The sequence below is a fragment of the Nocardia jiangxiensis NBRC 101359 genome (assembly GCF_000308615.1).
Classification (GTDB): Bacteria; Actinomycetota; Actinomycetes; order Mycobacteriales; family Mycobacteriaceae; genus Nocardia; species Nocardia jiangxiensis.
The window spans coordinates 101,254-326,056 of sequence record NZ_BAGB01000076.1; the positions used below are offsets into that span (position 1 = coordinate 101,254).

The window sequence follows — 224,803 nt, forward strand, 5'->3', positions numbered from 1 at the left end:
TGCGATCGGATAGGCGCTGCCTTGGAAGGTGAAGTATTCGGCGAGGGCGTTTTGATCGACGACCGGGAAGCCTTGATCTCGCTTTTCCGGGCGGCGCAGGAGAGACCAGAGATTGGGCATTTCAGTCGTCCTTGACGTCGATCACCAGCGCGGCAGCGAGAACCAGCAGGCCGCACACGATGAGCGCGATAGGGCCCCATTCCAGATATGCGCCTGCGGTAGCCGATGCGATGCCGGAGAAAGCGGCGATTACGGCCACGAGGGGCTTTACATGCTTCACGTGGGGCCTTTCAACCGCGATAGAACCAGATATTCGCCGGTTTGGTGAAAATGTGCTTTTTGTAGCCGAAATAGGCGAGTGTCATCGCGGTCAGCGGGGTAATGTCGGCCGAGGATTCGATCTTGTCCCACGCCCACAGCTCTTGAAGTTTGCGGGTGTTCGCGTTCGCGACGGCGATATCGAGAGGAGCTTGGTCGATGTGCGTGAACTCGCCTTTTTCCTTGTTGCCCTTCAGCACGATCGAGTCTTTGAAGTCGCCGCAGCCTTGCGCGTATTCGCGGGTGGTGACGGTTTCGACTTTGACGCCGCGTGATTCGAGTTCGGGAATCAGTCGACCGGCCGGAGTAGCGGGATTCACGACAACGAAAGCCGGTTTGTTGGCCTTCCAGATGTCGACGACGCGCTCAACAGCCCATTTGATACCGGGGCGATAGTCGAAAAGCTTTTCTTCTTCGATGCCGGTGATTTCGCCGTGGATCTGCTTGTCTTCGTTCGCGCCTACGGCGGTGATGCACGTCCAGTCGGCGTCGGGCGAGGAGTCCAGAGCGAGGCAGAACTTCCCTTGCAGCTGCGACAGCGCGTTACGCCGGTCATCCCACGCGGTTTTCGAGATGACACGCCAGCCACCGTCCTCTGCGGGCCAATCACCTACGGACAGACGCTCTTTCGCGAAGCCGGCGGGCGACATCGCCTTCTTCTCGGTCTCGCGGATGTACTCCTCGGAGATCCGAATTCCCAAGGCGGGGTTGGCTTTCGCCCACGTGCGGGGGTCGTTGGCGTCGTCGTGGTCTTCGCAGTCCGGCGGGCAGTACGACGTGCACAGTTCGACGCTCCACTCCATCCAGCCGAAGCGGACTTCGCGGGCTTCCTTGGCGATCACCTTCATGGCGCGGTTGCGGGCCCGGCCGAAGTGCTCGGCTTCTGCGGTACCGGCGGACCCGGCGTAGATGATCTGGTGATTCGGCTGCGCGGATACCGTGGGCATGGAGGCTTCGATGACCGAGCTGTCGAGGTTTTTCATCGCCTCGTCGTAGACAACCAGCGGAGCCGAGAACCCGCGTCCCGTGCTGCCCGACCTCGCCTTGAAGATCAACTTCTGGCCGCTGCGGAGATAGATGCCTTCTTGGCCGTGACCGGCTTTGATCTGCAGGACTTCGCTGCGGAGGTCGGGGGTGTCCTCGATCAGTCGGCGGATGCGCTCGAAGTGCTTCTGCGACGTGTCGAATAGGTGCGCCGAGTGGATGATCTCCTTCTCGCCGAACAAAAACAGACCAGCCAGTTCGCGAGCTTCGAGGATTCCGCCTTTTCCGTTCTGTCTGGCTACCACAAGCCCGAATTCGGCTGCCGCCCACTGGTTTTCGTAGCGGCCGTTGACCTCGTCCCAGTACTCTTCGTCGCGGATCGCGAGCATGTTCTCCAGGACGAGGCACTGCCACGGATCGAGTTCCAGGCCAGCGACTCGCGCGAGATCAATCGCCTCGGAAGCGCGGCTGTCGACCGCCTTGTACTCTGGGGGCAGCCTTCGTGCCGAGTCCGGAATCGTGTGATGGCTCGGGTACTGGTCGCCGATCAGCGGCGCGGTTACGTATGGAGGCAAGACTGATTACCCCCTTGGCAGCTTCCGCTTCTAGATCTTGTTCGGCCGGAAGGGCTGCAAGATCCTCGATGATCTTCTGTAGGCGCAGGACAAGCGCGGCGGTGTCTCCGGTGCGGAGCTGGCTCATCGCGCATTTGCTGCAGCGGTTGCCTTCGAGTTCGTGAGCGACGTAGTCCCGCAACGCAATCAAGCTCCGGCGGGTGTCACCGGATTCGACCTCGGTGGTGAGCGATTTCTGATCGATGAATTCTTCGGTCATTCGGGCCTGATCGAATCTGTGAGAACTTCCGGCCGGATTTTGCGAGTCCGGATCTCCGGAAGAATGGGATACGTGCGCGGGTCGGCTGGCACGAGGTGAATTCGGCTGCCGACGACCTTGCCGTTGATCAGCGGCCACGTCGGTTCGATATTGCCGCCTTCATCCGCCGCGTGGACGATGATGGTTGCGGCGTCGGCACCATGGCCGGTTTCTGCGGCGAATTCGGTGACGGTCGCTATCGCAGATTCGGTGCCTGAGCCGGTATCGCTGCCGGAGGCAATGTTGATCGCTTTGCCGGAGTCGACGCCGGAACCGGTATCCGCAGTTGCCGTCACAGTGACGTTAGCGGTGTCGACTCCAGAGCCGGTGTCCGCTGTTGTATCGGTGATGTTCGCGGTGTCCGCGCCGGAGCCGGTGTCCGCGTCGGTCGTCGTGATGCCGGAAGCCGAGTCCGCACCCGAGCCGGTATCGCTGCCCGCAACAACGTTGGTTGCTATCGCGGTATCCGCGCCGGAGCCGGTGTCACTGACGATGAACGTGACCGCCGAGACGACTGCGGAGTCAGCGCCCGAGCCGGAATCCGAAGCGGAAACAACTACTGGGCCGGAACTGGCTTTCGGTTTGTTGATGTAGTTCCGGACTGGGAATGTGCGGCCTATCCGGGCCATGGGTTACCTCCAGGCCGAACGACCACCTAATTCGCAAACTGCGGTGTGATGTAGCTCACTCTTCCCATATGCAATAGCAAGTCACATTGATCGCGGTGCTCGCGGTGGGAGTTGCGCGGATTCGAAGAACGTTGCCTGCGGGGATTTCCCATTCGCGACCGAGCGGCCACAGTCGGCTGTAATACAAGCCGTTCTCGTAGTGGTAGTCGAAAAGCCTGGTCGAGGTGATGGATCCTTCAGCGGAGGCGTTGTAACCGGTCGCCGAGGTGCCGAGGGTGACGCTGCTGGATACGCCGGTCGGGACATTGACTTTATGAATTCCGGCGGCGACATGCGCGGTAACGGTCGCGGCGACAGAGCCGGTTTCGATCAGCTCCATGCGGCAGTTGTTGGCCGGAGCAGTATCGAAGGTGTATCCCCACTCGAGGACGCGAATCGGATTGCCCGTGCCGGTCTGAATCTGAAGCAAAGTCTTGACGGTGCCGGAAGTGGCGGAGGTGGCGTTGGTGGCAACCGGAGACGTCAGAGCGCCCGTCGCATTGTTCCACGCTGCAAAACAGGCTGCTGGCACGAAAGTCTCCTAATACAGATTCGACCGCGTGACCGAAGTACTGAGTCGGTTATCTTGATGAATGATGGTCGGGCTGGGAATAGCGACTGTGAGCGCTGTATAGGTGCCCGCGAAGGTGACGCCGGTCCATGCTCCGGGAGTCTGACTGGATGCGATGGCGTTGAGTTCGGCGCTGGCAATGAATGCGTCGGTCGTGACGCCAGAAGTGCCCGTGTTAGCCGATTGGTAATTGCTCCAGCCACTGGGAGCGCCGGTCGGGTCGTAGAAGGTCGGCCGCGTTCCGGCATCGATGATCAACCACTGATAGCTGATATTGCCGAGGGGTGGCGTAAGAGCTGGAGAGGTGGGCGATGTCGAGCTGCCGGTTGCCGATGCGACCGCGATTCCGCCGCCGGGCCATGCACCGGTCAATCGTAGGGACGCCCAGGCCGCCTGCACCGACGCGCTCGAGGTGACCGTCAACGAGCTGACCGGGCCCTGCTCTCCGGTGAAGAGGGTGATGTAGATGCCGCTGGCCGCGCCCCAGGTACCTGCGATGCTCCAGCCCGCCGAGGACGTGGAAAGTGTTGCGGCCGATGGGGTTGTCACGAAGACGAGATAGAGGTCACCGGTATTGGCGCTGGTGTTGGGGAGCGTGACGGAGTACGAAGTTCCTGCGCTCGAGGTGTTTCCGGTACTGCGCTGGGCGACGGCGATTGTCACTGCATCACCACCCGAGGACGATCGTTAGCTTTGCTAAACACCAGACTTGCCCGCGCGGTGGTTGTGGATTACACCGGGAGAGAAGGGAAGTGGAGGGAGCGCAGGGGTACCCCGGTACTGCGAAGCACGGATACACCCTTGACGCGATTACACCGGTCGCTTCGGTCGCTACGGTCGCTTGGTATGTACGCAGGCGCGGGGATTATTCGGCCTGCCGGGACTGGGATACTGCACAGAGTCCGGCCACCGGCGCAGAGCACGGGGAACCCGGATGCCGCCAGATGATCCGCCCAGCTGCCGCCAGGTCGCTCCGAGTCCGCCTTTACGCGCAACTCTGTGTCATCGGATGGTTGCAGCAGCCCCTCTGACGGGCGACGACTGCGCGGGCAAGGCGCATCACCCGCGACGGTGCCTACGGGCGCAACGGCCAAGGGGTGAGTGGCTGATCAGCCAGAATCGTGAGGTAGGATGTGGTCCTACGGCGCGGATCTGCTATACCCAGGTTCTCGCCCAGGCCCCGGTTGATGCTGTGAACATCTTCCGGGGCTGACTTGTATCTGGGACAGTAGCACAGCGATCTCGAGGTGCACGTGAACCCGGCGGCCTCGCGATTGAGGTTCGTCCGCCCTACCGTGTATCATGGTGTGCGCGGGACGCATTAGCGTCTCTGAAGTGAACCCGGCAGCCATCCGGACGGTTGGTGAGCCGGGTTTCGCGCATCTAGGACAGGGTAAGTGTCGCAGCGAGCGACCAGATAGCCCCACTGGATTTCGTTCCGAGGCTTTGGATCTTGTGATTCAGCAATACCGGCGAGGTGCCGACAGAGGCGAGAGTCGTTCCAGCGGTGATAGTTCCGGACGCGACCGCCCAGCCCCATTCCTGCCAGGCGAAGTTCGCATTGCCCGACTGGTACGTACACGTGATATTGATCGTGCCGTTGGACTGCGTCGGAGAACCTGAGTCGGCTTGCTGGTAATACGCATTCGCCGTACCGTCCGCGCCGAGCGCAGTATCACCAATCACCGCAGTGGTCGTGGAGTTACCAACGCCGACAACCGCATCCGCGTGAGCCAGTGGGGTTCCGCCGCCACCGATGATCAGATTGGTGATTCGGTTAAGGCCGACCGTGGTCAACAGGTTGCCGGGAACGTCGACAATGTCGTCCGGGACCAGCAGCCCGATAGATTCCAGATGCCGGAGGTGATATCCGGTGGGCTCGTGCCCGAACTGGTTTGTCAGTCGCTCGACGGTCTCAGGCTCGTACTTGATGACCTTCGCCGTCATATTCCATTTGATGCCGTCGCCAGCCATGATGGACGTCCTCTATGAAGTTCTTGAATGCAGGCATTAGTACGTCTGCATGAGTGATCACTGGTTTTCGATGATGATCCGAATGGATCTGGCCCTCGTCCGGCCGCCGACAGTCACGATGGTGTTGGTGACCGTGTAATAGTTCGGGATGCTGCCGCCGGAGACCCAGACGACGCAAAAAGTAGGGTTCGGCGGCGATGCGCTCAGGCCGAGGTCGCTGGGCGAGGATGTGACAGCCATTGTCGACGACGCGATCGTGTCATTGATAGGCGCGAGCCACTGCGACCAGTCGAACAGGTAATCCAGGACGTCGCCGGGGTTTTTCCTAAATTCGTCGGCTATCGGACTCACCCCTGGCGTTTTCAGGTCAAATCAGCCCCATTTGCGGGAAATATTGACGTTTTGTTCGTAGTGTCCGCCGCGCTTTTCATTGCAGTCGCGATGCGCTGGTCGAATATTGGATGGGTCGTAGATGCGATGTGGCGCGAGATGGCGCGGCTGCACATGATCGGCGGTCCAGCCCCACTTGGCAGTTCCAGGCAGCGACAGATCTATCTCCGCGCCGCAGATGTGACACACCGGAGCCAGAGTCGCTTTCAGGCGTCTACACAGATTTTTCCACTCGGCGGTCTTCAGCTCCGGTGCGGACATTCAGATCAGATCCAACCCTGCGCGAACGCGTAATCGACGATGTTCTCGACGAGAGTCCAAGCGCCATGCAGAGCGCCCAAAAGATAAACCACGGTAGTCACCTCCATTTCCGTTACTGAAAAACCACTCCGGATGCGGTGGTCGAATAATCGGCTGCCGAAAAGTCGTAGTCGGTGTGCGCACCGAGGAAGTAACCAATCGGGCCAGCGACGGCGTTGCAGACACCATCGGCCGCGTGACACACCTCGAGGACCGGCACCGAACCGAAGTCGGCGTCAGCGCCGGAGTAGTCGGGGTACGGCAGCCACTCCATCGGCGCGACAGCCATGAAGCCGGGTCCGCCGGGGCCAGCGACGCGCTTCGGATCCGCGAGGAGGACAGCGTTGAGATTGGAGGCCGATTTGTGCTCGCTGACCCAGACGTGGACGACCGCAGCGCCGCCGGAGTGACCCAGGAGCAGGATGTGGTCGGCCGGGCACTGAGCGCGGTGATCGTCGACAAGCCGGTTCAGCTCGTGCACGCCAGCCGGGAGATCGATCGAGTTGTAGCCGACGCGCTGATCGACCTGCAGATAGTCGGAGTCCTCAGCCGTGAATGCCAGCGGCCAGCCGAAGTTGACCCGAAGGCCGCCGACTCCGATCGACCACACGCCGGTACAGACATCGGCATACGCGGGAGCGGGGATGAAAGGAAGAATGCCGCCGATCGCCAAAACCGCAGCGAAGAACAGGCTCAGACATTTGCGGACCACGGGCGGCAGCTCTCTCGGAATGGAGTAAGAGAAAGCCCCTCGCGCTGAATCAGCTCAGCCGCCACACCACCAAATCAATAACTGCGGGGCGATATCGAGCGCGAGGGGCATGGTCACCCGGAGTGGAGAAGGCAGCCTTCAGATCGGCGCAACTCAACGGGTGGCACAAAAAATGCCCCGGCGATTTGCCTGACCTTTTCGGGCCGGTAGGGATCGTTCCGGGGCTTTGCATTGAATTCGGCGGATGTGGGCATTGAACCGCCTAACGCAAGTTTACCACGACGTGTCAGGTATTCGCATTCAGGTCTATTTCCAAAGCCATTTCCGGCGACATTTACGCGGCGGCTCGAGCGAGAAGGCGGCGGTCCAGGCGCTGGGATGGCGAGGCCGAGGACGTCGAATTTGCGCTGATCATGATATTCGTGTACAAGCGGCTCCTGTTCACGGCGAGCGTGGGGATGGCCGGTTTTGCCGTCACTCTAGTTACCACACGGCTATCCACTTTTTGAACGGCTGCGTGATATCGCTTCGCCCCGAAATTAGATACCCCAGGGGGGTACACGGAATTCCTGCTCGAAATTCGGGGAAAAATCGTTCTGGCCTGGTCCTCGGAAAGTCATAACCGCAGGTCAGGGCATTTTTTCACTAGAGAGAGAAGCGGCTCGGGGGCCGTCCCGTATACCCTCCCCGCCGCCTGGTCGCACCCCCTCCCCCCTATGCCTGGCGTCTCACATTGTGGGATGGGGTCTCGGATGCTGGGATCGCTGGCTACCGACGGGCATCTAGGGGACCTGGAAGCGGGGGCCCTGCCCGAGATCGGCTGTAGGGACTCGAGCCGATCTTGGTAGGGCCCGGCCTATCGGCGTGTCGCGGCGTGTCGTAGTGAGGTATCTCTCATTGACAGGTGGGGATGCATGCTGTATTCACGCGCGGTTCCTATCCATCTCCGGACTGCCACGCTGGCACCGAAAACATACTCTGACCTGCGGTTATGCCATGCGTAGCCGTGGGGCGGTGCCTCTGACCTGCGCATTTGCACGTGGACACATTGCGTGTACCTTGGACACCAACGGACACCCAACGCACCACTGTGAGGATTGAGTCATGACTACCAACACCAATGCCAACGCCAACACCAATGCCAATGCCGATGCCGATGCCGATGCCGATGCCGATGCTGTGCGTACTGCCTTGCTGGCGAGCGACACCGGCATCACCGTAAGTGACCTTGTCGCCGCTACGGGCGGAACTACGGCCACCGTGCGCAAGGTGCTGGCTGGCCTCGAGTCGGACGGGCTGGCACAGCGTGAGCGCGTCGGGCGTAGCGACCGCTGGTCTGCCGTTGCCGAGTCTGCCGAGGTTGTGACCGAACGGGGCATGACTCATGCCGGACTGGACGTGGCGGGTACCGGTATCCGTCTGGTGGAAGACACGCCGGGCGTGTGGATTGCTCTTAAGGGTGGCAACGCACATCGGCCGGGGCTTGCCGCGCGTGTCGGTACTGTCATGGTGATCAGCGAGGGCAAGTTGCTCGCGATCGGCGAAGGCATGCAAACTGAATACGTCGAATCGCTCGAGGCGGGGGGTCGGTTCATCGCTGGCACGGTCAAGGTGCGCAAGTCGACTAAATCCGCGCTGGCACAAGTGAAGCTCGATATCAAGGACAGCGCTCGCGCCCGTAACACCTTGCTCGCGCGCAAGAACGGACTCAACAAAGCCGCGTACGCGACCCTTGCCGCGCGTATCGAGACTCTTTCCGAGCGCGTGACGGTTGCGAGCGACAAGCATGCAGAGAAGGGCTTGCGTGCCACCGACGCGCGTCTGTTCACGGCTGGTCAGTCTCTCGAGGAGTCTCAGGCGCGCCAGACGCTCGCTGTTAATCAGTTGGCAGAGGTGAACCGTCGGTTGCGCCTCGAAATCGACAACCTCCGTGCATTGCGCGACAAGGCGCTCGGTATGGGCGTTCCGCAGTCCGAGGTTGACCAGCTGGTCGCGTCCGTGAAGCGCTCGGGTGATCCCGTAGCGGAAGCTGCGCAGATTGCCGAGATGTTCGCTGGTCCCGAACCTGCCGAGTGAATGCCTCGAGCCTAGCGGGCCCAACGTCACAGTGACGCAATCACCCGCTAGGTTCACATAGGCTTACCGCGTAATCGGTCGGTCTATGTGAGCCAGACGGCTCGAAACGGTCCCCAGTGTCACGCCCTAACAAGCGGACGCGCAACGGGATCACAGCAGGAAAACAGCGCGACGCCCTAAAAAGCGCGCGGACGGTCGGCCCGGACCGCAACCGGTGTCCACATGATTTGTTCTCAATTCCATAGCGTGAGGCAAGAACGGCGAGCGGGTAGCGTTGTATCATCCCGTAATCGCGCGTCTGATCAGTAGATACCGGCGTCGGTGCGTATTGGCCTGGTCCGCATGTGAGCGCTTAGGAGGCTCGCGGATACCGCAATGACAAGCCAACGTGCCCGGTCTGTCGATATCGGTAGCGGCGCACAGATGTTTTGTGCGATTGGCTTCGCGCCCTGGTAACCGTTCTTGTCGACACATATCCACGCCGCAATATCTCTGCGCGCAGGCTGGCACATTGTAGGGTGTCCGCCTGCGCGTTCGCGGTATTGCGTTGGCAGTGATGAGAGTTTCTACTGTCCGGCAGTGCTGTCTGTTCGATCTAGGATCACGGGCATTGCCGAAAAACCGGTAGGTCCCGATGACATGGAAACTCGGCGAAGGCTATGCGTTCGCGTTCTGTTGCATCCGCTTGTGTCGGTGCGAATGGTCGCGAAAAACGCTAAATGTCTGGATTCATTCGATGAAATTGAATCGGTTAGATAGGCCATAGCTGTGCGCATTCGTGCGTGCGGTCATGGCCGACTAGTCGACTTAATCAGTTGGCTGAAACGCGAGAAAGGGTGACTTCATGCATGACAGATTCGATGCCGAGAAAATGGCGGCGGATATGTTAGAGGAGGCACAAGAGCGCACGGCAGGACTTCAATGGTCTGTCGAAATACAGGAATTCACAACTGAGCGCGAGTTTGGCAAAAAGCGCATCTATCGAGCCGAAATGGACGATTGCTTTCGGCTGTTCGACGAATACCGCGCACTGTTGATCGCTACCGGCGCGCGGCAGACGTGCGGCAACGGTTGGTATTACAGCCTTGAATTGCCCAACAATAGAGCGTGTGTCGTAACGCTGTTCGCAGGCGACAAAATGTATACCGGCATTCGCCTGAGCGGCGAGTAAACAAAAGGAGACGCAACAATGTCGAAATTCATTAGAGGTAATACGGTTACCGTCAATGGACGCGAAGCGAAGGTCCTCGGAGTTATCACCGAAACTACCCTCAAAATTAGGTTCGAGGGTGAATATCACGCGGACATCGTTTCCGTTGATGACATTTCCGGCAACGCGATTGGCTTCGACTTCAAGACGTACATGTCCTGATGCTGTAGCGGAGATAGCGGGGTGCGATGTTGTTTGTCGCACCTCAGCTACCGCGCTATATCGGCGTGGCATCGAGAGGGGAAATTGAAAATGACTGTCTCACCATGGCAGGATGACCGTCCGCCGAATTATCGCGGGCGCGTAGCGGATTGCAGCTGGGCGCTGGCGAGCGGACCGGACTCGAGATGGACTGCCAGGGAGTTCCTGAGAGGCAACCCGTTCGAACTGTGCCTGATCGTCCGAGTGTTCGGGCGGGAGTATTACACGACAACCACGAACGACCTGTTCGACCGGTTGGTGGATCCGGAGATCGTGGCGGTGCTGCTGTGACGCTGTGGCTGTACATCATCGATCCAACCAAGGCCACTGGGCACTACGGGGTGTATCCCGCTCCGCTCGCTCGCTGGCTGGTCCGCAAGGCGAATGAGTTGTGGGTTACGTACGCCGCCGCTCCGGATGTCTTTCACCGGCTGAGCTACGCCACACGTGAGGACACGTTTCCGACCAGGTAGCACCAAGAGTCCCGTTCGCCTACTCGAGGCGGCATAGAGACGAGATTCGAACCGTCACGGGACGCTATGCCCACGTCGGGCAGAAACACAACAGCGGGAGCAGGGGAAATGGAAATTGGTACCGAAACGCGAACTATCGAATTCGAGTCGTCGTGGGATTATGACAGGGGCCGGACAACCAAGCCTTTCGATTTGATGCAAGCCTACTTCGAGCTGCACTACCGGGAGATTGCCGCGCACGTCAACAGCTCGATCAGCAACGGGAGGTCTGACGTTTACTCCGCGTCTGAATGGCTGCTCAAATCTCTGGCTGCGGAGGCGTTCCCCGACCTGGACTCGACGGCCGTCTATGATGCGATGATCGACGCGGGAGAGTGCAGTATGGGGGTTGTGAGCCACCTGCGAGCGGATAAAGCGTCACAGTACGGAACGATCGCAACCCAGTATTGCCCATACTGCGGCGAGGGCGTGTCGGTTGTCGAGGCTGTCGGCGGGGGGCACCACTGGACCTGCCCCAAGGGTCACGCGGACACCGTCTATCTGGTCGAGCGCAACCTCATCGGCGGAATCACCCTCGCCGACGAACTCGACATCGAACCGGATGATGGAGATCATGACCTGCCGTACGTCGTGAGCTTGAACGGCGACATCCTGGGGCAGATCGACTCGGTTGACGGCGAGAAGATCGGCGTATGGATGTACGGCAACGATGACCTCCCGATCGATATCGGCCAGTACGAAACCTGCCTTGCCGCGATTCAAGCGCTCGCCGACAAGTACGACAACCAGTAGGGGTGAGCAAATGATATCGACACAGTTTCTCGGCTGGCTTCCAACTCATGCAGATTGGTTCTGCGAGTCGTTCTATTACGACATGGTCGACCAGATGAACGCCGAGGCCGTTATGGCGGACTGTGCATTCGTCAGGTATACAGCCACACCGCAATACCCACCGTGCGAGGAGATTCCAGAAGTGCCTGCTACGCCGATCGTCAAGTACCGGGCCGCCAACGGTCACACGATGGAATACTGGGCAGATGAGGATAACCCGCGTATGCCAGCACGAGGGGCGGCGTGGCAGGCGTGGTGCGCGGATGATTGTCCGGCCTGCGCGAACGGCGAACCGCTTCCGGATTGGTGATAGCGGGTACCAAGAATTGACCGACCGATGCGACAGCGAATAGGAGAGTACGCAAATGGCAGAGATCGACTACGAGGGAACCGATAACCCGGAGGCAATCCTGGTGGATGACATGGGCATCATTCGCACCCTCGAAGCGCAATTGTCCAAGGTGAATATCATCAATGATGGAGAACTCTGGATCACGGCATACATTAGCGGCATGGAATGCGAGATCTCTATCAAGGGCAAGGATGTTCTCATGCAAATCATCAGGGCAATCAACAATCCCTAGCGGAGGCGCAACAATGGAATATCCGGAAATCGACTACAGCGGTATCAGCATTCACGAACGGCAGGACGGGAGCTGGTACGTGCCATTCACAAACGGGCGCAGCGTATTCGTTGTTCCTGGCGAGGTTGACGGCGAATTGCAGCGATTCACAACCCAACTTGACGGCGTAGCGGTGCCTGCTGTCGTAGCCATATCGAAGGGCCCGTTGGATTACCGAGTAGCCGAAGCGGCGAAGTCTCGGATCATCTCCGGCCATTAGGGGTAAGTAATGAAGATAACAACGATCAAGTCAAGAGCCGACTATCGGGCCGCAATCGAGGGAAAACGGTTCCATTTCGTGCGGGTTGACGATGCCGTATGGATCTACACGCCGACCGCAAACCTTGGCGGATACAATCTCGACCGCTTCGGGGGAACGCTCACGCCCGCAAGTATCCGGAAATTTATGGATACATTTCTCTCGCCGGAGAGTGGCGGGAAATAACACCATAGCCCTTGCATTGGCGTACATCTCGCAGCCAGCGGGAGCGTATACCGGTTCGACTCCGGTCCGGGCACTATGCCGCACACGCGGCAGAAATCTCGACAACAAAGGGATAGATCATGACAACGACCGAATTCCACTTGTGCAGCGACTGCGCGAAAGAAAGGACCGAAGGCGTCGACAGTCCGGCGCGCAGCCCCGAGAACTTCAGCACCGAGAATGAATGGCTCGAAAACGTGGCGTCGCGGGATGCGAGTATCGAAGTGATGGGGGACGCTGCGCACGCCGGTACACGCGACATCGGCTGCTTCACGTGTTTTGTATGCGACGACATCGATTACGGGCAGGCTCACATTTTCGAAGGTGAGGAGAAAGGTTAGAGCAATGTCGAGATTCGCTAAAGGACAGAAGATCCAATATGAGACGGTCGGTCGTGGATGGGTTAAGGGGGTGGTCGTCACTCCGAGCATCGGCGAAGGCTTTACCGAACAGGTGGAATGGCGTGTCACATCCCGCAATCGTACAGACTACCCGTGCGGCCTGATAGAGCGAACGTTTGCAGATTCGTCCGCACTGGTCGCAAGAGAGGATTAGAACAATGACACTAAGCGATCTTATGGAATTCGGTCATGTCGTCTATTCGGACGGCAATGGCAATGTGTCGGATGCGGACGGCATATACGCCCCGGAGCTTTACGCGGACACGCTCGACGACGACATTCACAGCTATTCGGGCACCTATGATGTGTCGGACGGCTGGGAATTGCTGAAGGGCTTCACGATGCAGTACGGGGGATTTCTGACCGAGTTTATGCACAGCTCCGAACTCATCGGCGGCGACCTCGAGACTCACATCCGAGAGAACGCCGGTTACTACGTTGCGGTGGAGGTTCGCACTTACCACGACGATGAGCCGGATAACTGGGCTGTGGCATTCAAGGAAGCGGAGTAACGCAGATGTCCGGATATATGACAGACAACGTGCTGTACGACGGCGACGGATTCGACCTCGAGAGGTCGCGGGTATTCAACCTCGACAACGAGGACGACTCGCGGGCGTATCAGGAATTCAGGCAGAACAACGATGCGCGGCGAGTAATGTACACGCAGCGTGAAACGTACCGCACGCATGATTGCCCTGCTGATTACGCCGAAGATTGCCAGTGCGATGATGTGCGGGAAACCGAGGCTGAAGCTGTGGTGAATCCAACGCCTATGTACGTGGTGGAATTCCTGCGGCATTGGGGATTGTCCGAGAATGGCGGTGATCCGTCCGATTGGGATTACGACGGGACGGACTCATATCACACCGCAGACGGTGAATTTGAAGCGACCTATCACGCACGACTGGAAGGCTTCAAAGATTTGCAGTTGTCCATAATGTCTCACGCTGTCAAAGCGGTCAGGAAGTGAAGTAATGGCTGAACCATGGGACACGATAACGGCATATGCGGAGCGGTACGCGAAGACCTTGGCCATTGATTATCGGCAGTATGGCATCCAAGAAGGGGTTTTGATGACTTCCGCGCAACATGCGAACGAAATACTTGCCAAACTGAACGGCTGGGACTACTCGACATTCAAGGATGCTGTGGGCGACACCGTTCATCGCTATCAGCGCGTAGATGTCCAGATCGATGTCGAATATTCAAAATCGGGTCGAATTAAATTCGCGAATCGTCGGCACCTCGACAGCGGCGTATGGGTAAGTCCGCTGGGCCAGGGTAATATCTTGTCCCCCGACTTTCCGGGCAAACGCGAGACTGTCGCCGAATGGCTATCCGCTGATACCCAGTAATTGGTGACTCGACAGGGTGTCCGGCCCAACCTCCGGGTGCCCAATCGAATTACCGAACTGCAACCAATAGAAAGTAGTAATGATGAACGATTGGGAATGCCTGTACTCCGAACCGGTACCTAATGGCACGCCGGGTTGCGATGGAGCGGTATCGGACTACATATCGGTGCGCTGGGTCAATCGTAAACGCGGGGCCATGATCACGAGTAGCTGGTACGTCGTCGACCTCGCCGAGCGCAACGGGCTGGACAAGGTCGACGACGCTGAGCAGATCGCGGAACGCTTTGGAGACAACGTTTTCGACGTCGAGCAAGAGATTGAATATTTGGTGTGCGGCGATTTGGATGATCCTGGGGCTACCGAGGTAGCATCCGACATTCAATACCGGGATGATCTGACACTCAATGGATTCGCCAGCAAGAGCGAGGCAGAAGCATACGCCTTGAATCAATGCGCGCAAGAGCTGACACCAGGACGGTTTGAACGAGACTATCAATGGTCAGGTCGGGCTGAAGATCTGCGCTGATATTAGAAAGCGCGTACACGCACAAAGGAGAAATACGCACATGGCATATCTCATTGACGCCTACGACGCGGCCGACAATCTGGTGGGCCAACGCAGCGTCAGTTCGAGCAAGATCGACGGATATTTTGCAAGAGCCAAAAGGAAGGGGCTTTCGCTCGAGCTGTCCGACTTCGCATTCCTCGACGGCGAATTGTGTATCGACAGCCAATACCCTAACGACTATTTCAGCTGAACCCAACCAGGGAGAATAGATAGTGAGTCTTCACCATAGCCAGATAATCGACGACGAATGCACGCATTTCAAGTGCTACCGGTCGATACGAAATAGCAAACCGGCGGTGTATGTCGAGATAGCCGAAGGGTACACAACTCCGGGCTGGGCAGGCGGCGACGCGAGAAAAACAACGCTGCTGCAATTCGACAAGGAAACGCTTGTAACTCTGAGTTCATACTTCCAAACCCTAGCGCAATCGCTCGACTGAACCCAGCAAGGGAGAACACAACAATGGATAACACACCACACGCGCCGGGGATGGTTCGGTATGCGCGACAGGTGATCGCGGAGTCCGAGCCGGGCAGCCGGTCAGCAGAGGCAGCGCGCAAGATCCTCGCCGAGTACGGGCAGGAGGTGTTCGAGGTCGGTCAGCCGGTTTACGTCCTGCTGAAATGGCCTGAGGCGGAGTCATCTACCAGGTATCCAGCGAAGATCCGCAAGAACGGCAACCGAACAGCGCTGGTGGACATCGAGTGCATGCCGGAGTCTCCGGTGTCGGTGACGTATGACAACATCCGGTCTCGTACGCCCGACGATGAACAGCTGCCGTTCTGAGGAGGTCGAGCGATGACAGGGCAGGAACTTATCGAGTGGATCGAACAGCACGGGCCGCAGTTGCAGATACGGTTCACCGGGTGGGATCACTACAACGACGAACCACGTGATTGGCTTCTGGAAATTTCCGACCTGTCGGTGGAGAACGGTGAGTTAGTCATCAACACGCTGTGAATTCTAAGAAGCATGAAGTAGACCAGTAGCGATCGACACGAAAGGTTAGACAGATGCGGGATATCGAGTGGACTGTTGTCCCCACCAACGGCAATGGCGATGAATTCCAGTTCAGGGGCGAGACGTTCGACATCGGCGACTTTCAGCGTATGCGCTCGCCGTGGGGAGATGCGCCGAACGCCGATTGGCTGGAATCGCAGGGCGTCGACGGCTGGATGGCTCGCGGTGCGGGTAATGCCGATTCGTACATGTACGTGGTCAACCTCGACAACATGTACGACGAGGAGTCGGTGAAGGTCGCGCTGATCAACACGAACGAACTGAACGGAGAATAAGAAAATGACTGAGCAGGTTTCGATTTACGGTTACCGCTGGTTCGGCGGCAGCAAGGACCCGAACACCTATCACACCGTGATCGTTTACGCGGACGGCAAAGAGGTGTTCCGCAGCACGAAATCTGAATATGGGTACGGAGAACAGTACCAGGAGACGGGCTTGCGAGAGTTCCTGAAAGCAATTGGCGAGAGCTACCCGCCGAATCGTCTCGGCTACGACCACTGGCCGGTGAATGCTCACGAATATTTCGACGATCGCGGTATTCACTACAACACCGAGGCGTATGACGTGAAGCGAGAGCAGGAGTTGTTCGCTTTCCAGCCGTTCGGCGGGCAGGTGAGACGGAGCGGTAACACACTGCCGTAAACGTCCGGCGATTCGACAGGGTATCCGGCGTCAATTCCGGGTATCCAGTCGTTCTACCGGAGCGAAAAAACCCAACAAATAGGAGAATGAAAAATGAGTGACGAAATAACCGACGTGTTCACCGAGATTGCCGACAATGAGCCTACCGGGCATCTCTACGGGAAGATCCAGGAACTTGCAGCGGATGTGTCGGATACTCGCGAGCTGGGGCAGGCTATCCGCGAGTTCATGTACAGCGAGACGGTCGACATGCCTGGGTATATCGGCACACTGCTGCGGGAGTACATGGGGAATGTCGAGTGGAGCGACGTCGGCGAGTTTTACAAGGAGATGATCCCCGAAAGCGACGAGGACGAGGACGAGGACGAAGACGAAGACGAGGAGAGCGAAGCATGAAAACCGGAGAACACAGCGAGCGCGGTAGGTACGTCACCGAGCAAGTGGCATTGTGGATTGCCAACGAAGGTGACGCAACTTTCTACAAGGGCACCAATGATCGAATCGCCTTTATCGCCGCACGACACGCATGGGATGGCGAGCTTGATGCGCTTGCGCGATTTGCCACCCATCTGATCAGGACTGCACAGCCAGCTCATGCGGCATGGCAGGTACAGCAAGAACTCGCGCCGAACGATTACGACCGCATCCGCTGGGAAGATGTCGCGGCGGAGCTGAAAGCAACATTCGACAAGGAAGGTTTGAACTGATGGAAATCACTCTCGACATGACAGCAATCCGCAACAAGACGGTCCGCGAGCTTGCGAATCAGATTGGTTGCAAAGTCCCCGCAGCCGACGATTCACCGGGCGGCCTGCTCTTGCAGAAGGTACGGGACGAGACGGTTGAAGCGGTGGAGAACGCTATCAGCCTGGACAACGAGCCGGACTCCGTGAAAGAAGGGGATGATCTCAACAATATCGAAGGACTGGCACCCGCCAAGGATAAGGCGGAAATGTGGTCGCAGTTCGTCGATCTCGGCGGCTGGGATGACTCTTGGCGGGAAATGAACGACGAGACAATACGCGGCCTCATTGACGAATGGAGGTACACGCGGGAATTGCCGTTCGGGGATAAGGTTCCGAGCATTTCCAGCTTCGCCGTAGTCGCGTTGATGGAGATGGCTCGGACGCTGGCTTGGCAACTGACGGACGAACTGCAAACCCAGTACGAAGCGATCGAGCCCGACGACGAGGAAGGTTTGGAGTAATGTCCCGCATTTCTTTCCTGAACGGCTGGTCGGCCGAATTCGATCAGAACGGCGAAACCGTACCCGGCAGCAGCGAGGGCAAGATTCTCGAACTGGTTCGCGAAGTTGACGGCAAAGATACGCAGCTGTTTTGGATGTCGATGGATGAGCTGTGCGCGGCTTTTCCTGCGGTGCGTGTCGAAATTAATCGAGAACTGCGTCTGGACGAGCCATATACACGGATCTGGACCGTTCCGGGTGTGCGTATGCGGGTCATGGCCGAACTCGAAGAACTCACAACCGATGGCCGATGGGTTGTGACGTCCCGCTGGCACTGAACATAGCGGGTGGTTTGTCGGGTACTCGGTGTTCCTTTCGAGTGCCCTATCCGATTACCACGCAGGCGATCAACACAGGAGGTAACGACAATGAACCTTTCGGAATTTATCAACGCAGTCATGCCGACGGTTGGCGAACGATGCCCCGTCTCCGGATGCCCCGACTATCAACATCATTACTGCCGAGACGATATAGCGCGTTGTTCGTCTCACTGCACATGCAAGGATCGCGACCAATGATCAACAACTACCTATGCGACGCGTGCGGCCGGTCGGGTGATTTCGACTGGCTGTGGGGTCATGTACATCACTGGTCTGAGACTCCGTTCGAATTCCGGGCGTATCACCAGGACGACAACTACAACCATCCGATCAAGGAAGTGATCACAATATGAATAGCGATTTGAGAAACATTTTGCTGTCCGCGCACGAGCAGGGGCTGGATATCTGGCCGATCATAAACGACGTCACCGACTCTTTCCGGCTGGCTATGCGCAACGCTGGCGTCGACTCGGAGGTGATCAAATCGGTGATGACGACCGTAACCGACTATACAGCCAACCACTACGGAGACTAAATAATGAGTGGATATCAGTGCAGCCCGAGAGACATTCAGCTGATCGAATCATTCGCAGGTTGGTTCAACGCCCTGGATGCCGACGACCGGCAGAGGTACAACGCGCCCGAAGATGCCGACCCGTTCGCCGATTGGGACAACGATACAGACTGGGCGGCTGTCGACGACTACGACCAGCTGATCGAACTGCACAGCATGGGGTTCATCGAATACGACGAGCGTAAAGCGTACATCCATCCGTTCACGTACAAGAAAGGAGATGAGAAGTGAGTATCGAATTCCCCGGCGACGACAAACGCTGCGACTGGTGCGACAAACTCGGCGTTCCGTATGAGTACAAAGGGCTGACGTTCTCGGGTTTGTGCTCAACCGACGAAGGCAAACTCTGCCCCGGATGCCGCGACACGTATTGCGACAACCGAAACGACGAGCGGGCCGCAGACTACTACGGACTCACGGTCGATAATCTGCGGAAGCACGGCCGACCGATAACACCGCGCCTGCCGCGATAGATCCACCGAAAGGAAAACGGACAATGACCATCAAATTTTCAGACTTCGACTACGACGCCCGCGACGGCGATTACGTGCTGGTAGTCGACAACGACACTCTGGCGAAACTGACCGATCGCGATGTCAATCAGGCGTCCGGACTGTTCGGCGGTGGCGAGATCGGGACGGTGAGAATCAGCCGCGACGGCGAAGCAAGTCTCGAAAACAACCTCAGCGATGTTGCCGGGGAGGGCGGGGCTGTAGGACCCACCGACCAGGCGGGGTACAGGTGGAGAATCCCGGTACGCGAGGACGACTCCGACCCGAAGGTTACGAAGATTCTCGAGGCCCGCAAGAGGCTGCAAGGCGACTACGAGGATACCGACAGTGAAGGTGACTACGGTTTCCGGATCCTTGCTCGATATGCGGCACTGCTGGGGCGTCGGTACGAAATCGATCAGCTGCAATGCTACAACGACTTCGCGAGTGTGTGGACGATAACGCCCGCCTACCGCGAGAAGAACGCGACGATCCAGGAATACAAGGAGATCTTCGAAGGCAACGTTTTCAATATCGACGTAGAGCTGAAGTCTCCTATCGCAGGCAAGGAGTTCAGTGAATCGGTCGGCGGTTGCATCGGCAAAACGCAGGCGGTCGAGGTGGCACGCGAACTCGCTACCGATGCTGTGAGCGGGATTCAGAAGCAGGTACAGGAGGCGCGGAATGGCTGAGACTCGAGGGCGGCTCAACATCTGGTTTACCGACAAAGACCTACTGCAACGCGCAGAACGGCGAGCCAGGCTGGAAGGAAGGCCGCTGCCGGAAGTTATACGCGAATGGCTGGACACTGATTACGCACGGCCGGACCTTACCGACGAGGAGATCGTCCAAGAGAATAGTGACCGATTGCAAAGAAGGATAGACGCCGAGAAGAACGGACTCGAGGATTAGAAAATGGAAGACGAACAGCAACTGCCACGAACCCCGGACGAGATCGCCGAAGCGGAGAAGGAGTACTTCGATCGAATCTGGTATCACCGGTCGTTGATGAGTGAGTACAAACTCGAGAAAGCCGGTGATGCTGAACGTCTGGCATTTACTCGCGACCTCGCGGAACCACATCGTCGGTGCGTAGAAGAGAAATACGGCGTCGAAAACCTTGGTCCGTACACCGACTTCGAACTCGGAATGCTGCACGGAAAGTTGTCAGCACTTCGATGGGCGTTGGGTATGGACTGGGATTTCCTCGACACCTAGAAGGATTGGCAGATGGCTGTAACCAAAGAGGGGATGGCATACCGGATCGCGGCCGGGTACAAGACATCGGGCGAGGCTGTGGAATTCGGCTCGGTCGTCATCGACGGTCAGCCTTACCCTGCGTGCCGAGTTCGCGCCGACTTGGGGAGCCTGACTCAGCACGGCATAGTCCTCGGAGCGACCGGCGGCGGCAAAACCAAGACGCTGCAACTGATAGCCGAGCAGTTGTCAGATGCCGGAGTGCCGGTCGTGATGACCGATGTCAAGGGTGACCTGCAAGGGCTTGCGCAGGAAGGGTTCTACACCGACGAGATTGTCGACCGGGCTATCAGCTCCGGCTGTGATTCCTGGGACTCGACGAGCTTTCCGGTGGAGTTCGCGACGCTGGGATCGGAAGGGCACGGCATACCTATCCGGGCGTCGGTGCGGTCGTTCGGGCCGCTGCTGCTGGCGAAGGTGTTGGAGATCAACGACACGCAGGAGAGTGTGCTGCGGTTGATTTTCGGCGAAGCCGTCCAGCAGGAGCTGCCGTTGGACACCCTTGAAGATCTGCGCGAGGCGGTAAGTGCGGTGTCGCGGCAGAACGATGACGACGACCTGGGGTTCATCTCGAAAGCGACGGCGAGCGTCATCATGCGGGCGATCCGCAACCTCGAGAACGACGGAGGCCGAACGTTTTTCGGGACGCCGGGGTTCGATCCCAGGGATTTGATGCGCGTTACCGACGACCCTCAGCCTCGCGGGTACATCACGCTGTTCGAGCTGGAGGATCGGCGGCCGGTGCTGTTCGCGATCTTCATGATGTGGATGCTCGAAAAACTCACCGAGATCTTGCCCGAAGCCGGTGTCGTCGACAAGCCGAAGCTCGTGATGATCCTGGACGAGGCGCATCTGTTGTTCAACGGCGCATCGAAAGCGTTTGTCGAACAGATGATCTCGACGGTGCGCCTGGTGCGATCGAAGGGGGTCGGCCTGATCCTGTGCTCGCAGACAGCGAAAAGCATCCCCGGCGAGGTCATGGAGCAGATGGGGTTCAGGGTTCAGCACGCACTGCGGGTACGCACACCGGAGGCGCACAGGGCGCTGGCTCATACCGTGCTGACGTTCCCGGAGACCGACGTTTACGACCTGCGGAAGGAGATCCCTGCACTGAGGAAGGGCGAGGCGGTGGTGACGGCGCTGACTCCGGACGGCGGCGAGACCCCTGTCGCTGAGACGAAGATCCGGCCGCCGAGGTCGCATATGGGCCCGATCGGCAACAACGCGGTACGCCGGATCGTCAAGGCGAGCGAGCTGTACGACAAGTATCACGTCGAACCTGAGCCTGAGCCCGAGCCGTCGCATGAAACACCAGGAGAACCGATCCGGCTCTCGAATCACTTGCCTCCGTACAAATCTCTCAGCTTCGACGAGTTGCTGGCGATGTCAGATCCAAATCATCAACCAATAAAGGAGTAGCAGTAATGAGCACACCACAGCATGAAACGGTCACGGTCTACTACGTCGGCGCGACAAAATACGAGGCACTGTACACCCGCGCGATTACAGACCGGGAGGAGGCAAAGCGTATCGCAGAGAAGGAGGGGCGCAAGCTTTTCATGGCTGAGGCTGCAGTGGATCTGGGCACCGTACGCGAGGTTCCCATGATTCAAACGCGCATTCACCGAGATCCCCTGCAAGGTAACCGATTTCAGGCTCAGTACAGGAACTCGGACGATGAACCGTGGTTCGACATCGGCGACGTTAAGAACACCAAGCTGGGAGCCGAAGAGTCGCTGATGGAATTCAAAGAACGCTACAAGGGCCACAACCGCATCTAAATGAAAGGGTACAAACAATGGCCAAGACCACTCGTCAGATCCTCGAAGCGATGCGGGACGACACCCGGTTCACCCGCGCGCAGGTCGAGTCGGTTCAGGAGGAGGTTGCGCAGTGGTGCGAGAACGCCGAAACGATCGTCGACAACCTGCGTGACATCGCGGACATGGACACCGATCTGGAGGTGCACGACTCTCTAGTAAACATCAAAGTGTCAAACAAACATGCTGATCCGGCTGCGGGCTATTCGTATCCGTATGAGGGGGTCGCGGATGCGCTGCAGATCCTCAGCGACGCCCAGGAACACGCCAGTGAGCTGAAGGAGGCTCTGGACGGGCTGACGGATGCGTGGAGCAGCATGGAGGATCCGGTCGAGGTCTGGTTGGACGAGGGTAGTGAGAAGGACGACCGTGTCGACGCTCGCGAGACGATGTGCAGCTGCGCCGGAGAGATCCTGGACAAGCTGTCGGACCTCGAGGCGCTGGGCGTGAATATCGAAGATGTGGAGGCGTGATGCCGGGCGACACCGAGCCTGCGATCATCTATGGCCGAAAAGAGATCGGCGCAATGTTCGACGCGAAGCCGAGCACGGTATCCAACTGGATTCATCGGTACGACGACACTCCTGCCGCGCAATTCAGGACCCCGGATGACAACCGGTACTGGGACCAGGGTGGCAAAAACGAGTGGGCGGAATGGTACAAGAACAAATGGCCGCACGAACCTTCGCCCAGGGGGTCACGGCCGAGCCGCAAAGGTCCGAACGAAAAGTTACGTCGCGACTGGCGCGTGGAGTTCGAAACCTCGGACACAAAACAAGGTGTCGCGACTCGTTCATTCGAAGATGAAGATTCGGCGCGGCAAGCTGCCCAACAAATCGTCAATGGTGACGGCGGCATTGCGGCGGTGTTCTACGTCGATCCGGCGGGCGAGCGTCAACGTAAGGACTGGCAGCTCATCGCCGAATATCACAACGAAGCGTAAGGATTTGCAATGATTACCAATGAGAAGATCGCAAAGGCCAAGGAACTCGCCTACGGGCTGAAGTACCTGATCAACGACATCGGCACCGGCAGCAACGAGGCGGACATCGCGTCTGATCTCAAGGAGGCGTTGCCGAGGTTGCAGGCCCTGGTGACGCTCGCCGAAGACATCGAGGCGGGGGTGTGACCATGACTCTGCCACCTTTCACCAACAACGTTGTCGACCGGCTGAGGCACACGCTGGCGGCTTTTGAGGGCTCACCGGATGACCGGGAGGTGCTAACTGCTACGAACGACGGACGGGGCAACTGGACCGGCTTGACGCTGGGGGACTTGCGGCGGCTATCGTCGGCCTTCCGGGATGAGGGCCAGGAACTTCCACTGCCGCCGAAAGAGGGCTACGTGTTGCGGACTGTGACGGAAGCGGACGGCTCCCTGTTTTCCGAGCACTACTGTTCGTACGAATCGACGCTCGCGGCTGTTGTGCACGAGATGAGCCAGCCCGACGACGACACCGGCTATCAAACCGCGCAGATCGACGAAACCACCGGCCATGCCGAGGTCGTGTACACGTGCACGAAGGGTGAACACAAAGGCTGGAAATGGGTCTTCGCATTCACCACCGATTACCTCATCGAAGATAAGTCGGAGGACTGATATGACTGACATCGACATGCCGCTGATCGCGTTTCTCACCGAGTCGGTGGACATGATGTCGCAGACGGAGGAAGTTCAAAAGGGAGTTGAAGAGGCGGTCGGCAGGGCATTCGCGAAACTGTCCCGCAAGGTGCTTACCGACGACTACATCTTCCCTGGCGACGTCACCCCGCGGCAGGTGCTGGAGGCGGCATCGGACATCGTTACCGGCATCCACACCGGCACCGCTGAGCACAAAGAGTATCTGCACACCGTCTATCTGGCACTCAAAGGCGCGCTGGAGGATTGACTATGAAATGGATCATCGAAATCGACCCGGGTGGGATGTACGATCACCTGATTCCGAAGTGGGGTCGGTGGTGACCGGCGAGATGGGCGTATGCCGTAATTGCGGAGAACCGATCCGTCGCGTCATCGACGAATACAACATCGACAACGCCGCAGTATGGGTGCACGTGCAGTCCGAACACTCACTCGTCGATTACTCTTATCGATACTGTGAACTTAGTGTCGCTGAACCGGAGCTGGGATGATGAACGAGACGACGGAGAGCAAGGCTGTAAAACGGCATATCGCCTTCGAGCATGCATATGTCGTAACGACCACGGACGGCACGGATCACATGGTGCTGGACCAGACGACCTACGAAATGTGCACCAATGAAGAGATCGAGGTGCGCACAGCTCAATATGAGGCAATGGGGTTCGACGACATAGAAGAATTCCTGGATGAATGGCTAGGACGGCCGTTGATGCCCACCGCAGATGGTTTTGTGGTAACGGCGCACATCACCTCCGCTCGCTTCGAGGTCACTGCCCGTGATGCCGAAGGGGATGAAAGGGATTCCTGCGAGCACAACGCCCAGATCGATGAGCTGATTCAGCTCGAACATAAGGTTCCGAACGAGCACTCATCGGACGGAGAGACGGAGACGGATTAATGATAATTGATGACGAAACGATGGACGTCGAACTCGGAACCCTGATGAGACGCATCGACGGACCGGCGGCTGTCAACCAGGACAATATCCTGAGCTGGATTGTCGGCGACGGGATTAGAGGGCTGGAACAACGGCGAGACGGCAACTTTCAGTTCTGGGCGTGTTCTCAGCACTCGTCGGAGGATTGCGAATGCGAGGAACTGGACTCGGCGTACCTGCTGGAGATCTCTACCGCTGGGTGGACGGAATGACCGTGATCGCGATGCCCATGAAAGTGAGGGATTGACATGAAGTGCGCGGTGTGCCTGAAGCTGGACGAATCGGTCTACTGCATGAAGCTCTACACGTCGGACTTCGAGGTTCTGGACGCGGTGACGACCGCGGACGGTCACGCGGTCTGCGACGATCATCTGTGGTGCTTCGAGGAGAAGGTTTCGGACATCGCGTCGAAGCTCAGCAGGATTGCCGGGGAGCGGTATCAGGCGCGGAAAAACAAGCTGTGACGCCTGTTTCGTGCATCGCATCTAGCAGGTTGAACCGGCAACGCGCAAGGGGCTGAATGCCTTTATTTTAAAGGAAAGAATTATCCGGAACCGCAGGTCACGCCTACCAAATAGGTGGTTGGTGAAATATATCGTGACCTGCGGTTTCCCCATGAACCCAGAAGTTAAACGCATTCCGGACATAACGATTTAGTCTACTTTGTAGCACTCCGGGATCTGCGTCGATAATCGTTTTGCTTGCCTCAAGTAACCAACGGCGATTCCTGCGACGCGACGCAGCCTGACCTAACGAGACCGACTATGACGACACCCCCTGGAGCGCTGCTGCTGACTACCAAGGGCACTATCCGACCCATCACCCCCGAGGAGGGACGAGCCATGAAAGCGCATATCCACGAGTGTCTGAAGACGGATCAGGTCGGCCCGACCAGCCTCGGCCCCGACCTGGCCGTATGGAAAGCCCTGGACGGCACCTCCGGGCATCTGATTCTGACTTCGTACGTCGCACACGACATCACCGAGCCGACTGTTTTGTCCGGATTGGGATGGCTCACGCTGAAGAAACTGACCCTTCAACATCTGCGCGAAAGGTGCAAGGTGTGCGAGTCGTAGTTAGTGTGCGGACTCCGATCCGCTCCGGTCCACACCGTCAGATGATGGTCGACCGGAGCGGATTTTTTGTGTCAGCTGCGGGCGAGCGCGACGATGTCTCCGAATCTGAAAAGATACTCTCCGGAATGGTTCTTTCCTTCGCTTCTCAGCCTGCCTCGGCGTCGCCACGTCTGAATAGTGCCCGGCTTTAGTTGCCTGCCGGAGATCTCGCCTAATTGCGCTGCCTCGCGGGCTGTGACGAGCTGTTCGGCCCCCTGAGCTACATGTGCCGCCCGGGTCGCGCCGACGCCCCAGACCACGCCGCAGGCACACGCAACGGCCTTCTGGTCCGCCCGCGCCTGCACCGGCCGACCGCACGTGCACTCCCCCAGCCGCATCTTGGGCTGCCTCCGGCCGATCGCGTGCATCGACTTGCCTAGGATGCCGCGCAGATCGTCGAAATACAGGCCGCCGTCTTCGAACCTGCTGACCGTGATGTAGTGCCGCAGATGCCAGTCGACGAGCTTGTGCGCTTTCACCACCGGGTCCAGTCCCTGCAGAACCAACGGATCGACTTCGGACACGCCGCCGTACCACGACGCGAGGGTCTTGATCAGATCATCGAAAACCTCGCTGGCGTGGACGTCGAACGGCAACACCGGATCACCCGAGCCTCGACCGACCGCCGGAGCGCCCTTCGATTGGCGGGTGACCTGGAGTTGCAGTTCGACGATCATCTCGCGGAGGTCGAGCAGGATCTTCCGCACCTTCCCGAGACATTCCCAGCACAACGGATCCTGCGTCTCGGCACTGCACTTCTGGCACGTCATGCGTAGATCACCTCCGCACCGAACGCCCGCGCGAGATTGATCACCATTTTGTCGTCGTCACTTCTGTCGCCTTCGACGTACATGACATCCGCCTGCATTCCTCGGACGCCGTGCATTGCGGGCATGAAATGAATCGACGGCCTTCCGCCAATGCGCCGGATGATCGCGGTGCCGTAAAGCTTCTTGTACAGGTAATCCCTTTCCCCGCCGGGCCACGACGTCAGATACGACTTAACCATGTCGAACGAGTCCCAGTAGTCGGGCAAGCAGCAGACGATCTTCTTTTCGTTGATAGCCAATTCATGCGCTATACCGAGCGCGGTCAGTTTATTCATTCAGCGCAGCACCCATCGCAGCTATGCATTCCTCGCCATTCCTCGCCGATCTCTTGCCAGTAAGCGAATTGGCTGGGGTCCTTGTGGCCGACGCCGTGCTCGCATATGCGCTCAAACCCTTCGTACCGGCCGCGCCACACCACCGGCCAATCACGCATCGAATGGGACAGCGGGTTGTGCATGACACAGGCTCGGCCGTGACACAGCATCGGGTCGTGGACGTCCGTCAGGCCGAGGTCATTCGGGTCGGTTATCGGCTTCGGACGTCCTTCAAGCCATTCCTGGTATTGCTCCCACGTCCAGCCGAGATATTCATGCAGGTCCATCCCGAGTCCGGCTCCGTTGTGCCACTCGTCAACGCGGTCGTCGATCTCGTCGTCGGTCATCACGCCTCCGACGACAACAGCAGAGCCAGGACGGCGTCCTCCGGCGCGATGTCGTGACACATGACGTAGTCGTGGAATCGCTCGATGAACCACACCGGCTGGGCAAAACCGAGCAGATCTGTCCAATTACCTTCGGGATCGCCGTCGATGATGATCGGAACGTCGTCGTCGTAGTTCGCGAGGATCCGCTTCAGTTGTCCGGCGTTCATTCGCGCTCCCATTTCTCGCGGAACAGCAGCAGCTTCGCGCGGATCGCGGCCAGGGCCGTGTCGTCGTCGAGGTCTTCGTCTTCGGCTATCTCGTGCAGCGCTGCGATTAGGTCGTCCTGCTCGAAAAAAAGCTCATCGGTGCCGTTCACTCGTCGGCCTCTGCGCACAGATTGTTGAGGATGTCGTACGGCGTCGGGATGTCGAGTATCCGGGCGACTGGCGCGAGGGCTACCGCTGCGGAGTACGGGCTGCACATCCAATATATTTCGGTGCCGTCAAGCATCGCCTTCGCGCATTGTTCGATCAGTTCGCAGATCTGGCGCTCGCGGTCTTCGTCGATTTGCAGGCGTTCCCAGTAGTAGCTTTTCCACTCCGCCGCGACATTCGCCATCTGCTCGAGCTGCTTATCGGGGTCGACCTCGAGGGCCTGCTCCAGTTCGAAAGGCGTTTTCTTCTCCGCTAGAACGAGCGGGTGCCGGTACGGATGAGGGAACGCGGGTTTTCCGCAATGCAGGCAGGTGTCGGTCATGCCACTTCCCGCCATTCGATCCAGGTCCGCTGCTCCAACACCCTCTTGCCGGGATATTCCTCATCGCGGAGTTCGAGAGCTTCTTGCGCGGAGTGCGCCCATGTCCTGACGGTGACGAATTCTGACTCTTCTATGAAATACGTGACGTATTCGGTGACTCTTTCGTTCACGCCACATCCCGCCATTCAATCCGGCTCCGCTGCTCGACCACCCTGGCATCCGGGCGGAATTCATCGCGATATCGGACGGCTCGCTCGAAATCCTTGCCGGACAATTCGCTCAGCCAGCCATCTTCTACGAAGTAGCAGACATCTTCTCTTGCGCGGACGGTTGCATCTACTGTCAAATTTCTATTCCGTTTGTCCGTGCCGATTCCGGATAGCGATGCACGCGGCTCGAAAGTCGTCCATGTCTTCGAAATCGATATGCGCGAGTATTTCGTGGTGGTGTCGGTGGAGTAGTGAATCGCGGATAGATGCGCAACACCGCCGGAATCGGGAATGTATCATTTCAGCCCTTTCGGTTCTGCGGGCCTGATTCAATCCTACGTCCGGCGGTGTCGATGCGCATTCAGGTGTTTTTCGCGCGGTTGATGATCTTGCTGATTCCCGGCTGCGACAACCCCGTCATCTCCGCCAGCTTGCGCTGAGAGCACAACTCGGGATTCGCGGCATATAACGTGCGAATCAGGTGGTTCCGCTCCTCTGTGGCCCATTCGATGGTGCCCTTCAGGTCGGCAAGCCTCTTGCGGGACAGGGCGAGGCCGCGCTCAGGGTCGAAGTCGGTCATGTCATTTCCTCGGTTCTGCGATAAGTCGGTTATGCGGTCGATACGGCGGGGGTGGTCACGGGGTTATGCGCGGAGACGGTCTCAGCGGTGCGGTAGGCAAGGTCTCCGAGCCTTTGATCGCTGCGGTTATCAGGTGGTTTGTCCGGATTGCAGATCGATAGCTGGTCCGGAAAACTTCCCGGCGTGTCGTGCAGGTGGGCGTGTCGTGGATCGGTGATCATGAGCGGGCCGGATCGAGTCGGCCGGAGGTCGGCGCGGAGGCCGGACTGAAGCGGGGAGTCTCGAGCCGGGAACTGCCGGGAATCGGCGGGAAATCCAGTGTCATTTTCAGTGTCACTTTGCTGCGAGATTCGCGGGAACTGGCGGGAGTCGCCGGGAAGTGCCGGGAACTCCGGGGCCGCCAATCCTCTTATGCCACAAGGTGTTTCAGGTGGTCAGCGGGAACTGGCGGGAACGGCCGGGAACTGGCAAATATCGAGCCTATTCTTACCTAGGAGTAAGATAGGACTTTCATCATGGCCTAGGAGTGTGAATGGCAGGCGGTACGAAGCGGCTCCCACGGGCGGTTCGTGAACAGCAGATGCTGGACGCCGCCGTCGAGGTGTTCTCCCGCAAGGGTTATCACGACACATCGATGGATGCCATCGCCGCCGAAGCCAAGATATCCAAGCCGATGCTCTATCTGTACTACGGGTCAAAGGACGAGTTGTTCCGGGCCTGCATCGCCCGCGAGAGCATGCGTTTCATCGAGGCGGTCGCGGTCGCGGGCAATCCCCAGCTCACCCCGCACGAACAGCTGCGCGCGGGCCTCGAGGCGTTCCTGTCGTACGTCGACAACAACCGCCTGTCCTGGCAGGTCCTCTACCGTCAGGCATTGGGCCAGCAACCCTTCGCCTCGGAGATCGCCAACAGCCGCGAGCGCATCATCGAGCTGACTGCCAAACTGCTCGAATCCAGCGCCAAATATGCCGAGCCCGGAACGAATTTCGACATCGTCTCGGTGGCGGTGATCGGCGCGGGCGAGGCCATCGCGGACCGAATCGCCAGCGGGGAAGTGGAAGTCGCCGAGGCCGTCAATCTCCTCGACGATCTGGCCTGGCGCGGTCTGGCGGGTAGGAAGAAGGCCGAGTAGGGCGCTGTCGGCCACCCCGGGCAACCCCCGGTGAGATATCCCGGGGTCAGTGGTTGCGCGCTTCCTGTGGCGTCAATCCGAACTGCGCCTTGAAAGCGGCGCCGAAGGCACTGAGCGAGCGGAAACCGCTGGCGTAGGCGATCTGGGCGACGGTGTCGTCGACGGAGCTTTCCCGAAGCAGGCGACGTGCGTGGCCCAACCGCTCGGCGCGGATCAATCGGCTCGGTGTCGTACCGGTGTTCTGCAGCGCCAGTTGGACCTGTCGCATGGACCAACCGAGGTGGTGCGCGATCGCTGCCGGGGTGAGGTCGGGGTCCGTGGCATGCCGGCGGACGTAGTCACGGACCGCGGCGTCGACCGCCCCCAGCGTGGTGGGCAGCTCTCTACCCGAGCGCAGGCACAGTTTGAGCAGTTCGATCGTCATATCGGACGTCGTGGCGAAGCCGAGGCCGTCGACGGCCGCGCGCTGTTTGCTGAGCTCGCTGATCATGCCGAAGGCGACCGATCCCACACCCTGTCTCAAATCGATCACCGCAGGTCCGGCGCCGGCATCGAGCGGAAGCGAACCGGCGGGGATGTTCATCACCCACCCTTGTGCGCTGTGGGCCTGCGCGAAGTCGAACGGGCGTGCCTTCGTGACCACCGCGCCCTGTCCGGGCGACACCTGAACGGTGGTGTCGTCCTGCCGGAACTGCATCGCGCCGCCGGTCGGAACGACGACCCGCAGGCTCTCGTCATCATCGCGGCGAACATCCGTGCGCGTTCGTGCGTAGGTGATGCCGTCGGACCGAAAGCCGATCAGCTGATAGCCCGCGTAGTGCTGGGCCGCCGTGACGCCGTGGAAGGTCGCGGCATCGGCGAAACGGAACTGTAGGGTCCCCTGGTTTCGGCAGATGTGCTCGGCCCAGAAATCGGCGGACTCGCGGACCGAGACCACGGAGGTGTCGACCTCCTGCACGAGATAGGGCTCGGAATCTCTCATGGGGCAACTCTCCAGCGGCTTGCGCGTTTGCGTGCATTCCATGCGCGCACACGGTCGAACGGGCACAGACGCACTCATAACCTGGAATCGAATTATGGCACCGATCACAACGAGGAAAGACATCATGTCCTGCCGCAACCCTGACGATCAGGCCGATGAGAGTGCCACCTGCGGGTCCTGCGATGCACACGGGTGTGCGTTGTGCAACGGCACTCGGTCGGGCCGCACTCACACCGACCGAACCGTCCGCCTGTTGTGCACCTCGCGTCGAGGTCACATCCGAAAGTTCTCGCCGTAGCCGACCACACATTTCCAGGAGATATCGACGATGACGGATGTCCAGACCGTGCGTGGTCCGGTGCCTGCCGAGCAACTCGGCAACACGCTCATGCACGAGCACGTATTCGTGCTGGGTGAGGAAATGCGGCAGAACTTCCCGGACTTTCCCGACCGCTGGGACGACGACGTGCGGGTCGCGGACGCGGTGGAGAAGTTGCGGCAGTGCGCGTCGCGGGGAATCGCCACGATCGTCGACCCGACCGTGATCGGCCTCGGGCGCTACATCCCGCGCATCCAGCGGATCAACGAGCAGGTCGACATCAACATCATCGTCGCGACCGGCATATACACCTACAACGAGGTTCCGTTCCAGTTCCACTACACCGGCCCGGGACTCTTGTTCGACACCCCTGAGCCCATGGTCGAGCTGTTCGTCAAGGACATTCGCGAGGGGATAGCCGACACCGGAGTCAAGGCGGCGTTCCTCAAGTGCGCGATCGAGGAACCGGGCCTGACCCCGGGGGTGGAACGCGTGATGCGCGCCGTCGGGCAGGCTCACGTCGAGACCGGTGCGCCGATCACCGTGCACACCAACCCGCACACAGGGTCCGGGCTCGTCGCGCAGCAGGTCCTCGCCGAGGAGGGAGTGGACCTGACCAAGGTCGTCATCGGTCACTCCGGGGACAGCACCGACCTGGACTACCTGTGCGAGATCGCCGATGCCGGTTCGTATCTCGGCATGGACCGGTTCGGCCTCGACGTGTTGCTGCCGTTCGAGCACCGGGTCGGCACGGTGGTCGAACTCGTCCGCCGCGGCTACGCGGACCGGATGGTTCTGGCGCACGATGCGGCCTGTTTCATCGACTGGCTCCCCGCGGCGGGCAAGGCGGCGGCGCTGCCGAACTGGATCTACACCCATATCAGCGACGACGTGCTGCCGGCCCTGCGCGAGCGCGGAGTCACCGACGAGCAGATCACCACGATGCTGGCGGACAATCCGCGCCGCTACTTCTCGGCGTGATGCGCCGGGGCTCCCGGTGCACGGCAGGACCGAGGTCGAGATGAGGACCGAATGATCCATCCGCCCACCTATGCCCACAGTGATCGAATCGCCCTGTACAGCCCGGAATTCGCGGCCATGCCGCATGAGTGTTACCAGGACATGCGCAAGCGCTTCGGGTCGCTGGTGCCGGTCGAATTGTCGCCGGGAGTCCCCGCAACCCTGGTGATCGACTACCGCACGGCCGTGCAGGTCCTGCACGATCCCGCGCATTTTCCGGTCGATCCGCGGATGTGGGAGAAGGACGTTCCGGACGAGTGCCCGGTGAAGCCGATGCTGGCCTGGCGGCCGAACGCGATACGCAGTTCCGGGCAGGAACACCGGCGCTATCGGGAGGCCAATGTCGCGGCGCTCTCGGCGGTCGACCTGCACGGTCTGCACGCGGTGGTGGAGCGGATCGCGGTGCCGCTGATCGCGCAGTTCTGCGAGACCGGCTCGGCCGATCTGATCGCGGATTACGCACGGCCACTGGCCTTCCAGGTGGTCAACGCGATGCTCGGGTGCTCACCAGATATCGGCCAGCGGGTCGCCACGGGTGTCATCACACTCTTCGAGGGCTCCGATGCCGCAGCCGGGAACGCGATGCTCGTCGGGGCGCTGAGCGAACTCGTGGCGGGCAAGCGCGCCGAGCCCGGTGACGATGTGACGACCCGGTTGGTCCAGCATCCGGCCGGGTTCGACGATCAGGAGGTCATCGAACAACTCGTCACGCTCTACGCTGCGGGCGTCGAGCCGGTGCACAACCTGATCGTCAACACGCTGCTGTTGATCCTGACCAACGACCGTTTCGCGGGAAATCTGCTGGGCGGCAGCCTGTCCACCCGCGACGCGCTGGACGAGGTTCTGTTCCTGGACCCGCCGATCGCGAATTTCTGTATGACCTATCCGCGCCAGCCGGTGCTGCTCGACGAGGTGTGGCTGCCCGCGCACCAGCCCGTGATCATCAGCATCGCCGCGTGCAACAACGACCCGGCCATCAGCGGCGGCGACTACACCGGCAACCGATCCCACCTGGCCTGGGGCGCGGGCCCGCACGCCTGCCCCGCGCGCCAATCCGGCTATCTGATCGCCCAGGACGGCGTGGACCAACTGCTCGACGCCCTGCCGGAGATCGAACTGTCCGTCGAGCCCGACGAATTGGCGTGGCGCCCAGGACCTTTCCACCGCGCCCTGGCCACCCTGCCGGTCACCTTCGATCCGGCCCGGCCGTTCGCGAGCTGGCAGCCGGGCTGACGCCCCGAGCGCTCGGCGGTCGAGATCGATGCGCGGACCGGGCACGGCGGCAGGCGACCGGGTCGCGGTACGCTGATTTCGGTCCGAGCCCCATTCCGCCATGAGGTGTGTGCATTGCCCGATCTGCTCGACAACGCCGATAAGACGAGGTTCGCAGTCACGATCGCACCGCCGGAATCATACGTTTGGCGAGAGGCATTCCGCGAAGTAGCCGAGACGGTGAACATCGCTCTGCAGCGGCTGGGACACAGCAGTGTGCTGACCGATGCCGTGGACCTCCCCGGCCGCAGGCATATCCTGTTCGGCAGCAATACGTTGTCCTGGTGGGGAATCGAAATCCCGGACGATACGATCCTCTACAACCTGGAGGCTGTCACACCGGAATCGGATTGGCACTCCGAGGAATTGCTCGAATTGTTCCGCCGTTATCACGTATGGGACTACAACCGGCACAACGTCGCGGCCCTTCGAGCAGCCGGTGTGCCGCGCGTCCAGCATGTGCCGATCGGCGGCGTGCCGGAACTGGACCGAATCCGACCGGCCCTGACACAGGATATCGACGTCCTGTTCATCGGCACGTACAGCGCCGAGCGCGCCGCACCGATCGAGCAGCTCCAGCGGGCGGGCTACAACGCACAACTCCGCGAGGGCGTCTGGGGCGCGCAGCGCGACGACCTGTACGCACGGGCGAAAATAGTCCTGAACCTGCACGGCCCCACGATCTTCGAGGTCGTCCGCGTGTCCTATCTACTGGCCAACGGAATATTCGTCATATCGGAAAAGTGCTATTACGCCGACGAGGAGGAAGAATTCGCCGACGGCGTCGTATTCGTCGATTACGACCGGATCGCCGAAACCTGCATCCGCTACCTTTCCGATCACCGGGCGCGAGCAGCCAGAATCACCGCGGGTCGCGAAATCATGCGCAAACGATCGGCCAGGAAGTACATCGGCGCCGCACTGGCCGAACCCGCATTCACCGGCTGAAAAACCAGAGCCGCACGCCTTTCCGAGGCCATCGAATCCCCCATGCGATCCGATGAGTGCTCGCGGAAAGAGCGTGCGGCTCCGACTGTCCGGCGGTGCCGGATCAGTGCAGGGTCCCCGTGAGGTAGGGGTATCCCTTCTTGGGATGTTTCAGGGACAGCTCCCAGCCTTCAGCGGTGTGGTCCGCGTAGGCGTTGATCGTGGACGGGAGCAGGATCGGTTTGCCGAAGCGGACCGAATAGGTTGCCGCGGCGGGGATTCGGCCCTCGACGAGGCCGAGAATGGCTGCGGCGGACCACATTCCGTGCGCGATCGAACGGGGGAAACCGAATGCCTTGGCGCTCAAGGAGGACATGTGGATCGGGTTGCGGTCGCCCGAGGCCGCGGCGTAGCGGTGGATGATGGGCTGGTCCGCCTTCAGGGTGCGCAGCGGGGGCGGGGGAACCTCTTCCGGCTTGGGTTCGGGGCGGGGGCCACCGGACAGCGAGGTCTTCTGCTGGTGCAGGAACGACGAGGTCTGCCGCCACACCAGTTCCCGGCCGACGTTGATCTCCGTGATCGCGTCGACCACAAGACCTTTCGGGTGTTCGCGCAGGTTCTCCACATGGGTGTGGATGTCCAGCGGCTCACTGGCCGAGATCTCCCGGCGCCGCTCGATCACGTTCTCCATATGCACCGAACCGACCGCGGTGAACGGGAAATCCCGGGCGGTCAGCAACTGCATGACGGTCGGGAAGGCCAGCACGAACGGATAGGTCACCGGTAGCGAATCGCCGAACCGCAACCCGGTCGAATGACAGTACGCGGCCAGATTGTCGATATCGACGCGCACACCGTTCAATTCCACCGCGCGGTCCGGGATCTGCGAGTTGCGCGCCGAAACCAGTGGCAGCGGAACGGCTCCCAACGCGGCCTTGAGATACAGGCTGCCGGTCTTGGGCGGCTCGTTCAGTTTGATGGTCCGAGTCATCACGCGCTCCGCTCAGGCACCGATCAGGCCCTGGCCGCAGACGCGAACGACGTTGCCGTTCACCGCGTTCGAGGCCGGGCTGGCGAAATAGGCGATGGTCTCCGCGACGTCGACGGTCTGCCCGCCCTGCGAGAGCGAGCTGAGCAGCCGGCCCGCTTCACGGGTGCCCAGCGGGATCGCGGCGGTCATCGCGGTCTCGATGAAACCGGGAGCGACGGCGTTGATGGTGACGCCCTTCTCCGCCAGCTTCGGCGCCTCGGCGTCGACCATGCCGATCACACCGGCCTTGGACGCGCCGTAGTTGGTCTGACCGCGGTTGCCCGCGATACCGGCGATGGAGGACACGTCGACCACGCGACCGCCCTGCTTCAGCACGCCCTTGGCGACCAGCGCCTCGGTGATGCGGTGCGGTGCAGCGAGATTCACGTTGAGCACGGCGTTCCACCGGGCGTCGTCCATATTGGCGAGCAGTTTGTCGCGGGTGATACCGGCGTTGTGCACGATGATGTCGACACCACCGAAACGCTGGGTGGCGAATTCGGCGATCTTGTCCGCGGCGTCGGCGGCGGTGACGTCCACCGCGAGCGCGGTGCCGCCTACCTTGTTCGCGGTCTGGGACAGTGCGTCACCGGCGGCGGGGATGTCCGCGGCGATCACGGTCGCGCCGTCACGAGCGAACACCTCGGCGATGGTCGCGCCGATACCGCGCGCCGCACCGGTGACCACGGCGACCTTCCCGGCCAGCGGCTTGTCCCAGTCGGCCGGGGCGGTCGAATCGTCCTTGCCGACCCGGAACACCTGGCCGTCGACGAAGGCCGATTTGCCGGACAGGATGAAACGCAGCGTGGACGCGAGGCCGGTCGCGCCCGCGGCCGCCTCCGGATGCAGGTAGACCAGGTTCGCGGTGGCCCCGCGCAGCAGCTCCTTGCCGACGCTGCGGGTGAAACCCTCCAGCGCGCGCTGCGCGATCTGCTCCTCGACACTCGCGGTGAGCTCCGGGGTGGTGCCCACGACCAGGATGCGGCCGCTGGGCGCGATCGAGCGCATGGCCGGCTGATAGAACGCGTACAGCTGCGCCAGATCCTCGATCGAACCGAGGCCGGTGGCGTCGAAGACCAGTGCGCCGAATTTCACGCCCTGGGCAGGTTCGTCGGCGAAGGTGTAGTCCGACAACAGGTTTCGCACCGCATCGGCTACCCGCCCCTTACCGCCGAGCAGGACCGGACCCGACAGCGCGGGCTCGCCCTTCCGGTAGCGGCGCAGTTTCTCCGGCTTGGGCAGCCCCAGCTTGCTGGCCAGGAACGAGCCGGGGGCCGAGTTGACGAACGATCCGTAGAGGTTGGGAGCGCCCTTGCTTTTGCTGGCTGCCACTGTTCCTACCTTTTCCTTGTGTCGTAGGTGACTCATCGTCGTGCCGGCCCGGTTGCCCGGACGTGTCGCATCCATCACGGGTTACGTATCGACAATGAACTTACTCCAGAGTAAGTTTAATGTAAACCGATAGCGAAGGGACACCGGACTGCGCCGCTACTTCGGCAGGCCGGGAGCGCCGGAATCCCCCGACGACCCAACACCCGACGAGACACGCGTATACCCACCCCGCCGGCTCCGCAAGCTCCGCCGGCTCACCGTCCCCCAAGGAGACTCGAGTGACAACCAAAGCCCGTTCGGCGAAGCCCACCTCGACCAAGCAGGCACGCCCCGTCGCCGTCCTCGGCGGCAATCGGATCCCGTTCGCCCGCTCCGACGGCAAGTACGCGCACGCCTCCAACCAGGACATGTTCACCGCCGCACTGAACGGGCTGGTCAGCCGGTTCGGCCTGCAGGGCGAGCGGCTCGGATTCGTGGTCGGCGGCGCGGTGCTCAAGCGCGTCGGCGAGCACGGCATGATCCGCGAGAGCGTGCTGGGCAGTGAGCTGTCGCCGTACACCCCCGCGCACGATCTGCAGCTGGCCTGCGGCACCGGGTTGCAGTCGATCGTCACCGTCGGCGACGGCATCGCGTTGGGCCGCATCGACGCCGGCGTCGGCGGCGGTACCGACACCACCTCGGACGCACCCATCGGGGTCAGCGAATCGATGCGCGAGTGGATGCTCGACGCCAACCGCGCCAAGAAGAACTCCGACTACGTCAAGCTGGTCGGCCGGTTGCGGCCGAGCATGGTCGGCATCGAGATCCCGCGCAACGCCGAACCGCGCACCGGGATGTCGATGGGCGAGCACGCCGCGATCACCGCCAAGGAGTTCGGCATCTCCCGCGAGGCGCAGGACGAGCTGGCCTACCTCTCGCACCGCAATATGGCCGCCGCCTACGATCGCGGATTCTTCGACGACCTGGTCACGCCGTTCCTCGGACTGACCCGCGACGACAACCTGCGCCCGGGTTCGACCATCGAGAAGCTGTCCACGCTGAAGCCGGTCTTCGGCACCAAGCTGGGCGATGCGACGATGACGGCGGGCAACTCCACCCCGCTCACCGACGGCGCGTCCGCGGTGCTGCTGTCCAGCGACGAGTGGGCGGCCGAGCGCAACCTCGCGCCGCTGGCCCACCTGGTCGACAGCGAGGTCGCCGCGGTGGACTACATCCACGGTCCCGACGGTCTGCTGATGGCCCCCACCTACGCGGTGCCGCGGCTGCTGGCCCGCAACGGACTCACCTTGCAGGATTTCGACTTCTACGAGATCCACGAGGCGTTCGCCTCCGTGGTGCTCGCGACGTTGCAGGCGTGGGAGTCCGACCAGTACTGCAAGGAGCGCCTCGGCCTGGACGGTGCGCTGGGGTCGATCGATCGGGCCAAGCTGAACGTCAACGGATCCTCGCTCGCCGCGGGCCACCCGTTCGCCGCGACCGGCGGCCGGATCATCGCGCAGGCCGCGAAGCAGTTGGCGGAGAAGGGATCCGGGCGCACCCTGATCTCCATCTGCGCCGCCGGCGGTCAGGGCGTGGTCGCGATCCTGGAGCGCTGAGCCGGATCGATACACTCTCGAAGAGTGAGTGACATCTCGACGGGCGAGCAGGTGCCGACCACCCGGTTGGCCCTGCTCCGCCCGGTCCCGGCCGACGCCGAGGCCATCCTGCGGATCTGCGGCGTCACCGAGCCGTGGGTGACGGTTGTTCCGAATCTTGCTGCGGCACAACGTCTCTACGCTGAATGGGACGAGCACTGGCGGCAGCACGGCTACGGCTACTGGGCGGTGCGCGCGCACGCGGACGACACCATCCTGGGGTTCTGTGGAATCCGCTCGATGACGATGCCCGCGGGCCCCGCGCTCAACCTCTTCTACCGACTGGACCCCGCTACCCGAGGCCAGGGCCTCGCCGCCGAGGCGGCTGCCGCAGTGGTCGCCTACGCTCGCACGCATCTGCCGGAGCTACCCGTGATCGCCCGCATCCAGCCCACCAATGCCGCCTCCCACCGCGTCGCCGAACGCGCCGGACTGTCCCGCGCCGAATACCTGGACACCGACAGCTGGCACCACTACGTGACACCGGCCGACTGGGGGCGCGCGTAACGAGCCGCGCCCTCGACCGTGGCATCACCCCGACGCGACCTGGCGTCGTGCGATATCGAAGGTGCGGCGGGCGAGGTCGGAGATGCGGACGTTGTCGTAGCCGGAGACCGCCGTACGAAGCCGGTCGGCCAGGGGGTCGGTCCAGTGCGACGGGATCGCGTTGGCGCCCAGGAGGATTCCCGCGACCGAGCCCGCGGTCGCGGCGGTGGAGTCGGTATCCCAGCCCGCCTGCACGGTGAGGCCGACGGTCCGGGTGAAATCGCCTTCGCCCCAGAGCAATCCGACCGCGACGAGGCAGGCGTTGCCGATCGCGTGCACCCAGTTGTAGTGCCCGTGCCGGACGTGCACGGTGGCGACGGCCTGGTCGTAGCCGATGCCGCGTTCATGATCGGCGATCACCTGCGCGAGTGCGACGGCGAGCCGGGAATGTTCCGGAATCGTCTGTTGCGCAACGCGGATCGCTTCCATAGCGCTGTCCGCGGTGAAGGCCGCGGCGGTCAGGGCGGCGACCCAGATCGCCGCCCAGGCGCCGTTGCCGGTGTGCGAGACCGAGGCATCGCGCGCGGCGAGTTCGGCGGCGCGGGCCGGATCACCCGAACAGACGTAACCGTAGACGTCGGCGCGGACCATCGCGCCGATCCACTCGCGATACGGATTGCGATAGGTCGCGGTGGCGGGCGGTTCCAGGCCGTCGATCAGATTGCGGTAGGCCACCCGATCGGCGGTGTAGGTCTGCAGGAACGGCATTCGGGCCAGCCATTCGGCGGCCACGTCGGCGGCGGTGAACTCGATGCCCTGCTGTTCGAGCATGTGCAGGCTCAGCACCGGATAGTCCAGGTCGTCGTCGCGCGGGCAGCCCTCGATCCGGCCGCGCACCGACTCCGGCCAGCCCGGCGCGAGCCGATAACCCTCCGGCATCGGACTGAGCACCGGAATGTAGTCGGCCAGCGGATAGGCCCCGGCCCGCTCGAGATAGCCGCGAATATGTTGCGGCGACCAGGCGAAACCGTTCTTCAGCGGTTTACCCAGCGTGCAGCCGACGCAGCGACCCAGCCAGCCGCCGTGCACGCGGTCGTACAGGTGGGTCGGATGCACCGGCGACCGCGGCGGCGGGGCGGGCAGGGCCGAGCCGCCCGCCTCGTCGTACGGCCAGCCCGGATCGTGCGGCGCGGCCTCGATGCGCTCGAGCATCAGCCAGCACGCCGCGGCATTGGGCAGCCGGGTATGCGTGAGCTCGCGCACCTCCTCGGCGAAAACATCTACCGCATAACCGGATTCGCGACGTTGCAGCCATTCGAAGTACAGCAGTGCGCGCGGGTCGCCCTCGGGATGGCCGAAGAAGGCGGACTCGATCGGCTCCACACTGTCCACAGAGGTGATGTCCACAGAAGTATTCACAGGATGGTGATGACCGCCTCGACGACCTCGGACAACAGCGGTAGTGATTCCGCACGCTGCGGGGGACGAGCCCACCAGCGCCCCTCGTGGGTGCGCCTGCCGAATCCGGTGGGCAGGATGACATTGCTTCGAGCAGGACCGATATCCACGCCGTGACGCTCCAATTGGACGGTGCATTCGAGATTCGGATACCCATCGAACACCGCGAGGAAAGTGCGGCGCGCCGGTCGTTCCCGGACCAGCACCGGACCGGGCACTCCGCGAACGGTCAGTTCGTCGAGTATCGAGGACCCCAGTTGCTCGGGCGTGTTCACCGCCGCGATCTGGTCGACCAGTGGGAGCACCACGAATCCCGGTGCGGTCACATGCACTCGCGGCAGTCCGAACTGCGACCTGTACGCCTCGGCCCAATCTTGTGGAGTTGCAAGCTGTTCCGATCGCACATTCGACCTCGGCTCCGATGGTCCACCCTCCGGCGACGGGATCGGCCGCCGAGTATCCAGTGAAACCCCGAACCGGTGGTCTCGGCGCAAGTTTCGGTGAACCGTGAGCGAATTATGCAGAACGAAAGCACATGTCGTCGACATACCGACCGTTCGCGTTGTCCGGGGGATCGAGCTCCTCGCCGGACGGGACCCTACCGCGACCGACGGCGACCGGCCACCGATGCGCGGAGCGCAGCCACCGCCCCGGCGCGCATTCGCGCTGGCAAGAGGGCCTGACATCCCTGTTCCGGACCACTCGGACGGGTATCCTCACGACATAGTCGAGGCGCCGGAACCCAGGAGGTCCCCCATGCCCTGCGATCTGATGCTCATCGCCTACGACGGCTCGGAGAACGCCAAACGAGCCGTCGAATACGCCGGGCGATTCCTGGCCGCACCCAAAGCCGTCGTGCTCACCGCCTGGGAGCCGATGGTCCGCCAGGCCGCGCGACTGTCCGGAATGTCCGGCGTGGTCCAGCCCGAATGGGTCTCCGACGAGGAGATCGAGGACATCGCCTACGTCGACGCGCGACAGATCAATGCCGAAGGGGTGCGGCTGGCCAAATTGGCCGGGCTCAACGCCGAACCGCGCACCGCCGAATGCACCTCGACGATCTGGAACGCCATCGTCGACGTCGCCGACGACCTGAACGTGGACATCATCGTCGCCGGAACCCGCGGCGCGACGGGTATCCGGGCGCTGCTGCACTCGAGCGTCGCCGAGGCCGTGCTCAAGCACTGCCACCGGCCGATCCTGCTGGTCCCGCCGGGCCGACATGCCGAATGCCCCTGATCCCGCGCTCGCCGGGTCGGGCTGCCGCGCATCACAGTGAGAGGTGTGTCCCTACCCGGGGTCCGCGCACGGCCAGGCGGACTATCGTCGAGGCATTATGGACGGATTTCTGCTCGCTCAGCCCGGCGGTGTCGTACGGACCGAGGGGGTCCGGCGCGCATTCGACGACGCGGAATCCGCCGCGGCCGAGCTTGCGGGCGGGACGGCCGAGCTGATCGTCGGGGCGCTGCCGTTCGATCCGCGTAACCCCGCGGCGCTGTGCGTGCCCGAGCGGGCGCGGCACACCGCGGGTCCGTGGCGTCCGGCGGCGCTGCCGCCGCTGCCCGAGGTTCGGTTGATCACCGAAATCCCCAGTGCCGCAGAGCATATCGCGCGGGTGAGGAAAATCGTGGAACAGCTCTCGGATCGTTCGCAACCGCTGCGCAAGGTGGTCGCGGCGCGTTCGGTGCTGGTGCAGGCGGACCAGCCGCTCGATCCGGAGGTGGTGGCCGGGCAGCTGCTGAGCAGACATCCGCGGGCCAACGTCTTCGCGGTCGATCTGAGTCCCGCCGGACGGCCGGGAGCCACGCTGGTCGGGGCGACGCCGGAGGTTCTGGTCGCCCGGCACGGCGAGACGGTGACGTTGCGCCCGCTGGCCGGGACGATCGCGCGTCATCGGGATCCGGACCTGGACGCCGAGCGCTCGCGAGAGCTGCTGGCCAGTACGAAGAACCGTGCCGAGCACGCATTCGTCATCGACTGGATCCGTGCGCAACTCGCCCCGCTGTGCGAACTCACCGTCCCGGACGGCCCCGAACTGACCAACACCCACGAGGTGTGGCATCTGGCCACACCGATCAGCGGCCGGGTCCGCGACCCGCACACCACCGCCTTCGATCTGGCCCGCGCCCTGCACCCCACCCCCGCGGTCTGCGGCACCCCCACCGACCTGGCCCTGGACGCCATCACCGCAACCGAGGAGGACCGCGGCTTCTACGGTGGCGCGGTCGGCTGGTGCGATGCCCGCGGCGACGGCGAATGGGTCGTCGCGATCCGCTGCGCCGAACTCTCCCCCGACGGCCGCACCGCGCGCGCCTTCGGCGGCGGCGGAATAGTCGCGGCCTCGGACCCCCGCGCCGAACTCGACGAGACGACCGCCAAGCTCAGAACCTTCCTGGGCAGCCTCAACTGCTCGGTCTGATCGACAGCACCACACGACAGTGCATTTACTTCACTCGGGTCAATGGTAGGTTGTGCCGGATACACACAGGTCGATGTATGGGAGTACCGCGATGAAGTTTGCCGTTCCCGGGGTAGCGAGCGCTGTCGTCGGAGCCGTGCTGGGCGCGGTCGCGGTGTTCGTGGTCACGGCTGCGGCGGCGCAGAATTCGCGGCCCGATGTGGACCGTAGCGGCAACCAGTCGTCATCGTTGCTCAACAACGTTGAGTACGGCAGCCGCTGAGTCGCCGGCCACCACTGAGTCCGATCCGATAGCGCCGCTGGGGCGGCGCTGGTTTCTGGGCACGGTCGTCGGCGCATTCCTGCTGACCTTCCTGCAGGCTCCCGGCCTCACCGTCGCCGACACCAAATTCGATCTCGCCCAGAATCCGCTGGGTTTCCTGCAGCGTGCCGCGCATCTGTGGAGCAGTCAGGCTCCCATGGGGCAGGTGCAGAATCAGGCCTACGGCTACTTCTTTCCGCACGGCAGTTTCTTCGTCCTCGGCCACACGCTGGGCCTGCCCGCCTGGGTGACGCAGCGAATCTGGTGGGCGCTGCTGATTCTCGCCGGGTTCTGGGGCATCGTGCGATTGTGCGAGGTGCTCGGCATCGGCAGCCGCGGATCCCGGATCGTCGCGGCACTGGCTTTCGCCCTGTCGCCGCGGGTGCTGACCACCCTGGGATCGATCTCGTCGGAGACGCTCCCGATGATGCTGGCCCCCTGGGTTCTGCTCGCGCCCGCCGCACTCGGGCGTGTTGTCAAGGTACGCAAGGGGATACGTCGCGGCGACCACGAAACCGACGCGGAGACCGCTACGCCCGCATCGGGCCGAGGGCGCCGGTACGGCGCGCTTTCTCCGGCCGGCAGTGCGCTGGCGCTGGCGCTGATGGGTTCGGTGAACGCGGTCGCGACGGCGGCGGCCTTTCTGCCCGCACTGATCTGGTGGGCCGCGTACGAGCCGAATCGGGCGTGGTGGCGGTTCACGCGGGCCTGGATTCCGCTGCTGGCGTTGGGGACGCTGTGGTGGGTGGTGCCGCTGCTGATGCTCGGCAAGGTGAGTCCGCCGTTCCTGGACTACATCGAATCCTCGGGGGTCACCACCGAATGGGCCTCGCTGGGCGAGGTGTTGCGCGGGACCGACAGTTGGACCCCGTTCGTCTCGCCGGAACGAATCGCGGGCGCGGTGCTGGTCACCCAGCCCGGGGCGGTACTGGCGACCGGACTGCTCGCCGCGGCCGGGATGGCCGGGCTGGCGTTGCGGTCGATGCCGCACCGCGGGCGGTTCGTGCTGATCCTGATGCTCGGGTTGGTCGGGATCTGTGCCGGATACGCCGGGGATCTGGGCGGGCCGTTCGCCGAATCGGTGCGCGTGTTCCTGGACTCCGGCGGCGCGCCGCTGCGCAATGTGCACAAGCTCGAACCGCTGATCCGGATTCCGCTCATCGTCGGGCTGGCTCATCTGCTGCATCGCGTGCCGCTGCCGGGATCCGTGCCGATGCCGGTGTGGCGCAGCGCTTTCGCCCATCCTGAACGGCAGAGGATGGTGGCGGTCGCGGCCCTGATCCTGTGCGCGCTGACACTGTCCACCTCGCTGGCGTGGACCGGCAAACTGGCCCCGCGCGGCGCGTACGACCGGGTTCCGGCCTATTGGACCCAGACCGCGGACTGGCTGGCCGACCATGCCGCGAACACCCGAGCCCTGGTGGTGCCGGGCGCGCCGTTCGCCAGTCAGATCTGGGGACTGACCCGCGACGAACCGTTGCAGGCGCTGGCCAGAACGCCCTGGGCGGTGCGCGACGCCATCCCGCTCACCCCGCCCGGCACGATCCGGGCCATGGATTCGGTGCAGCGGCTGATCGCCGACGGACGCCCCTCGGCCGGTCTGGCATCGACGCTGATCGATCAGGGCATCGGAATTCTGGTGCTGCGCAACGATCTGGACCCCGACACCTCGCGTTCGACCCGGCCACTGCTGGTGCACGAGGCCATCGAAGGCTCGCCCGGATTGACGAAGGTGGCCGAATTCGGGGACGAGATCGTCGCCTCGCACGGCAAGGGACTGGTCTCCGACGGGGATCTGCGGCCGTCCTATCCGGCCATCCAGATATATCGGGTGAGCGCGCCGCATCCGGGTGAGCAGGCCGATATCCACAGCGGACGGGGTGCGCCCGAGTCGTTCCCGGGCGCCTATACGGTGCCGCTGAACTCGGTGCCGGTGGTGCAGGGCGGGCCCGAGGTGCTCGAACGGTTGCGGCGCGATGCCGCCGCGCCGAACGGGCCGGTGCTGCTGTCCACCGATGCGGCGCGAGCCGGGTTGTCCGGCAGCACAACGACTCTCACCGACACTCCGATGGACCGCGAGACCGATTTCGGCCGCGTCGACAATCACAATTCGGCGCTGCGCGCACCGACCGATGCCCGGCGGACCCGAAATCTGGTGCCCGATTACGCCGTTCCGGGAACGCCGCGCGTCCAGGGGCAGTGGTCGGGGGCGACGATCACCGCCTCGAGTTCGGCGGCCGACGCGACCCAGCTGGGCGGGACAGCACCGGGCAGTTCCACCGCCGCGGCCGTGGACGGCGATCCGTCCACCGCCTGGCTGAGCAACAGCGCCGAACACGCTGTGGGCCAATGGCTTCGACTGGATCTGGATCACCCGATCAAGGCGGGGGTGCTGCAGGTGACCACGAGCGCGGCCGCACTGGGCGATCCGGTGGGCCTGATCGAGGTGCGCACCGCACACGGTACGACGGCGGCACGTGTCAGCAAACCCGGTGAGCCCGTGTCCGTTTCACTACCACCGGGCCTGACCGGATGGGTGAAGATCACCGCGATCGAAACCGAGACCGGAAGTCTCGGCGGGCAATTCGGCATCTCCGAGGTCTCCGCGCAGGACTATTCGAACCGGAACGCACCCGTGCCCGTCGCGATCCGCCATCGCACCGTCCTGCCCCCGGTCCCGGCCGGAACACAGGTGCAGGGCTGGAGTCTGGGGCAGGAATTCCCCGGGCGCAGTGGCTGTTTCGACGGGCCCGATCGGGTCCGATGCAGTAACGGACTCGCGCTGCCGCCGGAGGAACCGGGCGCCTTCGAACGCACGCTGAACGTCCCGTCGCCGATGGACGTCACCCCGCAACTGATGGTGCGCGCCCGGCAGGGCCCGGCGCTGGAAGCACTGCTGACCGATCACGATCGACCCATCGCGCGCGGTAAGGCCGACGTCGGCGACCTGCGCGGCTCGGCCTTCGCGGCCACGGACGGCGATCCGAGTACCAGCTGGATCGCCCCGCAGGACACGGTGCGAGATCCCGCGGGCCCCAAGCCGACCCTGACCCTGGAACTGCCCGCGCCGACCCTGGTGGACGGACTCGAGATCACCCCGCCGCGCGGCGCGCTGCCCGCCCGCCCCACCTCGGTCGCGGTCGATCTCGGCGACGGACCGCAGACCCGCAAGCTCGACCCCGACGCACCGGCGGGTCGGCCGATCCGGATCCCGCTGCACCCCCACGTCACCGACCGGATCGAACTGAGCATCGCCACCTGGAATGCCGTACTGGACCGCACCGCACTGGGTTTCGATCAGCAGCAGCCGCCGGGAATCGCCGAGGTGAACGTCCTGGGGCCGGACTATCCGCCGCCCGCACGCGGCGACCGCCCGGTCACCGTCGACTGCGCGCACGGTCCCACCGTCGCGGTGGCGGGACATCTCGTGCACACCACGATCACCGCGACCGCACACCAATTGCTCACCAGCGCACCGGTTCCCGCGAAGGTCTGCGATATCGACACCGTGACCGCGACCGGAAAGACCGCACCCGCCAACGATCACCCGGCCAACGGATCCGGCTCGGTCGCACTGCCGACCGGAAACGTCGACCTCACCGTCGCACCCACCGACCTGTTCTCCGTCGACGAATTGCGTTTGCCCCGAGCCGATCTCACCCCTCGCCCGATCGCGGCTCCGCCCGGCACCCGGCTACTGGTCCTCCCGCTGAGCACCAATGTCGGCTGGCGCGCCCGCACCGCCGACGGCCACGAACTCACCCCCGTCGTCGTCGACGGCTGGCAGCAGGCCTGGCTGCTGCCCGCCACCGCCCGAGGCCCGGTCACCATCGACTTCCCCATCGACCGCTGGTACCGCCTCGCCATCTTCGGCGGCCTACTGCTACTGCTCCCTCTCATAGCCCTCGCTCTCCCTCGACCCCGCCGCTGGTGGAAGCCCGCTCGCACACCCGTCCCCGAGCACGTATCGCCGGACGAACCCCCCCACGGAACGTCGGCCGAGGATGCCCCGGCGCGCAATGATTCAGCCCCCCGCACCTGGAATCTGCGGATACCGGCCGTGCTCGGGCTGACGCTGGCGGTGTTCCTGATCTCCGGGCCGGTCGCGATCGTGCTGGCCGCAATCGGTTTCATCGCGCAGTGGTGGTACCCGCGGATCACGGCGCGAGTGCTCGTGGCGGTCGCCGGAATCGGCACGATGATCTCGGCGGCGGCGCTGTCCACCGGGCCGTGGCGGTCACCGGACGGATATATGGGCGGATCGCTGTGGGTGCAGTTCCCGGCGCTGGCGGCGGTCGTCGCACTGGGCGTCGCGGCGGTCGCGGTCCGGCGGAAGGGCTAGCCGACGCGGCGGCGGACCCAGCGCCGTACCGGCTCCTCGATCAGCGCGTAACCGGCCGCGGACAGCGGCAGGGTGAACAGCACGGTCAGCACCAGCACCTGCGGGAACATCCCGTGGAACGGAATGATGCCGAATATCTGGAACACCACGCTCAGCACCACCAGATGCCAGATGAAGATGCCGTAGGACCAGCGCCCGATCACCGCGGCCAGCCGGCTCTCCAGCCACCGATGCCGGTGCCGGCCCAGGATCAGCGGCGCGAGCAGGCCGAACCCGATCAGCGCGCCCAGCGCCATCTTCACCACGTACTGCCACGATGCGCCGCGCGCCAGCCCGGCCGGTCCGGCCAGATCGGTCGAGGAGGCCAGCAGGGCGATCAACGCCAGCGACCACATGACCCAGCGGTTCGCGGCGATCCGACGCCATCGCGACGGATCCGCGACGGGCGTCTCGACCAGTTCGGCCAGCAGCATTCCGGCCGCGAACCAGGGCAGATAGCCGGGCAGCCAGTTGTCGGCGTGGATCGCGTTGGGTGTGGGCACGGGCAGCAGATTCCAGCCCAGGCTGATCAGACCCAGCGCCAGCACGATCGGCGCACGCCACCGCGCGGACCGCCCGCGCAACCACACCACCGCGAAGGCCAGCAGCGGCAGCACCAGATAGAAGGCCATCTCCACGGACAGACTCCACATCTGGGTCAGCCCGTCGGTCAGCGTCAACGGCACGAAGACCTGGATCAACGCCAGATTCGCCACCCACACCCGACGCCCGGCCGAATCCGCCGCCGTCGGCAGCAGAATCAACACCGCGCACACCACCACCCAATAGGCGGGCAGGATGCGCGCGGCCCGATGCAGGAGATAACGTCCCGCGGACGGCGCGGTCCCCAGGCTGCGGGCCGCGGCGGCATGCGGTCGCCACAGCAGAAATCCGGACAGCCCGAAGAACACCGCAACCGCCATGTCGAATCGCTCGAACACACGGCCCAGCAGCGGAATTCCGGAGGCGCCGGTCTGAAACGCGACATGGGTCAGCACCACGCCCAGCGCGGCCAGCCCGCGCATGCCCTCGAGCGCGGGCACGAAACCGCGCGCCGCCGCGGGCCGGGGCTCGGCCGAGGTGACGGGCATGGTAGTGGTCGTGGTCATCGGGTTCCAGTCTGCCGCGTGGGTATCCGCACCGGGATTCGGGATGTTTCCGGGCTCGGATCGGCGCTCGAGGGGTGCGGACTGTTAGTGTCGGGGCTCACGAGTGCTACGCCGTGACCACAGCGTTACTCGGAACTGCTTGGTACGACGACGAGGAGAGTTTGCATGGCACTCAGTGCCGGTACCAGAAGGACGGTGGCCTGCGTGCTCGTGGGTCTGGGCGCGCTGCTGATCGTCGCGGCGGTACTGATCCCAACATATACCCTCGGTCAGCTGGCCAAGACTCCCCTCGACCTGGAAATCACCACGATCGCACCGAATGACGCGAATGCGCCCAGCAAGGTCCTCGATATCAAGTCGCTCACCTCGGGCACCGGTGCGGCGAAGGTCAACTCCAACGTACGGCTGATCTCGCAGCGGTATCTGACCGTCGAGGATCCCTCGGACAAAACTCAGATGACGATCCAGGCCGGTCAGACCCTGCGCAACATCGACGCCCAGGGTGACACCGGTCTGCTGTCGGCGGTCATCGACCGGGTCACCATCAACCGCAAGACCGGTATGCCGGTCGACGACGACCCGAACGGCTCGATCGCGGTGAACACCGACAGCAACGGCAACAGCATCGCCGACCCGGTCCAGCACGACGGCCTGCAGTACCGGTTCCCGATCGGCACCGACAAGAAGACGTACCCGTACTTCGACATCAACGCGCGCAAGTCGTTCGACATCGACTTCGTCGACCAGACCGAGATCAACGACCTGAAGGTCTACCACTTCCAGCAGAAGATCCCGGCTACCGATCTGTCGAAGGTGGTCGCCACCACCAGCAACCAGGTGAGCCTGCCCGCCTCCAAGTGGGGCATCCCCGGCGGTGACACCCCCGTCACGATGGATCGCTTCTACACCAACACCCGCGACCTGTGGGTCGAGCCCCAGACCGGCACCATCATCAAGGGTTCCGAGCAGATCCACATGTACTACGCGCGCAACGGCGCCAAGCCGGACGTCACCGCGCTGCAGTCGACGCTGGTGTTCGACGACAACACGGTGAACTCGCAGATCGCGATCGCCAAGGACAATATGGACAAGCTCTCCCTGTACGGGCGGACGCTGCCGATCATCCTGGGCGCCGTGGGCGTGATCCTGCTGATCGTCGGCCTGGTGTTCGGCCTTCGCGGCAACGGCAGCGAGAAGCCGGGACGTCTGGTTCGGCCGAAGAACCCCAAGGGCGGTGAGAGCGCCGATCCGCGTCCGGGGTCCGGGTTCAATGTCAACGATCAGCCGACGACGCAGATCAAACTGCCGCGGAACACCTGAATGACCCGATAGGGCAATACGATTCGCCGGTGGCTCCCCGTGAAGCGGGGAGCCACCGGCTTTTTCGTTGCGTGGCACGTGCCGTGCAGCGATCAGGCCGAATGGTGAACCGGCACATCGTGATCGCGGACGGCCGCACGTAGCACCACGATGATCATCAGTACCGCGACGACTCCGACGACGAGCGTCGAGATGCCGATCAGCGCGGGCAGCGTGTGGGCGAACAGCGCGATCGCACCCACCTCGACGGCCAGTCCGATCCAGGTGATCGCGGCCGGGGCGGTGCGATCCAGCGCGATCGCCGACAGCAGCGCACCCTGCAGCAGGGCCAGCAACGCGCCGTCGAGGGCGAACAACCAGAGCCAGCCCTCGATCGGGGCATAGTCACCTCCGGCGAGCAACGGAGCCAGTGGTGCGAGAACCGTCGCACCCGCCACCGCCGCGACGCCGACACCCAGCAGCACGCCCAGCGCGGCACGGATCGCGCGGGCCGAATACTGCGGCTGCGCCATCCGCGGATACAGCACCACACCGACCGCCTGCGGCAGCCAGAACGCGATCTTCGTGGCGATCGCACCCAGCGCATACCGTCCGGCGTCGTCCCGCTCCAGCACGATCCGCGCCACGATCAGATCCGCCGAGGACATCGCCATCAACGCCGCCTGCACCTGCACGGCCCGCAACACCGCCATACCGCCCGCGCGGATCCGCAACGTGTCCCGGGAGTCCGTCGCGGCGGCCGCGTATGGACCGGCCGTCGTCGCTTCCCGCAGATTGCTTCCGCGTCCCGCGTATGCGCGATCACGATGGCGGGAGTCGGCGGAACTCGGATCGGGGCCGGCCGCACTCCCGTCGGAAGTATCGGAGCCGACCTCGATACCGCCGGGGTCCGGGTCGAGGGTGCTCACCACCGGAACAGCGGCCCAGCGAGCGCCCAGGGCCGCGACGAACAGGCCCAGGGCCGCGGCCCACAGCGCGGCGGTAGCGCCCGCCCCCGCCGCGAGCACGACCAGAGCCGGGGCGACCCGCGCGATGCCGGCACCGCCGAGGACCGTCGCCAAGGCGCGAAAACGTCGGCCGCCCTGCAGAATTCCCTGCTCACCCGACAGCAGCACCTGCGCGGGTGCGGCGAGCAACGCACCGGCGGCCGCGACCGCGCCGACGTGCAGCACCGCACTCACCACCGGCACCAGCACCGCCGCGACGACGGCGACGACCGCCGCACACCACCACCCCAGCGCCCGCACCGTCGCCACTCGCGCACCGCGCACCAGCTCACGCGCCACGACGTTCTGCAGCGCCAATGCCGGAACCGCACACAGCAGCTGCACCGCCAGCAGACTCGCGAACTCGCCGTATCCGGCCACCCCCAGCCACCGCCCGGCCAGCAACTGCAGCAGATATCCGGCCACATTCGCCGTCATCGCCCCAGCAGTCACCAGCGTCAGATCCGCGACAGCGGGCAGACGACGGACACGGGACATCCCGCCATGCTGCCACCTCCCACCCTCCCCGCGCCGACGCGGCCCGCGCCGCATCGCCGGATCGCACACGCGAGCCCAGCACCAAGCCGACACCCGCACCCCGAAATCAGCCGACGAGCGCCGCACAGGTGCAGACCGGGCGACAGGCACGCCACACAGCAGATGTGCCACACGACAGCGGCAGACCGGACCGAAGGCAGACCGGACGAACAGGCGGGTCGGTGAGGTCGGGCGGACAGGTGTGGGTGGGGGCGGCGGGTGCGGGGTGGGGACGTAGGGTGGCTGAGCGTGACTGGGCGCGGGCGCGGGGTGCGGTGGGACCGGATCTGGCCTGCCGGGTACAGCCTGGTGTTGGCGTTGGTGGTGGTGGGGCCGCTGCTCGGGCCGGGGTATCTGCTGTTGCGGGACGGGGTGAGTACGCCGCGGTCCTATCCGACCGATTCGGCGCTGGGGCTGGGCGATGCCGCGCCGCGGGCCGTGCCGCAGGACTGGCTGCTCGCGACGGTGTCGTCGGTCGTGGACGGCGGGATCGTGGTGAAGGCGATCCTGGTCGCCGCACTGTGGGCCGCCGGATGGGGTGCGGCCGCGCTGGCCCGGCGACTGCTCGACGTCCCGGTCGGACCGCAGCTGGTGGCCGCCACCATCGCCGTCTGGAACCCCTATGTGGCCGAACGGCTGCTCCAAGGGCATTGGAGCCTGCTGGCCGGTTACGCCGCCCTGCCGTGGACCGTACTGGCGGCGTACGGAATCCGGCGGCATGCGCAGGAAAAACTCACCGTCGCAGCGCAACCGGACCAGAACCTCAGGCGTGATGCTGCGGACGTGCACGGCGAGGCGAACAACCACGACCAGGTGAACGACCACGACCAGGCGGGCAGGCATATCCGAGCGGGCGCACGCAGCCGGAGGAACGCGCGCATCGGGGCGGGTACCCGCGGCCGGGTGAATGTGCGCGGCCAGGGGTTTCGGGCGTGGGCGGTGTTGGGGAGTTGTCTGGCTGCGGCGGGATTGACGCCGACCGGAGCGCTGCTGGCGGGTTGTGTGGCCTTCGTGGTGATCGGTCGGCGGAATCTGGTTGGGGCGCTGGGGTTGTGGTGTGTCGCCTCGGCGCCGTGGCTGGTGGCGGTCGCGTTGTCGGGGACGGGGGCCGAGCCTTCGGATCCGGCGGGGATCACCGCTTTCGCGGCGCGTGCCGAACCCGGGCTCGGCACGATCGGCAGCCTGGCCGGACTCGGCGGAATCTGGAACGCGCAGGCCGTACCCGGTTCACGCACAACGTTGTTCGCACTGGTGGGGACGGTGGTGCTGCTCCTCGTCGTGGCCGGCGGAATCCGGCGCGTCGCAGCGCCGGGTGATGCGGCCACCCGCTATATCCGGCGAGCGCTGCTGATCCTCGCGGCGGTAGTGATCGCGCTCCCGGCGCTCGGTGCGACCGGCTGGGGATTGCACGTCGGCCAGTTCCTCGTCACCCGGATCCCCGGTGCCGGATTGTTCCGCGACACACAGAAATACGTCGCGCTCGCCATGCCCGCGTTCGCCCTGTGCGCCGCCGCGGGCTGCGGCGCGATCGCCGCCAGGGTTGGGTCGGCACTGCGGGAACCGAACGTCCCGGAACATCCCTCGCCGGTGAATCCCTCCGACGGCACCCTGGAACGCAATACAGACATCACCGAACACCACAGCCCCGCAGCACATCCCGATGCTGCATCAGGGGGCGACACCGCGCCACAGGGCGAAGCAGCGCGAGACAGTGAAGCAGCGCGGGAGGATGCGGCCGCCGAACCTGCACGCGCAGATGACAGCAGCGGAACAGGTTTGGTTGCAGCGGTATTCATCGTGCTGTTGATCGTGGTCCTGCCGGATCTGGCGTGGGGCGTGGGTGGCGCGATGCGGGCGGTCCGGTACCCGGCGGGGTGGCAGCAGGTTGCCGAGCGGATGGACGGCCCCGGCGACGTCGCGGTGCTGCCCGGTGGGATGTTTCGCGAATTCCCCTACAGCGGAAGAGTTCCCGTACTCGACCCGGCACCACGGATGCTGCCGCGCGACGTACTACAGACCGGGGAGCTGCCGGTGCGAGGCGGCACCGTCACCGGGGAGGGTTCACGGGCCCGGATCGTCGAGAAGTTGCTGCTGAGCGGTGCGACGCCCGACGAACTCGCGGCGCACGGAGTCGGCTGGGTCCTGGTGGAGCACACCTCACCCGGTCCGCTCGGTGATTCGCGAGCGACCCTGGACCGATCGACCGCCGTGTACACCGACCACGATCTGAGCCTGTACCGAGTGCCGAATCCGCGCGACATGTCGGCGAAATCCCATGGCCTGCACCGATCCATCGCGACCATCGCACATCTGGCCTGGGCGCTGCTACTCCTGACCGGCGTAGCGGCCGCGGCGTGCGGCCGATGGCCTATTCGGCGTACCGGACGCGCGGAGCGACCAGACCGCTGACGTACTCCCCGCGAGCGGCGGCCGACAACACCTCGTGGACGCCGTTCGCGGTCAACTCCCAGGAGAACTCGCGCGCACGAGCACGAGCCTTCTCCCCCATGACCGTTCGCGTCTCGGCGGTGGCGAGCAGTTCACCGACGGCCTCGCTCAACTGCTCCGGATCGTCCACCAGCAGCCCGGTCACCCCGTCAACGACCGAATCGGTGAGCCCGCGCGAACTGCGGTACCCGACCGTGGCCACACCGTGCTGCGCGGCCTCGATCACCGCCAGCCCCCAGCCCTCCTTGCGCGAGGGCAGCACGTGCACCCATGCGCGCGAGAGCAATTCGTGTTTGCGAGCCTCGTCGACGTGGCCGTGGAAGGTCACCGACCCGGCGATGTGCAGTTGGTGGGCACGAATCTTCAGGTTCTCCGCCCACCAGCCGTCACCGATGACGTCCAGGTGCAGCCCCGGGTACCGACCCCGCAGGGCGGCCACCACGGCGAGCGCGTCCTCGATCTGCTTGTGCGGCACCAGCCGGGAGAGCACCACGATGCTCGGATGCGGCGTCCGGGTCTGCGCCGCACCGGTCGGCGCCTGCGCCGGGACGGGTTCGGCGCCGTTGCGCACCACCGCGATTCGCGATCGGCCCACCCCGAGCGAGGCGAGTTCCTCCGCCGAGGGCAGCGAGACGGTCAGATACTGGTTGCGGCGGTGCGCCCACGGCGACAGCCGCGACTCGATCCACCAGCCGACCCGGCCCACCCAGTGCCCGGCGACCGGCCACTGCTCCCGGTGTCCGTGATGCACCAGCACCACCGCGGGCGCGCGCGTCACCGCACGGGCGAAGAACGGAATGCCGTTCTGCGTGTCGATCACCGCATCCGGCCGCACGTCACGCAACGGTCCCAGGCCGATACGCCCGAGCAGCATCGCCGCCAGCGCCCGCGGATACACCGTGAAACGCCCACCGGCCCGGCTGATCTCGATCCCGTCGACCCGCTCCCGCCGCGCCGCGCCGCGATACCGCGCGGTACGCAGCGTCACCTTCACTCCGCGCGCGGCGAGTTGCGCACCCACCTGCTCGAGATACCGTTCGCTGCCGCCCCCTTGCGGATGACCGGTGTCCCGCCAGCACAGCAGCAACACTTCGCGCACTTCGGCGACTCGAGTCGCCGCGGACGGCCCGCGCGGTCCGGGGTCGAGCACTGCGCACTCCAGGTGGTTCTCGGACGGATGAGGTGACAATCCGCTCCACCCTAGCGGCCGGATCCGCTCTCGAGGTTGTGGGATCACTGTGGAAAACTTGAAGAGCCATGCTTCGAGCCGACCGAACCGGAACGCGTCCCACCCCTGAACGCCGCGTCACCGCCGCACTCCCCCGCCGCGCCACCGCGTTCGGCAGGCGAGCATCCCCGAGCTTCGCCCGGCGCGCGACATTGCGCCGATCACTGCGTCTGCTGGGCAGTTTCCGATTCGAGCAGACCGATCCGGCGCTGTTCTACGGCGGGATCGCCGTCGATACCGCCGAGCTGATCGCCGACTTCTATCGCGATCACACCGGCTGTTCGCTGACCGGTGCGACGGTGCTGGACGTCGGCGGCGGACCGGGCTACTTCGCCGACGAGTTCACCGCGGCGGGTGCGCGCTATGTTCCGGTGGAGCCGGATCCGACCGAGATGCACGCCGCGGGTCTGACCGTGCGCGGCGCGGTCCGAGGTTCGGGGATGGCGCTGCCGTTCCGCGACGACGTGGTGGACATCTGCCTGTCCTCCAATGTGGCCGAACATGTTCCGCACCCGTGGCGGATGGCCGAGGAGATGCTGCGGGTGACCAGACCGGGCGGTCTGATGATGCTGTCCTACACCGTGTGGGCCGGCCCGTTCGGCGGGCACGAGACCGGGCCCTGGCACTATCTGGGCGGGGAGTTCGCGGCCCGGCGGTATCGGCGTCGCACCGGTCACGAGCCGAAGAATCGCTTCGGGACCTCACTGTTCGCGGTGCGCGCCGCCGACGGGTTGCGCTGGGCGGCACGGGCGAGCGAACGTGCGGACGTGCTGGCCATCTTCCCGCGCTACCACCCGCGCTGGGCCTGGTGGTTGGTGCGCGTACCGGGCATCCGGGAACTACTGGTCAGCAACCTCGTGGTGGTCCTGGTCAAACGATGACCCGCGCCGTGCTCCGGCGCTGACCCGCGCGAAGGTTGCCGCCGCACTCACCAGCGATGCCAGAACCTGCGCCCCACGGCCTGCTGCGATTCGGGCCACGGCGGTTCCTGCATCGCCAACCCCACCGTTTCCAGCGGCGTGAGCCCCACCGAACAGGACAACTCGCGCACCGCAGCAACCGCCTCGGCGGCCTGCAACGCGGCCGTCGCCTGTTCGAGCGTCAGCGTGCGGCCGGGCAGGAAGGATACGACCCACCCGCCGGTGCCGACGGATCTTGCCTGGTGCGGCGTCTGATCACTGGTCATCAACGATCTACCGACTACTTGCACCGCCACGACTCGGACTCCCCTGCAATTGCATCTGAAAAATCGGCCAAAGCAGCTAGTTATCAGCATGCTCCGCCACGAGGCGAAACGCAATAGTGCGTTCTATCAAAAGCGAACCGGCAGGTAGGGTTTCGGGACTCGGGATGCCTGAAGGTAACCAGCGTGGTCGCTGTGACGCACGAGCATCACTTCGGCGTCTGCACCCGCAACATCGCCGCCGAAATCTGGCCCGGCCGACGCGGCGCGTCGACGACCTCGACCTCCCACCCGTCCGGCAACGCCGCCTGCAATTGCCGCGCGGCCCGGCGCATCGGCGTACTCGCAGCCGACAGCTCGAACTCGGCTGTCTGCGGAACGACGGGCGAATCGAACTCCAGCTCGGTCATGCCCACGCACCTCCATGGTCGGCCTGCGCCGACGTGGGACGGAAATGTTCCGCCGAGACGGCGAGGCATTCAGTTCAGCCGATTAGTTAATTTCCCGCAATCGAACCGGTAGGACATGAGATGTAGAACACATTCGAGAATAAGGCACCGCCGCCCGTTTCATACCCATCCAGCCCCTACTACACCGATGTGAATACTCACACCGCTCGGCATACGGCTCACGAGAGGCGTGCCAGTACACGAAAAACCGCCCGCACCGTCGACAAGACGATGCGGGCGGCCGGGGTTTTCGGCGGGGACTCAGCCCAGACGCTCTTTGAGTGCCTCGAATTCGTCACGCACGCCGGAGGGCAACTTATCGCCGACGAACTCGAACCACTCCTCGATGAGCGGAATCTCGCGGCGCCACTCGTCCAGATCGACCTTCAGCGAGGCGTCCACATCGGCGGGATCCACCGCCAGGCCCTCCAGATCGAGCTGCGCGGCGGTGGGCACATTGCCGACCGCGGTCGTCTCGGCCTCGGCCTTGCCCTCGATGCGGTTGATGATCCACTCCAGCACGCGCGAGTTCTCGCCGAAACCGGGCCACAGGAAGCGGCCGTCCTCGCCGCGCCGGAACCAGTTGACGTAGAAGATCTTCGGCAACTTGGTGGCATCGGCGTTCTTGCCCAGGTTGATCCAGTGGTTCATGTAGTCACCGACGTGGTAGCCCATGAACGGCAGCATCGCCATCGGATCGCGACGCACGTTGCCGACCTTGCCCTCGGCGGCGGCGGTCTGCTCCGAGGACATGGTCGCGCCCATGAACACGCCGTGCTGCCAGTCGAAGGATTCGGTCACCAGCGGAATGGTGGTCTTGCGCCGCCCGCCGAACAGGATCGCCGAGATCGGCACGCCCTGCGGGTCGTCCCACTCCGGCGCCAGCGTGGGGCACTGCGACATCGGCGTGCAGTAACGCGAATTCGGGTGCGCGGCAAGGGTTTCGGTCTCCCGCAGGAACCAGTCGTTACCCTTCCAGTCGATCAGGTGATCGGGCTCGCCCTCGAGGCCCTCCCACCAGACGTCGTGGTCGTCGGTCAGCGCGACGTTGGTGTAGACGGTGTTTCCGGCCTCCAGGGTGGCCATCGCGTTCGGGTTCGAGTTGTGGTTGGTGCCGGGGGCGACACCGAAGAAACCGAACTCCGGGTTGACCGCGTACAGGCGGCCGTCCTCGCCGAAACGCATCCAGGCGATGTCGTCGCCCAGGGTTTCCGCGCGCCAGCCCGGCACGGTCGGCTGCAGCATCGCGAGGTTGGTCTTACCGCAGGCGCTGGGGAACGCGGCCGCGACGTAGTAGTTCTTGTTCTCCGGCGAGATCAGCTTGAGGATCAGCATGTGCTCGGCCAGCCAGCCCTCGTCGTGCGCCATCGCCGAGGCGATACGCAGCGAGTAACACTTCTTGCCCAGCAGGGCGTTACCGCCGTAACCCGAGCCGTAGCTCCAGATCTCGCGGTCCTCGGGGAAGTGGGTGATGTACTTGGTGTCGTTGCACGGCCACGGCACGTCGGCCTGGCCCTGCGCCAGCGGCGCACCGACCGAGTGCAGGGCCTTGACGAACGGCTTGTCCTTTCCCAGCTTCTCCAGCGCGGCCTTGCCCATCCGGGTCATCACGCGCATCGAGACCACGACGTACTCCGAATCGGTGATCTCCACACCCAGTTTCGGATCCTCGGCGCCCAGCGGACCCATGCAGAACGGCACCACGAACATGGTGCGGCCCTTCATCGAGCCGCGGTACAGCTCGGTCATGGTCTTGCGCATCTCGGTCGGATCGACCCAGTTGTTCGTCGGGCCGGCCTCGGACTCGGTGCGCGAGCAGATGTAGGTGCGCGACTCCACCCGCGCGACGTCGGAGGGATCCGACAGCGCCAGGAAGGAGTTGGGCTTCTTCGAGTCGTTGAGCCGCTGGAACGTGCCGGCCTCGACGAGCTGGGCGGTCAGCGCGTCCCACTCCGCGTCGGAGCCGTCCGCCCACACCACCCGTTCGGGCTGGGTGAGTTCTGCGACCTCCCGCACCCAGGCGAGCAGCCCCGCGTGCTCGGTAGGTGCGGTGCCATCGGATCCGTCAAGACCAGGAATGGTCACTGAGGTCATGAAAACTCTCCTGAGATGGGTGGCCGGGGTGCGTGAGCGGGCAGCCGGAACAGCTCACGACACCGGAACTGCCACCATTGGCGGTAGGCACCCGTTCCGTCTCGCCGACTTCAGGGGTGGCATATGAGAAGGAGCGGATGCCGATGTTCCTTAGGTAAAGAGGTTAACGCGATGTGACGGTGAGTACGGAATGGGGTTGCTCACTCGGTACCCCGACATCATCTTCTCCAACCGCGGCCGCGAGGAATATCACGAAACGTCTGTTTCCGAGAAATATGCAGGCCAAGGAGTTATGGCCGAGTTAGCAGCGAACTCACGGCGACGCGAAGATCGACTACGTTCGCCGCGTTCGTCATCGCTGCGTGTGCACGGAATCGAGGATCTGTAGATCACGTCGGCAGGCGGCCAGTTGTGCGGGCTGGCGAGAATTCAGCTCTCGCACTCGCGACTCCAATTCCGCGACGCGACGATCGCTTTCGACCACGCGCGTGGTCGTCGCGCGCACCGCCTGATCGGTGAGCTGCGATTCGGCCTCCACCAGTGCGGTCGACACCCGCTGTTCGAGTTGGGCCTTGACGTTCACCAGAGCGTCGGAGACCCATTGACGGATATGTGCGCGATCGGCGATATGGCCGCGAGCGCGCACCACCCAGTAGGCCACGGCCGCACCGAGCAGCAGGGTGACCGGAATGGTCGCGTAGTTCAGCGCCGGGACCAGCGTCAACGGCGCGACCGCCAGGCGACCCAGACCGAATCCGCCCGATGCGCCCAGCGCGATCATCAGGTGATCTTCCACACCCCGGTGCCGCGGTTCGGGATCGGGACCCAGCCGCGGCGGCGGATCGGTGCGCGGCACCGGGGGCCGGGCGGGCGCGTCGGGTGTGGGACCTGTCGCCGCCTCGAGCTGCCGCGACAGATCGGCCAGGCGCTGGGCGAGGACGGCATCGAGCTCGGCGGTCAGTTGATTCACCGACTGCTGCAGATCGGCGGGGTAGGTCTTGGTCGCGCGGCGGCCCAGGCGGTCGAGGTCGGATCTGGCGGTGGCGTTCAGCGCGCGGATGCGGGCGCCGACGTCGTGCAGCAGATCCATGCGGGCCAGATGCATGCGGTTGCGCAGTGCGGACATCGCCTGGGCCCGGCCACCGTCGCGGGCGGCCAGCAGCGTCGCGCGTTCCTCGCGCAGGCGGGCGACCTCGGCCCCGGAATTCAGTTCGGCGGACTGGTCGACGATGCGCTGCCGGGTGTCGGCCAGCACTCGGTGCAGGACCGCGGCCCAGCGGTCCGGTCCGCCGTCGGCGCCGGCCGCCGCGGTCAGCCGGGTGTGCAGCTGGGCCAGGCCGGACCGGTCCAGCAGGGCGGCGTCGCCGGACTGGCGCGCGGCCACGGACAGGCGAGCCGAGACCGGCACGATGGCCGGGTCCGCGCCGAGCACCTGGGTCAGCAGGGCGGTGTTGCGGTCCAGCACCGCGCGCCAGTCCGGGTAGGCGTGGGTGTTGTTCATGGCGAACAGGGTTCGGGTGCCGCCCGAACTCAGCCGGGACACCACGTTCAGGGTGCTGGCGCCCAGCGCGGCGCCGGCGTCGAGCAGCAGCAGCGCCACCGCGGGTGCGGCGCCCGGATCCACCATCGGATCGGTCAGGGCGATGCACGGTTCGAAACGGGCCAGCTCGGTGCGCAGCAGCAGGGTGCTGGCATCGGCGGGGCCGATCAGCGCGACCGCCTCGGGGGCGGGCAGCACGGCGGCGGCCCCGGCGTCCCCGGGACCGCTCGCGGCGCGCAGCAACGCCGCACCCTGCGGATTCCAGCGTCCGACCACCGCCTCCGCTTCCGGCGAGAGCGGGGCCGGGGCGAAACTCGCGGGCGGGTCAGAGTCCGGCACTGCTCATCCGCTCGAACAACCGGACGTATCCGTTGTGCGCGCGCAGCGCGGCACGGCGGGCCGTGGCGGGCATATCGCTGGACACCACCGCGCGCCAGCGCTGAGCGCGCGCGATCGCGTCATCGGCGTCGGCCGGATACGGCGACGGATAGCCCGCAGCCAGATGTAGGACCTCCGGACAGGCCAGTCCGGCTCGCAGACCGGTCCAGAGGGCCTCGTCACCGGACAGATAATCCTCGATCAGATCCCGGGCCCGGCCCGCACCTGGACCACCGGCACGCGCGGCCAGGCGGGCCAGCTCGTCGAGGAAGTCGCCGCCGCGCTGCTCGGCGGACCGCTCGTACCGTCGGTGCAGCAGGGTGTGGACCGCATCGATCCCGCTGACCGCGTGCAGTATCTGCCGCATCGTCTGCGGCCCCAGATCCGGATCGCGCGCCAGCGCCGAGACCGCGGTCGACACCCCGAACAGGCCCCAGCGCGCGATCACCGCCTCGCGTTCGGCGGTATCGGGCCCGAAACCCGGGGAACAGAACAGTTCCGCGGTCAGCGTGAAGGTCGGATCGGTGGTGGCGGTGTGCCGCCGCAGCGTGGTCAGATCCTCCTGCGACGGCGTGCCGGATCTGGTCCGCACGGCCAGCTCGGAGACCACCGGCAGGGTCGCCATACCCATCTCGTAGGCGCACTGGCCCACCGCCGCCTCCGCATCGGCCCAGCGGGAACCGACGGCATCGGCCTTGTTCAGCACCACCACGGTCCGATCGCGCGGCAGCCGAGACAGCACGGCGCGATCCCCCGGCTGCAGCGCCGAGGACAGCACGTAGACCAGCAGATCCGCGTCGAGGGTCGGATCCGGATGACCCGGTTCGTCCACCGGGGTGGTCTCCTCGGCCGAGATCAGCGCCAGCGCCTGCAACAGGGTGGATTTGCCCGCGCCCGCGCGGCCGGTGACCTGGATGCGCACCGGGCGGCGCCACGCGCTCGCGGCGGCGGCGACCTGTTCGGCCACCCGCGGATCGGTCCCCGGACCCGTGCGTAGATTCGCGATCAACTGGTCGAGTTCCGGTGCGGGTCCGCCCTGTTCGGCGACCAGCCTGGTTGCCGCGGAGTCTGTCGGCACGGTACTACCCCCTTCCGGCGGGCAATTCTCGCAGAACTCACCCGGATTGTCGGCACGGACCACCGTATCTACCCCGCCGAATATCGGACCTGAAACCCACCCCGTCAAACCTCCGTCCGCACCCGCACCCGACACGACGACAACGCCCTGCTCCCGAGCCCTGGACAGTGTGCGGATCCGAACATGATGTGCGGCGGATTTCGCCCTGCCCCGACCCGCGTACCGACACCGCATATCACGACCGCGCAACCACTCGCCGCACCGGCGTGAGCGCCTCGACCTCGGACGAATCTCGGAAACCATGCGAGACCCGATCGGTGGACAACTTCGCGCCTGTCCTACCGAACGCCTGTCCCAGCCGTCGTCGATCTCGCCGGCGATGTGGCGTATCCGGTCCGATCCGAGTCCGATCCCGGATTCGCCGCGCCCGGACGTCGTCATCCTGCCCGCGAAACGCGGATCCCGGCGATCCCCGACACGCCCGCAGCGCGAATCCGGGGTATCAATCAGCAGATGTTGTGTCATTGATCACAGAACGCAATCGGGAATCGGCCTCGGATGGCGGCTGTTTTATTGAGAGACAGCACAATTCAGGTGTGGCGAGGTTTTCGGGTGATCACCCGGTCGCCTACTCTGAGGCCGTCGGCGGCACCGCCGACGTGGGGCAGGGCTGTGCCCGACACCGGTCCGTGCGGACGGGTGCAGGGAAACGGCCTGGTCACCAGGCTCAGTGAGGAGGTTGCGATGACCGTCATCGAGGACGTCATCGGACGGGTCGACGCGATATCCGGCGTCCGGGACACGATCGACGCAGCGCGTCCGCTGCTGCCGTCGCAGGATCCGTTCCTCATACCTCCCGCAGACCTCACCCGCTACGCGCCCGGCGCCATCCTGCGCAGCCGTGCGGTGCGAATCGGGCTGTTCGGCCTGGTCCCGCAGCAGGTCTCGGCCTGGCAGCTGCTCTATCGCAGCACCGATATGAACGGCGAACCCGAGGCCGCGATCACCACGGTCCTGCTGCCCGCCGACGCGGATCCGGACGTCGAACGCCCGCTGCTCGCCTTCGAATCGGCGATCGACGCGACCGCCGAACAGTGCGCGCCGTCCTATGCGCTGCGATTGGGCGCGTTCGCACCCGGTTCGATCACCCAGCTGGAATGGATGCTGGTCGCGGGCGCGCTGCGGCGCGGCTGGGCGGTCGGCATCGCCGATCACGAAGGCCCGCACGGCAACTTCGGTGCGCCGCGCGAACCCGGCTACCGGTCCCTGGACGGCATTCGCGCCGCACTGCGTTTCGCGCCGCTGGGCCTGCACGCGCGGACTCCGGTCGCGGTGTGGGGCTATTCCGGCGGCGGTATGGCCGGATCCTGGCTGGTGGAGATGGCGCCGGTCTACGCGCCCGAACTCGATATCGCCGGCGCGGTACTCGGTGCGCCGGTCGGCGATCCGGGACAGGTGTTCGTCGGTCTCAACGGCGGACGTTTCGCCGGCTTCCCGCCGATCATGATCGCCGCGCTGCGCCGGCTCTACCCGGCGCTGGACGAACTACTGAACGCCGAATTGAACGCCGAGGGCCGCCGTCTGCTGGACGTGGCCGCCCGCTCCGCACCGATGCTGGCGCTGCACCGCCTGACCGGCCGCGACGTCGGCGACTATCTGGACCGGCCGCTGGCAGAGCTGCTGGCCGAACCGGAGATGCGCGCGATGTTCGACGACCTGCGCCTGGGCGGCCACGTACCGAAGTGCCCGGTGCTCATGATCCAGCCGGTGAACGACCAGGTCATCACCGTCCGAGCCATCGACGAGCAAGTCGCGCGCTACCGTCGCGGCGGCGCGAACGTCACCTATCTGCGCGACCGGCTCAGCGAACATTTCAGCCTGCTGCCCCTGGCCACGCCGCTGACGCTGGACTGGCTCGCCGACCGGATCGCCGGACGCGAGGTCCCCGAGCCGAGCACCCGCACCGTCTGGTCGGTGGTGACCGATTCGTCGAGCTGGCGCGGTCTGCTCGAAATGACGGTCACCGCAACGCGAGTCGTGCTGGGACGCCCGTTGCGCGGCGAGTCGGGCCCGCAGTCCAGGCCGGCCCGCACGCTGGCGGCCTGATCAATCGTCCGGGAAGGGTTGCGCGGTCGCCTGCTGTGCTGATCATCCGATACTGGACAATGGACGCCGTGAACGACGCCGCGAACCACACTGCAGAGCCGGTCCCCGGGCCGCGGTCCACGGCATCGACGGCGGTCGACCGTGCCGGCAGCGCGCCGGATCCGGCCGCCGCTCAGCCCACCGGACCGGGCCACCCGACCGGCTCGCGCCTGCACCCCCGAGTCACCAGCTTCCGCTCTCGTCGTGGCGCACTCACCGCTACGCAGCAGCAATCCTGGGCGCGGATGTGGCCGCGCATCGGCCGCGACGTCTCGGACGACGCGCTCGACGCGGCGGCCTGGTTCGGCCGGCAGGCCCCGCTGATCATCGAGATCGGCTGCGGGACCGGCACCGCGACCGCCGCGATGGCCCAGGCCGAACCGGAGTTCGACCTGATCGGCATCGAGGTCTACAAGCCGGGCCTGGCGCAATTGGTGCAGCGCATCGAACGCGAGGGCATCGAGAACATCCGGCTGTTGCGCGGCGATGCGGTGGACGTCCTCGAACACATGATTGCCAAGGATTCACTGACCGGGGTTCGGGTGTTCTTCCCGGACCCCTGGCCCAAGGCTCGGCACCACAAGCGCCGCCTGCTGCAGCCCAGCACGATGACGCTCATCGCCAGCCGTCTGCGCCCCGGCGGGATTCTGCACGTCGCGACCGACCACGCCGGTTACGCCGAGCACATCGCCGAGGTGGGCGCGGCGGAGCCGCAGTTCATCGGCCTCAACGAGGCCGCAGGCGGCGATCGCGACAGCTTCGCCGAATCCGCTCCGATCGGCTTCGACCGGCCCGTAACGAAATTCGAAAGTAAGGCGCATCGGGCCGGGAGCGACATCACAGAGCTGATTTGGGGGAAGATCGGATCATGAGCGTGCGAAGCGAGCGAACAGTTAGCTCAGCCATTCCCGCCGTCGGTGGTGCGCTGTCATGACGGTCAGCGAGATGGACCACGACGTGATGGACGTCACCGATATGGTGCACAACAACCCCTCCGATCGCGCTCCGGCCCCGTCCACGGCGAACTCCGGCGCCGGATCGGCCCCGCAGGGCAGCGGTACCGATGTGCGGCGGGTGCTGCTGGTCTGGGACGCGCCGAATCTCGACATGGGCCTGGGCGCGATCCTGGGCGGACGTCCCACCGCGGCGTACCGGCCGCGCTTCGACGCGCTGGGCCGCTGGCTGCTCGCCCGCACCGCCGAACTGTCCGTCGGCGGCACCGGCCGGGTGGAAGCCGAGGCCACGGTGTTCACCAATATCGCCCCCGGCACCGCCGATGTGGTGCGGCCCTGGGTGGAGGCGTTGCGCAACGTCGGTTACGCGGTCTTCGCCAAACCCAAGATCGACGAGGATTCCGACGTCGACAGCGATATGTTGGCGCACATCGAATTACGCCGCCGCGGTGCGGGTCTGGCCGGAATCATGGTCGCCTCCGCCGACGGTCAGGCGTTCCGCGAACCCCTCGAGGAGATCGCCGCAGGCGGCGTCCCGGTGCAGGTGCTCGGATTCCGCGAGCATGCGAGCTGGGCCGTGACGTCCGATATCCTCGAGTTCATCGACCTCGAGGACATCCCGGGAGTGTTCCGCGAACCGCTTCCCCGGGTCAGCCTCGAGTCGTTGCCCGACGAGGGTGCCTGGCTGCAGCCCTTCCGGCCGTTGTCCGCACTGCTCACCTCCCGCCCCGCGCAAGGAGTCGCTTAAAGTGTTCACCCGCTGGGGCGATTTGGTCTCCCGATTCCGCTACGTCGTACTGGGCGTGATGGTTGCCGCGCTGCTCGGTCTGGGCGCGTTCGGCCTCGGATTGGACAAACATCTCAGCTCCAGCGGGTGGGACGATCCCGGCTCCGAGTCGACACAGGCTGCGCAGCTGCTGGATTCGACGTACGGCCGCGACCACACCGGTGACGTCATCGTGCTGTACACCGCGCCGGACGGGAAGACCGTCGACGACCCGTCGTTCAACAAGCCGATCATCGAGAATCTGACCAATCTGCCCAAGCAGCATCCGGATCAGATCGACAAGGTCTTCGTCTCGCCGTGGAACGTGCCGGGCGCGGCCCAGTACTCGGCCTCGGTCACCGTATCCAAGGACCGCAAGGTCGCCTTCGCCGCGGTCGAGCTCAAGGGCGACGACGACACCTCGACGATGAACAACTACCGGGAAGTCCACGACGCCTTCGACATTCCCGGGGTGAATGTTCAGGTCGCCGGTCTGCAACCGGTCGCGGGCACGCTGAACGACACCATCGCGTCGGATCAGCGGCGCATGGAGGTCCTGGCGATTCCGGGCGTCGCGGTGTTGCTGTTCTTCATCTTCGGCGGCGTCGTCGCGGCGGCGCTGCCGCTGATCGTGGGTGGCCTGACGATCATCAGCGCCAACGGCATCGTCATGGCCCTGACGAAGTTCACCGAGGTGAACTCGTTCGTGAGCGCGGTGGTGTCGATGATCGGGCTGGGCCTGGCGATCGACTACGGATTGTTCATCGTGAGCCGGTTCCGTGAGGAACTGGCCGACGGCTACGACACCCGCGCGGCCGTGCGACGTTCGGTCATGACCGCCGGACGCACCGTCGCGTTCTCCGCGACGATGATCATCGCGGCCAGTGCGAGCATGCTGCTGTTCCCGCAGGGCTTCCTGAAATCCGTCGCCTACGGCACGATCGCCACGGTCGCCCTGGCCGCGGTCGCCTCGCTGACGATCCTGCCCGCGATCCTGAGCATCCTGGGCTCGCGAGTGGACATGTTGGGGCTCAAGTGGTTCCGCAAGACCAAGACCACCGAGGAGATCGAGAACGGCTTCTGGGGCCGCAGCACACAGTGGGTGATGAAACATCCGCTGAAGGTGGCGGTCCCGCTGTGCATCGTGCTGCTGCTGTTGATCATTCCGGTGAAGAATCTGCAGTTCGGCGGGATCAGCGAAACCTATCTGCCGCCGGACAATCCGACTCGCGTGGCGCAGCAGGAATTCGATCAGCTGTTCCCGACGCGCCGGACCGATCCGATCAACCTGGTGATCGTCACCCAGGACTCCACGAAGATCTATTCGATTCTGCAGCAGGCGGATCAGGCTCCCGGGCTGACCGGTCAGTTCGCGGTCCCCGGACAGCCGCCGACCGGATCGGACGTCTGGAAGACCTCCACCACGCTGACCGATTCGGACAACGCCAACGCCACCATCGACTATCTGCGGTCGATGAGCGTGCCCGACGGCGTCGATGTCTATATCGGCGGCACACCGGCGATGCAGAAGGACAGCGTCGACGCGCTGCTGAACCGGATGCCGCTGATGGTCGTGCTGGTCGTCTTGGTGACCACGCTGCTGATGTTCCTGACCTTCGGCTCGCTGGTGCTGCCGATCAAGGCCGCGTTGATGAGCGCCCTGGGCCTCGGCGCGACGCTGGGCATTCTGACCTGGATCTTCATCGACGGTCACGGGGCCGGACTGATGAATTTCACGCCACAACCGATCATGTCGCCGGTACTGGTGCTGATCATCGCGATCATCTACGGCCTGTCGACCGACTACGAGGTGTTCCTGCTCTCGCGCATGGTGGAGGCGCGCGCGGTGGGCGCGAGCACCACCGAGGCGGTCAAGTCCGGCACCGCGCAGACCGGCCGCATCATCACCGCCGCCGCGCTGATCCTGCTGGTGGTCACCGGCGCGTTCGCGTTCTCCGATCTGGTGATGATGCAGTACATCGCGTACGGCATGGTCGCGGCGCTGCTCATCGACGCCACGGTGATCCGCATGCTGCTGGTGCCCGCCACCATGAAGCTGCTCGGCGACGACTGCTGGTGGGCTCCGGCGTGGATGAAGCGGATCCAGGCGAAGATCGGTCTGGGCGAGCCGATGCTGGGCGATGAACGTCCCGGCGGCGGTGAGGTCGTCGACCTGGTCAAGACCACGCCCGTCACCGATCCGGTGACCATGCAGATCCCGATGATGCCGGACGGCACTCCGGCCAAGCCGGGTCGTAAACCCAAGCGCGCCAGGTTCATTCGGCACGCCGACCCGGAAGCGCCGACCGAGCGGCTGGACTCTCCGGAGACGCCCGATGCGAAGTCGGACGATGCGGAGACGAACAACGCGGGGACGAACAACGCGGGGACGAACAAAGCGAAGTCGGACGACACGAAGTCCGGCAACACGCGGAAGTCGCGGAACGCGAAGTCCCGCATCCTGCCGCCGCCGGGAGTGCTGCAGCGGGCCGACCCGCAGGCATCCGGCGAGGACACCGCGGCGCCCGCGAGTGCATCGACCCCGCCGCAGTCCTCGCTGAATCTGCCGGGCGTCACCCCGGTGGCCGCACCCGAGGCGACGCAGCAGTCCCCCGAGGTCTCACCGCCGCGTAATCTGCCGCGTCCGCCGGTGCCGCCGGGTTCGGGCATGTCGGATCAGGCGGAGTACGGGACGCCACAGAATGCGGGAGCCGATCAGGTCGGTACGACACCCCGAATCCTGCCGCCGCGCCCCAAACAGTCCGCGGTGCCGCCGCATCCGGCCGCCCGCGCGCAGCGTTATCAGCCGCACGATGGGGTCGATTCCGAGCCGACCGAGGCCGAACCCGCCGTCCCCGCGGGTGATGCCGGGGCCCACGCGCAGACCACGCCGACCCCGGCCACCCGTCCCGCCCCGGCGGACCCCCGCCAGGAGGCCAGCCGCAGCAGTATCGAGCAGTGGATGGCCGACCTGCGCTCCTCGCGCAACCGCCCCGCCCAGCCCGAGAACACCGACGAGGGCAAGCATCACGGCGGCAGCAACCGGACCGTGAGCGTCAACGAGCTACTGCGCCGCCAGAACCGCGAGTGAGCAGTGCGTTCGGCCGGATCCCCGTCGCACGGGCGAGGATCCGGATGTCGCATATGAGCCATCTGGCGCTAATACGCCATTGCTCCGAGATGCACGCCCACCGAACCGGTCAGGATGCCGCGGATCGCTGAGGACTGGCGACCGCCACACAGCGGCGTGGCATTCACGATGCGGGTGCGGTCCCGCAGGCCCTATCCGTGCGACGCAGCCCGGCCGATCGCCGTGCGGATTTCTGCGGTGACCAGGTCGGGAGCTTCGAGCATCGGGACGTGACCCACGCCCGGGAGGGTGCGGGATTCGACGCCGGGCGCGGCGATGCCGCGACCGTGGAATCGGGGCGGGAGCAGGCGATCGTGTTCGCAGAGCAGCACCGTGACCGGAGCCTGAATCTCGGCGAGACCGGTGAATCCGTTCGCGAGAGTGGGGTCCTGGGCCAGATCGTCGACGACATGGCAGTGCGCGGGAGCTGCGGCGCAGGCGGTGGCCAGGGCGTGCGGGACCGCGGCCGGGCGATGGGCGAGCAGCGGAATCACCAGGCTGCGCACCATGCTCGGAGCCGACGATCCCGCACCGACGCCCAGGACCGGGCCGAACGCCCGGTACTTGCGGATCAACTGCTGGGTGGCCGGGACATCCGCCTCCCACAGTCCCCCGGGCGCGATGGCGACCACCGAGCGCGCCCGGCCCCGCGCGGCGAGTTCCAGGGCCAGCCAGCCACCGAGCGAATTGCCCACCAGATGTGCTGTGGGCCAGTCGTTCTCGTCCATGACGGCGGCCACGAAATCGGCCAGCGCGGTGAAGGTCGCGGGACCGGACACCGCCGGGCCACCCCAGTGACCGGGCAGCGTCGGCGCGAAAACCTCGTGGTCACCGGATAGTTCGTCGATCACCGCGCCCCAGGACTGCCAGGTGAGCAGCAGTCCGTGCAACAGCAGTACGGGCTCCCCTCGGCCGGCCCGGAAATGCGGATCCGGTTCGGCCGCGACACGCTGCACCATGGCGGTGACGATACCCGCGTGACCTCGCCTGTCGACCGGTCAGAATCCCGACATCAGCCGACGCCACTGCATCGCGAGCGGCTGTTTGGCGGTGACCGAGCCGAACCGCAGCCGACCGTGCACGACCACGTGCAGCGGCCCGATCGGCGGGCCGGTGCGCACCTTGTTGTTCACGCTGGACCCGATCAGCTCCAGGCCGTCGACGTCGACGGTGGCCGCGCCGGGCAGGATCAGCGTCAGCGAACTGCAGAAATCGTCCATGCGCAGCTCCACCACCTGCGTGGACATCACCGCCTGGGTGAAATCCAGACTGACGCTGGAGCAGTAGTTGTTCAGGTACATCGTCGGCGGGACGTGCCAGGCGCCCTTGCGGTTCACCGAGGAGATCCGCGAGCGGATGGTCGCCGACGAGGCGGGCGCGGGGCCCGGAGCCTTCGCATACGACGGCGTCGCCCGACCGGCCGGATCGGGCTGCCCGACCAGCCGGACCCCGGGCAGATCGATCAGCACGGCGTTCAGTTCCCCGCGGGTCTTGGCCGCCAGCGCGGTATCCATCCGTTCGGTGAACTCACCGAGCGAGAGCATCCCCAACCCGACCGCACGCTGTAGCAGCATCCCGACATGTTCGCGTTCCGCGTCCGAGACCCGCAGATCCCGATCGCCCGCCGCACCCCCGGTCTCGGGAACCGGCCCGGCGGAAACCGTTTCACCAGCCATGACATCGAGGTTACCGACGTCACAGGCCCCGCACATCAGGGCAATCCCTGATGTTCCGATCCGATACAGCCCCCGGTCAGGGTGTGGTTGACAGCACGGAAAACCGGCATTCCCATCCGGTGCGCACACGTGCCCGCGACGGTCGCGACGGTTAGGCTCGGCCGCGTGACTGACGTTGGTTCGGACCGGAACGGGTCCGATGCGCAGGACTCCGAGGCGCGCGAGGGCCGGACCGGCCGCCGCGTCGCGGCCGACTCGGTACATCCGTTCGTCCGGGTGAGCGCCGAATGGTGCTGGCGGTTGCTGGTGATCGTGCTGGCGGTCGTGGTGATCGGCTATCTGTCCCGGCGGTTGGCCACCGTGGTCATCCCGGTCGCGATCGCCCTGCTGGCGGCGGCGCTGCTGGTACCGCTGGTGGATCTGCTGCAGCGGCTGGGGTTGCCGCGCTCGATCGGGGTGTTCGTCTCGCTGGTCGGCTCGCTCGGGGTGATCGCCGGGGTGTTCACCTTCGTGATCGAGCAGTTCGTCACCGGCGTTCCGCAGTTGGCCAACGAATTCAAGACCAGCGTCCAATCCATTCAGGACTGGCTGATCAACGGCCCGCTGCACCTGAGCAACGACCAGATCCGCAATGCGGGCGACACCATCGTGAAAACGCTGGAGCGCAATCAGGATTCGCTGACCAACGGCGCGCTGACCACCGCGGCCGCGATCGGCGAATTCCTCACCGGCACCTTCCTGACGCTGTTCATCCTGATCTTCTTCCTCTACGGCGGCAATCAGATCTGGGAGTTCGTCACCCGGGTGGTGCCGACCCCGCAGCGCGAACGGGTGCGCACCGCCGGACGGCTCGGTTTCGGGACGCTGGTCGGATTCGTGCGCGCGACCGTCGCGGTGGCCGCGGTGGACGCGATCGGCATCGGCACCGGCCTGGCCATTCTCGGCGTGCCGCTGGCACTGCCGCTGGGGACGCTGGTGTTCATCGGGGCGTTCATCCCGATCATCGGTTCGCTGCTGGCCGGCTCCATCGCGGTATTCCTGGCGTTGATGACCAAGGGGCTGGTCACGGCGTTGATCGTGCTGGGTGTCACGATCGCGGTGATGCAGTTGGAGAGCCATGTGCTGCAACCGTTGCTGCTCGGGCGCGCGGTGCGGATCCATCCGCTGGCGGTGGTGCTCGCGATCACCACCGGCGTGGTGTTGTACGGGCTGGTCGGCGGTCTGCTGGCGGTGCCGTTCGCCGCGGTGATGAACACCGCGATCCACTCGCTGCTGTCGGGCAGTTCCGAGGAGCTGTATCGGGAGCTCAACAGCGGTGCGTCGCGGCAGCCGATGTTCCACGCGCAACCCGACGAACCAGATCCGAATCGGTACCGGCTGCCCGAACCCGTTGCGGGCAAGGCCGATTCGGAAGACTCCGATGCCGAGGATCCCGACGCTCGAGAATCCCGGTGACGGGACGTCCGACGCCGAGCCCGGGGGGACCGAGGATGCGCGCTGACGGGTGCGGCTGATGGCCGTCGGCGCGACACGTGAGCCACAAACGCCCGAGGGCGTCGGCGCGACCGCGCCGCTGTGGCGTGCGGCGCAGGCATTTCGCCTGGTCACCGCGCTGTATGCGATCGGCCAGGAGATCGCGTCGGCGCCGTACTACCGGCATCCCGGACTCAGCTGGGTCCTGATCGGTCTGCTCGTGCTCTGGTCGATCGTGTCGGCGGCGCTGCTGTCGCAGTGGCGGATCAGCACCTCACGACGGGTGCGCACGACGGTGGTGATCGGAGATCACCTGGTGGTGATCGCGCTGATGGCCGCCACCCGTCTGGTCGCCGATTACGCCTGGTTCCACGGACATCAGACCGTGCCGACGACGCTGTGGGCGGCCAATGCGGTGATCTCCGCGGCGATCGCGTCCGGTCCGGTGGGCGGGGTCGTGTCTGGTGTGCTGATCTCGGCGGTGAGCATCGTGGTTCGCGCGCAGTGGGAATTGGATCTGTGGTCCGATGCGACCGCGCCGATGCTGGTCTCGGTGGGCCTGGCGCTGGGCCTGGCGGCCGACACCGCCCGCCGCGCACACCGTCAGCTGCAGCGTGCCGCCCTGCTCACCGCGGCCGCCCGGGAGCGTGAACGACTCGCCCGCGAGGTGCACGACGGGGTGTTGCAGGTGCTCAGCTACATCAAACGTCGCGGCAACGAGATAGGCGGTAGCACAGCGGAATTGGCGCAGCGTGCGGCCGAACAGGAAGTGGCGCTGCGGGTGTTGCTGTCCGAGCAGAGCGCACCCGTGCCCGACGTCCCGGATTCTCCTGCCGCCGAACAGGATCTGCGCCCCCTGCTGACCGCCCAGGCATCCCCCGACGTCTCGGTCTCCGCGCCCGCGGATCCGGTGCCGGTCGCCCGCGAGGCCGCCCGGGAACTCGCCGCCGCGGTGGCCGCTGCCCTGTCCAACACCGTGCTGCACGCCGGTCCCGACGCGAAAGCCTATGTCCTGCTGGAGGATACCGGCGAGGAGGTGATCGTCTCGGTCCGCGACGATGGCCCCGGCATCCCCGACGGCCGCCTCGCCGAGGCCGCCGCCCAGGGCAGGATGGGCGTGTCCCGATCCATCGTCGGCCGGATCACCGCCCTCGGCGGCACCGCCGACCTGCGCACCGACGACGGCGCAGAATGGGAATTCCGTCTCCCCCGGCACCGACCGACCCGAAAGGGATGAGATGAGCCAGGACCCCGAGCCGCCCGTCACACCTATGGCACAGCATGTTTCGGTGATGGTGGTGGACGATCACCCGATGTGGCGGGACGGGGTGTCGCGGGATCTGACCGAGGCCGGGTTCGAGGTGAGCGCGACGGCCGACGGGGTGGCCGCGGCCGCGCGACGCGCCGCGGCGGTGCGACCCGACGTGGTCCTGATGGATATGCAACTCCCCGACGGCAACGGCGCACAGGCCACCGCCGACATTCTGCGGGTGTCGCCGAACAGCCGCGTGCTGGTGCTGTCCGCCTCGGCCGAACGCGCCGACGTGCTGGACGCGATCAAGGCCGGGGCCACGGGTTATCTGGTCAAGAGCGCGTCCGCGGCCGAGCTGATCGACGCCGTGCGCGCCACCGCAGCAGGTCAGGCGGTGTTCACCCCGGGTCTGGCCGGGCTGGTCCTGGGCGAGTACCGCCGCATCGCCAGTACGCCCGCCGACCGCGACGCGCCGCACCGGCCCGCCCTCACCGACCGGGAGACCGAGGTGTTGCGCCTGGTCGCCAAGGGTCTGTCCGCGAAACAGATCGCCACCCGGCTGAACCTGAGCCACCGCACGGTGGAGAACCACGTGCAGGCCACACTGCGCAAACTCCAGCTCGCCAACCGGGTGGAACTGACCCGCTACGCCATCGAGCAGGGCCTGGAATGACGCCCACGGTCGCACCGACCATCGCCAGCATCGACGTTCGCGGCCCGTCTCGCCGGTCGGACGCGTGGCGGGTGCGAGGAACGAGTACCCGACACGGGGCCGACCGGTGAGACTCAGGGGGCCGCGAACCGCCGGAGCGAAGCGGAGGCAATCAGACACAGTTCGCGGCCCGTCTCGCCGATGAGACGCGTGGCGGGCGCGAGGAACCAGTGCCCGACACGGGGCTCATCGGTGAGACTTCGGGGGCCGCGAACCCGCCGGAGCGAAGCGGAGGCCAAAGACACAGCGGTAGATTGGTGATCGTGTCAGCGCCCCCGCGAGCCGTGCCAGCCGCACCTCCCACCTCTCGGTAGCAGGCATGGACTCGACACATCTGGAAGCGGTCAAGCAGACCATGCGGACGCGCTGGCCGTTGTACCTGGCCTCCATGCTCGCCGCCAACGCCTTCGGCGCGATCCTGGTCTACGCCTTCATCCAGTACGGCCTGCCCGCACCCGAGGGTTCCCCGAACGGTGTGCGCCGCACGGGCCTGCTGATTCCGCTCCTGGTCTTCGTGATCGGCGGCGTGCTGAGCCTGACCGCCTCGGCGCTGATGCTGCGTCCGGTGATGCGCTGGCAGGTGCGCGGCGGACCGCCCAGCCGTCAGGAGCAGATGGCCGCCCTGCACGCCCCGCTGCGTCAGTCGATCCTGCATCTGCTGCTGTGGCTGGTGGGCGGCGCCGTGCTGGGCGCGACGATCATCGTGGACTCGCCGCAGCTCGCGGGCGCGGTCATCGTCACCGAATGCATGGCCGCGACCATCGTGTTCGGTTTCACCTACATGCTGGGTGAGCGGATTCTGCGTCCGGTCGCCGCGCACGCGCTGTCGATGGGCACGTTCGACCACACCCTCACCCCCGGCGTCGGCACCCGGATGGCGATGACCTGGGGTATGGGCACCTTCGCGCCGGTCATCGCGATCGTGCTGCTGTGCACGACGCAGATCACCTCGCAGGTGCATTTCTCCTCGCAGTCGCTGGCGGTGTCGATCCTGCTGCTGTGCGGTGTGGTGATCATGCAGGCGCTGGCGTTGTCGATGCTGACCGGTGCGAGCATCTCCGATCCGGTGCGTCAGCTCTCGCGGGCCATCGACCGGGTGCAGGAGGGCGCGCGCGATGTGCAGGTCGAGGTGTTCGACGGTTCGGAGATCGGCCTGTTGCAAGTCGGGTTCAACCGGATGATGGAGGAGGCCGCGCAACGTCGCGAGCTGCAGGAGTTGTTCGGCCAGCACGTCGGCGAGGAGGTCGCCCGCCGCGCGCTCGAATACGGCACCGAACTCGGTGGTGAAACCCGGTTCGTGGCAGTGCTGTTCGTCGATATGGTCGGCTCCACCGCGACCGCCGCGGAACGCCCGCCGACCGAGGTGGTCAGCCTGCTCAACGAGTTCTTCCGCGTCGTGGTGGACGTGATCGACCGGCACAACGGCCTGATCAACAAGTTCGTCGGCGATGCCGCACTGGCCATCTTCGGCGCACCGCTGGACCGGCCCGACGCGCCCACCGCCGCCCTGGCCGCCGCCCGCGATCTGCGCGAGGCGCTGCGGGAGGTGCCCGGCCTGGACATCGGCATCGGCGTCTCGGCCGGACTGGCCGTGGCCGGGAACATCGGCGCGGCCAACCGCTTCGAGTACACCGTGATCGGCGATCCGGTGAACGAGGCGTCCCGCCTGACCGAACTGGCCAAGGAGCGCCCCGAACGCGTGCTGACCTCGGGCAGCGCCCTGTACTTCGCCGATCTCGACGAACAGGCGCACTGGGAATCGGGCGAGGAGGTGCAGCTGCGCGGCCGCCGCCGCAAGACCCGGCTGGCCTGGCCGACGGCCGGTGCGGACGGTGACCCTACTGTCGTCCGGCCGCACTCATTAGGCTGACCCTTGTGACGGCCCATCGCGAACCTGCCGGTGAACCCGTGCCGGTCCCGGCACGGGCCCCCCGCGGCCGATTCTGGTGGGTGAAATGGCTGCTCGGTGTCGCGGTCTCGGCCCTGCTGGTCGCCGAGGGCATCTACATCTATCCGCGCCTGCACGAATCCTGGGAGAACCTCACCGAACTGCACTGGGGCTGGGCCGCGGTCTGCGTGCTCATGCAGGCGATCTCGATGAGCGGATTCGCCCGCATCCAGAAGCAGCTGATGAATGCGGGCGGGGTGCAGGTGAGCCAGCGGCGATCGCTGTCGGTGGTCTACGGCGCGACCGCGATGTCGGTGACGCTCCCCGCGGGCCCGATGTTCTCCACGGCCTTCACCTACCGCCAGACCCGGCGCTGGGGTGCGAGCCCGATCGTGGCCTCCTGGCAGCTGGTGTTCTCCGGCGTCATCGGGGCGGCGGGCATGGTGCTGCTCGGATTGGGCGGTGCGGCGCTGGTCGGTGACCGGGTCGGGCCGTGGAAGGTGGTGCTGTCCCTCGGCGCGCTGGTCCTGATCGTGGTCGCGGGCAACTACGCGTCCGGCAATCCGGGTTCGCTGCGGGCGCTGCTGCGCCGAATCCTGCGGCTGATCAACCGGATTCGCCATCATCCGCCCGAGGCGGGGATGGACCGGATCGAGGAGATCCTGCATCAGCTCGAATCGGTCGAACTGGGCCGGCGCGACGGCGCGCTGGTCATCGTCTGGGCGCTGATGCACCGGCTCGGTGACGTGGCCTGTCTGGGCGCGGCCTGTTACGCGGTCGGCGCGCAGCCGCGGGTGGCCGCGCTGATGATCGTGTTCAGCATGGGTAAAGCGGTGGGCAGCATCCCGTTCGCGCCCGGCGGGATCGTCTACGTCGACGCCATGCTGATCTACGCGCTGACCGCCATCGCGGGTCTGCCGACGGCGCAGGCGGTCGCGGCGGCGGGGGTGTATCGGCTGGTCAGCTTCATCCTGGTGGCGGTCATCGGCTGGATCGTGTTCGCCTTCCTGTTCCGCGGGCGACAGGCCGGGGATGCGGAATACGAGAAGGAATTCGAGGAACGTTCCCTGCTGACCGATCAACGATCGCGCGGGGACAACCGGGCGCCCGCGGGCGCCGACACCGACGACGAGGAGCAACCGCCGACCGGGTGAGCGGTATGCGGCGATTACGCTGACCGCGTGAAGAAATTGGCGCCGTTCCTCATCGACGTGGTGTTGGTGATCGTGTTCTGTCTGATCGGCCGACGCAGCCACCACGAGGGCGCCATCAGCGCCGGACTGTTCCGCACGCTGTGGCCGTTCGGGATCGGACTGCTGCTGGGCTGGGCGCTGGCTCCGCTGCTCGGCGCGCGCGGCCGATTCGACGACGTCCTGGCCCGATTCGACGCCCGGGTGCTGTGGCCCGCCGGGGTGACGCTGTGGCTGTCGACGTTGATCATCGGCATGGTGCTGCGGGTGATCAGCGGTCAGGGCATCGCGTTCAGTTTCGTGCTGGTGGCCGCGGCGGTGCTGGCGTTGTTCCTGCTCGGCTGGCGGGCGGCCTGGAAGGCGCTGAGCTGAGCGTCACTTGTCGGGTGTGGCGAAGGATTTCAGCAGCAGAGCAGCCATTCGCGCGGTCGCATTTCCGCTGTCGATGTCGTCGATGTGGATGGCGAAGGCCAGATCGCCCATATTGCCGATCAGCCAGCCGCTGGTGCCCGCGGTCGCCGCGAACGCGTTGACGCCCTGGTAGGCGCGCAGGCTCGCCAGATCCGGGCCGTCCGCGGCCGAATCACGCAGCATGGCACGCAATTTGTCGAGTACCGGGCCGGGCAGCGCCGAGAGCTGGGCGTCGGTCGTGCTGGGACGGCCGATCTCGATCATCGGCGGCGCCACTGATCCGCGCACGATACTGGCCGCCGCGATCGCCATCCCGAACGTGCTGGCCAGGACGGGATCCGAACCGCCCTCCTTGACCTGCTCGAAGCCGCGGCCGGCGATGGGCAGCCGGCCGCTGGTCTCGTCCAGTCCGGGCACCTTGAACCCGATGCCGACGCCCAGATCCGCCGCGGCCTGCGCGGCGTCCTGCACCGAAACGTCCTGCGGGGACTTGTTCTTCATGATTCCCGCGGCGGCCTCGAACAGGTCCATATTGCTGCCGGACGGATAGGCGGTGGTGAACGCGGGTGAGCCCTGTGCACTGGCCTGATAGTTCTGCGCGGCGGCGACGACCGCGCCGGTGGAGGGCTGGATCGCCACGATCGAGGCGGCGGTGCCGACGCTGACCACCGCATCCTCGGCGGCGCGCTGCAACTTCTGATCCATGGTGGCCGCGATGTCCGGGCCGGGTGGGCCCTGATGTCCGGCGAGCTGGGTGACCATCGCCCCGTCGGGTCCGAACAGCTGGACGCCCCAGCCGCGGTGCTCATCCTTGTTGGCCTGCAGGACCTTGGTGTAGGCATCGGTCAGCGGCGACCAGATGCGGCGGTCGGCGACGACCAGTTTCGGCTGCTTGTCCATGACCACGCCCGGAATCGCGGCCATCCGCGGTTCCAGGATCGCGAAATCGTCGTCCCGCAACGAGACCGCGGTGATCGGCTTGCCCTGCGCGGCCTGCAACTGCTGCATCAGATCCCCGCCGGTGATCAGCGGTGCAACCGGTGAGATGGCGTCGGCGAGGGCGTTGGTGGTGGCGACCGGATCGGTCGTCTTGGTCGGATCGATCTTGATGGTGTTGATGTTCTGTTCGGACATCAACGGTGCGCCGACGTTGTCGTTCACCTTGGGGGTGGGCGTGGCGTCGGTGCGCACGAGTTTGACGGTGCGAGTGTTGTCCAGCTGCGGGATCACCAGGGTCGGATCCCAGGAGATGCGCCAGCCGACCGCCAATTTGCGGACGCTGCCCTGCAGTTCGAAGTTCCAGTCCTTACCGGGCCCGAAGTTCCAGTCCGCCTTCAGGTTGAACATGGCCGACGTGTCGTCCAGCCCGATGTACTGCACGACCTTGTAATCGGGCTTGCCGGTATCGAGCCCGCTGAACAGTTGCTTCAACGTTGCCTGCGCACCACTGGGGTACGAGGTGAGATCCGCGGCGTCCGCGGCGTTCTTGTCGTCCAGCAGGCTGGTGAAACGATTGACGATGGACTCGGGATCAGTCGGATTGCTCTGGAACCCGCATGCTCCCATCGTGATCGCCAGGACAGCCGCCCCTGCGAGTGCCGCTGCGCCCCTTACGCGAATGCGGCGGGATCCCCACACATCCATATCGCCCACTCTTCACTCTTGTCACTCCAGCAACGAGAACAACCGTACCCGACAGATTCGTTCGCGATGGCCGCCTTGACACCGTCCGCATTCTCCATGCTCAGCGACCACACTAATGCCCGCTCACCGACATCCGCCGCACCGCCTACGGATTCCCTCTCGTGTTCGCTTCCTGGTCTGCTCAAAGGCCGTTCTCCGACAGCGGAATTGTGCGGACAATAATCGGCGTAATCTTGTAATCACGATTACAGAGCAGACGATTCTAGTGAGGTTCGAGGCTCATGAGACATGGACAACGCGGGCACGGCTTCGGCCGTCCGGGCGGCTGGCAGCAGGCCGATCTACCCGACGCCGCCGATGCGCCGGACTGGTTCGCTGGACGATTGCCAACTGAATGGTTCAGTGGCGCACCGATCATCGAGATCGACCGCGACGAGATCGTGGTGATCGGCACGCTGCGGCCCACCGCCCCCGAGGGCCCCGCCGACGCCCCCGAGGCCGAGGCGGAGGCGGAGGCGGAGGCCGATCAGCCCACCACGAAGATTCCGCGCGCCACCCAGGAAGGCCAGGTCGCGCGCTTCCGCGAGTCGACCCGCCCGGCGCGCATGCGGATCGCACAGGAGGCGCAGGGCCGCTTCGGGCGCACGGTTTCCTGGGGTGTGCTGCTCGGCGACGAGCGGATCCTGTTCACCCACCAGGCCGTTCCGGTGATGACGCGGCTGCGCCAGCCCGAACGCAAGGTGCTGGACACATTGGTCGACGCCGGTGTGGCCCGTTCCCGTTCGGACGCACTGGCCTGGACGGTCAAACTGGCCGGTAAACACGCCGAGGAATGGCTCGGCGAGTTGCGCGAGGCGATGAGCAAGGTGGACACCCTGCGCGCCGAGGGCCCCAAGGGCCTGTAGGAATGCCCGCGGTGGGGCCGCGGCCCCGCCGCGGCGGAGCGTAGGCCAAAATTACCTCATGCCAGCTCCGATCCTTGTGCTCAATGGGCCGAATCTGAACATGTTGGGTACTCGTCAGCCCGAGATCTACGGCTCGGACACCCTCGACGACGTGGTCGAGCTGTGCCACCGGACCGCGAAGCGATTCGATCGTGAGATCAGCGCGTTCCAGTCGAATTCCGAGGGCGCGCTGATCGATCGGATTCACGCCGCGCGCGGCGTGGAATCGGCCATCGTGATCAATCCGGGCGGGCTCACGCACACCTCGGTCGTGTTGCGTGACGCGCTGGTCATTCCGGAGGTGCCGATCGTCGAGGTGCACATCTCGAATGTGCATGCACGCGAGGACTTCCGGCACCATTCGTACATCTCCCCCATCGCCACGGCGGTGATCGCCGGCATGGGTGTTCAGGGGTATGCGGCGGCGATCGAATTCCTCTGCACCCGTTGATCTTCGGGCGACCGGATCCGCGTCAGCGGTGGTCGAGGGCGATGCGTTCACCGATGCGTTCGAGCAGATCCGTCGCGTGGGTCATCGACCGGGCGGGGTCGGGTTCGAGGTCGGCGAGGGTGTAGCAGGCGTCGAATCCGGCCGCGCGCAAGCGATCATCGGCGAGCAGGCAGCGCCCGGCGACGGCGATGACCGGAACTCCGGCCGCGCGGGCGGCCGTGGCGACGCCGATCGGCCCCTTGCCGTGCAGCGTTTGTTCGTCGAGTGAACCCTCCCCGGTGATCACCAGGCTCGCCCGGTCGAGCAGGCGGGGGAAGTCGATCAGTTCGAGGATCACCTCGATACCGGGACGTTCGACGGCTCCGAGCACCGCCATGGCCGCGAATCCGGTGCCGCCCGCGGCGCCCGCGCCGGGACGTTCGGCCTGCCGCGGATCGATCAGCTTCGCCCAATTCGCCAGGGCCGTTTCGAGTATCGCGCACTCCTCGGGGCTCGCGCCCTTCTGCGGCGCGAAAATCGCTGCCGCGCCGTGTGGTCCGAGCAGCGGGTTGTCCACATCGCTGGCCAGGGTCAGCGCGGTGGTGGCGAGCGCCGGATGCATCCCGGTCCGATCGACGCGAACCGCATGCGCCAATGCCGTGCCACCCCTGGGTATTTCGTCACCACGGTCGTCGAATATCCGCATACCCAGCGCGGTCAGCATGCCCGCCCCGCCATCGGTGGACGCACTGCCGCCGACACCGAGCACGATTTCCCGCACACCTCGATCCAGCGCATGCGCGATCACCTGCCCCAGTCCGTAGGTGCTCGCATGCAGCGGGTCCGGCCGCCCACCCGGCAATGTCGCCGGTCCCACGACCGAAGCGAGTTCGATCACCGCCGTCCGCCCCCGCACGGCATAGGCACTCACTCCCGGTTCCCCACCGGCTCCCGCCGCCCGAGCCTCGACCCGTTCCCATCCCGCGGCCAGGAACGCGTCGACCGTTCCGTCCCCGCCATCGGCCACCGGGACCTGCGCGATCTCGATCCCCGGCGACACCCGCCGAATCCCGGCCGCCACCGCCGCGGCCACCTCCGGGGCAGTCGCGGATCCTTTGAATTTGTCCGGCGCCACCACGACCCGCCGCCACTCCGGCTCCCTCATCCCGTCATTCTGCGACACGCCCCACCCGACCGCGCGGCGTGACCGGATACGCCGCGATCGATCACGTGCACAGGGCAACCACCGCACCGCACACACCCGCGGCCAACCCGGCATACCGTGCGCAACGCGAATCGATTCCGGGGAAATCAGCCGTACATTGCGACGCTGGTGGTCCGCTGTTCTAGGCTCGGCCGATGACATCCGGCCCGGAAGTCCGCGACAACTCCGTCGAGGATCGGTTCGAATTGTTCGTCGACGGGAATCTCGCGGGTATCGCGGAATATCAGGACACCGCCTCGGAGCGGGCCTTCGTACATACGGAGGTCTTCTCGCACTATTCGGGAAAGGGGTATGCGCGCCTGCTCGTGGACGCCGCGTTGGACAATACGCGGCAGCAGGGGTTCGGTGTGCTGCCGCTGTGCCCGATGGTTCGGCACATCGTGGAGTCCGAGCCGGAATATCTGGCGTTGGTCCCCGCGTGGGCGCGAGGGCGGTTCGAATTGCCGCAGTGAGCGCGGGTCAGTAGGCCGCTACCGCACCATCCAGGGCCTGCTGGAGTTCGGTGCGGACCAGTCGCGCGACCTCGGCCGGGCGGGCGGGCAGTTCGGGCACCGGAACCCCGAAGTGGAAGCTGGCCGAAATCGCCTCCTGCTTGGTCGGTTCCACCGTGGGGTCGGCGCGCGGGCCGTAGCTGAGCCCGAGGCTGACCAGGGCCGGGCGCGCACCGAGTTTCGCCGCCCGGAACGCGATGTGCCCGACGCCGCTGCCGACGGCCTGCACCTGCGTGGGATCGACCTCGTTGCAGGTGCCCTCCGGAAATATCGCGATGCCGTCTCCGCGGGCCATCCGCTCGGCACAGATGTCGATCATCAGCTGCCCGGCCGCGTTCACCGCCCGCAGGCCGTGGTCCTTTCCGCGAAAGACCGGAATTCCGCCCATCATGTCGATCCGCCGCCGCAGATCGTCCTCGACGAACAGTTCGTCCTTGGCCAGCACCCGCGTCCGCCCGATCACCGGCCGCAACCCACTGCGCCAAGCGGCCGCGGCCACCGTGTACGGATCCTGCTGCGACAGATGATTGATCACGATCAGCAACGGCCGCCGATCGGATATCAACCGCCGCAACGCCTCCCGCGCCCCCGCCGCATACCCGATCCGCGGCCGGTACCGCCGCGCCAGCACCGCGTAGGCGCCCCAGGCCTGCAACCGATTCTGCCGATGCTCCCGGTAGAAGTCGTACACGCCATCACTGTTCTCGAGCACGACCTCAGGCCGTTCCATACCTTCGCGCCTCCGCTTCGCTACACCGGGGCCCAGGCCCCACAGCACCGATTCCACTCGAATCGGCCCGGCCCCACCCTTGCACCTGCCACGGTCACTGACCAGAGCAGAACACAACGAAACGACCCCAGGACCGACCGAACAAGCGACAGAACATCGAAAGTCACCCGAGTTCCGCCAACCCCGAAACACGCCAACCTCGAGACCGTGGCCCGGGTCGATTCTGGACTGACCGGAGCGGAGGAGCGAAGCGGGGGAGCGGACGGAGGGAAGAATCGGCCCTTCGGGGGCCGCGGCCCGCCGCAGCGAAGCGGAGGCCATTAATACAGCGCGAGGGGTGAAGCGGTGCGATGATGGCTGGGTGGCACGCGCAGAGGAACACGGCGACCGCTCTCGACGGGAATCCCGGCACGAGGATCAGGCGGTGCGGCCCGGGACGCTGCTGGTTTCGGCGACCGACCTGGTCGAGCCGTCGTTCCGGCGGACCGTCGTGTACATCGTGGAGCACAACGACGCGGGCAGTCTGGGCGTCGTGTTGAATCGCCCGAGCGATACCGCTGTGCAGGATGTGCTGCCGCATTGGGCGGATCTGGCGGCCTCGCCGCGCACGCTGTATGTCGGTGGTCCGGTCAAACGCGACGCCGCACTCTGTTTGACAACCGTCAGGGTCGGTACCGCCATCGATCGCATCGATGGCCTGCGCCGAGTGGACGGGCGGGTGGCGCTGCTGGATCTGGATTCGGATCCGGACATCATCGCGCCGCTGGTGGAGGGTATCCGGATTTTCGCCGGGTACGCCGGTTGGACGTTCGGGCAGTTGGAGGGGGAGCTCGAGCGCGGCGATTGGATCGTGCTCTCGGCGCTGCCGTCGGATCCGATCGCGCAGCCCGGTGACCTGTGGGCGCAGGTGCTGCGCCGCCAGCCGCTACCGTTGTCGCTATTAGCGACGCATCCGATCGAACTAGAACGCAATTGACTGCGTATATAGCTAGTGTGGCCACGACATCCGCGCCCCCACCGCGGCGCCTGAGTTGGTGAGCCGATGGCGAGCTCACCGCGGGCGACCAGTGACGGCGCGACCACCCAGCCTTTCCGAGGCGTTGCGCCGCCGATCCCGGACGGCGCGTCGCAGGTGCAGGCGAAGCAGCTCCGGGCGCTGTACGACCAGCATGCGCAGCCCTTGTGGCGGTACACCTACAGTCTGGTCGGCGATTCCGGCCGGGCCGAGGACATCGTCCAGGAGACGCTGTTGCGGGCGTGGCAGCGACCGAATGTGCTGGACCAGTCGACTGCGTCGGCACGGGCCTGGTTGTTCACCGTCGCCCGCAACATGTCGGTGGACGAGTATCGCAGCGCCCGGCACAGGCACGAGTTCCGTACGGACAATCCGCCCGAGCAGGCCAGTCCCGATCAGGCGGAGCGGACGCTGGACAGCTGGTTGATCACCGACGCGCTGGCCAGGTTGAGTTCCGATCACCGCGAGGTGATCGTCCGGGCGTATTACCGTGGCCTGTCGACTCAGCAGATCGCGATGGAACTGTCGATTCCCGAAGGCACCGTGAAATCCCGTATGCACTATGGGATGCGCGCGTTGCGTTCGGCATTACAGGAGATGGGGGTGACGAAGTGACGGACGTCCCCCGGATCGGGGAGAACGAGGCGGTGGTCCCGGATGGGGGCGACGACTACGTGATGTGGGATGCGCCGTACGTCCTGGGATCCCTCAGCCGCGCCGAACGTCTGCGTTACGAGGCGCATCTGGACGAGTGTGCTTCGTGCCGGGAGGCCGTGGCCGAATTATCGGGTCTGCCCGGACTTCTCGGTCAGGTCGAGCCCGAAGTTGCACTGGCGCTGACCGATTCGCCGTCGACACCGAATGTCGTTGTGGTACCGCCGGAACCGAAGTCCGAGGATCCGCTTCCGATGGCCCGCAGTCACGGCCGGGAACGCTGGCTGACGATCGGCGCGGCGGTGGGGGCAGCGGCCGCGGCGGTGGCGATCGCGGTCCCGATCACCGCTGCGTTCGAGCATCGCACCGAAGCCCCGCCGACCGAGCAGATCGTCTCCGAACGGCAGTTGGCTCCGGTGTTGCCCGCACCGGTCACCGCGAGTTACAAGCTCGTCGAGGTGCCCGGTGGGACGCGTATCGAAATGACTTGCAGCTATACACCTTCGGAGACCGAGTACAACTGGCACGGCGCGCTGTGGGTGGTCCACACCGACGGCACCGAGGCGATGGTGGCGCAGTGGACGGCCCACCCGGGCCAGACCCTCACCCCCGACGGCACCACCGCCGTCCCGCCGGATCAGATTCGTGCGGTGCAGATCCGCGACGCGATCACCAATCAGGTCATGCTCGCCAGTTCACTGTGAGGTGAACCGCTCACAGCAGCGCAATGGCGGTGCACAGGGCCACGATCACGACGGCTTGCAAGGCGATTCGATATCCGGCGACCGCGTCCCACGAGTCCTGCAGTGCGCGAGCGTTGTCCGGGATGACGCCGGTGCGTGCGGCAGCGGTCTGCGCGGTGTTGATCGGTTTGGCGATGCGCAGCTGGATGCCGCCCCAGATCAGCAGTGCCACAAGGGCTGTCGCGGCGGCGATCGCGCCGCCCACGCATCCCGCTGTGGCCGCGCACACCAGGGTGAGCACGGTGGCGATCATTCCGGTGGCGCCGGCGAAGGGCATTCGGCGGTCGGCGAAATAGTGGCCCCAGCCCGCACTGAGGGTCATGGTCTTGTCGTCGAGTTCTCGGTAGACCGATCGCATGATCATCCCGGCGAAGACGTCCACACCGTAGACGACGCCATTGCCGAGTACCGCGATCGTGGCCAGGACCTGGGCTGTTGTGCCGAGATGCTAGGTTCGCAAATTGCCTGCTCGCACCGGATCGGCCGGGGCGGTGGTCGACCACACCCCGGACTCCTCGGCCGCCGCCCGCTCGACCCGGACCAGCGCCGGACCGCACAGGGCGCGCTCCACCGCCCGATCCGCGGCCACATCGCCGACGGCGATACGCGCGCTGCCGTCCGGATACCCCTTCGCCGCGATCCCCGCGCGGGCCAGTGTCTCGACCATGCCCGGTCCGGGCAGGTAGAGGAAGTTCCCCCGGCTGCGTGGAATGCGGATACCGCTGCGCCGCAGAGTTGTTCGCAACATCTCGCGCTGGACGGTGATCCGCAGGACCCGCTCGTTCAACTCGGTCGCCGCGGCGTAGGACGCCGCCACCGCGGCGGTCGCGGTCTCCGGCATCCCGAACGGCACCTGCAGCCGACGCACCCGGCGCACCAGGTCTCGATGCCCGAACGCGTAACCGATCCGGAGTCCGGCCAGCCCGTACGCCTTGGAGAACGTCCGCAGTATCAGCAGATTCGGGTATCGCGCGAGGAGCTCGAGCGGATCCAACGCCTCCTCGGCGCTCAGGAATTCCGCATACGCCTCGTCCAGGATCACCGGAATATGCCGTGGCACACCGAAAAGGAACGCTTTCAACTCACTGGCCGCCGCCACGGTTCCGGTCGGATTGTGCGGACGACACACCGCCACCAGCGCCGTGCGCTCACCGATCGCCCGCGCCATCCCCCACAGATCCTGCCGCCCCGACGAATCCAGCGGCACCGCAACAGATTCCAGCCCCGCCATCGCCGCCATGATCGGATAACCGTCGAAGGTCGGCGAGGCGAACACCATCTCCCGTCCGGGCCCGGCCAGCGTCTGCATGATCTGCAACGCCACCCCCGTCGCCCCGGCACCCACCACCACTTGATCGGCATCGGCCCCCACTCGATCCGCGATCAACCGGGGCAACCGCTCGGGCAAGAACTCCGGATACCGATTTGCATGCGCCAGAGCCGAATTCATCGCTTCCATGACCGAAGGCAACGGCGGGAACGGATTCTCACTCAACGTCAGATCGAACCGCCGCGCACCGTTCTCCCTGCTCCGCACGCCCTGAACAGACCGAACTCTGCGCCGCATCGACCGCTCCGTGCCGCCGCCCTTCAGCACGAACGGTCGCGACTCATCCTCGGCAGACCGAATACTCATCACACCGCTCCTCGGCGAACAGTCCCGGTACTCATCTCGCCGCACCCCAGCGCACCGCCGCCGCCCCGGCGAAATCACCGGCGTGTGCGAAGGCGGACATCAGGACGATCGATCCGTTGCGCACGCGACCGGCCTGGTTCTCGATGTCGAGAGTTACGGGAATGCCTGCGGCGAACAGGTTTCCGCAGCGGTCGAAGGTGTCCGGATGACGTTCGGCAGGTAGTTCCAGAGCGTCGTGCCAGTTGCGCAGGAACAGGCGATTGGGCTGGTTGGTGACGAAGGTGTCGATATCGCGCCCCTTCACACCGATGTGGTCGCAGACCGCGAGCGCGACCTCGGGGACGAGGCGATTACCGCGCGCGAAAACCTTGGTGATCTTGGATTCGGTGAAGCTCACGCACGGCTGCCCCTCGCCGGGTTCCCACCATTTGCGCTCGGAGCCGGTGTTGAAATCCATATCCCCGGCGAACTCCGGATAGGTGCGCGTCTCGACGTCCAGGATCGGCGCGTCATCGCTCTTGACCAGCAGCCCGACGCCACAGCCGTCACCGGGCACCGGTGCCTGGGCGAGTTTGCGGATATCGGGCTGGGTGAACACGGGTCCGGCCGAATTCTGGATGGTGGCGATGAGCGCGGAGCGAGCGTCGGTGGTACGCAGGATCATTCGCGCCAGCTGCATCATGTACACGAAGGCCGCGCAGCCGCTGTTCTGGATGTCCAGCACCGTCGAGGGCCGCATGCCCAGGCGCCGCGCCACCTCCGGACCGCAACCGACGATCGGGTTGTACGGCAGCTGGGTGTGCGTCAGCAGTACGTCCACCTCGGAGATCGCCCGCGCCCCATGACGTTCCACGAGCGGTTCGACGGCCCTGGCGACCATGTCGATCGAGGTCTCCTCGCGATCGACGTGATGCCGCGTCGCCGGGGAACGGAACATCACGTTCTTCGCCATCCGCGCCGAGCGCATGTACGGAGTGAAATACTCCGTGCTCACCGGCTCGCCGGGCAGGTAACTCGCCACATCGATCAAGCTGACCGGCGCGAGGCCGGGATCGGTCGATTCCATCGGGGGCCTCATTTCATCCAGTCGGGTTTGATCGGAAGTCCATGCGCGGCACGGTATTCGCAGATCGCCTTGAGATTGTCGAGTTCGAGCTGGTGCCCGGCGGAGAACATCTCCCAGAAATCACCCACCCACACCGGCCGTTTCGGCGGCGCGGTGTCGGGATAGGGATTCTCGTCGTAGAACGGGTGGTGGCAATTCGTCCACAGCACAACCGAACCCGGCTTGTCGAACACCATCTGCGCGTCGACCACGCGCATCAGATAGATCATCCACAGATGTCTGCCCTGATCCCACGCGCAGTGATAGTCGACGGTCATCGCGTCGGGATGGGCGACGGTGCGGGTGTAGATCTGCGTCTCCGGGCCCAGCCGGTCGTAGGCCAGCCATAGACCGGGCTCGTCGGTTTCGGTGAATCCACGCAGGCTGTAGGTCCATTCCTCCAGGCAGCGAGTGTCGGCCAGATAGTCGAACACCTCGCGCGGCGGCGCGTCGATATACGCCTGGACCGGGCAGAACTGCCCGAAGATCTGGTCGTGCGGATAGACCGACCGGAGCATGTCCATGATGATCGGCGTGGTCTCCTCGCGATCGGAATTCTCGATCCGGAGTATCCCCGGAATCTCGCGATCCGGGATATCGCTGAGTGCGGGCAGGGCGCTGGTGGTCACGAATGCCTCCTCGGTACGGACAGGAACGGACTGAACGGGGGTATCTCGTCGGGATCACAGTCGATCGAAAGGAAGGACGGTCCAGGGGTTCTCAGGCAGATGCGCAACGCATCGGTGAGTTCCTCGGTGCTGGTCGGCGCGAATGCGGGCAGTCCGGGAAACATCGCCGCCACACCCGCACCCAAATTCGAGGGACGGAATCTGTTGAAGCTGTAGCGATCTCCGTAGTACAGCTGTTCGCGCGTGACGCACATGGCGTGCGCGTTGTTGTTGAACACCACGAAGGTCACCGGCAGCCGGTATTCGATCGCGGTGTGAATCTCCATGCCGTGCATGAAGAACGCACCGTCCCCGGCGACGACGACGGTGCGCCGGTCGCGGGCGAAGGCGCAGCCGATGGCGGCCCCGAACGCGTAGCCCATCCCGCCCATGCCCAGCGCGACGACGAATCGTCCGTCGCGGGGCACCCGCAAGTGGTGCACCACGGAGGCTCCGGTGTTGCCGGCATCGGCGAAGACATCGGTCCCGGGTTCGAGTGCGGCACCGAGGGTTTCGACCATGTCGCGATAGCGCAACCCGGGACCGGTGGCCTCGGGCACCGACAACGCGGTCAACGACGATATCGACCGCTCGGCGGGCGGCGTCCGCGGCGGTGCGGCAACCACTCCCTCCGGTGATGACGCGGAACTCTCGAAATCCGCTGCCAGCTCGGCGAGTTCGACATCCAGATCGGTGCTGGTGGCATAGATCGCATCCAGGTACGGCCGCTCCGCACCCACCGCGGCCACCACGGTCCCGGACAGCGCCTCGGCCAGTCCGGCACGCGCGGTCATCGGGAGCCGGGTACCGACCAACAGGCACAGCGCACTGCCGCGCACGGCGTCCAGCAGTTCGGGATGCCCCATTGTTCCTGCCACTCCGCAGAATCCGGGTTCGTCCCAGGGAAATACGTCCTTCGCGTCCGGCGCCACGCCGATGGCGGCCTCCAGCGCCGCGACCAGCCGTCGCAACCCTTCGCGGGCGTCGTCCCGAGCGACCTGATCTCCCGCGATCACGGTGATCTTGCCGGTATCCCGTGCGTTCCGCAGCGCCTCGCGCACGTTCCGCAACCCGGTCTCGTCCCGGACCCGCACCACCGGACGCGGCCGGAAGGGCGCAACGGATCCCATCGGTGCGCGCTGAACATCCTTGGGCAGCAACAACACCGCGGGCCCACCACCGCGCGCGGCCTCGACCGCTCGCGCCAGATGCGCGGGCAGAGTCTGCACCGACTCCACCCGAGCGCAGTAGCGCGATACCTGATCGAAAAGCATGGCGGCATCGATCGTTCCGGCCTTGCCGCTGGAATCCTGAAAGGCTCCGTGCCCTTCCTGATCGGTCGGCGGCTGCCCGACCAACGCCAGCACCGGAACCCGTGAGGTGAACGACTCCGCCAGCCCCGCAACGAGATTCATCGCCCCGCCGCCGGAGGTGGCCGCCACGACGCCCAGACCGGCGGTGACCCTGGCATATCCGTCCGCCATGGTCGCCGCGGAGAACTCGTGCTTGGCCACCACCCCGGTCACCGCGCCGGACGAGGAGAAGATCGCATCGTAGAGATCCTCGATATTGGCTCCGTCGACACCGAAGACATGTCGCACGCCCAGAGACTCGATGGCCCGCACCAGATACCCCACCGCCGTCGCAGACATCGGCGCTCCTTCCTGCCGTGTGCCGAGCGGGCCACGATCGGCCGCGCTCACCCCGAACTACGAAGCAGGAGGGCGGGTGGTTCATCCGCGTTCGAAACGCATTCCCGAGCAGGAGCTTGTGTGTATGTATACGTCTACGTATAGTGGAGTCATGCCCAACAAGACCGTTTACGTCTCCGACGACGACCTACCCCTGTTCCAGCGCGCGCAAGAGCTGGTCGGCGGCAATCTGTCGGGCGCGATCGTGACGGCGCTGCGCCGGTTCATCGAACTCGAGGAAGGGCGTCAGGCAGGCTTCGAGGAGATCGTGCTGCGCGTCGGCCACAACGGCGTGCGCCAGGTGCGTTTCTCCGGCGCGCTGCTCACCGAGGCCCACGAATACACCGACGACGCCTTCGAGCGCATCCGAATCTACCGCAGCCGCAAGGGCAAATTCGTCCTGCACACCCAGAACTCCAAGTGGGACGAGTACCCCACCGAGACCAACTGGATCAAGGATCTGACGAACTGGCGACGCATGCTGGGCGTCAACGATCCGGACTGGGGCGAATTCGCGATGGGCATCTTCGACTCGGTCGAGGAACTCCGGGGAAAGATCCCCGATCCGATCTACGACCGCGTGGCCGGTATCGCCGACCGTCCGCACATCGAGGATCTCGACATCTGACGCCGCCGGGGCGGTGACCCCGCCCCGCACAACTACACAACACACCCCCTTGTCCGCGCACCGAAGCGGACACGGCTCACTCAACGCATGCATTCATGCCTATTAGTAGATGAGAGGAAACCATGAGCGACAGCTCTCGCACACCGGCCATTTCGGTCTCCGGCCTGCGCAAATCCTATGGCGAGCAGATCGTGCTCGACGGAATCGACCTGACCGTGCCGCAGGGCACGATCTTCTCCCTGCTCGGCCCCAACGGTGCGGGCAAGACCACCACCGTGCAGATCCTGTCCACCCTGATCCGCGCCGATGCCGGCGAGGCGCGGGTCGGCGGCCACGACCTCGCCGCCGATCCGGGCCGGGTGCGCTCGACCATCGGCGTCACCGGGCAGTTCTCCGCGGTCGACGAACTGCTCACCGGCCGGGAGAACCTGCTGATGATGGGCGATCTGTACCACCTGCCGCGCACCGAGAACCGGCGCATCGCACAGCGACTGCTCGAACAGTTCGATCTGGTGGACGCCGCGGACAAGACCGCCTCGGGCTACTCCGGCGGGATGACCCGCCGGCTGGATCTGGCCATGACCCTGGTCGGCGGACCGCGCATCATCTTCCTGGACGAGCCGACCACGGGCCTGGATCCGCGCAGCCGCCGCGCCATGTGGGACATCATCCGCGAACTCGTCGCCGGCGGCGTCACGATCTTCCTGACCACCCAATATCTGGACGAGGCAGACGATCTCGCGCATCGGATCGCGGTCCTGGACCACGGCCGCATCGTCGCCGAAGGCACCCCGGACCAGCTCAAGCGCCTGGTGCCGGGCGGGCACATCCGCCTGAGCTTCACCGACCGAGCCGAACTAAGCGCCGCGGCCGACCTACTGGGCGGCGTCGCCGACGAGCTGACGCTCGCGGTGCCCAGCGACGGATCGGTGAAATCCCTTCGCACCGTGCTGGATCGGCTCGACCAGGCCGGTATCGAACCCGAGGGTCTGGCGGTGCACACCCCCGACCTGGACGACGTATTCCTCTCCCTCACCGGACAATCCACTCCCGAAAAGGAAACCGCGCGATGAGCACCCTGACCTACCCACTGGCCGACTCGACCACCATGCTGCGCCGGAACCTGGTGCACGCCAAGCGATATCCGGGCATGACGATCGGCGTGATCCTGATGCCGGTGATCCTGCTACTGCTGTTCAACTACGTCTTCGGCGGCGCGCTGGGCCAGGCCACCGGCGGCGCGAAGTACATCGACTACATCGTGCCGGGCATGATGCTGATGATTCCGGCGTATCTCGTTGCGGGCATTGCGGTTTCGGTGGCCTCGGATATGGCCGAGGGCATCGTCGCCCGGTTCCGGACCATGCCGATCGATCACTCCTCGATCCTGACCGGGCAGGTCGTCGGCACCCTGATCCAGGGTCTGCTGGGTGTGGGGCTGATGGTCGGCGTGGGTGTGGCGATGGGCTTCCGCTCGCACGCCACCGTGCTGGAATGGGTGCTCGCATTCGGCCTGATCGCGCTGACGATCTTCGGATTGTCCTGGCTCGGTGTGGGTTTCGGCCTGGCCGCGTCGAATCCGGAGAGTGCGAGCAACACCCCGATGCCGATCCTGTTCCTGCCGTTCCTGGGCAGCGGTCTGGTCCCGACCGGCACCATGCCCGCCGGAGTGCGGCAGTTCGCGGAGTATCAGCCGTTCACTCCGCTGACCGAAACCATCCGCGGTCTGCTGATGGGCACGCCGATCGGGAACAACGGCATCATCGCGGTCGCGTGGTGCGCAGGTTTCATCGTGATCGGCTACCTCTGGTCGCGGGCACTGTTCCGACGCAAGACCAGCTGATTACGTTCGCCGAACCCCCAGGCAGGATCCCGGAGCCTGGGGTCAGCGCTACCGCCCCGAAAGGTGTGCGGCGAGCCAGCCATCGAATTCGGTGAGGTCGCCCAGCACCACATCCGCACCCGCTTCGCGCAGTTCCTCGGCGCTGCACGGACCGGTGGCCACCGCGACCGACAACGCGTCCGCGGTTCGCGCACCCCGCACGTCACCGGTGTGATCGCCGACGTAGATATCCGCCCCGTATTCGCGCAACGCCTCGGCCTTGCGCTCGGCCCACAGATTCCCGACGACCGCGTCGGCGGGAATGCCCAGATGCCGCAGATGCAGTTTCGCATTCGGCTCGTACTTCGCGGTGACCACGACCGCACGTCCACCGGCGGCTTGCACGGCCTCGACCGCCCGGCGCGCACCCGGCATCATCACCGTCCCGGCGATGGCGTGCTCGGGATACATCGAGCGATACAGCTCGGCGACCGTCGCGACGTCGTCGGCCGGGAACCAGTTCGCGATCTCCTCCTCGAGCGGCGGACCCAGCCGGGTGACGACCAGATCGCAGTCGATCGCCACGCCCGTACGCGCCGACAGCGCCCGATAGCAGGCACCGATCCCCGGCCGGGAATCGATCAACGTCATATCCAGGTCGAAGCCGACCGTCAGCGCGGGGGAACTCATATCGAGGCCGGGCGCTCAGTTCGCGGGCTGGCAGGCATCACGCAGCGTGCACGCGCCGCAGGCATTACCGCAGCTGCCGACCTCGGCAACGGGGGCCAGCCGGGCGATGGCCTGTCCGGCGGCGTTCACTCCGGCGCCGAGAGTGAACAGCGCGATCACCGCGGCGACCACGGCGGCGGCGATTCCGGCGATCGGCCCGGCCACCAGCGCGACCACACCGCCCGCGATCAGCAGCAGTCCCGCGCCGATCGACGTGGGTGCGGCCACCTTGTTGGCGAGCCGGTACGACTGCTCGGTGCGCACGGCCTCCTCGGTGTGCACGCCGAAGTATCGATTGGGGGGCAGAGAGCCGGTCAGCCCGAGTACCCCGGTGACGACGGCCACCGCCGCCAGCACGAACAGGATCAACGCCACCACGAACACCCCGACGACGGTACTCGCGTACCGGATTCGAACCAGGCTCGACCCACCCGATGTGATGCGGACCATGTACCCTTCCCCAGGTTTCCCAGGGCCCTTTTTGGGCGCTGACGTGCGCACGCTTTACGCTGATGAGCAACGTTGAATCCGGGGAGCTCGATTAGTAGAAGGCAGGATCGTGCAGGACACTCGTGCAACCGAACCGACCGACGCAGCCGTGAGTGGACGCAGCGACGGCACCGGCGAGGTGCCCGCACACCGTTACAACGCCGACCTCGCCGGACGTATCGAGCGCAAATGGCAGCGGACCTGGGAGGAGCGCGGCACGTTCCACGCGCCCAATCCGGTCGGTCCGCTACGCGGTGAGATCCCCGCCGACAAGCTGTTCATCCAGGACATGTTCCCGTATCCGTCCGGTGCGGGACTGCACGTCGGGCATCCGCTGGGCTATATCGCGACCGACGTGTTCGCCCGCTATCACCGCATGACCGGCCGCAATGTGCTGCACGCGCTGGGTTACGACGCGTTCGGCCTGCCCGCCGAGCAGTACGCGGTGCAGACCGGCGCGCATCCGCGGGTGACCACCGAATCGAATATCGCGACCATGCAGGGGCAGCTGGACCGGCTGGGCCTGGGGCACGACCGCCGGCGTTCCTTCGCCACCACCGATCCGGAGTTCTACAAGTGGACGCAGTGGATCTTCCTGCGCATCTACAACGCCTGGTACGACACGGATCTGGGCAAGGCGCGTCCGATCGAGGAGCTGATCGCCGAATTCGACAGCGGCGCGAGGACTCCCGAGGACGGCAAGGTCTGGGCCGAACTGTCCGCGACCGAGCGCAACGCCGTGGTGGACTCGTATCGCCTGGTGTACCAGTCCGATTCGATGGTCAACTGGTGCCCGGGTCTGGGCACGGTGCTGTCCAACGAGGAGGTCACCGCGGAGGGCCGCTCCGAGCGCGGTAACTTCCCGGTTTTCCGTAAGCGCCTGTGGCAGTGGATGATGCGGATCACCGCCTACTCCGATCGCCTGGTGGACGATCTGGATCACCTGGACTGGCCCGAGAACGTCAAGGCCATGCAGCGCAACTGGATCGGGCGTTCGCGCGGCGCGCAGGTGCGGTTCACCGCGGGTGCGGAGACGATCGAGGTCTTCACCACCCGGCCCGACACGCTGTTCGGCGCGACGTACGTGGTACTGGCTCCCGAGCACGACCTGGTCGACACCCTGACCGCCGCCGCCTGGCCGTCCGGCGCCGACCCGCGCTGGCAGTTCGGCGACTCCGCGAATCCGGCCGAAGCCGTTGCGGCATACCGCAAGTCGATCGCGGCGAAATCGGATCTGGAGCGTCAGGAGAACAAGGAGAAGACCGGCGTCTTCCTGGGCACGTACGCCACGAATCCGGTGAACGGCGCGCAGGTGCCGATCTTCATCGCCGACTACGTGCTCAGCGGCTACGGCACCGGCGCGATCATGGCCGTCCCCGGTCACGACCCGCGGGACTGGGATTTCGCCACCGCCTTCGGGCTGCCGATTCTGGAAGTCGTCGCGGGCGGGGATATCTCGCAGGCCGCGTACTCCGGTGAGGGCGCGCTGGTGAACTCCGGCTACCTGGACGGACTGGAGATCGAGGCCGCCAAGGCGCGCGTCATCGAACAGCTGGAGTCCGACGGGCACGGCCGCGGCACGGTCCAGTACAAGCTGCGGGACTGGCTGTTCGCCCGGCAGCGCTACTGGGGCGAGCCCTTCCCGATCGTGTACGACGAGGACGGCGCACCGCACGCACTGCCGGAATCGATGCTGCCGGTGACACTTCCGGAGATCGAGGACTTCGCGCCGGTCACCTTCGATCCGGACGACGCCGATTCCGAGCCCTCCCCGCCGCTGGCCAAGGCCACCGACTGGGTGCACGTGGAACTGGATCTGGGCGACGGCCCGAAGAAGTACCGCCGCGACACCAACGTCATGCCCAACTGGGCGGGCAGTTCCTGGTATCAGCTGCGCTACGCCGACCCGACCAATGCCGAGACCTTCTGCGCTCCGGAGAACGAGAAGTACTGGCTGGGACCGCGCCCCATCGAGCACGGCGACCAGGATCCGGGCGGTGTCGACCTGTACGTCGGCGGTGTGGAACATGCGGTGCTGCATCTGCTCTACGCGCGGTTCTGGCAGAAGGTGCTGTTCGATCTGGGTGATGTGACCGGTGTCGAACCGTATCGCCGCCTGTTCAATCAGGGCTACATCCAGGCGTTCGCCTACACCGATGCGCGTGGCGCGTACGTCCCGGCTGCGGAGATCGTCGAGCGGGACGGAAAGTTCTTCTGGACCAACACCTCCGGCGTCGAGGAGGAGGAGGTCTTCCAGGAGTACGGCAAGATCGGCAAATCGCTGAAGAACGCCATCTCACCCGACGAGATGTGCGATCTGTACGGCGCGGACACCTTCCGGTTCTACGAGATGTCGATGGGCCCGCTGGACACCTCGCGCCCCTGGGCGACCAAGGATGTCGTCGGCGCGCACCGCTTCCTGCAGCGCATCTGGCGACTGGTGGTGGACGAGGAGTCCGGCGCCCTGCGCGTCATCGACGCCGAGCCGTCTGCCGAGGCACTTCGCCTGCTGCACAAGACGATCGCCGGAGCCGGTGACGACTACGCCAACCTGCGCGACAACACCGCGGGCGCGAAGCTGATCGAGCTGACCAACTTCCTGACCAAGAACTACCCCGAGGGCGCCCCGCGCGCGGTGGTCGAACCTCTGGTCCTGATGCTGGCCCCGATGGCTCCGCACATCGCCGAGGAACTGTGGGAACGCCTGGGCCACACCACGGCCCTGGCCCACGGCCCGTTCCCGCTCGCCGATCCCGCACTGCTGGTGGAGGATTCGGTCGAGTACCCCATCCAGGTCAACGGCAAGGTGCGCAGCCGGATCAGCGTCCCCGCCGATGCCGACGCGAAAACGATCGAGACCGTGGCGCTGGCCGACGAGAAGCTGCTGGAGTTCCTGAACGGCAAGACTCCGCGCAAGGTCATCGTCGTCCCGGGCCGCCTGGTCAACGTCGTGGCCTGAGGAACAGGCGTGCGGTAACCGCTCAGACGGGCGGCAGGGTGACGTCGTTCAAGGTGACCATGGACAGCTTGCGCTCTTTGATGACGTCCACCATCTGGTTGTAGCAATGGGTGACGGCCGGGTGGTTGGCGTGGCCGATGACGATCGCCTGCGGGTTGAAGTACTTGTGCGCCATCTGGATCAGGTACTGCTCGGTGACGATCGAGGAGTCGCTCAGCGAGCCGTACCAGAGGGTGGGCACCGTGTAACCGTGTTCGGCGGCGACGCGGTCCACGGTCGCATTGTGGAAACCGTACGGCGGGCGGTAGAAGGGCGTGCCGTCGACGCCGAAGGTGTTGCGCAGGAAGGTTTTCGTGCGTTCGAGCTGATCGGCCACGCCGGCGGCGGAGAGTTTGGTCAGCGCCGGATGGTTCCAGGTGTGGTTGCCGAGCTGGATCTGCCCCGATTCGACCAGCGGGCGCAACGCGTCGCGGTGCACGGTCCAGGAACTGTAGGCGGCGGTGACGAAGAAGGTGAAGCGTGCGCCTGTGTCCTGGGCGAATTTGATGTACGCGCCCACGACTTCGGCGGCGGCGCCGTCATCGACGGTGAGCGCGAGAGTGTTGCCCTTACCGGGGAGCGCGGTGATGGTGTGCCGCGACAGGCGTGTCTTCGGGCCGCCGGGCGGGGCCGGGAGCAGCGGGACCGCGGCCCGCGTCGTCGGGAGTGCAGGCGTCGCGGATGGAGTCGCCGCCATGCCCTTGGCCAGGTGATTCGGCCCAGCACCGGAGATCGCGGCACCGTGTGTCGCATCGCATCCGGACAGTGCTGCGGCTGTCCCGGCCGCCAGCAGCGTCAACCACTGCCTGCGGTTCATCGTCGAACTCATATTCGCAGAAAACCACTTCGTGCCGGAGACCACTGACCTCAGAAATCTACCGCAGGCAGCCCACCCCTGCTTCCTGCTCCCCCGCCTCTCCGCGACTTCAGCGTGTCGTCGGGTGCCACGAAACTTCCCTGTCGGGCCGACGGTCGCGTTTCGGACGTACCCGAGGAGTTACCCATGTGCTCACGAAATCAGTTGCCGTGCGCGAGGTGTCGCGGGCTGATGTCGCTCTCGGGGCAGTGGCTACTCGGTGTCCCGGGCGATCGGACGCAGCACGATTTCGGTGGGGTGGGCGTCGCGGGGTGTTTCGATCGCGGTGCGCACCGTGCGAGCGACAGTGCTCGCGGTGAGGAACTCCCCAGGCCGGTACTCGCGGCCCTCCCCGGCCACGATGTCGCGCTGCATGTCGGTGTCGGTGCGGCCGGGATGTATTGAGGTGATCCGCAATTCGGGTTCTTCGAGACGTAGGGCGTCACCGAAGGCGCGCAACGCGAACTTGCTCGCGGCGTAGACGCCCCAGCCTGGATTGACTCGAAGGCCCGCGCCCGAATTGATCAGCACGACATGACCTCCGGCGGCACGCAGTGCGGGCAGCAGCAGCCTGGTCAGCTCGGAAACGGCGATGATGTTGGCTTCCAAGGTGTTTCGCCACTGCTGCACCGACGACTCGGCGATGGTACCGAGGTCGGCCACGCCGGCGTTGTGGACCAGCACGTCCAGGCGCTCGATCGGGGCGCAGGCGCGGGCGAGGGCCTCGTAGTCGGTCAGCTGCACCGGCCACGGGGTGTTGCCGGGGAGTTCCGCCGCGATCCCGGACAGGGCCTCTGCCGTGCGCGCGCCCAGCAGCAGGTGATGGGTGGGGGCCAGTTCGCGGGCGATCGCCGCGCCGAGGCCACGGCTGGCGCCGGTGATCAGAGCGGTCGGCGTGGGTGTCTCGGCGTCGGGCATGGGCTCACCGTAATCGACGCGGAGCGGGTGCGGCATCGCCGACCACGAGCCGCTGACGGGCCTCCCGCAGCCCGGCCGAGGTGCGCAGCGCGCATATCCGAGGGTGTCGTCGCAGAATAGGGGGATGAACGGGCCTGGTTTCACCCCCACACAGCTTGCAGCCCGTGCCGCGTACCTGCTGCGCGGTAACGACCTGGGGACGATGACCAGCGCCGCACCGCGTCTGTATCCACACCAGTGGAGCTGGGACGCCGCATTCGTCGCGGTCGGACTCGCCCCGTTGAGCGTGGAGCGTGCCGTGGTCGAACTGGACACGCTGCTGTCGGCACAGTGGAAGAACGGCATGATCCCGCACATCGTGTTCGCCAACGGTGTGGATGGATATTTCCCGGGTCCCGCGCGCTGGGAATGTCGCAAGCTCGCGGCCAACGCACCCGACGGACCGGACACCTCCGGGATCACCCAGCCGCCGGTGCACGCCATCGCGGTGCAGCGCATCCTCGACCATTCGCGCCGCCACGGGCGCAGCACCCGCGCGGTGGCCGAGGAATTCCTGGACCGGCGCTGGCCGGACCTGATGCGCTGGCACCGCTGGCTGGCCCATTCACGCGATCCGAAACAGAACGGGCGGATCACGATCTATCACGGCTGGGAGTCCGGAATGGACAACTCACCGCGCTGGGATCGCGCCTACCAGAACGTCGTCCCGGGTGATCTGCCGCCGTACGAGCGCGCGGACAACACGCTGGTGGATCCGGCCCAGCGCCCGACCGATCGCGAGTACGACCGCTATCTGTGGCTGGTCGAGCAGATGCGCCGATGTGGATACGACGATTTTCAAGAGGCGTCGTCGATGAGTTTCGCCGTGGAGGACGTGTTCGTCACCGCGATCTTCGTCCTGGCCTGTGAAGTTCTGGCCGCGATCGGTGAGGACTACCGGCTGCCCCGCGCCGATGTGCGCGAACTCTACGAATGGGCGTCGTATTTCCGCGCGGGCGTGATCGCGACCACCGATCCGCGTTCAGGCGCCGCACGCGACTACGACCTGCGGCTGGATTCCTGGATCAACACCGAGACCCTGGCCGTGTTCGCGCCACTGCTGTGCGGCGGGCTGCCCCGCGAGGCCGAACGCAACCTGCTGCGCATCTTCGAGGGACCGCGCTATTGCGGACATCCGGATCTGCGCTACGCCCTGCCGCCGTCCACCTCGCCGGTCTCCAAGGATTTCCGCCGCACCGAATATTGGCGCGGACCGGTCTGGCCGGTGATGAGCTGGCTGTTCTCCTGGGTCTTCGCCCGCCGAGGCTGGGCCGAGCGGTCGTTCATGCTGCGCGCGGAGGGTTTGCGGCAGGCCGCCGACGGCAGTTTCGCCGAGTATTACGACCCGTTCAGCGGTGCGCCGCTGGGCAGTATGCAGCAGTCCTGGACGGCGGCCTCGGTGCTGGACTGGCTCGGCTGAATTCCCAGTTTCAGTGAGATTGCCCTAAAACAGCACATCTGCGGCAATCCACTGGCACAGAACACGGTCGGGACTCTGGCCTCGACGGCGACATCCGCTTACCCTCTTGACCATGTATCGACGCATCACGGCTCATCCCCAGGTTCGTCGCTCGCTTCTGTCGCTGTCGGCGTTTGCTGCCGTCGGCATACTGTCGGCAACCGGTCCGGCCATCGCCGCCCCCACCGGTCCGGACGTCTCGTCGTGGCAGCACGTGGACGGCCGGTGGATCAACTGGTTCGCCGTGCGCGGCTCGGGCAACAGCTTCGCGATGCTCAAGGCAACCGAGGGGCTGGACTACGTCAACCCCTACTTCGTGCCGGACAGCCTGCTGATGCGCGCGGCCGGAGTCGCACGCGGCACCTATCACTACGCCCGGCCCAATCTGCCGCCCGAACCACAGGCCGCGCTGTACGCCACGGTGGTCCTGGGTCAGCACGGCGTGCTCGACCTGCCGCCGGTGCTGGATATCGAGAATTCCGGCGGACTGGCGCCGGGCGCACTCATCGATTGGACGCACCGCTACCTCAACACGGTGCAGGCCCTCACCGGCCGCGTTCCGATCGTCTACACCTACCCGCGCTTCTGGCGCACGGCCATGGCGAATTCGAACCAGTTCACCCAGTACCCGCTGTGGATCGCCGACTACAGCGGCAGACCCCAACCCGACATCCCCGGCGGCTGGCCCACCTGGACCTTCTGGCAGACAACCGATTCCGGCACCATCCCGGGCATCGCGGGCCGCACGGACGTCAACGTCTACAGCGGCGCCCAGGGCGATTTCGGCCGTTATGCCAACATGCCGTCCTCCGGAAGCAGCAGCGGCAGTTAGCCGAGGCCGAGAATTACAGCACCTGGGAGAGGAACTGCCTCAGGCGCGGGGTCTTCGCGTCGTCGAATATGCGGTCGGGCGAACCGGATTCGACCAGCTGACCCTGATCCATGAACATGACGCTGTCGGAAACCGAACGGGCGAAACCCATTTCGTGCGTGACGACGATCATCGTCATACCGCCCGAGGCCAGATCCGTCATGAGCGCCAGAACGCCCTTGACCAGTTCCGGGTCCAGGGCCGAGGTGGCCTCGTCGAAGAGCATGAGTTCCGGTTTCATCGCCAGGGCACGGGCGATGGCGACGCGTTGTTGTTGTCCGCCGGACAGATTCGCCGGGCGGGTATTGGCGCGCGCGACCAGGCCGACGGTCTCCAACTGGTCCATGGCGACCTCGCGAGCCGCCTCCCGGGACAGTCCGCGCAGCTTGCGCGGGCCCAGTGCGACGTTGTCCAGGACGCTCATGTGCGGGAACAGGTTGAAGTGCTGGAACACCATCCCGATGCGCTGCCGCAACCGGTCCGGATCCTCGCGAAGCACCGAGACGCCGTCGATCAGCACATCGCCCGAATCCGGTTCGTGCAACCGGTTCAGCACCCGCAGCAGCGTGGATTTACCCGAACCCGAGGGACCGATGACGGTGGTGGTCTTCCCGGCGTCGACGTGGATGTCGACCCCGCGCAGCACCTGGTTGCCGCCCAGGGTCAGGTGCAGGTCGGTTCCGGTGAGCGAGGAGCTGGCCCGGGTCGCGCCCGCGCCGGACGGCTCGCCGCCGGTGCCCTCGATCTCGTTGCCGTGGTGGCTCACGCTCAGCGCCCTTCCGTGGTGACGGATTGCTCGACCGGTTCGACGGGGCCGTCGACCTTTTCCGCACGCCCGGTGCGCAACCGCCGGTCGATGTAGTTGACCAGGTGCGTCAGCGGAATCGTCAACAGCAGATACACCAGACCCGCGGCGACCAGCGGGGAGAGATTGCCTGTCTGGGCGTTGAGATCCCTTCCGACCGCGAACAATTCACGCTGGGTGGCCAGCAGGCCGAGGAAGTAGATCAGCGAGGAATCCTTGATCAGCGCGATGAACTGATTCATCAACGCGGGCAACACTCTTCGGACGCCCTGCGGAATCACCACCAGCGTCATCGACTGCCGGTAACCGAATCCGATGGCACGGGCGGCTTCCATCTGCCCGGCCTCCACCGACTGGATCCCGGACCGGAAGATCTCGCCGATATAAGCCGAGGCCAGCAGCGCCAGCGCGACCGCGCCGAGCCAGTAGGGGTTGTTGCCGGTCAGATTCTTCACCACCGGGCCGACGCCCAGACCGATGATGAGGATGATCACCACGGCGGGAAGACCCCGGAAGATATCGGTGTAAATCCTTGCGGGCCAGCGCAACCAGCGCGTCCGGGAAATACCCGCCACGGCCAGCAGCATGCCGATGATCGTGCCGAGCACACCCGAAACCAAGGCCAGGATCAGCGTATTGGGCAAACCGGTTTTGAACAGGTCCGGAAATGCCTTGCGGTACAACGACCAGTCGAAGAACGTATCGCCCAACTGCCGCAGGGTCGACTTCGGCGCGGCCTGGGCCGTATTGGTGGTGTGATGGTCCGCGGCGATCTTCGCGAAATCCGGCAGCTGCGGCACCGGGGCCGCCTTCGATCCCGGCTTCCAGCCCGGCGGGAACGGCCTCGGCTCCCAGTTGGAGTACAGCTTGGCGTAGGTGCCGTCCGCGATGACCGCGTCCAGCCCGGCGTTGAGCGCATCGATCAGCGGCTGATTACCCGGCCGCACCGCCCATGCCGTGAAATTGTCCAGGCTGAACGTGTTCTGCACGATCGAGGTCGAATCCCCCGGTTTGACCGCACCGGTGGCCTGCGCCGACGGCGCCACCCAGGCATCGATCTGCCCGGTCTTCAGATTCGCGTACGCGGTGTTGTAGTCCGGGAATTTCACCGGATCCAGATGCAGCGTGTTCACCACGTACTCGTCCTGCACGGTGCCCTGCACCACGCCGATCCGCACGCCCGGGTGCAGGTCCGAGAAGCCGTGCAGCGCACTGCCGTTCGGGACGACGAGGGAGAAGTATCCGAAGTCGTAACCGTTGGTGAAATCCACCAGCTTGCGACGTTCGTCGGTGGTGGTGATACTCGACGACCCGACATCGAACCGTCGATTCGCCACCTGGGCGAGCAGACCGGAGAACTCGGTCCCCGAGAACTGCACACGCAGACCGAGTTTCGCGCCGATCGCCTTCAACAGCTCGTTGTCGAATCCGGTGAACTGCCCCTTGGAGTCCACGCAGATGCTCGGCGGCGCATCGGACAGCGTGCCCACGCTCAGCACGCCCGGCGCCAGCAGACCCAGCTTGCTCACATCGATCTGGTCGAGGGGTTCGGTGGTCTGGGTGGTGAATCGATCGGCCCCCGCCGACGCACCCGCGGCCAGGTTCGTCGGCGCGGCAGCCGCGGCCGCCTCCCCCGGCGGCGAACACAGATCCCGGCTAGCCGACGAATTGCCCCCATTCGATCCGCAACCGGCCACGAACAGTACCGCGAGCAGGGACAACACGGTGACCAGTACGCGAAGCACCGAACGAGGCAAACGGACCATAGCCGGAAACATTAGCCGGGTACCCGGCACGGACGGACGTAACGGGCGGGGATCGTCGGGCACGGCAGCCATCATCCGGTCGCGGGGACCGCGCGGGAACCTCTGCGATCAGCTTGATTCGAGCGATCCGATCGACCTGTTGACACCCTCGGCTAATTCGATTAGCTTTATGGCTATCAGCTTTAGCCGCTAGCTCCACAGGAGTTGACATGACCGAGTACCTGACCATCGGCAATGGACAGATCGCTTACGACGTGACGGGCGAGGGCCCCCTGATCGTGCTGTCGCACGGCATGGGCGATCACCGCAACGCCTTCCGCCACCTGGTCCCCCTGCTGGTCGACGCGGGTTACCGCGTCGCGAACGCCGATCTGCGCGGGCACGGCGACTCCAGCATGAACTGGACCTCGCACGACGGCAGCGAGGCCATCTCCCGCACCGACGTCGCGGGCGATCTGCTCGCACTCATCCGGCACCTGGGTGGTCCGGCGGTCATCATCGGACATTCGCTCTCCGGTGGCGCGGCCACCATCGCCGCAGCTCAGGCTCCCGAACTGGTGACCGCGATCGTCGAGCTCGACCCGTTCACCAAGAAGCAGACGTTCCCGCTCGGCGCACTGCTGACCGTGCGGCGCTACCGGCGCGGCGCACTGCGGCTGATCGGCACGCAGCTGTTCAAGAGCCTCGGTATCTGGATGAGCTACCTGGATGTCGCCTACCCGAACAAGCCGTCCGACCACGCCGAGGCCATGGCCACACTCGCCGCCAAACTCCGCGAGCCCGGTCGTTTCGCCGAGTTCATGAAGACCGGCAAGTCCACCCCCGCCGACGCGCACGCGCAGCTGCCGAACCTCGCCGGCCCCGCGCTGATCATCATGGGCACCGAGGATCCGGACTGGGCCGATCCGAAGGCCGAGGCCGATGCGGTCGTCGCCCTCATGCCCGCCGGACTGGGCCGGGTCGCCATGCTCGAGGGCTCGGGACACTACCCGCACGCCGAGGCCGCCGAGCAGGTGGCCGAGCTGACCCTGAAATTCCTTGCCGGACAACAGCATGCCTAGGGCCGGCCTGAGCCGGGCCGAGGTCGTGCGCGCGGGTGCGGAACTGGCCGACGAGATCGGCTTCGCCAACCTCAGCATGGGGTTGCTCGCCGAAAAGCTCAGTGTGCGAACGCCTTCGCTCTACAAGCACGTGGCGAGCCTGGCGGAACTGCAGCACGATATCGCGGCATTGGCCATGTCCCAGGCCGACATCCTGATTCGCGACGCGATGCACGGCCTGTCGGGTACCGAGGCGTTACGCGCCTTCGCGCACGCCTTCGGCGATTATGTGGCCGCGCATCCGGGCCGCTACAACGCGATCAACGCCGCCGGTTTCACCGGACCCGATGATCCGCTGCTGGAATCCAGTGGGCGCGTCATCGATTCGATCGCAGCGGTGCTGCGCGGCTACGGAATTCCCGATGCGGACATGGATCACGCGGTCCGCACGCTGCGCTGCGCCTTCCACGGATTCGCCGCCCTGCAAGCCTCCGGCGGGTTCCACTGGACCGGCGAACCGCAGGACAGCTACGAGTGGATGATCAGCTTCATCGATCGCGGACTCCGCAGCACGGACGGATGACGCAGCCTCAGCTGCCACAGACCGGGCGAGGTCTTCGATCAGGAACTTCCCCGGTCAGGCCCGCACCAGTTCGATGACGGGGATGATCCGAGTCGTCTTGCTCTGGTACTCGGCGAACTGCGGCTGCACGGCGGACTGCTTGGCGTAGATCTCGTCGCGCTCGGCGCCGCTGAGTACCTTCGCGGTCACCGGGAAGGTCTCCGTGCCGACCTCCACCTTCGTCTCCGGGTTGGCCACGAGATTGTGGTACCAGGCCGGGTTCTCGTCGGAGCCGCCCTTACTGCCGAAGACGAACAACCGCTCGCCCTCGCCGAAGTACACCAGCGGCGCGATCCGCTCGGTGCCGGACTTCGCGCCGACGTGGTGCACCAGGATCAGCGGCACGTCCGCGAAGATGCCCGAGCCCTTACCGCCGGTGCTGCGGAACTCATCGATGACCTTGCGATTCATTGCGTCGAAGTCGATAGCATCTGTCATGGCACCACTATATGGGCTCTAGTCGCTACAAACGATGATCAAAACTGTCGAAATCATATCCATTTGTTTCATCGATTCGAGAGCATCGCTATCCTTGGATACATGGATCTACTCGCCGATGTGCTCACCGTCGCCGGAGTTCGCGGTGCGGCCGGTGCGCGGATCGAGGCCGCCGAGACCTGGAAGACCTCCTGGCCGCACATCGGTCGCCCCGTGTTCTACGCGGTCACCTCGGGCACGGCGTGGCTGCGCGTCCCCGGGCTCGAGGCCGAACAGTTGATGCCGGGCGACGTCGTTCTGCTGCCGACCGGGTCCGAGCACACCTTGGGTAGCGATGTCGACACCGTCCCGTATTCCTGCGATTGCGCGACGGCCGAACAGGCGCGCGCCCAGGCGAGTGTGCTGCGCATCGGCGAGGGCGAGATCCGCACCCACATCCTGGGCGCCTCCTACGAGTACGACCCGGTGGTATCCACCCAGGTCCTGGCCTCGCTACCGGAGATGGTGCACATCCGCGCGGACAACGGCGGCACCTGCCTGGACGACACCGTCCGTCTCCTGGCTCGCGAGCTGGCGGTTCCACAGATCGCCGGCGCGGTCGTGCTCAACCGATTGGTCGACATCCTGCTCATCCAACTCCTCCGAGTCTGGATGTGCCGAAATCCGGTGCAGGATAAGGGCTCCTGGCTGGGCGTCCTGAGCGACCCTCTGGTGAGCGTAGCGGTGACCAAACTCCACCAGGACCCATCCAAACCCTGGACCACCGACCTCCTGGCGACCGAACTCTCGGTCTCCCGCACCACCCTCGCCCGCCGATTCCGCACCGTCGCGGGCGAAACCCCCGGCAGCTACCTGACCCGCTGGCGAATGAACCTCGCCGCAATCCGCCTCCGGGACACCGACGACACCCTCGAAACCATCGCGCACGCAGTCGGTTACACCTCGATGCCCGCCTTCAGCCGAGCATTCCGGCGGGATCGCGGCCAGGCGCCCGGGACCTACCGCCATGCGGTGCGCGCGGATGCCACTGCAGGCGCGGAATTCTGCGCACAGCGGGTCGCTCACCGCTGATGCAGACCTGTGGCGACGTTATCTGGCGACCATTCCACGACGGCGTCCGCCCACCGGGGCGCGGCCACTCCGCTGCGGCGCGCCCTCGAGCGCCTGAACTCGGAGCCGAGCGGTCAGGCCCCTGAGTTCAGGTGTCCCCGCCGAGTTCTCCACTGCGAAAAGCATTGCGATGAAACATGGTCGGGATTCGCCCCGCCGCCGCCGAGGTCGAGCCCCGCGGGAGTCAGGTACCTAGCCAGCGGGCGATTTCGTCGAGAGTTTCTGCCTCGTAGAGTAATTCGCCGTCAGTGGCGTCGAGCAACTGCCATTCGGCGGACGACCATCGGTCGCAGTCGAGTAGATATCCTGCTCGTTCGGCGCGGGCGCTGACCTCGCGGAGTTGTGCCGAGGACGGTTCGGCTGGTTTCTGGTCCACGGTCAGGCCCACTGTCGATGGTGCCGGGAGGAGTCCGGAGTGATACGGCCCTCGGCTATCAGCATTGCCATGGCGATATGTTTTCTCGCGCAATCATGTTCGCGATGAATCTGCATTGCCCGGTGGGCTTCGGCGAGCGTGAGCGGGCGGCCCGGGAGCTCACAGCTCCAGTGCGCGGGCCACGGTATCTGCGCGCGGCGGGTGTGGTCGCGGATGGGTCTGCGGCGACGTTCGGAGTCCGGCCATGCGCACGCGACCGCGAGTAGTGCCGCCACGCTGGCCGCGATCACCGTGACCACGTTCGATATCGCATCCCATGCGGTCACGGCAGTCACCCCCGACCACCGGCGCGCATATCCGCCACCAGCTTGTCCAGGGTGTCCAGGACCTGCCGGAAGGTCTGCGGCTCAGGGTAATCGGCAGGCTCGGCCGGGCAGGCGACCGGGAATTCGATACCGCGTGCGTGGGCGCGCTGACGCGGACTGAATTCCGGCGGAACGATACGACCGTGATGCACGAGCGTTCCATAGGCGACCCATTTCCATGCGCACCGATCCATTCGGCACATGTGATGTTGTTGCATCAGCCCATGCGCCAATTCCAGTTCGGCATGGTCGCATACGCCTGAAGAAATCACCAGATCGTCCCCACTTCCTGTGTAGTACAACATTTTTCACACCCCTCGTGCAGTACCGGATCAATCGAATCGACTCAAGCATCCAGCCGTCCGCATTCGGACCCTCTGGCCGCCAACGCGTCTCGTCCCAGCCGGGTGATTTCATAACGCCCCCTGCGCGCCCCGGTGACGATAAAATCGCGCTCGAACAGGCTCGACACCGCTTGGTGTGCCCGCCACGCGCCGAGGTGCGCGGACGCCGCTAGCCGGCATTCGGTGAGTATCCCGCCGCAACTCAGCACTTGCAGCACCCGGGCCTGTGCGCTCGAGAGATATCCGCGCTGTCGAACCATGCGGCCCATCGTGCTTCACTCGAACACCGTTGCGACAGTTACGAACACAGGCCCGAAACAACTCATCCAACGCACCAGAATTCGGTCCGATACCCCGTAGGATCACGTCCGAACCGGACCGGGTTCTGGTCCGATCCGGACCGAGCATTTCGGACCGAACAGGGAAGGGGGAACTCATGACGAAAGACGATCAGCCCGGTTCGACACTTCCGCGCCGCCAACTGGGCCGCGCACTTCGGGACGCCCGCGAAGGGGCCGGGTTCACTTTGGAACATACCGCCCAACTCATGGAGATGGGCAAGACTTCACTCGCGCGGATTGAAAAAGGTCAGAACGACAAGGTCAGATCAAGAGATATCGAGGCACTCGGAGAGCTGTACGGACTGTCCGCCGAGCGCGTAGAGGAGCTGAAAGCTCTTGCACAACAGATGGCTACAAAGTCCTGGTGGCAAGCGCAGCGGCATTTAATGCTTCAAGGGTTCAGCACCTACCTAGGGCTCGAGGCGGGCGCATCACGCTTGTCTTTCTACCAACCGTTGATGGTGCCGGGCTTGTTGCAGATCAATGATTACGCGAAAGCTGTTGAACTGCAGTATTTCCCAGATGATACGGCAGAAGACCTCGAACGCCGCGTTGAAGTTCGGATGCGTCGCGCAGCAGTCCTCACCCGCAAGCGCAGGCCGATCGATGCCGAATTCGTATTGCACGAATGCGTTTTGCACACGCTGGTGGGTTCGAAATCCATCATGGCAGCACAGGCACGGCATCTAGCCGACATCGGTTCGCGATCGGTACGCGATCGAATGTCTCGATTCAAATCCTCCCGTTCGCTGCGGGAATTCCATGGGATGGCACGCCTGTGCAGCTCTACATAATCCTCGACTTTGCGCAGTCCGAGCGACAGAATGGTACCGAGCCGCCAATTGTCTACACCGAAAAGACGATCGGGACAATGTTTTTCGAAGAGGAAGACGCCGTGCTCCGCTATCGCGAGATCCACGCATGCCTGAAGCAATCCGCATTGGCGGAACAACCATCGCGAGACCTGCTCAGACAGGTAGCAAGGAGATACGAGCAATGACCATCGACCTCACCGAGGCCCAATGGTTCAAATCAAGCTGGAGCCCCGCGAAGGAGGCTTGCGTCGAGGTCGCCTGGCTCACCGCCGGACACGTCGGCGTCCGAGACTCCAAGAACCCCGACGGCCCAGCACTCATCTTCACTCCCGACGAGTGGACAGCCTTCACAACCGGCGCCGAACTCGCCGTGGACGGCGGTGGCACTCAGCTCCGGGACTCGGCCCCGGTGAAACCGCGATTACCGAACGAGACCCGCTGACTACCAGTGGAACAGCGCCGATCAGTCCAGCTCGACTTCATCACCTCGAACTGCCTGCTCGCGGCAGTGGCGTCCAGAGATAACCACCGCCCCAGTACTCGTCTACCGAATCAGCAGGTGCGAGTGCCCCGGCAGGGGATCCCCGCCGGGGTCAGGCCGCGGTATCGCCGGGTTTTCGCTCACGCAACCGACGCTGATACGCAGCACGTTCTCGTTCACACCGAGCGTGGATGCCGGCGATAACTTCCGCAAGGAGTTCTCCCACTCGGTGGCGATGGTTCACTCGTGCTGTACCGGTGGGGTCGATATGGTCCGGTGCGATCCACGCGGTCCGGCCCGGGAACTGTGAATCATCGTCCAGGACAACGGTTTTCCAACCAGTCTCGCTGTCGTTGATCAATGAGTGGCAGTGATCGCACGCCAGGACCAGGTTCTCGATATCGGTCGGCCCGCCCTTGCTGAAATCCCGCACATGATGCACCGCGCACAGTGATGCGGGCGCGTCGCATCCAGGCCGTGAGCAGCCGCTCAATGCCGCGATGAGTGAGATTCGTTGTGCGGGTGAGGCCAATCGCCGCATCCGGCCGAAATGTAGCGGTAGACCGGCGTGGTCGAATACCGCCAGGTATGGGCGTGATTTCTCGGCCAGTCGCAATGCCTCGTCAATCGCGATGGTGCCACCGGTCGCGGTGGTCGCTACCCCGGCCGCCTGCTCCACGTCCTCGATTCGCATAGTGAGCACGGTGGTCACCGGGATCCCTCGATGCGCCCCCAGCGTGTCGGTGTTCACCAGCGATTGCAGCAGTAGCGTGAACGCGTCGTGGGTGCGCTGCGCGGCGGACCGGGTATCACGTTGCGCGGCAGCGGCGATCAGCTGCGGATCGGCGCGGTCGATATCGGCGCCGGGACTGGCCGGGTCCGCCGGGTTCGCCACACCGGGGCGCGCGTACTTGGCCAGCACCGGATCCAGCAGGGCACGCAACACCGGATCGATCTCACCGTGGATCGGGGACATCCCGTCCGCGCGCTGCCGCCCGATCCGGATGCCGCGCATCCGGGCGCGATCGGCCTCGTCGGTGATCCGCCCGTCCGGGTCCAGATGCGCGAGGATGCTCTCACCGACCTTGCCCACATCGTCGGGAGAGCCGGTGACCGCGAATTCGGCCAGAATCTGCTCCGCCGCGGCACGATCGGCAGCCTCGACTGCATGCGGAACCCTGATCATCACTGCCGCGATACCTCGCGCATGCTCGACCGAGATATCCCCACGACGCAATGCTGTTGCCGTGCACGGCAGTTCGGGCTCACGCTCGGCACCGGACAGATCACGAAACACACCCACTCGCGTGGCCGCACGCACCCGCGCACCCGCCTCGACGTTCGACAACCGCAACGTCTCCATCAAGTACCGTTTGATCGTCTTGGCGCCCGACTCCGCGGGAATCGAGCGGGAATCCACCTCGAGCAGCACTCGATGCTGCACCGCAACCAACATCCGCGCCGCGCGCTCGACTCCACGCAACAACTCCACCACTCCACGATCGGACAGCGGGGTCAGCGACTGTTCGACCAGATCACCGACGGCGGCCAGCAACGCATCCGCGTTGGGCCCTCCGGTCGGCGCACTGTTCGAATACATGTTCGAACCCTATCCCGAAAACCCCCTCCGGAAAACCCCCGCAACCCATGTGAAATCAGAATCTTCACTCTGGGCAAGAGATCAAACCCGCTTGCACACACCACTTTTCGAAAGAATGCCCGCTCGCGACCGATTGTCGATAACGCACATAGCAATCAGTCAGCAAGGATTCGATGTGCGGCCTGGATCGAGGGCACAACCATCCGACGAACTACCCGGTCCGGTATGGGTGGAAGCGGACATCTCCACCTTGTCCACCCCTCGGCCGATGCGGACGAGTGGGCGGAACGCGAAATATGGACGGCGACGCGGGAACTCCCGATTCCGCGAGACGTCGACGACCAGCACATCGAGAAAGGCACGCACGCAATGGCATTCGCAGACGCACAGAACGTCCCGGACACCGCGCGACCCGAGTCGAATCGTTCCGAAGAGCCGGTAGGCGAGCCGGATACGGCCGCCGCCGCACCCGCACCCGGAATGGACCGCAAGGCCCTGGGGCGCCAGTTGCTCCGCGACGCCGGACTGCCGATGGCCACCTACTACGGGCTGCATGCCGCCGGGGCGAGCAATCTGGTCGCCCTCAGCGGCGGAACGGTGCTGTCGGGTGTGTTCGTGGTCGCCGAGATCGTGCGCAAACGCCGGATCGATCCCTTCGCCTCGGTGATCCTGGCCAGCTTCGTGCTCGGACTCGGGCTGACCTTCGCGTCCGGCGACGCCCGCTTCGCGGTCGCCAAGGACTCCTTCACCACCGCCCTGATCGGAGCGGCCTTCCTGCTCAGTACGGCGATCGGCAAGCCCCTGATCTACGTCAGCGCACAACGCGGCATGTCCGCCGACGCCGCCGCCGCATTCCGGCAGCGGTACCGCACCAGCCCGCAGATGCGGCGCGTAATCACCACCCTGAGCATCATCTGGGGCGCGGGACTGTGCGCCGAGGCCGCGCTGCGTGTGGTGCTCGTCTACCACCTGCCCATCCCGACCATGGTGTGGCTGTCCACCGTCATGACGGCTGTCACCTTCGGGGTGCTGATCGCCATCACCATGGCGGTGGTCCGCCGCGCCCGCGCCCGTGCCGCACATGCAGACGCCGCGACGACGCCCGCCTAGCGCGCGCCGACTTTGCCCGGCGAGTCCGGACATGTGGTCATGGAGCGTTCGAGTGCGTGGCGGCCGCGAGGATTCGGGAGGTGCGCGCGGTCTGGTACGAGGTGTTGCCCAGCGCCGCCAACCCCGCGACTGCCACCAGGAGCAGGGCCCAGCCCCACGCCCATTCCATGGCCTCGACGAACTCCCAGGTCTCCTTGACCGCGATACACCTCGCGCCGCCCGCGACCAGCAGCCAGCCCAGCGCGGTATTGGAGAACGTCAGGATCCGCTGCACCTCGTCGGCCGTAAGCACCTGCAGCACAGAGTGTTTCATCCGTTCGCGTTCCTGGCGATACTTCCGGTACGCCACCGGCGGCACCAGCCACCACCACGGCGAGACACGACGCGGCGAGACGACATCGGGTGGAAGCTCCCGCCGCTCGGTCGAACCTTGATCCCGCAACTCCATCGCCGCCTGATACAGCGGCCCCGCCACCAGCAGCCACGCCCCGAACGCCCCCAATGCCGCGATCACCGGATCGTGCGTCACGCTCATCCCTCCAGAAGGAGTGTCAACACTGCACGTAGCGTACGGTGCCACCGGCATGCGCATCCGTTCCCGGGCGCTCGTCCGCCTCACCGTTCGCCGAGGTGGTGCCATGATCGAGACATGCGTTTCTTCGATGCCGGTGCATTCACCGCCGACCGTCCCTGGGGAGCCCTCGATATCACCCGAGATCGATACCGCGACGATCCGGCTGCACTGGACCGACCAGCCGTACAAGTGGCACGTCAATGACGGCCCGGAGGTCTTCGTCGTGCTGGACGGCGCGGTCGACATGCACTATCGCGAGAACGGCGAGGAACGCGTCGAACGCCTGACCCCGGGCCGGATCTGTTACGCCCAGGTCGGCGACGAACACGTCGCGCACCCGGCGCCGGAGGTTCGGATTCTCGTCGTCGAACGTAAAGGGAGCGTCTGAGCGGGTAGCCGGTCGCTGCACCTCGGGCCGTCCGCGGCACGGCTCAGCTACCGGCACGATGTATCGAAAGGCGATCAATACCGAAGCCGGGCCGATGGATTCACGGGTAGTGCAAGGCCGGGATGCTGTTCAAATCGTGGATCGTCGCGACGCTCGTTCTCAGACTCCACACCGTCATGCCCACGGCGATGATCCGGCCACGAATCCGAGGATCGACGGCACACCGGCGCGACCGGCGAACCTGCGCCAGCCGACGACGAAGCCGACCCCCGACACGACAATTCCCGCCAACGCCACCACCAGTAGCGGAGCGTGCAGGGCGACGGCGCCGGGCACGGTGGTCATCACGACCGAGAACACGGCCAGGAACGGGGCGATCACCAGACTCAGGACGCCGAGCAGGAACCCGGCGACCGCCACGACGTTGCCACCGCGTGACTGCGGCGGAAGTGTTGGTCGCTGCCAATCGTTCACATTCCCGATTCGACCAGACCGGGCGAGCGCGAGGCCAGTTGTCTTCCCCGGATCGGGAGACCTCGACGTAGCGGGCAGATCTGTGCGGCTGCGCCGTTCGGCGATGCAGATTGGGTGGATATCTGCCGAGCAGCAGCGACACGTGCTGAGATATCCGCGCAGCGCCCACCGGCAGGATGCGGGGAGTTGTCAGCCGAGGCCGATCAAGGCCGGGGCGAGGCTGACGTAACCGTCTATGCCGGAAGCGAATTCGATGCCGATCGGTTGCAGGAGGGTGACGTGGTCGGCTCCGGCGGCGAGGTGTTCGCGGATCTTCTCGGCGATCGAATCCGGGGTGCCGTGCGCGACGAGGGCGTCGACCACTTGATCGTCCGGTGTGGTGTTTTCCGCTGTCTCGTAACCGAATTCGGCTATCGTGGCGCAAAAGGACGGACGGGTGGACCAGGTGGATACGACCTGTCGTGCGGTTTCGCGGGCTCGGGCGAGGTCGTCGTCGATCACGGCGGACAGGGCCACTACGAGCAGTTTGCCGGGGCCGAGGGTTTTTCTGGCCTGGGCGGTGTGTTCCGGCGGGAGTCCGGCAGGTAGCGCACCGTCGGTGATCTCTCCGGCCAGCGCGAGCATTTTCGGGCCGTTCGCGGCGAGGATTCGCGGGTACACGGAATCCGGTGCGGGAGGCCAGGTTTCGCTGTTCATTCCGGTGACGTAGTCGCGCATGGCGGTCAGGGGGCTGCCGAACGGTCGGCCGACGCTCTCGGCCTGTTGCGGGTAGCCGACGCCGAGGCCGAGTACGAAACGGTCCGGGTACGCCTGGGCGAGGTAGGCCGCCGCGCCGTGTGCGGTTTGCGGTGGGCGAGCCCAGATGTTGGCGATGCAGGTGCCCACCGTGAGGCGTTCGGTGGCGGCCAGCAGGACGGACAGGTGTGTGAAGGCGTCCTTGCCGATGACCTCATTGGTCCACAGGGCGCGGTAACCGGCGTTCTCCAGGCGGCGGCCCGCGGCGCGCTGCACGGTCGCCGACGGGGTGCTGGTGAAGGTGACCGGCAAACTCGCACCGACCGGTCCGAGTGCTCGGCGTGCCGTGTCCACGGCGAGGTCGATCGTCATGGGCGTTCCTCCAGGTGAAATCGCTGCGGGGTGGATAGGTCCACTGTGCTGCCGCGAGCGACTCGCGATCCAATGAATCTTCCGCATCAGGCATTGCGATTCGCGTATCACTGCAGCTGGGGGACATCGATGCGACGACAGCCCGGACCGGACGGGACTACTGTGACGGCATGACCGACGCACCGCCCGCAGTGGATCTCGACCTGCGGTTGGTGCACTCCTTCACGCTGGTCGCCGAGCACGGGCATTTCGGTCGCGCCGCCGAGGCCCTGCACGTCACGCAACCCTCGTTGAGCCGGCAGATCAACCGGCTGGAGAAACAACTCGGGGCGCGGCTGCTGGATCGCGGACCGCAGGGCACCCGGCTCACCGAAGCCGGTGAGGTGTTCCTCCCCCAGGCCAGAGCGTTGCTGCGCACCGCAAGCCGGATGGTCGCGCAGACCCGCGCCGTGGCCAGCCCCGGCCACGTCACGATCGGCTACACCGGAGACCTGATCATCACGCCCGTCGTGCGCGAGATGCGCCGACGCCATCCCGACGCCGAGATACGCGCACAGCATGTGCAGATCACCGACGTCCAGGCCGCCCTGCATGATCATCGAGTCGACGCACTCCTCACCCGACTCCCCTTCCCCACCGAGGGGCTACAGGTCACCATCCTGTACGAAGAACCGCGCGTGGTCCTCATGCCCATCGATCATCGCTTGGCGCACAAGGACTTCCTGACCCTCGACGACATCGCCGACGAACCCGTCCCCCGCCTCCGCCGATCCGACCCGGTCTGGAGCGCCTACTGGAACATCGACCCTCGCCCCGACGGCCGCCCCGCCCCCGATGGCCCCATCATCGAAGCCCTCGAGGACAAACTCGAGGTAATCGCCGCCGGAGAAGCCATAGCCATCACCGCAGGCGGCCAATTCCCCACCCTCCGCCCCGACATCATCGCGATCCCCCTGCACGGCGTCGACCCGGCCCACGTAGTCCTGGCCACCCGCCGCGACACCCGAAACCGACTGGTCAACGCATTCCGCCAATACGCGCAGGAGCAGCTCACCGGCTCGGCCACGACCACCGATCCGTGAACCACGACGGCGCAGCGCCCAATTCTGTTGCAGTTGGCCATAATCGGAAGCTGCCGTAGATCAGGCCGATCCCCAGACCTGTTGCACATCAACAGATTGCAGATGCACACGGACACGTTCCGCGAAATCTCGATGCGGTGGCAGATCCGTCCGACGGTCGGTGCCGCGCGTTGTGCTGCGGCTGCTCTACGAACGCCATCCCGACCTCGGCCCGCCGGTGGCCGGAACAGCCGCGCGTCGATGCGGCGGGTCCCGGCCACCGCCGAAAACCGATCAGCGAATATCGTTGCAGCCCTAGGCGATTCCGGCGACGGACTCGGGGTTGAATTCGTCGCGCCAGCGGATGGCTTCTTCCAGGGTGCTCAGGTCGTAGTCGGGGCCGCCGGTGCCGACGGTGAACAGGGTTGCTCCGGCGGCTACGAGGGCGGGGGCGGCTTCGGCGCCCGGCCAGTTCACCGAGCGTTCGATGGCGGCCGGATCGGTGCCCGCGGCGGTGCAGTGGTCGGCGAGGATCTTCGACTTGCGTTCCAGGACATCGATTTCGGCGAAGGTGTGCCAGATGTCGGCGTATTCGGCCACCAGGCGCAAGGTCTTGCGCTCACCGCCGCCGCCGATCAGGATCGGGATGTCGCGGACCGGCTGCGGGTTGAGTTTGCCCAGGCGGGCGGTCAGTCGTTCCATGTACTCCTTGAGCAACGCCAAACGTGATCCGGCGGTACCGAATTCGTAGCCGTACTCGTCGTAGTCCTTCTCGAACCAACCCGCGCCGATGCCCAGGATCAGGCGGCCGCCGGAGATGTGGTCCACGGTGCGGGCCATATCGGCGAGCAGGTCGGGGTTGCGGTAGCCGCCGCCGGTGACCAGCGCGCCGAGCTGGACGCGTTCGGTCTGCTCGGCGATCGCGCCGAGCATGGTCCAGCATTCGAAATGGGCGCCGTCGGGGTCGCCGTAGAGCGGGTAGAAGTGATCCCAGTTGAACACGACGTCCACCCCGGCGTCCTCGGCGCGGCGCACGGCATCGCGGATGAGGTTGTACTCGGGTGCGTGCTGCGGCTGTAGTTGGACTCCGATGCGAACTGGTCGGGTCATGAATGCTCTCCTCGATGTGAGCTTTCAGCACTGCGAATGACCCTCATCAGGCTACCGCCGGGACGCCCGAGATGTCCGTGCGGGCGTGTACGCCCACAGCGAACCGACACGCCGTGGACATATGCCCAGTAGGATTTCGTTCTGCGGTTCGCCGCATCCACCCTCTACTCGGATCGTCCGGCACGTTCCTGCCGGTGAAGGGATGTTTTCTGATGGCTACGGTCACTTTCGACCGCGCGACCCGGGTGTATCCGGGCGCCGCCAAACCCGCTGTCGACGCGTTGGATCTGGAGATCGCCGACGGGGAATTCCTGGTTCTCGTCGGCCCGTCCGGCTGCGGTAAATCGACCTCGCTGCGCATGCTCGCCGGACTGGAGGACGTCGACGGCGGCCGAATCCTGATCGGCGAGAAGGATGTCACCAACGCCGAACCCAAACAGCGCGATATCGCGATGGTGTTCCAGAACTACGCGCTCTACCCGCATATGTCCGTCGCGGAGAACATGGGCTTCGCGCTGAAGATGGCCAAGGTCGCCAAGGCGGAGAAGGAGAAGCGGGTCCTCGAGGCCGCGAAACTCCTGGACCTGGAACAGTTCCTGGATCGCAAGCCGAAAGCGCTGTCCGGTGGTCAGCGCCAGCGTGTCGCGATGGGCCGGGCGATCGTGCGGCAGCCGCAGGTGTTCCTGATGGATGAGCCGCTGTCGAACCTGGACGCCAAGCTGCGCGTGCAGACCCGCACCCAGATCGCGCAGTTGCAGCGTCGGCTGGGCACGACCACCGTGTACGTGACGCACGACCAGGTCGAGGCGATGACCATGGGCGACCGGGTCGCGGTGCTCAAGGACGGTCTGTTGCAGCAGTGCGCGACCCCGCGCGATCTGTACCGGAATCCGGCGAATCTGTTCGTCGCCGGCTTCATGGGTTCGCCGGCGATGAACCTGTTCACCCTGCCGCTCACCGACGGCGGCGCACAGCTGGGCGGGCACGCGCTGCAGGTGCCGCGCACGGTGACCGACGCCGTGGACGGTTCGGTGGTGGTCGGCATCCGGCCCGAGCACCTCGAGTTCACCGAATCGGGCAAGGGCATCGCGATGGAGGTGGACGTGGTCGAGGAACTCGGCTCGGACGCCTACGTCTACGGGCGGGCGCTGGACGAGAACGGTTCGGACGCAGAGGAAACCATCGTCGCGCGGGTCGACTGGCGCAACCCGCCGACCAAGGGCGACAAGCTCTCGCTCACCGCGGATCCGGAGCACGTGTACTTCTTCGCGCCCGAGGACGGCAAGCGGCTCAACTGATTTCGACTCCGCCGGGCCCGCGTCGATCGCGGGTCCGGCTGCGCCGCCACTCCTCGTTGAGGCGGATACGCAGATTGTCCATCGGGACCTCGTTTCCGCCCGAGCTGCGGATTTGCACGCGGACCGGCTCGCTCGTATCGTTCTCGACCCGCTCGAGCGGCGGCGTCCCGCCCTGCAGGTACTGATCACCCCACTGCCACAGGGCCAGGACGACCGGGATCGCATCGCGGCCCATCTCGGTGAGCACATATTCGTTGCGGGTGCGTTTGCCCTCCTCGCGGTAGGGCTGTTTGCGCAGCAGGCCCGCGGTGGTGAGTTTGCGCAGGGCTGCTGCGGCGGCCGCGTCGGTGATGCCGACGCGTTCGGCGAATCCGTCGAATCGAGTGGTGCCGTAGAGGGCCTCGCGCAGGATCAGGATCGCGGATCGGGTGCCGATGATGTCCAGGGCCTTGACGACCGAACATCCCTCCGGCTTCCACGAACGCAGATCACGTAACGGTCCTTCGAGTACAGCAGACATGACGTACATCATACGAGTCTGACTTGTGGTAGGTATCGTCAGCCTCCTACGCTGACTATAGAACGACTTAGCGAGACCGCATCGTCGCGGTCGGTCGGAAGGAATCGCCATGAGAGACGCAGTGATCGTCGAGGCCGTGCGCACCCCGATCGGCAAGGGCAAGTCGACCGGCGCGCTGCACGGGGTACATCCGGTGGACCTGCTCGCACACAGCCTGCGGGAGGTGGTGCGGCGAACGGGCATCGATCCGGCGCAGATCGACGACGTCATCGGCGGAGTGGTCACCCAGGTCGGCGAACAGTCCGTCAACATCAGCCGGCGCGCCGCACTGGCCGCCGGATATCCCGAATCGGTGCCCGCCACGACCGTGGACCGGCAGTGCGGAAGCAGTCAGCAGGCCATCCACTTCGCCGCACAGGGCGTGATCTCCGGTGCGTACGACGTCGTGGTGGCGGCCGGACTGGAATCGATGAGCCGGGTTCCGATGGGCTCGAGCGTGGTCGGGGCCACCGATATCGGTGGGGTCGCCTTTGCCGAGCGTTATCCTGAAGGGCTTGTGCCGCAAGGTATCAGCGCGGAGTTGATCGCGTCGCGATGGAAGATCGGGCGTACCGCACTGGACGAGTTCTCCCTGGCCAGTCACGAGAAGGCCGCGGCGGCAACGAAGAACGGGGCGTTCGAGGCGGAACTGGCTCCGCTGGAAGGCTTGTCGACCGACGAGGGGATTCGCGTCGGCAGCACGCTCGAGACGCTGGGCGCGCTGCGTCCGGCCTTCTACAGCCCCGAATACGCCGCCCGATTCCCGGAGATCGGCTGGAACATCACCGCCGCCAACGCGAGTCAGATCAACGACGGCAGCGCCGCGGTCCTCATCATGACCAGCGAGAAGGCCGCTCAGCTCGGCCTGACGCCGCTGGCCCGGCTGCACAGCTTCGCCGTCGCGGGCGACGATCCGCTGCTGATGCTCACCGCGGTCATCCCGGCGACGCGAAAGGTCCTGGAGCGCAGCGGTTTGCAACTGTCCGACATCGACCTGTTCGAAGTCAACGAGGCGTTCGCCGCGGTGGTCCTGGCCTGGGCCGCCGACACCGGCGCGGACCTCAGCCGCGTCAACGTCCACGGCGGCGCGATCGCTCTGGGTCATCCGCTCGGCGCATCGGGAGCACGCCTGGCCACCACCCTCGTGCACGCCATGCGCGAACGTGGCGCCCGCTTCGGCCTGCAGACCATGTGCGAGGCGGGCGGGCTGGCCAACGCCATGATTCTGGAAAGGCTGTGAGCAGCTGATACGGAACGAGACGACCGGCATAGCCCATCTCGCGCAGACGAGCGCGGGTGCTCGCAGCGCCCTCCGACTTCGCACCATGCCGCGTCGACCGTTGCGGATATCGTCGTCGTTCTCAGGGGTTCGGCACGTCTGTCCATCGATTTCGACGCAGGTTTCGAGCGTCGCCGTGCCACGACCTTCGCGAGATTAGGCTGTTCCGGGTGAACCAGAACAGAGCAGCAGGCGTGATCGAGGCCCAGCCACGTGACGGTGGGGTGGGCACGTGGGTGAGCTGATCGATCCTGCCTCCGCACACGTCTACGCGATTCCGATGCGGACTCGGTTCCGGGGGATCACGGTGCGGGAGGGGATGGTGTTCGAGGGGCCGCTGGGGTGGGGGGAGTTCTGTGCGTTCCCGGAGTACGGGGATCGGGAGGCGGCGGGGTGGTTGGCTACCGCCGTCGAGCAGGTCACCGTGGGGTGGCCGGAGGTGGTTCGGGACCGGATCGCGGTGAATTGCACTGTGCCTGCGATTGATCCGGAGCGGGCGTATGCGCTGGTCGCCGGGTCGGGATGTCGGACGGCGAAGGTGAAGGTGGCCGATCACCCCGAGTCATTGGGCGAGGATCTGGAGCGGGTGGCGGCCGTGCGTTCGGCGCTCGGGCCCGAGGGGGCGATTCGGGTGGATGCCAACGCGCTGTGGGATGTCGAAACCGCTGTCGATCACCTCACCCAGATCGACCGGGCCGCAGGCGGTTTGGAGTACGCCGAACAGCCGTGCCGGACCATCGAGGAGTTGGCGCAGGTGCGGCGACGGGTGGACGTCCGGATCGCCGCGGACGAATCCATTCGCCGGGCCGAGGATCCGCTGCGCGTCGCGGTGGCGGGGGCCGCGGATGTCGCCGTGCTGAAATGCACTCCGCTGGGCGGAGTTCGGCGCGCGTTGCAGGTGGCCGAGGCGGCCGGCCTGCCGTGCGTGGTCTCCTCGGCGCTGGAGACCAGCGTCGGTCTGTCGGCTCAACTCGCACTGGCCGGAGCCCTGCCGAACCTCGAATTCGCCTGCGGGCTGGGCACGGTGAATCTCTTCCAGGGCGATACGGTCACTGATTCGCTCCGTCCGGTCGACGGATACCTGCCCGTCCCGCGCACCCCGCCCACCCCGGATCCCGAACTGCTGCACCGTTTCCGGCATCCGGACCCGGAGCGCACCCGATGGTGGCGCGATCGCCTCGCCCGAGTCCAGCGGCTGCTGCCCACCGCCTGAGCGGCGAGACCTCACCGGGAGCTATGCCGCCTTCTCCACCGTGGCGATCGCGAATCCGCCCCAGGCACGGCGTTTCTGGGTATCTTCGCCGAGGGTCTGCTGCTCGGTCAGCGACAGGCCGCAGGATCGGAGCAGTTCGGCGAGGCGGTCGCGCGACGGCGGTGTGCTGTCGACGCCGAATTTCAGCTCCTCGCCCGCGGCGCTGGTCGCGGCGCGGCCGTAACGCCAGTAGAACGAGGACGATTCGAACGGCTCGCTGGTGAAATAGTCGAATGCGACGACGCTTCCGGCGGCCGTCGAAGCGATCTTCCGCAGGGTGTCCTCGACGGCGGCCCGGTCGAGGTACATGGTCACGCCCTCCCAGAGGAACAGCGTCCGCTCGGCCGGGTCGAACCCGGCGGCGGTGAGGCAGTCGAGCCAGTCCTCCTTCTCGAAGTCGGCGGGCACGAAAGTCACTCTGCTGGAATCTATTCCGGCCTTCTCCAGCGTCTTGCGCTTGACGGTCTGGGTCGGCAGGGTATCGACCTCGAAGACACGCACCCGCACATCGTTCGCAAGCCCGTAGGCGCGGGTGTCGAAACCCGCGCCGAGAATGACGAACTGCGTGTCGTCGGGCAGGTAGCGCTCGAGGGCCGCGTCGAAGAACCCGATCCGCGCCGACGCCTCGTACTGCGGGGAAACCTTGCCCTCGTACGGGTAGCGGAACGCCCGCGGCACGTACCCGGTCAGCCGATGCGCCAGGAATACCGGAGCGGTCGTCAGGAACAGGGCCGGGCCCGGAACGCCCGGCAGCGCGCGCAGCAGCCGGTCGGCCGCCTCGTCCGGCCTGGTCCCGAAGTTGTGCTCGGAGTACCGGGCGCTCAGCGGCCCCTGCGCGGTGCCCGATACCCCGGACCGGCCCGAGGCGAGGGTCCCGCCGATCCACATGATGTAGCCGATCAGGAACACCGGAGACATCACCGTGCACAGAACGTAGAAAGCCACACGTGACACGAGCTTGCGCATACGCCTCCCTCGATTCATGGTCGACGCCGACACTACAACCGAGCAGCCCATCAACCGATCCGCACACCACAACCCAGCAGCGAAGTGCGCAACACCAATGCCGCCTCCGGCCCGATGACCCCGTCGACCAGTTCGATGTACCGGGAACAGAATTCGGGCCCGTGCGCCGCCCGGTCCTCCCCCGGTTCGCCGAGATGGTGCGCGATCTCGTGCAGAACCACCAATTCCCGCAATGCCCAGGCGCTTCCACTGGCATGCAACGGCACCGCGAGCACCGCTGTCTCGACCTCGTAATGCGCGGCGCCCGCACCCGCCCGCGCCCGAACCGTCACCGCCGCACCCGCACGACCCCACCCCGCGCGAACCCAATTCAACGCCAGCACGCGATCCACATAGCTCTGCACCGATTCCACCGAGGCGAACCGGCGCTCCACCGGCAGCGTGATCTGCGACCCGTACAACTCCACGGTCCGCCCGCCACCCTCGTCGGCCCGATCGAACATCCGCCGCACCAGCCCCTCGGCGTCGTACACCCGCGCCCGCTGGCTGTCCCGGGTACTCATGCCCCGACTCCGGCGCGATCCGCCTCGGACACCGGACCTCCCACTGTTCTCGCCGACCTACGACATTTTCACGACATTGACACAGTTGCGCCGCGCCCCGTCACGGTTACGGAACCGGCTGTGGCCCGATCACGCGTCGAGTTGTCCACGCGCGGCACCGAGTTCGGGTGCGGAACCCAACCGCGCGGCTCGGCCGGCACGGTCACCGGCACGCCGGGCCCCGGGCGAGTACCCGGCGGACTCCTGCGGCCCGCGCCAGGTGCCGCGCGCTTCGGAGGTCCGGGTGTAGAAGCTGGTCAGTTCGAGTTCCTTGTCGCGCAGGGCGATCGCGGTGCCAGGAGCCGTAGCGGACTCGGCCTGCACCTCCGCCACCACGTCGGCCTTGACCGCGGACAAGCGACGGCCGACACGCGCGGCGAACGCCATCTGGAAATTCAGCCGGGCCGTCACGGCCGCGACGGGTGCGCGCACCTGCCGCTGCACCTTGCGACCGTAACGCTTCTCGACAACGACCTTCTCCACCGTCGCGGACCGGTACTGCCCGGACTTGATGTACAGATCCGACGCCCGCACCATCTGCACCAGCAGACTCGCATACAGCGCCTCGCACGCGGCGATATCGGAGTCGAACCCGTACGCGTACACCTGCGTCGAAGTGCGAGCGACATCGCAGCGCACATCATTGGCGGTGGCTATCGCGACGAACAGCTGCACATAGGTGCGCAGTCCGCGCTTGCCCGCCTCGCCGATCGCGATCACCCGCTGCACCGGCGTCGCCCGGCGCTCCCGGCCCGTGACGTGCGCACGAGCCACCGTCAGATCGATGGACGAGCGGGTCGCCAGGCGCTGCGCGGCGGCGAGAAACGCTTCGGCCTCGTGCTCGTTGTCGGTGGACTCCGCCTGACGCAGCAGTCCGCCGATACGCGTGAGCAACTTGTCCTGAGTTGGCTGAGTCGACATCGCGCACCAGAATATAGAGAACCGACCGACACGACCGGCCACAGACGATGTATCTTGCCTTGTGCAACCGGCTGAGTGTGCCGGCGCTCACGGCTACGCGTCATCGCCACTCGGCTCCACCGTGCGCGCCAAGGCGGCTGTGGCTCGTCTCGACCCTGGAGTATCGATGGCATTGAACAAGGTGAGGTCACGACGCTCGTCCCGGACCTCCCGCGCCGCTCTGGCCGCCGCCTCGGCGGCACTGCTCACCGCGACCCTCGCGAGTGGGTGTTCGAGCAGCAGCGGCAACAACCCGACCACACAGGACCTCGGCGGCCGCGGCCCGATCACCTTCGTCGAAGGTAAGGACACCTCGGAAACCGGTGCGGTCAAACAGCTCATCGATCGCTGGAACGCCGCGCACCCGTCCGAGAAGGTCACCTTCAAGGAACAGTCCAACGACGCCTCCCAACAGCACGACGACATGGCCCAGCATCTGCAGGCCAAACAGTCGGACTACGACGTGATGGCGCTGGACGTCACCTGGACCGCGGAGTTCGCGGCCAAGGGCTGGATCCAGCCGCTGAAGGACTCCTTCGCGCTGGACACCTCCACCCTGCTCTCGCCGACGGTGGCCAGCGCCACCTACAAGGGCAACCTGTACGCCGCGCCGCTGAACACCAACGGCGGCCTGCTGTACTACCGCAAGGATCTGGTGCCCAACCCGCCCAAGACCTGGACCGAGATGACCGGTGACTGCAATGTCGCCAAGGAACACAATCTCGGTTGCTACGCAGGGCAGTTCGCGCCCTACGAGGGTCTGACGGTGAACACCGCCGAGGTGATCAACGCCTACGGCGGCACCTTCGTCGGCCCGGACGGCAAGACCCCGACCATCGACAGCCCGCAGTCCCGCGCGGGTCTGCAGGTGCTCACCGACGCGTACCAGAAGGGCGACATCCCCAAGGAGGCCATCTCCTTCGAGGAGCCCGAGAGCCAGAACGCCTTCGCCCAGGGCAAACTGCTGTTCCTGCGCACCTGGCCGAACTTCTACGGTGTGGCACAGGCCGATTCGTCCGCGGTGAAGGGTGAGGTCGGCGTCGCCGCGCTGCCCGGCAAGGACGGCATCGGCGCCTCCACGCTCGGTGGTTACAACGCCGCCATCAGCGCGTACTCCAAGCACAAGGCCACCGCACTGGACTTCCTGCGCTTCCTGATCGGCGAGGACGCCCAGCACATCGTGGCCGAGGGCGCGTACCCGCCGGTGCGGTCCTCGCTGTACGACGATCCGGCGCTGATCGCGAAGTTCCCATACCTGCCGACGCTGAAGGATTCGATCGCCAGCGCCGTGCCGCGGCCGGTCACCCCGTTCTATCCGGCGGTGTCCAAAGCCATCCAGGACAACGCCTATGCTGCGATCACCGGAAAGAAAACGGTCGACGCCGCGATCACCGGCATGCAGAAGGGGATCCAGGCCGCCGGTTCCTGACCGCGAGAGCGCCTGTGCCGAGCCGAGTCCCGTAGGAGAGAAGAACGGTGTCAGATCCTTCGGGAACATCGGAGTACACGTCTGTGGCCGAGTCCGCGAGCGATTCATCGACAGCGCCCGATATGCCGAACGGTAGTCGCAAGTCGCCGGTCGCTCGCGCACTGGACACGCTGCCCGAATCGGGACGCGCCTGGTTGTTCGTGGCTCCGGTGCTGCTGGCCCTGGCCGTGGTCATCGGGTATCCGGTGGTCCGCGCGCTGATCATGTCCTTCCAGAAGGACTCCGGACTCGATCCAGCGACGGGCATGTTCGTCAACGGCGGCAACGCCGGATTCAGCAATTACACGCACTGGCTGTTGCAGCAGTGCGCACTGCCCGCCGGCGGCACCGAGTCCTGCCCGACCGGCAATCTCGGCTCGCAGTTCTGGACCGCGATCCTGGTGACCCTGCTGTTCACCGTCATCACGGTGACCCTCGAGGCGGTCATCGGGCTGGGTATGGCCACGGTGATGGGCAAGACCTTCAAGGGCCGGGCGCTGCTGCGCGCCGCGGTGCTGATCCCGTGGGCCATCCCGACCGCGGTCACCGCGCGGCTGTGGGAGTTCATGTTCCAGTACGACGGCGTGGTGAATCGTGTTCTCGGAACACACATTCTGTGGCAGACCGATCCGTGGTGGTCGCGGTTCGCGGTGATCATCGCCGACGTGTGGAAGACGACGCCGTTCATGGCGTTGCTGATTCTCGCGGGGCTGCAAGTGATTCCGGCCGACGTGTACGAGGCCGCTCGGGTGGACGGCGCGTCGGCGTGGCAGCGGTTCAGCCACATCACCCTGCCGCTGCTCAAACCCGCACTGCTGGTGGCGATTCTGTTCCGCACGATGGATGCGCTGCGGCTCTACGATCTGCCCGCCATCATGACCCAGGGCAACGCCAACACCCGGACCATCTCGATCCTGGTCGTCGACCAGGTGCGCCAGGGGGCCAACAGCGCCTCGGCACTGTCGGTGATCACCTTCCTGCTGATCTTCGCGGTCGCATTCGTGCTGGTCAAGGTGTTGGGCGCGAATGCGGTTGCGACACAGGAAGAACAGCGGAGGGCGCACTGATGAGCGACACCGGATTCGCCGATGCCGTCACCGTGCCGGAAACCGCCGGGGCGGTCACGGCGCGCGTGCCGCTGAGCAAGCGGATGCGTTCCGCGAGTACGTATGTCGGCGCGCTGATCATCCTGGTGTGGGGCCTGGGGCCGTTCTACTGGATGGCCGTCACCGCCTTCCGCGATCCGACCTACACGTTCGACAACACGCCGTGGCCGACCCATCTGACTACGGAGAACTTCAAGAACGCGTTCGACACCAGTCGCGGCAACAACTTCGGCCGGGCGCTGACCAACAGCGTCGTCATCGGCGCGGCCACCACGGTGATCGCGCTGCTGATCGGCATGATGGCCGCATATGCCCTGGCGCGCATCACCTTCCGCGGTAAGACCCTCGTCGCCGGGCTGGTGCTGAGCGCGTCGATGTTCCCGGTGGTCGTGCTGGTGACGCCACTGTTCCAGCTGTTCACCGATATCGGCTGGCTCGGCCACTACCAGGCGATGATCATCCCGAACATCTCCTTCGTACTGCCGATGACCGTGTACGTGCTGGCCTCGTTCTTCGCCGAACTCCCGTGGGAGCTCGAGGAGGCCGCGCGGATCGACGGCGCATCCCGTTTCCAGGCGTTCCGCCTGGTGATGCTCCCGCTGGCCGCCCCCGCGGTATTCACCACCGCGATCCTGGCCTTCATCGCCGCGGTCAACGAATATCTCCTGTCCAGCCTGCTGTCCTCCGACGCGACCGAACCGGTCACCGTCGCCATCGCCCGCTTCTCCGGCAACGACCCCCTGGTCCAGCCGTACACGGCGATCATGGCCGCCGGCATCATCGTCACCGTCCCCCTGGTCATCATGGTCCTGCTCTTCCAGCGCCGCATCATCTCCGGCCTGACCGCGGGCGGCGTCAAAAGCTAGGTCGCGGCGCCGTCGGACTCGCCCGCGGGCTAGTTCAGCGGTGGTGGACGGATTCCACGGTGAACAGGTGTGGGTCGAAGTGGTCGGCTACGGCGGCGGCTTGCTTCATGTGAATCTGGGCGGTGGGGTTGGCGAACACTTCGCGGTAGGCGTCGGGGGATTGCCACTGGGCGTAGTTGATCACTCGGGTGCCGTCGTCGCTGGCGTGGATGTTGGCGGAGATGAAGCCCGGGATGTGCTGCATGACCTCGTCGGTGGCGCGGGTCAGTAGGTCGACCAGGGTGCGCTGGCGGTCGGGCTGGACCGTGAAGACGTTGATCAGGGTGGTGAGCTGGGCGTCGGTCGCGATGGTGGTGGTGTCGGGCATGGCGATCTCTCCCTGATGTCAGGATCCTTACATAGACCAGGATGTGTAAGGTTCCTGTCATGAGTCAAGAGGGCGTCGAACGGCGGATCGGGTATCTGATCAAACAGGCACAGCAGACCTTCCATCGCGCATGTGAGGAACGGCTGCGGCCGCTGGGGCTGACCATGTCCCAGTACGCGGTGCTGCGCGCCCTGGCCGACGTCCCGGGCGCGCCCGCCGCCGAACTCGCCCGCCGTACTTTCGTGACCCGCCAATCACTGCGCGACGTCCTCAACGGACTGCAGAAGGCGGGTCTGGCCACCGTCGCGGACCAACCCTCCACCGGCCGCGCGCGCCCGGTCACCCTCACCGAATCCGGCCGTGCCCAGCTGGATCGCGCGGACGCCATCGTGCTGGATATCGACAACCGGATGACCGCAGATCTGGCCCCCGCGGACCTCCGGCAGCTGGCCGCACTCCTGACCACCTGCATCGAAAGCCTCGCTGAGCCGACGTGAACGGGCCGATGCGAGCGAGCGCGGAGGTGCGCCATCGAGCTGTGTGGACCGCCGGTGCTGCGGGTGTCGGCGGTCGGGTCTTACGCTGGTAGTCGATTTCTATCGTGCGGTTGTTCGATCACCTTGTTCTTGTAGTCCGAGGAGTTGATCGTGAACTCGATCCGTATGCGGTGGCGAGGTGGCGAGCGCAAGGCTGCGCCGTATGCCTCGCTCGCGGGGTGGAACGAGCTTCCGGGACGAGTTCGGCGACAGCATGCGGCTCCGCAGCGACGGGTGCGGAGCGAGGGCGGCGAACCCGCGCACGAGCGGCCGCGGCGGACCCGGGGACAGCGGATCCGGCGATTGCTGTTGGCGTTGTTCGTGATTTTCATCGTGATTCCGGCGCTGCTGCTGGTCCTGGCCTACTGGAGTGCCGAGGTGCCCGCGCCGGACGCGGTGCAGTCCAATCAGATCGCCACCATCACCGCCGACGACGACACCACCGTGCTGGCCAGAATCGTTCCGCCGGAAGGAAATCGGACGCCGGTGCCGTTGACGCAGGTGCCGGTTCCGGTGCGCGACGCGGTGCTGTCGGCGGAGGACCGGAACTTCTACACCAATCCCGGATATTCGACCTCTGCGTACCTGCGCGCGGCACGGGACAACCTGCTCGGTCGCGACGACGCCGGGGGTGGGTCGACGATCACCCAGCAGTACGTCAAGAACGCGTTCCTGAGCTCCGAGCGCACCCTCTCGCGCAAGGTCCGCGAGCTGATCATCTCGGCGAAGATGGCACGGCAGTGGAGTAAGGACGACATTCTCGCCGCCTACCTGAACACCATCTACTACGGTCGCGGGGCCTACGGGATCGCCGCCGCCGCGCGCGCGTACTTCGCCAAACCGGTACCCGAGCTGACCACGGCCGAAGGAGCGGTGCTGGCCTCGGTGATCCGCACGCCCTCGCTGCTGGATCCGGAAACGCATCTGCCGCAACTGCGGGAACGCTGGAACTATGTGCTCGACGGCATGGTCAGCATGGGCAAGTTGAGTGCGAAAGATCGTGCGGCGATCCAGTTTCCGCAGATCGCGCCGGTCAGCGCATTCACCGACGACGCCGCGCACAACGCGAACGGGCTGATCCGCACCCAGGTCCTGGCCGAACTGCGCAACGCCGGGATCAGCCAGCAGGAGATCGACACCGGAGCGCTGCGCATCACCACTACCATCGACCCGCGCGCCCAGCAGTCCGCCCTGGACGCGGTGCACAACACGTTGAGTGCGCAGCCCGCCCAGTTGCGCAGCGCGGTCGTCTCGGTCGACCCGCGTTCGGGTGCGCTGCGCGCCTACTACGGCGGGGACGACGGCGTCGGCTTCGATTTCGCGCAGGCGCCGCTGCAGACCGGATCCTCGTTCAAGACCTTCGCGGTGCTGGCCGCACTGCAACAGGGGATTCCGCTTTCCTACCGGCTCAACAGCGCTCCGGTGACGGTGAACGGCGTCCCGGTCACCAACGTGGAGGGTGAATCCTGCGGGACCTGTTCGCTGGCCGAGGCGTTCAAGCGGTCGCTGAACACCAGCTTCTACCGGCTCGCCGAGACGATCGGTCCGCAGGCCATCGCCGACGCCGCGCATCAGGCCGGGATTCCGGAGCAGATTCCGGGCATCGCGGGCCGCACACTCAGCGAGAACGGCGGGCCGCCCGCCCTGGCGATCGTGCTGGGCGTGTATTCGGTGCGTCCGGTGGACATGGCCGTGGCGTATGCGACCGTCGCGAATTCCGGGATGTATCACACGCCGTTCATCGTGCAGCGCGTCGTCACGGGGGACGGCCGGGTGCTGCTGGATCGCGGCGTGCCCGGTAAGGATCAACTCCCCGCGCAGCAACGGATTCCGGCGCAGGTCGCCGATACGACGATCTCGGCGATGCTGTCGATCGCGGCGTACTCGAACGGGCACGCCCTGGCCGGTCGCCCCGCCGCCGCCAAGACCGGCACCACCCAGCTCGGCGAGACCGGAGCCAACAAGGACGCCTGGATGGTCGGGTTCACCCCGTCGCTAGCGACGGCGGTCTGGGTCGGCACTGCCCAGTCCGAGGCCATCCGCACCTCCGGCGGCGCACCGATCTACGGCGCGGGCCTGCCCTCGGACATCTGGAAGAAGACCATGGACAGTGCCCTGACCGGCACACCCGTCGAACACTTCCCGTCCGCAGCGCCCACCGACACCCAGGGCCCCTTCATCGCCACACCCCCGTCGTCGGAACAGTCCCACGGCCCCTTCGACATCCTCGCGCCGCCGACCACCACGCAACCTCGCCGCCGCGCCCCGATCCCCGCACCGGTTCCCGCACCCCCTCCCCCGCCGCACCAGGTCGAGATCTTCCCGGGTCTGCACGTCCCGGTCCCGGGCTGAGGTGTCCGGATTCCCTGGTCACCCGCCGCGGCCCGGACATCTTCGGGCCTCCGGTCTCACCGATCGCTATCGGGTCGAGATCATCTCCGGCCGCTGTGTCGTAGTCCCCGACTAAGCTCGGGGAACGGAGCACGCATCGGCAGCACTGCCGTGGACCGGCCCATTGCGGGCCGGTCAGCCGACACGCATAGGATCACCTAAAGCAGGGACACAACAACCCCAGGTCACCCGATTTCCGCCCACTCCACAACACTCCGACACCCGGCCGGGGCCCGCCCTGGGACCGACGGAGCGAAGGAGTGCAGCGACTGAGCGGAGGAGGGAAGGACCGGGTGAACAGGGGCCCCAGCCCGCCGGAGCGGAGCGGAGGCCGGAGATACTAGACATAGGGGCGACACCGGTGGATTTCAATATCGTCGAGCGCCACGAGACGCTGGTGGCGGGGACCGTCCTGCGCAGCCCGGCGCTGGCGGTCGAAGGCCCGCGCCGGCTGAAGGTGGAGGAAGCCTGGCGGCACAACCTCAAACGCGATCTGCCGGGCCCCCCGGCGAGCGCGTACGTCGATCACGCGCCGGAGATCGGCTCGTATCTGACGCATATCGTCGGTTACCGCTGCCGCAGGCTCGACGATCTGTTACCCGGTGATGTGCTGGCGCGCGTGCCGGGCGGCCGGTTCGCGCGATTCGTCCGCAGCGGGGACGACCTGGGCGACACCATCGTGTCGGTGTGGCGCGCGGTCTGGGATCTGGAGACCGCCGGAGCACTGGCACGCGCCTACACCGGCGATTTCGAGCACTATCCGGATCGGCGCACGGTAGAGGTGTTCGTTGCGCTGGCCGACGACGACACGGGCGAGAAGTAAGGCGCGAATATGGATTTCGAGATAGTCACCCTCGAGGACAGCCTCGTCGGCGGGCTCACCGTTCCGCTGGCCGGTCGCGAAGTGGCCGCCCGCGACCTGGATCTGGTCAACTTCACCTGGGACAGATATCTGTCGCGGGACAAGAACGCCCAGCGTGTGGCGGCCTACGTCGGCCAGAACGACCATGCGGTGGCCGTCCTGGGCTACGAACTCGACGCCCTGGATCAGCTCGACACCGGCGACGTCCTCACCCGGATCCCGGCCGGTCGCTACGCCAAATTCGTGGTGTCCGACAAGCCGTACGACCTCCTGCGCACGGCCTGGGCGAAGGTGGCCAAGGCCGAGGCCGCGGGCGTCATCACCCGGTCGCACAGCGCGGAGATCGAGCGCTACACGGGCCCGGCCTCGGTGGAGGTCTTCGTCTCCCTGGACTGAAGTAGGGGTATGGGGCCTCAGTGATAGGTGTTCGCGGCGGCTACGAGGGCGCGGCGGTCGGTGACGACGATGCGGCCGCGCCGTAGTTCGACGATGCTGCGGTCCTCCAGCTCGCGCAGGATCTTGTTCGCGGTGACGCGGGTGGTTCCAGCCATGGAGGCCAGATCGTCCTGGGTGAGGCGGATTTCGGCGATCGGGGCGGGGCCGCCGTAGATGCGGGCGAGGTTCACCAGGCGGCGGACCACGCGCGCCTCGACCGGCAGGTACAGCGCCTCGAGCACCATGCCGGACAGGCGGCGGACCTGTTCGACGAGAGTGTCGGTGAGCATCCGCTCGACTCCGGGATAGGTGGCGCGCAATGCGGTCAGCTGGGCACGGCTGAGGCTGAGGGTTTCCGCGTTCTCGGCGGCCTCGACGGTGGCGGTGCGTTTGGCCTCGGGGCTCAGCAGGGCCAGTTCGCCGAACGCGTCACCGGGACCGATGACCGACAACGTGGCGGTGTAGCCGAGCGGGGTGGCCACGCGGATCAGCAGCAGCCCGGAGACGACCAGATGCAGCGTGTCGCCGGGATCGCCTTCGTGACACAGGATTTCGCGGCGTTTGAACCGCCGGGGCGTGCACGAGGCGAGCAGCTGACGTCGCTCACCGTCCGAAAGACCGCGCAGCAGTGCGAATTCGGTCGTCATCGCAGACCCTCCAGGACGTAGCAGGTGACCGGCTCGCGCCGCCCCTTGACGGTGATCCCGCCCAGCGTCCGCACCGCGGCCCGCGAACCCAGCTGCGCATACGTCGTCGAGCCGATCACGACCGTGCCGGGTTCGGCCACCCCCTCCAGCCGAGCCGCGAGATTGGTGGTGTCGCCGATCGCGGTGTAGTTACGCATCTGTGCCGCACCGACATTGCCCACCAGCGCGGGCCCGGAGTTGACCCCGACCCGGAAACGCGGCCAGTCGGGTCGTCCCGCGGCGATCCGCCCGACGACGTACTGCAACCCCAGTCCGGCCCGCGCCGCGCGCATCGCGTGATCGGGCTGCGGATTGGGTGCGTTGAACACCGCCATCACCGCATCGCCGACGAATTGCACCACCGTCCCGCCCTCGCCCAGGATGACCGGCACGATCGCGCCGTAATAGGTGTTCAGCATCTGCACCACCGCCGCGGGATCGGTGTTCTCCGCGAACGGCGTGAAACCCGACAGATCCGCCATCAGCACGCTGACCTCCGCGATCCGTCCGCCGAGATCGGCCTGCGCGGGATCGGCGAGCAGTTCGGTCGCCACGGCCGGGGACATATAGGACCGGAACAGCTCGTCCAGCTGCCCGTACAGCCGCGCATTCTGCGCCAGCACCGCGAATTGCCGTTCGGTGAGCCCGAATCGGCGCGAGAGCTGCACCCCGACCGGTCCCAGCGGCGCCTGCGCGGGCACCCCACTCGCGGCCCGCTCGCGCAGGATGCCGACCATCTCGGTGAGCGCCCGTGCGTAGTCGCGTTCGAGCGAGGCCATGGTCTGGCGCAGCGTGACGCTGTCGAACAGCCCCAACGCCGAACCCTCCCTGCGGAATTGCAGGTGGGTGCTGACGGCGATCAGCGCGAACGCCACCACCATCAGCACGTGCCACTCCCACCACGAGGTCCGCCAGCTGCGCCCGAATCCGACCGCGAGCAGCGCCTCGATCAACAGCACGAAGGTGGTGCAGATGGTGAGCAGCAACAGCGCCCGCCGCCGCACGAACCGCCACGCGTACGCGATCGCCGCACCCAGATAGCACAGCGCGCCGACCACCGCGATGCCCACCAGCGGGCCGGAAGATTCTGTGGGACTGGGCGTTCCGTTCAAAGGGGGTAGCCGCGTCAGCGAGATCGCCGACCAGACGACGAAACTCAGCGCCGGTAGCGCGGACAGCAACCAGGTGAACCGATGCAGCCGCGCGACCGCCTCCGGCCCGTATTCGACGGCCGAGGCCAGTGCGGCGATTCCGCCGAGGGTCAATCCGATCGGCACCGCGTACACGAAACCGGCATTGGGCGAGTTCAGGATCACCCCGGGCGTGGCGATGGCGTGCAGCGCGAGGAATCCGGCGGAGAACTGGAACGTCAGCGAGACCAGGATCAGCCGGACGTCGCGGCGAGCGCGCGCGGCGCGAAACAGGATGGTGCCCAGTCCCGTTGCGAGCACGGCCGCGGCGAGCACCAGCCAGAAATGCTGCACATGATGTTCGTAGTGGGCGTCGAGCATCGGGTCGGCGACGAGCAACCACAGCCCCACCGCGGGCAGCGATACCGCCGTCACCCACGTCAGCGCTCTCACTGTGAACACTCGTCGAACCTACTCACCGATCAGCGATACGGCATCCCGTCGGGTGCCGGCGCCGCGACCGCGGCTATCTGCCCAGCGGAAGCTGCTGCCACTGCTCGAGCAGCTGATCGATGGTGTGGTCCTTCCAGGTCATCACGAGCACGAACCGGGAGTATGCGGGATCGGGGAAGAACGTCCACACCGGCGGATGGGTGGTGTCGCGGCCGTAATCGCTACCGGCGCAGGTGACGACCAGCGGAGCCTGTGCCTGCTTCGGGTGGGCTCGATTCTGCGGACGCGGATCGCATTCGTTGAAGAGTTTGCCGACCAGTTGACCCAGGCTCAGGCCGTCGTGCGCCGATCCGGTGCGGTCCATGACATCGACCACCAGCGGATTCTCGCCGTTGTCCCCCATCGGGATGGGACAGGAAATGCGGGCGTAGTCGTGATCGGCGGGATCTTCCGTGGAGCCCGGATCGTTCTGTCTGCACGTGGCCCCGTGCCAACCGGTGTTGGCGTTCAGCCCGCCGATGAGCTCGGGGAATGCCGCCGCGGCGGGGGCGTGCCGGGCATCCCAGCCCGTCGCGAGGCCGGGCGGCACCGGGGTGGCGGCATCGGTATTGCGCGGGCCGCCGAACAGATCGGTGCCCATGGCCAGGTAGGCGATCACCGCGAGAATCACCACCACGGCGCCGGCCACCGGCACCGCCGTGCGCGCCGAGATCCGGTTGCGGAGTGATTTGCGCTGGGGCTTCGGGCTTTCCACCGGTTGGGACACGGCCGTGGTATCGCTGGTCGCGGGCCGGGCCCGCTGCACCTCGGCGATGAATTCGCTGCAACTGGGGAACCGGTCCGCCGGATCCTTGGCCAGCGCCTTGGCGAAAACCGGATCAAGCGAGGCCAGCTGCGGTATCAGCTCGCCGGGCAGCAGTGGCGGCGTATAGACGTGCGCGTGCATCAGGGCGATCGAATTGGTCACCGGGAACGGCGGCCGCCCGGTCAGCAGCACGAACAGGCTGCAGGCCAGCGAGTACTGGTCGGACCGGTGATCCACGGCATCGCCGGAGACCTGTTCCGGCGAGACGTAGGCGGCCGTCCCGGTCACCGAACCGGTCCTGGTCAGACCGGTGGTCACCTCACGCAGCCGGGCGATCCCGAAATCGGTCAGCAGAGCACGTTCCCGGCGGCCGGGCTCGGGGGCGGCGATCAGGAAGTTCGACGGCTTCACATCCCGGTGCAGTACCCCGGCCCGATGCGCGTAGTCGAGGGCGTCCGCGATCTGCGCACCGATCCGCAACGCGCGCTCGAATTCGACGTCGGCGAGCGCGCCGGCGTCGGTACCGTGCACGAATTGCATTGCGATCCAGTGGATATCGCTGGTAACGCCCCGATCGTAGATGGTCACGATATTGGGGTGGTCCAGACCGGCGGTGAAATCACCTTCCCGTTCGAACCGCTGCCGGGCCTCCGGATCGGCCTTGGACGGATCGAGCAGTTTCAGGGCGACCGCCCTGGGCAACCGGGGATCCTGCGCCAGATAGACGATGCCCCAGCCGCCTGCACCGAGTTTGCGGTCGATGATGTAACCGGCGAACGACTCGCCGGCGTCGAGCTCGATCACCGTTATCCTCCGGTCGCAGCACCGCAACGGTTCCGCGGTGGTGGGTCTTGTCCTACAGCCGACCCCGGCTGATCATTCTCCTGGGTACCCCCGGTCTGGCGAGAACACACGTCACAGTACCCACATCGGCTTTCCGACCGCCCGCGACGGTGCCCCGGCGCCATGGCCGGGGCACCCGCCATCCGAGCGGAAAGTCCTGCTCAGCGGCCGCGGAACCAGTCGAAATCGAAGCCGCGGTTGTGATCGCGGTAGTTCTCCCAGTCGTGGTGGTGGCTGCCGTGCCACACGTAGCGGTCGCAGAAGTTGTAGTAGTGCCAGTTGAAGTTGTTGTTCCAGCCGCAGTAGGACTCACCCCACCAGGTGTGCGCCGGCTGGACGACCGTGGCGTGCACCGGCTCGGCGACAGTCGGTGTGGCGGAAGCGATTCCGGCTCCCGCACCGGCGATGGCAGCGGTGGCCGCGGCGACGGTGGCGATGCGACGGATCTTGCTGATCATGTTGTGCTCCAAGTTGTTTCGCTCTGGTTGGCAAGGTGATGACCATCTTGCCGAGCGGCGAGCGGAAGTACTGCCAGCACGACGACGCTCGGTGTGTAAACCTCGATACACAACGCGGAAACGCGAATCGCGAAAAAGACGATGCGCCCCCGGGAATTCCGGGGGCGCATCGAATGTCGAGCGTGCTCAGGCGTTGATGATGAACGCCTCGAGCTCGGTGCGGGCCACATCGTCGGCCAGCTGCTTCGGCGGGGACTTCATCAGGTAGGCCGAGGCCGGGATGACCGGTCCGCCGATGCCGCGATCCTTGGCGATCTTGGCCGCGCGCACCGCGTCGATGATGATGCCCGCCGAGTTCGGCGAATCCCACACCTCGAGCTTGTACTCCAGGTTCAGCGGCACGTCACCGAAGGCGCGGCCCTCGAGGCGCACGTACGCCCACTTGCGGTCGTCCAGCCAGCCGACGTGGTCCGACGGGCCGATGTGCACGTCGTTCGCGCCCAGTTCCTTCTTCAGGTTGCTGGTGACGGCCTGGGTCTTGGAGATCTTCTTGGACTCCAGCCGCTCGCGCTCGAGCATGTTCTTGAAGTCCATGTTGCCGCCGACGTTCAGCTGCATGGTGCGGTCCAGCTGCACGCCGCGGTCCTCGAACAGCTTGGCCATGACGCGGTGGGTGATGGTCGCGCCGACCTGAGACTTGATGTCGTCACCGACGATCGGGACACCGGCGTCGGCGAACTTCTTCGCCCATGCCGGGTCCGAAGCGATGAAGACCGGCAGCGCGTTCACGAATGCGACATTGGCGTCGATGGCACATTGCGCGTAGAACTTGTCGGCCTCTTCCGAACCGACCGGAAGGTACGAGACCAGGACGTCGACCTTCGCGTCCTTCAGCGCCTGCACCATGTTCACCGGCTCGGCCTCGGACAGCTCGATGGTCTCGGCGTAGTACTTGCCGATGCCGTCCAGCGTCGGGCCGCGCTGCACGGTGATCCCGGTCGGCGGCACGTCCGAGATCTTGATGGTGTTGTTCTCACTGGCGAAGATCGCGTCGGACAGGTCGAACCCGACCTTCTTGGCGTCGACGTCGAACGCGGCGACGAACTTCACATCGCGGACGTGGTAGGGACCGAACTTGACGTGCATCAGACCGGGCACGGTCGTGCTCTCGTCCGCGTCCTGGTAGTACTGCACGCCCTGGACCAGCGAAGAGGCGCAGTTACCCACACCTACGATGGCCACGCGAATCTCGGACCCGGCGCTCGCACCGGTGGCCTGTGCAGCCGTGTTGACATCACTCATGGCCGGTATTTCCCTCTTTCTGTGGTGCCGCCTTCATCGATTGCTCCGCGGCGATCAATTCGTTGAGCCAGCGCACTTCGCGCTCGCTTGATTCGAGGCCGAGCTGGTGCAGCTGGCGGGTGTAGCGATCCAGGGTCCCGCTGGCCCGCTTGATCGCCTCCCGCAGCCCCTCCCGGCGCTCCTCGACCTGCCGACGCCGGCCCTCCAGGATCCGCATCCGCGCCTCGGCGGGAGTGCGACCGAAGAAGGCCAGGTGAACGCCGAACCCGTCGTCGGTGTAGTTCTGCGGCCCGGTGTCGGCGAGCAGCTCGCTGAACCGCTCCCGGCCGGGATCGGTCAGCTGGTAGACCCGCCGCGCCCGCCTGGTCACCGCACCGGCCGGGGACTCCTCGGCGATCAACCCGTCCGCCTGCATACGGCGCAGGGTCGGGTAGAGCGACCCGTAGGAGAAGGCCCGGAACGGCCCCAGTAATCCGGTGAGTCGTTTGCGCAGCTCGTAGCCGTGCATGGGCGCTTCCAGGAGCAGCCCGAGAATCGCGAGTTCGAGCACGGGCCTCACCTCCTGACTGTCGTATGCGGACCGCACCTGTGGATGCAATGACCAACTATATCGCGCCGATATAGTAACCGACACGTCGGCGCGACACATCGAATCGCATCGCCCGGATCGGGGGCACGGACCCGGCAGCGTGCGTCGGTGCGCACCGCTACTCTGGAGGCCGTGCGAATTCAGCGGCAGGTAGTGGACTATGCGCTTCGGCGTCGGTCCTTGCTGGCCGATGTCTATGCGGGCCGCGTAGCTGTCAGCGAGGTCTGCGATGCGAATCCTTATCTGCTGCGCGCGGCGAAGTTCCACGGACGAGGCAGTGAGGTCACCTGCCCCATCTGCCGGAAAGAGCAGCTCACTCTCGTATCGTGGGTCTACGGCGATGGACTCGGGCCGGTCGCAGGCTCGGCCCGCACGCCCGAGGAACTGATCCGGCTGGCGGAGACTCGCGAGGAGTTCTCGGTACACGTGGTCGAGGTGTGCCGCAGCTGCAGCTGGAACCATTTGGTGCAGTCCTATGTGCTCGGGCACGCACCGGCACCCACGCGTCGGCGCACCGGCACCCGTCGGACCGCCGCCGAGTGATGTGTATCGCGCCTGCGGCCCGCCCCGGCGGGCCCGCGGCGGTTGAGATCGGCCGCCACCCGGACCGTTTCGAGTTATGGAGATCCGAGCTGTGACTTCGCCCTACGACGATGGACCGTCCGGCGGCCGCACCAACCGCGGTCCGCAATCCGGCCCCGGCGGATATCCCCCGCCGCGGCCGGGGGGCCCGCCGCAGGGCGGACGGCCACGGCCGCCCGCGCGTCCCGGAGAGCAGGCGCCCGGCCCCGGCCCGCGACGCAACGGCCCGCCTCCCGGCGATATGCGCGCCCCGCAGGGTTCCGGCGGTCAGCCGCCCCGCGGTCCGGGCGCACAGGCCCCGCGCGGTCCCGGCGGACAGCCGCCGCGCCGCCCGGCACCGGGGTCCCACCCCGGCCCGCCCAGCGGCGCGACGCAGAAAATCCCCAGCCCCTCCTCCGGTGCCACCCAGAAGATCCCGCCCAGTAGCCTCGGCGAGGCTATGGCGAATCGAAATCAACGTTCCGGCAAGGGAACTCGTCCCCGACCCGGCGAGAACACCCGGCCGCGCACCGGGGCCAACCGCGCCGTCGGCGGCGGCACACCCCCCTCCGGCCCGCCCCCGCGCCGCAACGGCTCGGGTCCCGGCGGCCCCGGTGGACGTGGTCCCAAGGGCGGCAAGAAGAAATCTCCGTGGCGGATCGTGCGCCGCGTGCTGTACGTGCTGGTGGCACTGGGCATCGTCGTGCCGAGTGCGGTCTTCCTGATCGCCTACTCGACGGTTTCCATACCCAAACCCGGCGACCTCAAAACAAATCAGGTCGCCACGATGCTGGCCGACGACGGCACCACGACGATCGGCAAAATCGTTCCGCCGCAAGGTAACCGCACCGACGTCACGATCGATCAGATCCCGCCGCAGGTGCGCAACGCGGTGATCGCCGCGGAGGACCGGTCCTTCTACACCAACCCCGGCTTCTCCGTCTCCGGCTTCGTCCGCGCCGTGCGCGACAACCTGATGGGCAAGTCCACCGCCGGTGGTGGCTCGACGATCACCCAGCAGTACGTCAAGAACGCCATGGTCGGCAATCAGCACTCGCTGACCCGCAAGATGCACGAGCTGGTGATCTCGGCGAAGATGGCGCGGCAGTGGAGCAAGGAGGACATCCTCACCGCGTACCTGAACACGATCCCGTTCGGCCGCGGCACCTTCGGCATCAACGCCGCCGCGCAGGCCTACTTCGGTAAGAAGGTCCAGGACCTGACCACCGAAGAGGGTGCGATGCTGGCCGCCACCATCAACCAGCCCTACGGCCTGGACCCGGAGAACAACCGCGCGGGCGCGATCCAGCGCTGGAACTACGTGCTGGACGGCATGGTCTCGATGGGCAAACTGCCCCAGGCACAACGCGTCCCGATGAAGTACCCGAACGTGCTGTCCTCCAGCGCCGGGAGCTCGACCAACAAGAACGATCCCGATTCGGGCCCCAACGGCCTGATCAAGCGTCAGGTGATGAGCGAACTGGCAGCGGACGGGATCAGCGACACCCAGATCAACACCGAGGGTCTGCAGATCACCACCACGATCAACCCCAAGGCCCAGCAGGCCGCGGTCGATTCGGTGACCAAGAACATGAAGGGCGAGCGTCCCGAGGACCGCACGGCCGTGGTGTCGGTCGACCCGAAGGACGGCGGCGTCAAGGCCTACTACGGCGGCGACAACGGCCAGGGCTTCGACTTCGCCAACGCGGGTCTGATGACCGGTTCGACGTTCAAGGTGTTCGGTCTGGCGGAGAACCTCGAACTGGGTAAGCCGCTGTCGACCATGTACTCCAGTGCCGATCTGGACGTGCACGGCATCAAGATCACCAACGCCGAGGGTGAGACCTGTGGCGTCTGCACCATCGCCGAGGCGCTCAAGCGATCGCTGAACACCAGCTTCTACCGCATGGAACTGGACATGGGCGGCAATGGTCCGGAGAAGATCGCGGCCATGGCGCACAAGCTCGGCATCCCGGACACCATTCCGGGCGTCGGCAAGACCCTGACCGAACCGGACGGGTCGGGCCCCAACGACGGCATCATCCTGGGTCAGTACCAGGTGCGCGCGCTCGACATGGCTTCGGCGTACGGCACGCTCGGCGCCGAGGGCGTCTACCACAAACCGCATTTCGTGCAGAAGGTCGTCACCGCCGACGGTCAGGTGCTGCTGGATCGCGGTCAGGTCGCCGGTGAGCGCAAGGTCTCCAAGGCCGTGGCCGACAACGTGATCGCGGCGATGGCCCCCATCGCGCACTCCTCGTTCAAGCACGACCTGGCGGGCGGGCGCGTCTCGGCATCCAAGACCGGTACCACCCAGCTCGGTGACACCGGCCAGAACCGCGACGCCTGGATGATCGGCCTGACCCCCTCGCTCTCGACCGCGGTCTGGGTCGGTACGGAAAAGGGTGTCGCGCTGAAGAACGCCAACGGCGGAATCATGTACGGCTCCACGCTGCCCTCGGACATCTGGAGGGACACCATGGACGGCGCGCTCGAGGGCACGCCGAAGGAGACCTTCCCGAAGCCGGATCAGATCGGCGGCCAGCCCGGTGGTGTGCCGTCCTACTCCGCGCCGTACACGCCGCCGTCGACGACTCAGCAGTACACGCCGCCGGTGGAGATCACGCCGTCGCAGGTGGAGATCTTCCCGGGCGTCACCATCCCGATCCCGGGAATCCAGCAGAATCAGCAACCCCAGCAGCAACAACAGCAGCAACAGCAGCAGAGCGGCCCGGGACCGATGTCCGGTCAGCCCGTCGCACCCGGCGGGACCTGGCCGAGCACACCGGTTCCCGGGGAGAGCAACACGAACGGCGATAGCAACTAGGACAGCTCACCGAGCAACCGGTAGCGTCGGTTGGCGTGTTCGAGGAGCAACTGGCGAAGACGCATCCAGGACCCCGGGGGGAAACACGGGAATCTCCCGACCGATACCCGTCCCCGGTCCTGGACGCCGAGCCCCGATCGGCGACCTGGCGTGACCGTCCCAGCCGTACCGATCCGCTGACCTCGCAGCTGTCCACCGCGATCGGCGGGCCGGTCGGCGATCACGCCCTCATCGGACGGTCCCGATTCTGGACGCCGGTGCGGGTCATGCTGGCCTTCGCGGTGGTCATGCTGGCGCTGAGCTGGGGCGGCAAGGCCGCGTGCATCCAGCAGACCACCACCGCCGACGGCCGCTCGACCCTGGACTGGAACAACGGTCGTCAGTACGTGGCGATGTGCTATTCGGACACCGTCCCGCTGTACGGCGCCGAACGCCTGGACGAAGGCGCGTTCCCGTACAAGAAGAGTTGGACCGAGTTCGGCTCGGACGGCAAACCACACACCCGGTACATGGAATATCCCGTGCTTTCCGGTCTCTACCAGTACATTTCGATGGAACTGGCCAATGTGTGGGATTCGCTCCCGCTGCCCGGCGCGCTGCCGGTGGTGGTGTACTTCGACGTCGCGGTGATCGGGTTGGCGATGGCCTGGCTCGTGACGGTCTGGGCGTCGACACAATTGGCGGGCAGACGGGTCTGGGATGCCGCGCTGGTGGCGCTCTCGCCGCTGGTGCTGGTGCACGCGTTCACCAATTTCGACGCGCTGGCAACGGCATTCGCCGCCACCGGAATGCTCGCCTGGGCGCGTCGGCGGCCGGTTCTGGCGGGTGTGCTGCTCGGACTGGGCGGCGCGGCGAAACTGTATCCGCTGCTGCTGCTCGGCCCGATCGTGGTGCTGTGCCTGCGCACCGCCGACCGCCAGCGCATCCCCGGGATACGGGAGTTGCTGCGCCGCCGGGGATCCGACCTGCGCGGGGCGGTGCGGGAGTATTTCGCGGGGACCCGGGTCAGTCCGTTGCGCGCCGCGGGCGTCACGGTCGCCTCCGCCGCGATCAGCTGGATCGTGGTGAACCTGCCGATCGCCGTGCCGTTCACGAACGGCTGGTGGGAGTTCTTCCGGCTCAACACCCAGCGGCAGGCCGATCCGGATTCGATCTACAACGTGGTCACCTCGTTCACGGGGTGGACGGGTTTCGACGGCACGCTCACCCCGGAACAGACGCCCTCGGCGCTCAACGCGATCTCACTGCTGCTGTTCGTACTGGCCTGTGCCGCAATCGCTTATATCGCCCTGACCGCGTCGCGGCGACCGCGGCTGGCGCAGCTGGGCTTCCTGGTGGTCGCGGCCTTCCTGCTGACCAACAAGGTGTGGAGCCCGCAGTATTCGCTGTGGCTGGTGCCGCTCGCGGTGCTGGCCCTGCCGAATCGCCGAGTCCTGTTGACCTGGATGACGATCGACGCGCTGGTGTGGTTCCCGCGGATGTACTACTACCTGGGCACGGATCGCAAGGGGGTACCCGAGCAGTGGTTCACCGGCACGGTCTTCCTGCGCGATCTCGCCGTGATCGCGTTGTGCGCCTTGATCGTCCGGCAGATCTACCGCCCGTCCGAGGATCTCGTGCGGCTGGAGGGCGTCGACGATCCGGTCGGCGGAATCCTGGACCATGCACCGGATCCGCTCCTGCCGTGGTTGCCCGGGTTCCTGCGGCCGCACGTCTCGCATACGGCCACGCCGATGGTTCGTTAGCGCAAACCTGCCGCTGCCGGACCGGTTACGCGGCAGGCGTTTCAGGACGACACCGGAACCAGCTCGTCACTGGGATGCTGCGGCGCGGCGGGCGGACCGGCCCGCCACCGCCCGCGCGCCGGCGCGTAGACGAAGGCGAAGAGCAGATACACCAGCAGCATCGCCCTGCCCCACACGCCGAACAGCACGAAATGTTTCTCCACGTCGGCCGTGGACCCCGCGCCCAGCGCGTAGAAGTAGCGGAATATGCCGATCCCGAGCGACGCGTCGGCCAGCAGATAGGCCGCCACCACCGACCACGGGATCTCCAGCAGCACCAGGAACGGGATCAGCCACAGCGTGTACTGCGGCGAGTGCACCTTGTGGAACAACAGGAATCCACACAGCATCGCACCGCTCACGCCCACCCACGGAAACAACCCGCTGGCCTGGTAGCGCCGCCAGCCCAGCCACATCGCCAGCACGAACGAACACACCACCAGCAGCGGCGAGGCCGTGGACACGGCGTCCTGGAAGGACTGCTCGGCGCCGGGCGTATCGCCGAACATCGGCCGCAGTCCCCAGAACCAGATCGAATTGGTGGTGATGTCGGCCTGCCGCAACTCCTGGAAGATGAACGAGGCCCGCCAGCCCTGATATCCGGCCAGGGCGAACGGCAGATTGATCAGCGCCGCCGTCGCGATCGCCGTCGCGGCCACCGCGACGGCGCCGCGCACGTCGTACCGTCGCGTCAGCCGGGTCGGTACGCCGTCGTTCTCGTCCGTCATCCAGTCGACGCGCGGCGTCCGGCGATGACGCAGCGCGTCCAGACCGTCGCTCCCGCCGACCAGGACGTGAACCATCAACGGCAGCACGAAGATCCCGGGATACAACTTCAGGCAGAAGCCGATGCCCAGCAGTATCGCCGCGAGCACTCCCCGGGTGCGCACCGAATATCTGGTCAGCGTGGTGACCACGTACACCGCGCCGACCGCCGTGCACACCACCGGCAGCTCCCAGTTGTGGAACGCGTACAGCACCAGCGGCGGTCCGGCCGCCCACAGCAGCGCCGCCATCCCCGACATCCGCCCCAGCATCCAGGCGGTCGTCAGCGCGAACGGCGCCAGCAGCAGCGCCGAATGCAGCAGGAACGTCGCGTCGGTGTGCGCGCCCACCGCACCGAGCCACATCAGCAGCCCGCTGAGCACCGGGTATTCCACCGCGCCGCCGGTCAGCGCGCCGTGTGTGGTGATCCCGCCGGTGAGATACGGAAATACGTGCTCGTTGATGTCGCGGCCCAGCCACAGGAACTGGATGTCGGAATAGCAGACGTGCGAATCCTTGATGTGATCGAATGCCGCACTGCGGCCGTTCGATTCGAAGGGCTCCCCCGCGCACCGCGCCTTGTTCAGATATGCGAACAGCAGCGTCACACCGCACAGCAACAGCACCGTCACCGCGGCGACCCGGCCCGGCCGCGGGAGGTTCGCCCGCGTTCCCGGACGGTTCGACATGGCACCCACGATAGGTGTGTGTACCCAAATTCCGCTCGGACAGCTCTGCGTCCGGATCGATTTCGCGACCGAATGCCTGCTCATGTAGCCTTATCGGGTTGCTGACGCAACGACCCTCCTGCCACGGAACGTCCGTGGCCGCACCAAGACCACAGGAGGTGATGGGTTCCCGTGCGTCATTACGAAGTGATGGTCATCCTCGATCCGAGCCTGGACGAGCGAACCGTCGGTCCGAACCTGGACACCATGCTGAACGTCGTGAAGTCCGACGGCGGCAAAGTCGACAAGGTGGACATCTGGGGCCGCCGTCGGCTGGCCTACGAAATTTCCAAGCAGAGCGAGGGCATCTACGCGGTCGTCGATCTGACCGCCGAGCCTGCCACCGTGAGCGAGCTCGACCGCCAGCTGGGACTCAACGAGTCGGTTCTGCGCACCAAGGTGCTGCGCGCCGACAAGAAGTAGTCCTCTGTCCCCGCAGTACTCGTGTGCGTCGGTGCCCTGCTCCAGGCTGTCGGTGCCTGTATCTAGGCTCTAGCGCAACAGCGCATTCACTGCGGACTGCACCGGAGAGCAGGAGGAACCATGGCAGGCGACACGGTCATCACCGTCATCGGCAATTTGACGGCGGACCCGGAGCTTCGATTCACGCCCGCGGGCGCTGCGGTGGCGAATTTCACCGTCGCATCCACGCCCCGCGTGTTCGACCGTAATGCGAACGAATGGAAAGACGGCGAGGCTCTGTTCCTGCGCTGCAACATCTGGCGTGAGGCCGCCGAGAATGTGGCCGAATCGCTGACCAGAGGTTCGCGCGTGATCGTGAGCGGTCGCCTCAAGCAGCGCTCGTACGAGACCCGCGAGGGTGAGAAGCGCACGGTCGTGGAGCTCGAGGTCGACGAGATCGGCCCCTCGCTGCGCTATGCCACCGCCAAGGTCAACCGAACCACCCGCGGTGGTGGCGGCGGTGGTGGTGGTGGATATTCCAATGCCAATTCCGGTGGTGGTGGTGGGGGCTTCGGCGGCTCCAACGGTGGCGGCGGCCGCGGCGGTCAGAACGCCGGCGGCGACGACCCGTGGGGCAGCGCCCCCGCAGCCGGCTCCTTCGGGGGCGGCGCAATGGACGACGAACCGCCGTTCTAGAACGGCTTTCATACGGGGTCACGGATGTGACTCCCAGGCAATACGGAGAACGAGACCATGGCCAAAGCACCGGCACGCGAAAAGGTGCTGAAGAAGAAGGCCTGCGCCTTCTGCAAGGAAAGCAAGGCTGCTGCCAAGGATGGCAAGAAGTTCGCGGCCATCGACTACAAGGACACGACGCTGCTGCGCAAGTACGTGAGCGACCGCGGCAAGATCCGCGCGCGCCGCGTCACCGGCAACTGCGTGCAGCACCAGCGCGACATCGCCATTGCGGTGAAGAACTCGCGCGAAGTGGCGCTGCTGCCGTACGTGTCCACGGCTCGCTGAGAACGGGAGGCACAACACAATGAAGCTGATTCTGACTGCTGACGTGGACAACCTCGGCGCCCCCGGCGACACCGTGGAGGTCAAGGACGGTTACGGCCGCAACTTCCTGCTCCCGCGTGGTCTGGCGATCGTCGCCACCCGTGGTGCGGAGAAGCAGGTCGCGGGCATCCGCCGGGCGCAGGACGCCCGCAAGGTGCGCGACCTGGACCACGCCAACGAGCTCAAGCAGGCCATCGAGGGCCTGGAGTCGGTCTCGCTGTCGGTGAAGACCGCGGGTACCGGCAAGCTGTTCGGTTCGGTCACCACCGCCGATGTCGCGGGCGCGATCAAGTCCGCCGGTGGCCCGGTGCTGGACAAGCGCAGCATCGAGCTGCCCAAGGCGCACATCAAGAGCACCGGTAAGCACGGTGTCGTGGTGCATCTGCACCCGGATGTGGCCGCCAAGTTCACCCTGCAGGTCGACGCCGCGGAGTGATCTCGCGCGCGAGCGCATGACGTTCGAAGACCGCCTTCGTACCAGGTGTACGAGGGTGGTCTTCGAGCGTGTTTCGTCATGCCCGTGGCATCATTAACCGGCCGTTAGCCGATTTTCGGCGGTCGGCGAGGGATCTCTCGGTGACCGATCTTCGGCCCGACCTCGACGTATTCGGGACAAGATGGGGATAACCGACCGAACCGACCGTTCGCATTGTGACCCCCGTCATACTCCACGAGCTCAGCGTTAACCTGACACGCCCGGCTGTTCATCTCCAACGACACGCCGCCGCTTTGTTAATCCACATGTGCGTAACTGCGGAAACGCCTTTTCACCTTGCTGTTGTACAGGGCCCAGGTGAGTTTTCCCCAGGTAATCCACATGGGGTGCACAACAGCAGGTGAACTATCCCCAGCTTGTCCACAGCCGTGTGCACACCCTGGTTTGGTACTCCCCAGCTTGGTCCCATAGGTTCGATCCGATGTCGTGATCCGGTACCCGGACCCGCACCATCTCCTCGGCCTCGCAGCATGCACCATCGGTTTGCTCCGTGCCGCCCCGCACCATCGCGCGACCTCGTCGTCGGCGGTGTGTCCGGGACGGTGCGACCCGCTGTGGAGCGACGGGAAAATGTCGGTGCCCGGGAGTACAACGGGTGATCGATGGTGCTGCAGCCGGAGACGGGATCGTGCTCGTTTCGCAGCGCGCACAGTTGACGATGCACGCGAGGGCGTGCGAGAGGACGGTCGAGTTTCGTGGCAGTCGTCGACGATCGCGGCACCCCGGAGTACTCGGAGACGCCGGGGGAGGACTTCGGGCGGCAGCCGCCGAACGATATGGCCGCCGAACAGTCCGTCCTCGGCGGCATGATGCTGAGCAAGGACGCCATCGCGGACGTCGTGGAGGTCATCCGTCCCGGCGATTTCTACCGTCCCGCCCATCAGGCCGTCTACGACGCCATCCTGGATCTGTACGGCCGCGGCGAACCGGCCGACCCGGTCACGGTCTCCGCGGCCCTGGACCGCCGCGGCGAACTCAAACGCATCGGCGGCCCCCCGTACCTGGTCACGCTGACCCAGACCGTCCCCACCGCCGCCAACGCCTCCTTCTACGCGGAAATCGTTGCGGAGAAGGCGATTCTGCGCCGTCTGGTGGAGGCGGGCACCCGCATCGTCCAGTTCGGTTACGCCGGCGCCGACGGCCAGGACGTCGCCGAGGTCGTCGACCGCGCCCAGGCCGAGATCTACGAGGTCACCGAACGCCGCTCCACCGAGGACTTTCTGCCCCTGGAAGAACTCCTGCAACCCACGATGGACGAGATCGACTCCATCGCCAGCCGAGGCGGCATGTCCCTCGGCGTCCCCACCGGCTTCACCGAACTCGACGAGGTGACCAACGGCCTGCACCCCGGCCAGATGATCATCGTCGCGGCCCGCCCCGGCGTGGGCAAGGCACTGGCCCTGGACACCCCCCTGCCCACCCCGTCCGGCTGGACAACCATGGGCGAAGTCGCCGTCGGCGACCAACTCCTGGACGCGCACGGCCGGCCGACCCGCGTCGTAGCCGCCACCGAAGTCCTGACATCGCGGCCCTGCTACGAGGTCGAATTCTCCGATGGCACAGTCATCGTCGCCGACGAGGAACATCAGTGGCTGACCGAGACCCGGGCGTCCCGGCGATCTGCACAGCAGGCAGCGACCGGCCACAACCGTTACCGCAATCAGGGAACCTCTGCCGAAGTTCGAACAACCGGGCAGATACTCGACACACTCCGTTGCGGGACAGCGGACAGGCGAGTAAATCATTCGGTCACCAACACCGAACCCCTTCAATTGCCGGAGCGAGATCTGCTGGTTCCGCCGTACACGTTGGGAGCCTGGCTCGGCGACGGGACGTCTGCGGTTGCCCAACTGACAACCACAGACACGGAAATCGTCGCGCGTATCGAGGGCGAGGGGATCGTGGCAGTGCCCTCGCAGACGGCCGTGCTCCGGTACAGCCTCCAGTTACCTTCCGACGCAGCTGTTCTGCCACGTCGGTGCGTGGTGTGCGGCGACGAATTCACCCCCTCCACCAGCGAGGTGAAGACTTGCGGTCGGTCGTGTGGCGGGAAGGCACGATTCGTTTCCGCACCGAATACCCAACCACGCTGTTCACACTGCGGTGGCCCGTCGATCGGTCTACGCCTCTGCCAACCGTGTCGGAATACGATCGGCACGGTTCAAGCTCGCCTCCGCACACTGGGGGTTCTGGGTGACAAGCACATCCCCATGGCATATCTACGCGCATCGGAATCCCAGCGACGGGCCCTCCTGGCCGGACTGCTGGACACCGATGGAACGGTGACTCACGGCGGATCGGTCCAGTTCTCCGTGACGAACAGGCAATTGGCGGACGACGTGGCGGAACTGATCGTCGGGCTCGGTTACCGTTGCCAACTCTCGGCCAAGCCGGTCTCGGGCCGCACGCCGCAGTCCTCGACGGCCTACACCCTGACCTTCTCCACCGACGACACGGTCTTCGGCCTGCACCGGAAAGAGTTGCTACACAAGCAACGTCGTGCGGCAACCAACCTGGCCCGCTCCGGTTCCCGCTACATCGTCGATGTCCGACCTGTGGCCAGCGTGCCGGTCAGGTGCGTAGAGGTCGACAACGGGGAGCATCTGTACCTGGCGGGCAGGTCGATGATTCCGACGCACAACTCCACGCTCGGACTGGATTTCATGCGGAGTTGTTCGGTGAAGCATGGGTTGGCGAGCGTCATCTTCTCGCTGGAAATGAGTAAGACCGAGATCGTCATGCGTCTGCTGTCGGCGGAGGCGAAGATCAAGCTGGGCGATATGCGGTCGGGGCGGATGAGCGATGACGACTGGACCAAGCTCGCGCGGCGGATGAGTGAGATCAGTGAGGCTCCGCTGTTCGTGGACGACTCGCCGAACCTGACGATGATGGAGATTCGCGCAAAAGCCCGGCGGCTCAAGCAACGTCACGATCTGCGCCTGGTCGTCGTGGACTACCTGCAGCTGATGACCTCGGGTAAGAAGGTCGAATCCCGTCAGCAGGAAGTCTCCGAATTCTCCCGAAGCCTCAAACTTCTGGCCAAGGAGCTCGAGGTCCCGGTCGTCGCGATCTCCCAGCTGAACCGTGGTCCCGAACAGCGAACCGATAAGCGGCCCATGGTTTCCGACCTTCGTGAATCGGGATCGCTGGAACAGGACGCCGACATGGTCATCCTGTTGCATCGGCCCGATGCGTTCGAGCGGGACGATCCGCGCGGCGGCGAGGCGGACCTGATTCTCGGCAAGCACCGTAACGGCCCGACGGCCACGATCACCGTTGCGCACCAGCTGCATCTGAGCCGGTTCGTGGATATGGCTCGGGGGTAGTCCGGGGAACGTCGTTCCGCGGTCGCAGACCGTCGACGAGCAGATCGAGGAGTCGTCCGGCCTGTTCTCGTCGTCCGCTGGTGACGGTGAAGGTGCCGATGAGGCTCGCCGCGATGTCGTCGGCGGTGACATCGGATCTCAGATCGCCTGCGGCGCTGCCGGAGTCGAGGATGCGGGTGATCGCCGCGAGCAGCTCGTCGCGGGTTTCGGTCTGGGCGATCTCGCCGGAATCGATCATGGTGCGCAGAGTGTCGATCATGCCGTGCTTGGTCGAGAGCCAGTCGCCGAACAGGTCCATCCACGCGCGCAGCGCCTCGACGGGCGGGACCTGCCGCAGTAGCGCGTCGGCTCCCTGCGTGAGCCGTTGCACCTGATCGTGGTACACGGCGTCGACCAGGGACTCCCTGGTGGGGAAGTGCCGGTAGAGGGTGGCGATCCCGACACCGGCCTCGCGCGCGATGGCCCGCATGGACGGCTCGGTGGCCGATGCGGAGAAGGTCCGGGTGGCTGCTTCCAGCAGGGCATCCCGGTTGCGGGCGGCATCGGCTCGCAGTTCGGCCGACTCGGCATTCGCCAAAACGGATCACGCTCCACTTCGTGTTATGCTGAAAAAGGTAAACGGAACATGATCCACTTTATCCGATCGCGGGGAGACCCGTGATCGCCAGGAGATACCGATGACCGATCCCGACCAGACCACCGCCACGATGCGCACGGTGCGATTCCGCGAGTACGGGCCGGCTCGCCAGGTCCTGCGGATGGAGACCGCGCCTGTTCCCGAGCCCGGACCGGGCCGGATCCGGATAGCCGTGCACGCGTGCGGACTTGCTCCGGCCGATTGGGCGTTGTGCGAGGGCCTGTTCCCGGGCGAACTGCCCCGAGGTGTCGGAATCGATGTGTCCGGCACCGTCGATGCCGTCGGCGACGGGGTCACCGAGGTCGGCATCGGCGACCTGGTGGTCGGAAATGCGGACTGGCGCGAGTCGTCGTCGGCGGGCGCCTCGGATTACGCGATCATGGACCGCTGGACTCCCGTCCCCGCGGGCCTGGATCTCGCGCAGGCCGCGGCGCTGCCGATGGCGGTCGACACGGCCTACCAGCACCTCACCTCGCTCGGGCTCGACCCGGACAAGACGATTCTGATTCACGGCGCGGGCAGCACGATCGGGTACGCGGCCGTGCAGATCGCGCTCGTGCGCGGCCTGCGGGTGATCGCCACTGCCGGACAGGCGCACGCCGACCGGCTGCGCGAACTCGGCGCCCAGGTCACCTCCTACGGGGACGGCATGGTCGAACGCGTCCGCGCCCTCGGCCACGGCCCGGTCGACCTGGTCCTGGACACGGCCCCGGTCGGCGGCGCGCTGCCGGATCTGATTCGGATCGCGGGCGGCGACCCGACGCGGGTGCTGACCCTCGGCGGCTCGGTACCCGAAGCCGCGGAACTCGGAGTGCGGGACACGTTCCACGAAGCCCGACTCGAGCGTGTCGACGGGCTTCCGGAGTTCGTGCGACTCGCGGCCGAGGGCCGCTTCGACGTCCCCGTCGCGGGCACCTTCCCGCTCGAGGATTTCGGGACGGCTCTGGAGATCAGCCTGGGCGGCCACGCCCACGGCAAGCTGCTGCTGCTCCCCGCAGAGCACGGCGTCGATGCTTGACGGCGATCATCCCGCACCCTGCGAGCTAGCCTCTCGGGCGATCATCGACACCAGGGTTGCGACCAGTTCATCGGCGGTGACCTGCCATTTGTCCTTGCTGAGGTGACCACTCGACTCCATGGCGGTGATGCCGTGGACGCCGGCCAGCAGGAGCGCGGCGAAGTGGGGAGCTCGCCGGTGGCCGACCAGATCTTCTATGCGAGTGAAGAATTCGGCTTCGGCTCGTTCGCCCGCCAGGGTTGCGGCGTGCACCGTCGCGGGGTCGCCGAGGGGGGATTCGAACATCAGGCGGTACAGGTGCGGTTGGCGGCGGCCGAGGGTGACGAGTTCGGCGAGGGCGCGGCGCAGGCGGTCGGCCGTGGATGCTTCCGGATCGGCGCACACGGTCCGCACCTGATCCGCGAGACGGTCCAGGGCCTCGGTCGCGACGGTGGTCAACAGGCTGTCCTTGTCGGGGAAGTGCCGGTACGGCGCACCTCGGGTCAGTCCGGCGCGCGCGCCTACCGCGCGCAACGTCACCGCATCCGGCCCGCCGCTGTCCAGCAGTTCGGCGGCCGCGTCGAGCAGGGCGCGGCGGGTCGCGGCGGCGGATTCGGTGCGGGTGACCATGCCGGCCACATTACAGTTGACACTGTCATCTGAAAAATCTACCGTTATGAAGATGACAACGTCATCTGAAATCTCGTCCGGAAGTCGGGGATGGGTCGTCGTGACCGGGGCCTCGACCGGGATCGGGGCGGCGTCCGCACGCGAATTGGCGCGGCAGGGGTTCCACGTCATCGCCGGGGTGCGTCGTGATCGCGACGCCGACGCACTGCGAGCCGAGGGCATCGAACCGGTCATCCTCGACATCACCGAACCGGATCACATCGCGCGACTGGCCGCCCGCTTCGGCGAGAACTCGCAGGCAGGACCGCTGCGAGCCCTGGTGAACAATGCCGCCGTCCAGCTCAACGCTCCCGTGGAAACGCTGCCGCTGACCGAATGGCGGCGGCAGTTCGAGGTCAACCTCTTCGGCCAGATCGCCGTCATCCAGGCATTGCTGCCCGCGCTGCTGCGCGATTCGGGCCGGGTGATCAACATGAGCTCGATCGGCGGGCGGGTCGCCATGGCCACCTACGGGCCCTACGCGGGGACGAAATTCGCCCTCGAGGCAGTCAGCGATGCACTGCGCCGCGAGCTCGCACCGCTGGGGGTTCGGGTGGTCGTCATCGAACCCGGGGCGGTCAGCACACAGATGTCGGACCGGGTGGTCAGCACCGCGAACCGGCTCGCCGCCGATATGTCAGCGGAACATCGCGCCCGCTACGGCGGCCTGATCCACGCGTCCAACGCACACTCCGCCGCGCACGCCGGAGGCGGCAGGTCCGCGCAGGACGCGGCCCGGGTGATCGCGAAGGCCGTCACCACCCCGAAACCGCGCACCCGCTACACCATCGGCCGCGACGCGGCCCTGATCACCCGCATGCTGCGCGTGGTACCCGATCGAATCCTCGACCGCATCCTCGCCGCCGGGCTGCGGCCGTACTATCCGCAGACCAGCGCGGCCTGAGTGCGGGCCCCCGGTTCCCGGGCGACTTGCACCCGGGAACACTTGTGCGACTGGCGATTACGCGCTTTCCTGGTCTTCCCGGCGGGGCGGGCGCTGATCTTTCGGGTTGTCGGGGTCCGGGTCGCCGAACCAGCGGGAGGGGATGTGCTCGCCGTAGCTGTCGTGCCAGTCCCACCATTCGTAGGGCGGGGTTCTGGGATAGCCCTCGGGAGAGTCCTCCCAGAGTTCCTGGCGGCCCAGTGCGGTCATGTCCAGGAAGCTCCAGGTGGTTCCCATCGCCTCGTCACCGCGGTTGTGGATGAAATAGGTGCGAAATACCTTGTCGCCGTTGTGGATGAAGGCGTTCGTACCGTGCCATTCGTCGACGCCGAAGTCGGCGTCGAAGTCGTCGGTCATCGTGTACCACGGCATCTGCCAGCCCATCCGCTCCTTCAGCGCGACGATGTCGGCCTGCGGCGCGCGGGAGGCGAAGACCAGGGTGGTGTCCCGGGCGTTGAGGTGGGCGAGATTGCCGACGTGATCGGCCATCATGGAGCAGCCGCGGCAGGCATGGCGCGGCCAGCCGCCGACACCGGGTTCGAAGAACGCCCGGTACAGCACCAGTTGCCGACGCCCCTGGAACAGATCCAGCAGGCTCACCCGCCCTTCCGGCCCTTCGAAGACGTACTGCCGGTCCACGGCCTGCCAGGGCATCCGACGCCGCGCCGCGGCGAGGGCGTCGCGGGCGCGCGTCGCCGCCTTCTCCTGCACCAGCATCTCCTGCCACGCTGCCTGCCACTCCTGCGGCGAGACGATCGGCGGTGTGTGATCCATTGCCATCCTTCCTTTCATGCCAGCGGCGAAATGCCTGCTGCGGTCAGCGTGTTCGCGTGATGGACGGGTTCGGCGGCGGTGGCGATCGCGAGTACGGACGCACCCACCTGCTCGGGAGTCAGCACCGGTCCCCGAGCCCGGACGAAGGTGTCGGCGTCGACGCCCTGCTGCGCGGCGTAGGCCGCAACCGCCGCGGCGCCGAGGTCGGTGAGCGGCGTCAATTGCGGTAGCACCGAGACGAATTCGATGCCCAGCCCGGCGCGTTCGGATTCGGCGGCGGCATAACTGGTGATCAGCCGAACCGTCGCCTTCGCTCCCGCATAGCCGCCACTCAGTGGTGACCCGTTGATCGCGGCCCCGCTGGAGATCGCGATCACCGAAGTGCCCGGCGGCAGCGGGCGGCGCAGCGCCTCCTGCGTCCAGTGGAATGCCTGCGCCACATCGACATTCCAGTTCAGGCTGAAACTCTCCCAGGTCTGCTCCTGCACCGGGCTCATCCGCGGCATCGCCCCGGCGCACAGGACGATGATGCGCGGACGGTATTCGTCCAGGAGCCGAGCGGCGGTGGCCGGATCGGCCGCGTCGGCGACCACCGGCGTGAAGGCATCGCCCAGTTCGGCGTGCACCTTTTCCAGAGCGGCGCCGGTTCGGCCGACGCCCACGACGTGTGCTCCGGCCGCAGTGAGCGCCGCGGCGATCCCGCGACCGAATCCACGGCCTGCTCCGGTGACGACGGCCGTCGCGCCGTCCAGGTCACCGGGTGTAATCGGTTCATTCATGCTCGTCATCGCTTTCGTCGAAGCTGCGCTCGAGATCCCCCGATAGTTGAGATACGGGTGGGCGCGCGGATTCATCGGTGTGCAGGCGGAGTCGCGATCTGCCGTAGTCCGCGACTCACGAAGGGTGCGGATGGCCCGATGAATTCCGGGCGCGGCCGGTGTCTGTACATAGGGGTCCACCTCCCCCGATGTGCCGAGACCGAGGAGTACGACCGTGCCGGTCCAGGAGGATTTCATCGAACGAGCCGCGCCTTTTCGCGCCGAGCTGATCGCACACTGCTATCGGATGCTCGGGTCGGTGCACGACGCGGAGGATCTCGTCCAGGAGACGTACCTGCGCGGATGGCGCGGATATCCGGCGTTCGAGGAACGTGCGGCACTGCGAACCTGGCTGTATCGCATCGCCACGACCGCATGCCTGCGCGCCTTGGAGAACCGTGCCCGCCGGGTGCTTCCGGCAGGTCTGGGCGCGGGCTCGGCCGATCCGGACGCGTCGCTGGACGGGGATGGGGGTGCGTACCGGTGGCTCGAACCGCTGCCGGACGCACTGACTCCCGAGACGACCGTGGTGGCCCGGGAGAGTGTGCGGCTCGCGGTGATGACGGCGATGCAGGAATTACCGGCGCGGCAGCGGGCGGTGCTGATCCTGCGTGATGTCGTCCAGTTCAGCGCCGCCGAGGTCGCCGAACTGCTGGAGACCACCCCGGCCGCGATCAACAGCGCCCTGCAACGCGCCCGCGCTCATCTGGCGCAGCTCGCACCCGCCGCCGAGCAGGCCGCCGAACCCGACGACGCCGAGCGCCGCGCCCTGCTGGACCGCTATTGCGCGGCCTTCGAGAATGCGGATCTCGACGCCCTCACCGCGCTGCTGGCCGCCGACGTGCGACTCGAGATGCCGCCAGTCCCGGTGTGGTTCACCGGCCGCGACGCCGTGACGCGATTCCTCGCCGAACGCGCCTTCACCGATCCCGGCGGCATGGTCCTCATTCCGACGGCGGCCAACGGCCAGCCCGCGGTCGCCGAATACCGTCGCGGTGAAGATGGTGTGCTGCAAGCACATTCGATCCACGTGATCACTGCCGGATCGGATGACATCAGCGCGATCACGGTATTTCTCGAACCGACGTTGTTCGCGGCGTTCGATATGCCGTCGACGCAGTAGGGAATTACTTCGATGGCGGCGCGTCATCGGTTCGCTGTCGCGGCGATATCGGGTGATCTGCCCGGATGTTCGCGGACTGGGCTGGTCGGAGGGGAGCAGCTCCGGATACACCCTCGAGCGACTGGCCCAGGACGTGACCCGTACTTCATTCGGAACTGTCGCCGGTTGCGGCCGCAGGTGCCGACACTGCACCTCAATGGAGCGAACGACCCTCTCTCGGAAGGTATTCCGGACAGCTATCGCAAGCATGCCGAGGATATGCGGCTCGAAATGATCCCGGGCTGCGGACATTTCGTTCCCGACGAACAGCCCCGGTGGCTGGTCGATCGGCTGACGGACTTCCTCGGCTGACCTCGTTCAGGTCGGGCGGTAGCGGGCTCGGATGTGGAAGCGCTCGCCCTGCGGGCCCAGGATGCTGAGGAATTCGACCGGGCTGGGGTCGGCGTTGCCGAACCAATGCGGCAGGTGGGTGTCGAATTCGGCGACCTCGCCGCTGGACAGGATCAGGTCCTGATCGCCGAGGATGACGCGCAGGCGGCCGTTGAGCACGTAGAGCCAGTGATAGCCCTCGTGGGAGCGGGGATCGGGTTCGCGGTCGTGGCGTTCGGCGGGCAGGATCTGTTTGAAAGCTTGCAGCCCACCGGGTTTGCGCGTCAGGGGGATGACGGTCATGCCCTCTCGCGTGAACGGTCGCGGGAATACTCGCGGGTCGCCGCTGGCGGGTGCGCCGACGAGCTCGTCCAGTGGGACGCGGTAGGCGCGGGCCAGCGGGAGCAGTAGTTCCAGGCCGGGTTTGCGCTGGCCGGATTCGAGCCGGGACAGCGTGCTGATCGGAATTCCGGTGCGTTCGGACAACGTCGTCAAGGTGAATCCGCTGCGTCGGCGCAGCTCACGCAGTCGAGGGCCGACCGCGGCCAGGACGGTGTCGAACTCTTCGGTCATGGCTCGATGGTGCCGATAATTTGCGGATTCCGCAAAGAGGTTTGTCAGATCCTCATCAACGCGGCAGGTTGGTGATACCGATCCGATCAACGAGGCAGGGACGATGGACGCAGACTTCTGGGATGCCAGGTACGGCAGTCGCGAGCGACTCTTCAGCGGCAACCCGAACGGGGTGCTGGTCACCGAGGTCACGGATCTGCCGCCGGGGCAGGCGCTGGACGTCGGCTGCGGCGAGGGTGGTGACGCACTCTGGCTGGCCCGGCGCGGCTGGCGGGTCACCGCGGTCGACATCTCGCGCGTCGCGCTCGAGCGTGCCGCCGCCTCGGCGGCCGATGTCGCCGAACGCATCTCGTGGTCGGTGGCCGATCTGACCCGAACGCCACCCCCGGCCCAGGCATTCGACCTGGTCACCGTGCAGTACTTCCCGCTCCCCCGCGAACACGACCACACCGCGCTGCGCGGCCTGCTCACCGCCGTCGCCCCCGGCGGCACCCTGCTCGTCGTCGGCCACGATCTCGCCGACCTGCCCCCGAACCCCGACGGCGATATGAACCCGCGCGACTTCTACCAGCCCGCCGAGATCGCCACCCTGCTCGACGAGAACTGGATCATCCTGATCGACGAAACCCGCCCCCGCACAGCTCCCGCGCCCGCGGGCACCCATCATACCAGCGACACCGTCCTGCGCGCCCAGCGCAAACCGGATTCCGTTGCGCCGCAGTGACTCTAATGCGCTGATACCGCATCCGCCCCGGCCGTGCGCCACCAGTCGATGCACCTCGCCCTACTCCGGCATGCGAGTGATACGGCAGTAACAGCGGTCCGGTCGCTGAGTGCGGTGGAGACAAAGGCGTACCGGAATCATCTTGGGCACAACATAATCCGATGGAGGCACCTGGCATCGCATACCACGACGAAGACGATGTAACCTCCGCGCCAGCGCTGAACATACTGCGCGACAACCGGTTCAGCTGATCGGCGGGGTGATGGCGCGAGGTCGGATGAGTACGCCCGACGCGTATTCCTCCAGCGCGTGGGCCAGCCAGCCCGCGGTGCGGGCGACGGCGAAGAGGGTTTCGCCCGCACCAGGGACCATGCCGAAGACGATACCCAGGACGGCGAGGGGGAAATCGCAGTTGAATTCGGGGAGACGGCGGGTGCGCAGTTCGGTGCGCACCGCCTCGGCCAGCACGATCGCCGGATGACCGGAGGCCATGGGGCGCAACAGGTTCCACAGGTGGGTGCCGCGGGCGTCGCCGTTCTTGTAGACGGTGTGGCCGAAGCCGGGGATGCGCTCGCCGCGGCGCAGCCGGTCGCCGATGACGCGCGGGACCAGGGCCGGTTCGGCGATCTCGGCGAGCATGCGTTCCACCGCCGGGGAGCTGCCGCCGTGCATCGGGCCCCCGAGTACGCCCAGGCCGCACCCCACCACGGCATAGGGGTCCGCGCGGACCGAGGCCGCCACGCGAGCGGCGAAGGTCGAGGCGGCGAGTTCGTGATCGGCGAGCAGGATCAGCGCGGTGTCGACCAGGCGCAATTCCGGTTCCCCGGACGGTGGCCGCGGACTCAGCCGGGACCACAGCAGCGCCGAGATCGATTCCGCGACCGGATCACTCAGTGCTGGCAGGGCCTCGACCATGCCCGCGATCAGGGTGCGGCCGATGGCGGCGACGACCGCCGGATCCCGCTGGAAACGCATCGGATCGCTGATCGCGAGCGCGGTGACCGCCACCTGCAGGCGATCCAGCGGGAGCAGCCCGGCGGGGAGTCCGGCCTGGACCGCGCGGGCCGCCGCGACCGCATCGGCCGGGCAGCGCCAGGGGGCGGTCGAGGTGAGTTCACCGCGCCACAGCCATTCGGCGACCTCCTCGAAGCGATGACCGGCGGCCAGTTCGAGGGCGTCGCGGCCACGGTAGTACGGCCGATCCCGGCCGAGCGTGGTGATCCGCGATTCGATGGCGATCTCGGTCGGCGCGGGTTTGCGGCGCGGCCGGCCGCGCCGGGCCAGCTCCTCCACCTCGGCCGGATCGAACATGCTGCGCCGACGACCCGGATCGTAGCGCCGGTGCAGCACGCCCCGGCTGACGTAGGCGTACAGCGTCGCGGGCTTCACCCCGAGCCGGTCCGCCGCCGATCGGGCATCGATCCACTCCATATCTTGACGATATTGACTTCTTCCTGGCCTGAGAGACCAAGATCCCTGCCTCACGACAGAGCTTTCCTGTTTCACTGACAGTTGCCTCCCCCGCTGCATCAGAGATCGCCCGCGCCAGTCTGTGATTGCGCACCATGTTCCGCACACTCGAATCCTCGATGGCGATCACTTGGTTCTCGCGCACCAGTCGAGTTGACAGTTTGTGCAGATGATCATTGCGCCGATCCACTATCCGGGAGTGAATACGCGCCACCTTTACCCGGGCCTTCGCACGGTTCGCCGACCCCTTCTGTTTCCTGGCGAGCGCCCGCTGCGCCTTCACCAAGCGAGCCCTGTCCCGCTGCTCATGCTGTGGATTGGACACTTTCTCCCCCGTCGAGAACGTGTAGAGCGACGCGATCCCTGCATCCACTCCCACCACTGCATCCGCAGGGTTGTGCTCGACAATCTCCTCCTCTACCAGGATCGAAATGTGGTAGCGGCCCGCACTGTCGCGCGACACTGTCACCTGTGACGGCACGACACCTGTCGGCAACGGACGGGACCACCGAATATCCAGCGGTTCAGCGTGTTTCGCAAGCTCGAGTCGACCGCTCCGGTATGTGAAGCAGTTCCTGAAGTAGGTCGCCGAATCTCTGGACTTTCCCTTCTTCTTGAACTGGGGATACCCAGTCCGCTTCCGCAAGAAGCCCTCGAACGCGACCTGCAAGTTCCGCAACGCCTGTTGCAGCGGCCCCTTCGACGGCTCGGCAAGCCACATCGTTTCAGGATCGCGTTTCCACTGCGTCGACATTCGGGAAGTCTCCGCATAATCGACCCGCCGCTGCTCCTGAGCCCACACGCGAGAACGCTCGGCCAACGCCCGGTTGTACACATACCCAACGCACCCGAATGTCATCGAAAGCTGCTGCGCCTGAACAGGAGTCGGATAGAACCTATACCTGTACGCCCGCTTCGATTCCTTCCCTCCCACACCCGACACAGTAACATCCAATTACGTCACAATCGAACTGATGTGCGATATCGACTCTGGATGACTGCGGCTACGAATTGTGCAACAGCAGTAAGGAGTACGCCGCGAGCGTTTGGGAGTCGGTGATCGCGCCGGTGCGGATCATCTGCTCGAAGGTTTCGCGGGGGAACCAGGACATTCGCATGTCCTGTTCTTCGGGTTCGCGCTCGGGCTCCCCGTGGGTGAGGTCGGTGGCGAGATAGACGCGGCCACGTTGGCTCACGGTGCCGGGGGCGGTGTCGAGCAGGCCGAGGTAGGTCAGGTTCGCGGCGCGCAGGCCGGTTTCCTCGCGCAGTTCACGGTGCGCCAGTTCGATCGGGTCGGCCGCGGCGCGGTCGGGCAGGGTGCCCGCCGGGAATTCCCAACAGCGTTGTCCGAGTGGATATCTGAACTGTTCCACCAGCAGCAGGCGATCCTGCTCCTGCGGCACGATCATGGCGAAATCGGGACGGCTGACCACGCCGTAGATGCCGGTGGATCCGTCGGCGCGACGGATGTCGTCCTCCCGGACCTCGAGCCACGGATTGGTGTAGACGGTGCGCGATCCGAGCGTCTCCATGCGGAAAGTCTGCCCGAAGATCGCGCCCGCCGCCGCCCGGCGCAGGAGCAGCGGCAGAGCGAAACCACGCCCAGCGGCCCGGTATCGCCCAGCAGCGAGCCGGGCAATGCCCGATTACCTCAGGCGGGGGTAGGTACGTCGAGGTTCGGGCGGGCCAGCAGATGCCCCCAAGCGGTGCGGGCCACGGCGGCGGAAACGTCGGGGGTGTCGACCGGCGGTTCCGCCCCGGCTAGTTCGACCAGGGCGCGAGCCAGGCCCAGGGCGGGCACGCGGTGTCGGCGGGCGGTGTCGAGGATCTCGGCGAACGCCTCGGCGGGGCTGTAGCGGCGCAGTGCCACGAGTACGCCCTCGGCGGTGTCGAGCATGCGGGCGTCGTTGCGGTGGAAGGTTTCGATGGCGGGTTGCGTCATGATGCTCAGGTCTCCTGCGGCGTCGTTGCCGGTCGATGGTGTGATTGGACGAGGGGTCGCGGCGATCTAGATTGTCGGGCCGGACACCGATACGGACTGTCGACGAATGTCATATTTCGTCCCTCACCTCCTCACTGCCGAACTACGATCGCCGGGGACGCAGATCGTCACCGGTTGTCTGAGCACAGGGATGTACCACCGCGAAATACGAAGGGGCCACCCGCTCGACAGGGTTTCGGCGTGCACGAAGATGTTCCGGGTATGGATGGCCACCCGGGGGCCCACACGTGCCGCGGGTGACCCGGTCGACCTCGGTGCGTACGCGGACGACCGAGATCAGTAGCCTGTATTCATGCAGGAGCCTCACCCTACGAGGTGCTGACCTTGCCATACTGAGCCCGCCCGCGCCGGAAGTCAAGCAAGATCATTTCCCGTGTGCGAGGACTCGAGACTCGTTGCGGATCAGCCGGTTTCGGCCGGAATCGATCGGGCGAGGGTGTCGGTGCCGATCGTTAGGCTGCGGCCGTGAACGAATCGAACCTCGTCGAACCCGCCGACGTCCCCACCACCAGGAATGCCTACGACGAGGTGGCGGAACTGTACGCCGACATGTTCGCCGACGCCCTGGCCGCGCAGCCGTTCGATCGCGCGATGCTGGGCGCCTTCGCGGATCTGGTGCGAGCCGCCGGGTCCGGCCCGGTGATCGATGTCGGCTGCGGTCCCGGACGGATCACGACCCATCTGGACACGCTGGGGGTGGACGTGTCGGGCATCGACCTGTCCCCGGAGATGATCCGGCTGGCCCGCGCCGACCGTCCGGATCTGCGTTACGAGATCGGCACGATGGAGCGGCTGCCGCTGGGCGACGCCGCGGTCGGCGGTCTGGTGAGCTGGTACAGCATCATCCACCTGCCGCCGGAACGGGTGCCCGGCGTCCTGACCGAATTCGCGCGAGTGCTGCGACCGGGCGGACAGTTGCTGATGGCGTTCCAGGCCGCGGCCGACGAATCGGTCGAGGTCCAGGCGCACGATCACCGGGTGACCACCTCCTACCGCTGGTCCCTGCGCGGCATGGCGGAACTGCTGCGGCCCCGCGGCTTCACGGTCGTCGCCCGGATGCACCGCGAGCCCGATCCGGACGAGCGCACCCGGCACTGGTATCTGATCGCGACCCGGTCGGCCGAGGCCGACTCGCCCGAGCAGGGGTGATCGCGGCCGGATTCGTGATATCCAGGGCAGATGCGAACCTCGTACGACGTGGTGGTCGTCGGCGGCGGCCACAACGGGCTGGTGGCCGCGGCGTATCTGGCGCGGGCCGGACGTTCGGTGCTGCTGCTCGAACGCGGCCCGCACACCGGCGGCGCGGCGGTATCCGAACGGGTCTTCCCGGATTTCGATGCGCGGCTGTCCCGCTATTCGTACCTGGTGAGCCTGCTGCCCCAGCGGATCATCGAGGATCTGGAGTTGCGGTTCGCCACTCGCCGACGGCGGATCTCCTCGTACACCCCGGTCGGGCAGGCGGGTCTGCTGGTGGATACCGGGGATTCGGAGCGCACGCGGGAGAGTTTCATCCGGCTCACCGGGTCCGATGCCGATTTCCGGGCGTGGCAGCAGTTCTACGAGACGACCGGCCGAGTGGCGCAGCGGGTCTTCCCGACACTCACCGAACCGTTGCCGACCCGCAGCGAATTGCAGTGCGCCATAGATGATTCCGCGGCCTGGGAAGCGATCTTCGAACGACCGCTCGGCGAGACGATCGAGGCCACGTTCACCGACGACACGGTGCGCGGGGTCGTGCTGACCGACGCGTTGATCGGCACCTTCACCCACGCACACGATCCGGAGCTGCGACAGAACCGCTGCTTTCTCTATCACGTGATCGGCGGCGGCACCGGGGACTGGGACGTTCCGATCGGCGGGATGGGCGCGCTGACCGACGCACTCGCCACGGCCGCGCGGGCCGCGGGTACGGAGATCGTGGTGCACAGCGCGGTGCACGCGATCGAAACCGACGGCAGCACAGCGGAAGTCCGATTCTCCGGTGGCACGGTCGGCGCACGGCATGTGCTGGTGAACGCCGCGCCGCACGAAATGTCCCGCCTGCTGGGCGATTCCGCGCCGGCGAAGCCGGAGGGCGCACAGCTCAAGGTGAACATGCTGCTGCCCCGCCTGCCCCGGCTGCGCGAGGACATCGATCCGCGGGCGGCGTTCGCCGGGACATTCCATATCGCCGAGGCGTATTCGCAACTGGACAGCGCCTACCGCGCCGCCGAGTCCGGGAATCCGCCGGCCCGGCCGCCGTCGGAGATCTACTGCCACACCCTCACCGACCCGTCGATTCTGGGCCCCGAACTGGCCGCGCGCGGCATGCACACCTTGACGCTGTTCGGGTTGCACACTCCGGCAAGACTTTTCACCGAGGATCACGATCGCGTCAAACAGGAGGTCCTGGACGCGACGCTCGCACAACTGGATTCGGTACTGGCCGAACCGATTCGGGACTGCCTGGCCACCGACGCCGCGGGCCGGATCTGCCTGGAGGCCCGCAGTCCGCTGGATCTCGAACGCGAGATCGGCCTGCCCGGCGGGCACATCTTCCACGGCGACCTGAGTTTCCCGTATCGCACCGACGACGATCCGGACCCCGCGGCCCGCTGGGGTGTGCGGACCGGGCATCGCAACGTGTTCCGATGTGGCGCGGGCACGGTCCGCGGCGGCGGGGTGAGCGGTATCGGCGGCCACAACGCCGCCATGGCCGTTCTCGAAACCCGTTGAGCCTCAGCGCACCCCGGAACGAATCACCAGAGTCCGTAGCGGCAGATCGAATTCGCCGTCACCGACCTCCGGGATGCCGCGCAGGTAGGTGTTGATCCGATCGAGCAGTACGGCCCGCTCGTCCGGTGAGATCACCAGCGTGTGCGAATGGGTGCCGATCGTCGCGGTGAGGCTCTCGGCGGTCCGGCGCTGCACGTGCGGGAAATCGGCCTGCACGAACTCGTCGAACAGCGGATTTTCCACCGTGCCGCCGGAGGTGCGGGTCTGGAAGGACACCTGCGACCGTGCGAGCCGGTCCAGTTCGGCCACCCACGGCACCCCGACGTCGTGCATATTCCAGAACGCGGCGAATACCCCACCGGGACGCAGCACCCGGGCGATCTCCGGAAATGCGCGTTCCTGATCGAACCAGTGCAGAGCCTGTCCGACCACTACGGCATCCACCGAATCATCCTGCAGTGGAATGGATTCCGCGGTGCCCTCCAGCGCTTTCACGCCCTCGTGGCGGCGGTGGAATTCCGCGCGCATCGCCTCGTCCGGTTCCACGGCGGTGACTCGTGCGCCGACCGCGAGCAGACCCCCGGTGAGTTTGCCGGTTCCGGCGGCCAGATCGAGCACCTCGGGATCCGGCTCGTCGAGCGGCGCCAGCGCCCACCGGATGCCCGCGAGCGGATAGTCCGGTCGATGTTCCTCGTAGGCGACGGCCTCGGGACCGAACGATTTCGCCCGTCGAGCCCGAAGGTCGGTGTCGTCCGCTGCCCATTCGCTCGCACTGGTCACGCTGCTCCCTCCGCCTCGCTCGTCGCGCCGTATCCCCCGGCTCGCCATGCTAATGCTCGCCGGTGTGCTCATCGCGCGGGACGGCGGAATGTTCGAAGATGGACATCCGCACCCGCCACATCCGCGGCGGCTCACCCCGGCCGCTGCGCGCCCAGGCCGCCGCCATGGACAGCCGGATCAGCCGCCAGGCGGCATAGAACAGCAGCGCGGCCAGCGGCAATTCGCCCACTCCGGCGGTCAGCAGGGAGATCGGCAGGTCGGGGGTGTTCCAGTCCAGGACGATGTCGAACCAGGCGTCGCAGCACAGCAGGGTCGCGGTGATGATCGCCCACGGAATCAGGATCGGCCGGCGCAGCCATGCCCACAGTGCGGTCATCCCGATGGCGGCGACCAGGAAGCAATCGAAGCCGACCCACGCGATATCCCAGTGCGCGACCTCCCGATGCTCGGGCAGACTGGTCGCAAGGTAGACCACCCACGCCAGCAGGAAGACGAAACTGGCGGTGATCACCGCCAGGAACAGCCGCCGCAGATGCGCCGCCGCGGGGTGGTTGGGAGTCAATGTGAGCGACATGATCTACCTCCCGGCTGGACGAGCGGACCCTGCTGCCGATCGGGCTGCGAGCTGATTATCCAGGTCAACCCCGATATCAGCCGGAATAATTCCGGTGCGCCGCCGAAGCGCCCGACAACGCCGACGGCGTGCCGAGGCCGGCGGGTGATCAGCGGCGGTCGACCGAATCGCGCGGCGCCGGTGACCTCAGCGCACGACGGGCAGGGCCGACCCCGGCTCGGCCAGCCACAGCAGCCAGTACGGGACCATCAGGGCGGCGAACTCCTCATAACCCTCGGCGCCCGGATGGTAGCCGTCCGCATCGCGTACCGCGCGCATCCAGGTGTGGTTGTGCAGCAGCGGCTGATGCACCCGGACATACGGAACATCCTGCGCGGCACAGACTTCGGAGTAGAGCGAATCCAATTCGCCAATGCGCCGGCTGTGTTCGTCGTCGGCGTTGGGCGGCGGGGCGACCACCAGCGAGGTCCAGCCGCGCTCGGCCGCGCGGCGCAGGATCGCGGTCAGATTCGCCGCGGAATCCGGCGCGGGCACCCGCATCCGACCGTCCTCGAGCAACGTGTCGTTGACGCCGAAGGAGAACACCACGCGCGCATCGGTTTCCGGGTTCAGGCGCTGGTCGCACTCGGCCTCCCAGCGAGCCGCGATATCCGTCGAGGTCTGCCCGCGCACCCCCAGGTTGTAATAGGTGAGCGGCTGCCCGGCGCCGTCCGCGCGCACCGCGAGCCGACCCGCCCAGCCCAGATACCGACCATCCCCCATTCCGGCCACCAGTGAATCGCCGACGAAACAGATACGGACATCTCGAATCACCGAGTGATCGTTGCACGAGCGGCGGCTCGACTTGCGGCAAAAGGCCGGAATCGGCGAGGGCCCCCCTGTGCCGGCGGCCGGTACCCCATAGGATCGGCTGGTTGGTCCGGGAGGGAGCACGAATGGAAACCGAAACGCCGCTGCCGGGATGGTTCACCGGCCTGCTGGCGCATCGCCGCTGGGTCCGCCGCACCCGTCCCTTCTCGCACGTCTACGTGCGAGATGTGTTCACGTCCGCGTTCTACACCCGGCTGGCCGCTGAATACGAACGGGTACGCACCGATCGGCCCGAACTGTTCGCCAAGGTGGCACAGAACTACGGCGCGAGCGGGGTGAGCCTGGCCGAACTGCGGGACGGGCCGCTGGAGATATTCCTCTCGCGCGCGTGGCACGATCTGATCGCCGGGGTGGTCGGCGTGTCCGATGTCACGGGCGACGTCGAGGGCTCGGTCCACCATCATCCGCCGGGCAGTCCGCGCGGCTGGCCGCACAGCGACCTGGCGCCCGCGTGGTTCCGGGGTCAGCCGCCCGGTGAGAACGGCGTGGGCCTGCCGGATCCGGGCATCGATCTCAAGTACGGCACGCGCACCACCGGGGTCGACGCGCGCGAGTTGGTCCGCGCGGTCGCGGTGCTGTTCTATCTCGGCAATCCCGACTGGCGCTCGGGCAACGGCGGGGAGACCGGGCTGTACTCCGCGATCGGCTCGCCCAACCCGCAGCCGACGGTTTACGTTCCGCCGCTGAACAATTCGATGATCGTCTTCGAATGCACGCCACGCTCGTGGCATGCCTTCGCCGGTGGCAACACCGCCGCCCGCAACAGTGTGGTGATGTGGCTGCACCAGCCACGTGAACAGGCGGTGCGCCGCTGGGGAGGTGCCGGAATTGCCGAATGGTGATCAGCGCCGGGTCGCCTTGGTGACCGGGGCGGGCGGACTGCTGGGCAGTGTGTTCTGCGGGGCGTACTACCAGAACTACGACATCGTCGCGGTCTGCCGCGACCGGGTGCCCGCGGTGCCCTCGCAGGAGGAGTGGTTCATCGATCCGCTCGCACCGCGAGAAGAACTGCCCGAGAACGGATCCCGGGTGTACGTGATCCGCGCCGACCTGACCCGCGAGGGTGAGGTGGAGCGGGTGGTGGATCTGGCACTGGCCAAGTTCGGCGGGGTGGATCTGCTGGTGAACAATGCCGCGCGCATCGAACTGCAGCCCAACGGCATGGTCGACGGGGATACCGCCCTGGACGAGTTCGAACCGCAGTTCGCGATGAATGTCGGTGTGCCGCTGCGACTGTCGACCCGCCTCGCGCAACGCTGCTGGCTGGGCGCGGATCTTCGGAACCGGGAACGCAACCGCAATATCGTCAACGTGTCGAGCCTGTCCGGATCGGAGGTGTATCCCGGCGGGCAGGCCATCTACTCCGCGACCAAGGCCGCGCTGGATCACCTGACCCGGCATCAGGCCAGTGAATTCGCCGAGTTCGGCGTGCGGGTGAACGGTCTCGCCCCCGACTCGTTCCCGCACCGGGTGCCGACCCAGAAGGTCGCCGCCGCCATCACCGAACTCGACGCGGGCTCGATGACCGGCCTGGTCTTCGGTGTGCTCGCGCCGCCGGAACCGGAGAGTCCCGAGACCGCCGAACCCGAAACCGCGGCCGCACAGCCTGCACCACAGGGGTGACGGCGTGTTGCCCCTGACCCGTTCCGGGGCGTCCTGCATACTCACAGCTAGTCGACCGAGAGGACCGACGCAGCTCTCCCTCGATCCGAAAGTGCCGAAACGACATGCGAGTCGACGGGCGGGAGATACCGGTCTCCGGTAGCCTCCTGCAACCACACAACCGGCGCACCAGCGACATCCTGCGGGTGATCGCGTCCGCTGCGCTGGTGGCGCTGGTCATCGCCGGATCGCTGATCACCCGGCCGCGCTGGGAGGCGCTGGAACGCTCGGTCTCCGACATCCTGGGCATCCTCACCCCGGAACAGTCCAATCTGGTGTACCTGCTGTACGGCATCGCCATCTTCGCCCTGCCGTTCGCGATCCTGGTGCGGCTGTTGTTCCGCTGGCAGTGGAAGCTGCTCGGCGGTTATCTGACCGCCGGGCTGATCGCCGTGCTCGCGTTGTCGATCACCGATACCGGAATCTCCGCACCGCGCTGGCATCTGGCCGAACCCCAGCAGCTCAATACCTTCCTGTCGCAGTTCCTGGACGATCCGCGCTGGATCGCGATGCTGGCCGCGGTGCTGACGGTGGCCAGCCCGTGGCTGCCCGCGTCCTGGCGACGCTGGTGGTGGGCCGCGCTGCTGGCCTTCGTACCGCTGCATCTGTTCGTCAGCCTGACGGTGCCCTCGCGCGCGATGTTCGGCCTGGCGGTGGGCTGGTTCGTCGGCGCGGTGATCACGCTCGTGGTCGGCACGCCCGCCCTGGAGGTGCCGCTGGACGGTGCGGTGCGGGTGCTGGCCAGGCGCGGATACACGGTCACCGCGATCCGGGTGGTGCGCCCGGCCGGGCCGGGTCCGCTGGTGCTGTCCGCCGATACCGGGCCGAATCACCGGCTCACCATCGAGATGTACGGGCAGAACCAGCGCAGCCGCGGCATGTTGCGGCAGCTGCGACGTTTCGTGGCCTTCCGCAGCAGTGAGCGCACGCCCGTGTTCGCGTCCATGCGCCGCAGCGTGGAACATCGCGCCCTGCTGGGTATCGCGATCGGGGATCTGGGGCTGGCCAACAACAAGCCGCTCACCGTCGCGGCCCTCGAACGCGGCTGGACCTTGTACGCGCACACCGTTCCGCGCGGTGAGATCCTGTCCATCGCCGCGGGCGAGGAGGTGCACACCCAGGTGTGGCAGGCGCTGCAGAACATGCATCGCGCCCAGATCTCGCACGGTGACCTGCGGGCCGAGGAGATCCGCATCGCCGACGGGCGAGTGCTGTTCGGCGGGTTCTCCGCCGCGGAGTTCGGCGCGTACGACACCCGCTTCCAGTCCGATGTGGCACAGCTGCTGCTGACCACCGGATCGCTGTTCAGCGCGGAATCGGCGGTGCGCACCGCGATCGAGGTGCTGGGCAAGCAGGCGGTGATCGATGCCTCGCGGCGGCTGACCAAGTCGGCGCTGCCCCGGCTGATCCGGAATTCGGTGCACGATGCGGGCGCGGTGATGAAGGAGGTCCGCGAGCAGGTCCTGCACCAGACCGACGAGGATCGGATCGAGGCCGCGCACATCACCCGGTTCTCCCGGAATCAGTTCATCCAGTTGATCCTGCTGATCGGCCTGGTGTACGTGGCCTATCCGTACATCAGCCAGGTGCCGACCTTCTTCACCGAACTGCGCACGGCCAACTGGTGGTGGGCGCTGCTGGGCCTGACGGTCTCGGCGTTCACCTATGTGGGCGCGGCGATGGCGCTGTGGGGGTGTGCGGGCGAATCGGTGAATCCGCGCAATCTGCTGCTCATGCAGGTGGCGAACACCTTCGCCGCCACCACGACGCCGGCGGGTGTGGGCGGTCTGGCGCTGAGTGTGCGATTCCTGCAGCGCAGCGGGATGGGCACGGTGAAGGCCACCGCGGCGGTGGCGCTGCAGCAGGCGGTACAGGTGATCACGCACGTGGTGCTGTTGATCGTTTTCAGTGTGGCGGCGGGGGTTTCGGCGAATCTGTCGCATTTCGTGCCGAGTGCGACGGTGCTGTACTTCGCCGCGGGCGCGTTGTTCGGCGCGCTGGGGGTGACCATGTTCGTGCCGAAGGTGCGGCGCTGGCTGCGCACCGAGGTGCGTCCGCAGCTGGCCGAGGTGGTCAGCGAATTGCGCACGCTCGCACGCGAACCCAGACGTCTGGCGATGATCGTGCTGGGCTGTGCGTCGATCACCCTCGGCGCGGCGGGTGCGCTGTGGGCCGCGATCGAGGCGTTCGGCGGGCACACCACATTCGTGACCGTCACGGTGGTGACCATGATCGGCGGCACGCTGGCCTCGGCCGCCCCGACCCCGGGTGGTGTCGGCGCGGTGGAGGCCGCGCTGATCGGTGGTCTGGCCGCATTCGGCGTATCCGCCGGGATCGGGGTACCCGCGGTTCTGCTCTATCGCGTGCTGACCTGCTGGTTGCCGGTGTTCTGCGGCTGGCCGATCATGCGGTGGCTCACCGACAACAAGATGATCTGAGCGCGCCCGCCGAGTCGGAGTGATCGGACTCACCCTGGCGTGACGGAGGTGTGCGGCGTTATGGTCTGGACCAGATTGCGCATAGGGTTTCGCGCGCAGACCGCCTGAACGACACCACAATCAGGTCTGTGCGGACCGGACCGAGCTGCGCCACGAGGGCATCGCACACGCGAGGCTCCGGCATCTGAAGGGATAAAAGCCTGGAGGACTCTATCGGCCTGCCCGGATTCCGGGCATGACAGAGAGTCCTTCGTGCGATGAATATTCTTGCCGCGGCAGCGATCTCGGATCGATCCGCCTCCGGTGTGCCGGCAACGGTGCTGATCGCCACGCTGGTGGCCGCCGCTCTGCACGCGAGTTGGAACGCGATCGCGCACTGGATCCCGGACAAGACCGTCTCGATCACGATCGTGAATCTCGGCGGCATGGTGTGCGCCCTGCCGCTGATGTTCGTCGCGGCGATTCCCGCCGCACCCAGCTGGGGCTGGCTCGCGACGTCGGTGGTGCTGCACGTGGCCTACAACTATCTGCTGATGACCTCGTATCGCCTCGGCGATCTGAGCCAGACCTATCCGCTGGCACGCGGCACCTCACCGCTGGTGGTCACCCTGCTGGCGGCGACGCTGCTGGGCGAATCGCCGAGCGTGGGCCAGCTCGCCGGAGTGCTGCTGATCTCGGCGGGACTGGCATGGCTGGTGCTGTGGGGACAGCGGACGAATCCGAGCCGCCCGGCGGCACTGGGCGCAGCCGTCGCCACCGGCCTGATGATCGCCGCGTACACCACGGTCGACGGCATCGGAGTTCGCCTGGCGCACAGCACACTCGGCTATATCGCGTGGCTGATGCTGTTGGAGCAGATCGTCATACCCGCGGGCGCGTTCGTCACGCACGGCCGCACGCTGTGGCGCCGGATCCGCCCCGTCTGGCTGATCGGGGTGGCGGGCGGCGCGATGAGCGTGGCGGCGTACGGACTGGTGCTGTGGGCCCAGACCCGCGGGGCCCTGGCCGAGGTGGCGGCTCTGCGGGAATCGAGCATCATCGCCGGTGCGTTGATCGGCACCCTGCTGTTCAAGGAAAGTTTCGGCACGGCACGGATTTTCGCCACCTGCGCCGTCGCCGCGGGGATCGCGACGATGTACCTGGTGTGAGGCTAGGCCGAATAGTTCTTGCGCAGATCGACTTTCACGACCTTGCCGCTGGCATTGCGCGGCAGCTCCGGGACGATCACCAGATCCTTGGGATGCTTGTAGCGGGCCAGGTTCTCGTTCAGGAACGGCGTGAGCTCCTCGAGGGTGAGGGTGTCGTCCGGATTCAGCAGGGCCACAACGGCTACCGGCACCTCTCCCCACTTCTCGTGCGCCTGCCCGACGACGGCGGCCTCGTGGATCTTCGGATGTGCGAACAGGACGTTCTCCACCTCGGCACAGTAGATGTTCTCGCCGCCGGAGATGATCATGTCCTTCTTGCGGTCCACCACGTAGACGAAGCCCTCCTCGTCCTGGCGGACCAGATCGCCCGAGTGGAACCAGCCGCCCGCGAACGCCTCCGCGGTGGCCTCGGGCTTGTTCCAGTAGCCCTGCATGAGAGTCGGTCCGCGATAGACGATCTCGCCGATCTCGCCGGGGGCGACATCGTTCATCTCGTCGTCGACGACGCGGGCCTGGATGGTGGGGATGGGCGTGCCGACCGAACCCAGCTTGCGGATCGCGTCGTCACCCTCGAGCACGCAGGTGATCGGCGACATCTCGGTCTGCCCGAACACCGCGACGTTGCGCGCGTTCGGGAAGCAGTCGTCCATCGCACGCAGCACGGTGTCCGAGGCGGGCGCGGCGCCCCAGCACAGCATGCGCAGCGCCAGCTTACGGGTCTTGACCGTCGGCTCCTCGCAGATCATCTGCCACTGCACCGGGACGCAGAACGCCGCGGTGGCCTGTTCCCGCTCGACCGCGTCCAGCCATTCGGTCGCGTTGAACGCGCCGAGCGGATGCAGCACGGTGGTGCCGCCGAGCATGAAATACGGTGTGAGACTGCCGAGTCCGGCGATGTGGAACAGCGGTGAGGTGCAGAAACCGATCGATCCGGCGTCCAATTCCATTGCGCGGATACAGGTCAGCGCCTGGGCGTTCATGTTCTCGTAGGACAGCACCGCACCCTTGGGGCTGCCGGTGGTGCCCGAGGTGTACATGATCAGCGCCGGGGTGTCCTCCGGAATATCCAGCGGCACATGAGGTTCCCCGCCCTCGCTGAGCAACTCCTCGTATCCGAGCACACCCTCGCCGGTCTGCCCGCCGATGACGACGCAGGCCTGCAGCGCGGGAGCCTGGTCCATCACACCGGTAGCCAGCGGAGCCAGCATCGTATCGGTGACGATCGCCTTGGCGCCGGAATCGGCCACGATGTAGGCGACTTCGGGCGGGGTCAGCCGGAAGTTCACCGGCACCGCGATAGCGCCGAGCGCGTTGATGCCGAAGACGGCTTCGATGTATTCGGTGTAGTTCAGCGCGAGCAGCAGCACGCGATCGCCGAACCCGACCCCTCGGCGGGACAGCGCGTCGGCGAATCGCAGGGACCGTTCGTGGAACTGCTTCCACGTGGTGTCGTGCCCGGAGAACCGGAACGCGACCTGATCGGGGCGCATCACCGCATGAGTGGCGACCTGATTGTTCCAGTGGTTGCGCCGCGATCGGATCGGCTCGGCGAGCGACTGGGCACCGGTGGTCATGCACGAACTCCCTTCGGAACCGCCGCACGCTCGCGCACCGGCTGCCCCGATGGCGTCCACGGCTGAACGAGAGTGAGAATACCAGCTAACTTTTTGCCGTGACAAGGATTACAAAGAGTAGTCTAAATACCTATCGCTACCGGAGAACACAGCAGCTCAGATCATTAATTTACATCGATCACAAATCGTCCGAGCATCGAGACAATACTGAGTGTCTCAGTTAACCGCGCAAACACACGCTTACATCAGGGTTGTCCCCGGTGGCCCGGCCATGCCACTATCGACGACATTCGGGCCGGGAGCCGCACACGGCGCGAGCACCAGATCCGACGGCGGCGATGCCCGTAGTTCCGGCAGCATCTCCACCGAACGCCGCCGATCACACTCGAGCAGGAGGACACCGATGTTGCGCACCAGGTTCACCGAGAGATTCGGCGTCGAACATCCGATCGTGCAGGGCGGCATGATGTGGGTCGGCCGGGCCGAACTCGTCGCGGCGGTGGCGAACGCCGGCGGCCTCGGCTTCATCACCGCACTCACCCAGCCCACCCCGGACGATCTGCGCCGCGAGATCGCGCGCACCCGCGAACTCACCGACAAGCCGTTCGGCGTGAACGTTACGATCCTGCCCTCGATCAACCCGCCGCCGTACGAGGAGTACGTCCGGGCGATCATCGAATCCGGCGTGAAGATCGTGGAGACCGCGGGCAGCAACCCCGAACCGTTCCTGCCGTACTACAAGGACGCCGGAATCAAGGTGCTGCACAAGTGCACCAGCGTTCGGCACGCGCTCAAGGCCGAGCGGATCGGCGTCGACGGCGTGTCCATCGACGGTTTCGAATGCGCCGGACACCCGGGTGAGGACGATGTGCCCGGACTGGTCCTGATTCCGGCCGCCGCCAAGGCCCTGTCGATCCCGATCATCGCCTCCGGCGGTATCGCCGACGCTCGCGGTCTGGTCGCGGCGCTGGCGCTGGGCGCGGACGGGGTCAACATGGGCACCCGCTTCATGTGCACTCAGGAGTCGCCGGTGCACAACACGGTCAAGGAGCAGATCGTCGCGCACACCGAGCGCAACACCCAGCTCATCTTCCGCACCATGAACAACACCGCCCGCGTGGCGGACAACGAGATCAGCCGCAAGGTCGTGGAGATCGAGAAGGCGGGCGGCGTCTTCGAGGACGTGCGTGATCTGGTCGCCGGCGCGCGCGGACGACGCGTATTCGAGGACGGCGATCTCGATGCGGGCATCTGGTCGGCCGGACAGGTCCAGGGCCTCATCGACGACATCCCCACCTGCGACGAGCTCATCTCCCGCATGGTGACCGAGGCGGAGGGCCTGATCAACGACCGGCTGGCGTCGTTCGTGCACTGAGCCCGCCCGCGGGTACGGCCGGCCGAGGGGTAGGTCCCCGGTCGACCGCACCCGTGTCCGGGGCGAATGCGCCGCCGGCTCAGGCTCGTTCGGCGACCGCGTTGAAGTCGTGGCTCGCGATGATCTCGATGCCCTGCGGCAGGGCGTGCAGGCGCTGCACGGTGTCGAAGGCGCGGTCGCGATCGGCGTCGACGAGCTGTCCGGGCATGGGCGCCTTCTCGCGGATGAGCTTGATCTGCAAGGTATTCCACACCGCATCACCGGCCAGCAGCACATGCGTGCCGTCGTTCACGGCCAGCAGTACCCCGATACTGCCGGGGGTGTGCCCGGCCAGATCCAGCAGCACCACCGAACCGTCGCCGAACAGATCGTGACTGGCCGGGAAGGTCAACACCGGCGGCCCCTCGAGGTGCAGCGGCTGCACGGCACGATCGCGCAGGGGTGCGCGCACCACGCCGTACGGCGCGGTATCCCCCGTCATCGCCCACTCGTATTCCACTGCGGGAACGCGCAATTCGACCGAATCGGGAAGTTCCAGCAAACCGGACACGTGATCCCAGTGCAGATGGGTCGCGATGGTGAAATCGATATCCGAACCGGACAGATCCTGCCCCGCCAGCGCATCCTCGAGCCCGAGCACCGTTCTACCCGGGGCGACGAACAACCCCATCGGAAAAGGCAATCCGGGCAACACCCGCTTGTGCACGCCCGCGCACATCGCCGGATCGATCACGAAGCGGGCGCGGGGATGTTCGACCAGGAACGCACCCATCCCCATGGGCAGCGTCCCCAGGCTGCGCACGCCCTCGGCGACCAGCGCGGTCGGCGCCGACGTGCGCGCCTGCAACAGGGCGGTGAAGCGAACCGTGTTGCGGGGGTTCGGAACTCGGGCGCACTCGAGTCCGGCCAGGAACTCCGGATCGGGACGCCGCGGATGCAGCAGACGACGTGGCGTCGCCGCGAGGGCGGCGCAGCAATGCGCGAGGGTGCCCAACGCGCCGGGTCTGCCGTCGGAGAAATCGGTCACATCACCACCTTTGCCGAACGCGCCCCGGTTGGCGAAAACCGGCTCGGAGCTCGTGTGCTGGTTCACAGCGACACCGTAGCGATCCGGATGCGCACAGCAAAGCCCTTCTCCGCGCGGCGAGTTCTCGGCATAATCGGCGGAGGTACCTGACGGCCGGCGGCCACCGCCGAATGCGGGGAGGAGTAGCCGTGCGGCAGCGTTCTTCGGTCGAAGGCCGGTCCACCGGACACCGGTCGGATCTGACCTCAGCGGCGGTGACGGCCATCGCGGAACTGCTCGGCGTCCCCGCGGACACCGTCTCCGTCGGTACCCCGTTCAACGATCTAGGTCTGTCGTCGGTGCAGCTGGCGCGTCTCACGGCCGTGCTGGAGGATGCACTGGGCGTGGAGGTCTCGCTCACCGACCTGTTCGATCATTCCGATATCGACCGGCTCGTCGAACATCTAGCGACCCGATGACAGCCGACTCCGGCGGCACCCCACTGCCCGCCCCCGATCCGGGGCAGCGGGATTCGACGACCACGACGGAATCCGACGCCGCCTCCGTCCCCCCGGTCGCGATCATCGGCATCGGCTGCCGCGTGCCGGGCGCGCACGGCGTCGTCGAGTTCTGGCGACTGCTGCGCGAGGGCCGGGACGGCACCACAGCGCCGCCGCGCGATCGCGCCGGGACCCGGCGCGGCGGCTATCTGCGCGGGCTCGACGCCTTCGACAACGACTGGTTCGCCATCTCCGAACGTGAAGCGGCCGTGCTGGATCCGCAACAGCGGGTCGCGCTGGAGGTCGCGGTCGAGGCGCTCGACGACGCGGGTGTCGGATATCGGGTGCGCGGGTCGCACACCGCGGTGCTGTTCGGTGCGTGCGGGTACGACCACGGCACGGTGGTGCTCGGCCGGGGCGGATACGACGCGCCGTACGCGGTCACCGGATCCGCGCTGAGCATCATCGCCAACCGGCTGTCCTACGCCCTGGATCTGCACGGGCCGAGTCTGGTGCTGGACAGTGCGTGTTCCTCCTCGCTGGCCGCGGTGGACATGGCGATGCGGCTGCTCGCCGACCGCACGGTCGACCTGGCGATCGTCGGCGGGGTGAATCTGCCGCTGCTGCAACACGCCTCCGACTACCTGGACCAGGCCGGATTCCTCGCACCGGACGGGCGGTGCAAACCCTTCGACGCCGCCGCGGACGGCTACACCCGCAGCGACGGCTGCACGGTGCTGATCCTGCAGCGCACCGCCGACGCCCGCCGCGAAGGCAATCGGGTGTACGCCGAGATCGTCGGCGCCGCAGTCGGTTCCGACGGCCGGTCGAACGGTCTGTACGCGCCCAGCGGACGCGCCCAGCAGCAGGTGATCCGGCAGGCGTGGACACGCGCCGGGGCCGATCCCGGCACGGTCGGATACGTCGAATGTCACGGCACCGGAACACCGTTGGGTGATGCGGTGGAGGTCGGCGCACTGGCCGCGGTGCTGTCCGAGGGCGAACGGACCCGGCGAGTCTGGATCGGGTCGGTGAAATCGAATCTCGGTCATCTCGAGGCCGCCGCCGGGGTCACCGGAATCGTCAAGGCGGCGTTGAGCATCGCGCATGCCACGATTGTCCCGAACGTGCATTTCCACACCGAGAATCCGCTGCTGAAGCTGGCCGCTCGCGGGCTGGCCGTGCCGACCGAGCCGATCGGGTGGGCGGCGGAATCGGCCTCGGGCCGGTACGCCGGGGTCAGCTCGTTCGGATTCGGCGGAACCAATGCGCATGTGGTGTTGCGCGGGGTGGATCCCGTTGCACCGCAGCCGGAGACCGATCCGCCCACACTGTTTCCGGTCACCGGGCGAGATGCCGACGATCTTCGGCAGCAGGCGTTGCGCTGGGCCGAAGCGCTGGGTCGCGGTACCGGATCGCTCGGCGAATTCGCCGCTGCCGCAGCACGATCGATACCCGAGCAGATGCGCGGTGCTGTGCTCGCCCGCGACCGCGCGGAGGCCGTCGCCCGATTGCTGGAGCTGGCCGAGGCCGCCCAGGGGATTCCGCCTGCGGTCGATGCGCCCGTCGGGAATGCTCGGGCGAGGACCGGTGACGATGCAGCGGAACCCACGATGCGCACAGCAGGGGTGTACCGCCCGTCCGGGCAACGGCGGCGCGGGCGAATCCTGTTGGTGTTCTCGGGACAGGGTGGACAGCATCAGCGGATGGGGCGGGGTCTGGCGGCCAGGTATCCGGTGTTCGCCCGAGCACTGGCCGAGGCCACCGATGCGGTGACCGCCGCCGGCGGGCCTCGGGTGTGGACGCCCCGGCACGGCTTCGCACACAGCCTCGATACGACCGATATGGTGCAGCCCGCGCTGTACGTATTCCAGATCGCGCTGACGGAACTGCTGGCGCACTGGGGGATTCGTCCCGACGCTGTGATCGGTCACAGTCTGGGCGAGATCGCGGCGGCAGTGGTCAGCGGCGCGCTGTCACTCGGCGACGGCGCCCGGATCGTGGTGGCGCGCAGTGCGATCCTGGCGCAGCTGGACGGGCACGGGGCGATGGCGATGCTCGAGGCCACTCCCGAGGAGGCCGGGCGACTGGTGGACCCGGTCCGCGCGCACGTCTCGGTGGCCGCGATAAACGGTCCGCGGTCGGTGGTGGTGTCCGGCACGCCGCGCTATGTGGAGACGGTGATCCGGCGGGCCACGCGCCGCAGCGTCTACGCGCGGCGGATCGCGGTGGACTTCGCCGCGCACAGCCCGCAGGTCCACGAGCCCGCGGCCGAACTGCTCGCCCGGCTCGACGGGATCACCCCGCGCCCACCGCGAATTCGGTTGTATTCCACGACCCGGCCCGGTGAGCTGATCACCTCCGCAGCCTTGGACGCGAAGTACTGGGCCGAGAACGCCGAGCGCACAGTCGAACTCGCGGCCGCGGTGGAATCCGCCGCGGCCGACGGCTGCACCACCGCGATCGAGATCTCCCCGCATCCGATTCTGGCCCCGGCCATCCGGGAGTTTCCGGACTTCCGCGAGGCAACGCATCCGATGGCCGACCGGGACGACGAAGCCACCGCCTTCCTCGACGGCATGGCCAGATTGTACCTCGAGGGCCGATCCGCGGACTGGTCCGCACTGGGCGCGTTCCCCGGCCGGATTCTCGAAAGACGCTGGCGCCATATCTCTTTCCCGCTGCTGACCGATATGACGCCCGAGCTCGCCGCCGAGGACCTCGGCGACCATGTCGTGCGGGGTGTGCCGATGGTCCCGGCGGCGTACTGGTTGCGCGGACTACTGCGAATCGCCGGAGAACGGACCACCCGGCTCACGGAGTTCACCGTCCGCGAGCCCACCGATCTGACCGCCCTGCCCGATGTCACCTTCCATGCCGGAACCGATCTGGTCGAGGTGTCCGGCCCGGTCACGCTGGCCACGGCCCGAGTCGCCGCCGAGCCGACGCCCGCGGAGATCGTCGGCTGGATGCGTGCGATCGATGCACACCGCATCGCCCAACCCGGTATGCGCGCGATCGACACGCGCGAGTTCTACGCGATGCTGCGTGTCCGGGGACTCGACTACGGCCCCCGCTTCCGGCCCCTGCGCGGTATCGTCGCCGAATCCGCGAGCGCCATAGGGCTTCTCGGCCATATTCCGCTCGATGCCGCGGCTCTCGACGGCTGTCTGCAACTCATTGCCGCCGCCGCGGGCCCGCACCTGCCCGCCAACGTTCTGCCACTGCCCGCCCGCATCGATTCCGCGTGGCTCACCGCGTCTTCCGAGGTCCTGCTCGCCCAGGCGCATGCCTTCCTCCGCAACGCCGACTCCGACGGCCTGCACTGCGATGTGCTGGCCACCGACCAGCACGGCGCTCCCGCCGCCGCCCTCCTCGGCGTCCACATCCACTATGTCCGTCTCCCTGATCCCCGGGACCACTCCGTCACAGCCACAACCACTTACGAACGGCCGGGTGCCCGCGGCACCACGACCCTCGGACCGGCACAAGCTCCTGAACAGTCATCGCCGAATACCACGAGCATTCCTGCGCCATCTCGAGGCCGCGAGGGTGCTCGACCGAACGCGGGCGATCCCGTCGGCGAAGCTCTCCACGGCCCTGCCGCACAACCCGATACACCACAGCACATCTCTTTCGGGGACCACGCCCTTGCCGAGCAGCAGGGCGTCGAAGGTGCGATGTCGGCCGGTGCAGGGCAGTACTTCGGCGAATACTCGGATTCCGTTTCAGGTCGATGGGATCGGTCGGGGGCACGCGGCGCCGATCTCCGCGTACTCGATCGATCCGATTGGGATCGTGGCGTGCTGGGCGCGCACGGGCTCGGGCCGGTGTTGCGGCGCGAGGCATGGGTTCGAGTCGAGGCGCCGGATGCGGAAGGAGCGGTACGGAGTTCGCGGGCTCGCCGGGTGCTGGTGATCGGGGAGTCTCGGCTGGCGGTCGGGCTGGCTCGGGCGATGGACGCCTGGGTGCCCGCCGAACGGGTTGCCCGGGATCCGATCGAGGCGAGTCCGATCGTTTCCGCGACGCTCGCCGGTCGCGGGGATCCCACCGCGGTCGTCGTGGTGTGGCCCGCGGTGGCCGCGACCGGATCGACGGTGGCGGAGATCGGGCGCGCACTCGAACTGCTGCAACGGATTCAGGAGTGCGATGCGATGGCGTCGCTGACCGTGGTGCTGCGCGATCGCTGGAGCGTGACCCAGCAGGGGATCGCCGGGTTGGTGCGGTCCCTGCAGTTGGAGTCGGGTCGGCCGGTCCGGCTGGTGTGGGCGGGGGCCGAGCGAGCCGAGCCGGGGCCGTTGACCGGTCTCGCGTTGTCGGCCGGGGGACCGGACGAGGTGCGCATCGGGCCCGGCAGCGTGGAGGCCAGGCGATTCGAGCCGGTGTCCTTCCTGGCGCGTCCGGTCGAAATCCAGCCTGTCGGAGCATATGTCGTGACCGGCGGACTCGGCGCGCTCGGCGCGGTGGCCGCGCGATGGCTGCTGGACTCCGGCGCGGGGGATGTGGTCGTGCTGACCCGACATCCGCGTCCGCTCCCGCCGCTGCTCGAGGGTCTCGAGGACCGGATCGTGGTGTTGCGCTGCGATGTCACCGATCCGCGCGATCTGGCCAACGCCCTGCACGACATCCGCGAGTGCGGTGCTCCCATCCGCGGCCTGATACATTCCGCGGGCGCGCTGCATGATGCCGAGTTCAACTCTGTGACAACGGATCTGCTGGCATCGATGTTCGAACCCAAACTCGCCGCGACCGCCGACCTGCTGGATCTGACCGCCGCCGATCCGATCGATTTCGCTCTGCTGTTCTCCTCGGCGACCGGCGCGCTGGGCGCACCCGGACAGGCCGGCTACGCCGCGGCCAACGCCGCCCTGGACGCGCTCGCGGCAACCCGCGCGAACCGCAGGGTGATCAGTATCGGCTGGGGCAGTTGGGAATCCGGCCTGGCCGCCACGGCGGGCGGCGCGGAACATCTCCGCCGCGCGGGCATCACCCCGTTCACCACCGCCCGCGGCACCGCGGTCCTGGACGCCCTGCGCGGCTACCCCGGACCCCACGTCCTGGCGATGGACTACACGCCCACCACGGACGATTCCCCCATAGCCCACCGCCTCCGCACCGTCCTGCCGACGATCCCCCAGCACCACTCGGAACCAGGACATCCCACCTCCGCAGACGAATTCGGCCACACGCCGACCGACCTGGAACACACGGCCCCGGACGCCCCCGTCGGCAATCGGCGTGCACCCGCCGATCGAACATCACACTCCGCCGAACCGGGCTACTTCGGCGCGCTCGCAGCTCGGATTCCGACGAACCCCGTGCCGGAAGCGGACGCGAGTGCCGTGACGGATGAATCCCGGTATACCTACGGGCCGACCGGCCGCTCGGAGGGGAATCCGGGCGCAGATCCTCTGGCCGACAACGGTGTTCCCGCAGACGGTTCGATCGGCTCGGGAGTTGATCCGGATTCGGTTCCGGATGCAGAGATCGAGCCGACTGCGAATGTGCCGGTGGCACAGGTCATCCGGGCCGCGCTGGCGGCGACGCTGGGGATCTCGGCGGAAAGTATCAGGCCGGAGGTGGATTTCACCGGTCTGGGGTTGTCCTCGTTGCTGGCGATCGAGTTGCGCCGGACGCTCGAGGCACGGCTCGGGGTTCGCATCGCGACCGCCGAACTCTTCGAACATCCCACCGTGGCGATGCTCGGTGCGGCACTGTCCGCGCGGCTGTCCGATGGTCGAGGGGAGACCCGATGAGCGGATCGGTCGACGCGCTCGCCGCGGCGGTGACGCGATGGGCCGCGGACCGGCCGGCTGCACCCGCGTTCACCGCGCTGTCGTACTCCGGTCGAGATCGCTGCTCACATTCGTTGAGCTTCGCCGGATTACACAGCGCCGCAGGCGTTCTGGCCGCGAAGATCAGCGCCGCGACGAGTCCGGGGGACCGGGTCGCCATCCTGTGCGATCACGGCCTCGACTACGTGGTGGCATTTCTCGCCTGTCTGTACGCCTCCCGGGTGGCCGTCCCGTTGTTCCCGGTGCAGGGTCACCGCAGTGCCGATCGCCTCGCGGCCGTCCTGGACGATGCGCGCCCGACACTGAGCCTGGTCGATCCGGGCAGCGAAACAACCACGGCGGATAGTGGATTCACGCTGGGTGACCTCCTGCCGGTGTCCATCGAGCCCACGGACATAGCTGCGCCACCGCAACCGGTCACCGAACATCCGGCCTATCTGCAATACACTTCCGGCTCCACGAAAACACCGGCCGGAGTGCAGGTCTCCCACGCCAACCTCGCCGCGGCACTCGAACAACTGCGCACCGGACTGCCCGTGGTGAACGACAAACCCGTCGTCACCTGGCTGCCGTTCTTCCACGATATGGGCCTGGTCTTCGCCATGTCGCTGCCGCTGTACACCGGCGTGCCCGCGATCACCCTGCCACCGGCCGAATTCGCCAAACGCCCGATCCGGTGGCTGCAGGCATGCAGCGACTACCATGCCGGAGCGACGGCAAGTCCGAACTTCGGTCTGGCGCACGCTGTTTCGGCCACGACACCGCGCGAGCGCGCCGATCTGGACCTGTCCGAGCTGGCGCTCGTGCTCAACGGCGCGGAACCCGTCCGGGCCGAGGTGCTGACGAGGTTCACGAAAACCTTCGCCCCCCACGGCTTCCGGCACTGCGCCCACACCGCCGGATACGGCCTGGCCGAAGCAACCCTGCCGGTCGCCTTCGGCGCGCCCGACGAACCGCCCGCGACCGCCGAATTCGATCGCGCCGCACTGGCCGACGGATGCGCGATCCTCGCCGAACCGGGCGACGGAGTCCAGCTCGTCGGCTGCGGCACCCCCGCCGACCAGCACATTCGACTGGTCGATCGATCCGGCACGCCGGTAGCGGCGGGCGAGGTAGGCGAAATCTGGGTGCGCGGCCCGAACGTCTGCGCCGGATACCTGGGCAAACCCCGCGAGACGGCCGAGACATTCGGCGCACGATCCCCCGGCGAGGCGGAGAACTGGCTCCGCACCGGTGATCTCGGCTTCCAGCACGACGGTCAGCTCTACATCACCGGACGTCTCGGGGATATGATCGTCGTCGCCGGTCGCAACCACTATCCGGCCGATATCGAAAGCACCGCAACAGATTCCGCGCCGGAGGTGCGCACCGGCCACATCACCGCCTTCGGTGTGGACGACGGTTCCCACGAGGCGCTGATCCTGGTCGCCGAGCTGAACGAGCGCCCCTTCGATACCGCCGAAGTGATCCGCCGCATCCGCGCCGCCGTCGCGGCCGCGCACGATATCGCGCCGACCGAGGTGGTCCTGGTCGAGCGCGGGCAGATTCCCAAGACCTCCAGCGGCAAGCTGCGGCGCGGCGAATGCCGGATCCGCTACCGCCGGGACGAGTTGGTCCGCATCGAGGCCGCGCCGAGGGTGTAAACCTGATCCACACCCATCCACAGATCGTGGCGGAGGAGTATCGATGGCGACCACCAATCCCGTGCGCTGGCTGGACGAACCCGAAAAACACGACTATCCGGCGGCGGCCGAGTATCTCGAACTGCTCGCGGACCCGGATACCGTGTCCACGTTGCTCGATCGACTGGGCAGTGCGCCGATCGTGCACAAGAAGGCCAAGGACATCCTGCGCGCGGCCGGGCTCGCCCTGCTGCCGCCGGACAATCCGCACGTCCGCGCCGATCTCGGCAAGATCCTGGCCGGTAAGGCGCTGTCCCCGATCCTGCTGGTCCAGGGCGATCTGACCACCGGAACCCCCGCCCAGATCGCCGACGGCTACCACCGCGTGTGCGCCTGCTACCACGCGGACGAGAACATCCCGATCCCCACCAAACTCGCGGCTCTGAGCGACCTCGGAGAAGGGGACCCCGAATCGGGGAAGAAGAAACGGAAGAAATAGGGCGGTGAGCTTCGCGACTCTCGCGCTGGTTCTGGCGCTCGGCCTGGTCGGGCCGCTGCTGTCCTGGCGCGAGAGCTGGCACGTTCCGGTGATCGTCGGCGAACTGCTCGCCGGAGTCGTCTTCGGCGCGACCGGTTTCCGAGTGCTCGATCCCGGCGATCCGATCTTCTCCTTCCTGGCCGATATGGGATTCGCGCTGGTCATGTTCGTGGCGGGCACCCATGTCCCGGTGCGGGATCCGGCGGTCCGCTCGGCGCTGGCGGTCGGAGCGCTGCGCGCGGTGCTGGTCGGATTGCTCGCCGCGGCGGCCGGGTTCACCCTGGCGAGCTGGTTCGACACCGGACACGGCGCGATCTACGCGGTGCTCATCGCCTCCTCGTCGGCGGCGCTGACCTTGCCGATCATCGATTCCCAAGGGTTGCAAGGCAAAACCGTGCTGGAGCTGACCGCGCAGGTGGCGATCGCCGATACCGCCTGCATCGTGGCATTGCCGCTGGTCATCGACATCTCCCGGGCCGGGCGCGCGGCGCTCGGCGCGCTGGCCGTCGCGGCGGGCGCGGTCGTGCTGTTCTTCGTCCTGCGCTATCTGGACCGATCCGGACGACGCCGTCGCGCCCACCACGTCTCCGAACAGCGAAAGTTCGCACTGGAGCTGCGCGTCAGCCTGACGCTGCTGTTCGCCCTGGCCGCCCTGGCCACGCGGACGCAGGTCTCGATCATGTTGGCGGGCTTCGCGGGTGGACTCGCGGTGGCGGGAGTCGGCGAACCTCGGCGCGTCGCGCGTCAGCTGTTCGCGATCACCGAGGGATTTCTGGGTCCGCTGTTCTTCGTCTGGCTCGGCGCCCGGCTCAACCTGCGCGAATTCGCCGATCAGCCGCGGTTGATCCTGCTCGGATTCGCACTCGGCGCGGCCGCTGTGCTGGCGCACGTGCTGATGCGGCTGCTGGGTCAGCCGATCCGGTTCGGCGCGTTGGCGGCCGCGCAGATCGGTGTGCCGGTCGCGGCGGTCACCGTCGGCACCCAGCTGCACGTGCTCGAACACGGCGAGGCGGCGGCGCTGCTGCTGGGTGCACTCGTGACCATCGCCATCGCCGCATTCGCCGCGGCCTCGGCTGCCCGATCCGCTCCCAGCAGCAACTGAATTCGCCCGGCGTCGACCGGATCAGTCTGGACCTCATGATGTCTCGGCCAGTAGGCAAATCTCTGGCAATGCGAGTTTCGCTCTGTCTAGACCTACCGGGCGGCCGGAAGACCGTCACTCGGAGGTGACCGTCCGTCGGGTGTTCGGACCAATTTCGGTGTGTCGGTGTCCGATTCAGCGAGGTGATGTGTCGAAGATCACTCATCGAATTCTTGGCGACCAGTGACCGACTGCACCGCAAGGGAATAACCGGTCGACCAGAGACGCGCGTGAAGTGGATAGGGACTTCACGGCGCGCCGAACAGCATGAACATACTCAGGGCGAGTCGGTGGGTCCTCGGCCGAGCAATCGATCCGTCTCACGCCGTTCACGTTTCGTGGGCCGCCCGGCACCACGATCACGGCGAGGCATGGTCGCCACGATCTCGGGAGGAGGCGGCGGCGGACTCTTATCGATCAGGCACTGTGCGGCGATCGCCGCACCCACGCGTTTGGTGATGACCTTTTCGACGACGACGATGCGATCGAGCCCGTTGATCCGGGCCCGCACCTCATCGCCGGGTTTGACCTGATGAGCAGGCTTGACCGCAACGCCGTTCACCTTGACGTGCCCGCCGCGACATGCGGTCGCGGCGGCCGACCTGGTTTTGAACAGCCGGACAGCCCAGGTCCAGGAGTCGACCCGGGCTGTACTCGGTTGCGTCGGTGGCAGTTTCGCCTCCAGAGCGGTACTGGGGCGAGAATCAGGCGACGCGACGCGCGGTGACGATCGAGTTGGGATCGAGGTGCGCGTAGCTGACGGTCTCACCCGACTGCGGTGCCTGCAGGATCTTGCCGTCGCCGGCGTACATCGCCACGTGGCCGCCGCCCTCCTGGATGACCAGGTCGCCGGGCTGCAGGTCCTGGAAGGCGACCGGCTTGCCGACGTGCGACTGCTCGAAGCTGGTGCGCGGCAGGCTCACTCCGGCCTGCTTGTAAGCCCACTGCACGAGGCCCGAGCAGTCGAAGTTCTGCGGGCCCGAGGCGCCCCACACGTAGTCCGAGCCGATCTTGCTCTTGGCTGCGGTCAGCGCGATGTTCTGCGGGCCGTGATTCTCGTTCGCACCGGGCAGCGCCGCGGTCAGGCCGGGAATGTTCGGCTGCTGCAGGCTCTGCGGCGCCAGCGCCTTCTGCGCGGACTTGATCTGATCCGCGTGGTCCTTGATCAGGTCGGCGTGATCGGCGAGCGCCTGATTCACGGCCTTGACCTGCTGAGTGAACGACGAATCGACCGGCACATCGAAATCTCCGACACCGGGCACGTTGATGGTCTGCGCCATCGCCGAAACCGCAGGCATGGCACCGGTTGCCGAGGCAACCGCACCCATGACGAGCGCACCCTTCACGGAATTCGGGAGCCGAGATTCCCGTTGCAAACTGTGTCTACCCACCGAGCTGAGTCTCCTGTTTCTTCCACTCCACCCGCCGACCGAGTTAGCTGACGGGTTCGGGCCGGGAAGATCGGTCCTACCTCGACCGACCTTATAAAGCCGGGCGAGGATTCACCCCACTACATCTGGGTCCTCGGTTCGGCGAACGAGCTTGCGCCCGAACGCCGATTTAGCGGTGACTCGACTGGCCGTTTCCCCTACGAAGCGGCCCACTTCGTCAAGTCACGAGAAGATTACGGCTAGCGCGTGATGTTGTCCACCCCACAGCACGGCGTGTTGCACCGAACGCGGCAAAACCCCAGGACAGGGCCCGATTCGGCGTGTCGCGCAGCGAGTAACGGAGCGATATCGGCTCGGCCACAACTGTTATCGACGCGGGTGGGAACGTTATGAAGTCGACTCTGTCCGTTATCGCCCGGCAAATCCGAGACGTTGACAACTGCCCGCGACGAATCGTCTCCCGACTCCCTCGCCCACCGATCCGGCCCGGCCGAACGAGCTGCCGCAAGCCGAACCGGGAGGGATCAGTCCCGGCCGCCGTCGCGCCCGGCGAGCGCGCGTTCCAGTTCCTCGATGCGACGCTGCGCGTCGGCCAGTCCGACCTCGAGCCGTCCCAGCGCCATCACGAGCGGACCGACCGCGAGATCGGCCACCAGTTGCGGATCGTCGTAGCCCTCGCCGATCGCCTTCAGGATGTTCGTGCGAATGCGTGCCGCGAGAACGGCTTCCCGCGGGACGTTCCACGATTCGACGACCTCGGCGGTACCGCCTTCGGGTACCTCGACCTGCGGCACGCCGGCATCGTGTTCCTCGCTCATGACTCTCCTGTGCCCTCGGCCCCCGCGGCGTCGCGACGGGTCACACCTGTGTCGACAACCACAAGCCTAGAGACCGTATTCCCGAGCCGCACATCCCTCGCTAGTCGCATCTAGGGAACGCGGTAGATGTCCGAAGATTTTCCGCGCGACGCACTACCGTGGAACGGCATGGACCCCGTGCGCAATCCGTACGCCCCCGGCGCCGGACAACGCCCGCCCGAACTCGCCGGGCGCACGAAACAACTCGACGCCTTCGACGTGGTGCTCGAACGCATCTCGCGCGGGCGGCCGGAACGCAGCGTCATGCTCACGGGTCTGCGCGGCGTGGGAAAGACGGTGCTGCTCAATCACCTTCGCTCGGCCGCGCGCGCACGTGATTGGGGCACCGGCAAATTGGAGGCCCGGCCCGATCAGGAGCTGCGCAGGCCGCTGGCCTCGGCCCTGCACATGGCGGTGCGGCAGATCGCCGTGGCGCACCGCAATCTGGAGATGGTCGACGACTTCCTGGGCATACTCAAGGCTTTCGCGCTGCGCGCCGCCGTCGACAAGGGAATGCGCGAGCGCTGGCAGCCGGGTATCGACGTCCCGGCGGTGACCGGCCGCGCCGACTCCGGTGATATCGAGATCGATCTGGTCGAACTGCTGATGGAGGCCGCGCAGGTGGCCCGCGACATCGGCGTCGGCATCGCGATATTCATCGATGAGATGCAGGATCTGGGCCCGGCCGACATCTCCGCGATCTGCGGCGCATGTCACGAATTGAGCCAGGAGGCAGCGCCTTTGATCGTGGTCGGCGCCGGTCTGCCGCATCTGCCCGCGGTGTTGTCTGCCTCCAAGAGCTACTCCGAACGGCTGTTCAGCTATCACCGCATCGACCGGCTCGACCGGGAATCGGCCGATCTGGCGCTGATCGCCCCGGCCGAGCGCGAGGAGGTGAAATTCGCCTCCGACGCGCTGGATTCGCTGTATCTCAAGGCGGACGGATACCCGTATTTCGTCCAGGCCTACGGCAAGGCGACCTGGGATCTGGCCGCACAGAGCCCGATCACCGCCGAGGATGTGGAGCTGGCCGCCCCCGCCGCGGAGGAGGAGCTGGCGGTCGGATTCTTCGGGTCCCGATACGAGCGGGCGACCCCGGCCGAACGGGAGTACATGCGCGCGATGGCCGAACTGTCCGGTGACGACGGTCCGGTGGCGACCGCCGCCATCGCCAAGGAACTGGGTCGCCGGCCTGCTTCGCTGTCACCGGCTCGGGACGGGCTGATCAAGAAGGGGCTGATCTATTCGGCCGAGCGGGGGACCATCGGGTTCACGGTTCCGCACTTCGGTCGATATCTCCGCAGCGTCGCCTGAGGGCGTCGTCCGAGACATCCACAATGCGTCGCCGCGGCCGAGCGCTGTCGGTCGAGGCCGCACGATTCTGAAATCTACCTGTATCTAGTTGCCCCTCTAGATGAACCTAGATTCAGCTCGGCAGCCCGCTCAACACAGAAATCTACAGATCTCTTGCATAAATCCTAGATACTGATAGATTCGTTTGATAACGAATAGGTAACGCAAGGGCCGAGCATTCCGATCCCCGGCGATGCACCCGTCGCTCTCACCTTTCGCTACAACAGTCTATGCATATCGCTAGATATGGGTAGAAAAGTCAACCATACAGGTCACGCGGCATTCCGATCGAAGATGTCGCGCACCGCCCGAGAGTCCCCGGAATACCGCCTCCGACCGCGATCGACGACCGGCCGCAATTCCACAACGTGTGGATAACGCCTGGTTGACGCGGTTAACGCACTGGAAATCCAACTCGACAACCGGGCAAGAACGGACTCGCACCAGGAGGACGTCATGTCCACGATCGCACTCCTCGCCGACGATCACGACGGCCGGAACGCCACCGTCAGCGCCGACGACGGCACCCCGCTCGCCGTGCGCGTCTTCGGCCCGGACGACGCGTCGCTGACCGTCGTATTCGTCCACGGCCACTGTCTGCGCGCGGACTCCTGGTCCTTCCTGCGCGAACACCTGCTGCCGCACTGGGATTCGGACACCCGCATGGTGTTCTACGACCATCGCGGGCACGGCGACTCGGGTGCGGCCGATCCGTCCACCTACACCATCGAACAGCTCGGCCACGACCTGGACGCGGTGCTGCGCGTGGTAGCGCCGACCGGACCCGTTGTGCTGGTCGGACATTCGATGGGCGCGATGGTCGTGCTCGCGTACGCCCGCTTGTTTCCCGCGGCGATCGGGGCCCGGGTCGCCGGGATCGCCCTGCTCGCGTCCGCGGCCGGCGGTATCACCAGCGTCGGGCTGGCTCGTGTGCTGCATCGGCGCGCGGTGACCTCGTTCCAGGTCGCGGTGCGGCGCGCACCGCGAATCATGCAGGCGTCCAAGCAGTTCGGCGGCCGGATCCTCGAACCGATCGTGCGCGAGGCGAGTTTCGGCACCCGTGCGGTGAGCCCGCGGATGATCGCGCTGGCCACCGCGATGCTCAACGACACGTCCCTGCTGACCATGGCCAGTTTCCTGGACTCGCTGATCCGCTTCGACGAGACCGCGACGCTGGCGCTGCTGTCCGATCTGCCCGCACTGGTCCTGGCAGGTTCGGCCGACATCATGATCCCGTTCGCACATTCGGTGGTGCTGGCCTCTCAGCTCTCCGCCGCCGAACTGGTGCGCCTCGACGGAGCCGGGCACAGCGTCATCCTCGAACGCGCCGAGGAGGTCGCGGTCGCGGTTCTCGGGCTGGTGGACCGTGCCCGCGCCACGATCGGAACGCCGAATCCGATCTGCGCCATCGCCGGATGATCTTCCCGAGATCTTCCGGCGGCCCGGGAAAATGCCTGTTCCACGGCGTGTTCGAGCCAGAATCGGAAACTTCGCGTACTGTGTTGTAGATCACGATGTGCGGTCGATCACAGTAAGATCATCATCGATCGCAATCGGGGCGGCACAGCGCCGAGTCGCCCTCATACGGCTCGAGGAGGATTCGATGACACGCAGCGATATTGCGGAGCTCCACTTCGCGGTCGGGCAGCTCCAGCAGTGCATCGGCGCACTGCGCGGTCACTACGGCGACGCCCGCTCGGTCCGCCGCCTGGAGAACGACCTCGAACGGCTGCTGCTCGACACCGAGGATTTCGAGCAGGCCCCGCCGCCGGAGGTGAGTTCCCGCCGCGAGCAGGACGTCATCTACGTCCCGGACAGCAAGTCCGACGAGGCCGCGTGGATGGGCGCACAGGACGAGGGCCTCGGCTTCCACTCCCGCCCCCGCACCAAATAGATCTCTCGGCGACGTGCCGCCGGTCTCGCGTTCTCGGACCGGCGGCACTGCCGTGTCGCTCGCCGAGTGCCGGGCAGAGTTCCGCACATCCTCGTACGGCAGAACGCCCGATGGGCTCGGCTGCCGATTCCCGCTTGCGAAGTAGACCGGCTCCTCCTCGTGAGGTGATGCCGACGGATAACTTCGGCGGCTCGGCGAACTCGCTCGCACGCGGATGCGGAGGATCGCTTCGGGGACGACACCGAAGCGAGGTCCGCCGACCCGGATCGGGCATCCACCGATGGTCCCCGCGGTACCCGCCGACGCCCCTTCCGGTAATTCGATCTTGATATCACCCGCCGCGCGGACGCTCGTCGATCATGGTCCGCGGAATTGTTGCTGGTACGTGGCGGTGTGGCGGGCGAAGTTCAGGGAGTGAAAAGTGCGAATTTCGTGTACCGGTCGAATTGTCTTGTTACTCAAGGTAGTTCGCGATTGTTGCCCGAGATTCGCCTGAACTCGCCGCGGCGGACGAAGATCAGAAAATGTGGCGCAAATCATATGAATGCAAGCGGTGCGATATTCCCGAAGCCCGTGACAGGTCATAGCTCAGGTGCCGTATGGTGCTCAGCATCACATTCGATGCCGGAGGTAACGATGATGTTCCGCGGGGCAGATAGGCGAGGCATCCTGCCGTGAGCGAGCTTGCTAGCGAACCAGTGACCACACAGCGCACAGTTTCCGAATCGGGCACAGGAGTCTTCGGCCGGGGCCGCGCGAGCATCCCGGACCGCACGCTGCGCACCGACAAATGGTGGGTCCCACCGACGATGACGGTGATCGGCCTGGCCGCGTTCGTCATCTACGCGACGGTCCGGGCCTTCCTCCGCACCGCCTACTGGGTGTCGGACTACCACTATCTGACGCCGTTCTACTCACCCTGTGTGAGTACCTCGTGCGCCGAGGGTTCGAGCCACTTCGGGCACTGGTTCGGCGCACTGCCGAGCTGGATCCCGCTGGGCTTCCTGGCCCTGCCGTTCCTGCTGCTGTTCCGGTTGACCTGCTACTACTACCGCAAGGCCTACTACCGGTCGGTGTGGTTCTCCCCGCCGGCCTGCGCGGTGGCCGAGCCGCACGCGAAATACACCGGGGAGACCCGGCTTCCGCTGATCATCCAGAACTCGCACCGCTACTTCTTCTACATCGCGGTGATCGTCTCGCTGATCAACACCTACGACGCGATCATGGCCTTCCACGGCAAGAACGGTGGCTTCGGTTTCGGCCTGGGCAACATCATCCTGCTGGCCAACGTGATCCTGCTCTGGGCGTACACGGTCTCGTGCCACTCCTGCCGCCACATCACCGGCGGGCGGCTCAAGCACTTCTCGGCTCATCCGGTGCGGTACTGGATCTGGACCCAGGTGTCCAAGCTGAACACCCGCCACATGCAGTTGGCCTGGACCACGCTGGCCAGTCTGGCGATCACCGACTTCTACGTCATGTTGGTCGCCAGCGGCACCCTCACGGACCTGCGGTTCGTGCACTGATCTCGCTCAATCCCTCAGCCTCTCAGGAGTATTCGGTCCATGCCTGAAGTCGAACGGCACAAGTACGACGTCGTGGTGATCGGCGCGGGTGGCGCCGGTTTGCGCGCGGTGATCGAGGCGCGCGAACAGGGTCTGTCGGTGGCGGTGGTGTGCAAATCGCTGTTCGGCAAGGCGCACACCGTGATGGCCGAGGGCGGCTGCGCGGCATCGATGGGCAACGCCAACGAGAAGGACAACTGGCAGACCCACTTCCGCGACACCATGCGCGGCGGCAAATTCCTCAACAACTGGCGGATGGCCGAACTGCACGCGCAGGAGGCGCCCGACCGGGTGTGGGAGCTGGAAACCTATGGGGCGCTGTTCGATCGGACCCCCGACGGACGAATCAGCCAGCGCAACTTCGGCGGTCACACCTATCCGCGCCTGGCGCACGTCGGCGACCGCACCGGTCTGGAACTCATCCGCACCATGCAGCAGAAGATCGTCTCGCTGCAGCAGGAGGATTTCGCAGCGACGGGCGACTACGAGGCGCGGATCAAGGTCTTCGCCGAATGCACCATCTCCGATCTGCTCAAGGACGGTGACCGGATCGCCGGCGCCTTCGGGTACTGGCGCGAATCGGGCAACTTCATCCTGTTCGAGACCCCCGCGGTGGTCCTGGCCACCGGCGGAATCGGCAAGTCCTACAAGGTGACCTCGAATTCCTGGGAGTACACCGGCGACGGGCACGCGCTCGCGCTGCGCGCCGGGGCGACGCTGATCAACATGGAGTTCCTGCAGTTCCACCCGACCGGCATGGTCTGGCCGCCGAGCGTGAAGGGCATCCTGGTCACCGAGGGTGTGCGCGGTGACGGCGGAGTGCTCAAGAACACCGAGGGCAAGCGGTTCATGTTCGACTACATCCCCGCGGTCTTCAAGGGGCAGTACGCCGAGACCGAGGAGGAGGCCGATCAGTGGTTGCGGGACAACGATTCCGCGCGCCGCACCCCGGACCTGCTGCCGCGCGACGAGGTGGCGCGGGCGATCAACGAGGAGGTCAAGGCCGGTCGCGGCACCCCGCACGGCGGGGTCTACCTGGACATCGCCTCCCGGCTGCCGCGTGAGGAGATCCTCAGGCGCCTGCCCTCGATGCATCATCAGTTCAAAGAGCTTGCGGACGTGGACATCACGGCCGAGCCGATGGAGGTCGGCCCGACCTGCCACTACGTGATGGGCGGTATCGAGGTCGATCCGGATACCGGTGCGGCCGTGGTGCCGGGCCTGTTCGCGGCAGGTGAATGTTCCGGCGGCATGCACGGATCCAACCGGCTCGGCGGCAACTCGCTGTCCGACCTGCTGGTCTTCGGCCGACGCGCCGGACTGGGCGCGTCCTCGTACGTCGACCAGCTCGCCGAACGACCGAAACTCTCCGAGGACGATGTGGCCGAGGCCGCGAGAACCGCACTGGCGCCGTTCGATCCGCCCGCCGAGGGCACCCCGGAGAATCCGTACACCCTGCACTCCGATATGCAGCAGACGATGAACGATCTGGTCGGCATCATCCGCAAGGAACACGAGCTGAACGAGGCCATCGGCAAGCTCGCCGAACTGCGCGAACGCTACGATCACGTCACCGTGCAGGGGCAGCGGCCGTTCAATCCGGGCTGGCATCTGGCTCTGGATCTGCGGAACATGCTGCTGGTCAGCGAATGTGTGGCGCAGGCGGCGCTGATCCGCACCGAGAGCCGCGGCGGGCACACCCGCGACGACCACCCCAAGATGGACGCCGACTGGCGCAACAAACTGCTGGTCTGCCGGGTCGATCCCGAGGACGACGCGCAGACCGTGCCGGGCGTCACCGTGACACCGGCCGACCAGGAGCCCATGCGGGACGAGCTGCTCGCCCTGTTCGAACTGGGTGAACTCGAAAAGTATTACACCCCTGCTGAACTCGCCAGTCATCCGGCGGCAGGAGAGGCCTCCGCGAAAGGGGATGAGTAGCAATGGGTTACGACGCCAAATTCCGAGTATGGCGCGGCGACAACGACAGTGGCGGCCTGCAGGACTTCACCGTCGAGGTGAACGAGGGCGAGGTCGTGCTCGACATCATCCATCGGCTGCAGGCCACCCAGGCCCCGGATCTGGCGGTCCGCTGGAACTGCAAGGCCGGTAAGTGCGGATCCTGTTCCGCCGAGGTCAACGGCCGTCCCCGGCTGCTGTGCATGACGCGCATGTCCACCTTCACCACCGACGAAGTCGTCACGGTGACGCCGATGCGCACCTTCCCGGTCATCCGCGATCTCGTCACGGACGTGTCGTTCAACTACGAGAAGGCCCGGGAGATCCCGTCGTTCACCCCGCCTGCCGATCTGAAGCCCGGTGACTACCGGATGCAGCAGGTGGACGTGGAACGCTCCCAGGAGTTCCGCAAGTGCATCGAATGCTTCCTGTGCCAGAACACCTGCCACGTGGTGCGCGATCATGACGACAACAAGAACGCGTTCTCCGGTCCGCGTTATCTGATGCGGGTCGCCGAACTGGAAATGCATCCGCTGGATGTGGCCGATCGCCGTGATATGGCGCAGGACGAATTCGGGCTCGGCCTCTGCAATATCACCAAATGCTGCACGGAGGTGTGCCCGGAGCACATCAAGATCACCGACAATGCCCTCATTCCGATGAAAGAACGGGTCGCCGACCAGAAATACGATCCGATCGTCTGGCTCGGAAACAAGCTGTTCCGGCGGTAATCGGACAACGTACGCGCGGGGCCCGGCTACGGCCGGGCCCCGCGCGTACGAGAAGCACTACGGGGGTGTATTCAGCCGGGGGACAACGGGAATCGTCCACCTCGCGCGCGCGGCCAGCTACAACTGGGTCAGCACACCAACGGCGACGAGCGCGACGAGCAGACCGAACAACAGTGCGGAGAACACCGCTCCGGTCAGTACGTACACACCTCCCGCCGATACCGCGAACAGCATTCCTACGATCAGACGTTCAACCCAATCGCCCGGGAACAGTCTGCGGTACCGGGGAGTGTTTTTCAGCCCTCGGTCCACATATTAGCTTTACCCATAACCGGCATGAGCAAACATACTTTTGTTGTACAACGGCCACCGATTCGTGATCTTCCCCCGCGATGACCTGCAGCGAATATCCGGCAGCCGCGGAACGGACGGGCCGTATCACTCCCGGCCCGTCCGGCGTGCGCTCGGATCAGCGATCGTCGAATCGTCCGCGCTGAACCGCCGTGGTGAACGCGGTCCAGTCGGCGGTGCCGAAGATCAACGCCGGGCCGTCCGGATTCTTGCTGTCGCGCACACCCACCCGCCCGCTGAACAGGAATGCCACCTCGACGCACTCCTTGCCGGCACCGCTGCGACTGCTCTTGAACCACCGCGCGCCCGCCAGCTCGCTGCTCATCCTCATCTCCTCAATGTCCTTTCCGGCACGAGCGAGCCCGCGGGAGTGCGGGGCGCTCACACCGCGTACTCCTTCGCGACCTGCCGCAGCAGGTTCCTACTGGTGTGAACATCCAACGCGCAGCGCAACAGAACCTCGTGGGCATGCCGATAGCGCCGCACGTCGGCTTTCCTCTCGAGATACAGATCTCCGGTGAACCCCTCCACGTACACCACGGGAGGTTCGACCGGTTGCCCCTTGCTGTCGGTCCCGAACTCGAGGATCACGAACGGACCGGTCGAAAGACCCAGGGGGACACCGGCTGCGAAGGGCAGGATGCGCAGCGTGACATTGTCCCGAGTACTGAGATCGGCCAAGTGCCGCAGCTGCGCCGCCATCACCCTTGCACTTCCGACGACGCGGCGCAAGACCGACTCGTCCAGCACCACGTCCACCGTTGCCGGATGCGCTTTGCGAGTTATCAAGGCCTGCCGCTGAAGTCGCAGTTGAACGCGGCGGTCCAGTTCGGCGTCGGTGTCCTCGGGATAGCCGAGCCGGTTCAGCGCACGCGCGTAGTCGGCGGTCTGCAGCAGCCCCGGCACCAGCTCGGACTGATAGGACACCAGCCGCAGCGCCGATGCCTCCAAACCCACGTAGACATCGAAGTTTTCGGGAATCAGATCACCGTAGGCGTGCCACCAGCTCTTCACCGCGGCCTGCTGGGCCAGGCCCTTGAGGCCGTCGGCGATCTCGTCCGGAATGCCGTAGATCCGGCAAAGTTCCTGAATATCTATGGTGCGTATGCGATCTGCCTGCCCCTTCTCCAGGCGCTGCAACGTGCTGGCGCCCCACTCCATCAGCCGCGCGGCCTCCGCGATGGTGAGGCCACCCTGAGTTCGCCAGTCGCGCAGGTATCTTCCGAGCTGACGCCGAGGCAGGGTCGACGACGAGGCGTTCTCGGAACTCTGGTTTTCGGAACTCACGGACACAGCACACACTCCGTTCATATCGGATGCCGCCGGCATCGAGTGCGGGTCGGAAGTACCGTGGGGCCCCCGCCGAACTACCACCACCCCGACCCGGACGTCACATCGGCGAGGGGGCTCTCATCCACTATGGAGAATCTTCCTCCCCCAAGCGGATTCGCTGCTGGACATTCGCCTGAATTCGTTCTGGATATCCAAACCGGGGCGGTTGGGCCGCCTGTTGGTGGATGCTGAAAGTGTGCTCGGGGATAGCATCTAGTTCGAATCGGTTCCGAAAAACCTCCGGGCATCATCAGGATTCGCACGCAGGAACGAGGAGTCATGGCTGTACACGTCATCGGGTCGTCGTTGATGACCAGCGATTGCACGCCCCACCGTGCCCGCAGTGTGGGACAGGAGGGTTGGGTCGTGTCGTATCTGCCCGGCCGCACCCTGACCTGCGCTCAGGCGGTAGCTGCGCTGCAGGTTGCCGAAGCGGTGCCACCACTGCTGGACTCGGTCGGGGGATTGGCGACCAAGGTGGGCCTCACGCTGTTGGAAGCACTGGGTATGGCTATCAACCAGCAGCCTTGGGACGATCAACCCGCACCTCGACGATCGGTTCGCCGATACGGGGAGGTGGCGGCATGCAACTGACCAACCTCAACATGCCGGTCGCCGGTCTGCTGCGCTGCGCCAACGATCCTGGCGTGCTGACCGTCGAACAGGCCCATGCCGCAATGCAACTGCACCTGGAGTGCTCGGTCGACCTGTGCCGGGTGCGTCGTCGCGCCCGCGCCGTCCTGGTCGAAGAGGGCCGCTGCGTGCTGGACCAGCGGGCGCTACCGTGACCGCGCTGGAACCGGCGGGCAGCCGGAAGGTGGTGCGGCTGCTCCCTCCTCCCAGCCGCACCGCCCCCCGCCACGCCGCGACCGCGACCTCCGCACGCCACGCCCTGGCGCCCGGCCGCCACGCCGCCGCGGCGTATCTGGCCGCGAAGCCCGGACGGCGCCGCGAACTGGGACGTCATCGAGCTTCGCTGCCGCGCACGGCATCCGGCGCCGGTCCGGCCCACGCCGGTCTCAACAACTACGACCGCATGCTGTTCTGGTTCGCCGGAGCGCTGTTGACCCTGCGCATAGCCTTCGTCGGCGAAAACGTCATCGACGAGTACTGAGCTCGCCGGACGGTGTGCGTCCCAGGGCAATCCGGACCGGACGGCGTGCACGACCATGCGATCGATCCGGATCACCACAGCATCCTCGGCCACAGTGACGACACGGGAGTCGTAGGCGCAACTGCGCCATGTCGGCCGCGGACCACGCGGATCACCGGGTCAGCGCAGCGCGATCGGTCGGCAATCCTGGCGCAACTGCGCCATCCCGTGGCGCACGAACGGTCCAGCAATGCACCGGCATGCGGTGTCCGGACACACTCCGGGTGACCACAGCGTCTCGGTGGACGACCGCCGGTGCCCGGGTGCCGCGAGTATCGGCGACTCGCCCGTGCGGGCGATCGACGGTGATGGCGCAACTGTGCCGTATTGCGTCACAGGACATTTCGCCACAGAGCCCTCGAATTCGCTCGGCCGCAACGGCCGGGTTGCTGGTTACCTGCGGCGATGGTGCGCGGAGGTCGCGGCGGAGAGGTTGCCGGGAACGATCCGGCGGGTGCTCGGGGATGACATCCGACGGGTCGGCCGTACCGGCGGGCGAGAACGTCGGCGGATATCACTGACCGGGGTTGCGGGGGCGGCCAGGGCCCTTATCCTCTTCGTTATCGGGGCGGGTCCGTTGTTCGAGGTTCCTGCTCGTGTGTGAGAGGAACCGTATGGCCCGACGCAAGCAGTCCGCCGACGCGCAGGGATCCACGGCCCAGGCCTCGGGACCCTGGCCGGTGGCCGAGCCGGAAGAGGACCGGTGGGGTACCGCGCAGAACCGGCGGTTGCCGCCCGAGCCGAACGGACAGCGGTGGGACGACGGGACGACCGGACGTCACCCGGTGCAGGCTCCGGCCGCGCGCGCCGACACCGGCCAGAATCGGCGGCTGGCGCCGTCGCCGGAGGGTGAACGGTGGGAGGCCGCGCAGACGCGGCGTCAGGCCCCCGCGGAGGACGACGGCTACGAGACCGGGCAGACCCGGCGGCGGGCCCCGGCGGCGGACCCCGACGAGGACTACTACGAAACCAGCAGCAGACGGCGGTCCGGGCGATTACGGGTGGAGGTGCCGCCGATCGTCAACCCGTACTCGATCGTCGCGCTGGTGGCCGCGCTGGTGGGGTTGTTCCCGGTGGCGATCGTGTTCGGGTTCATCTCCTTCACTCATCCGCGCGGCCGGATGCTGGCGCTGTTCGCACTGGTCATCGGGGCCGCGGAGGCGACCGCGCTGGTCGGGCTGCTCGCGCTGTCCGGAGTTACGGTGCCGCACGATCTGTTTCGCATCCAGGCCGATTCGACGGCGGTCACGCAGACCTCGACCGCACCGGCGAATACGAGTGACGTCCCGCCCGTGCAGGTCACCGTAAGCACCGCCGCGCCGACCACCTCCGCGGACCGGACCGCGGTCGCGCAGGGCGAGGTGTGCACCGAGACGCAGGCCGCATTCATCGGCACCGCATCGGACGGCGGCACCCTGCTGTGTTTGAAGGGCGCCGGCGGATATCGCTGGACCGGGCCCTACACCGTCTCGACCGCCGTGTACGACAAGGGCTCGAAATGCAATGCGGCCAGCGACAAGTCCGCGCGCACCGCCGACGGCCACGCACTGGTCTGCGAGGGGCAGGGGCGCAGCGCCGCCTGGGCGCTCTGGGTGGAGTAGGTCCGGCGGGCTACCGCCCGGTTCGTATGCTGCATGTGCGGAAGACCACCGTGTTCGACGCCGACCGATGCAGACGGAGGATAAGTCATGGCCGAACGAGTTGCCGTAGTTACCGGAGCCGCCCGGGGGATCGGCGCGGCCGTCGCCAGACGGCTGGCCGCGGACGGATTGGCCGTCGGCGTCCTGGATCTGGATGCCGCGCACTGCGCCGACACCGTGCAGGCGATCACCGAGGCCGGTGGCAAGGCCGTGGCGCTGGGCGCGGACGTGTCGAACGAGGAGTCGGTGGCCGCGGCCGTCGAGCAGCTGGCCGGATCGCTCGGCGCGCCGACCGTCGTGGTGAACAACGCCGGAATCCTGCGGGACAACCTGCTGTTCAAGATGTCCGTGCAGGATTGGGACTCGGTCCTGGGCGTCCATCTGCGGGGTGCGTTCCTGATGACCCGCGCGGTGCAGAAGTACATGGTCGAGGCCAAGTGGGGCCGGGTGGTCAGCCTGTCCAGCACCTCGGCGCTGGGCAACCGCGGCCAGGCCAACTACTCCGCGGCCAAGGCCGGTATGCAGGGCTTCACCAAAACCCTCGCCATCGAACTGGGCAAATTCGGCGTCACCGCCAACGCCATCGCACCGGGCTTCATCGCCACCGATATGACCGCGGCCACCGCGGCCCGCGTCGGCGTGGACTTCGAGGACTTCCAGAAGGCCGCCGCGGCCCAGATCCCGGTACAGCGCGTCGGCCGCCCCGAGGACATCGCGCACACCGCCTCGTTCCTGGTCAGCGAGGGCGCGGGCTTCGTCTCGGGCCAGGTCATCTACGTCGCGGGCGGGCCCACCAACTAACCCTCGCAGGTCGCTACGATTTCGAATCCGGCTGTACTCGAACGGATTTCGCATCGGTCGTCGGGTATGCGGGTGGTGTGTCCGACACCCCGCATACCCGCCGCGACAGCATGCGCCGACCGCCTGCCGGGAAACGGTCCCGCGGTGGCGCGGGTAGGTTCGCGGTTATGAGGCGGCGGGCGGTTCGGCGGGGGCTGATGAGTTACGGGCTGTTGTTGCCCAGCTTGGTGGGGGTCGGGTGTTTTCTGGTGTTGCCGATCCTGGTGGTGGGTTGGCTCAGTGTGCACAGTTGGAATCTGTTGGGGCCCATGCGATTCGTGGGGCTGCGGAACTGGCGCGCGGTGCTGGGGGATCCGGCGTTCGGGCATTCGCTGCTGGTGACATCGGTGCTGGCGGCGATCGTGGTGCCGGTGCAGACCGTCCTGGGTTTCGCCGTCGCTGTGCCGCTGGCACGGCGACGCGGCGGGACGGCGTTCCGGGTGGTGTTCGCATTGCCGTGGATGTGTGCGCCGGTCGCGGTGGGTGTGGTGTGGCAGTGGATGTTCGCGCCGACCGGCGGGGCGATCGACGCCGCACTGGGCAGCCGGATCGAATGGCTGTCCGATCCGGTGCTGGCGCTGCCATCGGTTGCGGCGGTGAGCATCTGGTCGAATTTCGGCTACGTGGCGCTGTTCTTCGTCGCCGGGATCCGGGCGATCCCGCCGGAGATCCTGGACGCCGGTGCGCTGGACGGGGCGAGCGGCTGGCGGCGCACGCGCTGGCTGGTGTTGCCGCTGTTGCGCCCCACCATGTTCTTCGTGCTGGTCACCGGTGTGCTGACCACATTCCAGACCTTCGATACGGTGTACGCGCTGACCAGGGGCGGGCCCGGGAATCGCACGGATGTGGTCGCCATGCGAATCTTCGACGAGGCGTTCGTCGCCGCGCGGCCGGGACGTGCCGCGGTGATGGCGCTGGTGGTGTTCGCGGTGATGTTCGCGATCACCGTTCTGCAGCATCGCTACTTCCGGAATCGGACGGTCCATGAGTACTGAATCGATCGGAACCTCCGCCGACACGCGATCTTTCGCGAAGCCGCCGAAGTTCCGTGCGCGGCTACGCGGTGTCGCGGTCTATCTGCTGCTGTTCGCCGGGGCCCTGCTGACCGTCGCACCGCTGGTGCTCAGCGCCCTGACCGCGGTGAAAACCCCGGAGCAGTTCGCCACCGGTTCGCCACTGGCCCTGCCGAATCCGGTGACCGGGGCGAATTTCACGACGGTCCTGAGCGGGGGCCTGGGCCGGGCCGTCCTGGTGACCGCCCTGATGACGGCGTTCATCACCGGCGCCCAGCTGATCACCTCGATCCTGGCGGCATACGCGTTCGCGCGCACCGCATTCCCCGGACGCGACATCCTGTTCTGGATCTACCTCGGCACCATGATGGTGCCCTCGATGGTCACCCTGATCCCGCTGTACCTGATGTTCGCGAAGCTCGGCCGGCTCAATACGTTCTGGGCGTTGATACTTCCGTTCGTGTTCGCCTCGCCGTATGCGATATTCCTGCTGCGCCAGTACTTCCGGTCCATCCCGGAGGAACTGCTGGGCGCGGCGCGGCTCGACGGCGCGAACACCCTGGACATCCTGGTTCACGTGATGGTGCCGATGAGCCGGCCCATCCTGGCCACGCTGACGCTGATCACCGTTGTCACACAGTGGAACAGCTTCATGTGGCCGCTGGTGGCCAGCAGCGGCGACACCTGGCAGGTGCTGACCGTCTCGACCGCGACGCTGCAGACCCGGTACAACGCGCAATGGACCCTCGTGATGGCCGCGACGACGTTGGCGATCGTGCCGCTGGTCCTGTTGTTCGTGGCATTCCAACGCCAGGTGCTGCGATCGATCACCACGACGGGCCTGAAATGAGTACCGCGACAGCAAGATCCTTGAAGACGTCGACCCGGGTGCTCCTGGCCGTCGCGTTGAGCGCGGTGTTGCTGATCGCCGCGGCGCTGTGGCTCGGGCGCACCGGCGACGGCTCGGGGCGCACGGTCCTGCGGATGCGGATCTGGGACGAGAGTTTCGTGCCCGCCTATCGGGCATCGCTCGATGCGTTCCAGCGCGCGAATCCGGATGTCGAGGTGCGGATCACGCTGGTGCCGTGGGCTTCCTATCAGCAGAAACTGCGTCTGGATGTGGCCGGGAACACCGCGGACGACGTGTTCTGGACCAATACGTTCGAGGATTACGCGGATTCGGGCCGGCTGCTGGATATCGGCGCGCTGCTGGGTCCGGATGCCGTGCGGGCCTGGGACCCGTCCGCGGTCACGCAGTACAGCCGCGACGGAAAGCTCTGGGCGGTACCGCAATTCGTGGACGGCGGGACGGCGGTCTACTACAACCACGCACTGCTGGACGCCGCTCACATCGACCCCGTCGCACTGTCGGGATTGCGCTGGGGAGGCGAGGCGGACACCTTCGCACCGGTACTGCACCGGCTCGCCGCCGTCGCACCGTGGGCGTACAACGCCGCCAACGACTTTCAATCGATCGAACTGCCGTTCCTGGGCTCGGCCGGTGGGCGTCTGCAGGGACCGGACGACCGATTCGTCTTCGACAGCCCGCAGGGCAATCAGGCGTTCGGCTACCTGGTCCGCCTGATCGCCGATCGGCTCGCCCCCTCGGCGGCCGATACCGACACCAATACCGATTTCACCAGAAATGCCTTCCTGCAAGGGAAGTTGGCGCTGTTCCAATCCGGCACCTACAACCTGGCCACGATCGCGCAGCAGGCGAAGTTCCCGTGGGGCGTCGCGATGATCCCGGCCGGACCGGCCGGACGGGTCAGCACCGACAACGCGATCGGCCTCGCGGGCAGTGCGGCGACCCGTCATCCGGCGGCCGTGCGCCGCCTGCTGGCCTGGCTCGGCAGCGCCGAGGGGAACCGCTACCTGGCCGTCTCCGGCGCGACCATCCCGGCGGTCGTCGCCGATCAGCAGATCTATCGGGATTACTGGGCGCACAAGGGGATCGATGTCTCCCCGTTCTTCGACGTACTCGACGGGCCGCGCATCTCGGCAGGTAGCGGGGCGGGATTCCCGGCGGCCAACGACATCATCACCCCGATCCTGTCGGAGATGTATCTCGGCCGCACACCCGTCCCCGAAGCCCTCCGCCGGGCCGCAGCAGCCGGTAATGCCGCCATGAGTGATCGATGACGTTTCCGCGGCCGATCAGATTCCGGTGATGTCCACCAGCGGAGTACGCGGTCCGAACTTGGGCTTGCGGGCCTGGCCGGAGATCTCCAGCAGCCGCACGGCCCGATAGCGGTGCGGGCGAAGGGGTTCGAGGTAGTCGACCATGGTCTCGTCGTCGATGGGACGGCCCAGCAGCGTCCAGCCGACGATCGCGGCGAGGTGGAAATCGCCGACCGACAGGGCATCCGGGTCGCCCAGCGCGCGCTGGGCGATCTCCGCGGCGGTCCACACGCCGATGCCCGGGACCAGTTGCAGCCGCTCGGCGGCGGCCGCGGGATCGAGGTCGGCGGCCTGTTCGAGTTTGTCGGCCATCCGCGCGGCCAGCACGATCGTCTTCGAACGCTGTGGATCCACGTTCGCGCGGTGATACTCCCAGGACGGGATGTGCCGCCAGGTGTGCGCGTCGGGCGGGACCCGCATCGGTTTCGGCGTCGGGCCCGGTGCGGAGTCGCCGAACTTCCACACCAGTCGCCGCCACGAGGCACGCGCGGAGACGGTGTGCACCCGCTGTTCGAGCACCGCCGGAGCGAGCGCCTCGAAGATCAGCCCGGTGCGCAGCATCCGCAGGCCGGGGAAGCGGCGGTGCGCCTCGACGATCTTGGGATGCGTCGGGGTGAAGTCACTGAGGTCCTCGTCGAGGCACAGCATGTGTGGCAGCCGCTCGACGAACTCGGCCGCGCCCGGACCCCAGGCCCGTGCCGCCACCGCCCGCGGCCCTGCCTGGGTGAGCCGGTAGGTGACCGGTCCGGTGGGCATGCGCGAGGCGTGCCAGTGCGCACCGTCCCGGGTGGTCGTATGGCAGGGATCGCTTCCGCCGCGACGCAGCGGCGCGAGGGTGCCGGCCAGATCGATCGGCAGTTCGGCGCTCACCGTGCGCTGCGCGTCGACCCTCGATTCCACCGGAACATTGTGCGCCATCCCGGGAAACCGATCGCATGCACCCGGCCCGATTCCAGTGACCTGCATCACCCGACAATTCGGGAAAGCCGATTTCAGACCCGGTGAGCCGGTCACGGGAACCGCCGGACTGTAACGCGACTGTCATAGAGTGCGATTTCCGATCGGATTCATCGAGCTACCGATTCCCATTGCGGCAATCGGTCGGCATTTCGCGTAAGGGAGGCTCTAATGCTCACAACCATTCTGAATCAGCTGCTGACCATCTGGGGTGGAATCTTCGCCGGCAGCTCCGGTTACCAGATCGCACCGGGCTCGCTGCCGTTCGGGAGCTGAGCCGTCACCGTGCGCACCCGTGACCGAGGACGGGTGCGCACCACCGTTGATCATCAGCGGTCGAGCAGGAATTGCGCGAGGTGGACCGCGGACCTATCGGCCAACTGGCCGGCCTGGGTGCGACAGGAGAAGCCGTCCGCGAGGAACTCCGCGTCGACGTCCTTGCGCAGTGCGGGCAGTAATCCGTTCTCGGCTACCGCGACCGATATGTCGTAATGGCCGTACTGCATGCCGAAATTACCAGCAAGTCCACAGCATCCGGCGACTTCGGTCACCGTGGCGCCCGTTCTCCGGAGAATTTCGCGATCCGCGGCATATCCCGTCATCGCATGGTGATGACAATGCGGTTGCACCAGAACCGTATGCCCGCTGCGATCCGGCGGACGCCAGGCGGGATCCTCGGCGAGGAATTCCGCCAGGGTTCGCACCGCCCGCGCGGTCCGTTCGGCCCGGGGATCATCCGGTAGCAGGGCGGGCAGATCCGAACGAAGCGCGGCGGTGCAGGAGGGTTCGAGCCCGATCACCACGCCGCCCGCGCGAACATGGTCGTCCAAGGCGCTGAGCGTGGCCCGTAGTCGTGTGCGTGCGCCGTCGAGCTGTCCGGTGCTGATCCAGGTGAGCCCGCAGCACACCCGGCGTTCGGGGATGCGCACTCGATGTCCCAGCGATTCGACGAGTTCGACTGCCGCCCAGGCGATCTCGGGATCAAAGGCATCGGTGAAGCTGTCGATCCACAGCATCACCCCCGGGTCGTCATCGGGCACCCGCGCACCACGTCGCTCGGCCCACATGCGGCGAAAACTCTTGTCCGCCAACGACGGGACCGCGCGTCTGGGATCCATACCGGCGGCACGGAAGCCCACCCGGCGCAGCGGCGCGAATCCGGCGACGGCATTGAACACCCGGGGCATGCGCACCCCCAGGGCCAGCCAGCGCGGCAACCAGCCCAGCGCGTAGTGATCGATCGGCCGGAGCCTGCGCCGATAGCGGCGGTACAGGGTCTCGGACTTGTAGGTGGCCATATCGACCCCGGCCGGACAGTCCGCATCACAGGCCTTGCAGGACAGGCACAGATCCAGTGATTCGGCGACCGCGTTCGAACGCCAGTCCAGCGCTCCTCGCACGACCTCCTGCAGGACGCGGGCGCGCCCGCGGGTGCTGTCCTTTTCGTCGGCGGTCGCCAGATAGGACGGGCACATGAAACCTCCCGTCGCCCGGGTGTCCGCGCGGCACTTGCCGATCCCGACGCAGCGGTGCACGGCCGTGCCGATGTCGCCGTCGGCGGGGAAGGCGAATCCGCCCGCGGACGGCATCGCGCGCAGTCCCGCGAGACGCAGATCCGCGTCGATCGGGCTGGGGCGCACCAGAACTCCCGGATTGAGTACGTCATCGGGGTCGAACAGCGCCTTGAATCCGGCGAATGCGTCCAGCGCAGCCGGAGAGTACATGCGCGACAACAATTCCGAGCGGGCGCGGCCGTCACCGTGTTCTCCCGACAGCGAGCCGCCGTGCTCGACGACCTGATCGGCGGCATCGGTGAGGAAGGCCCGGAACCGCTGCGGCGCATCGGCTATCGGCAGATCCAGCCGGACGTGGATACAGCCGTCGCCGAGATGGCCGTAGAGCAATCCGTCCACCTCGTGCGTGCGCATCAACTCCTCGAAATCCCGCAGGTAGGCGCCGAGATTCGCGGGCGGCACCGCGGCGTCCTCCCAGCCGGGCCAGGCGGGGTGACCGTCGGCGGTGCGCCCGGCCAGGCCCGCGCCGTCGGCACGGATCCGCCACAAGCCCGCTGCCACAGCGGAATCGGTGACGATGCGGCTGTCGATCGCGTGCGCGGTCCGGCACAGCACGGCCGCCCGGTCGTGCGCCTCGTCGGCGGTGTCGCCCGCACATTCGACGAACAGCCAGGCCCGGCCCTCGGGAAGTTCGGGAACCGTGCCGCGATGGGCGCGCACGACGTCCACGAGCCGGGCATCGATACCCTCCACGGCGATCGGATCGACCGCGGTGACCGTCGCGACATCATCTGCCGCCGTGGGCATATCGGGATATCCGAGCACCACCAGGACGGTTGCCCGAGGCACCGGGACCAGCGTCACCGACGCCTCCAGCAGCAGGCCGCAGGTGCCCTCGGTGCCGACGAACGCGCGCGCGGCGGAGGGATCACGTTCGGGCAGCAGATGTTCCAGGCCGTAGCCCGAGGCCTGCCGCTCGAAGCGCCCCAGTTCGGTGCGGATCACCGCGAGCCGGGCTCGGGCGAATTCGTCCAGGCCGGGTACCGCGGACAGTCCCGCGCCGAGGGTTCGCTCGGTTCCGGTGCCGTCGAGTATCCGCAGCTCACGCACGGAATCCGAGGTCCGGCCCCAGGCCATCGCATGCGGCCCGCACGCGTTGTTCCCGATCATTCCGCCCAGGGTGCAGCGATTCTGCGTGGACGGGTCCGGCCCGAAGCGCAATCCGGACGCCCCGGCCCGGCGCTGCAACGTCCCGAGCACGACTCCGGGTTGCACTCGGGCACAAGATTTTTCGGTATCGATCTCGAGGATCGCGGACATATGCCTGCTGAAGTCGAGTATCAGACCGGCGCCGATCGCATTGCCCGCCACCGACGTTCCCGCACCGCGCGCGGTCACCGGAACCCCGCGGTCCCGCGCCGCCGTCAGCACCGCGGCCACATCCGCATCACCGCGTGGAAAGACCACCGCCGCGGGCGGCACCCGGTAGTTCGAGGCATCCGAGGCGTATTCCGCACGCCGCCGCTCACCGGCGTCGACCTCGCCGTCGATCCTGCTCTCCAGCGCCCGCAGCCACGAATCGGTCATGGAATCAGCCTATGCGGGGTCGGTGCGCGACTCCGACCTGCGGCGCGCACGTCCCACCGCCGGGTGCACATCCACATCCGGCGTACCGTCGAACGGGTGCAGATCTCCACCGAGCGCATCCTGATGATCGGCCTCCACCCCAATGCGCTCGATTACAGCAAACTCCCGGACCTGGACGAGGCCACCCTGACCGCGCGCATCGAGGCCGGTAACGCGGCCCTGCGCGCTGCCGGATTCGACGCGGTGTCCTGCCAGATCCCCGCCGACCCCGCGCAGGCCGAGACCCGAATCCGCGAACACCTCGCCGACGGCCCGTTCGGCCTGGTCATGATCGGCGCGGGTATCCGCGCCAACGTCAGCTACACGCTGCTGTTCGAGCAGATCGTCAACGTGGTCACCGAAGTGGCTCCCGGTATCCGTTTCTGTTTCAACACCTCGCCGGAGAACACCGTCGACACCCTCCGCCGTTGGGTGACGCCGTAGCAGCGGCGAGGAGAAAGCCGCTGCTGCCGGTGCCCGCTCAGCCAGCCGTGACCAGCACGATCTTGCCGAGGCCGTGACCCGATTCGCTTTCCCGTTGGGCCGCTGCGGCTTCGGCGAGCGGGAAGATGCGGGCCGGGGCGGGCAGGCGGATGGCGTCCATGGCGAGCAGGCGGGCGGCCTCGACCACGCTGTCGAGCGGGCCGCTGGGGCGGGAGTAGAAGGTGATGCCCTTCTCGGCGGCCGCACCGTCGGCGATGGTGATGATGCGGCCGGTGCCACCGCGCAGTTCGATGGCGGCGTCGAGGAATCCGTGTCCGGCACAGTCGAATACGGCATCGATGCCGTGGGGAGCCAGGGCGCGCACCCGGTCGACGACGCCCGCACCGTAGGTGGTGGGCGCGGCGCCGAAGGAGCGCACGACGTCCTGATTCGCCGCGGAGGCCGTGCCGATCACCCGGACGCCCGCGGCACGCGCCAGCTGCGCGGCCATCGAACCGACCGCACCCGACGCGCCGTTCACCAGCAGCGTCTCGTCGGGTTTCAGACCCAGCTGCTCGAGACCGCCACCCGCGGTGTTGGCCGCGACCGGGATCGCGACGGCGTCGGGGAAGGACAGCTCGGCGGGTTTGGCGACCAGGCGTTCGGCCAGCGCGAATTCCGCATAGCCGCCGCCCACCGCCCAGCCGATGACCTCGTCACCCACCCGCCAGGCGGCCTCGGGACCGGCCGCGTCCACGACTCCGGCGATCTCGAATCCGGCCCGGCGCGGAAAGTCCGGACCGGGCATCATCCCCTGCCGAATCTTCCAGTCCGCCGGATTCACCCCCGCCGCGCGCACCGATACCCGCACCAGCGCACCCGCCGGTTCGGGTATCGGCACCTCGACCAGCCGCAACACCTCGGGCCCACCGATTTCGTCGTACTGGATCGCCTGCATGAGACCGAGCCTATGCGCTGAGTCCTACAGCTTCTCCGATCCCCGATCCCGCCCCCGGTCCGACGGCCCTGTCGGTGCCGATACCTTCACTCATGCGGCGACCGAGTCACCCTCGTCGGCGAATTGGGTGTGATACAGCTCGGCATACCGGCCATCGCGAGCGAGCAGATCGGTGTGGGTGCCCCGTTCGATGATCTGCCCGGATTCCACGACCAGGATCTGGTCGGCGTTGCGAATGGTGGACAGGCGGTGCGCGATGACCAGCGCGGTGCGGCCGGTCAGCACCTCGGCCACGGCTTCCTGCACGGCTGCCTCGGAGGTGGAGTCCAGGGAGGCGGTGGCCTCGTCCAGCACCACCACGCGGGGCTGTTCGAGCAGGAGGCGAGCGATGGTGAGACGTTGCCGTTCACCACCGGACAGGCGGTACCCGCGCTCGCCGACGACGGTGTCCAGCCCGTCGGGCAGCGAGTCGATCAGATCGCCCAATCTGGCGCGCCGCAACGCATCCCAGATCTCCGCATCGGTCGCGGCGGGACGGGCCAGCCGCAGATTGGCGCCGATGGTGTCGTGGAACAGATGTCCGTCCTGGGTGACCAGCCCGACCGCGGCCTGAATGGATCGACCGGTCAGCTCGCGCACATCGGCTCCGTTCAACCGGACCGCGCCCGAATCCACGTCGTAGAGGCGTGAAACCAGTTGTGCGATGGTCGATTTACCGGCTCCCGAGGAACCGACCAGCGCGATCATCTGGCCGGGCTCGGCCCGCAGCGAAATCCCGTGCAGCACCTCCTCGCCACCGCGGGTGTCGAGGGTGGCGACATCCTCGAGCGAGGCCAGCGACACCTTGTCCGCCGCCGGATATCCGAACCGCACGTCGTCGAACTCCACCGTGACCGGGCCCGGCGGGACCTCGCTCGCATCGGGCGCATCCTGGATGAGCGGCTCGAGATCGAGGATCTCGAAGACCCGCTCGAAACTGACCAGCGCGGACATGATGTCCACCCGGGCGCTGGCCAAGGCGGTCAGCGGGGTGTAGAGCCTGGTCAGCAGCAGCGAAAGTGATACCACCGCACCGGCGTTCAACTGACCGTGCAGTGCGAACCAGCCGCCGAGTCCGTAGACCAGCGCCACCGCCAACGCCGACACCAGCGTCAGCGCGGTCACGAAGGTGGTCTGCAACATCGCGGTTCGCACGCCGATATCGCGCACGCGCCCGGCACGCAGGGCGAATTCCGCCGACTCGTGCTGCGGCCGCCCGAACAGCTTCACCAGCGTCGCGCCGGGTGCGGAGAAACGCTCGGTCATCTGCGTACTCATCGCCGCGTTGAGCTGCGCGCCCTCCCGCTGGATCGCCGCCACCCGGGCACCCATCCGCCGCGCCGGAATCATGAACAGCGGCAACATGATCAACGCCAGCACCGTGATCTGCCAGGACAGCTGCACCATCACCACGACGGTGAGCAACAGCGTGACGATATTGGTGACCACGCCCGAGAGCGTGGTGCTGAACGCCCGCTGCGCACCGATCACATCGCTGTTGAGCCGACTCACCAGCGCACCGGTACGGGTGCGGGTGAAGAAGGCGATCGGCATCTTCTGCACGTGGTCGAATACCGCCGTGCGCAGATCCAGGATCAACCCCTCGCCGATCCTGGAGGACAGCCACCGGATCACGATGCCCAGCGCCGCGTCGACCACGGCGAGCGCACCGATCGCCACCGCCAGCAGCACCACCACCCGCGCCGCGGAATGCCCGACGATGTGATCGACCACCCGTCCGGCCAGCAGCGGATTGGCCACCTCCAGCACCGCCGACACGACGCTGAACACCAGAAATCCGATCAGCAACGTCCGATGTGGCCGGGCGAACCGCAACATCCGCCGAGCCGTCGCACCGCTGAACCCGCGCCGCCCATCCGGCGCACCGGCCTGCCGATACATCTGACTCCAGGCCACCGATTCGATCGTCATCCACCCAGCTCCCTTCCACCGGCCATCCAACACCGACCCACCGACACTAGAACCTCAACAAAGGTTCAGCTCAAGTGTTCCGGGCGGGAAGCGCGTTCACCCACAGCGGAAACGGTCGACGACGAAGCCGAAGGGGGTCTGTCAGATCAGATCCCGTTCGAGGCTGTAGACGAAGCTCGCGCAACCGGTCGTGGTACGACCGAGGATAAAGGGGGACTTCAGCTTTCGATCGGTTCCCAGCCGCGCCGCGCAGCGCGTTCCCCGGCGGCCTGCTTCGGATCGCGGTAGCGGTAGACGATGTAGGGACGGAACAGGTATTGCACCGGGGCGCTGAACATGTGGACCAGGCGGGTGAACGGGACCAGCGCGATCAGGAGCATGCCGATCACGGCGTGGACCTGATAGGCGACCGGGACCGAACTCATCAGGGCGGGGCTGGGATCGAGGATGAAGATGTGCCGGACCCAGGGGGCGACGGTGGTGCGGTAGTCGTAGCCGTGCGAGAGGGTCGAGTGGGTGAGTTCGGCGAACAGGCCCAGGAAGATCGCCGAGAGCAGGAACAGGTACATCACCTTGTCGTTGCGGGTCGTCGCGCGGAACACCGGCGCGTGGGTGCGGCGGCGCAGGACCAGCAGCAGCACACCGGCGATGGCGAGCACACCCGCGATCGTGCCGCCGATCAGGGACAGCAGATGGTATTGATATTCACCCAACCCCAGTGCGCTGGTCCAGCTTTCGGGGATGAACAGACCCATGAGATGGCCGACCAGGACGAACAGGATGCCGTAGTGGAACATCGGCGAGGCGATGTTGAGCAGCCGCGATTCGTAAGGTTCGGAGGATCGGGTGGTCCAGCCGAACTTGTCGTAGCGGTGCCGCCAGAACAATCCGCCGATCAGCGATATCAGGGCGATGTAGGGCAGTGCGCCCCAGAGGAATACCTGCATCAGTGACCTCCGTTGCCGAGCACGGGCAGTAGATCGAGATGACCGTAGGGGGACAGGCCGACGGTCTCGGTGGCCGGACCGGACCGCGCCAGCGCACGCGCGGCGGCGCGATCGCGCGGCGTCGGGCCGGGCAGGCTCGAGCACAGCGCGTTCAGGACGTGCACATACGGCGTGTCGACCTCGTCCAGCGCCAGACGCAGCAGTTCCAGACCCGGCCGATGCTCCAGCAGCAGATCGGAAGATCCGGTGGCAGCGCAGAATTCGAGGATGACGGGCAGGTAGTCGGGCAGTTCGGTGTCGCGCAACTGCATCCCGTGCTCGCGATAGATCTGCTTGAGCCGGGCCAGCGAACCGCCGCGCCGACGCGTATCGCCGTCCTGCCACCAGGTCAGATGCAGGCAGTGCCGGTTGTGGAAATCGAAGACCTGCACGTACTGCTCGCACAGCGCGGCCCGCCCGAGGGTGGCGGCGCGTTCGAGGAACGGCCGCAGCGCGGGCGCACCCGCGCTGAACAGCGGCAATCTCTCGAAGAGGCGATCGTCGGGATAGTCCAGGCAGTGCGCGGCGGCCTGGTACAACACCGGAACCGAATGACCGTTCATCGATGGTCCTCATCGGCGGTCTGCCGCCGACGCAGCAGATGGAAGTTCTCGACCGTCATGAGCGGCAACAACTTTCGCCCGGAATCGTCCCCGAGCGGACCGGTCGCGCCCATGCCGGGACCGCCGTCGTAGTCCAGACTGCACCCGTCGGGCAGCATGGCTTCCTCGAGCTGCTGCGCCTCGCCCGCGGCCGCGGTCGGAATCACATAGCGCTCATCGTATTTGGCGATCGCCAGCAGCCGGAACATCTCCCGCAGTTCGGCGCCGGTCATGCCGACCGCCTCGGGAATCGATTCATCGGGTGCATCGCCGAGATTGATGTCGCGGTGATACGAACGCATGGCCGCGAGCCGGGCCAGCGCATCCTTGACCGGGACCACATCGCCCGCGGTGAACAGCTCGGCCAGATATTCCATCGGAATACGCAGCGAATCGATCGCGCCGAAAAGATGTCCGGCGTCCTCGCCGTCGAATCCGGTCTCGGACAGCGAATCGACCACCGGCGACAGCGGCGGGACGTACCAGACCATCGGCATGGTGCGAAATTCCGGATGCAGCGGAAGCGCGACACGATATTTGCTGATCAGCGCGTGCACCGGCGAGCGGCGGGCGGCATCGATCCAGTCCGCCGGAATTCCGGCCCGCTCGGCCTCGTGCCGCACCTGCGGATCCTCCGGATCCAGGAAAACACCCAGCTGCGCCTCGTAGAGATCGGTGTCCGACGGGGTCGAGGCCGCCTCGGTCACGCGGTCCGCGTCGTAGAGCACCACGCCCAGATACCGCAGCCGCCCGACGCAGGTCTCCGAACACACCGTCGGCAGCCCGACCTCCATCCGCGGATAGCACAGCGTGCACTTCTCGGCCTTGCCGGTCTTGTGGTTGAAGTAGATCTTCTTGTACGGACACCCCGTCACGCACATCCGCCAGCCGCGGCAGCGGTCCTGATCGACCAGCACGATGCCGTCCTCACCGCGCTTGTACAGCGCACCGGACGGGCACGAGGCCACGCATGCCGGATTCAGGCAGTGTTCGCAGATCCGCGGCAGATAGAACATGAACGTCTGCTCGAACTCGAATTTCACCTTTTCCGAGGCGGTTTCGCGAACCTTGCGGACGATCGGATCCTGGTCGCCGAATTCGGTGGCGCCGCCGAGGTTGTCGTCCCAGTTGGCGCTCCACTCGATCCGCATCGGCTTGCCCGACAACAGCGAACGCGGCGGCGCGACCGGATAATCGTCACCGAGCGGCGCCTCGGTCAGCGCGCGATAGTCGTAGCTCCATGGCTCGTAGTAGTCCCGGATCACCGGCAGCACCGGATTTCCGAAGATGGACAACAGCTTTCGCAGCCGACCGCCGGCCTTCAACTTCAATCGGCCGCGCCGGTCCAGCGTCCAGCCGCCGCGCCAGCGGTCCTGATCCTCGTACCGGCGCGGATATCCCAGTCCCGGACGGGTTTCCACATTGTTGAACCAGGCGTACTCCATGCCGCCGCGATTGGTCCAGGTCTGTTTGCACGTCACCGAGCAGGTGTGACACCCGATGCACTTGTCCAGATTCATCACCATTGCCAGCTGCGCCATCGGTTTCATCGGTACTGCACCTCCTGGGAGCGGCGGCGGATCACGGTCACCTCGTCACGTTGATTCCCGGTCGGCCCGAAATAGTTGAACCCCCAGCACAATTGGGCATAACCGCCGATGAGGTGGGTCGGTTTGAGCAGCAGCCGGGTCAGCGAGTTGTGTATCCCGCCGCGACGTCCGGTGTGTTCGGTGCGCGGGACGTTCACCGTGCGCTCCTGCGCGTGATGCATGTAGACGGTGCCCGCGGGCATCCGATGCGAGACGACCGCGCGGGCCACCACGACGCCGTTGCGGTTCACCGCCTCGATCCAGTCGTTGTCCGCCACCCCGATCGATTCGGCGTCCGGCGGCGACATCCAGATCACCTGTCCGCCGCGCGAGAGCGAGAGCATGAACAGGTTGTCCTGGTATTCGGAGTGGATCGACCACTTGTTGTGCGGGGTGAGGTAGCGGACGGTGACCTGGCGCTGACCGTCGGGCCCGAGTTCGGGTTCGCCGAACAACCGGCTCATGTCCAGCGGCGGACGATAGACCGGCAGACATTCGCCGACCTCGGACATCCAGTCGTGGTCCAGGAAGAACTGCTGCCGTCCGGTCAGGGTGTGCCACGGTCTGAGCTGCTCGACGTTCTGGGTGAAGGCGGTGTACCGGCGGCCGCCGGTCTCACTGCCCGACCACTCCGGCGAGGTGATCACCGGAACGGGTGCGGACTGGGTGTCGGCGTAGTGCACCCGCTTGCCCTCGTGCTCGGCGGCCAGGTCGGCCATCGGCTGCCCGGTGCGGCGCTCGAGCGTGCGGAAGCCCTGAGTTGCCAAGTGGCCGTTGGTGGTTCCGGACAGCGACAGAATGGTGTCGGCCGCGTGCACCGCGGTCTCGATGCGCGGACGTCCCGCCGCCGGACCCGATTCGACCACGCCGTTGAGCGAGCCCAGATAGGCGACCTCCGCGTCGGGTCGCAGGGCGATCCCCTTCACCGGCAGGCCGAGTTCCTCCACCAGCGGTCCCAGCGCCGCGAATTTGGCTCCGATCGCGGTGTAGTCACGTTCGACGACGGTGAGCGTCGGAAAGGTGCGGCCGGGCACCGGCGCGCATTCACCTCGCCGCCAGTCCCGCACCACGCCGCCCGGTTGCGCCATTTCCCCTGGTGTGTCGTGCTGTAGCGCCGTGGCCACCAGATCGTGCCGGACACCGAGATGTTCGCGGGCCAGTTCGCTGAGCCGATCGGCCAGCGCGCGGAAGATCTCGAAATCGGTGCGCGCCTGCCAGGGCGGATCGACCGCGGGGGAGAACGAGTGCACGAACGGGTGCATATCGGTGGAGGACAGATCGTGTTTCTCGTACCAGGTCGCCGCGGGCAGCGTGATATCCGACAGCAGCGTCGAGGAGGTCATCCGGAAGTCCAGGGAGACCAGCAGATCCAACTTTCCCTCGGGGGCCTCGTTGTGCCACCGCACATCTCGCGGACGCGATCGCCGGGGTGGCTCCTGCGCGGACAGCGAGGACTGGGTGCCCAGCAGATGTTTCGTGAAATATTCCGCGCCCTTGGCCGAGGAGCCGAGCAGATTGGCCCGCCACAGCATCAGCACCCGCGGCCAGTTGCGCGGGTCGTCCGGATCCTCGATGGCGAATTTCAAGGTGCCGGAGAGGATTTCGTTGACCGCCCGGCCGACCGCGTGTTCTCCCTCGCCGAGTTCGAGCGGATTGCGGTCGAAGGTCGGATAGGACGGCATCCAGCCCAGCCGGGTGGCCTGGGCCAGGCAGTCGATCGCGGTCATCCCCGCGAAACGTCCGGCGCCCAGCGGTGAGGCCAGGGTATCGGCGGTGAACCGGTCGTACCGCCACTGATCGGTGTGCACGAACCAGTGCCCGGTGCCGATGGCCTGGCGGGCCGGACGCGCCCAGTCGATCGCACCGGCGAGAGTGGCCCATCCGGTGAACGGCCGCACCTTCTCCTGGCCGACGTAATGCGCCCACCCGCCGCCGTTACGACCCTGACATCCGGTGAGCTGCAACAACGCCAGAAATGTTCGATAGATCGTCTCGGAGTGGAACCAGTGGTTGGTGCCCGCGCCCATCAGGATCATGCACCGGCCGCGCGACTTCTCCGCGGTGGCCGCGAATTCCCGGGCGATCCGGATACACGCCGCGGCCGGGACCGAAGTATGTTCCTCCTGCCAGGCGGGAGTGCCGGGACCGGCCGGATCGTCGTAGGACTCGGGCCAGTCGCCGGGCAACTCGCCGCGTCCGACGCCGTAGCCGGCCAGCAGCAGGTCGAAGACGGTGGTGACCAGCGGACCGTCCGGGCTCAGGCGTCGCGCGGGCACGCCGCGTCGCAGCACCTCGCCGCGACTCTGGGCGTCCGCGCCGCCGTCGGTGTCGAAGCGCGGCAACAACACCGGCACGCCGTCGCCGCGGCCGTACAGGGTCAGTACCGGGACGATCGAGCCCAGGTCCAGATTCCAGTGTCCCGCACCGGATTCGGACCAGCGGAAGCCGAGCGATCCGGGCGGCACCGCGGGTTCACCGGTATTCTCGTCCAGCACAACGGTTTTCCACTCCGCTTCCTCGCTGGTGTCGCCGATGTCGGCCGCGCGCACGAATTTGCCCGGCACCCAGGCATCCTCGTGTTCCTCGAGCATGACCAGGAAGGGCAGATCGGTGAACCGGCGCACGTAATCGGTGAAGAACGGGACCTGCCGATCCACGAAACATTCGCGCAGGATCACATGCCCCATCGCCGTGGCCAGCGCGGCATCGGTGCCCGGATGCGGATGCAACCACTGATCGGCGAATTTCGCGTTGTCGGCGTAATCCGGTGCGACCACGACGACCTTCTGACCGCGATAGCGGGCCTCGGCCATCCAGTGCGCGTCCGGGGTTCGGGTGACCGGGACGTTCGAACCCCACATGATCAGATAGGCCGCATCCCACCAGTCGCCCGATTCGGGGACGTCGGTCTGATCGCCGAACACCTGCGGCGAGGCCACCGGCAGATCGGCGTACCAGTCGTAGAAGGACAGCATCGGCGCGCCGATCAACGCCATGAATCGCGCGCCCGCCGCATGCGAGACCATCGACATGGCCGGGATCGGGGAGAATCCGGCGATCCGGTCCGGGCCGTGCGTGGCGATCGTGTGCACATGTGCGGCGGCGATGATCTCCAGCGCCTCGTCCCACTGCGCGCGCACCAGCCCGCCCTTGCCCCGGGCCTGTTGATATTCCAGTCGCCGGGCCGCATCGGACTGGATCTCCGCCCAGGCCAGCACCGGATCCCCGGTGCGCTTTCTGGCCTTGCGATACATGTCCAGCAGGACGCCGCGGATGTACGGATAGCGCACGCGGGTCGGGGAATAGGTGTACCAGGAGAAGGACGCACCGCGCGGACAGCCGCGCGGCTCGTACTCCGGGCGGTCCGGGCCCACCGACGGATAATCGGTCGCCTGCGTCTCCCAGGTGATGATGCCGTCCTTGACGTACACCTTCCAGCGGCAGGATCCGGTGCAGTTCACGCCGTGCGTGGAGTAGACGATCTTGTCGTGACTCCAGCGGTCGCGGTAGAAGACGTCGCCCTCGGTGCCGCCGCGATATACGACGCTGTGCAGATCGGGTGAGTTGTCGCCCCGATGGAAGTACTTGCCCGTCTCGAGAATCAGTGCGTCCGGTTCCGCCATGGTGTTGCGATCCTTTCGACCGTCGGGGCGGGCACCACCTCGACCGACTGTATCGTTCGCGCGGCGAATATTTGGCAACTTTCCGGCGGTGGGCTGCGCGGCGGGCTGCGGATACCTCGTCATCGCATGTCAGACTGGCGCGCGCGGATGAGTCGGACGACGACCGTGCCGCATCCCTGCGAAATCTGAAGCCCGCCTGGTTCGCCTCGGTGATGGCCACCGGCATCGTCGCGCGCGCAGTCTCGGGCGCCGGCTGGCAATGGGGCGGCGACACACTGCTGATCATCGGCCTGCTGGCCTTCGCCGGACTGACGATCGCCATGGTTGCCCGGGCGATTCGCCATCCGCGCGAGATGGCGGCCGACGCCGGGAATCCGTCGGTCGGGATTCACCTGTCTGACCTTCGTCGCCGGGGCCGGGGTGCTGTCCACCGGACTGAGCAGCCACGGCATGGCGGCCGCGGCACTGGCTCTGCTGGCCGTGGCCACGATCGCCTGGCTCATTCTCTGCTATCTGATTCCGGCCGGATTCATGGTGCACCACAACACCGCTGTGGGGATGACCGGCGCGGACGGCACCTGGCTGCTGTGGGTGGTCGGCACCCAATCGCTGGCCGTGGCCGCCAGCGCCCTGCCCGCGCCGTGGGCGCACCGGTTCGCCACCCCCGCACTGCTGGCCTGGTCGGTCGGCACCGTGCTGTACGGCATCGTGGCGGCGCTGGTGCTCGGCGCGCTGTTCGCCAAGGAGCTCATCCCCGCGACCCTGGTGCCGCCCTACTGGATCTTCATGGGCGCCACCGCGATCAGCGTCCTGGCCGCCGCCGAACTCATCGACCGCACATCCGATCACGTGGTCTCGCTGACCCATCCGATGCTGATCGGCGCGGGCGTGGTGCTGTGGGCATTCGGTACCTGGCTGATTCCCGCACTGCTGATCGCCGGGGTCTGGCGATACGTGATCGAACACTTCCGCCGGGGCTTCGATCCGGCGCTGTGGAGCATCGTGTTCCCGATCGGCATGCACGGCGTCGGGACCCGCGAATTCGGTCTGGCGGTGGGGGAATCGTGGATGGTCACGTTCGGGCGGGCCGAAGCATGGGTGGCGCTGGCGGCCTGGGTCGTGGTCGCGGGCGCCACGGTCGGGCAGTACGTGCCGTTGTTCCGGCGGCGAGCCGTCCCGCAGGATTGCCTGTAATCGATACCAATCCAGGCAATCTCGACGGAAGTCGCCGAGATCGCCTGGGGTTGAGCCTGTTCCGGGGTGGGCATACGCGGGCGACATCACGCGTCGGCCGGGGCGAGGTCCTGCGGGGTGGGCGCGGGGGCGGTGCGGCGTTCCAGGGTGAAGGAGACCGCGACCAGGGCGAGAGCGGCAAGGCCCAGGGCCAGGCCGATCCAGCCGATCGAGGGATAGCCCATGCCCGCGGTGATGGCCAGGCCGCCGAGCCAGGGGCCTGCGGTGATGCCGACGTTGAAGGAGGCGACATTGCCCGCCGCACCGAGGGTGGCGGCCTCGGGGGCGAGGGTGAACACGCGGCTGTTGAGGACGGGGTTGATGCCGAAACCGAAGGCCCCCAACAGGAATGCCAGGATCGTCGTCACGATGGCCTGGTGCGCGAAGATCGCCAGGAGTCCCGAGGCGAGGCAGACGCCCGTGATACCCAGGGCGAGAGTGCGAGTCGGGTGGGCGTCGGCGGTCCGGCCGCCGACGGCGATGCCGAGTACCGAGCCGATCCCGTAGAGCGCCAGGACGACGGGCACCCAGCCGGCGGACAGTCGCGTCGTCTCGGTCAGCAGGGTGCCGAGGTATCCGAAGCTGACCAGTAGTGCGGCGGTGGCCACCGTGGTCGTTCCGTACAGCAGCAGGACCGGACCCGATACCAGTGCCCGGATTTCCCTGCCGACGCGCGGGACCGTATCGGGACGTCCACCGGGCACCTTGGCCAGTACGCCGAACATCGCGAGCACCGACATCGCGGCCACCGTCCAGAATGCCCCGCGCCAGCCGAAATGCTGGCCGATGAAGGTGCCCGCGGGCAGCCCGACGACCGTCGCGACGGTCAATCCGCCCGCGACGATGCTCATCGCCCGGCCGCGCATATCCGCGGGCACCAGGCCGACCGCCGTCGCGGAGGCCACCGCCCAGAATCCGGCGTACACGAAGGCGCCGACCATACGCGCGGCGAACAGCACCCAGTAGTCCGAGGTCAGCGCATCGACGATCTGCGCGAGGACGAAGACCGCGAGGAATGCCAGCAGTGCGGTGCGGCGGGACCAGCGTTGCGTCGCGACGGCCAGAACCGGTGCGCCGATCAGCATGCCCAGGGCGAAGGCCGAGATCAGCAGTCCGGCCTGCGGTACGGAAACACCCAGGTCACCGGATATCTCGGTGAGCAGACCGGTGAGCATGAGTTCCGAAGTGCCCTGGGCGAATATGGACAGGCCCAGGATGTAGACGGCCAACGGCATCGGGTGATCCTCCAGTTTTAGAATGTTCAGTACAAAACTCGGGCAGGTGAAGTTCGAGGAGTGGATTCGGTTGCGCCGGAAGGCGCGACTCAGCGGTTCGCGGTCAGCGGATACCGATCACAGGCAACTCAGTGCGACGGTCGCGATCCCGACCAGGGTCTCGCGAGACGCACCGCCGCGCGCGGCGACCCGCATACCGCCGATCGTCGCGACGACGAATTGCGCCAGATCGGCGGGGGCCCTGGACTTGTCGATCTCACCGGCATGCTGCCCGGCCGCGAGCGTCGCGACCAGCGCGGCCAGACGCCGGTCGCGGTCGGCCGCCAGCAGGGCGGCCATCTCGTCATCGCGCAGGCCGAATTCGACGGTCGCGTTCACCACCAGACAGCCGAGCGGATCACCCTCGGGCGAGTCGACGACCTGCCACAGCAGTGCCCGCACCTTGTCCGCGGCCGAACCCGGACCGTCGAGCACCTCGAAGACACCGGCGTTCTTCTCGGCCATGTACCGGCGCAGCGCGCGTTCGAACAGATCACGCTTGCTGACGAAGGTGTTGTAGATGCTGCTGCGCCCCAGACCTGTTGCGGCACAGAGATCTTGCGTCGAGGTTCCCTCGTAGCCCGCGGACCAGAACGCGCGCATCGCCGCGTCCACCGCCTGCGTCTCGTCGAACTGCTTGGGTCGCGCCACGGCACGACCCTAACAGGTTTTGGATCTATCTGTCCAAAACTGATTCGGCGACTCAGAACTCCCCGGCGACGCCCAGAACCGTGCGACCCGAGTGCTGCCCCTCCCGGATGGCGCGCAGCACCGACTCGGCCTCGGTGATCGGGGCGTAGTTCTCCACCTCGGACAGATGCCGCGGTTTGAGGTCCTTGCCCAGGCGGGTCCACAGGGCACGGCGCTGCTCGATCGGGAACTGCACCGAATCGATGCCGAGCAGCGCGACGCCGCGCAGGATGAAGGGCATGACCGTGGTGGGCAGGCCGGTGCCGCCGGTGAGTCCGCTGACCGCGGCCGCGCCGCCGTATTCGATCGTGCTGAGTATGTAGGCGAGGGATTTGCCGCCGACGCTGTCCACCGCGGCGGCCCACTGTGCTTTGCCGAGCGGACGGATCTTCGCCTCGGGATCCTCGGGCAGACGACCGATCACCGACTTCGCGCCGAGTGCCGAAAGCCGCTCGCCCGCATCGGTTTTCCCGGTGGAGGCGACCACCTCGAAACCGAGCCCGGCCAGGATGTCGACCGCGACGCTGCCGACGCCGCCGGTCGCGCCGGTGACCAGGACCGGACCGGCATCGGGGGTCAGGCCGCGATCCAGGAGCGCCTGCACACTCATCGCCGCGGTGAATCCGGCGGTGCCCAGCGCCGCGGCCTCGCGCGGGGTGAGACTGTCGAGTCCGACCACCCATTCGGCCGGAACCCGGGCGTATTCGGCGAATCCGCCGTGGTGTGCGACGCCGATGTCGTAGCCGTGCGCGATCACCCGATCGCCGGGTGCGAACGCCGGATCCTCCGACGCGGACACCTCACCGATGATGTCGATTCCCGGGATGATCGGATAGTTGCGCACCACCCCGCCGCCGGGCGTGATCGCCAGCCCGTCCTTGAAGTTCGCACTCGAATAGTGCACCTTGATCGTCACCGTGCCCGGCCCGAGGAAGTCGTCGCCGACCTCCTCGCGCGCCAGCGCGACCCCGTCGCCCGTCTCGTGTGCCACCATCGCCCAGAACGCCATGGGTCCGAGCATAGGGCGGCCACGCCCGTCGGGCGACGCTCGCGGCGGTCCCTCGGGCTGCGAATCCGCGCGACCGCTCACCGGGAATAGGAAGCGACGCCGACCGGGCCCGCGCCCAGGCACAGATGCAAACCCGGTGTGGGAGCGCCGATGCGCAGCAGGGTGCCGCCGCCGATGACGCGGACGTAGACCGTGTTCAGGCCCGCACGGACCGGAGCCACGATGGTTTCACCGTGTTCCAGGGCGACGGTGATGTGTCCGTCACGACTGGCCAGGTAGTTGAGCTGGGCGGTCCAGGCATTGTCGATCATCGGGCCGTCGAGGGGGATCGGGATCGGCTGGGCACCGGATATCGCGTAGCCGCAACCGCGGACCGGACCGCGGCGGATGCCCCGGTTCCACCAGACCTGGGCGTCGACGATTCGGCCGTCATCGGTGATCATCCGCAGGTGGGGCGTGGCGTGCGCGAACATCGTCGCGGGTGCGAGGGGGGACAGGGCCACGCTGATCCGGTTCAGCGGATATGCCAAGGGGTTCAGCACCTTCCACGGCACCTCCTGTTCGAGCAGGGGTGGGCCGCCGGCGGCCAGCTCGGATTTCGCGGTGGTGAGATAGTCCCGGGTCGGGTTGACGGACCAGGATCGGCTGAAGGTGATCGTCGACCACAGACTGCTCACCACGAACACCGCCACCAGCGCGACCACGATCGGCGGCCGCACCCCGGGCCGATCCGCCCGCCGCGGCCCGGCCCGCAGCAGCAGGGCCCCGGCGACGGTCAGCGGAACGGCCAGATCCGCGAGGTAGCGCAGCGATTGGGTCAGCTCGTCGGTGGTGTTCGGCCCGCCCCGGATCAGCGCCACCGGCAGCTGCGCGGCCAGCACGTAGACCACCACGGCCAGCCAGACCGGCCACACCCGACGCCGGGTCCGGATCGAATACAGCACGACCGTGCCGACGATCAGCCAGGCCAGTACCACCGCCCAGGCGGGCGGTACCGCCCACGGGGTCGAGGGCACCCACCGCTCCCAACTCCACGGCCCGCCCACCAGCGCGGGCACGATGCCGCGCGATATCGCGTGATGCAGCAGCGCCCGCACCCCCGCCGGGGTACTGCGCACCGCCGAGACGCGCACCACCGTGAGATAGATTGCGCCCCAGCACATCAGCACCGCCGCGGAGCCGATCCACAACCGCGCCCCGCGCCGCGCGACCGTGCGGATCGCGCGATCGCCGCCGTCGACGTACCGGACCAGCCCCGCCACGACGAAGGCCACGAACGGCACGATCACCGACTTCTCGAAGAACAGCAGCGCCACCACCAGCACCACACAGCCGGACACCGCGTACCGGGCCCGCCCGGTCCGGATCAGCAGCAGCGCATCCCCCACGAACCAGGCCAGCGCGATCTGCAGCGGCAACGCGTTCAGCGCCGCGGACCACCAGGCGAACGCGGGCAACGTCAGGGGGCAGAACAGGTAGAACGCCAGCGGGATCAGAATCGTCCACCGAGCGCGGCGAGCCACCCGGGCGCCACCCGTCCCGTACTCGGGCGAGGTCAGCACCAGCAACATCCGCAACACCGCGGCCGAGGCGATCAGCTGCAACACCAGCATCGAGATCACCGGACCGGCCCACACATACGGTCCCAGCCGCGTGATCACCCAGGCGACGGCGAACGCCGCGGGCATGAAATGCCCGTCGTGGTCGTACAGCAGCAGATTCGCCGAGAACAGCGGAAACCGCCCCGCACGCCCGGAGAGAATCAGATCGTCCCAGTAGAAGAAGCCCCGCCCGGCCACCCACCCTCGAACTACCAGCTGCACCACGATGAGTCCGACAGCCGCCGCCAACGGCCCGCGCACCCACCCCCGACGCACCGTATCGGTCACCTGCGATGTGGACACCGCCTCCGACGATCCGGCAGAAGCGACATCCATGGCAACCCACCCTAGTGGCGATTTCCGAATCCGTCGGTTGTGATCGATGCCCACTACCGCGCGACCGGATGCGTGCCCGCACGCACCGTGCGGGCGCGCGGCTCAGTTGAACTTCGGGGCGCGTTTGTCCAGGAAGGCGGCGATTCCCTCGGTGCCGTCGGCGTCATCGGCGACGGTGGAGATGAAGGAGGCTTCGCGGGCGAGCTGTTCCTCGAGGGTGTGGTCGGGGCTGACCAGCAGGAGTTTCTTGACATTGGCGTTGCTGTGCCGGGGACCTGCGGCGAACTGGGCGGCCAGTTCCTCGACGGTGGCGGTGAGGTCGGCGTCGGGGACGACGCGGTGCAGCAGATTCCAGTCCAGGGCCTCGGCCGCGGACAGGGTGCGGTTGAAGTACATCAGTTCCTGGGTGCGGCGCAGGCCGATCAGCCGGGGCAGGTAGTAGGACGCGCCGCCGTCGGGGCTCAGGCCCGCCTTGGTGTAGGCCATGGTGAACGCGGCCGATTCGGCGGCGACCACCACGTCACCGGTCACCGCGAGGCTGAAGCCCGCACCTGCAGCGGTGCCGTTCACCGCGACGATCAGCAGCGCCTCCATCCGCGCGAACGACGAGATCGCCGCGTGCAGATTGTCCGCCAGATGCTTGACGTAGGTTCCCGCGCCGCTCTCCTGCGCCGCCATCGCCTTCAGATCGCCGCCCGCGCA

The 224,803-nt window shown here is 66.3% G+C and carries 233 protein-coding genes, 2 pseudogenes and 1 riboswitch (2 of these 236 running past the window's edge); of the genes and pseudogenes, 134 read left to right on the forward strand and 101 right to left on the reverse strand.

Features of this window, described 5'->3' with window-relative positions:
• The 4 genes from ON40_RS32955 to ON40_RS54010 form a co-directional block, all read right to left on the reverse strand.
• A protein-coding gene (locus ON40_RS32955; RefSeq protein WP_051193893.1) for a phage portal protein crosses the window boundary here: on the reverse strand, positions 1 to 120 show its 5' portion. Its footprint begins 1,407 nt before the window's first position; 120 of the gene's 1,527 nt are visible here — the first part of the coding sequence; its start codon is at positions 118 to 120; its stop codon lies beyond the left edge, outside the window.
• Position 121: 1 nt separating this feature from the next.
• Entirely contained in the window at positions 122 to 280 is a 159-nt protein-coding gene (locus ON40_RS52380; RefSeq protein ID WP_169541940.1) for a hypothetical protein, read from the reverse strand.
• A gap of 10 nt (positions 281 to 290) precedes the next feature.
• Entirely contained in the window at positions 291 to 1,877 is a 1,587-nt protein-coding gene (locus tag ON40_RS32960; protein WP_218008897.1) for a terminase large subunit domain-containing protein, read from the reverse strand.
• 255 nt (positions 1,878 to 2,132) lie between these two features.
• On the reverse strand, positions 2,133 to 2,471 hold the full coding sequence (locus ON40_RS54010) for a hypothetical protein (RefSeq protein WP_157186549.1): 339 nt from the start codon (positions 2,469 to 2,471) through the stop codon (positions 2,133 to 2,135).
• 79 nt (positions 2,472 to 2,550) lie between these two features.
• Between ON40_RS54010 and ON40_RS54015 the strand changes: the two genes are divergently transcribed.
• Positions 2,551 to 2,769 (forward strand): hypothetical protein, encoded by a 219-nt coding sequence (locus tag ON40_RS54015; protein WP_218008898.1) that lies wholly within the window; start codon positions 2,551 to 2,553, stop codon positions 2,767 to 2,769.
• A 90-nt stretch (positions 2,770 to 2,859) separates the two neighbouring features.
• On the opposite strand, the gene ON40_RS32975 is transcribed toward ON40_RS54015, so the two are convergent.
• The 6 genes from ON40_RS32975 to ON40_RS33000 all read right to left on the reverse strand — a co-directional run bounded on the left by ON40_RS32975 (position 2,860) and on the right by ON40_RS33000 (position 6,751).
• Positions 2,860 to 3,375: a hypothetical protein gene (locus ON40_RS32975; RefSeq protein ID WP_051193898.1), complete on the reverse strand. Its 516-nt coding sequence runs from the start codon at positions 3,373 to 3,375 to the stop codon at positions 2,860 to 2,862.
• 9 nt (positions 3,376 to 3,384) lie between these two features.
• A complete protein-coding gene (locus ON40_RS32980) occupies positions 3,385 to 4,077 on the reverse strand; it encodes a hypothetical protein (RefSeq protein WP_040829038.1) in 693 nt (230 codons plus the stop codon).
• 720 nt (positions 4,078 to 4,797) lie between these two features.
• Positions 4,798 to 5,388: a hypothetical protein gene (locus ON40_RS32985; protein ID WP_040829039.1), complete on the reverse strand. Its 591-nt coding sequence runs from the start codon at positions 5,386 to 5,388 to the stop codon at positions 4,798 to 4,800.
• A 57-nt stretch (positions 5,389 to 5,445) separates the two neighbouring features.
• Positions 5,446 to 5,739 (reverse strand): phage fiber-tail adaptor protein, encoded by a 294-nt coding sequence (locus tag ON40_RS52395; protein ID WP_040829040.1) that lies wholly within the window; start codon positions 5,737 to 5,739, stop codon positions 5,446 to 5,448.
• A 21-nt stretch (positions 5,740 to 5,760) separates the two neighbouring features.
• A complete protein-coding gene (locus ON40_RS50310; RefSeq protein WP_218008899.1) occupies positions 5,761 to 6,039 on the reverse strand; it encodes an HNH endonuclease in 279 nt (92 codons plus the stop codon).
• Positions 6,040 to 6,151: 112 nt separating this feature from the next.
• Complete coding sequence (locus tag ON40_RS33000; protein ID WP_157186551.1) at positions 6,152 to 6,751, reverse strand: cutinase family protein; 600 nt, start codon at positions 6,749 to 6,751, stop codon at positions 6,152 to 6,154.
• A 1,143-nt stretch (positions 6,752 to 7,894) separates the two neighbouring features.
• Here ON40_RS33000 and ON40_RS51335 point away from each other — a divergent pair.
• From ON40_RS51335 to ON40_RS33175, 37 genes are all read left to right on the forward strand, one after another.
• Positions 7,895 to 8,866, forward strand: coding sequence for a hypothetical protein (locus tag ON40_RS51335; protein ID WP_040829042.1), 972 nt, complete (start codon positions 7,895 to 7,897; stop codon positions 8,864 to 8,866).
• A gap of 844 nt (positions 8,867 to 9,710) precedes the next feature.
• Entirely contained in the window at positions 9,711 to 10,037 is a 327-nt protein-coding gene (locus ON40_RS33010; RefSeq protein WP_157186552.1) for a hypothetical protein, read from the forward strand.
• 18 nt (positions 10,038 to 10,055) lie between these two features.
• Positions 10,056 to 10,238 (forward strand): hypothetical protein, encoded by a 183-nt coding sequence (locus ON40_RS53425; RefSeq protein ID WP_040829046.1) that lies wholly within the window; start codon positions 10,056 to 10,058, stop codon positions 10,236 to 10,238.
• Positions 10,239 to 10,328: 90 nt separating this feature from the next.
• On the forward strand, positions 10,329 to 10,568 hold the full coding sequence (locus ON40_RS52400) for a hypothetical protein (RefSeq protein WP_157186553.1): 240 nt from the start codon (positions 10,329 to 10,331) through the stop codon (positions 10,566 to 10,568).
• Positions 10,569 to 10,858: 290 nt separating this feature from the next.
• Positions 10,859 to 11,542 carry a hypothetical protein gene (locus ON40_RS33025; RefSeq protein WP_157186554.1) on the forward strand — a complete coding sequence of 228 codons (684 nt, stop codon included), beginning with the start codon at positions 10,859 to 10,861 and terminating at the stop codon, positions 11,540 to 11,542.
• Positions 11,543 to 11,946: 404 nt separating this feature from the next.
• On the forward strand, positions 11,947 to 12,165 hold the full coding sequence (locus ON40_RS33030; RefSeq protein ID WP_040829049.1) for a hypothetical protein: 219 nt from the start codon (positions 11,947 to 11,949) through the stop codon (positions 12,163 to 12,165).
• A gap of 13 nt (positions 12,166 to 12,178) precedes the next feature.
• A complete protein-coding gene (locus tag ON40_RS52405) occupies positions 12,179 to 12,424 on the forward strand; it encodes a hypothetical protein (RefSeq protein WP_157186555.1) in 246 nt (81 codons plus the stop codon).
• A gap of 344 nt (positions 12,425 to 12,768) precedes the next feature.
• Positions 12,769 to 13,029, forward strand: coding sequence for a hypothetical protein (locus ON40_RS33035; RefSeq protein ID WP_040829050.1), 261 nt, complete (start codon positions 12,769 to 12,771; stop codon positions 13,027 to 13,029).
• Between the two features lie 218 nt (positions 13,030 to 13,247).
• A complete protein-coding gene (locus tag ON40_RS48520) occupies positions 13,248 to 13,601 on the forward strand; it encodes a hypothetical protein (protein WP_157186556.1) in 354 nt (117 codons plus the stop codon).
• A gap of 17 nt (positions 13,602 to 13,618) precedes the next feature.
• Complete coding sequence (locus tag ON40_RS33045) at positions 13,619 to 14,062, forward strand: hypothetical protein (protein ID WP_040829052.1); 444 nt, start codon at positions 13,619 to 13,621, stop codon at positions 14,060 to 14,062.
• Positions 14,063 to 14,066: 4 nt separating this feature from the next.
• Positions 14,067 to 14,447, forward strand: a complete 381-nt coding sequence (locus tag ON40_RS33050; protein ID WP_157186557.1) for a hypothetical protein — start codon at positions 14,067 to 14,069, stop codon at positions 14,445 to 14,447.
• 79 nt (positions 14,448 to 14,526) lie between these two features.
• Positions 14,527 to 14,973, forward strand: a complete 447-nt coding sequence (locus ON40_RS33055) for a hypothetical protein (RefSeq protein WP_169541941.1) — start codon at positions 14,527 to 14,529, stop codon at positions 14,971 to 14,973.
• A gap of 40 nt (positions 14,974 to 15,013) precedes the next feature.
• Positions 15,014 to 15,205, forward strand: coding sequence for a hypothetical protein (locus tag ON40_RS33060; RefSeq protein WP_040829055.1), 192 nt, complete (start codon positions 15,014 to 15,016; stop codon positions 15,203 to 15,205).
• Positions 15,206 to 15,526: 321 nt separating this feature from the next.
• Positions 15,527 to 15,802, forward strand: coding sequence for a hypothetical protein (locus ON40_RS33065; protein WP_040829056.1), 276 nt, complete (start codon positions 15,527 to 15,529; stop codon positions 15,800 to 15,802).
• Positions 15,803 to 15,814: 12 nt separating this feature from the next.
• Positions 15,815 to 15,976 carry a hypothetical protein gene (locus ON40_RS52410; RefSeq protein WP_157186559.1) on the forward strand — a complete coding sequence of 54 codons (162 nt, stop codon included), beginning with the start codon at positions 15,815 to 15,817 and terminating at the stop codon, positions 15,974 to 15,976.
• A 53-nt stretch (positions 15,977 to 16,029) separates the two neighbouring features.
• On the forward strand, positions 16,030 to 16,311 hold the full coding sequence (locus ON40_RS33070) for a hypothetical protein (RefSeq protein ID WP_040829057.1): 282 nt from the start codon (positions 16,030 to 16,032) through the stop codon (positions 16,309 to 16,311).
• A 4-nt stretch (positions 16,312 to 16,315) separates the two neighbouring features.
• Positions 16,316 to 16,678: a hypothetical protein gene (locus ON40_RS33075; protein ID WP_040829058.1), complete on the forward strand. Its 363-nt coding sequence runs from the start codon at positions 16,316 to 16,318 to the stop codon at positions 16,676 to 16,678.
• Positions 16,679 to 16,771: 93 nt separating this feature from the next.
• Entirely contained in the window at positions 16,772 to 17,074 is a 303-nt protein-coding gene (locus ON40_RS33080; RefSeq protein WP_040829059.1) for a hypothetical protein, read from the forward strand.
• A complete protein-coding gene (locus ON40_RS33085) occupies positions 17,071 to 17,385 on the forward strand; it encodes a hypothetical protein (protein ID WP_040829060.1) in 315 nt (104 codons plus the stop codon). Before ON40_RS33080 ends, ON40_RS33085 begins: the two co-directional genes overlap by 4 nt.
• On the forward strand, positions 17,385 to 17,885 hold the full coding sequence (locus ON40_RS48525; RefSeq protein WP_051193904.1) for a hypothetical protein: 501 nt from the start codon (positions 17,385 to 17,387) through the stop codon (positions 17,883 to 17,885). The genes ON40_RS33085 and ON40_RS48525 overlap by 1 nt, the downstream gene beginning before the upstream one ends.
• Positions 17,885 to 18,202 (forward strand): hypothetical protein, encoded by a 318-nt coding sequence (locus ON40_RS33095; protein ID WP_040829061.1) that lies wholly within the window; start codon positions 17,885 to 17,887, stop codon positions 18,200 to 18,202. The genes ON40_RS48525 and ON40_RS33095 overlap by 1 nt, the downstream gene beginning before the upstream one ends.
• 391 nt (positions 18,203 to 18,593) lie before the next feature.
• A complete protein-coding gene (locus ON40_RS33100) occupies positions 18,594 to 18,779 on the forward strand; it encodes a hypothetical protein (RefSeq protein ID WP_040829062.1) in 186 nt (61 codons plus the stop codon).
• Positions 18,780 to 18,782: 3 nt separating this feature from the next.
• Positions 18,783 to 19,049 carry a hypothetical protein gene (locus tag ON40_RS33105; protein ID WP_040829063.1) on the forward strand — a complete coding sequence of 89 codons (267 nt, stop codon included), beginning with the start codon at positions 18,783 to 18,785 and terminating at the stop codon, positions 19,047 to 19,049.
• Positions 19,046 to 19,291, forward strand: a complete 246-nt coding sequence (locus tag ON40_RS33110; RefSeq protein ID WP_040829064.1) for a hypothetical protein — start codon at positions 19,046 to 19,048, stop codon at positions 19,289 to 19,291. The genes ON40_RS33105 and ON40_RS33110 overlap by 4 nt, the downstream gene beginning before the upstream one ends.
• Positions 19,292 to 19,314: 23 nt before the next feature.
• Positions 19,315 to 20,001, forward strand: a complete 687-nt coding sequence (locus ON40_RS33115) for a hypothetical protein (protein WP_040829065.1) — start codon at positions 19,315 to 19,317, stop codon at positions 19,999 to 20,001.
• Between the two features lie 223 nt (positions 20,002 to 20,224).
• Positions 20,225 to 20,527, forward strand: coding sequence for a hypothetical protein (locus tag ON40_RS52415; RefSeq protein WP_157186560.1), 303 nt, complete (start codon positions 20,225 to 20,227; stop codon positions 20,525 to 20,527).
• A gap of 12 nt (positions 20,528 to 20,539) precedes the next feature.
• Positions 20,540 to 21,985 carry a helicase HerA-like domain-containing protein gene (locus ON40_RS33125; protein ID WP_051193905.1) on the forward strand — a complete coding sequence of 482 codons (1,446 nt, stop codon included), beginning with the start codon at positions 20,540 to 20,542 and terminating at the stop codon, positions 21,983 to 21,985.
• 5 nt (positions 21,986 to 21,990) lie between these two features.
• Entirely contained in the window at positions 21,991 to 22,347 is a 357-nt protein-coding gene (locus ON40_RS33130) for a hypothetical protein (protein WP_040829067.1), read from the forward strand.
• A 17-nt stretch (positions 22,348 to 22,364) separates the two neighbouring features.
• Positions 22,365 to 22,859, forward strand: coding sequence for a hypothetical protein (locus tag ON40_RS33135; protein ID WP_040829068.1), 495 nt, complete (start codon positions 22,365 to 22,367; stop codon positions 22,857 to 22,859).
• A complete protein-coding gene (locus tag ON40_RS33140; RefSeq protein WP_040829069.1) occupies positions 22,859 to 23,329 on the forward strand; it encodes a hypothetical protein in 471 nt (156 codons plus the stop codon). Before ON40_RS33135 ends, ON40_RS33140 begins: the two co-directional genes overlap by 1 nt.
• Positions 23,330 to 23,338: 9 nt before the next feature.
• Positions 23,339 to 23,515 (forward strand): hypothetical protein, encoded by a 177-nt coding sequence (locus ON40_RS52420; RefSeq protein WP_157186561.1) that lies wholly within the window; start codon positions 23,339 to 23,341, stop codon positions 23,513 to 23,515.
• Positions 23,512 to 23,985, forward strand: coding sequence for a hypothetical protein (locus ON40_RS33145; protein ID WP_157186562.1), 474 nt, complete (start codon positions 23,512 to 23,514; stop codon positions 23,983 to 23,985). The genes ON40_RS52420 and ON40_RS33145 overlap by 4 nt, the downstream gene beginning before the upstream one ends.
• 1 nt (position 23,986) lies before the next feature.
• Positions 23,987 to 24,274, forward strand: coding sequence for a hypothetical protein (locus ON40_RS33150; RefSeq protein WP_040829072.1), 288 nt, complete (start codon positions 23,987 to 23,989; stop codon positions 24,272 to 24,274).
• A 240-nt stretch (positions 24,275 to 24,514) separates the two neighbouring features.
• Positions 24,515 to 24,925, forward strand: coding sequence for a hypothetical protein (locus tag ON40_RS33160; RefSeq protein WP_040829075.1), 411 nt, complete (start codon positions 24,515 to 24,517; stop codon positions 24,923 to 24,925).
• A gap of 20 nt (positions 24,926 to 24,945) precedes the next feature.
• Positions 24,946 to 25,176 (forward strand): hypothetical protein, encoded by a 231-nt coding sequence (locus tag ON40_RS33165; RefSeq protein WP_157186563.1) that lies wholly within the window; start codon positions 24,946 to 24,948, stop codon positions 25,174 to 25,176.
• Positions 25,177 to 25,212: 36 nt separating this feature from the next.
• The gene (locus ON40_RS33170) at positions 25,213 to 25,428 is read left to right on the forward strand and encodes a hypothetical protein (protein ID WP_040829077.1); all 216 of its coding nucleotides are present in this window, start codon (positions 25,213 to 25,215) and stop codon (positions 25,426 to 25,428) included.
• A gap of 300 nt (positions 25,429 to 25,728) precedes the next feature.
• Positions 25,729 to 26,040: a hypothetical protein gene (locus ON40_RS33175; RefSeq protein ID WP_157186564.1), complete on the forward strand. Its 312-nt coding sequence runs from the start codon at positions 25,729 to 25,731 to the stop codon at positions 26,038 to 26,040.
• A 71-nt stretch (positions 26,041 to 26,111) separates the two neighbouring features.
• Here the strand turns inward: ON40_RS33175 and ON40_RS33180 are convergent, their stop codons facing one another.
• The 9 genes from ON40_RS33180 to ON40_RS33205 form a co-directional block, all read right to left on the reverse strand.
• Entirely contained in the window at positions 26,112 to 26,786 is a 675-nt protein-coding gene (locus ON40_RS33180) for a hypothetical protein (protein WP_157186565.1), read from the reverse strand.
• Between the two features lie 59 nt (positions 26,787 to 26,845).
• On the reverse strand, positions 26,846 to 27,184 hold the full coding sequence (locus tag ON40_RS33185; RefSeq protein WP_040829084.1) for a hypothetical protein: 339 nt from the start codon (positions 27,182 to 27,184) through the stop codon (positions 26,846 to 26,848).
• Positions 27,181 to 27,570, reverse strand: a complete 390-nt coding sequence (locus tag ON40_RS33190) for a hypothetical protein (protein WP_157186566.1) — start codon at positions 27,568 to 27,570, stop codon at positions 27,181 to 27,183. Before ON40_RS33190 ends, ON40_RS33185 begins: the two co-directional genes overlap by 4 nt.
• Complete coding sequence (locus ON40_RS33195) at positions 27,570 to 27,779, reverse strand: hypothetical protein (protein ID WP_040829086.1); 210 nt, start codon at positions 27,777 to 27,779, stop codon at positions 27,570 to 27,572. Before ON40_RS33195 ends, ON40_RS33190 begins: the two co-directional genes overlap by 1 nt.
• Complete coding sequence (locus ON40_RS52425) at positions 27,776 to 27,928, reverse strand: hypothetical protein (RefSeq protein ID WP_157186567.1); 153 nt, start codon at positions 27,926 to 27,928, stop codon at positions 27,776 to 27,778. Before ON40_RS52425 ends, ON40_RS33195 begins: the two co-directional genes overlap by 4 nt.
• Positions 27,925 to 28,308, reverse strand: coding sequence for a hypothetical protein (locus tag ON40_RS33200; RefSeq protein ID WP_040829087.1), 384 nt, complete (start codon positions 28,306 to 28,308; stop codon positions 27,925 to 27,927). The genes ON40_RS52425 and ON40_RS33200 overlap by 4 nt, the downstream gene beginning before the upstream one ends.
• Positions 28,305 to 28,478 carry a hypothetical protein gene (locus tag ON40_RS52430; RefSeq protein ID WP_157186568.1) on the reverse strand — a complete coding sequence of 58 codons (174 nt, stop codon included), beginning with the start codon at positions 28,476 to 28,478 and terminating at the stop codon, positions 28,305 to 28,307. Before ON40_RS52430 ends, ON40_RS33200 begins: the two co-directional genes overlap by 4 nt.
• Positions 28,475 to 28,654 (reverse strand): hypothetical protein, encoded by a 180-nt coding sequence (locus tag ON40_RS52435; protein ID WP_157186569.1) that lies wholly within the window; start codon positions 28,652 to 28,654, stop codon positions 28,475 to 28,477. The genes ON40_RS52430 and ON40_RS52435 overlap by 4 nt, the downstream gene beginning before the upstream one ends.
• A 224-nt stretch (positions 28,655 to 28,878) precedes the next feature.
• Positions 28,879 to 29,097 (reverse strand): winged helix-turn-helix transcriptional regulator, encoded by a 219-nt coding sequence (locus ON40_RS33205; RefSeq protein WP_040829088.1) that lies wholly within the window; start codon positions 29,095 to 29,097, stop codon positions 28,879 to 28,881.
• A gap of 532 nt (positions 29,098 to 29,629) precedes the next feature.
• On the opposite strand from ON40_RS33205, the gene ON40_RS33210 reads away from it, so the two are divergent.
• Complete coding sequence (locus ON40_RS33210) at positions 29,630 to 30,229, forward strand: TetR/AcrR family transcriptional regulator (RefSeq protein ID WP_040829089.1); 600 nt, start codon at positions 29,630 to 29,632, stop codon at positions 30,227 to 30,229.
• A gap of 46 nt (positions 30,230 to 30,275) precedes the next feature.
• On the opposite strand, the gene ON40_RS33215 is transcribed toward ON40_RS33210, so the two are convergent.
• Complete coding sequence (locus ON40_RS33215; protein WP_063713139.1) at positions 30,276 to 31,211, reverse strand: AraC family transcriptional regulator; 936 nt, start codon at positions 31,209 to 31,211, stop codon at positions 30,276 to 30,278.
• 328 nt (positions 31,212 to 31,539) lie between these two features.
• Here ON40_RS33215 and ON40_RS33220 point away from each other — a divergent pair, with 328 nt between their 5' ends.
• From ON40_RS33220 to ON40_RS33230, 3 genes are all read left to right on the forward strand, one after another.
• On the forward strand, positions 31,540 to 32,511 hold the full coding sequence (locus ON40_RS33220; RefSeq protein ID WP_040829091.1) for a phosphotriesterase family protein: 972 nt from the start codon (positions 31,540 to 31,542) through the stop codon (positions 32,509 to 32,511).
• A 51-nt stretch (positions 32,512 to 32,562) separates the two neighbouring features.
• Complete coding sequence (locus ON40_RS33225; protein WP_040829092.1) at positions 32,563 to 33,783, forward strand: cytochrome P450; 1,221 nt, start codon at positions 32,563 to 32,565, stop codon at positions 33,781 to 33,783.
• Between the two features lie 114 nt (positions 33,784 to 33,897).
• Positions 33,898 to 34,770 (forward strand): glycosyltransferase family protein, encoded by an 873-nt coding sequence (locus ON40_RS33230; protein ID WP_051193909.1) that lies wholly within the window; start codon positions 33,898 to 33,900, stop codon positions 34,768 to 34,770.
• A 103-nt stretch (positions 34,771 to 34,873) separates the two neighbouring features.
• On the opposite strand, the gene ON40_RS33235 is transcribed toward ON40_RS33230, so the two are convergent.
• Together ON40_RS33235 and ON40_RS33240 are read right to left on the reverse strand one after the other, a co-directional pair.
• The gene (locus tag ON40_RS33235) at positions 34,874 to 35,743 is read right to left on the reverse strand and encodes a MaoC family dehydratase (RefSeq protein ID WP_373282010.1); all 870 of its coding nucleotides are present in this window, start codon (positions 35,741 to 35,743) and stop codon (positions 34,874 to 34,876) included.
• Positions 35,744 to 35,752: 9 nt separating this feature from the next.
• On the reverse strand, positions 35,753 to 37,147 hold the full coding sequence (locus ON40_RS33240; RefSeq protein ID WP_051193976.1) for a 3-oxoacyl-ACP reductase: 1,395 nt from the start codon (positions 37,145 to 37,147) through the stop codon (positions 35,753 to 35,755).
• A gap of 242 nt (positions 37,148 to 37,389) precedes the next feature.
• Between ON40_RS33240 and ON40_RS33245 the strand changes: the two genes are divergently transcribed.
• Both ON40_RS33245 and ON40_RS33250 read left to right on the forward strand, forming a co-directional pair.
• On the forward strand, positions 37,390 to 38,706 hold the full coding sequence (locus tag ON40_RS33245) for an acetyl-CoA C-acetyltransferase (protein ID WP_040829095.1): 1,317 nt from the start codon (positions 37,390 to 37,392) through the stop codon (positions 38,704 to 38,706).
• A gap of 24 nt (positions 38,707 to 38,730) precedes the next feature.
• Positions 38,731 to 39,252 (forward strand): GNAT family N-acetyltransferase, encoded by a 522-nt coding sequence (locus ON40_RS33250; protein WP_040829323.1) that lies wholly within the window; start codon positions 38,731 to 38,733, stop codon positions 39,250 to 39,252.
• A gap of 24 nt (positions 39,253 to 39,276) precedes the next feature.
• Here the strand turns inward: ON40_RS33250 and ON40_RS33255 are convergent, their stop codons facing one another.
• Both ON40_RS33255 and ON40_RS33260 read right to left on the reverse strand, forming a co-directional pair.
• A complete protein-coding gene (locus tag ON40_RS33255) occupies positions 39,277 to 40,638 on the reverse strand; it encodes an ADP-ribosylglycohydrolase family protein (protein WP_218008900.1) in 1,362 nt (453 codons plus the stop codon).
• 8 nt (positions 40,639 to 40,646) lie between these two features.
• On the reverse strand, positions 40,647 to 41,015 hold the full coding sequence (locus ON40_RS33260) for a hypothetical protein (protein WP_040829098.1): 369 nt from the start codon (positions 41,013 to 41,015) through the stop codon (positions 40,647 to 40,649).
• 430 nt (positions 41,016 to 41,445) lie between these two features.
• On the opposite strand from ON40_RS33260, the gene ON40_RS33265 reads away from it, so the two are divergent.
• The 4 genes from ON40_RS33265 (at position 41,446) to ON40_RS33275 (ending at position 47,751) form a co-directional block, all read left to right on the forward strand.
• Positions 41,446 to 41,928: a universal stress protein gene (locus tag ON40_RS33265; protein ID WP_040829099.1), complete on the forward strand. Its 483-nt coding sequence runs from the start codon at positions 41,446 to 41,448 to the stop codon at positions 41,926 to 41,928.
• Between the two features lie 97 nt (positions 41,929 to 42,025).
• Positions 42,026 to 43,108, forward strand: coding sequence for an isochorismate synthase (locus tag ON40_RS33270; protein WP_040829100.1), 1,083 nt, complete (start codon positions 42,026 to 42,028; stop codon positions 43,106 to 43,108).
• A 91-nt stretch (positions 43,109 to 43,199) separates the two neighbouring features.
• A complete protein-coding gene (locus tag ON40_RS50325) occupies positions 43,200 to 43,370 on the forward strand; it encodes a DUF2613 domain-containing protein (protein ID WP_083896113.1) in 171 nt (56 codons plus the stop codon).
• Positions 43,351 to 47,751: an alpha-(1->3)-arabinofuranosyltransferase gene (locus tag ON40_RS33275; protein WP_245568091.1), complete on the forward strand. Its 4,401-nt coding sequence runs from the start codon at positions 43,351 to 43,353 to the stop codon at positions 47,749 to 47,751. The genes ON40_RS50325 and ON40_RS33275 overlap by 20 nt, the downstream gene beginning before the upstream one ends.
• Here the strand turns inward: ON40_RS33275 and ON40_RS33280 are convergent.
• Positions 47,748 to 48,899 carry an acyltransferase family protein gene (locus ON40_RS33280; RefSeq protein WP_040829101.1) on the reverse strand — a complete coding sequence of 384 codons (1,152 nt, stop codon included), beginning with the start codon at positions 48,897 to 48,899 and terminating at the stop codon, positions 47,748 to 47,750. The two genes, ON40_RS33275 and ON40_RS33280, sit on opposite strands and share 4 nt — an antisense overlap.
• Positions 48,900 to 49,064: 165 nt before the next feature.
• On the opposite strand from ON40_RS33280, the gene pgfA reads away from it, so the two are divergent.
• Entirely contained in the window at positions 49,065 to 50,219 is a 1,155-nt protein-coding gene (gene pgfA, locus ON40_RS33285; protein WP_040829103.1) for a cell envelope lipid trafficking protein PgfA, read from the forward strand.
• Positions 50,220 to 50,311: 92 nt separating this feature from the next.
• Here pgfA and ON40_RS33290 read toward each other — a convergent pair whose 3' ends face one another.
• On the reverse strand, positions 50,312 to 51,703 hold the full coding sequence (locus tag ON40_RS33290) for a polysaccharide biosynthesis protein (RefSeq protein ID WP_040829104.1): 1,392 nt from the start codon (positions 51,701 to 51,703) through the stop codon (positions 50,312 to 50,314).
• Positions 51,704 to 52,012: 309 nt separating this feature from the next.
• Here ON40_RS33290 and ON40_RS54930 point away from each other — a divergent pair, with 309 nt between their 5' ends.
• Positions 52,013 to 54,151 carry a hypothetical protein gene (locus ON40_RS54930; RefSeq protein ID WP_505789487.1) on the forward strand — a complete coding sequence of 713 codons (2,139 nt, stop codon included), beginning with the start codon at positions 52,013 to 52,015 and terminating at the stop codon, positions 54,149 to 54,151.
• Here ON40_RS54930 and ON40_RS33300 read toward each other — a convergent pair.
• Positions 54,111 to 55,289 carry a glycosyltransferase family 4 protein gene (locus ON40_RS33300; RefSeq protein ID WP_040829329.1) on the reverse strand — a complete coding sequence of 393 codons (1,179 nt, stop codon included), beginning with the start codon at positions 55,287 to 55,289 and terminating at the stop codon, positions 54,111 to 54,113. The two genes, ON40_RS54930 and ON40_RS33300, sit on opposite strands and share 41 nt — an antisense overlap.
• A 158-nt stretch (positions 55,290 to 55,447) precedes the next feature.
• Between ON40_RS33300 and ON40_RS33305 the strand changes: the two genes are divergently transcribed.
• Positions 55,448 to 56,299 (forward strand): class I SAM-dependent methyltransferase, encoded by an 852-nt coding sequence (locus tag ON40_RS33305; RefSeq protein WP_083896097.1) that lies wholly within the window; start codon positions 55,448 to 55,450, stop codon positions 56,297 to 56,299.
• Positions 56,300 to 56,346: 47 nt separating this feature from the next.
• Here ON40_RS33305 and ON40_RS33310 read toward each other — a convergent pair whose 3' ends face one another.
• From ON40_RS33310 to ON40_RS33330, 5 genes are all read right to left on the reverse strand, one after another.
• Positions 56,347 to 56,634, reverse strand: a complete 288-nt coding sequence (locus tag ON40_RS33310) for a hypothetical protein (protein WP_040829106.1) — start codon at positions 56,632 to 56,634, stop codon at positions 56,347 to 56,349.
• 176 nt (positions 56,635 to 56,810) lie between these two features.
• Positions 56,811 to 57,011, reverse strand: coding sequence for a hypothetical protein (locus ON40_RS33315; RefSeq protein ID WP_040829107.1), 201 nt, complete (start codon positions 57,009 to 57,011; stop codon positions 56,811 to 56,813).
• A 300-nt stretch (positions 57,012 to 57,311) separates the two neighbouring features.
• Positions 57,312 to 59,144, reverse strand: coding sequence for a phosphoenolpyruvate carboxykinase (GTP) (locus ON40_RS33320; RefSeq protein ID WP_040829108.1), 1,833 nt, complete (start codon positions 59,142 to 59,144; stop codon positions 57,312 to 57,314).
• Positions 59,145 to 59,496: 352 nt separating this feature from the next.
• A complete protein-coding gene (locus tag ON40_RS33325) occupies positions 59,497 to 61,023 on the reverse strand; it encodes a hypothetical protein (RefSeq protein WP_040829109.1) in 1,527 nt (508 codons plus the stop codon).
• Complete coding sequence (locus ON40_RS33330; protein ID WP_040829331.1) at positions 61,010 to 62,140, reverse strand: P-loop NTPase family protein; 1,131 nt, start codon at positions 62,138 to 62,140, stop codon at positions 61,010 to 61,012. The genes ON40_RS33325 and ON40_RS33330 overlap by 14 nt, the downstream gene beginning before the upstream one ends.
• Positions 62,141 to 62,884: 744 nt before the next feature.
• On the opposite strand from ON40_RS33330, the gene ON40_RS33335 reads away from it, so the two are divergent.
• The 4 genes from ON40_RS33335 to ON40_RS33350 are packed head-to-tail and all read left to right on the forward strand — an operon-like array spanning position 62,885 to position 69,095.
• Positions 62,885 to 64,246 (forward strand): lipase family protein, encoded by a 1,362-nt coding sequence (locus tag ON40_RS33335; protein WP_040829332.1) that lies wholly within the window; start codon positions 62,885 to 62,887, stop codon positions 64,244 to 64,246.
• A gap of 59 nt (positions 64,247 to 64,305) precedes the next feature.
• Positions 64,306 to 65,157 (forward strand): tRNA (guanosine(46)-N7)-methyltransferase TrmB, encoded by an 852-nt coding sequence (trmB, locus tag ON40_RS33340; RefSeq protein WP_040829333.1) that lies wholly within the window; start codon positions 64,306 to 64,308, stop codon positions 65,155 to 65,157.
• A gap of 58 nt (positions 65,158 to 65,215) precedes the next feature.
• Positions 65,216 to 65,986 carry an NYN domain-containing protein gene (locus ON40_RS33345; RefSeq protein ID WP_245568093.1) on the forward strand — a complete coding sequence of 257 codons (771 nt, stop codon included), beginning with the start codon at positions 65,216 to 65,218 and terminating at the stop codon, positions 65,984 to 65,986.
• 1 nt (position 65,987) lies between these two features.
• Complete coding sequence (locus tag ON40_RS33350; RefSeq protein ID WP_040829110.1) at positions 65,988 to 69,095, forward strand: MMPL family transporter; 3,108 nt, start codon at positions 65,988 to 65,990, stop codon at positions 69,093 to 69,095.
• Positions 69,096 to 69,286: 191 nt separating this feature from the next.
• Here the strand turns inward: ON40_RS33350 and ON40_RS33355 are convergent, their stop codons facing one another.
• Positions 69,287 to 70,093: an alpha/beta fold hydrolase gene (locus ON40_RS33355; protein WP_051193915.1), complete on the reverse strand. Its 807-nt coding sequence runs from the start codon at positions 70,091 to 70,093 to the stop codon at positions 69,287 to 69,289.
• Between the two features lie 39 nt (positions 70,094 to 70,132).
• The gene (locus ON40_RS33360; protein WP_051193982.1) at positions 70,133 to 70,810 is read right to left on the reverse strand and encodes a DUF1707 SHOCT-like domain-containing protein; all 678 of its coding nucleotides are present in this window, start codon (positions 70,808 to 70,810) and stop codon (positions 70,133 to 70,135) included.
• A 276-nt stretch (positions 70,811 to 71,086) separates the two neighbouring features.
• On the opposite strand from ON40_RS33360, the gene ON40_RS33365 reads away from it, so the two are divergent.
• The 6 genes from ON40_RS33365 to ON40_RS33390 all read left to right on the forward strand — a co-directional run bounded on the left by ON40_RS33365 (position 71,087) and on the right by ON40_RS33390 (position 77,697).
• Entirely contained in the window at positions 71,087 to 72,265 is a 1,179-nt protein-coding gene (locus ON40_RS33365) for an AI-2E family transporter (protein ID WP_245568111.1), read from the forward strand.
• Positions 72,266 to 72,323: 58 nt separating this feature from the next.
• On the forward strand, positions 72,324 to 73,520 hold the full coding sequence (gene macS / locus ON40_RS33370; protein ID WP_051193984.1) for a MacS family sensor histidine kinase: 1,197 nt from the start codon (positions 72,324 to 72,326) through the stop codon (positions 73,518 to 73,520).
• A 34-nt stretch (positions 73,521 to 73,554) separates the two neighbouring features.
• A complete protein-coding gene (locus ON40_RS33375; protein WP_040829339.1) occupies positions 73,555 to 74,208 on the forward strand; it encodes a response regulator in 654 nt (217 codons plus the stop codon).
• A 358-nt stretch (positions 74,209 to 74,566) separates the two neighbouring features.
• Positions 74,567 to 76,117 carry an adenylate/guanylate cyclase domain-containing protein gene (locus ON40_RS33380; protein WP_174435095.1) on the forward strand — a complete coding sequence of 517 codons (1,551 nt, stop codon included), beginning with the start codon at positions 74,567 to 74,569 and terminating at the stop codon, positions 76,115 to 76,117.
• Positions 76,118 to 76,122: 5 nt separating this feature from the next.
• Positions 76,123 to 77,289, forward strand: a complete 1,167-nt coding sequence (locus ON40_RS33385) for a lysylphosphatidylglycerol synthase transmembrane domain-containing protein (RefSeq protein ID WP_051193916.1) — start codon at positions 76,123 to 76,125, stop codon at positions 77,287 to 77,289.
• A gap of 27 nt (positions 77,290 to 77,316) precedes the next feature.
• Positions 77,317 to 77,697 carry a DUF3054 domain-containing protein gene (locus ON40_RS33390; RefSeq protein WP_040829113.1) on the forward strand — a complete coding sequence of 127 codons (381 nt, stop codon included), beginning with the start codon at positions 77,317 to 77,319 and terminating at the stop codon, positions 77,695 to 77,697.
• Positions 77,698 to 77,700: 3 nt separating this feature from the next.
• Here the strand turns inward: ON40_RS33390 and ON40_RS33395 are convergent, their stop codons facing one another.
• Complete coding sequence (locus ON40_RS33395) at positions 77,701 to 79,302, reverse strand: NTF2-like N-terminal transpeptidase domain-containing protein (RefSeq protein ID WP_245568094.1); 1,602 nt, start codon at positions 79,300 to 79,302, stop codon at positions 77,701 to 77,703.
• A 359-nt stretch (positions 79,303 to 79,661) separates the two neighbouring features.
• On the opposite strand from ON40_RS33395, the gene abmR reads away from it, so the two are divergent.
• Both abmR and aroQ read left to right on the forward strand, forming a co-directional pair.
• Positions 79,662 to 80,285: an ATP-binding transcription factor AbmR gene (gene abmR / locus ON40_RS33400; RefSeq protein WP_040829114.1), complete on the forward strand. Its 624-nt coding sequence runs from the start codon at positions 79,662 to 79,664 to the stop codon at positions 80,283 to 80,285.
• Positions 80,286 to 80,343: 58 nt separating this feature from the next.
• The gene (gene aroQ, locus ON40_RS33405) at positions 80,344 to 80,775 is read left to right on the forward strand and encodes a type II 3-dehydroquinate dehydratase (RefSeq protein ID WP_040829116.1); all 432 of its coding nucleotides are present in this window, start codon (positions 80,344 to 80,346) and stop codon (positions 80,773 to 80,775) included.
• 22 nt (positions 80,776 to 80,797) lie between these two features.
• Here aroQ and ON40_RS33410 read toward each other — a convergent pair whose 3' ends face one another.
• Positions 80,798 to 81,919, reverse strand: a complete 1,122-nt coding sequence (locus ON40_RS33410; protein WP_040829344.1) for a glycerate kinase — start codon at positions 81,917 to 81,919, stop codon at positions 80,798 to 80,800.
• Between the two features lie 194 nt (positions 81,920 to 82,113).
• Between ON40_RS33410 and ON40_RS33415 the strand changes: the two genes are divergently transcribed.
• The gene (locus ON40_RS33415; RefSeq protein WP_040829118.1) at positions 82,114 to 82,431 is read left to right on the forward strand and encodes a GNAT family N-acetyltransferase; all 318 of its coding nucleotides are present in this window, start codon (positions 82,114 to 82,116) and stop codon (positions 82,429 to 82,431) included.
• A gap of 7 nt (positions 82,432 to 82,438) precedes the next feature.
• Here the strand turns inward: ON40_RS33415 and ON40_RS33420 are convergent, their stop codons facing one another.
• On the reverse strand, positions 82,439 to 83,200 hold the full coding sequence (locus ON40_RS33420) for a lysophospholipid acyltransferase family protein (protein WP_040829120.1): 762 nt from the start codon (positions 83,198 to 83,200) through the stop codon (positions 82,439 to 82,441).
• A gap of 361 nt (positions 83,201 to 83,561) precedes the next feature.
• On the opposite strand from ON40_RS33420, the gene ON40_RS33425 reads away from it, so the two are divergent.
• From ON40_RS33425 to ON40_RS33435, 3 genes are all read left to right on the forward strand, one after another.
• Positions 83,562 to 84,176 carry a YqgE/AlgH family protein gene (locus tag ON40_RS33425; RefSeq protein ID WP_040829345.1) on the forward strand — a complete coding sequence of 205 codons (615 nt, stop codon included), beginning with the start codon at positions 83,562 to 83,564 and terminating at the stop codon, positions 84,174 to 84,176.
• Positions 84,177 to 84,242: 66 nt separating this feature from the next.
• Entirely contained in the window at positions 84,243 to 84,830 is a 588-nt protein-coding gene (locus tag ON40_RS33430) for a sigma-70 family RNA polymerase sigma factor (protein WP_083896098.1), read from the forward strand.
• The gene (locus tag ON40_RS33435) at positions 84,827 to 85,573 is read left to right on the forward strand and encodes an anti-sigma factor family protein (RefSeq protein ID WP_051193918.1); all 747 of its coding nucleotides are present in this window, start codon (positions 84,827 to 84,829) and stop codon (positions 85,571 to 85,573) included. Before ON40_RS33430 ends, ON40_RS33435 begins: the two co-directional genes overlap by 4 nt.
• A gap of 10 nt (positions 85,574 to 85,583) precedes the next feature.
• Here ON40_RS33435 and ON40_RS33440 read toward each other — a convergent pair whose 3' ends face one another.
• The 5 genes from ON40_RS33440 to ON40_RS33460 form a co-directional block, all read right to left on the reverse strand.
• A complete protein-coding gene (locus ON40_RS33440; RefSeq protein ID WP_245568095.1) occupies positions 85,584 to 85,994 on the reverse strand; it encodes a DUF1772 domain-containing protein in 411 nt (136 codons plus the stop codon).
• A 66-nt stretch (positions 85,995 to 86,060) separates the two neighbouring features.
• Positions 86,061 to 87,071 carry an aminotransferase class I/II-fold pyridoxal phosphate-dependent enzyme gene (locus tag ON40_RS33445; RefSeq protein WP_373282014.1) on the reverse strand — a complete coding sequence of 337 codons (1,011 nt, stop codon included), beginning with the start codon at positions 87,069 to 87,071 and terminating at the stop codon, positions 86,061 to 86,063.
• A 208-nt stretch (positions 87,072 to 87,279) separates the two neighbouring features.
• The gene (locus tag ON40_RS33450) at positions 87,280 to 88,314 is read right to left on the reverse strand and encodes a 3-oxoacyl-ACP synthase III family protein (RefSeq protein ID WP_040829122.1); all 1,035 of its coding nucleotides are present in this window, start codon (positions 88,312 to 88,314) and stop codon (positions 87,280 to 87,282) included.
• A gap of 8 nt (positions 88,315 to 88,322) precedes the next feature.
• A complete protein-coding gene (locus tag ON40_RS33455) occupies positions 88,323 to 88,982 on the reverse strand; it encodes a DUF8713 domain-containing protein (RefSeq protein ID WP_040829123.1) in 660 nt (219 codons plus the stop codon).
• Positions 88,979 to 90,673, reverse strand: coding sequence for a thiamine pyrophosphate-binding protein (locus ON40_RS33460; protein WP_040829350.1), 1,695 nt, complete (start codon positions 90,671 to 90,673; stop codon positions 88,979 to 88,981). Before ON40_RS33460 ends, ON40_RS33455 begins: the two co-directional genes overlap by 4 nt.
• Before the next feature lie 151 nt (positions 90,674 to 90,824).
• Here ON40_RS33460 and ON40_RS33465 point away from each other — a divergent pair, with 151 nt between their 5' ends.
• The 3 genes from ON40_RS33465 (at position 90,825) to ON40_RS33475 (ending at position 93,183) form a co-directional block, all read left to right on the forward strand.
• On the forward strand, positions 90,825 to 91,340 hold the full coding sequence (locus tag ON40_RS33465; RefSeq protein WP_040829124.1) for an EXLDI protein: 516 nt from the start codon (positions 90,825 to 90,827) through the stop codon (positions 91,338 to 91,340).
• Between the two features lie 122 nt (positions 91,341 to 91,462).
• A complete protein-coding gene (locus tag ON40_RS33470; RefSeq protein ID WP_040829125.1) occupies positions 91,463 to 92,413 on the forward strand; it encodes a daunorubicin resistance protein DrrA family ABC transporter ATP-binding protein in 951 nt (316 codons plus the stop codon).
• Complete coding sequence (locus tag ON40_RS33475) at positions 92,410 to 93,183, forward strand: ABC transporter permease (RefSeq protein WP_040829126.1); 774 nt, start codon at positions 92,410 to 92,412, stop codon at positions 93,181 to 93,183. Before ON40_RS33470 ends, ON40_RS33475 begins: the two co-directional genes overlap by 4 nt.
• A 48-nt stretch (positions 93,184 to 93,231) precedes the next feature.
• Here ON40_RS33475 and ON40_RS33480 read toward each other — a convergent pair whose 3' ends face one another.
• Both ON40_RS33480 and ON40_RS33485 read right to left on the reverse strand, forming a co-directional pair.
• A complete protein-coding gene (locus ON40_RS33480; RefSeq protein WP_040829128.1) occupies positions 93,232 to 93,852 on the reverse strand; it encodes an HAD family hydrolase in 621 nt (206 codons plus the stop codon).
• Positions 93,853 to 93,867: 15 nt separating this feature from the next.
• A complete protein-coding gene (locus ON40_RS33485; protein WP_306305405.1) occupies positions 93,868 to 94,341 on the reverse strand; it encodes an SdpI family protein in 474 nt (157 codons plus the stop codon).
• A 109-nt stretch (positions 94,342 to 94,450) separates the two neighbouring features.
• Here ON40_RS33485 and leuS point away from each other — a divergent pair, with 109 nt between their 5' ends.
• The gene (gene leuS, locus ON40_RS33490; protein ID WP_083896099.1) at positions 94,451 to 97,339 is read left to right on the forward strand and encodes a leucine--tRNA ligase; all 2,889 of its coding nucleotides are present in this window, start codon (positions 94,451 to 94,453) and stop codon (positions 97,337 to 97,339) included.
• 22 nt (positions 97,340 to 97,361) lie between these two features.
• Here leuS and ON40_RS33495 read toward each other — a convergent pair whose 3' ends face one another.
• Entirely contained in the window at positions 97,362 to 98,207 is an 846-nt protein-coding gene (locus ON40_RS33495; RefSeq protein ID WP_245568097.1) for a polysaccharide deacetylase family protein, read from the reverse strand.
• A gap of 240 nt (positions 98,208 to 98,447) precedes the next feature.
• Positions 98,448 to 99,152, reverse strand: coding sequence for an SDR family oxidoreductase (locus tag ON40_RS33500; RefSeq protein ID WP_040829132.1), 705 nt, complete (start codon positions 99,150 to 99,152; stop codon positions 98,448 to 98,450).
• 124 nt (positions 99,153 to 99,276) lie between these two features.
• On the opposite strand from ON40_RS33500, the gene ggh reads away from it, so the two are divergent.
• Positions 99,277 to 100,611, forward strand: a complete 1,335-nt coding sequence (ggh, locus tag ON40_RS33505; RefSeq protein WP_040829133.1) for a glucosylglycerate hydrolase — start codon at positions 99,277 to 99,279, stop codon at positions 100,609 to 100,611.
• Positions 100,612 to 100,723: 112 nt separating this feature from the next.
• The gene (locus ON40_RS33510) at positions 100,724 to 101,482 is read left to right on the forward strand and encodes a glycoside hydrolase family 25 protein (protein ID WP_040829134.1); all 759 of its coding nucleotides are present in this window, start codon (positions 100,724 to 100,726) and stop codon (positions 101,480 to 101,482) included.
• Positions 101,483 to 101,495: 13 nt separating this feature from the next.
• Here ON40_RS33510 and ON40_RS33515 read toward each other — a convergent pair whose 3' ends face one another.
• Positions 101,496 to 102,266 (reverse strand): amino acid ABC transporter ATP-binding protein, encoded by a 771-nt coding sequence (locus tag ON40_RS33515; protein ID WP_051193988.1) that lies wholly within the window; start codon positions 102,264 to 102,266, stop codon positions 101,496 to 101,498.
• A 23-nt stretch (positions 102,267 to 102,289) separates the two neighbouring features.
• Positions 102,290 to 104,104, reverse strand: coding sequence for an ABC transporter substrate-binding protein/permease (locus ON40_RS33520; RefSeq protein ID WP_040829135.1), 1,815 nt, complete (start codon positions 104,102 to 104,104; stop codon positions 102,290 to 102,292).
• Positions 104,105 to 104,301: 197 nt separating this feature from the next.
• Between ON40_RS33520 and ON40_RS33525 the strand changes: the two genes are divergently transcribed.
• Both ON40_RS33525 and ON40_RS33530 read left to right on the forward strand, forming a co-directional pair.
• Positions 104,302 to 105,153, forward strand: a complete 852-nt coding sequence (locus tag ON40_RS33525) for an alpha/beta fold hydrolase (protein ID WP_040829136.1) — start codon at positions 104,302 to 104,304, stop codon at positions 105,151 to 105,153.
• Entirely contained in the window at positions 105,146 to 105,715 is a 570-nt protein-coding gene (locus ON40_RS33530) for a TetR/AcrR family transcriptional regulator (protein ID WP_040829137.1), read from the forward strand. Before ON40_RS33525 ends, ON40_RS33530 begins: the two co-directional genes overlap by 8 nt.
• 54 nt (positions 105,716 to 105,769) lie before the next feature.
• On the opposite strand, the gene ON40_RS33535 is transcribed toward ON40_RS33530, so the two are convergent.
• Positions 105,770 to 106,192 carry a nitroreductase family deazaflavin-dependent oxidoreductase gene (locus tag ON40_RS33535; RefSeq protein WP_040829138.1) on the reverse strand — a complete coding sequence of 141 codons (423 nt, stop codon included), beginning with the start codon at positions 106,190 to 106,192 and terminating at the stop codon, positions 105,770 to 105,772.
• 102 nt (positions 106,193 to 106,294) lie between these two features.
• Here ON40_RS33535 and ON40_RS33540 point away from each other — a divergent pair, with 102 nt between their 5' ends.
• Positions 106,295 to 107,263: an AraC family transcriptional regulator gene (locus ON40_RS33540; protein WP_051193920.1), complete on the forward strand. Its 969-nt coding sequence runs from the start codon at positions 106,295 to 106,297 to the stop codon at positions 107,261 to 107,263.
• A gap of 223 nt (positions 107,264 to 107,486) precedes the next feature.
• On the opposite strand, the gene ON40_RS33545 is transcribed toward ON40_RS33540, so the two are convergent.
• Genes ON40_RS33545 through ON40_RS33555 form a run of 3 tightly spaced genes read right to left on the reverse strand, consistent with a single transcriptional unit; the run spans position 107,487 to position 108,348 of the window.
• On the reverse strand, positions 107,487 to 107,678 hold the full coding sequence (locus tag ON40_RS33545; protein WP_157186571.1) for a hypothetical protein: 192 nt from the start codon (positions 107,676 to 107,678) through the stop codon (positions 107,487 to 107,489).
• 2 nt (positions 107,679 to 107,680) lie between these two features.
• Positions 107,681 to 108,004: a hypothetical protein gene (locus ON40_RS33550; protein WP_157186572.1), complete on the reverse strand. Its 324-nt coding sequence runs from the start codon at positions 108,002 to 108,004 to the stop codon at positions 107,681 to 107,683.
• Positions 108,005 to 108,009: 5 nt separating this feature from the next.
• On the reverse strand, positions 108,010 to 108,348 hold the full coding sequence (locus ON40_RS33555; RefSeq protein ID WP_040829144.1) for a hypothetical protein: 339 nt from the start codon (positions 108,346 to 108,348) through the stop codon (positions 108,010 to 108,012).
• A gap of 475 nt (positions 108,349 to 108,823) precedes the next feature.
• On the opposite strand from ON40_RS33555, the gene ON40_RS49340 reads away from it, so the two are divergent.
• The 3 genes from ON40_RS49340 to ON40_RS33565 are packed head-to-tail and all read left to right on the forward strand — an operon-like array spanning position 108,824 to position 109,985.
• Complete coding sequence (locus ON40_RS49340) at positions 108,824 to 109,522, forward strand: Scr1 family TA system antitoxin-like transcriptional regulator (RefSeq protein ID WP_083896100.1); 699 nt, start codon at positions 108,824 to 108,826, stop codon at positions 109,520 to 109,522.
• Positions 109,486 to 109,728 carry a Scr1 family TA system antitoxin-like transcriptional regulator gene (locus ON40_RS56230; RefSeq protein WP_373282015.1) on the forward strand — a complete coding sequence of 81 codons (243 nt, stop codon included), beginning with the start codon at positions 109,486 to 109,488 and terminating at the stop codon, positions 109,726 to 109,728. Before ON40_RS49340 ends, ON40_RS56230 begins: the two co-directional genes overlap by 37 nt.
• On the forward strand, positions 109,725 to 109,985 hold the full coding sequence (locus tag ON40_RS33565) for a DUF397 domain-containing protein (RefSeq protein ID WP_051193927.1): 261 nt from the start codon (positions 109,725 to 109,727) through the stop codon (positions 109,983 to 109,985). The genes ON40_RS56230 and ON40_RS33565 overlap by 4 nt, the downstream gene beginning before the upstream one ends.
• Before the next feature lie 151 nt (positions 109,986 to 110,136).
• On the opposite strand, the gene ON40_RS33570 is transcribed toward ON40_RS33565, so the two are convergent.
• Complete coding sequence (locus ON40_RS33570; RefSeq protein ID WP_051193929.1) at positions 110,137 to 111,624, reverse strand: HNH endonuclease signature motif containing protein; 1,488 nt, start codon at positions 111,622 to 111,624, stop codon at positions 110,137 to 110,139.
• Positions 111,625 to 111,993: 369 nt separating this feature from the next.
• Between ON40_RS33570 and ON40_RS33575 the strand changes: the two genes are divergently transcribed.
• A complete protein-coding gene (locus ON40_RS33575; RefSeq protein WP_157186573.1) occupies positions 111,994 to 112,734 on the forward strand; it encodes a VC0807 family protein in 741 nt (246 codons plus the stop codon).
• A gap of 37 nt (positions 112,735 to 112,771) precedes the next feature.
• On the opposite strand, the gene ON40_RS33580 is transcribed toward ON40_RS33575, so the two are convergent.
• Positions 112,772 to 113,269 carry a hypothetical protein gene (locus ON40_RS33580; RefSeq protein WP_040829145.1) on the reverse strand — a complete coding sequence of 166 codons (498 nt, stop codon included), beginning with the start codon at positions 113,267 to 113,269 and terminating at the stop codon, positions 112,772 to 112,774.
• A gap of 103 nt (positions 113,270 to 113,372) precedes the next feature.
• Here ON40_RS33580 and ON40_RS33585 point away from each other — a divergent pair, with 103 nt between their 5' ends.
• Positions 113,373 to 113,696 (forward strand): cupin domain-containing protein, encoded by a 324-nt coding sequence (locus tag ON40_RS33585; RefSeq protein ID WP_245568098.1) that lies wholly within the window; start codon positions 113,373 to 113,375, stop codon positions 113,694 to 113,696.
• Positions 113,697 to 113,870: 174 nt separating this feature from the next.
• Here the strand turns inward: ON40_RS33585 and ON40_RS33590 are convergent, their stop codons facing one another.
• Both ON40_RS33590 and ON40_RS33595 read right to left on the reverse strand, forming a co-directional pair.
• Complete coding sequence (locus tag ON40_RS33590) at positions 113,871 to 114,170, reverse strand: hypothetical protein (RefSeq protein WP_040829146.1); 300 nt, start codon at positions 114,168 to 114,170, stop codon at positions 113,871 to 113,873.
• Between the two features lie 189 nt (positions 114,171 to 114,359).
• Positions 114,360 to 115,277, reverse strand: coding sequence for a TIGR03620 family F420-dependent LLM class oxidoreductase (locus ON40_RS33595; RefSeq protein WP_040829147.1), 918 nt, complete (start codon positions 115,275 to 115,277; stop codon positions 114,360 to 114,362).
• Positions 115,278 to 115,447: 170 nt separating this feature from the next.
• Here ON40_RS33595 and ON40_RS33600 point away from each other — a divergent pair, with 170 nt between their 5' ends.
• On the forward strand, positions 115,448 to 116,359 hold the full coding sequence (locus tag ON40_RS33600; protein ID WP_040829148.1) for a LysR family transcriptional regulator: 912 nt from the start codon (positions 115,448 to 115,450) through the stop codon (positions 116,357 to 116,359).
• A 294-nt stretch (positions 116,360 to 116,653) separates the two neighbouring features.
• Here the strand turns inward: ON40_RS33600 and ON40_RS33605 are convergent, their stop codons facing one another.
• Positions 116,654 to 117,448, reverse strand: a complete 795-nt coding sequence (locus ON40_RS33605) for an LLM class F420-dependent oxidoreductase (RefSeq protein ID WP_040829150.1) — start codon at positions 117,446 to 117,448, stop codon at positions 116,654 to 116,656.
• Between the two features lie 212 nt (positions 117,449 to 117,660).
• On the opposite strand from ON40_RS33605, the gene ON40_RS33610 reads away from it, so the two are divergent.
• Positions 117,661 to 118,746 (forward strand): ABC transporter ATP-binding protein, encoded by a 1,086-nt coding sequence (locus ON40_RS33610; RefSeq protein WP_040829152.1) that lies wholly within the window; start codon positions 117,661 to 117,663, stop codon positions 118,744 to 118,746.
• Here ON40_RS33610 and ON40_RS33615 read toward each other — a convergent pair.
• A complete protein-coding gene (locus ON40_RS33615) occupies positions 118,739 to 119,266 on the reverse strand; it encodes a winged helix-turn-helix transcriptional regulator (RefSeq protein ID WP_040829359.1) in 528 nt (175 codons plus the stop codon). The genes ON40_RS33610 and ON40_RS33615 overlap by 8 nt on opposite strands.
• 109 nt (positions 119,267 to 119,375) lie before the next feature.
• On the opposite strand from ON40_RS33615, the gene ON40_RS33620 reads away from it, so the two are divergent.
• Positions 119,376 to 120,545: a thiolase family protein gene (locus ON40_RS33620; RefSeq protein ID WP_040829153.1), complete on the forward strand. Its 1,170-nt coding sequence runs from the start codon at positions 119,376 to 119,378 to the stop codon at positions 120,543 to 120,545.
• 271 nt (positions 120,546 to 120,816) lie between these two features.
• Positions 120,817 to 121,797, forward strand: a complete 981-nt coding sequence (locus ON40_RS33625; protein WP_040829154.1) for an o-succinylbenzoate synthase — start codon at positions 120,817 to 120,819, stop codon at positions 121,795 to 121,797.
• A gap of 21 nt (positions 121,798 to 121,818) precedes the next feature.
• On the opposite strand, the gene ON40_RS48540 is transcribed toward ON40_RS33625, so the two are convergent.
• The 3 genes from ON40_RS48540 to ON40_RS33640 form a co-directional block, all read right to left on the reverse strand.
• Positions 121,819 to 122,802, reverse strand: coding sequence for a class I SAM-dependent methyltransferase (locus ON40_RS48540; protein WP_051193933.1), 984 nt, complete (start codon positions 122,800 to 122,802; stop codon positions 121,819 to 121,821).
• A 50-nt stretch (positions 122,803 to 122,852) separates the two neighbouring features.
• On the reverse strand, positions 122,853 to 123,365 hold the full coding sequence (locus ON40_RS33635) for a TIGR04338 family metallohydrolase (protein ID WP_040829155.1): 513 nt from the start codon (positions 123,363 to 123,365) through the stop codon (positions 122,853 to 122,855).
• 129 nt (positions 123,366 to 123,494) lie between these two features.
• Positions 123,495 to 124,325, reverse strand: coding sequence for a DUF2786 domain-containing protein (locus ON40_RS33640; RefSeq protein ID WP_040829156.1), 831 nt, complete (start codon positions 124,323 to 124,325; stop codon positions 123,495 to 123,497).
• A gap of 166 nt (positions 124,326 to 124,491) precedes the next feature.
• Here ON40_RS33640 and ON40_RS33645 point away from each other — a divergent pair, with 166 nt between their 5' ends.
• From ON40_RS33645 to ON40_RS33655, 3 genes are all read left to right on the forward strand, one after another.
• A complete protein-coding gene (locus ON40_RS33645) occupies positions 124,492 to 125,793 on the forward strand; it encodes an ABC transporter substrate-binding protein (RefSeq protein WP_040829157.1) in 1,302 nt (433 codons plus the stop codon).
• 122 nt (positions 125,794 to 125,915) lie between these two features.
• Complete coding sequence (locus ON40_RS33650; protein WP_083896102.1) at positions 125,916 to 126,899, forward strand: carbohydrate ABC transporter permease; 984 nt, start codon at positions 125,916 to 125,918, stop codon at positions 126,897 to 126,899.
• Between the two features lie 83 nt (positions 126,900 to 126,982).
• Positions 126,983 to 127,804, forward strand: a complete 822-nt coding sequence (locus ON40_RS33655; RefSeq protein WP_040829361.1) for a carbohydrate ABC transporter permease — start codon at positions 126,983 to 126,985, stop codon at positions 127,802 to 127,804.
• Positions 127,805 to 127,838: 34 nt separating this feature from the next.
• On the opposite strand, the gene ON40_RS33660 is transcribed toward ON40_RS33655, so the two are convergent.
• Positions 127,839 to 128,171, reverse strand: coding sequence for an antibiotic biosynthesis monooxygenase family protein (locus ON40_RS33660; protein WP_040829159.1), 333 nt, complete (start codon positions 128,169 to 128,171; stop codon positions 127,839 to 127,841).
• Positions 128,172 to 128,230: 59 nt separating this feature from the next.
• Between ON40_RS33660 and ON40_RS33665 the strand changes: the two genes are divergently transcribed.
• From ON40_RS33665 to ON40_RS33680, 4 genes are all read left to right on the forward strand, one after another.
• Positions 128,231 to 128,668 carry a MarR family winged helix-turn-helix transcriptional regulator gene (locus ON40_RS33665; protein WP_040829160.1) on the forward strand — a complete coding sequence of 146 codons (438 nt, stop codon included), beginning with the start codon at positions 128,231 to 128,233 and terminating at the stop codon, positions 128,666 to 128,668.
• Between the two features lie 165 nt (positions 128,669 to 128,833).
• Positions 128,834 to 131,059: a transglycosylase domain-containing protein gene (locus tag ON40_RS33670; RefSeq protein WP_083896116.1), complete on the forward strand. Its 2,226-nt coding sequence runs from the start codon at positions 128,834 to 128,836 to the stop codon at positions 131,057 to 131,059.
• A gap of 400 nt (positions 131,060 to 131,459) precedes the next feature.
• Complete coding sequence (locus ON40_RS33675; RefSeq protein WP_040829163.1) at positions 131,460 to 131,921, forward strand: GyrI-like domain-containing protein; 462 nt, start codon at positions 131,460 to 131,462, stop codon at positions 131,919 to 131,921.
• A 9-nt stretch (positions 131,922 to 131,930) separates the two neighbouring features.
• Positions 131,931 to 132,356 (forward strand): GyrI-like domain-containing protein, encoded by a 426-nt coding sequence (locus ON40_RS33680; RefSeq protein WP_040829164.1) that lies wholly within the window; start codon positions 131,931 to 131,933, stop codon positions 132,354 to 132,356.
• Positions 132,357 to 132,373: 17 nt separating this feature from the next.
• Here the strand turns inward: ON40_RS33680 and ON40_RS33685 are convergent, their stop codons facing one another.
• The 6 genes from ON40_RS33685 to ON40_RS33710 all read right to left on the reverse strand — a co-directional run bounded on the left by ON40_RS33685 (position 132,374) and on the right by ON40_RS33710 (position 138,622).
• On the reverse strand, positions 132,374 to 133,042 hold the full coding sequence (locus ON40_RS33685) for a Crp/Fnr family transcriptional regulator (RefSeq protein WP_040829165.1): 669 nt from the start codon (positions 133,040 to 133,042) through the stop codon (positions 132,374 to 132,376).
• On the reverse strand, positions 133,039 to 134,673 hold the full coding sequence (locus tag ON40_RS33690; RefSeq protein ID WP_040829167.1) for an adenylate/guanylate cyclase domain-containing protein: 1,635 nt from the start codon (positions 134,671 to 134,673) through the stop codon (positions 133,039 to 133,041). The genes ON40_RS33685 and ON40_RS33690 overlap by 4 nt, the downstream gene beginning before the upstream one ends.
• A 64-nt stretch (positions 134,674 to 134,737) precedes the next feature.
• Entirely contained in the window at positions 134,738 to 136,273 is a 1,536-nt protein-coding gene (locus ON40_RS33695) for a serine/threonine-protein kinase (protein ID WP_051193937.1), read from the reverse strand.
• A 200-nt stretch (positions 136,274 to 136,473) separates the two neighbouring features.
• Positions 136,474 to 136,770 (reverse strand): hypothetical protein, encoded by a 297-nt coding sequence (locus tag ON40_RS33700; protein WP_040829168.1) that lies wholly within the window; start codon positions 136,768 to 136,770, stop codon positions 136,474 to 136,476.
• A gap of 186 nt (positions 136,771 to 136,956) precedes the next feature.
• Positions 136,957 to 138,072 carry an inositol-3-phosphate synthase gene (locus ON40_RS33705; protein WP_040829170.1) on the reverse strand — a complete coding sequence of 372 codons (1,116 nt, stop codon included), beginning with the start codon at positions 138,070 to 138,072 and terminating at the stop codon, positions 136,957 to 136,959.
• Positions 138,065 to 138,622, reverse strand: coding sequence for a PadR family transcriptional regulator (locus ON40_RS33710; protein ID WP_040829363.1), 558 nt, complete (start codon positions 138,620 to 138,622; stop codon positions 138,065 to 138,067). The genes ON40_RS33705 and ON40_RS33710 overlap by 8 nt, the downstream gene beginning before the upstream one ends.
• Positions 138,623 to 138,793: 171 nt before the next feature.
• On the opposite strand from ON40_RS33710, the gene ON40_RS33715 reads away from it, so the two are divergent.
• From ON40_RS33715 to ON40_RS33725, 3 genes are all read left to right on the forward strand, one after another.
• On the forward strand, positions 138,794 to 139,204 hold the full coding sequence (locus tag ON40_RS33715; protein WP_040829364.1) for a DUF5318 domain-containing protein: 411 nt from the start codon (positions 138,794 to 138,796) through the stop codon (positions 139,202 to 139,204).
• 280 nt (positions 139,205 to 139,484) lie between these two features.
• Complete coding sequence (locus ON40_RS33720; RefSeq protein WP_373282016.1) at positions 139,485 to 142,049, forward strand: transglycosylase domain-containing protein; 2,565 nt, start codon at positions 139,485 to 139,487, stop codon at positions 142,047 to 142,049.
• 50 nt (positions 142,050 to 142,099) lie between these two features.
• The gene (locus ON40_RS33725) at positions 142,100 to 143,794 is read left to right on the forward strand and encodes a glycosyltransferase family 87 protein (RefSeq protein ID WP_051193990.1); all 1,695 of its coding nucleotides are present in this window, start codon (positions 142,100 to 142,102) and stop codon (positions 143,792 to 143,794) included.
• Positions 143,795 to 143,835: 41 nt separating this feature from the next.
• On the opposite strand, the gene ON40_RS33730 is transcribed toward ON40_RS33725, so the two are convergent.
• Positions 143,836 to 145,287: a glycosyltransferase family 87 protein gene (locus tag ON40_RS33730; protein ID WP_040829172.1), complete on the reverse strand. Its 1,452-nt coding sequence runs from the start codon at positions 145,285 to 145,287 to the stop codon at positions 143,836 to 143,838.
• 171 nt (positions 145,288 to 145,458) lie between these two features.
• On the opposite strand from ON40_RS33730, the gene rpsF reads away from it, so the two are divergent.
• From rpsF to dnaB, 5 genes are all read left to right on the forward strand, one after another.
• Positions 145,459 to 145,749, forward strand: a complete 291-nt coding sequence (gene rpsF, locus ON40_RS33735) for a 30S ribosomal protein S6 (RefSeq protein WP_040829173.1) — start codon at positions 145,459 to 145,461, stop codon at positions 145,747 to 145,749.
• A 120-nt stretch (positions 145,750 to 145,869) separates the two neighbouring features.
• The gene (locus tag ON40_RS33740) at positions 145,870 to 146,424 is read left to right on the forward strand and encodes a single-stranded DNA-binding protein (protein WP_040829174.1); all 555 of its coding nucleotides are present in this window, start codon (positions 145,870 to 145,872) and stop codon (positions 146,422 to 146,424) included.
• A 57-nt stretch (positions 146,425 to 146,481) separates the two neighbouring features.
• On the forward strand, positions 146,482 to 146,751 hold the full coding sequence (gene rpsR, locus ON40_RS33745; protein WP_040829176.1) for a 30S ribosomal protein S18: 270 nt from the start codon (positions 146,482 to 146,484) through the stop codon (positions 146,749 to 146,751).
• Between the two features lie 19 nt (positions 146,752 to 146,770).
• The gene (gene rplI, locus ON40_RS33750) at positions 146,771 to 147,226 is read left to right on the forward strand and encodes a 50S ribosomal protein L9 (RefSeq protein ID WP_040829177.1); all 456 of its coding nucleotides are present in this window, start codon (positions 146,771 to 146,773) and stop codon (positions 147,224 to 147,226) included.
• Between the two features lie 755 nt (positions 147,227 to 147,981).
• Positions 147,982 to 150,612, forward strand: a complete 2,631-nt coding sequence (gene dnaB / locus ON40_RS33755; RefSeq protein ID WP_040829179.1) for a replicative DNA helicase — start codon at positions 147,982 to 147,984, stop codon at positions 150,610 to 150,612.
• Here the strand turns inward: dnaB and ON40_RS33760 are convergent.
• The gene (locus ON40_RS33760; RefSeq protein ID WP_083896104.1) at positions 150,557 to 151,189 is read right to left on the reverse strand and encodes a TetR/AcrR family transcriptional regulator; all 633 of its coding nucleotides are present in this window, start codon (positions 151,187 to 151,189) and stop codon (positions 150,557 to 150,559) included. The two genes, dnaB and ON40_RS33760, sit on opposite strands and share 56 nt — an antisense overlap.
• A gap of 100 nt (positions 151,190 to 151,289) precedes the next feature.
• Here ON40_RS33760 and ON40_RS33765 point away from each other — a divergent pair, with 100 nt between their 5' ends.
• Positions 151,290 to 152,267 carry an NADP-dependent oxidoreductase gene (locus tag ON40_RS33765; protein ID WP_245568100.1) on the forward strand — a complete coding sequence of 326 codons (978 nt, stop codon included), beginning with the start codon at positions 151,290 to 151,292 and terminating at the stop codon, positions 152,265 to 152,267.
• Between the two features lie 6 nt (positions 152,268 to 152,273).
• On the opposite strand, the gene ON40_RS33770 is transcribed toward ON40_RS33765, so the two are convergent.
• Positions 152,274 to 152,876, reverse strand: a complete 603-nt coding sequence (locus ON40_RS33770; protein ID WP_040829368.1) for a TetR/AcrR family transcriptional regulator — start codon at positions 152,874 to 152,876, stop codon at positions 152,274 to 152,276.
• A gap of 52 nt (positions 152,877 to 152,928) precedes the next feature.
• Between ON40_RS33770 and ON40_RS33775 the strand changes: the two genes are divergently transcribed.
• Positions 152,929 to 153,819, forward strand: coding sequence for an SDR family oxidoreductase (locus ON40_RS33775; protein ID WP_051193992.1), 891 nt, complete (start codon positions 152,929 to 152,931; stop codon positions 153,817 to 153,819).
• 57 nt (positions 153,820 to 153,876) lie between these two features.
• Here the strand turns inward: ON40_RS33775 and ON40_RS33780 are convergent, their stop codons facing one another.
• Together ON40_RS33780 and ON40_RS33785 are read right to left on the reverse strand one after the other, a co-directional pair.
• Positions 153,877 to 154,632: a DUF899 domain-containing protein gene (locus tag ON40_RS33780; protein WP_040829180.1), complete on the reverse strand. Its 756-nt coding sequence runs from the start codon at positions 154,630 to 154,632 to the stop codon at positions 153,877 to 153,879.
• 14 nt (positions 154,633 to 154,646) lie between these two features.
• Positions 154,647 to 155,411 carry an SDR family oxidoreductase gene (locus ON40_RS33785; protein WP_040829181.1) on the reverse strand — a complete coding sequence of 255 codons (765 nt, stop codon included), beginning with the start codon at positions 155,409 to 155,411 and terminating at the stop codon, positions 154,647 to 154,649.
• A 214-nt stretch (positions 155,412 to 155,625) separates the two neighbouring features.
• Between ON40_RS33785 and ON40_RS33790 the strand changes: the two genes are divergently transcribed.
• Entirely contained in the window at positions 155,626 to 156,573 is a 948-nt protein-coding gene (locus ON40_RS33790) for an RNA polymerase subunit sigma-70 (RefSeq protein ID WP_040829182.1), read from the forward strand.
• Positions 156,500 to 156,847, forward strand: coding sequence for an alpha/beta fold hydrolase (locus ON40_RS56235; protein WP_373282011.1), 348 nt, complete (start codon positions 156,500 to 156,502; stop codon positions 156,845 to 156,847). Before ON40_RS33790 ends, ON40_RS56235 begins: the two co-directional genes overlap by 74 nt.
• 83 nt (positions 156,848 to 156,930) lie before the next feature.
• Here the strand turns inward: ON40_RS56235 and ON40_RS33800 are convergent, their stop codons facing one another.
• Complete coding sequence (locus tag ON40_RS33800; protein ID WP_040829184.1) at positions 156,931 to 157,515, reverse strand: helix-turn-helix domain-containing protein; 585 nt, start codon at positions 157,513 to 157,515, stop codon at positions 156,931 to 156,933.
• A 103-nt stretch (positions 157,516 to 157,618) separates the two neighbouring features.
• Between ON40_RS33800 and ON40_RS33805 the strand changes: the two genes are divergently transcribed.
• The gene (locus ON40_RS33805) at positions 157,619 to 158,239 is read left to right on the forward strand and encodes a class I SAM-dependent methyltransferase (protein WP_040829185.1); all 621 of its coding nucleotides are present in this window, start codon (positions 157,619 to 157,621) and stop codon (positions 158,237 to 158,239) included.
• 243 nt (positions 158,240 to 158,482) lie between these two features.
• Here ON40_RS33805 and ON40_RS33810 read toward each other — a convergent pair whose 3' ends face one another.
• The 4 genes and pseudogenes from ON40_RS33810 to ON40_RS33820 form a co-directional block, all read right to left on the reverse strand.
• On the reverse strand, positions 158,483 to 159,670 hold the full coding sequence (locus tag ON40_RS33810) for a citrate synthase (protein ID WP_040829186.1): 1,188 nt from the start codon (positions 159,668 to 159,670) through the stop codon (positions 158,483 to 158,485).
• A 43-nt stretch (positions 159,671 to 159,713) separates the two neighbouring features.
• Positions 159,714 to 160,652: pseudogene (locus tag ON40_RS50335) on the reverse strand (RNA-guided endonuclease InsQ/TnpB family protein); the annotation flags it as partial.
• 61 nt (positions 160,653 to 160,713) lie between these two features.
• On the reverse strand, positions 160,714 to 161,241 hold the full coding sequence (locus tag ON40_RS33815) for an NUDIX domain-containing protein (RefSeq protein WP_040829187.1): 528 nt from the start codon (positions 161,239 to 161,241) through the stop codon (positions 160,714 to 160,716).
• A gap of 119 nt (positions 161,242 to 161,360) precedes the next feature.
• A complete protein-coding gene (locus tag ON40_RS33820) occupies positions 161,361 to 161,651 on the reverse strand; it encodes an ANTAR domain-containing protein (RefSeq protein ID WP_051193943.1) in 291 nt (96 codons plus the stop codon).
• Between the two features lie 525 nt (positions 161,652 to 162,176).
• Between ON40_RS33820 and ON40_RS33830 the strand changes: the two genes are divergently transcribed.
• Both ON40_RS33830 and ON40_RS33835 read left to right on the forward strand, forming a co-directional pair.
• Complete coding sequence (locus ON40_RS33830; protein ID WP_040829189.1) at positions 162,177 to 162,860, forward strand: class I SAM-dependent methyltransferase; 684 nt, start codon at positions 162,177 to 162,179, stop codon at positions 162,858 to 162,860.
• A gap of 30 nt (positions 162,861 to 162,890) precedes the next feature.
• Positions 162,891 to 164,426 (forward strand): phytoene desaturase family protein, encoded by a 1,536-nt coding sequence (locus tag ON40_RS33835; protein ID WP_040829191.1) that lies wholly within the window; start codon positions 162,891 to 162,893, stop codon positions 164,424 to 164,426.
• A gap of 3 nt (positions 164,427 to 164,429) precedes the next feature.
• Here ON40_RS33835 and ON40_RS33840 read toward each other — a convergent pair whose 3' ends face one another.
• The 3 genes from ON40_RS33840 to ON40_RS33850 all read right to left on the reverse strand — a co-directional run bounded on the left by ON40_RS33840 (position 164,430) and on the right by ON40_RS33850 (position 166,593).
• Entirely contained in the window at positions 164,430 to 165,206 is a 777-nt protein-coding gene (locus tag ON40_RS33840) for a class I SAM-dependent methyltransferase (RefSeq protein ID WP_040829192.1), read from the reverse strand.
• A 49-nt stretch (positions 165,207 to 165,255) separates the two neighbouring features.
• A complete protein-coding gene (locus ON40_RS33845; RefSeq protein ID WP_051193945.1) occupies positions 165,256 to 165,780 on the reverse strand; it encodes a hypothetical protein in 525 nt (174 codons plus the stop codon).
• A gap of 186 nt (positions 165,781 to 165,966) precedes the next feature.
• Positions 165,967 to 166,593 (reverse strand): DUF459 domain-containing protein, encoded by a 627-nt coding sequence (locus ON40_RS33850; RefSeq protein WP_040829193.1) that lies wholly within the window; start codon positions 166,591 to 166,593, stop codon positions 165,967 to 165,969.
• A gap of 122 nt (positions 166,594 to 166,715) precedes the next feature.
• Here ON40_RS33850 and ON40_RS33855 point away from each other — a divergent pair, with 122 nt between their 5' ends.
• The 4 genes from ON40_RS33855 (at position 166,716) to ON40_RS33870 (ending at position 171,898) form a co-directional block, all read left to right on the forward strand.
• A complete protein-coding gene (locus tag ON40_RS33855) occupies positions 166,716 to 167,492 on the forward strand; it encodes a 2OG-Fe(II) oxygenase (RefSeq protein WP_051193947.1) in 777 nt (258 codons plus the stop codon).
• Positions 167,479 to 168,273 (forward strand): SDR family NAD(P)-dependent oxidoreductase, encoded by a 795-nt coding sequence (locus tag ON40_RS48545; RefSeq protein WP_245568101.1) that lies wholly within the window; start codon positions 167,479 to 167,481, stop codon positions 168,271 to 168,273. Before ON40_RS33855 ends, ON40_RS48545 begins: the two co-directional genes overlap by 14 nt.
• 104 nt (positions 168,274 to 168,377) lie before the next feature.
• The gene (locus ON40_RS33865) at positions 168,378 to 170,750 is read left to right on the forward strand and encodes a lysylphosphatidylglycerol synthase transmembrane domain-containing protein (RefSeq protein ID WP_040829194.1); all 2,373 of its coding nucleotides are present in this window, start codon (positions 168,378 to 168,380) and stop codon (positions 170,748 to 170,750) included.
• A 257-nt stretch (positions 170,751 to 171,007) separates the two neighbouring features.
• Positions 171,008 to 171,898 carry an EamA family transporter gene (locus ON40_RS33870; protein ID WP_083896106.1) on the forward strand — a complete coding sequence of 297 codons (891 nt, stop codon included), beginning with the start codon at positions 171,008 to 171,010 and terminating at the stop codon, positions 171,896 to 171,898.
• Positions 171,899 to 171,900: 2 nt separating this feature from the next.
• Here the strand turns inward: ON40_RS33870 and fadD5 are convergent, their stop codons facing one another.
• A complete protein-coding gene (gene fadD5, locus ON40_RS33875; protein ID WP_040829195.1) occupies positions 171,901 to 173,472 on the reverse strand; it encodes a fatty-acid--CoA ligase FadD5 in 1,572 nt (523 codons plus the stop codon).
• Positions 173,473 to 173,875: 403 nt separating this feature from the next.
• On the opposite strand from fadD5, the gene ON40_RS33880 reads away from it, so the two are divergent.
• Positions 173,876 to 174,847: an NAD(P)H-dependent flavin oxidoreductase gene (locus tag ON40_RS33880; protein ID WP_174435097.1), complete on the forward strand. Its 972-nt coding sequence runs from the start codon at positions 173,876 to 173,878 to the stop codon at positions 174,845 to 174,847.
• 79 nt (positions 174,848 to 174,926) lie between these two features.
• Here the strand turns inward: ON40_RS33880 and ON40_RS33885 are convergent, their stop codons facing one another.
• Positions 174,927 to 175,940, reverse strand: coding sequence for an MBL fold metallo-hydrolase (locus tag ON40_RS33885; RefSeq protein WP_245568102.1), 1,014 nt, complete (start codon positions 175,938 to 175,940; stop codon positions 174,927 to 174,929).
• A 122-nt stretch (positions 175,941 to 176,062) separates the two neighbouring features.
• Here ON40_RS33885 and ON40_RS33890 point away from each other — a divergent pair, with 122 nt between their 5' ends.
• The 5 genes from ON40_RS33890 to ON40_RS33910 are packed head-to-tail and all read left to right on the forward strand — an operon-like array spanning position 176,063 to position 185,410.
• Positions 176,063 to 176,332: an acyl carrier protein gene (locus ON40_RS33890; RefSeq protein WP_051193949.1), complete on the forward strand. Its 270-nt coding sequence runs from the start codon at positions 176,063 to 176,065 to the stop codon at positions 176,330 to 176,332.
• A complete protein-coding gene (locus tag ON40_RS48550; protein ID WP_051193950.1) occupies positions 176,329 to 182,109 on the forward strand; it encodes a type I polyketide synthase in 5,781 nt (1,926 codons plus the stop codon). Before ON40_RS33890 ends, ON40_RS48550 begins: the two co-directional genes overlap by 4 nt.
• A complete protein-coding gene (locus ON40_RS33900) occupies positions 182,106 to 183,791 on the forward strand; it encodes a fatty acyl-AMP ligase (protein ID WP_040829196.1) in 1,686 nt (561 codons plus the stop codon). The genes ON40_RS48550 and ON40_RS33900 overlap by 4 nt, the downstream gene beginning before the upstream one ends.
• Positions 183,792 to 183,834: 43 nt before the next feature.
• Positions 183,835 to 184,269: a hypothetical protein gene (locus tag ON40_RS33905; RefSeq protein WP_051193952.1), complete on the forward strand. Its 435-nt coding sequence runs from the start codon at positions 183,835 to 183,837 to the stop codon at positions 184,267 to 184,269.
• 4 nt (positions 184,270 to 184,273) lie between these two features.
• Positions 184,274 to 185,410 (forward strand): cation:proton antiporter, encoded by a 1,137-nt coding sequence (locus tag ON40_RS33910; protein WP_040829197.1) that lies wholly within the window; start codon positions 184,274 to 184,276, stop codon positions 185,408 to 185,410.
• 316 nt (positions 185,411 to 185,726) lie between these two features.
• Here the strand turns inward: ON40_RS33910 and ON40_RS33915 are convergent, their stop codons facing one another.
• The 3 genes from ON40_RS33915 to ON40_RS33925 all read right to left on the reverse strand — a co-directional run bounded on the left by ON40_RS33915 (position 185,727) and on the right by ON40_RS33925 (position 187,658).
• On the reverse strand, positions 185,727 to 186,122 hold the full coding sequence (locus tag ON40_RS33915; protein ID WP_040829382.1) for an RNA-binding S4 domain-containing protein: 396 nt from the start codon (positions 186,120 to 186,122) through the stop codon (positions 185,727 to 185,729).
• Between the two features lie 31 nt (positions 186,123 to 186,153).
• Complete coding sequence (locus ON40_RS33920; protein ID WP_051193994.1) at positions 186,154 to 186,777, reverse strand: C40 family peptidase; 624 nt, start codon at positions 186,775 to 186,777, stop codon at positions 186,154 to 186,156.
• Positions 186,778 to 186,858: 81 nt separating this feature from the next.
• Positions 186,859 to 187,025, reverse strand: a riboswitch (cyclic di-AMP (ydaO/yuaA leader).
• Between the two features lie 339 nt (positions 187,026 to 187,364).
• Positions 187,365 to 187,658, reverse strand: a complete 294-nt coding sequence (locus tag ON40_RS33925) for a hypothetical protein (protein ID WP_040829199.1) — start codon at positions 187,656 to 187,658, stop codon at positions 187,365 to 187,367.
• A 168-nt stretch (positions 187,659 to 187,826) separates the two neighbouring features.
• Here ON40_RS33925 and ON40_RS33930 point away from each other — a divergent pair, with 168 nt between their 5' ends.
• The 6 genes from ON40_RS33930 to ON40_RS33955 all read left to right on the forward strand — a co-directional run bounded on the left by ON40_RS33930 (position 187,827) and on the right by ON40_RS33955 (position 195,199).
• Positions 187,827 to 189,011, forward strand: coding sequence for an ATP-binding protein (locus ON40_RS33930; protein ID WP_040829200.1), 1,185 nt, complete (start codon positions 187,827 to 187,829; stop codon positions 189,009 to 189,011).
• A gap of 495 nt (positions 189,012 to 189,506) precedes the next feature.
• Positions 189,507 to 190,469, forward strand: a complete 963-nt coding sequence (locus ON40_RS33935) for an alpha/beta fold hydrolase (RefSeq protein ID WP_040829201.1) — start codon at positions 189,507 to 189,509, stop codon at positions 190,467 to 190,469.
• Positions 190,470 to 190,653: 184 nt separating this feature from the next.
• Entirely contained in the window at positions 190,654 to 190,944 is a 291-nt protein-coding gene (locus ON40_RS33940; RefSeq protein WP_040829203.1) for an Rv0250c family protein, read from the forward strand.
• Between the two features lie 698 nt (positions 190,945 to 191,642).
• Entirely contained in the window at positions 191,643 to 192,470 is an 828-nt protein-coding gene (gene sdhC, locus ON40_RS33945) for a succinate dehydrogenase subunit SdhC (RefSeq protein ID WP_040829204.1), read from the forward strand.
• 39 nt (positions 192,471 to 192,509) lie between these two features.
• Complete coding sequence (locus tag ON40_RS33950) at positions 192,510 to 194,450, forward strand: fumarate reductase/succinate dehydrogenase flavoprotein subunit (protein WP_040829205.1); 1,941 nt, start codon at positions 192,510 to 192,512, stop codon at positions 194,448 to 194,450.
• A gap of 2 nt (positions 194,451 to 194,452) precedes the next feature.
• Complete coding sequence (locus ON40_RS33955; RefSeq protein ID WP_040829206.1) at positions 194,453 to 195,199, forward strand: succinate dehydrogenase/fumarate reductase iron-sulfur subunit; 747 nt, start codon at positions 194,453 to 194,455, stop codon at positions 195,197 to 195,199.
• Positions 195,200 to 195,668: 469 nt separating this feature from the next.
• Here ON40_RS33955 and ON40_RS33965 read toward each other — a convergent pair whose 3' ends face one another.
• Both ON40_RS33965 and ON40_RS33970 read right to left on the reverse strand, forming a co-directional pair.
• Positions 195,669 to 195,875, reverse strand: coding sequence for a DUF397 domain-containing protein (locus ON40_RS33965; protein WP_040829209.1), 207 nt, complete (start codon positions 195,873 to 195,875; stop codon positions 195,669 to 195,671).
• A gap of 56 nt (positions 195,876 to 195,931) precedes the next feature.
• Positions 195,932 to 196,837, reverse strand: a complete 906-nt coding sequence (locus ON40_RS33970) for a helix-turn-helix domain-containing protein (protein ID WP_040829383.1) — start codon at positions 196,835 to 196,837, stop codon at positions 195,932 to 195,934.
• Between the two features lie 324 nt (positions 196,838 to 197,161).
• On the opposite strand from ON40_RS33970, the gene ON40_RS33975 reads away from it, so the two are divergent.
• The 8 genes from ON40_RS33975 to ON40_RS34010 all read left to right on the forward strand — a co-directional run bounded on the left by ON40_RS33975 (position 197,162) and on the right by ON40_RS34010 (position 203,670).
• Positions 197,162 to 197,476 (forward strand): hypothetical protein, encoded by a 315-nt coding sequence (locus ON40_RS33975; protein ID WP_040829211.1) that lies wholly within the window; start codon positions 197,162 to 197,164, stop codon positions 197,474 to 197,476.
• Complete coding sequence (locus ON40_RS33980) at positions 197,467 to 197,670, forward strand: hypothetical protein (RefSeq protein WP_040829212.1); 204 nt, start codon at positions 197,467 to 197,469, stop codon at positions 197,668 to 197,670. Before ON40_RS33975 ends, ON40_RS33980 begins: the two co-directional genes overlap by 10 nt.
• Entirely contained in the window at positions 197,667 to 197,996 is a 330-nt protein-coding gene (locus ON40_RS33985) for a hypothetical protein (protein ID WP_040829213.1), read from the forward strand. The genes ON40_RS33980 and ON40_RS33985 overlap by 4 nt, the downstream gene beginning before the upstream one ends.
• A gap of 653 nt (positions 197,997 to 198,649) precedes the next feature.
• Positions 198,650 to 199,636, forward strand: coding sequence for a DUF4190 domain-containing protein (locus tag ON40_RS33990; protein WP_040829214.1), 987 nt, complete (start codon positions 198,650 to 198,652; stop codon positions 199,634 to 199,636).
• Between the two features lie 87 nt (positions 199,637 to 199,723).
• The gene (locus ON40_RS33995; RefSeq protein WP_040829215.1) at positions 199,724 to 200,476 is read left to right on the forward strand and encodes an SDR family oxidoreductase; all 753 of its coding nucleotides are present in this window, start codon (positions 199,724 to 199,726) and stop codon (positions 200,474 to 200,476) included.
• A gap of 167 nt (positions 200,477 to 200,643) precedes the next feature.
• Complete coding sequence (locus ON40_RS34000) at positions 200,644 to 201,510, forward strand: carbohydrate ABC transporter permease (protein ID WP_040829216.1); 867 nt, start codon at positions 200,644 to 200,646, stop codon at positions 201,508 to 201,510.
• Entirely contained in the window at positions 201,500 to 202,378 is an 879-nt protein-coding gene (locus ON40_RS34005; RefSeq protein WP_083896108.1) for a carbohydrate ABC transporter permease, read from the forward strand. Before ON40_RS34000 ends, ON40_RS34005 begins: the two co-directional genes overlap by 11 nt.
• Before the next feature lie 20 nt (positions 202,379 to 202,398).
• Positions 202,399 to 203,670, forward strand: coding sequence for an ABC transporter substrate-binding protein (locus ON40_RS34010; protein WP_040829386.1), 1,272 nt, complete (start codon positions 202,399 to 202,401; stop codon positions 203,668 to 203,670).
• A 15-nt stretch (positions 203,671 to 203,685) separates the two neighbouring features.
• Here the strand turns inward: ON40_RS34010 and ON40_RS34015 are convergent, their stop codons facing one another.
• Both ON40_RS34015 and ON40_RS34020 read right to left on the reverse strand, forming a co-directional pair.
• Positions 203,686 to 204,627: a DNA-3-methyladenine glycosylase family protein gene (locus ON40_RS34015; RefSeq protein WP_051193956.1), complete on the reverse strand. Its 942-nt coding sequence runs from the start codon at positions 204,625 to 204,627 to the stop codon at positions 203,686 to 203,688.
• Between the two features lie 368 nt (positions 204,628 to 204,995).
• Entirely contained in the window at positions 204,996 to 207,767 is a 2,772-nt protein-coding gene (locus ON40_RS34020) for an FAD-binding and (Fe-S)-binding domain-containing protein (RefSeq protein WP_040829217.1), read from the reverse strand.
• Positions 207,768 to 207,863: 96 nt separating this feature from the next.
• On the opposite strand from ON40_RS34020, the gene ON40_RS34025 reads away from it, so the two are divergent.
• Complete coding sequence (locus ON40_RS34025) at positions 207,864 to 208,250, forward strand: hypothetical protein (protein WP_218008902.1); 387 nt, start codon at positions 207,864 to 207,866, stop codon at positions 208,248 to 208,250.
• A 37-nt stretch (positions 208,251 to 208,287) separates the two neighbouring features.
• Here the strand turns inward: ON40_RS34025 and ON40_RS34030 are convergent, their stop codons facing one another.
• The 6 genes from ON40_RS34030 to ON40_RS34055 form a co-directional block, all read right to left on the reverse strand.
• A complete protein-coding gene (locus ON40_RS34030; protein WP_040829218.1) occupies positions 208,288 to 209,187 on the reverse strand; it encodes an NADP-dependent oxidoreductase in 900 nt (299 codons plus the stop codon).
• A 90-nt stretch (positions 209,188 to 209,277) separates the two neighbouring features.
• Positions 209,278 to 211,158 (reverse strand): ABC transporter ATP-binding protein, encoded by a 1,881-nt coding sequence (locus tag ON40_RS34035; protein WP_040829219.1) that lies wholly within the window; start codon positions 211,156 to 211,158, stop codon positions 209,278 to 209,280.
• Between the two features lie 218 nt (positions 211,159 to 211,376).
• Positions 211,377 to 212,105 carry a respiratory nitrate reductase subunit gamma gene (narI, locus tag ON40_RS34040; protein ID WP_040829220.1) on the reverse strand — a complete coding sequence of 243 codons (729 nt, stop codon included), beginning with the start codon at positions 212,103 to 212,105 and terminating at the stop codon, positions 211,377 to 211,379.
• A complete protein-coding gene (gene narJ, locus ON40_RS34045; RefSeq protein ID WP_040829221.1) occupies positions 212,105 to 212,707 on the reverse strand; it encodes a nitrate reductase molybdenum cofactor assembly chaperone in 603 nt (200 codons plus the stop codon). Before narJ ends, narI begins: the two co-directional genes overlap by 1 nt.
• The gene (narH, locus tag ON40_RS34050) at positions 212,704 to 214,296 is read right to left on the reverse strand and encodes a nitrate reductase subunit beta (RefSeq protein ID WP_040829222.1); all 1,593 of its coding nucleotides are present in this window, start codon (positions 214,294 to 214,296) and stop codon (positions 212,704 to 212,706) included. The genes narJ and narH overlap by 4 nt, the downstream gene beginning before the upstream one ends.
• On the reverse strand, positions 214,293 to 217,958 hold the full coding sequence (locus tag ON40_RS34055) for a nitrate reductase subunit alpha (RefSeq protein WP_040829223.1): 3,666 nt from the start codon (positions 217,956 to 217,958) through the stop codon (positions 214,293 to 214,295). Before ON40_RS34055 ends, narH begins: the two co-directional genes overlap by 4 nt.
• A 212-nt stretch (positions 217,959 to 218,170) precedes the next feature.
• Here ON40_RS34055 and ON40_RS56240 point away from each other — a divergent pair.
• Positions 218,171 to 218,278, forward strand: a pseudogene (locus ON40_RS56240) (hypothetical protein); the annotation flags it as partial.
• A gap of 4 nt (positions 218,279 to 218,282) precedes the next feature.
• Entirely contained in the window at positions 218,283 to 219,152 is an 870-nt protein-coding gene (locus ON40_RS34060) for a tellurite resistance/C4-dicarboxylate transporter family protein (protein WP_051193958.1), read from the forward strand.
• Positions 219,153 to 219,238: 86 nt separating this feature from the next.
• Here ON40_RS34060 and ON40_RS34065 read toward each other — a convergent pair whose 3' ends face one another.
• The 5 genes from ON40_RS34065 to ON40_RS34085 form a co-directional block, all read right to left on the reverse strand.
• A complete protein-coding gene (locus ON40_RS34065; protein WP_040829224.1) occupies positions 219,239 to 220,426 on the reverse strand; it encodes a Cmx/CmrA family chloramphenicol efflux MFS transporter in 1,188 nt (395 codons plus the stop codon).
• A 117-nt stretch (positions 220,427 to 220,543) separates the two neighbouring features.
• Positions 220,544 to 221,116 carry a TetR/AcrR family transcriptional regulator gene (locus ON40_RS34070; RefSeq protein WP_040829225.1) on the reverse strand — a complete coding sequence of 191 codons (573 nt, stop codon included), beginning with the start codon at positions 221,114 to 221,116 and terminating at the stop codon, positions 220,544 to 220,546.
• A gap of 52 nt (positions 221,117 to 221,168) precedes the next feature.
• The gene (locus ON40_RS34075; protein ID WP_040829391.1) at positions 221,169 to 222,164 is read right to left on the reverse strand and encodes an acrylyl-CoA reductase family protein; all 996 of its coding nucleotides are present in this window, start codon (positions 222,162 to 222,164) and stop codon (positions 221,169 to 221,171) included.
• Positions 222,165 to 222,241: 77 nt separating this feature from the next.
• Positions 222,242 to 224,101: a hypothetical protein gene (locus tag ON40_RS34080; RefSeq protein ID WP_245568103.1), complete on the reverse strand. Its 1,860-nt coding sequence runs from the start codon at positions 224,099 to 224,101 to the stop codon at positions 222,242 to 222,244.
• 102 nt (positions 224,102 to 224,203) lie between these two features.
• A protein-coding gene (locus ON40_RS34085) for an enoyl-CoA hydratase/isomerase family protein (protein WP_040829226.1) crosses the window boundary here: on the reverse strand, positions 224,204 to 224,803 show its 3' portion. The gene runs 186 nt beyond the window's last position; only the last 600 of its 786 coding nucleotides appear in the window; its start codon lies beyond the right edge, outside the window; its stop codon occupies positions 224,204 to 224,206.

What these genes read in the sequence shown, in the direction of transcription:
- ON40_RS33680 (WP_040829164.1), top strand. Translation starts at nt 131,931, where the DNA reads ATGGATTTCGAGATAGTCACCCTCGAGGACAGCCTCGTCGGCGGGCTC.
- ON40_RS32985 (WP_040829039.1), bottom strand. Translation starts at nt 5,388, where the DNA reads ATGGCTGGCGACGGCATCAAATGGAATATGACGGCGAAGGTCATCAAG.
- ON40_RS33075 (WP_040829058.1), top strand. Translation starts at nt 16,316, where the DNA reads ATGACTGAGCAGGTTTCGATTTACGGTTACCGCTGGTTCGGCGGCAGC.
- ON40_RS33420 (WP_040829120.1), bottom strand. Translation starts at nt 83,200, where the DNA reads ATGGAACGGCCTGAGGTCGTGCTCGAGAACAGTGATGGCGTGTACGAC.
- ON40_RS33445 (WP_373282014.1), bottom strand. Translation starts at nt 87,071, where the DNA reads ATGGAAGCGATGAATTCGGCTCTGGCGCATGCAAATCGGTATCCGGAG.
- ON40_RS33085 (WP_040829060.1), top strand. Translation starts at nt 17,071, where the DNA reads ATGAAAACCGGAGAACACAGCGAGCGCGGTAGGTACGTCACCGAGCAA.
- ON40_RS33780 (WP_040829180.1), bottom strand. Translation starts at nt 154,632, where the DNA reads ATGGATCACACACCGCCGATCGTCTCGCCGCAGGAGTGGCAGGCAGCG.
- aroQ (WP_040829116.1), top strand. Translation starts at nt 80,344, where the DNA reads ATGCCAGCTCCGATCCTTGTGCTCAATGGGCCGAATCTGAACATGTTG.
- ON40_RS33395 (WP_245568094.1), bottom strand. Translation starts at nt 79,302, where the DNA reads ATGGGAGCATGCGGGTTCCAGAGCAATCCGACTGATCCCGAGTCCATC.
- ON40_RS33615 (WP_040829359.1), bottom strand. Translation starts at nt 119,266, where the DNA reads ATGTCTGCTGTACTCGAAGGACCGTTACGTGATCTGCGTTCGTGGAAG.
- ON40_RS33740 (WP_040829174.1), top strand. Translation starts at nt 145,870, where the DNA reads ATGGCAGGCGACACGGTCATCACCGTCATCGGCAATTTGACGGCGGAC.
- ON40_RS50325 (WP_083896113.1), top strand. Translation starts at nt 43,200, where the DNA reads ATGAAGTTTGCCGTTCCCGGGGTAGCGAGCGCTGTCGTCGGAGCCGTG.
- ON40_RS33775 (WP_051193992.1), top strand. Translation starts at nt 152,929, where the DNA reads ATGACAACGTCATCTGAAATCTCGTCCGGAAGTCGGGGATGGGTCGTC.
- ggh (WP_040829133.1), top strand. Translation starts at nt 99,277, where the DNA reads ATGAACGGGCCTGGTTTCACCCCCACACAGCTTGCAGCCCGTGCCGCG.
- ON40_RS33160 (WP_040829075.1), top strand. Translation starts at nt 24,515, where the DNA reads ATGATGAACGAGACGACGGAGAGCAAGGCTGTAAAACGGCATATCGCC.
- ON40_RS33570 (WP_051193929.1), bottom strand. Translation starts at nt 111,624, where the DNA reads ATGTATTCGAACAGTGCGCCGACCGGAGGGCCCAACGCGGATGCGTTG.
- ON40_RS33665 (WP_040829160.1), top strand. Translation starts at nt 128,231, where the DNA reads ATGAGTCAAGAGGGCGTCGAACGGCGGATCGGGTATCTGATCAAACAG.
- ON40_RS33595 (WP_040829147.1), bottom strand. Translation starts at nt 115,277, where the DNA reads ATGACGATCGACCTCGCCGTGGACACGGCACGCCGAGCACTCGGACCG.
- ON40_RS48520 (WP_157186556.1), top strand. Translation starts at nt 13,248, where the DNA reads ATGACACTAAGCGATCTTATGGAATTCGGTCATGTCGTCTATTCGGAC.
- ON40_RS33660 (WP_040829159.1), bottom strand. Translation starts at nt 128,171, where the DNA reads ATGCCCGACACCACCACCATCGCGACCGACGCCCAGCTCACCACCCTG.
- ON40_RS52420 (WP_157186561.1), top strand. Translation starts at nt 23,339, where the DNA reads ATGATTACCAATGAGAAGATCGCAAAGGCCAAGGAACTCGCCTACGGG.
- ON40_RS33650 (WP_083896102.1), top strand. Translation starts at nt 125,916, where the DNA reads ATGCCGAACGGTAGTCGCAAGTCGCCGGTCGCTCGCGCACTGGACACG.
- ON40_RS33785 (WP_040829181.1), bottom strand. Translation starts at nt 155,411, where the DNA reads ATGAATGAACCGATTACACCCGGTGACCTGGACGGCGCGACGGCCGTC.
- ON40_RS33720 (WP_373282016.1), top strand. Translation starts at nt 139,485, where the DNA reads ATGCGCGCCCCGCAGGGTTCCGGCGGTCAGCCGCCCCGCGGTCCGGGC.
- ON40_RS33220 (WP_040829091.1), top strand. Translation starts at nt 31,540, where the DNA reads ATGACGGATGTCCAGACCGTGCGTGGTCCGGTGCCTGCCGAGCAACTC.
- ON40_RS33045 (WP_040829052.1), top strand. Translation starts at nt 13,619, where the DNA reads ATGACAGACAACGTGCTGTACGACGGCGACGGATTCGACCTCGAGAGG.
- ON40_RS33610 (WP_040829152.1), top strand. Translation starts at nt 117,661, where the DNA reads ATGGCTACGGTCACTTTCGACCGCGCGACCCGGGTGTATCCGGGCGCC.
- ON40_RS33920 (WP_051193994.1), bottom strand. Translation starts at nt 186,777, where the DNA reads ATGGGTGCGGTTGCCTCGGCAACCGGTGCCATGCCTGCGGTTTCGGCG.
- ON40_RS33525 (WP_040829136.1), top strand. Translation starts at nt 104,302, where the DNA reads ATGACCGAGTACCTGACCATCGGCAATGGACAGATCGCTTACGACGTG.
- abmR (WP_040829114.1), top strand. Translation starts at nt 79,662, where the DNA reads ATGAGACATGGACAACGCGGGCACGGCTTCGGCCGTCCGGGCGGCTGG.
- ON40_RS33335 (WP_040829332.1), top strand. Translation starts at nt 62,885, where the DNA reads ATGACCGTCATCGAGGACGTCATCGGACGGGTCGACGCGATATCCGGC.
- ON40_RS33500 (WP_040829132.1), bottom strand. Translation starts at nt 99,152, where the DNA reads ATGCCCGACGCCGAGACACCCACGCCGACCGCTCTGATCACCGGCGCC.
- ON40_RS34075 (WP_040829391.1), bottom strand. Translation starts at nt 222,164, where the DNA reads ATGGCGTTCTGGGCGATGGTGGCACACGAGACGGGCGACGGGGTCGCG.
- ON40_RS33200 (WP_040829087.1), bottom strand. Translation starts at nt 28,308, where the DNA reads ATGACCGACACCTGCCTGCATTGCGGAAAACCCGCGTTCCCTCATCCG.
- ON40_RS33465 (WP_040829124.1), top strand. Translation starts at nt 90,825, where the DNA reads ATGCCCAACAAGACCGTTTACGTCTCCGACGACGACCTACCCCTGTTC.
- ON40_RS33990 (WP_040829214.1), top strand. Translation starts at nt 198,650, where the DNA reads ATGGCCCGACGCAAGCAGTCCGCCGACGCGCAGGGATCCACGGCCCAG.
- ON40_RS33575 (WP_157186573.1), top strand. Translation starts at nt 111,994, where the DNA reads ATGGCATTCGCAGACGCACAGAACGTCCCGGACACCGCGCGACCCGAG.
- ON40_RS33125 (WP_051193905.1), top strand. Translation starts at nt 20,540, where the DNA reads ATGGCTGTAACCAAAGAGGGGATGGCATACCGGATCGCGGCCGGGTAC.
- ON40_RS33470 (WP_040829125.1), top strand. Translation starts at nt 91,463, where the DNA reads ATGAGCGACAGCTCTCGCACACCGGCCATTTCGGTCTCCGGCCTGCGC.
- ON40_RS33375 (WP_040829339.1), top strand. Translation starts at nt 73,555, where the DNA reads ATGGCACAGCATGTTTCGGTGATGGTGGTGGACGATCACCCGATGTGG.
- ON40_RS33855 (WP_051193947.1), top strand. Translation starts at nt 166,716, where the DNA reads ATGGAAACCGAAACGCCGCTGCCGGGATGGTTCACCGGCCTGCTGGCG.
- ON40_RS33170 (WP_040829077.1), top strand. Translation starts at nt 25,213, where the DNA reads ATGAAGTGCGCGGTGTGCCTGAAGCTGGACGAATCGGTCTACTGCATG.
- rplI (WP_040829177.1), top strand. Translation starts at nt 146,771, where the DNA reads ATGAAGCTGATTCTGACTGCTGACGTGGACAACCTCGGCGCCCCCGGC.
- ON40_RS33135 (WP_040829068.1), top strand. Translation starts at nt 22,365, where the DNA reads ATGGCCAAGACCACTCGTCAGATCCTCGAAGCGATGCGGGACGACACC.
- ON40_RS33640 (WP_040829156.1), bottom strand. Translation starts at nt 124,325, where the DNA reads ATGTCGACTCAGCCAACTCAGGACAAGTTGCTCACGCGTATCGGCGGA.
- ON40_RS48550 (WP_051193950.1), top strand. Translation starts at nt 176,329, where the DNA reads ATGACAGCCGACTCCGGCGGCACCCCACTGCCCGCCCCCGATCCGGGG.
- ON40_RS33100 (WP_040829062.1), top strand. Translation starts at nt 18,594, where the DNA reads ATGAATAGCGATTTGAGAAACATTTTGCTGTCCGCGCACGAGCAGGGG.
- ON40_RS33705 (WP_040829170.1), bottom strand. Translation starts at nt 138,072, where the DNA reads ATGAGTGATGTCAACACGGCTGCACAGGCCACCGGTGCGAGCGCCGGG.
- ON40_RS33060 (WP_040829055.1), top strand. Translation starts at nt 15,014, where the DNA reads ATGGCATATCTCATTGACGCCTACGACGCGGCCGACAATCTGGTGGGC.
- ON40_RS33730 (WP_040829172.1), bottom strand. Translation starts at nt 145,287, where the DNA reads ATGTCGAACCGTCCGGGAACGCGGGCGAACCTCCCGCGGCCGGGCCGG.
- ON40_RS33055 (WP_169541941.1), top strand. Translation starts at nt 14,527, where the DNA reads ATGATGAACGATTGGGAATGCCTGTACTCCGAACCGGTACCTAATGGC.
- ON40_RS33115 (WP_040829065.1), top strand. Translation starts at nt 19,315, where the DNA reads ATGACCATCAAATTTTCAGACTTCGACTACGACGCCCGCGACGGCGAT.
- narJ (WP_040829221.1), bottom strand. Translation starts at nt 212,707, where the DNA reads ATGAACGGTCATTCGGTTCCGGTGTTGTACCAGGCCGCCGCGCACTGC.
- macS (WP_051193984.1), top strand. Translation starts at nt 72,324, where the DNA reads ATGGCCGTCGGCGCGACACGTGAGCCACAAACGCCCGAGGGCGTCGGC.
- ON40_RS52405 (WP_157186555.1), top strand. Translation starts at nt 12,179, where the DNA reads ATGGAATATCCGGAAATCGACTACAGCGGTATCAGCATTCACGAACGG.
- ON40_RS33460 (WP_040829350.1), bottom strand. Translation starts at nt 90,673, where the DNA reads ATGTCTGCGACGGCGGTGGGGTATCTGGTGCGGGCCATCGAGTCTCTG.
- ON40_RS33810 (WP_040829186.1), bottom strand. Translation starts at nt 159,670, where the DNA reads ATGGAGTGGATCGATGCCCGATCGGCGGCGGACCGGCTCGGGGTGAAG.
- ON40_RS33620 (WP_040829153.1), top strand. Translation starts at nt 119,376, where the DNA reads ATGAGAGACGCAGTGATCGTCGAGGCCGTGCGCACCCCGATCGGCAAG.
- ON40_RS51335 (WP_040829042.1), top strand. Translation starts at nt 7,895, where the DNA reads ATGACTACCAACACCAATGCCAACGCCAACACCAATGCCAATGCCGAT.
- ON40_RS33935 (WP_040829201.1), top strand. Translation starts at nt 189,507, where the DNA reads ATGTCCACGATCGCACTCCTCGCCGACGATCACGACGGCCGGAACGCC.
- ON40_RS33415 (WP_040829118.1), top strand. Translation starts at nt 82,114, where the DNA reads ATGACATCCGGCCCGGAAGTCCGCGACAACTCCGTCGAGGATCGGTTC.
- ON40_RS33105 (WP_040829063.1), top strand. Translation starts at nt 18,783, where the DNA reads ATGAGTGGATATCAGTGCAGCCCGAGAGACATTCAGCTGATCGAATCA.
- ON40_RS33900 (WP_040829196.1), top strand. Translation starts at nt 182,106, where the DNA reads ATGAGCGGATCGGTCGACGCGCTCGCCGCGGCGGTGACGCGATGGGCC.
- ON40_RS33315 (WP_040829107.1), bottom strand. Translation starts at nt 57,011, where the DNA reads ATGACCGAGCTGGAGTTCGATTCGCCCGTCGTTCCGCAGACAGCCGAG.
- ON40_RS33030 (WP_040829049.1), top strand. Translation starts at nt 11,947, where the DNA reads ATGGCAGAGATCGACTACGAGGGAACCGATAACCCGGAGGCAATCCTG.
- ON40_RS33700 (WP_040829168.1), bottom strand. Translation starts at nt 136,770, where the DNA reads ATGATCAGCAAGATCCGTCGCATCGCCACCGTCGCCGCGGCCACCGCT.
- ON40_RS33130 (WP_040829067.1), top strand. Translation starts at nt 21,991, where the DNA reads ATGAGCACACCACAGCATGAAACGGTCACGGTCTACTACGTCGGCGCG.
- ON40_RS33150 (WP_040829072.1), top strand. Translation starts at nt 23,987, where the DNA reads ATGACTGACATCGACATGCCGCTGATCGCGTTTCTCACCGAGTCGGTG.
- ON40_RS33870 (WP_083896106.1), top strand. Translation starts at nt 171,008, where the DNA reads ATGAATATTCTTGCCGCGGCAGCGATCTCGGATCGATCCGCCTCCGGT.
- ON40_RS33770 (WP_040829368.1), bottom strand. Translation starts at nt 152,876, where the DNA reads ATGGTCACCCGCACCGAATCCGCCGCCGCGACCCGCCGCGCCCTGCTC.
- ON40_RS33655 (WP_040829361.1), top strand. Translation starts at nt 126,983, where the DNA reads ATGCGTTCCGCGAGTACGTATGTCGGCGCGCTGATCATCCTGGTGTGG.
- narI (WP_040829220.1), bottom strand. Translation starts at nt 212,105, where the DNA reads ATGCAGGTATTCCTCTGGGGCGCACTGCCCTACATCGCCCTGATATCG.
- ON40_RS33270 (WP_040829100.1), top strand. Translation starts at nt 42,026, where the DNA reads ATGGACGGATTTCTGCTCGCTCAGCCCGGCGGTGTCGTACGGACCGAG.
- ON40_RS33980 (WP_040829212.1), top strand. Translation starts at nt 197,467, where the DNA reads ATGCAACTGACCAACCTCAACATGCCGGTCGCCGGTCTGCTGCGCTGC.
- ON40_RS33165 (WP_157186563.1), top strand. Translation starts at nt 24,946, where the DNA reads ATGGACGTCGAACTCGGAACCCTGATGAGACGCATCGACGGACCGGCG.
- narH (WP_040829222.1), bottom strand. Translation starts at nt 214,296, where the DNA reads ATGAAACCGATGGCGCAGCTGGCAATGGTGATGAATCTGGACAAGTGC.
- ON40_RS33645 (WP_040829157.1), top strand. Translation starts at nt 124,492, where the DNA reads ATGGCATTGAACAAGGTGAGGTCACGACGCTCGTCCCGGACCTCCCGC.
- ON40_RS33940 (WP_040829203.1), top strand. Translation starts at nt 190,654, where the DNA reads ATGACACGCAGCGATATTGCGGAGCTCCACTTCGCGGTCGGGCAGCTC.
- ON40_RS50310 (WP_218008899.1), bottom strand. Translation starts at nt 6,039, where the DNA reads ATGTCCGCACCGGAGCTGAAGACCGCCGAGTGGAAAAATCTGTGTAGA.
- ON40_RS33215 (WP_063713139.1), bottom strand. Translation starts at nt 31,211, where the DNA reads ATGAGAGATTCCGAGCCCTATCTCGTGCAGGAGGTCGACACCTCCGTG.
- ON40_RS34065 (WP_040829224.1), bottom strand. Translation starts at nt 220,426, where the DNA reads ATGCCGTTGGCCGTCTACATCCTGGGCCTGTCCATATTCGCCCAGGGC.
- ON40_RS34080 (WP_245568103.1), bottom strand. Translation starts at nt 224,101, where the DNA reads ATGGATGTCGCTTCTGCCGGATCGTCGGAGGCGGTGTCCACATCGCAG.
- ON40_RS33975 (WP_040829211.1), top strand. Translation starts at nt 197,162, where the DNA reads ATGGCTGTACACGTCATCGGGTCGTCGTTGATGACCAGCGATTGCACG.
- fadD5 (WP_040829195.1), bottom strand. Translation starts at nt 173,472, where the DNA reads ATGACCACCGGTGCCCAGTCGCTCGCCGAGCCGATCCGATCGCGGCGC.
- ON40_RS48525 (WP_051193904.1), top strand. Translation starts at nt 17,385, where the DNA reads ATGGAAATCACTCTCGACATGACAGCAATCCGCAACAAGACGGTCCGC.
- ON40_RS33930 (WP_040829200.1), top strand. Translation starts at nt 187,827, where the DNA reads ATGGACCCCGTGCGCAATCCGTACGCCCCCGGCGCCGGACAACGCCCG.
- ON40_RS52410 (WP_157186559.1), top strand. Translation starts at nt 15,815, where the DNA reads ATGACAGGGCAGGAACTTATCGAGTGGATCGAACAGCACGGGCCGCAG.
- ON40_RS34055 (WP_040829223.1), bottom strand. Translation starts at nt 217,958, where the DNA reads ATGGCGGAACCGGACGCACTGATTCTCGAGACGGGCAAGTACTTCCAT.
- ON40_RS33380 (WP_174435095.1), top strand. Translation starts at nt 74,567, where the DNA reads ATGGACTCGACACATCTGGAAGCGGTCAAGCAGACCATGCGGACGCGC.
- ON40_RS33195 (WP_040829086.1), bottom strand. Translation starts at nt 27,779, where the DNA reads ATGAACGCCGGACAACTGAAGCGGATCCTCGCGAACTACGACGACGAC.
- ON40_RS33820 (WP_051193943.1), bottom strand. Translation starts at nt 161,651, where the DNA reads ATGACGCAACCCGCCATCGAAACCTTCCACCGCAACGACGCCCGCATG.
- ON40_RS33010 (WP_157186552.1), top strand. Translation starts at nt 9,711, where the DNA reads ATGCATGACAGATTCGATGCCGAGAAAATGGCGGCGGATATGTTAGAG.
- ON40_RS33050 (WP_157186557.1), top strand. Translation starts at nt 14,067, where the DNA reads ATGGCTGAACCATGGGACACGATAACGGCATATGCGGAGCGGTACGCG.
- ON40_RS33025 (WP_157186554.1), top strand. Translation starts at nt 10,859, where the DNA reads ATGGAAATTGGTACCGAAACGCGAACTATCGAATTCGAGTCGTCGTGG.
- ON40_RS33185 (WP_040829084.1), bottom strand. Translation starts at nt 27,184, where the DNA reads ATGAATAAACTGACCGCGCTCGGTATAGCGCATGAATTGGCTATCAAC.
- ON40_RS34000 (WP_040829216.1), top strand. Translation starts at nt 200,644, where the DNA reads ATGAGGCGGCGGGCGGTTCGGCGGGGGCTGATGAGTTACGGGCTGTTG.
- ON40_RS33600 (WP_040829148.1), top strand. Translation starts at nt 115,448, where the DNA reads ATGACCGACGCACCGCCCGCAGTGGATCTCGACCTGCGGTTGGTGCAC.
- ON40_RS33360 (WP_051193982.1), bottom strand. Translation starts at nt 70,810, where the DNA reads ATGGCTGGTGAAACGGTTTCCGCCGGGCCGGTTCCCGAGACCGGGGGT.
- ON40_RS33950 (WP_040829205.1), top strand. Translation starts at nt 192,510, where the DNA reads ATGCCTGAAGTCGAACGGCACAAGTACGACGTCGTGGTGATCGGCGCG.
- ON40_RS34015 (WP_051193956.1), bottom strand. Translation starts at nt 204,627, where the DNA reads ATGGCGCACAATGTTCCGGTGGAATCGAGGGTCGACGCGCAGCGCACG.
- ON40_RS33070 (WP_040829057.1), top strand. Translation starts at nt 16,030, where the DNA reads ATGCGGGATATCGAGTGGACTGTTGTCCCCACCAACGGCAATGGCGAT.
- ON40_RS53425 (WP_040829046.1), top strand. Translation starts at nt 10,056, where the DNA reads ATGTCGAAATTCATTAGAGGTAATACGGTTACCGTCAATGGACGCGAA.
- ON40_RS33605 (WP_040829150.1), bottom strand. Translation starts at nt 117,448, where the DNA reads ATGACCCGACCAGTTCGCATCGGAGTCCAACTACAGCCGCAGCACGCA.
- ON40_RS33265 (WP_040829099.1), top strand. Translation starts at nt 41,446, where the DNA reads ATGCCCTGCGATCTGATGCTCATCGCCTACGACGGCTCGGAGAACGCC.
- ON40_RS33485 (WP_306305405.1), bottom strand. Translation starts at nt 94,341, where the DNA reads ATGGTCCGCATCACATCGGGTGGGTCGAGCCTGGTTCGAATCCGGTAC.
- ON40_RS33175 (WP_157186564.1), top strand. Translation starts at nt 25,729, where the DNA reads ATGACGACACCCCCTGGAGCGCTGCTGCTGACTACCAAGGGCACTATC.
- ON40_RS56235 (WP_373282011.1), top strand. Translation starts at nt 156,500, where the DNA reads ATGACATCAGCGCGATCACGGTATTTCTCGAACCGACGTTGTTCGCGG.
- ON40_RS48540 (WP_051193933.1), bottom strand. Translation starts at nt 122,802, where the DNA reads ATGCGCAAGCTCGTGTCACGTGTGGCTTTCTACGTTCTGTGCACGGTG.
- ON40_RS33355 (WP_051193915.1), bottom strand. Translation starts at nt 70,093, where the DNA reads ATGGTGCAGCGTGTCGCGGCCGAACCGGATCCGCATTTCCGGGCCGGC.
- ON40_RS34035 (WP_040829219.1), bottom strand. Translation starts at nt 211,158, where the DNA reads ATGACGATCGAATCGGTGGCCTGGAGTCAGATGTATCGGCAGGCCGGT.
- ON40_RS33865 (WP_040829194.1), top strand. Translation starts at nt 168,378, where the DNA reads ATGCGAGTCGACGGGCGGGAGATACCGGTCTCCGGTAGCCTCCTGCAA.
- ON40_RS33800 (WP_040829184.1), bottom strand. Translation starts at nt 157,515, where the DNA reads ATGACCGAAGAGTTCGACACCGTCCTGGCCGCGGTCGGCCCTCGACTG.
- ON40_RS33765 (WP_245568100.1), top strand. Translation starts at nt 151,290, where the DNA reads ATGACCGATCCCGACCAGACCACCGCCACGATGCGCACGGTGCGATTC.
- ON40_RS52400 (WP_157186553.1), top strand. Translation starts at nt 10,329, where the DNA reads ATGACTGTCTCACCATGGCAGGATGACCGTCCGCCGAATTATCGCGGG.
- ON40_RS33475 (WP_040829126.1), top strand. Translation starts at nt 92,410, where the DNA reads ATGAGCACCCTGACCTACCCACTGGCCGACTCGACCACCATGCTGCGC.
- ON40_RS33190 (WP_157186566.1), bottom strand. Translation starts at nt 27,570, where the DNA reads ATGACCGACGACGAGATCGACGACCGCGTTGACGAGTGGCACAACGGA.
- ON40_RS33280 (WP_040829101.1), bottom strand. Translation starts at nt 48,899, where the DNA reads ATGACCACGACCACTACCATGCCCGTCACCTCGGCCGAGCCCCGGCCC.
- ON40_RS33835 (WP_040829191.1), top strand. Translation starts at nt 162,891, where the DNA reads ATGCGAACCTCGTACGACGTGGTGGTCGTCGGCGGCGGCCACAACGGG.
- ON40_RS33305 (WP_083896097.1), top strand. Translation starts at nt 55,448, where the DNA reads ATGCTTCGAGCCGACCGAACCGGAACGCGTCCCACCCCTGAACGCCGC.
- ON40_RS49340 (WP_083896100.1), top strand. Translation starts at nt 108,824, where the DNA reads ATGACGAAAGACGATCAGCCCGGTTCGACACTTCCGCGCCGCCAACTG.
- ON40_RS33965 (WP_040829209.1), bottom strand. Translation starts at nt 195,875, where the DNA reads ATGAGCAGCGAGCTGGCGGGCGCGCGGTGGTTCAAGAGCAGTCGCAGC.
- ON40_RS33555 (WP_040829144.1), bottom strand. Translation starts at nt 108,348, where the DNA reads ATGTTGTACTACACAGGAAGTGGGGACGATCTGGTGATTTCTTCAGGC.
- ON40_RS33925 (WP_040829199.1), bottom strand. Translation starts at nt 187,658, where the DNA reads ATGAGCGAGGAACACGATGCCGGCGTGCCGCAGGTCGAGGTACCCGAA.
- ON40_RS33480 (WP_040829128.1), bottom strand. Translation starts at nt 93,852, where the DNA reads ATGAGTTCCCCCGCGCTGACGGTCGGCTTCGACCTGGATATGACGTTG.
- ON40_RS33905 (WP_051193952.1), top strand. Translation starts at nt 183,835, where the DNA reads ATGGCGACCACCAATCCCGTGCGCTGGCTGGACGAACCCGAAAAACAC.
- ON40_RS33205 (WP_040829088.1), bottom strand. Translation starts at nt 29,097, where the DNA reads ATGACCGACTTCGACCCTGAGCGCGGCCTCGCCCTGTCCCGCAAGAGG.
- ON40_RS33225 (WP_040829092.1), top strand. Translation starts at nt 32,563, where the DNA reads ATGATCCATCCGCCCACCTATGCCCACAGTGATCGAATCGCCCTGTAC.
- ON40_RS33635 (WP_040829155.1), bottom strand. Translation starts at nt 123,365, where the DNA reads ATGAGTACCCGGGACAGCCAGCGGGCGCGGGTGTACGACGCCGAGGGG.
- ON40_RS33430 (WP_083896098.1), top strand. Translation starts at nt 84,243, where the DNA reads ATGGCGAGCTCACCGCGGGCGACCAGTGACGGCGCGACCACCCAGCCT.
- ON40_RS33320 (WP_040829108.1), bottom strand. Translation starts at nt 59,144, where the DNA reads ATGACCTCAGTGACCATTCCTGGTCTTGACGGATCCGATGGCACCGCA.
- ON40_RS33670 (WP_083896116.1), top strand. Translation starts at nt 128,834, where the DNA reads ATGCGGTGGCGAGGTGGCGAGCGCAAGGCTGCGCCGTATGCCTCGCTC.
- ON40_RS33520 (WP_040829135.1), bottom strand. Translation starts at nt 104,104, where the DNA reads ATGTTTCCGGCTATGGTCCGTTTGCCTCGTTCGGTGCTTCGCGTACTG.
- ON40_RS33685 (WP_040829165.1), bottom strand. Translation starts at nt 133,042, where the DNA reads ATGACGACCGAATTCGCACTGCTGCGCGGTCTTTCGGACGGTGAGCGA.
- trmB (WP_040829333.1), top strand. Translation starts at nt 64,306, where the DNA reads ATGGACGCCGTGAACGACGCCGCGAACCACACTGCAGAGCCGGTCCCC.
- ON40_RS33240 (WP_051193976.1), bottom strand. Translation starts at nt 37,147, where the DNA reads ATGAGTCACCTACGACACAAGGAAAAGGTAGGAACAGTGGCAGCCAGC.
- ON40_RS33510 (WP_040829134.1), top strand. Translation starts at nt 100,724, where the DNA reads ATGTATCGACGCATCACGGCTCATCCCCAGGTTCGTCGCTCGCTTCTG.
- ON40_RS34020 (WP_040829217.1), bottom strand. Translation starts at nt 207,767, where the DNA reads ATGACCGATTCGTGGCTGCGGGCGCTGGAGAGCAGGATCGACGGCGAG.
- ON40_RS33450 (WP_040829122.1), bottom strand. Translation starts at nt 88,314, where the DNA reads ATGGAATCGACCGATCCCGGCCTCGCGCCGGTCAGCTTGATCGATGTG.
- ON40_RS33815 (WP_040829187.1), bottom strand. Translation starts at nt 161,241, where the DNA reads ATGGAGACGCTCGGATCGCGCACCGTCTACACCAATCCGTGGCTCGAG.
- ON40_RS33995 (WP_040829215.1), top strand. Translation starts at nt 199,724, where the DNA reads ATGGCCGAACGAGTTGCCGTAGTTACCGGAGCCGCCCGGGGGATCGGC.
- ON40_RS33540 (WP_051193920.1), top strand. Translation starts at nt 106,295, where the DNA reads ATGGATCTACTCGCCGATGTGCTCACCGTCGCCGGAGTTCGCGGTGCG.
- ON40_RS33530 (WP_040829137.1), top strand. Translation starts at nt 105,146, where the DNA reads ATGCCTAGGGCCGGCCTGAGCCGGGCCGAGGTCGTGCGCGCGGGTGCG.
- ON40_RS33535 (WP_040829138.1), bottom strand. Translation starts at nt 106,192, where the DNA reads ATGACAGATGCTATCGACTTCGACGCAATGAATCGCAAGGTCATCGAT.
- ON40_RS33955 (WP_040829206.1), top strand. Translation starts at nt 194,453, where the DNA reads ATGGGTTACGACGCCAAATTCCGAGTATGGCGCGGCGACAACGACAGT.
- ON40_RS33585 (WP_245568098.1), top strand. Translation starts at nt 113,373, where the DNA reads ATGATCGAGACATGCGTTTCTTCGATGCCGGTGCATTCACCGCCGACC.
- ON40_RS33410 (WP_040829344.1), bottom strand. Translation starts at nt 81,919, where the DNA reads ATGAGGGAGCCGGAGTGGCGGCGGGTCGTGGTGGCGCCGGACAAATTC.
- ON40_RS33845 (WP_051193945.1), bottom strand. Translation starts at nt 165,780, where the DNA reads ATGTCGCTCACATTGACTCCCAACCACCCCGCGGCGGCGCATCTGCGG.
- rpsR (WP_040829176.1), top strand. Translation starts at nt 146,482, where the DNA reads ATGGCCAAAGCACCGGCACGCGAAAAGGTGCTGAAGAAGAAGGCCTGC.
- ON40_RS34030 (WP_040829218.1), bottom strand. Translation starts at nt 209,187, where the DNA reads ATGCAGGCGATCCAGTACGACGAAATCGGTGGGCCCGAGGTGTTGCGG.
- ON40_RS33210 (WP_040829089.1), top strand. Translation starts at nt 29,630, where the DNA reads ATGGCAGGCGGTACGAAGCGGCTCCCACGGGCGGTTCGTGAACAGCAG.
- ON40_RS33495 (WP_245568097.1), bottom strand. Translation starts at nt 98,207, where the DNA reads ATGAGTTCGACGATGAACCGCAGGCAGTGGTTGACGCTGCTGGCGGCC.
- pgfA (WP_040829103.1), top strand. Translation starts at nt 49,065, where the DNA reads ATGGCACTCAGTGCCGGTACCAGAAGGACGGTGGCCTGCGTGCTCGTG.
- ON40_RS33345 (WP_245568093.1), top strand. Translation starts at nt 65,216, where the DNA reads ATGACGGTCAGCGAGATGGACCACGACGTGATGGACGTCACCGATATG.
- ON40_RS33290 (WP_040829104.1), bottom strand. Translation starts at nt 51,703, where the DNA reads ATGTCCCGTGTCCGTCGTCTGCCCGCTGTCGCGGATCTGACGCTGGTG.
- ON40_RS33580 (WP_040829145.1), bottom strand. Translation starts at nt 113,269, where the DNA reads ATGAGCGTGACGCACGATCCGGTGATCGCGGCATTGGGGGCGTTCGGG.
- ON40_RS33565 (WP_051193927.1), top strand. Translation starts at nt 109,725, where the DNA reads ATGACCATCGACCTCACCGAGGCCCAATGGTTCAAATCAAGCTGGAGC.
- ON40_RS52415 (WP_157186560.1), top strand. Translation starts at nt 20,225, where the DNA reads ATGGAAGACGAACAGCAACTGCCACGAACCCCGGACGAGATCGCCGAA.
- ON40_RS33095 (WP_040829061.1), top strand. Translation starts at nt 17,885, where the DNA reads ATGTCCCGCATTTCTTTCCTGAACGGCTGGTCGGCCGAATTCGATCAG.
- ON40_RS33140 (WP_040829069.1), top strand. Translation starts at nt 22,859, where the DNA reads ATGCCGGGCGACACCGAGCCTGCGATCATCTATGGCCGAAAAGAGATC.
- ON40_RS34005 (WP_083896108.1), top strand. Translation starts at nt 201,500, where the DNA reads ATGAGTACTGAATCGATCGGAACCTCCGCCGACACGCGATCTTTCGCG.
- ON40_RS33805 (WP_040829185.1), top strand. Translation starts at nt 157,619, where the DNA reads ATGGACGCAGACTTCTGGGATGCCAGGTACGGCAGTCGCGAGCGACTC.
- ON40_RS33035 (WP_040829050.1), top strand. Translation starts at nt 12,769, where the DNA reads ATGACAACGACCGAATTCCACTTGTGCAGCGACTGCGCGAAAGAAAGG.
- ON40_RS33080 (WP_040829059.1), top strand. Translation starts at nt 16,772, where the DNA reads ATGAGTGACGAAATAACCGACGTGTTCACCGAGATTGCCGACAATGAG.
- ON40_RS33880 (WP_174435097.1), top strand. Translation starts at nt 173,876, where the DNA reads ATGTTGCGCACCAGGTTCACCGAGAGATTCGGCGTCGAACATCCGATC.